At 36.6% G+C, this 230,686-nt stretch carries 210 protein-coding genes, 1 tRNA gene, 6 pseudogenes, 1 riboswitch and 1 other annotated feature (1 of these 219 cut by a window edge); of the genes and pseudogenes, 139 read left to right on the forward strand and 78 right to left on the reverse strand.

The annotated features are described in order from the left end of the window. Positions 1-647 precede the first annotated feature (647 nt). Together KHA87_RS16135 and KHA87_RS16140 are read left to right on the forward strand one after the other, a co-directional pair. Positions 648-1,172: a GNAT family N-acetyltransferase gene (locus tag KHA87_RS16135; RefSeq protein WP_213095211.1), complete on the forward strand. Its 525-nt coding sequence runs from the start codon at positions 648-650 to the stop codon at positions 1,170-1,172. Positions 1,173-1,812: 640 nt separating this feature from the next. Continuing rightward, positions 1,813-2,298: a hypothetical protein gene (locus KHA87_RS16140; protein ID WP_213095212.1), complete on the forward strand. Its 486-nt coding sequence runs from the start codon at positions 1,813-1,815 to the stop codon at positions 2,296-2,298. Positions 2,299-2,482: 184 nt separating this feature from the next. Here the strand turns inward: KHA87_RS16140 and KHA87_RS16145 are convergent, their stop codons facing one another. Continuing rightward, positions 2,483-3,913 carry a VWA domain-containing protein gene (locus tag KHA87_RS16145; protein WP_213095213.1) on the reverse strand — a complete coding sequence of 477 codons (1,431 nt, stop codon included), beginning with the start codon at positions 3,911-3,913 and terminating at the stop codon, positions 2,483-2,485. 201 nt (positions 3,914-4,114) lie between these two features. Between KHA87_RS16145 and KHA87_RS16150 the strand changes: the two genes are divergently transcribed. The 3 genes from KHA87_RS16150 (at position 4,115) to gntK (KHA87_RS16160) (ending at position 8,278) form a co-directional block, all read left to right on the forward strand. After that, complete coding sequence (locus KHA87_RS16150) at positions 4,115-4,996, forward strand: aminoglycoside 6-adenylyltransferase (RefSeq protein ID WP_213095214.1); 882 nt, start codon at positions 4,115-4,117, stop codon at positions 4,994-4,996. A 306-nt stretch (positions 4,997-5,302) separates the two neighbouring features. Next, the gene (locus KHA87_RS16155; protein WP_213095215.1) at positions 5,303-6,619 is read left to right on the forward strand and encodes a GntT/GntP/DsdX family permease; all 1,317 of its coding nucleotides are present in this window, start codon (positions 5,303-5,305) and stop codon (positions 6,617-6,619) included. 117 nt (positions 6,620-6,736) lie between these two features. After that, positions 6,737-8,278 carry a gluconokinase gene (gene gntK, locus KHA87_RS16160; protein ID WP_213095216.1) on the forward strand — a complete coding sequence of 514 codons (1,542 nt, stop codon included), beginning with the start codon at positions 6,737-6,739 and terminating at the stop codon, positions 8,276-8,278. A gap of 1,232 nt (positions 8,279-9,510) precedes the next feature. On the opposite strand, the gene KHA87_RS16165 is transcribed toward gntK (KHA87_RS16160), so the two are convergent. Next, positions 9,511-10,290 (reverse strand): MurR/RpiR family transcriptional regulator, encoded by a 780-nt coding sequence (locus tag KHA87_RS16165; RefSeq protein WP_213095217.1) that lies wholly within the window; start codon positions 10,288-10,290, stop codon positions 9,511-9,513. A 118-nt stretch (positions 10,291-10,408) separates the two neighbouring features. Here KHA87_RS16165 and gntK (KHA87_RS16170) point away from each other — a divergent pair, with 118 nt between their 5' ends. Both gntK (KHA87_RS16170) and KHA87_RS16175 read left to right on the forward strand, forming a co-directional pair. After that, entirely contained in the window at positions 10,409-11,947 is a 1,539-nt protein-coding gene (gntK, locus tag KHA87_RS16170; RefSeq protein WP_213095218.1) for a gluconokinase, read from the forward strand. Between the two features lie 337 nt (positions 11,948-12,284). After that, positions 12,285-14,222: a heavy metal translocating P-type ATPase gene (locus KHA87_RS16175; protein ID WP_213095219.1), complete on the forward strand. Its 1,938-nt coding sequence runs from the start codon at positions 12,285-12,287 to the stop codon at positions 14,220-14,222. 52 nt (positions 14,223-14,274) lie between these two features. Here KHA87_RS16175 and KHA87_RS16180 read toward each other — a convergent pair whose 3' ends face one another. Continuing rightward, on the reverse strand, positions 14,275-14,733 hold the full coding sequence (locus tag KHA87_RS16180) for a GNAT family N-acetyltransferase (RefSeq protein ID WP_213095220.1): 459 nt from the start codon (positions 14,731-14,733) through the stop codon (positions 14,275-14,277). 253 nt (positions 14,734-14,986) lie between these two features. Between KHA87_RS16180 and KHA87_RS16185 the strand changes: the two genes are divergently transcribed. The 4 genes from KHA87_RS16185 (at position 14,987) to KHA87_RS16200 (ending at position 18,414) form a co-directional block, all read left to right on the forward strand. Beyond that, the gene (locus KHA87_RS16185; protein ID WP_249310540.1) at positions 14,987-16,180 is read left to right on the forward strand and encodes an MFS transporter; all 1,194 of its coding nucleotides are present in this window, start codon (positions 14,987-14,989) and stop codon (positions 16,178-16,180) included. Positions 16,181-16,325: 145 nt separating this feature from the next. Next, the gene (locus tag KHA87_RS16190) at positions 16,326-16,715 is read left to right on the forward strand and encodes a hypothetical protein (RefSeq protein WP_213095221.1); all 390 of its coding nucleotides are present in this window, start codon (positions 16,326-16,328) and stop codon (positions 16,713-16,715) included. A gap of 283 nt (positions 16,716-16,998) precedes the next feature. Further along, on the forward strand, positions 16,999-17,721 hold the full coding sequence (locus KHA87_RS16195; RefSeq protein WP_213095222.1) for a nucleotidyltransferase domain-containing protein: 723 nt from the start codon (positions 16,999-17,001) through the stop codon (positions 17,719-17,721). A gap of 15 nt (positions 17,722-17,736) precedes the next feature. After that, on the forward strand, positions 17,737-18,414 hold the full coding sequence (locus KHA87_RS16200; RefSeq protein WP_213095223.1) for a hypothetical protein: 678 nt from the start codon (positions 17,737-17,739) through the stop codon (positions 18,412-18,414). 250 nt (positions 18,415-18,664) lie between these two features. Here the strand turns inward: KHA87_RS16200 and KHA87_RS16205 are convergent, their stop codons facing one another. The 7 genes from KHA87_RS16205 to KHA87_RS16235 all read right to left on the reverse strand — a co-directional run bounded on the left by KHA87_RS16205 (position 18,665) and on the right by KHA87_RS16235 (position 24,509). Next, complete coding sequence (locus tag KHA87_RS16205; RefSeq protein ID WP_249310542.1) at positions 18,665-19,222, reverse strand: sugar O-acetyltransferase; 558 nt, start codon at positions 19,220-19,222, stop codon at positions 18,665-18,667. A 552-nt stretch (positions 19,223-19,774) separates the two neighbouring features. Beyond that, a complete protein-coding gene (locus tag KHA87_RS16210; protein WP_213095225.1) occupies positions 19,775-20,314 on the reverse strand; it encodes an NADPH-dependent FMN reductase in 540 nt (179 codons plus the stop codon). A 63-nt stretch (positions 20,315-20,377) separates the two neighbouring features. Then, on the reverse strand, positions 20,378-20,803 hold the full coding sequence (locus KHA87_RS16215; RefSeq protein ID WP_213095226.1) for a universal stress protein: 426 nt from the start codon (positions 20,801-20,803) through the stop codon (positions 20,378-20,380). Positions 20,804-20,935: 132 nt separating this feature from the next. Next, positions 20,936-22,426 (reverse strand): D-alanyl-D-alanine carboxypeptidase/D-alanyl-D-alanine endopeptidase, encoded by a 1,491-nt coding sequence (gene dacB, locus KHA87_RS16220; RefSeq protein WP_213095227.1) that lies wholly within the window; start codon positions 22,424-22,426, stop codon positions 20,936-20,938. A 198-nt stretch (positions 22,427-22,624) separates the two neighbouring features. Then, a complete protein-coding gene (locus KHA87_RS16225; RefSeq protein WP_213095228.1) occupies positions 22,625-23,548 on the reverse strand; it encodes a helix-turn-helix domain-containing protein in 924 nt (307 codons plus the stop codon). 268 nt (positions 23,549-23,816) lie between these two features. Beyond that, a complete protein-coding gene (locus tag KHA87_RS16230; RefSeq protein ID WP_213095229.1) occupies positions 23,817-24,302 on the reverse strand; it encodes a hypothetical protein in 486 nt (161 codons plus the stop codon). A gap of 18 nt (positions 24,303-24,320) precedes the next feature. Then, positions 24,321-24,509 carry a helix-turn-helix transcriptional regulator gene (locus tag KHA87_RS16235; RefSeq protein ID WP_213095230.1) on the reverse strand — a complete coding sequence of 63 codons (189 nt, stop codon included), beginning with the start codon at positions 24,507-24,509 and terminating at the stop codon, positions 24,321-24,323. Between the two features lie 159 nt (positions 24,510-24,668). Here KHA87_RS16235 and KHA87_RS16240 point away from each other — a divergent pair, with 159 nt between their 5' ends. From KHA87_RS16240 to KHA87_RS16325, 19 genes and pseudogenes are all read left to right on the forward strand, one after another. Further along, positions 24,669-25,430, forward strand: a complete 762-nt coding sequence (locus KHA87_RS16240) for a nucleotidyltransferase domain-containing protein (protein WP_213095231.1) — start codon at positions 24,669-24,671, stop codon at positions 25,428-25,430. Positions 25,431-25,564: 134 nt separating this feature from the next. Beyond that, positions 25,565-25,849 (forward strand): hypothetical protein, encoded by a 285-nt coding sequence (locus KHA87_RS16245; RefSeq protein ID WP_213095232.1) that lies wholly within the window; start codon positions 25,565-25,567, stop codon positions 25,847-25,849. 218 nt (positions 25,850-26,067) lie between these two features. Then, complete coding sequence (locus KHA87_RS16250; protein WP_213095233.1) at positions 26,068-26,265, forward strand: gamma-type small acid-soluble spore protein; 198 nt, start codon at positions 26,068-26,070, stop codon at positions 26,263-26,265. 10 nt (positions 26,266-26,275) lie between these two features. After that, a complete protein-coding gene (locus tag KHA87_RS16255) occupies positions 26,276-26,512 on the forward strand; it encodes a hypothetical protein (RefSeq protein ID WP_213095234.1) in 237 nt (78 codons plus the stop codon). Between the two features lie 94 nt (positions 26,513-26,606). Further along, positions 26,607-27,497, forward strand: coding sequence for a CPBP family intramembrane glutamic endopeptidase (locus tag KHA87_RS16260; RefSeq protein ID WP_213095235.1), 891 nt, complete (start codon positions 26,607-26,609; stop codon positions 27,495-27,497). A gap of 518 nt (positions 27,498-28,015) precedes the next feature. After that, positions 28,016-28,588: pseudogene (locus tag KHA87_RS22675) on the forward strand (PDC sensor domain-containing protein); the annotation flags it as partial. A gap of 306 nt (positions 28,589-28,894) precedes the next feature. After that, positions 28,895-29,530, forward strand: a pseudogene (locus KHA87_RS22680) (methyl-accepting chemotaxis protein); the annotation flags it as partial. A 413-nt stretch (positions 29,531-29,943) separates the two neighbouring features. Further along, positions 29,944-30,549 (forward strand): DUF4878 domain-containing protein, encoded by a 606-nt coding sequence (locus tag KHA87_RS16270; RefSeq protein WP_213095237.1) that lies wholly within the window; start codon positions 29,944-29,946, stop codon positions 30,547-30,549. Positions 30,550-31,009: 460 nt separating this feature from the next. Further along, the gene (locus tag KHA87_RS16275; RefSeq protein WP_213095238.1) at positions 31,010-32,101 is read left to right on the forward strand and encodes a metallophosphoesterase; all 1,092 of its coding nucleotides are present in this window, start codon (positions 31,010-31,012) and stop codon (positions 32,099-32,101) included. Between the two features lie 164 nt (positions 32,102-32,265). Continuing rightward, entirely contained in the window at positions 32,266-32,916 is a 651-nt protein-coding gene (locus tag KHA87_RS16280) for an SIMPL domain-containing protein (RefSeq protein WP_213095239.1), read from the forward strand. A 79-nt stretch (positions 32,917-32,995) separates the two neighbouring features. Next, complete coding sequence (locus KHA87_RS16285) at positions 32,996-34,186, forward strand: MalY/PatB family protein (protein ID WP_213095240.1); 1,191 nt, start codon at positions 32,996-32,998, stop codon at positions 34,184-34,186. A 354-nt stretch (positions 34,187-34,540) separates the two neighbouring features. Then, on the forward strand, positions 34,541-35,278 hold the full coding sequence (locus KHA87_RS16290; RefSeq protein ID WP_213095241.1) for a sensor histidine kinase: 738 nt from the start codon (positions 34,541-34,543) through the stop codon (positions 35,276-35,278). Positions 35,279-35,280: 2 nt separating this feature from the next. Beyond that, the gene (locus KHA87_RS16295) at positions 35,281-35,985 is read left to right on the forward strand and encodes a response regulator transcription factor (RefSeq protein WP_213095242.1); all 705 of its coding nucleotides are present in this window, start codon (positions 35,281-35,283) and stop codon (positions 35,983-35,985) included. After that, entirely contained in the window at positions 35,978-37,348 is a 1,371-nt protein-coding gene (locus KHA87_RS16300; protein ID WP_213095243.1) for a hypothetical protein, read from the forward strand. Before KHA87_RS16295 ends, KHA87_RS16300 begins: the two co-directional genes overlap by 8 nt. 65 nt (positions 37,349-37,413) lie before the next feature. Next, positions 37,414-38,316, forward strand: a complete 903-nt coding sequence (locus tag KHA87_RS16305; protein WP_213095581.1) for an acetamidase/formamidase family protein — start codon at positions 37,414-37,416, stop codon at positions 38,314-38,316. A 12-nt stretch (positions 38,317-38,328) separates the two neighbouring features. Then, a complete protein-coding gene (locus tag KHA87_RS16310) occupies positions 38,329-39,690 on the forward strand; it encodes an APC family permease (RefSeq protein ID WP_213095244.1) in 1,362 nt (453 codons plus the stop codon). 170 nt (positions 39,691-39,860) lie between these two features. Next, a complete protein-coding gene (locus tag KHA87_RS16315) occupies positions 39,861-41,894 on the forward strand; it encodes a Na+/H+ antiporter (RefSeq protein ID WP_213095245.1) in 2,034 nt (677 codons plus the stop codon). 230 nt (positions 41,895-42,124) lie between these two features. After that, on the forward strand, positions 42,125-42,529 hold the full coding sequence (locus tag KHA87_RS16320; protein ID WP_213095246.1) for a GNAT family N-acetyltransferase: 405 nt from the start codon (positions 42,125-42,127) through the stop codon (positions 42,527-42,529). Between the two features lie 98 nt (positions 42,530-42,627). Continuing rightward, the gene (locus KHA87_RS16325) at positions 42,628-42,813 is read left to right on the forward strand and encodes a hypothetical protein (RefSeq protein WP_213095247.1); all 186 of its coding nucleotides are present in this window, start codon (positions 42,628-42,630) and stop codon (positions 42,811-42,813) included. 101 nt (positions 42,814-42,914) lie between these two features. Here KHA87_RS16325 and KHA87_RS16330 read toward each other — a convergent pair whose 3' ends face one another. From KHA87_RS16330 to ptsG, 3 genes are read right to left on the reverse strand one after another with little or no spacing between them, the layout of a single operon-like run. Then, positions 42,915-43,724, reverse strand: coding sequence for a MurR/RpiR family transcriptional regulator (locus KHA87_RS16330; protein ID WP_213095248.1), 810 nt, complete (start codon positions 43,722-43,724; stop codon positions 42,915-42,917). A gap of 30 nt (positions 43,725-43,754) precedes the next feature. Further along, positions 43,755-44,438, reverse strand: coding sequence for an N-acetylmannosamine-6-phosphate 2-epimerase (locus KHA87_RS16335; RefSeq protein ID WP_213095249.1), 684 nt, complete (start codon positions 44,436-44,438; stop codon positions 43,755-43,757). A gap of 2 nt (positions 44,439-44,440) precedes the next feature. Next, on the reverse strand, positions 44,441-45,976 hold the full coding sequence (gene ptsG, locus KHA87_RS16340) for a glucose-specific PTS transporter subunit IIBC (protein ID WP_213095250.1): 1,536 nt from the start codon (positions 45,974-45,976) through the stop codon (positions 44,441-44,443). Positions 45,977-46,230: 254 nt separating this feature from the next. Here ptsG and KHA87_RS16345 point away from each other — a divergent pair, with 254 nt between their 5' ends. The 5 genes from KHA87_RS16345 to KHA87_RS16365 all read left to right on the forward strand — a co-directional run bounded on the left by KHA87_RS16345 (position 46,231) and on the right by KHA87_RS16365 (position 49,763). After that, on the forward strand, positions 46,231-46,722 hold the full coding sequence (locus KHA87_RS16345) for a PTS sugar transporter subunit IIA (RefSeq protein ID WP_213095251.1): 492 nt from the start codon (positions 46,231-46,233) through the stop codon (positions 46,720-46,722). A gap of 187 nt (positions 46,723-46,909) precedes the next feature. Next, entirely contained in the window at positions 46,910-47,101 is a 192-nt protein-coding gene (locus tag KHA87_RS16350; protein ID WP_213095252.1) for a PLD nuclease N-terminal domain-containing protein, read from the forward strand. Next, the gene (locus tag KHA87_RS16355; RefSeq protein ID WP_213095253.1) at positions 47,102-48,010 is read left to right on the forward strand and encodes an ABC transporter ATP-binding protein; all 909 of its coding nucleotides are present in this window, start codon (positions 47,102-47,104) and stop codon (positions 48,008-48,010) included. Then, a complete protein-coding gene (locus KHA87_RS16360; RefSeq protein ID WP_213095254.1) occupies positions 48,007-48,786 on the forward strand; it encodes an ABC transporter permease subunit in 780 nt (259 codons plus the stop codon). The genes KHA87_RS16355 and KHA87_RS16360 overlap by 4 nt, the downstream gene beginning before the upstream one ends. Before the next feature lie 50 nt (positions 48,787-48,836). Next, positions 48,837-49,763: an alpha/beta hydrolase family protein gene (locus tag KHA87_RS16365; protein ID WP_213095255.1), complete on the forward strand. Its 927-nt coding sequence runs from the start codon at positions 48,837-48,839 to the stop codon at positions 49,761-49,763. 138 nt (positions 49,764-49,901) lie between these two features. Here KHA87_RS16365 and KHA87_RS16370 read toward each other — a convergent pair whose 3' ends face one another. Both KHA87_RS16370 and KHA87_RS16375 read right to left on the reverse strand, forming a co-directional pair. Beyond that, entirely contained in the window at positions 49,902-51,245 is a 1,344-nt protein-coding gene (locus KHA87_RS16370; RefSeq protein ID WP_213095256.1) for a GntP family permease, read from the reverse strand. Between the two features lie 48 nt (positions 51,246-51,293). Beyond that, positions 51,294-52,421: a glycerate kinase family protein gene (locus KHA87_RS16375; RefSeq protein ID WP_213095257.1), complete on the reverse strand. Its 1,128-nt coding sequence runs from the start codon at positions 52,419-52,421 to the stop codon at positions 51,294-51,296. Positions 52,422-52,566: 145 nt separating this feature from the next. On the opposite strand from KHA87_RS16375, the gene KHA87_RS16380 reads away from it, so the two are divergent. The 7 genes from KHA87_RS16380 to qoxD all read left to right on the forward strand — a co-directional run bounded on the left by KHA87_RS16380 (position 52,567) and on the right by qoxD (position 60,515). Next, positions 52,567-53,664: a CdaR family transcriptional regulator gene (locus tag KHA87_RS16380; protein WP_213095258.1), complete on the forward strand. Its 1,098-nt coding sequence runs from the start codon at positions 52,567-52,569 to the stop codon at positions 53,662-53,664. A gap of 173 nt (positions 53,665-53,837) precedes the next feature. After that, positions 53,838-54,452: a 3'-5' exonuclease gene (locus KHA87_RS16385; RefSeq protein WP_213095259.1), complete on the forward strand. Its 615-nt coding sequence runs from the start codon at positions 53,838-53,840 to the stop codon at positions 54,450-54,452. 41 nt (positions 54,453-54,493) lie between these two features. Next, the gene (gene pepF, locus KHA87_RS16390; RefSeq protein WP_213095260.1) at positions 54,494-56,290 is read left to right on the forward strand and encodes an oligoendopeptidase F; all 1,797 of its coding nucleotides are present in this window, start codon (positions 54,494-54,496) and stop codon (positions 56,288-56,290) included. A gap of 429 nt (positions 56,291-56,719) precedes the next feature. After that, positions 56,720-57,655: a cytochrome aa3 quinol oxidase subunit II gene (qoxA, locus tag KHA87_RS16395; RefSeq protein WP_213095261.1), complete on the forward strand. Its 936-nt coding sequence runs from the start codon at positions 56,720-56,722 to the stop codon at positions 57,653-57,655. 21 nt (positions 57,656-57,676) lie between these two features. Further along, entirely contained in the window at positions 57,677-59,623 is a 1,947-nt protein-coding gene (gene qoxB / locus KHA87_RS16400; protein ID WP_213095262.1) for a cytochrome aa3 quinol oxidase subunit I, read from the forward strand. Then, on the forward strand, positions 59,620-60,225 hold the full coding sequence (qoxC, locus tag KHA87_RS16405) for a cytochrome aa3 quinol oxidase subunit III (RefSeq protein WP_213095263.1): 606 nt from the start codon (positions 59,620-59,622) through the stop codon (positions 60,223-60,225). Before qoxB ends, qoxC begins: the two co-directional genes overlap by 4 nt. Continuing rightward, positions 60,225-60,515 (forward strand): cytochrome aa3 quinol oxidase subunit IV, encoded by a 291-nt coding sequence (qoxD, locus tag KHA87_RS16410; protein WP_213095264.1) that lies wholly within the window; start codon positions 60,225-60,227, stop codon positions 60,513-60,515. Before qoxC ends, qoxD begins: the two co-directional genes overlap by 1 nt. 81 nt (positions 60,516-60,596) lie before the next feature. Here qoxD and KHA87_RS16415 read toward each other — a convergent pair whose 3' ends face one another. Continuing rightward, on the reverse strand, positions 60,597-61,889 hold the full coding sequence (locus KHA87_RS16415) for a serine hydrolase domain-containing protein (protein WP_213095265.1): 1,293 nt from the start codon (positions 61,887-61,889) through the stop codon (positions 60,597-60,599). A 395-nt stretch (positions 61,890-62,284) separates the two neighbouring features. On the opposite strand from KHA87_RS16415, the gene hemF reads away from it, so the two are divergent. Next, a complete protein-coding gene (hemF, locus tag KHA87_RS16420) occupies positions 62,285-63,169 on the forward strand; it encodes an oxygen-dependent coproporphyrinogen oxidase (RefSeq protein ID WP_213095266.1) in 885 nt (294 codons plus the stop codon). 146 nt (positions 63,170-63,315) lie between these two features. Beyond that, positions 63,316-63,990, forward strand: a complete 675-nt coding sequence (locus tag KHA87_RS16425; protein WP_213095267.1) for a YdeI/OmpD-associated family protein — start codon at positions 63,316-63,318, stop codon at positions 63,988-63,990. Positions 63,991-64,043: 53 nt separating this feature from the next. On the opposite strand, the gene nhaC is transcribed toward KHA87_RS16425, so the two are convergent. Then, complete coding sequence (nhaC, locus tag KHA87_RS16430) at positions 64,044-65,441, reverse strand: Na+/H+ antiporter NhaC (protein ID WP_213095268.1); 1,398 nt, start codon at positions 65,439-65,441, stop codon at positions 64,044-64,046. Between the two features lie 475 nt (positions 65,442-65,916). On the opposite strand from nhaC, the gene KHA87_RS16435 reads away from it, so the two are divergent. The 5 genes from KHA87_RS16435 (at position 65,917) to KHA87_RS16455 (ending at position 70,335) form a co-directional block, all read left to right on the forward strand. Then, a complete protein-coding gene (locus KHA87_RS16435; protein ID WP_213095269.1) occupies positions 65,917-66,879 on the forward strand; it encodes a sugar-binding transcriptional regulator in 963 nt (320 codons plus the stop codon). Positions 66,880-67,065: 186 nt separating this feature from the next. After that, complete coding sequence (gene deoC, locus KHA87_RS16440) at positions 67,066-67,737, forward strand: deoxyribose-phosphate aldolase (RefSeq protein WP_213095270.1); 672 nt, start codon at positions 67,066-67,068, stop codon at positions 67,735-67,737. Positions 67,738-67,863: 126 nt separating this feature from the next. After that, positions 67,864-68,262, forward strand: coding sequence for a cytidine deaminase (locus KHA87_RS16445; protein ID WP_213095271.1), 399 nt, complete (start codon positions 67,864-67,866; stop codon positions 68,260-68,262). A 61-nt stretch (positions 68,263-68,323) separates the two neighbouring features. Further along, positions 68,324-69,502, forward strand: coding sequence for a NupC/NupG family nucleoside CNT transporter (locus KHA87_RS16450; protein WP_213095272.1), 1,179 nt, complete (start codon positions 68,324-68,326; stop codon positions 69,500-69,502). Between the two features lie 200 nt (positions 69,503-69,702). Beyond that, positions 69,703-70,335 (forward strand): AmiS/UreI family transporter, encoded by a 633-nt coding sequence (locus KHA87_RS16455; protein ID WP_213095582.1) that lies wholly within the window; start codon positions 69,703-69,705, stop codon positions 70,333-70,335. A 134-nt stretch (positions 70,336-70,469) separates the two neighbouring features. On the opposite strand, the gene KHA87_RS16460 is transcribed toward KHA87_RS16455, so the two are convergent. Beyond that, the gene (locus KHA87_RS16460) at positions 70,470-71,447 is read right to left on the reverse strand and encodes an aldo/keto reductase (protein WP_213095273.1); all 978 of its coding nucleotides are present in this window, start codon (positions 71,445-71,447) and stop codon (positions 70,470-70,472) included. 378 nt (positions 71,448-71,825) lie between these two features. On the opposite strand from KHA87_RS16460, the gene rlmN reads away from it, so the two are divergent. After that, positions 71,826-72,887 carry a dual-specificity RNA methyltransferase RlmN gene (gene rlmN, locus KHA87_RS16465; RefSeq protein ID WP_213095274.1) on the forward strand — a complete coding sequence of 354 codons (1,062 nt, stop codon included), beginning with the start codon at positions 71,826-71,828 and terminating at the stop codon, positions 72,885-72,887. Between the two features lie 37 nt (positions 72,888-72,924). Here rlmN and yfkAB read toward each other — a convergent pair whose 3' ends face one another. After that, positions 72,925-74,046, reverse strand: a complete 1,122-nt coding sequence (gene yfkAB / locus KHA87_RS16470) for a radical SAM/CxCxxxxC motif protein YfkAB (protein WP_213095275.1) — start codon at positions 74,044-74,046, stop codon at positions 72,925-72,927. Between the two features lie 320 nt (positions 74,047-74,366). On the opposite strand from yfkAB, the gene KHA87_RS16475 reads away from it, so the two are divergent. Next, on the forward strand, positions 74,367-75,779 hold the full coding sequence (locus KHA87_RS16475) for a LysM peptidoglycan-binding domain-containing protein (protein ID WP_213095276.1): 1,413 nt from the start codon (positions 74,367-74,369) through the stop codon (positions 75,777-75,779). A 32-nt stretch (positions 75,780-75,811) separates the two neighbouring features. Here the strand turns inward: KHA87_RS16475 and KHA87_RS16480 are convergent, their stop codons facing one another. Further along, a complete protein-coding gene (locus tag KHA87_RS16480) occupies positions 75,812-76,348 on the reverse strand; it encodes a ribonuclease H-like YkuK family protein (RefSeq protein WP_213095277.1) in 537 nt (178 codons plus the stop codon). Between the two features lie 163 nt (positions 76,349-76,511). Between KHA87_RS16480 and KHA87_RS16485 the strand changes: the two genes are divergently transcribed. Then, entirely contained in the window at positions 76,512-77,159 is a 648-nt protein-coding gene (locus KHA87_RS16485) for a hypothetical protein (RefSeq protein WP_213095278.1), read from the forward strand. Between the two features lie 87 nt (positions 77,160-77,246). On the opposite strand, the gene KHA87_RS16490 is transcribed toward KHA87_RS16485, so the two are convergent. Both KHA87_RS16490 and KHA87_RS16495 read right to left on the reverse strand, forming a co-directional pair. After that, entirely contained in the window at positions 77,247-78,764 is a 1,518-nt protein-coding gene (locus KHA87_RS16490) for an acetyl-CoA hydrolase/transferase family protein (protein WP_213095279.1), read from the reverse strand. 166 nt (positions 78,765-78,930) lie between these two features. Continuing rightward, positions 78,931-79,581, reverse strand: a complete 651-nt coding sequence (locus KHA87_RS16495) for a LytTR family DNA-binding domain-containing protein (protein WP_213095280.1) — start codon at positions 79,579-79,581, stop codon at positions 78,931-78,933. Positions 79,582-79,805: 224 nt separating this feature from the next. On the opposite strand from KHA87_RS16495, the gene KHA87_RS16500 reads away from it, so the two are divergent. Continuing rightward, positions 79,806-80,051 carry a DUF3949 domain-containing protein gene (locus tag KHA87_RS16500; RefSeq protein ID WP_213095281.1) on the forward strand — a complete coding sequence of 82 codons (246 nt, stop codon included), beginning with the start codon at positions 79,806-79,808 and terminating at the stop codon, positions 80,049-80,051. A 63-nt stretch (positions 80,052-80,114) separates the two neighbouring features. On the opposite strand, the gene KHA87_RS16505 is transcribed toward KHA87_RS16500, so the two are convergent. Next, positions 80,115-80,642 carry a hypothetical protein gene (locus KHA87_RS16505; RefSeq protein WP_213095282.1) on the reverse strand — a complete coding sequence of 176 codons (528 nt, stop codon included), beginning with the start codon at positions 80,640-80,642 and terminating at the stop codon, positions 80,115-80,117. A gap of 338 nt (positions 80,643-80,980) precedes the next feature. Between KHA87_RS16505 and KHA87_RS16510 the strand changes: the two genes are divergently transcribed. Together KHA87_RS16510 and KHA87_RS16515 are read left to right on the forward strand one after the other, a co-directional pair. Next, positions 80,981-81,727 (forward strand): hypothetical protein, encoded by a 747-nt coding sequence (locus tag KHA87_RS16510; RefSeq protein ID WP_213095283.1) that lies wholly within the window; start codon positions 80,981-80,983, stop codon positions 81,725-81,727. 132 nt (positions 81,728-81,859) lie between these two features. Beyond that, positions 81,860-82,327, forward strand: coding sequence for a hypothetical protein (locus KHA87_RS16515; protein WP_213095284.1), 468 nt, complete (start codon positions 81,860-81,862; stop codon positions 82,325-82,327). Between the two features lie 203 nt (positions 82,328-82,530). Here the strand turns inward: KHA87_RS16515 and KHA87_RS16520 are convergent, their stop codons facing one another. Together KHA87_RS16520 and KHA87_RS16525 are read right to left on the reverse strand one after the other, a co-directional pair. Further along, positions 82,531-83,949, reverse strand: coding sequence for an amino acid permease (locus KHA87_RS16520; RefSeq protein ID WP_213095285.1), 1,419 nt, complete (start codon positions 83,947-83,949; stop codon positions 82,531-82,533). Positions 83,950-84,013: 64 nt separating this feature from the next. Beyond that, positions 84,014-85,096, reverse strand: coding sequence for an aromatic ring-hydroxylating oxygenase subunit alpha (locus tag KHA87_RS16525; RefSeq protein ID WP_213095286.1), 1,083 nt, complete (start codon positions 85,094-85,096; stop codon positions 84,014-84,016). Between the two features lie 135 nt (positions 85,097-85,231). Between KHA87_RS16525 and KHA87_RS16530 the strand changes: the two genes are divergently transcribed. The 4 genes from KHA87_RS16530 (at position 85,232) to KHA87_RS16545 (ending at position 88,968) form a co-directional block, all read left to right on the forward strand. Beyond that, on the forward strand, positions 85,232-86,578 hold the full coding sequence (locus tag KHA87_RS16530; RefSeq protein WP_213095287.1) for a D-serine ammonia-lyase: 1,347 nt from the start codon (positions 85,232-85,234) through the stop codon (positions 86,576-86,578). Positions 86,579-86,697: 119 nt separating this feature from the next. After that, on the forward strand, positions 86,698-87,525 hold the full coding sequence (locus KHA87_RS16535) for a basic amino acid ABC transporter substrate-binding protein (RefSeq protein ID WP_213095288.1): 828 nt from the start codon (positions 86,698-86,700) through the stop codon (positions 87,523-87,525). A 67-nt stretch (positions 87,526-87,592) separates the two neighbouring features. Beyond that, positions 87,593-88,249 (forward strand): amino acid ABC transporter permease, encoded by a 657-nt coding sequence (locus KHA87_RS16540; protein ID WP_213095289.1) that lies wholly within the window; start codon positions 87,593-87,595, stop codon positions 88,247-88,249. Next, entirely contained in the window at positions 88,246-88,968 is a 723-nt protein-coding gene (locus tag KHA87_RS16545; protein ID WP_213095290.1) for an amino acid ABC transporter ATP-binding protein, read from the forward strand. The genes KHA87_RS16540 and KHA87_RS16545 overlap by 4 nt, the downstream gene beginning before the upstream one ends. A 46-nt stretch (positions 88,969-89,014) precedes the next feature. On the opposite strand, the gene KHA87_RS16550 is transcribed toward KHA87_RS16545, so the two are convergent. Continuing rightward, positions 89,015-89,890, reverse strand: a complete 876-nt coding sequence (locus tag KHA87_RS16550) for a DUF4349 domain-containing protein (RefSeq protein WP_213095291.1) — start codon at positions 89,888-89,890, stop codon at positions 89,015-89,017. 292 nt (positions 89,891-90,182) lie between these two features. Here KHA87_RS16550 and tet point away from each other — a divergent pair, with 292 nt between their 5' ends. Beyond that, the gene (tet, locus tag KHA87_RS16555; protein WP_213095292.1) at positions 90,183-92,150 is read left to right on the forward strand and encodes a tetracycline resistance ribosomal protection protein; all 1,968 of its coding nucleotides are present in this window, start codon (positions 90,183-90,185) and stop codon (positions 92,148-92,150) included. 109 nt (positions 92,151-92,259) lie between these two features. On the opposite strand, the gene KHA87_RS16560 is transcribed toward tet, so the two are convergent. Both KHA87_RS16560 and KHA87_RS16565 read right to left on the reverse strand, forming a co-directional pair. Beyond that, positions 92,260-93,438: a NupC/NupG family nucleoside CNT transporter gene (locus KHA87_RS16560; RefSeq protein ID WP_213095293.1), complete on the reverse strand. Its 1,179-nt coding sequence runs from the start codon at positions 93,436-93,438 to the stop codon at positions 92,260-92,262. A gap of 44 nt (positions 93,439-93,482) precedes the next feature. Continuing rightward, a complete protein-coding gene (locus KHA87_RS16565; protein ID WP_249310546.1) occupies positions 93,483-95,450 on the reverse strand; it encodes an FUSC family protein in 1,968 nt (655 codons plus the stop codon). A gap of 210 nt (positions 95,451-95,660) precedes the next feature. On the opposite strand from KHA87_RS16565, the gene KHA87_RS16570 reads away from it, so the two are divergent. Next, the gene (locus KHA87_RS16570; RefSeq protein WP_249310548.1) at positions 95,661-96,116 is read left to right on the forward strand and encodes a MarR family winged helix-turn-helix transcriptional regulator; all 456 of its coding nucleotides are present in this window, start codon (positions 95,661-95,663) and stop codon (positions 96,114-96,116) included. Between the two features lie 16 nt (positions 96,117-96,132). Then, positions 96,133-97,332 carry an MFS transporter gene (locus KHA87_RS16575; RefSeq protein ID WP_213095295.1) on the forward strand — a complete coding sequence of 400 codons (1,200 nt, stop codon included), beginning with the start codon at positions 96,133-96,135 and terminating at the stop codon, positions 97,330-97,332. A gap of 96 nt (positions 97,333-97,428) precedes the next feature. On the opposite strand, the gene KHA87_RS16580 is transcribed toward KHA87_RS16575, so the two are convergent. Beyond that, on the reverse strand, positions 97,429-97,914 hold the full coding sequence (locus KHA87_RS16580; protein WP_213095296.1) for a QueT transporter family protein: 486 nt from the start codon (positions 97,912-97,914) through the stop codon (positions 97,429-97,431). 8 nt (positions 97,915-97,922) lie between these two features. After that, positions 97,923-97,967, reverse strand: a riboswitch (PreQ1 riboswitch). Between the two features lie 161 nt (positions 97,968-98,128). On the opposite strand from KHA87_RS16580, the gene KHA87_RS16585 reads away from it, so the two are divergent. Next, positions 98,129-98,893 carry a MerR family transcriptional regulator gene (locus KHA87_RS16585; RefSeq protein ID WP_213095297.1) on the forward strand — a complete coding sequence of 255 codons (765 nt, stop codon included), beginning with the start codon at positions 98,129-98,131 and terminating at the stop codon, positions 98,891-98,893. Between the two features lie 138 nt (positions 98,894-99,031). On the opposite strand, the gene KHA87_RS16590 is transcribed toward KHA87_RS16585, so the two are convergent. Continuing rightward, positions 99,032-100,786, reverse strand: a complete 1,755-nt coding sequence (locus KHA87_RS16590) for an alpha amylase N-terminal ig-like domain-containing protein (RefSeq protein WP_213095298.1) — start codon at positions 100,784-100,786, stop codon at positions 99,032-99,034. Between the two features lie 162 nt (positions 100,787-100,948). Here KHA87_RS16590 and KHA87_RS16595 point away from each other — a divergent pair, with 162 nt between their 5' ends. From KHA87_RS16595 to KHA87_RS16635, 9 genes are all read left to right on the forward strand, one after another. Continuing rightward, a complete protein-coding gene (locus tag KHA87_RS16595) occupies positions 100,949-102,217 on the forward strand; it encodes an extracellular solute-binding protein (RefSeq protein ID WP_213095299.1) in 1,269 nt (422 codons plus the stop codon). 252 nt (positions 102,218-102,469) lie between these two features. Next, positions 102,470-103,747: a carbohydrate ABC transporter permease gene (locus KHA87_RS16600; protein WP_213095300.1), complete on the forward strand. Its 1,278-nt coding sequence runs from the start codon at positions 102,470-102,472 to the stop codon at positions 103,745-103,747. Then, positions 103,748-104,590, forward strand: a complete 843-nt coding sequence (locus tag KHA87_RS16605) for a sugar ABC transporter permease (RefSeq protein WP_213095301.1) — start codon at positions 103,748-103,750, stop codon at positions 104,588-104,590. Positions 104,591-104,677: 87 nt separating this feature from the next. Beyond that, positions 104,678-107,047: a glycoside hydrolase family 31 protein gene (locus tag KHA87_RS16610; RefSeq protein ID WP_213095302.1), complete on the forward strand. Its 2,370-nt coding sequence runs from the start codon at positions 104,678-104,680 to the stop codon at positions 107,045-107,047. Positions 107,048-107,076: 29 nt separating this feature from the next. Then, positions 107,077-108,111: a LacI family DNA-binding transcriptional regulator gene (locus tag KHA87_RS16615; protein WP_213095303.1), complete on the forward strand. Its 1,035-nt coding sequence runs from the start codon at positions 107,077-107,079 to the stop codon at positions 108,109-108,111. 151 nt (positions 108,112-108,262) lie between these two features. Then, positions 108,263-108,985, forward strand: a complete 723-nt coding sequence (locus tag KHA87_RS16620; RefSeq protein ID WP_213095304.1) for a ThuA domain-containing protein — start codon at positions 108,263-108,265, stop codon at positions 108,983-108,985. A gap of 63 nt (positions 108,986-109,048) precedes the next feature. Further along, the gene (locus KHA87_RS16625) at positions 109,049-110,077 is read left to right on the forward strand and encodes a Gfo/Idh/MocA family protein (RefSeq protein WP_213095584.1); all 1,029 of its coding nucleotides are present in this window, start codon (positions 109,049-109,051) and stop codon (positions 110,075-110,077) included. Between the two features lie 54 nt (positions 110,078-110,131). Continuing rightward, positions 110,132-111,169, forward strand: coding sequence for a Gfo/Idh/MocA family protein (locus KHA87_RS16630; protein ID WP_213095305.1), 1,038 nt, complete (start codon positions 110,132-110,134; stop codon positions 111,167-111,169). 18 nt (positions 111,170-111,187) lie between these two features. Then, positions 111,188-112,156, forward strand: coding sequence for a sugar phosphate isomerase/epimerase family protein (locus KHA87_RS16635; protein ID WP_213095306.1), 969 nt, complete (start codon positions 111,188-111,190; stop codon positions 112,154-112,156). 65 nt (positions 112,157-112,221) lie between these two features. Here KHA87_RS16635 and KHA87_RS16640 read toward each other — a convergent pair whose 3' ends face one another. Beyond that, a complete protein-coding gene (locus KHA87_RS16640; protein ID WP_213095307.1) occupies positions 112,222-112,512 on the reverse strand; it encodes a hypothetical protein in 291 nt (96 codons plus the stop codon). A gap of 156 nt (positions 112,513-112,668) precedes the next feature. Between KHA87_RS16640 and KHA87_RS16645 the strand changes: the two genes are divergently transcribed. Next, positions 112,669-114,897, forward strand: coding sequence for a putative bifunctional diguanylate cyclase/phosphodiesterase (locus KHA87_RS16645; RefSeq protein WP_213095308.1), 2,229 nt, complete (start codon positions 112,669-112,671; stop codon positions 114,895-114,897). Between the two features lie 218 nt (positions 114,898-115,115). Here KHA87_RS16645 and KHA87_RS16650 read toward each other — a convergent pair whose 3' ends face one another. The 7 genes from KHA87_RS16650 to speD form a co-directional block, all read right to left on the reverse strand. After that, positions 115,116-115,535 carry an NUDIX hydrolase gene (locus KHA87_RS16650; RefSeq protein ID WP_213095309.1) on the reverse strand — a complete coding sequence of 140 codons (420 nt, stop codon included), beginning with the start codon at positions 115,533-115,535 and terminating at the stop codon, positions 115,116-115,118. A gap of 118 nt (positions 115,536-115,653) precedes the next feature. Then, positions 115,654-117,054 (reverse strand): vWA domain-containing protein, encoded by a 1,401-nt coding sequence (locus KHA87_RS16655; protein ID WP_213095310.1) that lies wholly within the window; start codon positions 117,052-117,054, stop codon positions 115,654-115,656. 439 nt (positions 117,055-117,493) lie between these two features. Continuing rightward, positions 117,494-117,862, reverse strand: a complete 369-nt coding sequence (locus KHA87_RS16660; RefSeq protein WP_213095311.1) for a hypothetical protein — start codon at positions 117,860-117,862, stop codon at positions 117,494-117,496. Next, positions 117,862-118,395: an acyl-CoA thioesterase gene (locus tag KHA87_RS16665; protein ID WP_213095312.1), complete on the reverse strand. Its 534-nt coding sequence runs from the start codon at positions 118,393-118,395 to the stop codon at positions 117,862-117,864. The genes KHA87_RS16660 and KHA87_RS16665 overlap by 1 nt, the downstream gene beginning before the upstream one ends. Before the next feature lie 144 nt (positions 118,396-118,539). Continuing rightward, positions 118,540-119,430 carry a cidABC operon transcriptional activator CidR gene (gene cidR / locus KHA87_RS16670; protein ID WP_213095313.1) on the reverse strand — a complete coding sequence of 297 codons (891 nt, stop codon included), beginning with the start codon at positions 119,428-119,430 and terminating at the stop codon, positions 118,540-118,542. A 333-nt stretch (positions 119,431-119,763) separates the two neighbouring features. After that, positions 119,764-119,892 carry a YjcZ family sporulation protein gene (locus KHA87_RS16675; protein WP_213095314.1) on the reverse strand — a complete coding sequence of 43 codons (129 nt, stop codon included), beginning with the start codon at positions 119,890-119,892 and terminating at the stop codon, positions 119,764-119,766. Positions 119,893-119,982: 90 nt separating this feature from the next. Further along, positions 119,983-120,801, reverse strand: coding sequence for an adenosylmethionine decarboxylase (speD, locus tag KHA87_RS16680; RefSeq protein ID WP_213095315.1), 819 nt, complete (start codon positions 120,799-120,801; stop codon positions 119,983-119,985). A gap of 362 nt (positions 120,802-121,163) precedes the next feature. Here speD and KHA87_RS16685 point away from each other — a divergent pair, with 362 nt between their 5' ends. Then, positions 121,164-121,847: an adenine nucleotide alpha hydrolase gene (locus tag KHA87_RS16685; protein ID WP_213095316.1), complete on the forward strand. Its 684-nt coding sequence runs from the start codon at positions 121,164-121,166 to the stop codon at positions 121,845-121,847. Between the two features lie 82 nt (positions 121,848-121,929). On the opposite strand, the gene KHA87_RS16690 is transcribed toward KHA87_RS16685, so the two are convergent. Beyond that, on the reverse strand, positions 121,930-123,042 hold the full coding sequence (locus KHA87_RS16690) for a 3D domain-containing protein (RefSeq protein ID WP_213095317.1): 1,113 nt from the start codon (positions 123,040-123,042) through the stop codon (positions 121,930-121,932). A gap of 458 nt (positions 123,043-123,500) precedes the next feature. On the opposite strand from KHA87_RS16690, the gene KHA87_RS16695 reads away from it, so the two are divergent. The 3 genes from KHA87_RS16695 (at position 123,501) to KHA87_RS16705 (ending at position 126,555) form a co-directional block, all read left to right on the forward strand. Beyond that, complete coding sequence (locus tag KHA87_RS16695; RefSeq protein ID WP_213095318.1) at positions 123,501-125,345, forward strand: PAS domain S-box protein; 1,845 nt, start codon at positions 123,501-123,503, stop codon at positions 125,343-125,345. A 191-nt stretch (positions 125,346-125,536) separates the two neighbouring features. After that, complete coding sequence (locus KHA87_RS16700) at positions 125,537-125,845, forward strand: ArsR/SmtB family transcription factor (protein ID WP_213095319.1); 309 nt, start codon at positions 125,537-125,539, stop codon at positions 125,843-125,845. 5 nt (positions 125,846-125,850) lie between these two features. Further along, positions 125,851-126,555, forward strand: coding sequence for an SRPBCC domain-containing protein (locus KHA87_RS16705; RefSeq protein ID WP_213095320.1), 705 nt, complete (start codon positions 125,851-125,853; stop codon positions 126,553-126,555). A 102-nt stretch (positions 126,556-126,657) separates the two neighbouring features. Here the strand turns inward: KHA87_RS16705 and KHA87_RS16710 are convergent, their stop codons facing one another. From KHA87_RS16710 to KHA87_RS16720, 3 genes are all read right to left on the reverse strand, one after another. Next, positions 126,658-127,659 (reverse strand): DUF3231 family protein, encoded by a 1,002-nt coding sequence (locus KHA87_RS16710; RefSeq protein ID WP_213095321.1) that lies wholly within the window; start codon positions 127,657-127,659, stop codon positions 126,658-126,660. Positions 127,660-127,808: 149 nt separating this feature from the next. Then, on the reverse strand, positions 127,809-128,789 hold the full coding sequence (locus KHA87_RS16715) for a DMT family transporter (RefSeq protein WP_213095322.1): 981 nt from the start codon (positions 128,787-128,789) through the stop codon (positions 127,809-127,811). Between the two features lie 133 nt (positions 128,790-128,922). Further along, positions 128,923-129,471, reverse strand: coding sequence for a DUF3231 family protein (locus tag KHA87_RS16720; RefSeq protein WP_213095323.1), 549 nt, complete (start codon positions 129,469-129,471; stop codon positions 128,923-128,925). A 172-nt stretch (positions 129,472-129,643) separates the two neighbouring features. Here KHA87_RS16720 and KHA87_RS16725 point away from each other — a divergent pair, with 172 nt between their 5' ends. Then, the gene (locus KHA87_RS16725) at positions 129,644-130,810 is read left to right on the forward strand and encodes an MFS transporter (RefSeq protein ID WP_213095324.1); all 1,167 of its coding nucleotides are present in this window, start codon (positions 129,644-129,646) and stop codon (positions 130,808-130,810) included. A 244-nt stretch (positions 130,811-131,054) separates the two neighbouring features. Here the strand turns inward: KHA87_RS16725 and KHA87_RS16730 are convergent, their stop codons facing one another. Next, positions 131,055-131,813, reverse strand: a complete 759-nt coding sequence (locus KHA87_RS16730) for a TrmB family transcriptional regulator (protein ID WP_213095325.1) — start codon at positions 131,811-131,813, stop codon at positions 131,055-131,057. A 321-nt stretch (positions 131,814-132,134) separates the two neighbouring features. Here KHA87_RS16730 and KHA87_RS16735 point away from each other — a divergent pair, with 321 nt between their 5' ends. The 9 genes from KHA87_RS16735 to KHA87_RS16775 all read left to right on the forward strand — a co-directional run bounded on the left by KHA87_RS16735 (position 132,135) and on the right by KHA87_RS16775 (position 140,309). Continuing rightward, positions 132,135-132,629: a CBO0543 family protein gene (locus tag KHA87_RS16735; RefSeq protein WP_213095326.1), complete on the forward strand. Its 495-nt coding sequence runs from the start codon at positions 132,135-132,137 to the stop codon at positions 132,627-132,629. Between the two features lie 3 nt (positions 132,630-132,632). Next, positions 132,633-133,097: a CBO0543 family protein gene (locus KHA87_RS16740; RefSeq protein ID WP_213095327.1), complete on the forward strand. Its 465-nt coding sequence runs from the start codon at positions 132,633-132,635 to the stop codon at positions 133,095-133,097. 62 nt (positions 133,098-133,159) lie between these two features. Continuing rightward, positions 133,160-133,996 carry a lipoate--protein ligase family protein gene (locus KHA87_RS16745; protein WP_213095328.1) on the forward strand — a complete coding sequence of 279 codons (837 nt, stop codon included), beginning with the start codon at positions 133,160-133,162 and terminating at the stop codon, positions 133,994-133,996. A gap of 13 nt (positions 133,997-134,009) precedes the next feature. Continuing rightward, on the forward strand, positions 134,010-134,963 hold the full coding sequence (lipA, locus tag KHA87_RS16750; RefSeq protein ID WP_481748376.1) for a lipoyl synthase: 954 nt from the start codon (positions 134,010-134,012) through the stop codon (positions 134,961-134,963). 466 nt (positions 134,964-135,429) lie between these two features. Beyond that, complete coding sequence (locus tag KHA87_RS16755; protein WP_213095330.1) at positions 135,430-136,206, forward strand: class I SAM-dependent methyltransferase; 777 nt, start codon at positions 135,430-135,432, stop codon at positions 136,204-136,206. A 322-nt stretch (positions 136,207-136,528) separates the two neighbouring features. Beyond that, positions 136,529-137,722: a GTP-binding protein gene (locus KHA87_RS16760; RefSeq protein WP_213095331.1), complete on the forward strand. Its 1,194-nt coding sequence runs from the start codon at positions 136,529-136,531 to the stop codon at positions 137,720-137,722. Between the two features lie 93 nt (positions 137,723-137,815). Then, positions 137,816-138,760: a metal ABC transporter substrate-binding protein gene (locus KHA87_RS16765; RefSeq protein WP_213095332.1), complete on the forward strand. Its 945-nt coding sequence runs from the start codon at positions 137,816-137,818 to the stop codon at positions 138,758-138,760. 56 nt (positions 138,761-138,816) lie between these two features. Next, positions 138,817-139,545, forward strand: a complete 729-nt coding sequence (locus KHA87_RS16770) for a metal ABC transporter ATP-binding protein (protein WP_213095333.1) — start codon at positions 138,817-138,819, stop codon at positions 139,543-139,545. Continuing rightward, positions 139,470-140,309, forward strand: a complete 840-nt coding sequence (locus tag KHA87_RS16775) for an iron chelate uptake ABC transporter family permease subunit (protein WP_213095334.1) — start codon at positions 139,470-139,472, stop codon at positions 140,307-140,309. The genes KHA87_RS16770 and KHA87_RS16775 overlap by 76 nt, the downstream gene beginning before the upstream one ends. Positions 140,310-140,335: 26 nt before the next feature. Here KHA87_RS16775 and KHA87_RS16780 read toward each other — a convergent pair whose 3' ends face one another. Next, entirely contained in the window at positions 140,336-141,247 is a 912-nt protein-coding gene (locus tag KHA87_RS16780) for a TIGR03943 family putative permease subunit (protein WP_213095335.1), read from the reverse strand. A 15-nt stretch (positions 141,248-141,262) separates the two neighbouring features. Next, complete coding sequence (locus KHA87_RS16785) at positions 141,263-142,252, reverse strand: permease (protein ID WP_213095336.1); 990 nt, start codon at positions 142,250-142,252, stop codon at positions 141,263-141,265. A 251-nt stretch (positions 142,253-142,503) separates the two neighbouring features. On the opposite strand from KHA87_RS16785, the pseudogene KHA87_RS22275 reads away from it, so the two are divergent. After that, positions 142,504-142,940: pseudogene (locus tag KHA87_RS22275) on the forward strand (GTP-binding protein); the annotation flags it as partial. Between the two features lie 63 nt (positions 142,941-143,003). Then, on the forward strand, positions 143,004-143,405 hold the full coding sequence (locus KHA87_RS22455; protein WP_283249466.1) for a CobW C-terminal domain-containing protein: 402 nt from the start codon (positions 143,004-143,006) through the stop codon (positions 143,403-143,405). 318 nt (positions 143,406-143,723) lie between these two features. Here KHA87_RS22455 and KHA87_RS16800 read toward each other — a convergent pair whose 3' ends face one another. Further along, positions 143,724-143,876, reverse strand: a complete 153-nt coding sequence (locus KHA87_RS16800; protein WP_213095339.1) for a hypothetical protein — start codon at positions 143,874-143,876, stop codon at positions 143,724-143,726. A gap of 185 nt (positions 143,877-144,061) precedes the next feature. Here KHA87_RS16800 and spoIIP point away from each other — a divergent pair, with 185 nt between their 5' ends. From spoIIP to KHA87_RS16815, 3 genes are all read left to right on the forward strand, one after another. Beyond that, entirely contained in the window at positions 144,062-145,225 is a 1,164-nt protein-coding gene (spoIIP, locus tag KHA87_RS16805; protein ID WP_213095340.1) for a stage II sporulation protein P, read from the forward strand. A gap of 149 nt (positions 145,226-145,374) precedes the next feature. Continuing rightward, positions 145,375-146,607 carry an ATP-binding protein gene (locus KHA87_RS16810; protein WP_213095341.1) on the forward strand — a complete coding sequence of 411 codons (1,233 nt, stop codon included), beginning with the start codon at positions 145,375-145,377 and terminating at the stop codon, positions 146,605-146,607. Between the two features lie 30 nt (positions 146,608-146,637). Then, positions 146,638-147,453 (forward strand): VOC family protein, encoded by an 816-nt coding sequence (locus KHA87_RS16815; protein WP_213095342.1) that lies wholly within the window; start codon positions 146,638-146,640, stop codon positions 147,451-147,453. 15 nt (positions 147,454-147,468) lie between these two features. Here KHA87_RS16815 and KHA87_RS16820 read toward each other — a convergent pair whose 3' ends face one another. Continuing rightward, positions 147,469-148,287 (reverse strand): GDSL-type esterase/lipase family protein, encoded by an 819-nt coding sequence (locus KHA87_RS16820; RefSeq protein WP_213095343.1) that lies wholly within the window; start codon positions 148,285-148,287, stop codon positions 147,469-147,471. A gap of 316 nt (positions 148,288-148,603) precedes the next feature. Here KHA87_RS16820 and KHA87_RS16825 point away from each other — a divergent pair, with 316 nt between their 5' ends. From KHA87_RS16825 to KHA87_RS16860, 8 genes are all read left to right on the forward strand, one after another. Beyond that, entirely contained in the window at positions 148,604-149,122 is a 519-nt protein-coding gene (locus KHA87_RS16825; protein WP_213095345.1) for an RNA polymerase sigma factor, read from the forward strand. Beyond that, entirely contained in the window at positions 149,103-150,221 is a 1,119-nt protein-coding gene (locus tag KHA87_RS16830) for a DUF4871 domain-containing protein (RefSeq protein WP_213095346.1), read from the forward strand. Before KHA87_RS16825 ends, KHA87_RS16830 begins: the two co-directional genes overlap by 20 nt. Before the next feature lie 102 nt (positions 150,222-150,323). Further along, positions 150,324-151,103, forward strand: a complete 780-nt coding sequence (locus tag KHA87_RS16835) for an ABC transporter ATP-binding protein (protein ID WP_213095347.1) — start codon at positions 150,324-150,326, stop codon at positions 151,101-151,103. Between the two features lie 2 nt (positions 151,104-151,105). Then, complete coding sequence (locus KHA87_RS16840) at positions 151,106-152,740, forward strand: hypothetical protein (RefSeq protein WP_213095348.1); 1,635 nt, start codon at positions 151,106-151,108, stop codon at positions 152,738-152,740. Between the two features lie 218 nt (positions 152,741-152,958). Then, positions 152,959-153,675 carry a hypothetical protein gene (locus tag KHA87_RS16845; RefSeq protein WP_249310550.1) on the forward strand — a complete coding sequence of 239 codons (717 nt, stop codon included), beginning with the start codon at positions 152,959-152,961 and terminating at the stop codon, positions 153,673-153,675. A gap of 151 nt (positions 153,676-153,826) precedes the next feature. After that, positions 153,827-154,402 carry a DeoR family transcriptional regulator gene (locus tag KHA87_RS16850; protein ID WP_213095349.1) on the forward strand — a complete coding sequence of 192 codons (576 nt, stop codon included), beginning with the start codon at positions 153,827-153,829 and terminating at the stop codon, positions 154,400-154,402. A 28-nt stretch (positions 154,403-154,430) separates the two neighbouring features. Continuing rightward, the gene (locus KHA87_RS16855) at positions 154,431-156,050 is read left to right on the forward strand and encodes a copper resistance protein CopC (RefSeq protein WP_213095350.1); all 1,620 of its coding nucleotides are present in this window, start codon (positions 154,431-154,433) and stop codon (positions 156,048-156,050) included. 13 nt (positions 156,051-156,063) lie between these two features. Continuing rightward, entirely contained in the window at positions 156,064-156,705 is a 642-nt protein-coding gene (locus KHA87_RS16860) for a YcnI family copper-binding membrane protein (RefSeq protein WP_213095351.1), read from the forward strand. Positions 156,706-156,902: 197 nt separating this feature from the next. Here KHA87_RS16860 and KHA87_RS16865 read toward each other — a convergent pair whose 3' ends face one another. Both KHA87_RS16865 and KHA87_RS16870 read right to left on the reverse strand, forming a co-directional pair. Further along, complete coding sequence (locus KHA87_RS16865; protein ID WP_213095352.1) at positions 156,903-157,856, reverse strand: alpha/beta hydrolase; 954 nt, start codon at positions 157,854-157,856, stop codon at positions 156,903-156,905. Positions 157,857-157,979: 123 nt separating this feature from the next. After that, positions 157,980-159,680 (reverse strand): transglutaminase-like domain-containing protein, encoded by a 1,701-nt coding sequence (locus tag KHA87_RS16870; protein WP_213095353.1) that lies wholly within the window; start codon positions 159,678-159,680, stop codon positions 157,980-157,982. Between the two features lie 250 nt (positions 159,681-159,930). On the opposite strand from KHA87_RS16870, the gene KHA87_RS16875 reads away from it, so the two are divergent. From KHA87_RS16875 to KHA87_RS16885, 3 genes are all read left to right on the forward strand, one after another. Further along, complete coding sequence (locus KHA87_RS16875) at positions 159,931-160,884, forward strand: GNAT family N-acetyltransferase (protein WP_213095354.1); 954 nt, start codon at positions 159,931-159,933, stop codon at positions 160,882-160,884. Continuing rightward, a complete protein-coding gene (locus tag KHA87_RS16880) occupies positions 160,881-161,693 on the forward strand; it encodes a nucleotidyltransferase domain-containing protein (protein WP_213095355.1) in 813 nt (270 codons plus the stop codon). The genes KHA87_RS16875 and KHA87_RS16880 overlap by 4 nt, the downstream gene beginning before the upstream one ends. Positions 161,694-161,729: 36 nt before the next feature. Then, positions 161,730-161,978, forward strand: a binding site (T-box leader). A 46-nt stretch (positions 161,979-162,024) separates the two neighbouring features. Then, the gene (locus tag KHA87_RS16885) at positions 162,025-163,020 is read left to right on the forward strand and encodes a tryptophan--tRNA ligase (protein ID WP_213095356.1); all 996 of its coding nucleotides are present in this window, start codon (positions 162,025-162,027) and stop codon (positions 163,018-163,020) included. Positions 163,021-163,118: 98 nt separating this feature from the next. Here the strand turns inward: KHA87_RS16885 and KHA87_RS16890 are convergent, their stop codons facing one another. Continuing rightward, on the reverse strand, positions 163,119-163,625 hold the full coding sequence (locus KHA87_RS16890) for a hypothetical protein (protein WP_213095357.1): 507 nt from the start codon (positions 163,623-163,625) through the stop codon (positions 163,119-163,121). A gap of 308 nt (positions 163,626-163,933) precedes the next feature. On the opposite strand from KHA87_RS16890, the gene KHA87_RS16895 reads away from it, so the two are divergent. Then, entirely contained in the window at positions 163,934-164,329 is a 396-nt protein-coding gene (locus KHA87_RS16895; protein WP_213095358.1) for a VOC family protein, read from the forward strand. A gap of 260 nt (positions 164,330-164,589) precedes the next feature. Then, positions 164,590-167,331 carry a dynamin family protein gene (locus KHA87_RS16900; RefSeq protein WP_213095359.1) on the forward strand — a complete coding sequence of 914 codons (2,742 nt, stop codon included), beginning with the start codon at positions 164,590-164,592 and terminating at the stop codon, positions 167,329-167,331. A 45-nt stretch (positions 167,332-167,376) separates the two neighbouring features. Here the strand turns inward: KHA87_RS16900 and KHA87_RS16905 are convergent, their stop codons facing one another. After that, entirely contained in the window at positions 167,377-168,441 is a 1,065-nt protein-coding gene (locus KHA87_RS16905) for a lactonase family protein (RefSeq protein ID WP_213095360.1), read from the reverse strand. Between the two features lie 248 nt (positions 168,442-168,689). Between KHA87_RS16905 and KHA87_RS16910 the strand changes: the two genes are divergently transcribed. The 4 genes from KHA87_RS16910 to KHA87_RS16925 are packed head-to-tail and all read left to right on the forward strand — an operon-like array spanning position 168,690 to position 172,723. After that, complete coding sequence (locus KHA87_RS16910; RefSeq protein ID WP_249310552.1) at positions 168,690-169,376, forward strand: IspD/TarI family cytidylyltransferase; 687 nt, start codon at positions 168,690-168,692, stop codon at positions 169,374-169,376. Between the two features lie 3 nt (positions 169,377-169,379). Further along, on the forward strand, positions 169,380-170,138 hold the full coding sequence (locus KHA87_RS16915) for an SDR family NAD(P)-dependent oxidoreductase (protein ID WP_213095361.1): 759 nt from the start codon (positions 169,380-169,382) through the stop codon (positions 170,136-170,138). Between the two features lie 25 nt (positions 170,139-170,163). Next, on the forward strand, positions 170,164-171,480 hold the full coding sequence (locus KHA87_RS16920) for a CDP-glycerol glycerophosphotransferase family protein (protein WP_213095362.1): 1,317 nt from the start codon (positions 170,164-170,166) through the stop codon (positions 171,478-171,480). A gap of 19 nt (positions 171,481-171,499) precedes the next feature. Beyond that, positions 171,500-172,723, forward strand: a complete 1,224-nt coding sequence (locus KHA87_RS16925; RefSeq protein ID WP_213095363.1) for a CDP-glycerol glycerophosphotransferase family protein — start codon at positions 171,500-171,502, stop codon at positions 172,721-172,723. Positions 172,724-172,745: 22 nt separating this feature from the next. Here KHA87_RS16925 and KHA87_RS16930 read toward each other — a convergent pair whose 3' ends face one another. The 4 genes from KHA87_RS16930 to KHA87_RS16945 form a co-directional block, all read right to left on the reverse strand. Continuing rightward, positions 172,746-173,513: a DUF817 domain-containing protein gene (locus tag KHA87_RS16930; protein WP_213095364.1), complete on the reverse strand. Its 768-nt coding sequence runs from the start codon at positions 173,511-173,513 to the stop codon at positions 172,746-172,748. 93 nt (positions 173,514-173,606) lie between these two features. Beyond that, positions 173,607-173,807 carry an aspartyl-phosphate phosphatase Spo0E family protein gene (locus KHA87_RS16935; protein ID WP_213095365.1) on the reverse strand — a complete coding sequence of 67 codons (201 nt, stop codon included), beginning with the start codon at positions 173,805-173,807 and terminating at the stop codon, positions 173,607-173,609. Between the two features lie 275 nt (positions 173,808-174,082). Beyond that, positions 174,083-174,730, reverse strand: coding sequence for a CPBP family intramembrane glutamic endopeptidase (locus tag KHA87_RS16940; RefSeq protein WP_213095366.1), 648 nt, complete (start codon positions 174,728-174,730; stop codon positions 174,083-174,085). Further along, positions 174,702-175,298, reverse strand: a complete 597-nt coding sequence (locus KHA87_RS16945) for a nitroreductase family protein (RefSeq protein WP_213095367.1) — start codon at positions 175,296-175,298, stop codon at positions 174,702-174,704. The genes KHA87_RS16940 and KHA87_RS16945 overlap by 29 nt, the downstream gene beginning before the upstream one ends. Positions 175,299-175,414: 116 nt before the next feature. Between KHA87_RS16945 and KHA87_RS16950 the strand changes: the two genes are divergently transcribed. Both KHA87_RS16950 and KHA87_RS16955 read left to right on the forward strand, forming a co-directional pair. Continuing rightward, entirely contained in the window at positions 175,415-176,524 is a 1,110-nt protein-coding gene (locus KHA87_RS16950; RefSeq protein WP_213095368.1) for a sensor histidine kinase, read from the forward strand. Positions 176,525-176,536: 12 nt separating this feature from the next. Then, positions 176,537-177,199, forward strand: coding sequence for a response regulator transcription factor (locus KHA87_RS16955; RefSeq protein WP_213095369.1), 663 nt, complete (start codon positions 176,537-176,539; stop codon positions 177,197-177,199). A 324-nt stretch (positions 177,200-177,523) separates the two neighbouring features. On the opposite strand, the pseudogene KHA87_RS22685 reads toward KHA87_RS16955, so the two are convergent. From KHA87_RS22685 to KHA87_RS16970, 3 genes and pseudogenes are all read right to left on the reverse strand, one after another. Further along, positions 177,524-177,592, reverse strand: a pseudogene (locus KHA87_RS22685) (YjcZ family sporulation protein); the annotation flags it as partial. 123 nt (positions 177,593-177,715) lie between these two features. Beyond that, positions 177,716-177,826 (reverse strand): YjcZ family sporulation protein, encoded by a 111-nt coding sequence (locus tag KHA87_RS16965; protein WP_481748379.1) that lies wholly within the window; start codon positions 177,824-177,826, stop codon positions 177,716-177,718. A 125-nt stretch (positions 177,827-177,951) separates the two neighbouring features. Further along, the gene (locus KHA87_RS16970) at positions 177,952-178,581 is read right to left on the reverse strand and encodes a nucleotidyltransferase family protein (RefSeq protein WP_213095371.1); all 630 of its coding nucleotides are present in this window, start codon (positions 178,579-178,581) and stop codon (positions 177,952-177,954) included. 290 nt (positions 178,582-178,871) lie between these two features. On the opposite strand from KHA87_RS16970, the gene KHA87_RS16975 reads away from it, so the two are divergent. Further along, complete coding sequence (locus KHA87_RS16975) at positions 178,872-179,855, forward strand: BMP family lipoprotein (RefSeq protein ID WP_213095372.1); 984 nt, start codon at positions 178,872-178,874, stop codon at positions 179,853-179,855. A 19-nt stretch (positions 179,856-179,874) separates the two neighbouring features. After that, positions 179,875-181,527 (forward strand): methyl-accepting chemotaxis protein, encoded by a 1,653-nt coding sequence (locus tag KHA87_RS16980; RefSeq protein ID WP_213095373.1) that lies wholly within the window; start codon positions 179,875-179,877, stop codon positions 181,525-181,527. Between the two features lie 28 nt (positions 181,528-181,555). On the opposite strand, the gene KHA87_RS16985 is transcribed toward KHA87_RS16980, so the two are convergent. From KHA87_RS16985 to KHA87_RS16995, 3 genes are all read right to left on the reverse strand, one after another. After that, positions 181,556-182,518, reverse strand: coding sequence for a D-2-hydroxyacid dehydrogenase (locus KHA87_RS16985; RefSeq protein WP_213095374.1), 963 nt, complete (start codon positions 182,516-182,518; stop codon positions 181,556-181,558). A 94-nt stretch (positions 182,519-182,612) separates the two neighbouring features. Continuing rightward, a complete protein-coding gene (locus KHA87_RS16990) occupies positions 182,613-183,167 on the reverse strand; it encodes a 3D domain-containing protein (RefSeq protein WP_213095375.1) in 555 nt (184 codons plus the stop codon). Between the two features lie 185 nt (positions 183,168-183,352). Then, entirely contained in the window at positions 183,353-183,553 is a 201-nt protein-coding gene (locus tag KHA87_RS16995; RefSeq protein WP_213095376.1) for a cold-shock protein, read from the reverse strand. Positions 183,554-183,886: 333 nt separating this feature from the next. Between KHA87_RS16995 and helD the strand changes: the two genes are divergently transcribed. Both helD and KHA87_RS17005 read left to right on the forward strand, forming a co-directional pair. After that, positions 183,887-186,187, forward strand: a complete 2,301-nt coding sequence (gene helD / locus KHA87_RS17000) for an RNA polymerase recycling motor HelD (RefSeq protein ID WP_213095377.1) — start codon at positions 183,887-183,889, stop codon at positions 186,185-186,187. A gap of 160 nt (positions 186,188-186,347) precedes the next feature. Then, positions 186,348-187,625 (forward strand): ATP-binding protein, encoded by a 1,278-nt coding sequence (locus tag KHA87_RS17005; RefSeq protein WP_213095378.1) that lies wholly within the window; start codon positions 186,348-186,350, stop codon positions 187,623-187,625. A 180-nt stretch (positions 187,626-187,805) separates the two neighbouring features. Here KHA87_RS17005 and KHA87_RS17010 read toward each other — a convergent pair whose 3' ends face one another. Both KHA87_RS17010 and KHA87_RS22690 read right to left on the reverse strand, forming a co-directional pair. Continuing rightward, positions 187,806-188,273, reverse strand: a complete 468-nt coding sequence (locus KHA87_RS17010) for a hypothetical protein (protein WP_213095379.1) — start codon at positions 188,271-188,273, stop codon at positions 187,806-187,808. 115 nt (positions 188,274-188,388) lie between these two features. Next, positions 188,389-188,484, reverse strand: a pseudogene (locus tag KHA87_RS22690) (CotG/ExsB N-terminal domain-containing protein); the annotation flags it as partial. Positions 188,485-188,848: 364 nt separating this feature from the next. On the opposite strand from KHA87_RS22690, the gene KHA87_RS17015 reads away from it, so the two are divergent. Then, positions 188,849-189,940, forward strand: a complete 1,092-nt coding sequence (locus KHA87_RS17015) for a CotH kinase family protein (RefSeq protein ID WP_213095380.1) — start codon at positions 188,849-188,851, stop codon at positions 189,938-189,940. 696 nt (positions 189,941-190,636) lie between these two features. Here the strand turns inward: KHA87_RS17015 and KHA87_RS17020 are convergent. From KHA87_RS17020 to galU, 4 genes are all read right to left on the reverse strand, one after another. Further along, on the reverse strand, positions 190,637-191,380 hold the full coding sequence (locus KHA87_RS17020) for a hypothetical protein (protein ID WP_213095381.1): 744 nt from the start codon (positions 191,378-191,380) through the stop codon (positions 190,637-190,639). A 289-nt stretch (positions 191,381-191,669) separates the two neighbouring features. Continuing rightward, a complete protein-coding gene (locus KHA87_RS17025; protein ID WP_213095382.1) occupies positions 191,670-192,659 on the reverse strand; it encodes a GDP-mannose 4,6-dehydratase in 990 nt (329 codons plus the stop codon). A 71-nt stretch (positions 192,660-192,730) separates the two neighbouring features. Further along, positions 192,731-194,038 carry a UDP-glucose dehydrogenase family protein gene (locus KHA87_RS17030; protein ID WP_349305596.1) on the reverse strand — a complete coding sequence of 436 codons (1,308 nt, stop codon included), beginning with the start codon at positions 194,036-194,038 and terminating at the stop codon, positions 192,731-192,733. A gap of 52 nt (positions 194,039-194,090) precedes the next feature. Then, a complete protein-coding gene (gene galU, locus KHA87_RS17035) occupies positions 194,091-194,966 on the reverse strand; it encodes a UTP--glucose-1-phosphate uridylyltransferase GalU (protein ID WP_213095384.1) in 876 nt (291 codons plus the stop codon). 293 nt (positions 194,967-195,259) lie between these two features. Between galU and KHA87_RS17040 the strand changes: the two genes are divergently transcribed. The 7 genes from KHA87_RS17040 to KHA87_RS17070 all read left to right on the forward strand — a co-directional run bounded on the left by KHA87_RS17040 (position 195,260) and on the right by KHA87_RS17070 (position 202,528). Next, on the forward strand, positions 195,260-196,354 hold the full coding sequence (locus tag KHA87_RS17040) for a CotS family spore coat protein (RefSeq protein ID WP_213095385.1): 1,095 nt from the start codon (positions 195,260-195,262) through the stop codon (positions 196,352-196,354). Positions 196,355-196,356: 2 nt separating this feature from the next. Beyond that, a complete protein-coding gene (locus KHA87_RS17045; protein ID WP_213095386.1) occupies positions 196,357-197,790 on the forward strand; it encodes a glycosyltransferase family 4 protein in 1,434 nt (477 codons plus the stop codon). A gap of 121 nt (positions 197,791-197,911) precedes the next feature. Further along, entirely contained in the window at positions 197,912-199,402 is a 1,491-nt protein-coding gene (locus tag KHA87_RS17050) for an amidase family protein (RefSeq protein WP_213095387.1), read from the forward strand. Between the two features lie 102 nt (positions 199,403-199,504). Beyond that, positions 199,505-200,632 carry a DEAD/DEAH box helicase gene (locus KHA87_RS17055; RefSeq protein WP_213095388.1) on the forward strand — a complete coding sequence of 376 codons (1,128 nt, stop codon included), beginning with the start codon at positions 199,505-199,507 and terminating at the stop codon, positions 200,630-200,632. A gap of 137 nt (positions 200,633-200,769) precedes the next feature. Continuing rightward, positions 200,770-201,099: a PadR family transcriptional regulator gene (locus KHA87_RS17060; RefSeq protein ID WP_213095389.1), complete on the forward strand. Its 330-nt coding sequence runs from the start codon at positions 200,770-200,772 to the stop codon at positions 201,097-201,099. After that, a complete protein-coding gene (locus KHA87_RS17065; protein WP_213095390.1) occupies positions 201,086-201,634 on the forward strand; it encodes an HAAS signaling domain-containing protein in 549 nt (182 codons plus the stop codon). The genes KHA87_RS17060 and KHA87_RS17065 overlap by 14 nt, the downstream gene beginning before the upstream one ends. A gap of 3 nt (positions 201,635-201,637) precedes the next feature. Continuing rightward, the gene (locus KHA87_RS17070) at positions 201,638-202,528 is read left to right on the forward strand and encodes a DUF4097 family beta strand repeat-containing protein (RefSeq protein WP_213095391.1); all 891 of its coding nucleotides are present in this window, start codon (positions 201,638-201,640) and stop codon (positions 202,526-202,528) included. A gap of 41 nt (positions 202,529-202,569) precedes the next feature. Here the strand turns inward: KHA87_RS17070 and KHA87_RS17075 are convergent, their stop codons facing one another. From KHA87_RS17075 to KHA87_RS17085, 3 genes are all read right to left on the reverse strand, one after another. Beyond that, positions 202,570-203,103 carry a hypothetical protein gene (locus tag KHA87_RS17075; RefSeq protein WP_213095392.1) on the reverse strand — a complete coding sequence of 178 codons (534 nt, stop codon included), beginning with the start codon at positions 203,101-203,103 and terminating at the stop codon, positions 202,570-202,572. 256 nt (positions 203,104-203,359) lie between these two features. Next, positions 203,360-203,812, reverse strand: coding sequence for a DUF2269 family protein (locus KHA87_RS17080; RefSeq protein ID WP_213095393.1), 453 nt, complete (start codon positions 203,810-203,812; stop codon positions 203,360-203,362). A gap of 267 nt (positions 203,813-204,079) precedes the next feature. Next, entirely contained in the window at positions 204,080-205,636 is a 1,557-nt protein-coding gene (locus tag KHA87_RS17085) for an ABC-F family ATP-binding cassette domain-containing protein (RefSeq protein WP_213095394.1), read from the reverse strand. A gap of 359 nt (positions 205,637-205,995) precedes the next feature. Between KHA87_RS17085 and KHA87_RS17090 the strand changes: the two genes are divergently transcribed. From KHA87_RS17090 to abc-f, 4 genes are all read left to right on the forward strand, one after another. Next, positions 205,996-206,526 carry an RNA polymerase sigma factor gene (locus KHA87_RS17090; RefSeq protein WP_213095395.1) on the forward strand — a complete coding sequence of 177 codons (531 nt, stop codon included), beginning with the start codon at positions 205,996-205,998 and terminating at the stop codon, positions 206,524-206,526. 55 nt (positions 206,527-206,581) lie between these two features. Next, positions 206,582-207,541 (forward strand): Gfo/Idh/MocA family protein, encoded by a 960-nt coding sequence (locus tag KHA87_RS17095; RefSeq protein ID WP_213095396.1) that lies wholly within the window; start codon positions 206,582-206,584, stop codon positions 207,539-207,541. Positions 207,542-207,752: 211 nt separating this feature from the next. Further along, positions 207,753-207,887, forward strand: a complete 135-nt coding sequence (locus tag KHA87_RS22460; protein ID WP_283249464.1) for an RAxF-45 family protein — start codon at positions 207,753-207,755, stop codon at positions 207,885-207,887. A gap of 164 nt (positions 207,888-208,051) precedes the next feature. Then, positions 208,052-209,950 (forward strand): ribosomal protection-like ABC-F family protein, encoded by a 1,899-nt coding sequence (gene abc-f / locus KHA87_RS17100; RefSeq protein ID WP_213095397.1) that lies wholly within the window; start codon positions 208,052-208,054, stop codon positions 209,948-209,950. Between the two features lie 69 nt (positions 209,951-210,019). Here abc-f and KHA87_RS17105 read toward each other — a convergent pair whose 3' ends face one another. Further along, positions 210,020-210,457 (reverse strand): C40 family peptidase, encoded by a 438-nt coding sequence (locus tag KHA87_RS17105; RefSeq protein WP_213095398.1) that lies wholly within the window; start codon positions 210,455-210,457, stop codon positions 210,020-210,022. Positions 210,458-210,755: 298 nt separating this feature from the next. On the opposite strand from KHA87_RS17105, the gene map reads away from it, so the two are divergent. After that, the gene (gene map, locus KHA87_RS17110; protein ID WP_213095399.1) at positions 210,756-211,499 is read left to right on the forward strand and encodes a type I methionyl aminopeptidase; all 744 of its coding nucleotides are present in this window, start codon (positions 210,756-210,758) and stop codon (positions 211,497-211,499) included. A gap of 166 nt (positions 211,500-211,665) precedes the next feature. Beyond that, complete coding sequence (locus KHA87_RS17115; protein WP_249310589.1) at positions 211,666-212,571, forward strand: SDR family oxidoreductase; 906 nt, start codon at positions 211,666-211,668, stop codon at positions 212,569-212,571. Positions 212,572-212,873: 302 nt separating this feature from the next. Here the strand turns inward: KHA87_RS17115 and KHA87_RS17120 are convergent, their stop codons facing one another. After that, positions 212,874-213,890 carry a LacI family DNA-binding transcriptional regulator gene (locus KHA87_RS17120; protein WP_213095401.1) on the reverse strand — a complete coding sequence of 339 codons (1,017 nt, stop codon included), beginning with the start codon at positions 213,888-213,890 and terminating at the stop codon, positions 212,874-212,876. Positions 213,891-214,063: 173 nt separating this feature from the next. Between KHA87_RS17120 and KHA87_RS17125 the strand changes: the two genes are divergently transcribed. The 8 genes from KHA87_RS17125 (at position 214,064) to KHA87_RS17160 (ending at position 223,924) form a co-directional block, all read left to right on the forward strand. After that, positions 214,064-215,197 carry an amidohydrolase family protein gene (locus KHA87_RS17125; protein WP_213095402.1) on the forward strand — a complete coding sequence of 378 codons (1,134 nt, stop codon included), beginning with the start codon at positions 214,064-214,066 and terminating at the stop codon, positions 215,195-215,197. A 154-nt stretch (positions 215,198-215,351) separates the two neighbouring features. Further along, the gene (locus KHA87_RS17130; RefSeq protein ID WP_213095403.1) at positions 215,352-216,680 is read left to right on the forward strand and encodes a polysaccharide biosynthesis protein; all 1,329 of its coding nucleotides are present in this window, start codon (positions 215,352-215,354) and stop codon (positions 216,678-216,680) included. Between the two features lie 66 nt (positions 216,681-216,746). Next, positions 216,747-217,043 (forward strand): MafI2 family immunity protein, encoded by a 297-nt coding sequence (locus KHA87_RS17135; RefSeq protein WP_213095404.1) that lies wholly within the window; start codon positions 216,747-216,749, stop codon positions 217,041-217,043. A 133-nt stretch (positions 217,044-217,176) separates the two neighbouring features. Next, positions 217,177-218,400, forward strand: coding sequence for an LL-diaminopimelate aminotransferase (locus KHA87_RS17140; protein WP_213095405.1), 1,224 nt, complete (start codon positions 217,177-217,179; stop codon positions 218,398-218,400). Continuing rightward, positions 218,384-220,042: a thiamine pyrophosphate-binding protein gene (locus tag KHA87_RS17145; protein WP_213095406.1), complete on the forward strand. Its 1,659-nt coding sequence runs from the start codon at positions 218,384-218,386 to the stop codon at positions 220,040-220,042. Before KHA87_RS17140 ends, KHA87_RS17145 begins: the two co-directional genes overlap by 17 nt. 22 nt (positions 220,043-220,064) lie before the next feature. After that, on the forward strand, positions 220,065-221,567 hold the full coding sequence (locus KHA87_RS17150; RefSeq protein WP_249310554.1) for an aldehyde dehydrogenase family protein: 1,503 nt from the start codon (positions 220,065-220,067) through the stop codon (positions 221,565-221,567). Between the two features lie 391 nt (positions 221,568-221,958). Continuing rightward, a complete protein-coding gene (locus KHA87_RS17155; RefSeq protein ID WP_213095407.1) occupies positions 221,959-223,116 on the forward strand; it encodes a saccharopine dehydrogenase family protein in 1,158 nt (385 codons plus the stop codon). A 37-nt stretch (positions 223,117-223,153) separates the two neighbouring features. Continuing rightward, on the forward strand, positions 223,154-223,924 hold the full coding sequence (locus KHA87_RS17160; protein WP_213095408.1) for an IclR family transcriptional regulator: 771 nt from the start codon (positions 223,154-223,156) through the stop codon (positions 223,922-223,924). Between the two features lie 158 nt (positions 223,925-224,082). Here KHA87_RS17160 and KHA87_RS17165 read toward each other — a convergent pair whose 3' ends face one another. The 4 genes from KHA87_RS17165 to KHA87_RS17180 all read right to left on the reverse strand — a co-directional run bounded on the left by KHA87_RS17165 (position 224,083) and on the right by KHA87_RS17180 (position 227,976). After that, a complete protein-coding gene (locus KHA87_RS17165; RefSeq protein ID WP_213095409.1) occupies positions 224,083-225,420 on the reverse strand; it encodes a bifunctional folylpolyglutamate synthase/dihydrofolate synthase in 1,338 nt (445 codons plus the stop codon). 2 nt (positions 225,421-225,422) lie between these two features. Beyond that, positions 225,423-226,742: a bifunctional folylpolyglutamate synthase/dihydrofolate synthase gene (locus tag KHA87_RS17170; protein WP_213095410.1), complete on the reverse strand. Its 1,320-nt coding sequence runs from the start codon at positions 226,740-226,742 to the stop codon at positions 225,423-225,425. Positions 226,743-226,995: 253 nt separating this feature from the next. After that, positions 226,996-227,151, reverse strand: a complete 156-nt coding sequence (locus KHA87_RS17175) for a hypothetical protein (RefSeq protein WP_213095411.1) — start codon at positions 227,149-227,151, stop codon at positions 226,996-226,998. Between the two features lie 261 nt (positions 227,152-227,412). Next, positions 227,413-227,976 carry a GNAT family N-acetyltransferase gene (locus tag KHA87_RS17180; RefSeq protein WP_213095412.1) on the reverse strand — a complete coding sequence of 188 codons (564 nt, stop codon included), beginning with the start codon at positions 227,974-227,976 and terminating at the stop codon, positions 227,413-227,415. A 356-nt stretch (positions 227,977-228,332) separates the two neighbouring features. Here KHA87_RS17180 and KHA87_RS17185 point away from each other — a divergent pair. Next, a tRNA-Arg gene (locus tag KHA87_RS17185) sits at positions 228,333-228,405 on the forward strand. A 393-nt stretch (positions 228,406-228,798) separates the two neighbouring features. Then, complete coding sequence (locus tag KHA87_RS17190; protein WP_213095588.1) at positions 228,799-229,224, forward strand: acyl-CoA thioesterase; 426 nt, start codon at positions 228,799-228,801, stop codon at positions 229,222-229,224. A 20-nt stretch (positions 229,225-229,244) separates the two neighbouring features. Here the strand turns inward: KHA87_RS17190 and KHA87_RS17195 are convergent. Both KHA87_RS17195 and KHA87_RS17200 read right to left on the reverse strand, forming a co-directional pair. Beyond that, positions 229,245-229,660, reverse strand: a pseudogene (locus KHA87_RS17195) (aldo/keto reductase); the annotation flags it as partial. Positions 229,661-229,688: 28 nt separating this feature from the next. After that, positions 229,689-230,686: the 3' portion of an MFS transporter gene (locus KHA87_RS17200; RefSeq protein WP_213095413.1), read on the reverse strand. Its footprint extends 205 nt past the window's final position; 998 of the gene's 1,203 nt are visible here — the last part of the coding sequence; its start codon lies off the right edge, out of view; the stop codon is at positions 229,689-229,691.

The following is a 230,686-nucleotide window of genomic DNA, read 5'->3' on the forward strand; positions in this document are numbered from 1 at the left end:
TATACAAGTAGGGGGTGAACAGTTTAGTTGACGGGATCGAGTCCCACGGGTGCGACATTCTACCCCGACTACCGTTATAATAAGACCATATAGAAAAAGGTCAACCAGAAATATCTGGCTAACCTTATATTACGAACGGTGGCTTTAGTTGAAGAGGAAATAATCAAACTTTATTATAAAAATTAAACTTTAATCAAACAGTAAACGGTCATTTTGATCAATCTCATTTCAAAATAACAGTTTTCTATTTGCTATTGTATATGGGAGAGAAGAGAGTTTTTTATCAATCTTTATTTTAAACCTACATTTTGTGGTCATTTTTGGAGAAGTCGAAACTTAATTGATTAAAAAGCCCTAATGAGTGGTTAAAGTTTACCAAAGGGGTAGTTCTAGATTTTCGTATGCTGTCTTGCGAACTGACTGGTTAGCATAAGAAGGTAAATTTTCATTTAAAGAGAATTTAAAAGTAAACCAGATTTTCCAGTTGGGGGAAGGAGAGATTAGGTATCGTTATAGGGTCAAAAAATAATAATCTATTTACAAGGAATAGAAGAGATGGGACAAAAGATGCAGGTTAATTAAAAAACTATTATTAATTTGTGGATTTTCAACTTTTCAAAGGAAAGTGCAAAGAGAATAGAGGGGGAGTGAAGAAAATTTACGAGGCAAGTAACCATATCATTCAGATTAAGCCTTGGGAGGATAATGATCTTGATTTACTTTTTCGTATAAATGCTCCAGAAATGATGCAACATCTAGGAGGTCCAGAAAGTAAAGAGCAGATCTTAAAACGACATAAACGCTATCTTGGGCTTGGAAATAGAGGACGCATGTTCAGCATCATTTTGTTGCCAGATTTAGAACCAGTAGGTTCTGTGGGGTATTGGCAAACTACTTGGAATAATGAAAGTGTATATGAAACTGGATGGAGCGTTCTACCATCCTATCAAGGGAAAGGAATAGCTACAAAAGCAGTAAGGCTAGCAATAGAAGAAGCTTCTAATGAGAAAAAATATAAATACATTCACGCTTTCCCGTCGGTCGATAACCCTGCTTCTAATGCGATTTGTCGGAAGCTTGATTTTCAGTTTATCTCCGAATGTGAATTTGAATATCCTCTGGGGAACATTATGCGGTGTAATAATTGGCGGTATAGCATAATTGGACAGTAGCTAACTTTTCTAAGCACAAAACAGTTATCAAAATGTATGAAGAAATGATCTAAAATGGGAACGTTTACTTAAAAGGCAGCTGAATGATTAATGTATTAAAGGAAAAAGTACTATAATCAGGGGATATGAGTGAGAATCCAAAAAATCGAATGGCTAATTTCTAATTTTGAACAAACAGTGCAATTTTATGAACAAATTCTACAATTCAAGATTTTATCAGCTGATAATTTGAAATAGGCTAGAGTGTACTGGAATTTATCAAAGATGATAATGAAAATTATCATTATTATCATTTTGCTTTTAATATCCATTCTAATATGTTTAAAAAGGCAAAAGAATGGCTATCTAAGAGAGTTGTGTTATCAATGGAAGATGGCATGGACGAAAATGATTTTGATGGACGAACTCAAGCAAACGCTTGTTATTTTGAAGTCCCAGCCGGCAATATAGTGGAGTATATTGCTTGAAGAGAAACTTCACCTATTTCTGGAATAATTCTCTAGCAAAAATGTCTTATCTATAAGTGAAATAGGCTTATCCACAAATAATTTTGTTGAAGAAGAAAAAAAGCATTTGTAGTACCATTAAATGTGGGTTATTTACGAAAATAATTATCACAATTCTTTGGGGAGTTCAAAACATGATAGAATTAAAAACCACTTTAAATAAAGAAATACATAAGAAATTGGCAATAGATTTATTTAATCATACATGGGACTTAATAGAGAAAACGGACAGAAGTGAATTAGATGATGAAACCATGATGAATTCAGCGCATGCCTCACGTTTTCATTGGGGGTTGGTAGGTACACCATTGCATTTTGCAAGAGGTGAATGGCAAATTTCACGTGTATATTCGCTTTTAGGTAGAGCAGAACCTGCATTATTCCATGCAAAAAAATCTTTGGAACTTTGTCTGAACAACAATCTTGGGAATTTTGATTTGGGCTTTGCATATGAAGCATTGGCACGTGCATATGCCACGATGGGGGACATGATGCAACGTGACGAAAATATGAAACTTGCCAAACTGTCAGCAGAACAAGTACAAAAAGAAAACGATAAGGTATGGTTACTGAAAAATGTTAATACAGTTATCTCACTTTCTCTTCCAAAGTGGGAGTAACAGCTATACTAATAGGTGCTTTAGCTGTACGATTTCAAAAATAAACGACCCACTAAAAAAAGAGCATGCTTTGATCAGGTTTTAATCAAAACACGCTCTTTATATTTTATGCTTGGAAAAACTGTAGATAAATTAAACTTCAATTCAAACATACAATTTGGATGAATTTAGGCACCTAAATTTATTATTTCTTTCGCAACTTTTCCATTCGTTTGCCCCATTCTTCCACTTTTTTTCGTATTTTGGCAAGTTCTCGATCCTCTTCCTCATTTTTTGATTGCGCCAATTTTTTCATTTCCTCTACTACATTTTGTTGATGGTCCCCCACCAATTTCCTTAGCTGCTCAAGCTTTTCATTGGAAAGCAGATTATTCGAGCTCATCAAATCAATGGCTTGAGATAACCTATCTTTTTCATTATAGCTTGCATATAGTATACGATCTGCAAGGGCGCTTCGTTCTGTTAAGTTGGTCCAAGTTCTTCCCCAATTTTTCAGGAGTGAGTTATGCTTTTCCATCACATCATATATGCTAGGCACCCATTTCTTTGTTATGGAATGATCTAAATCATCCGATGTATTTGCAGGAATGTACTCACCATTTCCTGCCTTCGCTACTTTTTTTAGCTGACTTTCCGACTTTTGATCTACATCAAATCCAATAATATTTACCTTGCGATGATTATTTTCTTCAGCGAATTTCTTTGCTTCTTTGACTGGGTCTCCACCACATGTCTCTGCTCCATCGCTAACAATATACAATGTGATTGATCCATCTATTGCTGCAGTCTTTTCACGCGCAGTCTTTATCGCTCCTGCTAAAGGAGTCCATCCTTTCGCTTGAATTCCTTCTACCGCATTAGAAAAACGTTTCGCATCATAGTGCTGAAGTGGGTAGACTTCCTCGATGGATGAACAGGACAATATTTTATCCTCATCTGCTTGTGTTCCTTTGTGTCCGTATACATATAAAGAAATTTCATTTTGTTGGCCGATTGTACTAGCGAATCGTCCAACGGCTGTTTTAGCAATTTTCATTTTTTGCTTACCATCCACATTCAGAAGCATACTAGAGCTCGCATCAAGCAAAATCAATGCCTTGCTAGGAGTAGATGGATGGTTACTATTTGTCTTAATATCATTAGGGTCAGGCAGATACGGTTCATATAGCCCACCTTTATAATCTCTTAATGTCTCGATAGATTGAGGGTAGCTGTTACTTCCTAAATAATATAGCATGCCTTTAAAAATGGTCTCGACATCATCTGTTTCTGCTGTAAGGGCCTTTAATTTTTCTACGGTGGCATCTTTGTAATCGCCCATATCAAAATTGCCCCATACTTGTGAAGTCTCTTTTTCGTATGGGACATCCTTGGATAATAAGCCTGGAGGCATTTTCATGAGGTCTTCTAATGTTTTTGGTATAGTATAAGCCTTGATTTTCTCGAAGTCACTGTATGTGGCTAGAGTGTCTTCGTTTTTATTTTCATGAACTTTTTGACTTGGTGGTGTTTTATCTATTGTTCCTGCCTTTTGTTTCGTTGCATCTTTTGTTCCTGAACAACCTGCCATTAAGAGTAAAACGAAACAAACGATCATGGAAATCCGTTTGTACATCCACTCACTCTCCAATCTGAAAACGTAATTTCTTCCAATCAACACCATCATAACATGGTTGCAGTCCCTTATAATATCATACCTTTGTCCTATTAAGGATTTTATTAAACAGATATTAAATTAGAGGAAATACAAAGGATTTCAATCATAATTATGGAATTATTAGTATAACGGAAAAAAATCATTTATAGGGGGAAAAGAGTGAGAAGCGAGAAGGAAATGTTTGATCTGTTATTAGGAATAGCAAGGGAAGATGAACGAATTCGTGCTGTGTATATGAATGGTTCCAGAACCAATCCCAATGTTCCAAGGGATATTTTTCAAGATTACGATATTGTCTATGTAGTGACGGAAACGGGCTCTTTTATAAATGATGCAAACTGGATTCAAATTTTTGGAGAGTTGCTGATCATTCAAGAGCCAGATAAAAATGATAAGCTATTAGGAAGGAATACGAATTTTGATAAGTCTTACGGTTATTTAATGCTCTTCACAGACGGAAATCGTATTGACCTTCATATTGAAACAAAGGAATCCATGCTGGAGGGATATACTAAAGACAAACTCACTGTACCGCTATTAGATAAGGACGACATTCTACCTCCCATACCTGCACCCAGTGATATAGACTATCATGTAAAAAAACCAATAGAGCCTATGTTTCTGGGCAGCTGTAATGAATTTTGGTGGTGTCTGCAAAACGTTGCGAAAGGGATTTGGCGTGACGAATTGCCGTATGCTAAGCAAATGTTTGAATATATCATACGTGGTGAATTAGACAAGATGGTTTCTTGGTGGATTGGCACAAAAACGGACTTTCAGGTTTCTGCAGGAAAAATGGGGAAGTATTTTAAAAAGTACCTACCAGCAGCGTATTGGGACATGTATGAAAAAACGTATTCTGACCACGACTATGATAACTTCTGGGATTCCATTTTTATAGCTTGTGAGTTATTTAGAACTTTAGCAAAGGATGTAGCTGATTATTTTTCATATTCATATTCCGTGGATGATGATAAAAATATGTCCCAATATCTTATGTATATAAGAAATTTACCTTCGGATGCTAGTGAAATATTGTAAAAAGCGGTCACGTTTTTGGCTGGTAATGTAGTAGCATTTCATTTCGATAATATCATTATTAAATTTAATAGTTTGAAGAAAAAAGATTTTGGCCGAAATGTCGAAGTCTTTTTCTGCTTTTGTTTGCTCCATTTTCACTATTATTCAGTTAAGAAAAAAATTTTCAAAAAAGTATTGATGAAAGAAATTTTCTTTCGTATAATAAGCTTTAGAATTGAAAGTGCTTTCATTTTAAAGTTTCCACTACTGGTAATAATGAAAGTGAAGTCAATGTCTGTTTGTATTAGAAAGAGGAGGGGGAAAATAATGACACATTTAGTTGTAGCACTTCTATCTATTATTATTGTTATTATTGGAGTTACATGGTTTAAGTGGCATGCATTTATTAGTTTAACCATTGCAACCTTGTTTTTGGCTATTTTTTCAGGATTATCCCTAGATAAGATTGTTTCTGGAATCGAAACAGGGGTAGGGGGCACCTTAGGTCACTTAGTTGGCATTTTAGCCCTTGGTACGATTTTAGGAATGCTAATGGCTGAGTCAGGAGCCGGATTACAGGTTTCTAATTTCTTTGTCCGTACTTTCGGTGTGAAGAGATTACCGTGGGCAATGCTTCTTGCGGGATTTATTACAGGTATTCCGGTGTTTTTTGAAGTGGGAATTTTAATTGTTCTTCCATTGGTTATTTCAATGTACAAAACATCCAAGCAAAACCTTCTGCTTATTGGGTTACCAGCTGTAGCGGGTTTATCGATTACACATGGTTTAGTTCCACCACATCCAGGTGCTGTAGCAGCGATTGGTATCTACAACGCAAATATGGGTAAGGTTCTTTTATATTCACTTATCATTGCGATTCCATCTGCTATTATTGCGGGACCATTATTTGCAAAATGGATTAGTAAGCGTATTATACCGGAAAACGAACCAGAACTAATTAAAGTGGAAGAAAAGAAGAATCTTCCTGGAACTGGAACATCTTTTTTTGTAATCTTACTTCCAGTTATTCTTATGGTTTTTTCAGCAATTGTTCCATTTTTCGGTTTCTCAGATGGTATGAAAAAGTTCTTCACTTTTATCGGAAGTCCATTAATTGCTTTATTGATTTCCGTGTTTGTAGCTATGTATTTCCTTGGCTTCCGTCAAGGCTTGAATAAAAATCGTATGAAAACCTTGGTTGAGGAATGCTTCCTACCAGTTGGTTCTATCATTGCTATTATTGGAGCCGGCGGTGGATTTAAGCAAATATTGATTGATAGTGGCGTAGGTAATACAATCGGTGAAATGGCACAGCATTTTTCGTTATCACCATTAGTCCTTGCCTTCATTATTGCCGGTTTAATCCGTATTGCTACAGGTTCAGCTACTGTTGCTCTAACAACAGCGGCAGGAATTGTTTCACCGATCATTCAGCATATGACTGGAGTTAACCTTGAATTATTAGTAATAGCAACCGGTGCTGGTTCCTTAATGTTCTCACATGTTAACGATGCCGGATTCTGGATGGTAAAAGAATATCTTGGCCTAAGTGTTCCGGAAACATTAAAAACATGGACAGTGTTAGAGACTATTCTATCATTTGTTGCTTTTGGTCTTGCGTTAGTACTAAATGCAATTATCTAATATGTTTATACTGGCTAAGGTTAGTTTATACCTTAAGCCAGTTTTTCTTGTTTAAGATAGAAAAAATTTTTTATTTTGCAAAATATAATTGGATGCTTTTATAGGAGGAGTAAAGAAATGGGTTCAAAGTATGTCATCGGTGTAGATATCGGAACTACCAGTACAAAATCAGTGTTATTTTCTGATAAAGGAGAAATTATTTCGAAATTCGGCGTTGAATATCCGCTTTATTCTCCTACTCCTGAAACTGCCGTGCAGGATCCGGAAGAAATAATGAGTGCAGTTGTTAAGACGATTAAAGAGGTTGTAGCTACAAGCAAAGTTTCTTCATCCGAAATTGTCTGTGTTTCCTTTAGTTCAGCGATGCACAGCTTAATTGCTGTTGACAAGGAAGGAAAGCCTCTGTCACCATGTATTACTTGGGCTGATAATCGCAGTACAAAGTGGGCGGATAAAATAAAGGATGAAATGAATGGACATCAAATTTATCTCCGTACTGGCACTCCCATCCATCCAATGTCCCCATTATCCAAGCTACTTTGGATGAAAAATGAACAGATTGAGTTGTTTAATAGTGCTTCAAAATTTATTTCCATAAAAGAATATGTTTTTTACAAACTTTTTGGCGAATTTGTCGTGGACTATTCTATAGCGTCCGCAACTGGTTTATTTAATCTGGAAAAATTAAATTGGGATGATGAAGCCTTACTTGTCGCTGGAGTTACTAGGGAACAATTGTCCAAACCTGTTTCTACAACGTTCAGCCTGACAGGAATGAATTCATCATATGCTGATGAAATAGGAATTCAGAATGATATACCTTTTGTTGTAGGTGCAAGTGATGGAGTTCTTTCCAATCTAGGTCTCAATGCAATAGAGAAAGGATCTATCGCCGTTACGATAGGGACGAGCGGCGCGATTCGTACAGTTACAAATAAGCCGGTAACGGATCCAAAAGGACGGATATTTTGCTATGCTTTAACTGAAAACCACTGGGTAGTTGGAGGACCAGTTAATAATGGAGGAATGATATTCCGATGGTTAAGAGATCAGCTTGGTGCATCAGAAATGGAAGCGGCAAAAAGATTAGGAATAGATCCATACGATTTATTAACCGAAATAGCAGCAAAAGTGAATCCAGGGGCAGACGGGTTATTATTCCACCCTTACCTTGCTGGTGAACGAGCTCCTTTATGGGATGCACATGCACGAGGCTCTTTTTTCGGACTCGGCCTGCATCATAAAAAAGAGCATATGATTAGGGCAGTACTTGAAGGTGTTATTTTTAACCTATATACAGTTCTTCTTGCTTTGAAAGAGTTGATTGGGGAACCGAAAAAAATACAAGCCACTGGAGGATTCGCAAGATCTCATTTATGGAGACAGATAATGGCTGATATTTTTAACCAAGAACTATCCGTACCGGAAAGCTTTGAAAGCTCTTGTTTAGGAGCAGCAATTTTAGGATTATACAGCCTTGGAATGGTCGATTCCCTTGAGGTTGTTTCCGAGATGGTAGGAGAAAGTCATTATCATAAGCCTATTGAGGAAAATGTTCTTGTTTATCAAGAATTAGCACCTATTTTTATTCATGTATCAAGAGCTTTGCATGAGGATTATCAAAGGATAGCAGCTTTTCAAAAGAAATGGGTGCAGTGACTCGGCTATAAAAGTTTGCAGGGAATTTGTCTTTCATCCAGGTGATGAAGGACATTTTTAAGGATATTACAGAGATTTTGTCTTTCATAAGGGTGATGAAGGACATTTTCAGAGGATATCACAGGAATTTTGTCTTTCATGTAGGTGATGAAGGACATTTTCAGAGATATTACAGGGATTTTGTCTTTCATAAGGGTGATGAAGGACATTTTCAGAGGATATCACAGGAATTTTGTCTTTCATGCAGGTGATGAAGGACATTTTCAGAGATATTACAGGGATTTTGTCTTTCATGCGGGCGATGAAGGACATTTTCCAAGGATAAAGCAGGGATTTTGTCTTTCATGCAGGTGATGAAGGACATTTTCAGAGATATTACAGGAATTTTGTCTTTCATCCAGGGAATGAAGGACATTTTCAAGGATTTTACAAGGATTTTGTCTTTCATGCAGGTGATGAAGGACATTTTCCAAGGATAAAGCAGGGATTTTGTCTTTCATGCAGGTGATGAAGGACATTTTTCAAGGATATAGTAGGATTTTGTCTTTCATGCGGGCGATGAAGGACATTTTCCAAGGATAAAGCCGGAATTTTGTCTTTCATCTAGGTAATGAAGGACATTTTCAGAGGATATCACAGGAATTTTGTCTTTCATCCAGGGAATGAAGGACATTTTCAGAGGTAATCACAGGAATTTTGTCTTTCATGCAGGTGATGAAGGACATTTTTCAAGGATATAGTAGGATTTTGTCTTTCATGCGGGCGATGAAGGACATTTTCAAGGATTTTACAGGGATTTTGTCTTTCATCTAGGTGATGAAGGACATTTTCAGAGGTAATCACAGGGATTTTGTCTTTCATGCAGGTGATGAAGGACATTTTCAAGGATTTTACAGAGATTTTGTCCTTCATCCGGGTAATGAAGGACATTTTTAAGGATATTACAGGGATTTTGTCTTTCATGCGGGTGATGAAAGACATTTTCCAAGGATAAAGCCGGAATTTTGTCCTTCATCCGGGTAATGAAGGACATTTTCAAGGATTTTACAGGAATTTTGTCTTTCATGAAGGAGATGTAAGCATTTCTCCATAAGAAAAAGCCGAAATAATGTCTTTCACCCGGTGGGTCAAGGACATTATTGCCGGCAAAATATGTCACTAATCAGATATGAAATCCTATCTAGAAGTCACCTCAAATTTTTCTTCGGTGAACTACTAATGTATGAGGGCTACTAACGATTCTTATTCATAAGGGAAACCACATTCATATAAAGAGCGTCTAGCAACACTAGTTGGGCACTTCTTAACGTAAGCATTCCTGGTTCATTTATTTCATTTGTAAAGGAATATAGAGCAACGTCCGCATTTGAGTTAATAGGTGATTTGGAAGAATCTGTTATACTGATAATGGCAGCACCAGTTTTTTTAATAGTCTCGAATATATCTATAGCTTCATGATTATCTTCTGCTTGTGAAATAACAACTGCTGCATCATATTTAGATAAGTGAGCAGCGGTTGTTAATTGAAATTGAGTTTCTATGAAAGCAGAGGAATTAATTCCGGCACGGGAAAATTTATAAAATGAATCTAGTGCAAGGTTAGCGGAGGATCCTGTTCCGAAAAATTGTACTCTTTTTGCGTGAAGAATTATATCGACTGCCTTAGAAATGGAACCATGATCCAATAGTTCATAGGTATTATTAAGCGCAGCAATAGTCGCTTTAAATATTAATTCGGATGGATTACTTATTTTCGAAATAGTATTTTTAGGCTCGGAATTAATAATTTCCGACGCGAGTGCTATTTTCATAGCCTGAAAACCTTTAAAGCCGACTCTTTTGGAGAAGCGAAAGACAGTTGCATCCGCAAGAGCTAAATGATCCGCCACTTCATTAATAGTTTGATGAATGACAGACTCCGGGCTTTCAAGAATATAATCTGCGATTTTCTTTTCTTTTTCACTAAGCTTGGAATAGATAGACCTAATGGTCGGCAAACAATTTTGATTCATTATTATTTCCCTTTCTAGCATTCCTACTTGGAGTATAGCATAATTAAGATGTTAATAACATTTTTATTGTAAACGTTTGCGTGAGGTAAGCAATAATGTTGTTGAAGGAGGAAAAGAAATGACTAGTAAGTATGTATTAGGTGTGGATATCGGAACCACTAGTGCAAAAGCAGTTTTATACTCAAAGGATGGGACAGTAGTTTCCAATCATAGTATCGAATATCCAATGTATTCGCCTACTCCCGAAACAGCGGAACAGGACCCTGAGGAAATTTTTAGAGCCGTTATTAATGCAATTAAAAAAGCAATTCAAAAAAGCAGCGTTCCAAAGCAGGATATTCTGTGCGTTTCCTTCAGTTCGGTTATGCATAGTGTTATTGCTGTGGATAATAAGGGGAAGCCATTAACAGAATGTATAACATGGGCGGACAATAGAAGCTCTGAATGGGTAGACAAAATAAAATCAGAAATGAATGGGCATGAGATTTACCTTCGGACAGGCACCCCTATTCATCCAATGTCCCCTCTTTCCAAATTAGTTTGGTTAAGAAACGACTTTAAAGAATTATTTAGCAGTGCGGATAAATTTATTTCCATTAAGGAATATGTCTTTTATAAGTTATTTGGCAGATATGTGATTGATTACTCTATTGCCTCCTCTACAGGTTTGTTTAATATACATACATTGAGATGGGACAGTGAAGCACTATCCGTTGCAGGTTTGACCCCGGAAAGGCTTTCCGAACCAGTATCGACAACATATCAAATGATTGGTTTGGATGAGGCTTATGCTAATGAAATGAATCTTTTGCCTTCCACTCCATTTATAGTAGGAGCAGGTGATGGAGTTTTATCTAATCTGGGTGTGAATGCTATTGACCCAGGTGTAGTTGCTGTTTCCATTGGTACTAGCGGAGCGATCCGTGCAATGGTGGATAGGCCGATTACGGACCCAAAGGGCAGAATCTTCTGTTATTGCTTAACAGAAAACCACTGGGTGATTGGAGGACCGGTTAATAATGGAGGTATGATTTTTCGATGGATTCGGGACCAGCTTGCTGATTCTGAGGTAGCAACAGCGAATAGACTCGGAAAGGATCCATATGAAGTCTTAACTGAAATTGCAGATAGGGTAACTCCAGGATCTGATGGACTGCTTTTCCATCCTTACTTAGCAGGCGAAAGAGCTCCGCTTTGGAATTTTAATGCTCGTGGGTCCTTTTTTGGATTGGGGATGCATCATAAAAAAGAACATCTAATTCGAGCAGCACTAGAAGGCGTTATTTTTAATTTGTATACTGTCCTCCTAGCATTGTCTGAGTTAATAGGAGAACCCCATAAAATTCAAGCTACCGGAGGCTTTGCAAGATCGGAGCTTTGGAGGCAGATGATGGCAGATATTTTTAATCATGAGGTATATATCCCGGAAAGCTTCGAAAGCTCCTGCCTTGGTGCAGCCATACTTGGCTTGTATAGTCTTGGAGAAATCAATTCATTTAAAGTTGCAGATGAAATGGTTGGTGCCATCCATCATCATACGCCTAATAGTGAAAACGTCTCTATATACCAGGATTTAACTCCTATTTATATTCGCCTGACAAGACTGATGCAGGAGGAATACGATAGTATTTCAGCATTCCAAAAGAAATGGGTCTAAGGTGAATTATGATTGATAACTCGATTAAGTGGAAAACACTAATTTTTGATAAGGAAGGTGCTGCGTCCAAGTGATGCAGCACTTTTTTTGTTTGGTTAATAATTAAATTTAAATAATAATAATTATCATTTTCAACTGAAATGAAAAATAGGCGTTTTTGGGATTTGTTGAAAGTGGTATTAATAATCATTCTCAGTTAGGTGAAAATATTCTCAATTAGTATTGACATTTCAGTAACGGTTATATAGTATGTATTATATAATAATTATTATAAATAAGTTTTAAAGAAAACAATGATAATCAAGATAAAGAAAAAACTTTAATATGGGGGTGTAATATGTCACAAAGTCAGCTTGCAACAACACATAATGAAAAAGTGTTAGTTTCTTCCTCCCCGCGATTTGAAAAAGTTTTTATTCATATGGAGCTCATTGCGGCAATTTTAAGTGGTCTTTTGATTTTGTCAGGGTGGTTGCTTTCCAAATGGAATCATGAAGCACTTTCGATTGCTTTTTATCTAGCTGCCTTTATTATCGGCGGCTATGCGAAAGCAAAGGAAGGGATCGAAGAAACAATTAAAAATAAAGACTTAAATGTTGAACTGCTCATGTTTTTCGCTGCCATTGGCTCTGCGATAATTGGATATTGGACGGAAGGAGCCATGTTGATTTTTATCTTTGCATTGAGTGGTGCTCTTGAAACTTATACAACGAATAAGAGTCAAAAGGAGATTTCCTCTTTATTAGGAATGCAGCCGGAAACAGCAATTAGGGTTGTGAATGGTTACGAAGAAATAGTTCATGTATCTGTGCTCCAAGTAGGAGATATGATTTTAGTCAAACCAGGTGAGCGAGTTCCAGCAGACGGAAAAATTAATAAAGGTACTACTACTATTGATGAATCTACTATTTCTGGTGAATCGATTCCGGTGACAAAAGGCGTCGGAGCAGAAGTTTTTGCAGGAACGATTAATGTGAATGGTTCGATGACGGTTGAGGTAACTAAGCCAGCAAGTGAAACAGTTTTTCAAAAAATTATTCAGCTTGTACAGTCCGCACAAAGTGAAAAGTCACCATCACAGCTTTTTATTGAACGGTTTGAAGGAACTTATGTGAAAGTTGTGCTTCTTTTAGTTGTTTTAATGATGTTTATTCCTCATTTCGTATTTGGATGGAGCTGGAATACGACGTTTTATCGAGCGATGATTTTATTAGTGGTAGCTTCTCCATGTGCACTTGTTGCATCGATTATGCCTGCAACCTTATCGGCAATTTCCAATGGTGCACGAAAAGGGATCCTATTTAAGGGTGGCGTTCATATTGAGAGCCTAAGTCATGTGCAAGCTATTGCCTTTGATAAAACTGGAACTTTGACAACAGGTAAACCGGAAGTAACAGATGTAATTGTGCGTACGGATATTAATGAACAGGAACTATTGCATTTAGTTGCATCTATTGAAAATCAATCTAATCACCCATTAGCCACTGCAATTGTTCGATTTTGGAAATCGCACAATCATGCGATGCTCCTACATCCTGAACAAATGGAAGATGTACCAGGATGGGGCATTAAGGCTAGACTAAATAATGAAGAATGGCTGATTGGCAAAAAGGATTTCGTTGGAAAGTCAGAAGCATTAGATTTCGAAAACGGTATTTCCAGAAAGCTTGAGATGGATGGGAAGACTGTTGTGTATGTGAAGGATTCAGTTGGTATTGCAGCCGTAATTTCCCTTCAGGATATGGTACGCAACGAAACGAAAAATGCTTTAAAAGAGTTAAGGAATGAAGGAATACGCACTATTATGCTAACAGGGGATAGTGAAAATACTGCTAAAAACATCGCCAGTCAATCAAACATTGACGAATACATTGCCGAATGTTTACCGGAAACCAAAGTTTCCTCTTTAAAAAAGGTTAAAGAGCGGTATGGAAATGTAGCCATGGTTGGGGACGGTGTAAATGATGCCCCGGCACTTGCAACGGCGAATGTGGGCATTGCAATGGGAGAAGGCAGCGATGTAGCAATGGAAACTGCTGATGTTGTTCTGATGAAAAATGACTTATCCCGAATTGCAGAAGCCATACGTCTATCCAGAAAAATGAATAGGATTATCAAGCAAAATATCATTTTTTCTATTGCAGTAATTATTATTTTAATTGCATCTAATTTTTTTGAATTCCTGAATTTGCCGTTAGGAGTTGTAGGACATGAGGGAAGTACAATTTTGGTTATTTTAAATAGTTTGAGATGTCTTAGCGGTGGAAAAAAATAAAGTTAAAAAGGCTGGAGGTATTACCTCCAGCTTTTTGAATAATACTAGTGAATTATTTCTGATTCTTTTTTAATTCCCATTTGAACATACCATCTACTGCTTCTGTTCTATTCATTTTTAATTTTTCTAGCACCTTTATAGAAGCATAATTATCAATAAGGCACTCTGCTACTACTTTTTCTACCTCATCATTTGTGAATGCCCAGTCGATAATTTTTCTAACTGCTTCCGTCGCATATCCCTTGTTTTGAGCAGAGGGAACAATTCCATATCCAACTTCCACTGTATGTTCAGAGTTTGGTTTTCCTTTAAAACCGATGTCTCCAATTATAGTATTCTCCTCTTTATTGACTACCAGCCACACACCCCAGCCAAAAAGGGAGTAGTCCTCTTTAAGTTTGTCTAGGTACTTATAGATATGCGGGCCAATGTCGTATTGATCTGGTGTAATAATTGATATTAATTCGTCTGTACAAGGGATAATTTTTAGCCTTTGTGTTTGTAATTCCATTTTGTTGCTCCTTTTTATAAGTTTATGATTATGTATAGAAAATCACTGATTCTATAAGATATAGAGGAATTTCTAACAAAGAGAGTCAGTCTAAAGGTATAAAATTGCAAATTATTCGTAATTTATTTAAAAATATATTACATTAGTATGGACTATTATGATAGCAGTTTTTTTACTCAATGGACTGGCCGTTAATAAAACAATACTGGATGAATAAAATATTATTATCTTAAGAGAGGGAGTTTTAGTTAATATGGACGAACCGCTGATGTCGAGACAGAAGGAAAAGATATGGACAAAGGATTTTGTTCTTATTGTACTGGCTAACTTTTTTATTTTTCTTGGCTTCCAAATGACGCTGCCTACGATACCCCTTTTTGTAGAAAATTTAGGCGGTAATGATCAATTAATTGGGTATGTAGTTGGAATCTTTACATTTTCAGCTTTACTACTGCGCCCGTTTGCGGGAAATTTGCTGGAAGCAAAGGGAAGGGGATTTGTATACTTAATTGGTTTAGCGATATTTGTTCTTTCTGTTGGATCCTTTGGGTTTCTTGCAAGTATTTCCATGCTGTTTTTAATGAGGGTAATTCAAGGGGTTGGCTGGGGATTTTCGACTACGGCTTCTGGTACGATTGCAACAGATTTAATTCCAGCATCCAGAAGAGGAGAGGGAATGGGTTATTTTGGCTTATCCGGAAATTTAGCACTTGCATTCGGTCCATCCCTCGGACTTGCCTTGGCAGCATCGGACATAGTATCATTCGAATATTTCTTCTTAATTTGTGCAGGATTAGGTCTAGTTGCTTTAATGCTATCCTCTAGAGTTAAGTATAAAAAAGTGGAAAGAAAACAGGAGAAGGCGAAAATGAAGCTAGACCTTTATGAAAAAAGCGCATTAAAGCCTGCTATTTTATTGTTTTTCCTTACCATCACATTTGGCGGAATTGCTTCTTTTCTACCTTTGTATACGGCTGAAAAACATATAGAAGGAATTCAAGTATATTTTCTTTTATATGCCCTTGCATTAATGGTCACAAGAACCTTTGCCGGTCAATTATATGACCGCAAAGGACATCAGGCTGTATTTATACCAGGGACTTTATTAGTATTAGCTGCCATGCTCTTGCTGTCTTGGCTTCCTAATAGTATGGCTCTTTATACGGCGGCGGTTTTATACGGTCTTGGCTTCGGTTCTGTTCAGCCTGCCCTTCAGGCGTGGTCGATTGAAAAAGCACCGATAAACCGGAGAGGAATGGCGAACGCAACCTTTTTTTCATTTTTCGATCTAGGTGTTGGCGTAGGAGCCATGGTGTTTGGTCAAATCGGACACTTGTTTGGTTACAGTAGCATTTATATAGCCGCCGCGATAGCTGTTTTCATCTCCGTGCTTCTTTATATCTTTTTCTTATTAAAAGAAAAAATGGGACTGGTTGAACATGGATAAATTGTTACTATCAGTGACGCCATACGTAGGTACCCTAACCTCTCTTTTTCCATACTAGGGCAAACAAAAGCATATTTTGAGTTTGCGTGAATAGGATTTTAATAGGAAAAATCCTTGATTGGAAAAAATTTAATGGGGGTTGCATATGGCTAAAGTGGACAAGAGAAATAAGGAAAACTTTTTAGGCTATGTTGTCTTAGTAATTGCGGTCATTTTTATCATTAGTTTTGTCTTTTTCGCCCATCAACAAAATAAAATAATTATGGAGAATAATATCAACGAGGCTTTAAAGCAAGAAAAGACAGAGCTTGCCTCCTATACTTATAAGCAAAAACGATATGATTATCAAGAAAAACAAGGCATGTTTCCTTTAGATAATAATCACAATTCCTTGTATAAAACTTTTTATAATATGTTGAATTTTAATTCAGAATTAGGAAACAACAGAATATATGAAGTAACAGGAACGAATAATGAAAAGTATGAAGTTAATATGGATAAGAAATTTGAAGTAATAGAATGGTATAAAAATTAAAAGTATCGAGATAGATTATATTTTGGCAAGGAGAACTAATGAAAGCTGCCTTTTCGGCAGCTTTTTATATATCCTAAGCTTTGTATCTTAAACTAAACTGCTTTTGGAGGAAAACTTTATGAACAACCAAACTAAGGTAGGTTAAGTTCTTTTAACAAAAGATGCTTTAGACTAAGTCTATATTAGAATATATAAAACAATCTTTAGGTAAAAAACGCTTATCCAAAAGGAATCCACAACTTTGTAGAAAATAATGAATTAATCAGAGAAGGGGGAAAGCGAAATGGACATTGCCAAAAGGCTAAAGCCTATTGAAGCTGCTACCTACTTCATAGACCAGCATTTTCCTAACTGTCAAGGAGCCTTATTGGCGGGAAGTGTAGTCAGGGGAGAGGAAACGGACACGTCAGATTTGGATATTATTGTATTGGATAATAGCATTTCTTCATCTTATCGAGAATCACTGATTAAATATGGATGGCCTATAGAGGTATTTGTTCATAGTATTAGCTCTTACAAACAATTTTTTGAGATGGATTATCGAAGAGCTAAACCATCTATGCAAAGAATGATAGCGGAAGGAATTATACTTAAAGACGATGGAGTAATATCTCCAATTAAAGAGGAAGCGAAATTGGTGTTAGACAAAGGACCAGAAGAATGGAGCGAGGAAACTATTAGAGTAAAGCAATACTTTATTACAGATGTATTGGACGATTTTATTGGGTGTCATGATCGGGCAGAGGGAATCTTCATTGCCAATACGCTTAGTAATCTTATTCATGAATTTGTGCTAAGAACCAATAGGATGTGGATAGGCACTTCAAAATGGATTGTCCGTGCACTAAAACATTATGATGAAGGTTTTACTAACGATTTTGTTGAGGCATTTGATATGTATTATCAAACGGGAGAAAAAGACAGGGTAATTCAACTAAGCCAAAAGGTATTGGAGCCATATGGAGGTCCATTATTTGATGGGTTTTCGATCGGAAAGGCTGAGTAAAAAGGGGACAGGGTCTTGAACAATATATTAGAAAAAGCTGTATTAAATAACGTATCATGGTGTGGAACCATTTGTGAAACACACGGTATTCAACATTTTTTAAAAGAAAATATATGGAGTGTTCGGCAAAAGGCTCCAACCTATTATCCTGAAGTCATAACTGTGAGTAGAATCACTGCATTAGAAGTAATAAAGGAAGTTGTAGGAAAAGGAAATGTGATCAGCATTAAAGATAGTTATGCAAAGCTTGACATGACAACACTAGGGTTTGAGCTATTATTTGCGGCTGAATGGATCTTTCATGCTCCCGTTTTAGAAAAGGATTCTCTCTCTGTAGGATGGAAAGAAATCACGTCTGAAACGGATTTGAAAAAATGGACGGCAGCATGTAGCCTTACAAACATAATAAGGTCAGATCTTTTAAGAAAGGATAATGTGAAGATTTTTTTACATGAAAACAATGATGGGGTATCCGGTTTTATTGCTAATTTCAATGCTGATGTTGTAGGGATTAGTAATGTTTTCTCAAATAATTATCACGATAAAAGCTTATGGAGAGAGATTCCAATAATAATTTCCACTTTATTTCCTGGTATTCCTATCGTAGGTTATGAGCATGGAGACGATCTTTTTTCAGCAAAATTATCAGGATGGTCATCGCTCGGGCCACTTCTGGTTTGGATAAAAAAGTAACTCTACATAATAAAGAGCAGGGAAAAACATCTTCCTGCTCACGTTGTGGATCCAATAAATACCAATAACACTCGCTTGCAATGGACAAGGCAATTTCCTGAAGATATTCCTCTATGGCTTTTTTGTGAAATAATGTTTTATTGGATTCTAAAATGGTGATTATATAAAATTGGCTAATGAAACTAAGAGGAGAGTTTAAGTGTGAGAAGGGATCGTTTGTCATCTTACAAATGTATTAATGCCACCACTTTTAAAGCTCTATTTCTTTTATCACTTTGGCAGGATTTCCACCAACCACCACATTATCTGGAACATCCTTGGTAACAACTGCACCTGATGCAATGACAACATTGTCTCCAATTTTCACTCCTGGATTAATTACTGCCCGGCCGCCAATCCACACATTGTTTCCAATCGTGACAGGTATTCCATATTCATTTCCTGAATTTCGCTCAAAAGGATTTACTGGATGAGTGGCCGTATATATATGTACGCCAGGTGCCATCATACAATTATCTCCAATTCGAACCTCACAAACATCTAGTATTACACAATCAAAATTAGCGTAGAAGTTTTCCCCGACATGAATGTTGTATCCATAATCGCATTTAAAAGCAGGCTCGATTACAATGTTTTTTCCAACCGTTCCGAATAGTTTTTTTAAAAGTTTTTCGCGACCAGCTATATCGGATTCTAAAGTTTGGTTATACATTCTTGTCAATCTTCGCGCGTTCTCCCGTTCGTTTATTAATTCAGGATCTGCCGCAATATACATTTCCCCTTGCAGCATTTTTTCTTTTTCAGTCATTATGGAGCCCCCTTTTACAATATATTCTAGTCCCCATTTTAACATAATTTCATCGGTGATTATTGCTATTTGATTTTTAAAATGCTTTTAATGACGTCTTTTATCCGCATTGTTTAACATTTCACCTCCATCTGCAGCCCGATATGAATACGACTAAAGTTCGAAAAAACTTCAATCAATGTGTGGATTCCTTTTTATCGGGTAAAGATTAATATAGAGCTTAGAAAAGAAACAAAATATATCTAACTTAAATATGCAACTGAATATATACAAAAAATTTAATGGAGGTTTTAAAAATGTTATTTACACATGAACAATTAGAAATTAGGAAATTAGTCCATAAGGAGATGATAAAGAAAAACCGTCGCTTGTGGGGGCATCGAGAAAAAACGAAGAAATAATAAAGATATAAAGAGGTTGCAAGCGGACAAAATTTTGTAGACATATATAATCGGTGGAACCTACAGACATAAGAAAGAAAATGAAATTAATCAAACGTTTAATGAAAGAATATGGTAGAACTATGTTAGCGGACAGTATATTACTTGTTCGCTAACTTTCTTTTTTCATATGTAAATGAATCATATCCTCTGCAAGAGCATGTATCCTTCTCAGAACATCTTTTTCCGTAATTTCACCAGTTTCTATGTCGAACCAGTCATTATGAACGAAAACATCTTTTGCAACAACGATTGCCTCCAAATAGTGCAAAATAGGCTTTAGTTGATATTGTGTAACTAGAAAATGCTTAAATGATCCGCCATTGGTTATACAACCAATTACTTTTGATTTAAATGCACGAATAGGTAAAAGGTCAAATAAGTTTTTTAGAACACCTGAAATGGATGCTTGATAAATTGGTGTTCCAATTACTAAAAGGTCTGCCTGTAGCATTTTATTGACAACTGTTTGAGTATCGTCATTGTAATAAGATAGGGGAGTACCGCGCATAAATTCTATTTCATATTCTCGTAAATCAATTAATTCGGATTCAATGGCAGGGTGGATATTTTTTGCAGCAGCTAATACTTCATGAACGGTTTGTAAAGTTTTACCTCCTGCTAAAGCGCCTGATATACCAACGATTTTCATCTTCTTTCCTCCTAGAGCAAATAAAATACAGGGAGAACGGTGGCTCTCCCTGTATTCTAATCATTATTTTACAATTAATACTGGGCAATGAGACATTTGGGAAACTTTGTGGCTAACACTTCCCAACATCATTTCTTTTATGTTGTTTAATCCTCTGCTACCAATAATAATTAATTGGTAGTTATCTTTTTCTGCTAAGTGGATAATTTGGGAAGCAGGGTCACCTTGAAGATATTCCGTTTTAGTGTGTACACCCTCAGCAACAGCGTTTTTTTGCATCTCAATTAAAAGATTTTCGCCTTCCTTTTTAATGGTTTCATAAATAAAGTCAACAGAGGCAGTTTCCATTCCCATTGGTATATTTATATTTCTTTCCACATGTACTAAAGTAATCTCAGCCTTCTGTTCCTTCGCAAGGTGAATAGCTGCGTCGATTGCTTTTTTACTCATTTCAGAGCCGTCTACTGCTACTAATATTTTTTGGAACATAAGACATCCTCCTTTAATAACTAACTCTACTATTATTATATACCTTCTATATTCGATGACTAAGCATTTAGCTTGTGAAAATGGAGCAAGGCACATATGAAAATCAGTAGAAAATAGCCAGGTAGCCATTCCCTACTGATTCGCAAGCAATGCACAAATTTTGTCCTCGATATCTTTGCCTTTTGATTCGTCGACTATATTATTGATAAGTATAGAAAAAATCAGCTTATCACCTTTTTGGGTTTTTACATACCCTGATAAGGAGCTAACAGTGGATAACGAGCCAGTTTTAGCGAAGACCTTTCCTTTTAAGGAAGCTGCTTTCATCCGGTACCGCAATGTTCCTCCAACCATCTTGTCCATTTCTCCTGATACAGGAAGTGATTGCATATAGGATTTGAACCATTTTTTATCCTGAACTTCGAATAATAGCTTGGAAATTTCATTAGCTGGCACTAAATCGATATGAGAGATTCCAGAACCATCTCTTAACACAAGGGTATCTGGATGTACTCCCAGTTTTGATAATTGACCTTTCATCACCTCGAGCCCTTTATCCCAACTGCCTTCATTCTTTATTGCTTTTCCCATTTCCTTTACCAATACTTCGGCATGTCCGTTATTACTCAATTTCATAAACGGAATAAGTAACTTTTTCAAGGGCATAGAATGATGTTTTGTTATTATATGTGCATTAATAGGAGATACACCTGTTTTTGTCTTTCCGATTAATCTTATTCCTTTAGACGATAACGATTCTTTGAATAAGCGGAGGGCGTAGCCAGTTGGCTCCCAAACTGCTACCCATTCTTTTGAAACTGCAGCTTTAAAAGGAATTACCCCTTCAATGGAAATAGTATTGGAACCGTGTTTTCTTACAATTTTTATTTCTTTTATACTATCTGGAGAAACGGTTACGGCATTGTTGACAATGTTCACATAGTTTGAACGAGGTGTGATGCTTATGATTGCACGGGAGCCAATTTTGTTCCCTGGTTTTACCTCGATAAGCACTGTTCCTGCATCATAATCTTCATCAGGTGAAGCCGTTAAAGCGGAAATCTGTGCCCCATAATAGCTTGATTCATCACTCCACATGAGATCAGTAGACAGACGAATATCGTCATACCATGTGTCATCGCCTATGAGATCACCTTGAATTACTTTTATTCCCTTTTTTTGGAGACTATCTGCTATAGAGTCAAAATCCCTTTTCAAAAGGGTAGGATCACCTTTCCCTTTTAAAATAAGATTTCCTTTTAACATATCACCTTTCATCTTGCCATCAGTAAGAACTTCTGTCGTAAATTGATAGTTTTCCCCTAAGGATGAGAGGGCTGCAGCAGCTGTTAATAGCTTCATATTAGATGCGGGACGTAAGCGAATATTTCCATTATGCTCATATACAATTTGACCGGTTGTAGCTGAGCGGATACTAACTCCGGCAATGGCACCCTTTAAACTTGGCTCACTATTAAGGAAATGAGCAAGCTGATTCTGTAGCCCGCCATTTTGTTCCATTGCTTGAACATGAGCTTGAGCCGGTGGGGCTTTTACATGGATATTTGGGAAGAATACAAGAAAAACTCCGATGAGAACACTTATATATTTTTTTCTTTTCAAAACGGATATCACCCCATTCGTATAGTATGAGCATTTTTCAATTTTTACACTCTATTATTTTTATATTCGGGAGAAAGAAAAAATACTCTTTTATAAGGGGAAAATGAATTTTTTTTTAAAATGAAGGTCTACACAATATCTGTCAAATGCAAAAAAGCAGCGCATAAAAAGCGCTGCTAATAATATCATCCATCCAAACTACTTTCTCTGATTCATTAATTCTTTTATTAAACTACCTATCGTTTCTCTGCTAATGAAAGGAGCAAGCATTGCAAGTGTATCAGGATTCATATTTTCTATTCCAATTTTCTGTAATAATGTTTCTATATTTTCTCTCCCTAAAAAAGGTGCAAGGGTCATAATTTGATTGATATCTAGCTTTCCATCGGCAACTTGATTTACTAAGTCACTTAACCGCTCCCTACTAATGAACGGAGCTAATGCTTGAACATAACTCCAGTTGATGGATCCTTCCTCGGCCATTTGTACCAGTTTGTCAACATAATCCTTTTCAAGGAATGGAGCAATTCTCGTTATTTCTTGGATAGGTAAAGAATCTACGATTGTTTTATCCACTAACTGCTGCAAGGCAGACTTACTTAAAAATGGAGCGATACTTGTAACGATATCCCAGTCCATTTCACCTGATGACATTTGCTGAATTAACTCATCTAAAATGTCCGATCCAACAAATGGGGCAAGTCTCATGATCATGTCTAAATTAAATACACCAGTATCCAAATTTTCCGTTACCTTATCGAGAATACTAGCCTTGACCAAAGGAGCAACATCTACGAATTCTTCTAAGCTAACCTTCCCGGAATTAACCATCTTCGCTACTTCATCTGTTTTGCCAACAGAAATTTCACCAAACATTTCACCGATATGCTGATATTTACGATGTTCCACCGTTTCTCCAGCATTCATAATGTTATCTACGGTCACATTGAAAATCTGCGCAAGCATCGGAAATGTTCCGATATCTGGTAGTGATTCCCCTCGCTCCCATTTGGATACTGCCTGATGACTTACATTTAGTTGATCTGCTAATTCCAATTGTGTCATATCTTTCTTTTTCCGTAGTGTTGAAATATATACCCCAATCTTACGAGTGTCAAGCATCCTTATCTCCTCCACCTGAGTCAATTGACAGTGCGCACTGCTTAATATGATGGTAACATTTTCACCTCTTTTAAACTATCAACAGATGGTTGAATGCCATTCAACTAGTGATTGAGTGGCATTGTTTTTCTGCTTCAATGTGGTGCTAGGCACCAGACTAAAAGAGATATGCTGTTACACTGTATGGTGCCAGGCACTATAACAAAAGCAACAGTACACAACGCAGTTGCTTCAGGTGCTCTTAAGTAGGAGGTAGCTTACAAACAGGCTATTCCGCTTTTTCTTTAATTTGAATAATAGACCATATCCCCAAACTATTTGGAATAATACTCCATAATAAGAACTTCCAATTTTGTGTTACTAAGGACATGGTAGTGAAAATAATAATGGATATTGTAATGATGGTGACCCCTAATACAATCTTGGTTGCTTTGTTAACAGGCTTCGGAATAACGTTCATTCTAAAATTCATCACCATCCCAATTATCGCCCAGCTTCCTAAGTGAACTAACAACAATACACCAAGAACCATCGGGACCTTCAATGGAACTCCTAAAGCAGAGATGGAAAACAAAATATATATGGCTGCTATCGTTGCAAACCATGAATAGGATCTGGCTTTTTGCCAAATATGGTGATATAACTCATCTATTCCACGATTTTTATGAGCCATCTTTCTTCCGAACCACCAGCCAAATCCGCCGATTAATAATCCCCCGTATAGGCCTACTAAGCCTCCAACTGAAATTTCCATAATCCCATCCCCCGTTCTCTAAAATAAGAATACATCCTCAATTTTACATTGAAAGGTCTTGGCAATTTTGTAGGCTAATTCTAATGATGGATTGTATTTTCCTGACTCAATAGCAATAATCGATTGCCGAGATACTCCCACCTTCTTCGATAAATCCTCTTGGGTCATGCTGAATAGTTTACGTAGTTCTTTAATTCGGTTATCCATGGAACCTCCTAAAGAAAAAGAATCTGTAAAGTAAGCTTTACATATTTTGAGTAAAGCTTACTTTACATTGGGGTAAGATGTCAAGGAAGCTTTACAAATTTTCCGAAAGAGGAATATCCATTTTGTTTATCGAATTTTTTTTAGAAAGGAGATTTTCATATGTTACGACAGGATTTAGCTGTAAGAAAGATTGTGAAAAGTTTGAAGCAGGATGAATTAGTGCAAGCTATTTTTCTGAAAGGTTCGATGGGGCGAAATGATTATGATGAGCATTCTGACATTGATTTGTATTGCTTAGTTAATCAGGAGGATGAAGAAGCTTTTTTAGAAAAGCGTTTGGATCACTTATATACTTACAGGGATATCCTTTTTTACGACGATATTTTCATTATTGCACCGCAAATTATTGCAGTGTATGATGATATGCTACATATTGATATGTTTACTGTTACCCTTGATTCATTCGTAGAAAAGGATTACTTCAGAGTATTGTATGACCCAAATCATCTTTTGGAAAGATTCACGGAAACGCAGACGCTAACACTTTCTGATAATGAATATCGTGATGATGTTAATGATGTCGCTTGGTTTATGTTTCAATATTCAAAAACGGCTGCGAGGGGCAATGACATTTGGGCGGTGAAAATGTTAACAAATGTCATGCATCATTTAGCAAGGGTGCTTTTGCATAAGTACGCACCGAAACGGGCGCAGTTAGGGCTGAAGACAGTAGAACTATCGCTTCCGGCAGAATTGGTTCTGGAGTTACAACAAATTTTTGAACATATCACACCAGATAAACACAAAAATGCTGTGAAGCAAATCCAAACTCTTGTTTCAGTGGAACTAGATTGGATAAAGGGGAATCTCTCACAGGGAAATCAGATTATTCCTCTTTTGGAGAAGATGCTTGAACAGTAGCAAATGGGGATTGCGTAGCAGTATAGATAAATGCCACTCTTGTCAGTTAAATAAATAATATTTATCCAAAACAGAAACCAGAATCCGGTTAATACGTATAAAAAGTATAAATATTTATTAAAGGGGATTGGGAAATGACTAAAAATTATCTATCGGGTTCTATTATCTTTTTTGGGGTTTGTTTGCTTATAAGTGCATGGTGGATTTCAAGTGGATTACGGGATATCCAATTTTCATCTGGGACAGGTGAAGTGACGGTTTCTCAGCAAGAGCAAGCTAATTATGAATTAATTATCGCAGATAAGAAAAATCTCATCTTATTTAATAAAGAAGTTGGTGAATATTGGATAAAATCCATTGATAATACAGGTACTTCTAATGGTTGGGTTCATCAGCCGGCACCAGGGTGGAGCGAATAGTTTTTGTAGTTTGATATAGCATAAGTGAAAGTACTAGTGTATTTAGATGTCCATTCGCAAGCGGATAATTGAAAAGATTAAATCGGTTGCCTGTGGAGAAGGTTAGAATAAATTCGAAATATACATTTGCTCTCCTACCTAGAAGAAATAACATTAACATGATTAAAATGACACCTCCAGAGAACAATAATAGCAAACAGCAAGGAGGTTTCTTTTTTATGAAAAATAACGATTCATTTACAGTAGCCGGAACGAACATTGATGAAGTAAAGAGGAAAAATGCACAGTCAGGGATGTCCTACAATGAAGTAAAAGAATGGCTGGCAAGTACGACAGGCGGACGCGAAACGGCAATCTATAGCGATACGAATGTAGATGAGGTCAAAAGAAAAATTAACAGTATGAAGAACGAATGAGCCACCGTTTTTGACGATGGCTTTATTTGTATGTATCTATGGCATTTTCGTAATCACTGTCGGTTCCTTCCAACTTGCATTTGGGGTTCTCTGCGGTTTTAAGGTGATCGGCATTGATTTAACCTTATTTTCTTCTATTGGACGTGACGTATCCACGGAGATCAGAATGATAAATTTTCACTTTGGTAGCTTAACAGCCCCTCCTTATAATGGAGTTTTGACTGATGTTCACAACCAATTAAGTTAAAGGCAACAAAGGCAGTGGACCCGCATTCTAAGTTTTCAATCGGTTTGATATCCTGTAAAATGATTGAAGGCTTATCAAACGAGGAGGAAATATTTTGGAAGGAAAAAGTAAGCTGCGTATGGTTGGCGGAATTATTATTAAATTAGTAATTTCTCTAATTTTAATGCTTGTACTGACTACAATCCTATCAATTCCGGCACTAATTTATGCCATTGTTACTTCAGATGCTCCATTAGAAGCTGTCGCCGACCTTTCATTGGACGATCCAATTACAGGGTTATTGTCGGGAGCAGCATCTTTTTTTGGAGTGCTGTTAACCGTTTTAATTATGACAAAATTCAACAAACAAGCCATGAGAGCGATGGGATGGACGGATTTTTGGAAGAGTAAGAGAGAACTTGGTTTTGGTCTCATTCTAGGATTTGCTTCGATTACAATTGTTTTCCTTATTTTATGGGCTACAGGGCAAATTTATTTTGATCATTTCGAGTTGAATTTTTCATGGTCACTGCTTTTGGGACTAATTACGTTTATTTTTGTCGCCTTGAATGAGGAATTATTTTTCCGTGGATACATCATTTCAATATTAAGGCCCACTCATTCAAAAATTGTCATATACATCGTTTCAGCAGTTATCTTTAGCTGTGCTCACATTTTAAACGATAACGTCAAGCCCCTGGGCCTCATTAATATAGTATTGATTGGACTGTTGTTTGCGTATATGTTTTTAAAAACAAATCGTCTATGGATGCCAATGGGATACCATCTGACATGGAATTTCTTTCAAGGTAATGTCTGGGGATTTCAAGTAAGCGGAACAAACACCTCGAGCATTTTTCAGCCGAAAATTCACGACACAATTTTAACTGGAGGGGCATTTGGGCCGGAAGCGGGAATTTTAACAACGGTGATAATCATCGCTGGTTTTTTCGTGACGAAGTTCTTTTTACAAACGGAAAAAGAGGGTTTAATAAAAGAAATATAATCTGAACTATCAATTTAGCGCCTTGTCAGGTGCTTTTTTTTATAACATAAATGGTGCCGAGCACCATGTGGTAGGCTGTCACAAATGTCGATATATGTTATTTTTTAAAGAATTCTGTTGAATGAACCTAAAGTAGATGGTACTATATACTTATAATAATTTTGAAAATTTATAAAATGATGACTTTTTTGTAAAAAACATCGATATTAATTTTCAGCATCTTTTTTTGAAAAGGGGGAAAGACAATGAAGTTCATTCATTCTATTAAATTTAAGCTACCGGCACTAATGCTCCTTCTATTGGTTGTTCCACTTGTAATTGTAGGATTCATGTTTTATCAAAAGACTAGTATTTTGGAGCATGCTGTAATTCAAAAGGGGGATATGGAGAAGTTTTCAACAAAATTTAAAAATATTTTTATTGAACATGAAGATCTAATAAAAAATTTCAGTTCTAAGTCACAAGTACAGTTTCAAACATATAATTTTACTGCTTCCTCCGCGCAAAAATTTACAAACATGCCAACTGTAAATGATCCAGTTAAGGAAGTGTTCTATCAAAAGTTTTTTAAAGATTTTGAAAACAAACATGAATATCTCTTAAATACATATTTAGCTACAGAGAATGGAGAATTTTATTTATCTAATATCCCTCCTGAACAGGTGAATTTACAACAATTTGATCCACGACAAAGGGATTGGTATATACAAGCAAAAAAGGCGAACGGAAAAGTCATTTGGACAGAACCATATATTGATACCGGCACTGGGAAATCGACTATTACTTTGGCGAAAGCAGTTACTGATTCAAATGGTCAAATTATTGGGGTTGTCGGTTTCGATTTTGATATGCAAAAGTTAGCGATTTTAATAAGGGATGGTGTTCGAAATACTACTATTATAGTAACGGCTATATTCTTATTAATCGGTATTGCTGCAATCACCCTATTCATTCGCAACTTTAATAAAATACTGACATCCTTGCGGAACGGAATGGCAGTAGTAGCAGATGGTGATTTGTCGATTGAAGCCATAAGAGAAAATCGGAAGGATGAGATGGGAGAACTTACAAAAAGCTTTAACGCAATGGTTTCTAATTTAAAAAATCTTGTAAGAAGAGTAATTGACACGTCCCAACAAGTTGCAGCTTCATCTGAGCAACTTAGTGCTAATGCCGATGAAACCTCGAAAGCTTCTGAACAAATTGCTGATTCTATACAAGAGGTTTCATCTGGCGCAGATTTGCAGTTTGGAAGTGTCAAGCAAGCGAATCAGTTAGTTAGTAAGATTTCAGAGGATATATATGATATATCATCCCGTGCTGAAAAAGTTGCCCATTCTTCGCAAGAGATGTTTGGAAAAGCACAGGTGGGCAGTGATATCGTTGGTAAAGCCATTGAACAAATGGAAAATATCACAACGAATACGGAGAATACAGCCAAAGTCATTACCATGTTAAGTAAAAAATCTGAGGAAATTGAGGAAATTGTTACGATTATTAATGGAATTGCCGACCAAACTAATTTACTAGCTTTAAATGCAGCGATTGAAGCAGCCCGTGCAGGTGAACACGGAAAAGGCTTCGCAGTTGTGGCTGACGAGGTTCGTAAGCTTGCGGAGCAATCCAGCCAATCAACAAAGCGAATTGGAGAAATCATTCAAGAGATTCAAGCCAATACTCTTAAGGCTGTTGAATCAATGAACTTCGGCGGGAATGCAGTGCATAAAGGAACAGAATTGGTAGGGGATGCAGGAACATCATTTGCAGATATTTCATTGGCCGTTAATGATGTCACCGAGCGAATGCTGGAGGTATCTCAGTCAATTGAACAAATTCATCATCATACAAATTCACTAGTTGAATCCATAAAAAATGTAAGCAACATAACTGATCAAACAACTGAACATACTCAGGAGGTGGCGGCAGCAACGGAAGAACAAACCGCTTCTATGCAGGAAGTAAGTGCAGCAACTAAACTACTAGCAAATATGGCTCAGGAACTTCTGGATGTTGCAAACCAATTTAAAGTATAGAGAAATGAATGTAAAGCAATATATATAATAGAAACTAGTCCTTTGCTTGGTGGAGGGCTAGTTTTTCTTTGCCGTTTTTTTGCGTTTTCTACTAACTATTCGCAGTTCAATAGAAGTAGCAATCATAGAAAGATGATATTATCCATTAACAACTTGAAAGTATCCATGGGTACATCACATCTGGGCGTATTCGAATTAAGGAGATTCTTAAATTTATCAATTTTACATTCTTATTATTCTTTCTTTATATCCTAGAGAGTGAACCCAAATCAATTACCCTTCCACTTATTACTCCTATTGGGTTAATTAGGAAACCCCTTTATTATAAATTCTGTTTACCAAATTCCTTTTATTCACTATAATTACACTTGCTGCTTAAAAAATAATGAGATTATTTCTGGGGGGAATAATTAATGAAGAAAAAATTATTCATCGCAATAATGATACTTTGTGTGTCATTTGGATTATTAGCTGGGTGTGGCGGACCAAAGCCAGAGGAGACAGTTAATGATTTTTTAACTTCTATTAAAAATGGTGATTATAAAAAAGCAATTACCTACGTCCATTTAAGTTCCTCAGATCAGGAATTTAATTTGAAGAATTTTAACGAAGATAACGATGGAATTAATGGTAAAGTTTTATTTAAAGCATTGGCATCAAACTATAAATTTGAAAAGCCTGTAGTTGTATCGACTAATGATAATTCCGCGAAAGTGAAAGTGAAGATTACATCTGTTGATATGCAAATGGCTATAACAAAGGCACTAGGAGAAGTAATGCCTATGGCTTTTGCTAGTGCATTTAGCGAGAGTGAGAATTCTGATGATGAAATGACAAAATTAATGGAAACAACTCTTGTTAAGGATATGACGGATAAAAATGCAACAATGTCCACCCGTGAAGTAACACTGAATCTCAAGAAAGATAAAGATGGTAATTACAAAATTGTTTCAGATAATAACTTAATGGAAGCAGTAATGGCAAACGCTGATGCTCTAAACAAAATGTTTAATGAATAATAGTGTAATCAAGCAGTGTTAGAGATTGGCAAAATCTAATATAACCTCAGACAAACTGGCGCCTGTTTTGGAATAAGATTAATTCAAGTAGAACTTGGAATGCTAAGAAGTCATAAAAAACTCATTCTTATTAGAATGGGTTTTTTATCCATGGGGAAATCATATTGGTTTATTTGAGTACAAGGATGGAGATGAGAAGAATGGAAAGATGAAGGCATTGAAAAGGTAACCGACATAGACGAAATTAATTTCGATGTTATATGAATGAGAATATTTAAGCCGTGTCTTAGCAGTGATACATGGCTTTTATTTATTTTTACAATTATGTTAGGAAATCGCTAACTAGTGTTTTCACCATTTAGTGAGCTTCATCAAAGAACTCTATATTCATGAAAAAGGAATATCAAAAAGATTGTCGAATGAATTATTTTATAGTATCAAAGAAAAAGGAGTAATTCTGTTGAATAAAATAAAAGCTTTATCTATTAAAGATCAGTCCCGAATCATCGTAATCTCCGACATTCACGGAGAATTAGAGCTTTTTAAAGAGCTTTTAGATAAGGTGCAATTTAGTAAAGAAGACTATCTTATCATAAATGGTGACCTTTGTGAAAAAGGTGCAAATAGCACGGGGGTTGTTCGTTACGTGATAGAGCTTGCAGCACAGAATCCAAGGGTTCATGTAATAGAAGGCAATTGTGATGCGTTAGTAGAAGAGCTTCTTAATGAAAATCCGCAGCTAATAAACTATTTATGTGCCAGAAAGCATTCGATTATGAACGAATGGCTAGAGCAGATTGAATTTTCTATTACAATTGACACTAGTATACAAGAAGTTAAGGAGCAATTATTAACACATTTTTCTGAGGAAATCATGTGGTTGTCCGAACTGCCGACAGCAATAGAAACGGATCAATATATTTTTGTTCACGCCGGACTGGAGGATATTGATAACTGGAAAGATACAGATAGGGATAATGCCATATCTATTCCGGAATTTTTATATAAGTCCCATCGTGCAAATAAAAACGTTATAGTAGGCCATTGGCCTGTTGGGAATTATTCTAGCAAAATACTATCCAACAATCCTATTATCGACTTGGAGAAAAAAATAATTGCCATTGACGGCGGTAATAATGTAAAAAATTCAGGGCAATTAAATGCCTTTATCATTCAACCAAGTTCTTCAGAGAATATTTATTCTTATACATACGTCGATCATTTTCGAAAAATCAATGCTGTAATTGATTTTGAGGCTGATACTGTCATGACTGGGTCCATTTCTTATGTGGACTATCGCATCTTACCTCTGGAAAGAGGAGATTATTTTACCTTGTGCCAACAAGTAGAAACAGGTGAACAGGTATATGTAAAAAATGAATATATCCATCAAACAGACAATGGTTTTGAAGTAAAAAAAGAAGTATCCTGTGCACAAATAAATGTAAAAAAGGGAGATATCATTTCTGTACTGGATGATACTTGTGCAGGATATGCATTAATAAAGAATAACGGAATCGTAGGATGGGTTCCTAAGGAAGTACTACAGTAAAAATATAGTCAAGCCCACAGACAACCGGGTTTGGCTTATTTCATCTTAATAAAGTGTTGCTTGGAACTTCGGAGAGGAGCAACACATGAATATAGAAAATTTATTTCCATCACTCCTATTTTAAGCATATTTATAAAACAAGAAACAAAATAGGAGGATTGTCCATGTACTATCCCTCAAATCAAAAACCATACAGAAATAAGGCTCCCCGAATAATGACTGTGATAGGGACTGCAAATCTTCTCTGCAGGCCAGATACAGTACGGATTCATTTAGAAGTTATGACAGAAAATGAATTATTATCTCAGGCTCAGCAGGAAAACGCTGCGAAAATGAACCAGGTTATTCAAGCCCTTTTACAAACTGGCTTCCCTAAAGATAATATACAAACAGCATCTTATAATATTTTCCCTAAATATGATTACATGGAAGGAAAACAAGTTTTTAGAGGCTACCAAGTAAGTAATGCCATTATGGTAAAAATAATAAATGTCACTCAAGCGGGTAAAATTATTGATTTAGCTGTTAATAATGGAGTCAATCACGTCTCGAATATACAATTTTCTTTAGAAAATCAGCAGGTTTATTACCAAGAAACCTTAAGTAATGCTTTAAGAAATGCTTTAGCAAAGGCGAAGACGATATCCGAGACGCTAAATATTGATTTTGACACAATTCCTCTTAAAATTACGGAAGAGATAAGTGAATTGCCGCATCCCCTTCAAAAATTCGCCACTGGTACTTCTACACCGATTGAACCAGGGGAGATTGAAATTCATGCACTTGTCAAAGTTCAATTTAGATATAATATTTAATTGTATATTTCGAATTTATTGACAACGCCTTAAACATATGAAAACATCAAAGGAAAAAAGCATAATGGAGGGATAAAAGATGCAATACAATTTTGACCAAGAAATAAATCGATTAAATACAAATTCTGTGAAATGGGATGAAACAGAAAATATTTTTGGAGAAAAGGATCTTATCCCTTTGTTTGTGGCAGACATGGACTTTAGGGTACCAGAACCCGTAATAGAAGCGATTAAAAAGCGGGCAGAGCATGGTGTTTTTGGCTATACAGCTAGGGATGACTCTTACTATGAAGCAATCGTTGGTTGGATGAAAAGAAGACATCATTGGGAGATAGAAAAAGAATGGATTATTCATGTACCTGGTGTTGTTCCAGCCCTTGGGATGATCGTTAATACCTTTACAAAGCCGGGAGATAAAATTATTATTCAGCCTCCGGTTTATCATCCGTTTGCCAATGTAGTGGAGAAGAATGACAGAGTGATTGTACCGAACCCGTTAAAATTTGAAGATGGGCGGTATGTAATGGACTTAGAAGATCTTGAAAATAAAATAGATTCTGATGTAAAGATGATCATTATTTCCAGTCCTCACAATCCAGTTGGAAGGGTATGGACAAAAGAGGAACTGATGCAGTTAGGGGAAATCTGCCTTAAACATAATGTTCTTGTCGTATCTGATGAGATCCATTTTGATTTGCTTTTAAAGGGAAATCAGCATACACCTTTTGCCTCTATTTCTGAGGAATTTGCAAATCACTCGATTATTTGTACAGCACCCAGTAAAACCTTTAATCTTGCTGGGTTGCAAACCTCGAATATTATTATCCCGAATAACAATTTTCGAGAACAATTTACCAACACACTAGAATCACTTTTAATTGGCATGACAAGTACTTTTGGACTTGTTGCTACCGAGAGTGCTTATCTCTATGGGGATGAATGGTTGGAACAATTGCTTGACTATTTAGGCCATAACTTAGACTTTGTAACCGACTATATTCAGAAAAACATCCCTGAATTAAAAGTAATTCAAACGGAAGGCACATATTTAGTTTGGATTGACTGCAGAAAGCTAGGCTTTGATAGGAAAACATTAGAACAATTTATGCTTAAAGAAGCAAAGGTAGCATTGAATCAAGGGTATATTTTCGGGGAAAGCGGAGATGGCTTCGTTAGAATGAATATTGCATGTCGGCGTTCTATTTTGGAAGAAGGGTTAACGAGAATAGAGAAAGCTGTAAAGAATATTAGAGGTGTGAATTCAAAATAGCAGGAAGGGCAATTGTATAATCCGAATGAAGGATTCTGAGTGCTAGGACTCGGAGTCTTTTTATTATATTAATAAGGTTTTTGTCCGTATAAGTTGTTGCAATTCTTATAATGCTATAAATCCTGATTTAGCCTTATTATGGGGCATCTTTTGTTAAGAACGTTATTCATTCTCTGTTATAAAGATTGTCTTCTATAAAAGAAACAAAGCTTATGAAAGGAGTTTTAATAAAGCAAACATCTTCTTAAATAATAGAATTAACATTTGTAAAAATTAGAATTTTATTATATTTTGAATCTATAATAATATGCTAAATAAAATTGCAAATGGAATCTCCATTATGAAGGAGTCATTATGAATGAATCAGTTTTTACCATATTAATTTTATGTGGTTTAGGAATACCGATTGCGAGCTATGTCATATTGCTATTATTAGGATTTTTCGGAAAAGAGTTTGATTATTTACAGATAGAAAATAAGAAAATTGAAATGGAAAAGGAACTGCATCGTGTTGAGTATTTACAGTTAAGCCAACAGATTCAGCCACATTTTTTATTTAACTCGCTAAATTCCATGTTGTCGTTAAGTCGTTTAGGGAGAATTCAAGATGTAAGTCATGCCTTGGAAGAGTTTTCGCAGTTTATCCGCTACAAATATGTGGAGAAGGAATCGCTTGTTTCCTTTGAAAAAGAATTAACCTATACATCTCATTATATTTCCATCCAGAAGATTCGATTTGGTAATCATTTGCATATTCAGTACCAAATTGATGAAAAAGCAGAATCTACTTGTTTACCGCCGTATATTTTACAGACACTTGTTGAAAATGCGTTTAAACATGGGTTAGAGAAAAAAAGCGGGACGAAGCAATTAGTCATCTCCCTAGCGAGAAGTGGAAGTTGGGTCACTTTATCTGTGAGTGATAATGGACCTGGAATAGATGTAGAAAAGAGTGGCCATTTAGGAGTAGGTTTAGAGAATATTAGAAAACGCTTATCTTTACTTTTTGATTTATATACGGACGTTTCTTTAATAAGAAAGAATAATATCACGATTGCTAAAGCGGTTTGGCCATATACGCCGGAGGGATAAAGATGAAAATATTAATTGTAGATGATGAACAGTTAGAATTGGAACAATTACATTTTTTAATACATGAAAGATATCCATCTTGGTCCGTTATTAAGGTAGAAGATGCTGCACAAGCAAAGAGAGTTCTTGAAAATCAATCTATTGATTTAGCACTTTTAGATATACATCTACCAGGTGAATCCGGCTTAGATCTTTGCTTGTACATTAGGGAGCATTATGAGACAGAATGCATGATGATTACGGCTTATGAGACTTTTCAATACGCAAAGCAGGCAATTCGATTACATGTCTTTGATTATATCGTGAAACCTGTTATTAGTAAGGAGTTTTATCAGGCGTTGGACCGATTTAAGGAGCAATTTGGATATCTAGAAAAGGTTTCGCCGGTGGTCCAACAAGTGTTGAATATTATACATAAAAACTATGGTTCAAAATTAAATTTAAAGGATCTCTCGGAAGAAGTTCATATGTCCCCTACTTATTTAAGCAGAAAGTTTTCAGAAGAATTGGGGATGAGTTTTCAGGAATACCTTGTTTCCCTTCGCATTGAAAAAGCAAAAAAGCATTTAAAGGAACATCCGGATTGGACAATTCAAAAAATCTCGGAGGAAGTTGGATTTACTAGTCTGCATCATTTTAGTTCTACGTTTAAGAAGATGGTATTATTGTCCCCACGCCAATATAAGGAGAGTTTTTCTCATGATTGATTGGTATAGTATTTTATTTTTAGCCGCAGGAGTTATTATTTTTAATTTAAATAGGGTGGCAGAGCATCGTTCGCCACTCGAGTTTTTTATGATTGGAAAAAAATATGGTATGAAGCACGCTACGGTATTGTTGTGGGTTTCTTTCTTTGGAACATCTTCTTTATTTATGCCTATTTATTTTTTATTTCATTTTGGAATGCTTATTAGCATTGGATACTATATGTTTTCTTTTATATGCATGTATCTACTTTTGTCTTATTATTTGAACGGATTTCAAGTGAAAAATATTCATGAACCTATATTGATTCGATTTTATCAGAAGAAATTCACAAAAATTGGATTTAGCTATTTTCTACCACTCTTTATCTTTGCAAATTTAGAAGGTTTATTGTTCCAACTTTCATTGGCCAATAATGTGTTTAGAGTATGGTTTCCTCAACAACCATTCATTTTTGTTGCTTTATTACTTCTTTTTTGTGTTATTTTTGCTGGATTAGGTGGAATGTTCACTATCTATCGAACGGTTTATATCCTTTTATTGCTATGTGGGTTTGCTTTTTTATTCGTACCTTTGTTTTTATTTTTGAAGGATGGAATTCATCCCATTTTCGAATCCTATCTTACATTTGAGAAACATCACACGTTACAATTGCAAGAAATGATAATAATATTTATTGCTATCCCAATTGTTTTTAACGGTATGCTTTTAACCAACTCATTTCAATGGCAGGTATTACGGTCTATTAAAGAAAATTATCGTAATCCGTCTCTTAAATTATCACTTTTTTGCTCCGCCTCTATCCCAGCCTCTGTTTTAATATACGGAATTTATATTGTAAGTAAACATCATCCCGGTACATTCCTTTTGTTTAGCAAAGGTTTATTACAAATTCCATCGCGGTTGATTATACTCATGATTGTGTTAGTTTGGCTTGTTAGTGCTGCGCATTCAGTTGCCATCTCCATATATTCAATGGCATCTATTTTTCTTCAATCTCTTCATACTAAATGGCAACCATCAAAGAAAATAAGGGTAATGTACTTATTAATTATTGTCCTCACAATACTAGTTTTTGTTAGCCAATATTGGCTCGTAAGCTATATTAAAATGATTTTTATCGGTTATCTTCTCTTTTATATAACCATTTCCTTTCCTTTACTGGCCATATGTAGAGGGGATAAGAAATATACTTATTGGCTTGTTATATGTTTATTTGCTTTTTGGATGAGTGGTATTTTTGTATATCTTGTGAGCCATAGTCTTTTATTAGCAGTTAAAGTATCGATAATATCTTCTATTTTCAGCATGATAGGTATGTATTTATATAATATTTCGAAAATAGGCAACATATCACAAAAATAAGTCAAGATAACGCAACTCCATTATCCAAATTTTCTTATAATTAAAATATAAGGAGGATGATAATGATGGAGATGCTTACACGTGAATCTTATATCTATGAAATGAGCAGCAAACACAAGCCTGCTATTCGGGTAAAGTCAGGTAGTAAAGTGATTATCGAAACATATGATTGTTTTTTAAATCAAATTACATCTGAAACCACGAACTATTCCTCGATTGACTGGAATCAAATTAATCCCGCAACAGGTCCGGTTTTTGTAGAAGAAGCAGAGCCGGGAGATATTCTTGCTGTGCATATTCAAAAAATTGAACTAGCTGAAAAAGGAGTTATGGTGACAGGTCCTGATTTAGGGGTTATGGGCAAACGAATTTCGAATTTTTCTATTAAAGTGGTGCCAATTAAGGACAATAGAGCGATATTTAATGAAAACATACATTTGCCGCTGAATCCAATGATCGGTGTAATTGGCGTAGCACCAAAAGAAGGAGAAGTGTCCTGTGGAACACCTGGTGATCATGGCGGAAATATGGATACTATTTTGATCAAGGAAAATGCAACGGTTTATTTTCCAGTTTTTCAAAAGGGAGCATTATTTTCTCTAGGAGATTTACATGCAGCCATGGGGGATGGCGAAGTGGGGGTATCAGGAATTGAAATCCCTGCAAAAGTAACAGTAACATTATCCGTTATCAAAGGGGAGTCTCTTCGTACACCGTTTGTTGAAAATGAGGATGGCATTGCCTTTTTAGTTTCGAAGAAAACACTGGATGAAGCTGCAGATTCAGCTGTAGAAGAAATGGTGGATTACTTGCTAAAAAGAACAGATATGACGATAGAAGAAACAGCTATGCTTTTAAGTGCTGCTGGTCAAGTGCAGGTAAGCCAAATAGTTGATCCTTTGAAAACGGCAAGATGCTATTTATCCAAAGAGGTCTTAAAGAGTCTGGGCATAGAGAAAGTTTTCTAAGGGGGAAATCAAATGGAAGCAAAGAAACTTGCAACTCCGATACAAAAGCCACACTATAAGCAAGAATTAAAACGCTCTCTTTCGTTTTGGGATTTATTAATTTATGGAATGGTTTTTATGGTTCCCATTGCGCCATTTGGGATTTACGGATCTGTAGCTCAAGGCTCTAATGGAATGATTGCACTTGCTTATTTAATTGGGATGGTCGGAATGATTTTTACCGCTTTTAGTTATGCGCGTATGTCTGAAGCATTTCCAATTGCCGGCTCGGTCTATTCTTATGCTCAAAGAGGGATTAATGATTCAGTTGGATTTATTGCAGGCTGGCTCATCTTACTTGACTATATTTTTGTTCCGGCACTTTTATATCTAGTTAGTGGATCTGCCTTGCATGATATGGTTCCAGGAATCCCACTTATTGTCTGGGTGTTGCTTTTCATCGCAATTAATACAGTGATTAATATACGTGGAATTGAATTTACTGCTAAAGCAAATAAAATTATTGTTATCCTAGAATTAATTGTACTAGCTATCTTTGTCATTGTTGGCATCGTTGCAATTGCAAAAGGTGTAAATGGTGCTGAAATAACCATCAAACCTTTGTATGATAAGAGCCATTTCAGTATGAGTGTTGTAATGGGTGCAGTTTCGATTGCTGTACTTAGCTTCTTGGGATTTGATGGGATATCTACATTAGCAGAGGAAACGAAAGAAGGCAGTAAAGCCATTGGTAAAGCATGTGTATACGCATTATTGACGGTTGGAGCCTTATTTATCATTCAGACCTGGGTGGCCGCACTCATTTGGCCGGATTTTAAAAGCTTCAAGAATCCAGATGTAGCTTTTTATCAAATCGCAGAAGTAGCAGGGGGAACTTGGCTCAAATATTTAACAATCTTGGCGACCGCACTTTCATGGGGAATTGCTAACTCGTTAGTTGCCCAAGCAGCAATTTCAAGGATTTTATATAGTATGGCAAGAGACCGGAAATTACCTGGGTTCTTAGCGAAGGTTCATCCCAAATATCGAACTCCTTATTTAGGGACCATTGCCATTGCGATTTTATCCGTTATCGTTACCGCTGTATTTGCTTCACAAATAGGGATGCTGTCATCGGTTGTTAACTTTGGGGCATTATCCTCATTCCTATTTTTACATGTATCCGTCATGTATTACTTTTTAAGAAAAAGCGGAAGCAAGGATTATATGAAGCACTTGTTCCTGCCATTAATAGGGTTCATTATTATTGGGTATGTATGGCTTAATCTTGATCCGCTTTCAAAAAAATTAGGATTTATTTGGTTAGGAATTGGAATTATTTATTTAATTGTTCTGAAGTTAATGAAGAAAGACACTGGATTAAAATTAGACTAGAAGAATGATTAGTTTTGTTATACCAATAAAAAATCCCGTTCAGAAAAGTTCTGAACGGGATTTTTCATTGGTAGCCATATAATGCGACAGTATTTATTTTGACTGGTTTTTTCAAAGGAATAATAAAACATAGTGTTTCGAATGATAAAAATGGAAAGGAGAATATAATAATGGAAAATTTCTTTATCGTCCTACTATTATTGGCAATAATTGGACTTTCTAATGTATTGAATCATCTTGTTCCGTTCATTCCTGTTCCGCTGATTCAGATTGCCCTTGGGGTAATGATTGCTATCATTCCATTCGGAATCCATATTCCAATGGAAACCGAGTTATTTTTAGTATTATTTATTGCTCCTCTGCTATTTAATGATGGAAGAAATGCATCGCGAATTACTTTGTGGAAACTGAAAACGCCTATTTTGTTAATGGCACTCGGTCTTGTATTCATTACAGTATTTATAATAGGGTATTTTATTCATTGGCTTATTCCAACGATTCCTCTACCTGCATCCTTTGCTTTAGCAGCACTCCTGTCGCCGACAGATGCGGTGGCAGTAAGTGCGATGTCAAGTCGGGTGAAAATGCCAAAAATTATACTGCATATCCTTGAAGGAGAGGGACTAATGAATGATGCATCTGGACTTGTTGCTTTTAATTTTGCCATTGTTGCAATGGTAACGGGAGTTTTTTCATTGTTAAATGCCAGCATAAGCTTTGTTATTATTGCGATTGGCGGTTTCATAGGCGGAGCCTTTCTGGCATATATCATCATTAGGATCAGGGTGCTGTTACGACATTTTGGGATGGAAGATGTAACGGTACATATGCTTATTCAAATTCTTACTCCATTTGTCATTTTCCTGATTACAGAACATTTCCATCTATCGGGTATATTAGCAGTTGTTGCTGCCGGTATTGTCCATGCTATAGAAAAGGATCATGAAAAGTCCCCTAAAGTGGATCTACAGATAGTTTCCAAAAGTACTTGGACTGTCATTCTTTATGTTTTGAATGGTTTGGTATTTGTTTTACTCGGAATTCAGATTCCGAGTGTTGCAAGTACGATCATTAAGGATCCGTTATTTAATAATTTTGTAGCAATAAAATACATAGTTCTAATTACTGCCGCATTATTAATCCTACGTTTTGTTTGGATTTTTTTATCGGGATCCATTAGCTTGAGGATTCAAAAACGAAGGATTGCAAAATTAAGCTTCAGACAAATAGCCCTTACAACATTAGGTGGTGTAAGAGGGGCGGTTACACTGGCCGGTGCTTTTTCGATTCCGTATGTTTTAGAGGATGGTAGCCCGTTTCCCGAACGGTCTCTTATACTTTTTATAGCGGCAGGTGTTATCCTTTTAACACTGATTATTGCAAGTATTTTCTTACCTTTGATTGCGAAATCCGATGGAGATAAAAATGAGGTGGAAAAGGAAAAGATAAAGAATTGGGCGCTTATACAAATGAGTATTGCAGCAATACGTGCCATAAAAAATAGTATGAATGATGAAAATCGTGCATCTGCTTTGTCCATTATTACATCTTATAATAAAAAAATACATCAGCTTCGATCTGGAAATGAAGAAGAAAGCTCAAATGCTGTCAAAAACTCAGAAGTACAAATTCGGCTGAAGGCATTAGAGGCTGAGTCTCAATACATTGCAAAACTAGGAAAAAATAAAGAAATTGACCGGGAAACAGCGTATCTTTGCCAAGAACATATTCACCGAAGGGAAATGGCGATTACAAACCAAATGAAATATAGAGCTTTGGTAATTGGGAATACGATAAAAAGAATCTTGATCCGTATCTTACATGTTTTATCTCCACAAAAAGAAACGATGCTACAAAAGCGCAGGAAGCAATATCAAAAAATGGTGGAGTTAAAAATAGAAATGGCAAAAGCAGCAATCAACCAATTGGTGAAAGAGATGTCCTCAGAAAATAAAGATATCCTCTATTTAGTGATTGGGGAATATAACGAATGGATATTGATTTTAAAGAAAATAAAAGATAAACACACTTCGAAAATTAATGAGCGTTATGAACGAGAGTTGAAAAATAAAGCATTCCAAGCAGAAAGAGATGCACTCCAAGAAATGTTTGAAAAGGGAAAGTTACCTGTTGAACTTGTAAGAAAGCTTCGGCAGCAAATCAATATTAGGGAAGTATATTGGATTGAAGGGAAAGGTTTATAGTCTATGAAGTTGTTCCTTTCAAAAACAACCCGAGTTTTGTGAACGAACCACCTCACAATAATGCACCGCGTTTTTTTATGGGTGGAACAAAAAATGGAAGCGTAATAAGATATCGAAATACCCTTGATGTAAAGGTGATAAAAGAATTAGAGCAAGTTATTAATACAGGTCACATTCCTTCAATAGCTGATATCATTCGGATACTTAACAAAAGTCAGGAGTTAAGCACAGTGTGGATAGGACCCGCATATATTTTTCAGAATGTGAAAGATAGGGAAACAAGAGCGATAAAAGTTACTCCTGAAAATAAAAATATTTTATTGTCCAATTTCCCATTTACATATGAAGAATTTGAGTTGAAGCAACCATGTTATGCAATCGTCCAAAATAATAAAGCTGTTTCTATATGCTGTAGCGCAAGGCAGACTTCAAAGGCAGCAGAGGCAAGCTTATATACATTGGAAGAATTTCGCGGAAATGGTTTTGGAATGGAGGTAGCAAATGCATGGGCAAATGAGGTCCAAGCTCAAGGGAAAATAGCATTATACAGCACCTCGTGGGACAACTTTTCATCCCAAGCTGTTGCCAAGAAGCTGCAATTAATGCAGTATGGAACAGATATTCATATGACCTGATTTTTTCGACTCAATAGATAGATTGATGGCAGCGAACTTGGCCATAGCCAAAGTAAGAAACGGGAACGATCAGAGGTTGAATGTGCCCGGAAAAGAGGATGAATTGGGAAAGCGGGAATGAACAAAGGCCGATTCTGCCCGAAACGGGCATAGACAATAATCCAAATTTTATTCTTTTAATTTCAGGCCCGGTTTGCGGGGTTTTCACCAATATCATTATGGAGCAGCAAATGTTTTCGAGACAAACGAATAGACCTAATCATGTTATCAGCTCCTTTGCATGATTAAACACAATATCAAGAAGTGAAGCCTGATGAAACAAAAAATAACTCCTCGTTTGAGAAGTTATTTTTTAAGGACATTATTAAATGACACGAAAAGTCGGTCAAGTCCTATCTATATGTGATAAAGAAGAAATAACCGAAACAGTATCCATGTATATTTTGTGCCTTACTGGATCTTGCAGGAAGTGGGCAGTGATTCGGTCTATTAAGAATAACGCACTTAGGTCTAGTCCTGTTGAGAAATAACCATTTCGGATTGGATGAACAGTCCATAATACTTCATGTGATAATGTTGTTAATGGGGTGTCTCCGTAAGCAGTGAAAGAAACGATTTTCGCTCCATTTTCTTTTGCTCTTACGACTGGAATTAATAAATCTCTTGTTTGACCGGAGCGCGAAAATGCAAGTAATAGGTCTCCTTCCTGCAGAAGGGCACTCCTTATAATCATTAAGTGAGGGTCGGTCACTGCCTCCGCAACAAATCCCATCCTACTCAAACGATAATTAAGTTCCTGTGCAGCAAGTCCCGAGCTCCCTAACCCATATATGAAAATTCGATTCGCCTCTTTAATCAAGGATAGAACACGAGAAAGGGACTCTTTTCCAGATAAAGATTGGATATCATGGAACATTTCAATATATTGATGATGTAATGCTTCATCTATATCTGAACTTTCATCTACATGATTCTCTCTGGCTAGCTTTAATTTTAACTCTACAAAATTACGGCAGGAAACTTTTTTAGCAAATCTAGTAATGGAAGCGACAGACACTCCCGTCTTCTCTGCAATTTCCTTGATATGACTTTGAGAGGCTTCCTCAGGTGAGGAGAGCAAATAATCTGCTATTTGTCTTTCTTTATCTGAAAAAGATGAATATCTAGACTGAATATCCTTTAAAAGTGATGCCACTTATAACTCCTTTCTCCTTCTAAACGGTCATTAGTTATCGCGAATCATTGCTGTAAAACGGGCGGTAATTTGCTGTGGTCTGGATATAGCACCACCAACAACGACTGAATGTGCCCCTATATCAAGGACCTGTTTTGCCATTTCGGGAGTAATAACATTTCCTTCTGCAATTACAGGGATAGACACAGTTTGAAGGATGCTTTTCAAAAACATAAACTCATTATCATATAGTTTACATCCTTTTGTTTCATTTGTGTATCCGTATAGAGTAGTTGAAACGCAATCAAAGCCTAATTTTTCTGCGTTTACAGCATCTTCAATTGTAGAAATATCAGCCATTAATTCTACTTCCGGTTTTTTTGCTCTGATATGATCTACCAACTCTTCAAGAGTTTCGCCATTTGGTCTAGTTCTTAAGGTTGCATCTAATGCAATCATTTCACATCCACTTTCAAGCAATTCATCTACTTCTTGTTTTGTAGCTGTAATGAAAACCGCACTATCTGGATAATCTCGTTTTACTATTCCTACAACAGGAAGCTCAACTTCTTGTTTAATTGCAATAATATCCTCTTTGGAATTTGCGCGAATCCCAACAGCACCACCAAGCTTTGCTGCTAGAGCCATTTTTGCCATAATAAATGAGCTGTGAAGTGGTTCATCTGGAAGTGCCTGACAAGAAGCGACTAGCCCTTTTTTTATGGTCTTTAACATTTTTATCCACCTACAATTTCTTCAATTTCGTTTTTAATAATCGTCACGTCCGGTCCGTATATTACTTGAATGCCTTTTCCTTTAGAAACAACACCCTTAGCACCGGTTTTCTTTAAAATATCTTCATTTACACTTTTCTCATCTTTTACTGTAACCCGCAAACGAGTTGCACAGCAGTCAACGTTTTCTAAGTTGTCTGCTCCGCCCAATGCACCGATAATAGTTTGAGCACGTTCACTCTTATTGGTAATTGCAACAGTTTCCTCTCCTGCTTCTTCGCGTCCAGGTGTCTTAAGATTGAACTTCTTAATGAAGAAGGTGAAGGAGAAATAATATAGGAAGAACCAAACAACTCCAACGATTGGAACCAGTACCCAGTTTGTTTTCGCATTACCTTGTAAAACTCCAAATAATATAAAATCAATAAATCCACCAGAAAATGTTTGTCCGATAGTAATATGGAGTATATGAGCCATCATAAATGCTAAACCATCAAAAAATGCATGTAATACATAAAGTGCTGGTGCGATAAATAAGAATGAAAATTCAAGTGGTTCTGTAATTCCTGTTAAGAAAGAAGTTAATGCGGCAGAACCCATTAAACCAGCGATCTTCTTTTTGTTTTCAGGCTTTGCAGTACGATAAATCGCAAAAGCCGCACCGATTAAACCAAACATCATCGTGATGAAGCGTCCGGACATGAAACGTGCAGTTCCGATATAAAAATGCTGCGTATTTGGATCTGCTAATTGTGCAAAGAATATTCGTTGTGTACCTTCCACTAAATGACCACTGACAACAGCAGTACCACCTAAGCTTGTAGTCCAGAATGGCATATAGAAAATATGATGGAGACCGAATGGACCAAGCAATCTAAGAATAAATCCATAAAAGAAAGTACCAATATAACCTGTTGATTGTACAATACCACCCATTTTAAAGATCACGCTTTGGATGAATGGCCAAACTAAAAACATAACGGCACCTAACAGGATAGCCGCAAAAGAAGAAATAATGGGAACAAATCGTGATCCGCTAAAGAATCCCAAGAACGGCGGAAGCTGAGTTTTATTATATCGATTGTGTAGCCAAGCTGCTAAAATACCGACTACAACCCCGCCGAACACACCTGTTTCTAACGTTTGAATTCCAAGAACCATTCCTTGTCCTGCAGCGGCAGGGTTTTCAGTATTCATTTTATGCGTAATAGTAAGTAGAGCTGACATAGTTGAATTCATAACTAAAAACGCTAAAACACCAGCAAGACCTGCTGTACCTTTATCTGATTTTGCTAATCCTACTGCAATACCTACAGCAAATAGTAAAGCAAGATTGGCAAAGACTATATTCCCTGCACTTGACATAATTGTGAAAATCGACTGTAGCCAAGATACATCTAAAAATGAATAAGCTTTTATGGTATTTGGGTTAGATAACGCTCCCCCAATCCCTAATAAAAGACCAGCAGCTGGCAATACTGCAATCGGTAACATGAAGGATTTACCAAACTGCTGAGCTTTTTCGAAGAAACTACTCATCAAATTACCCCCTAACATGAAAATTATTTACACGTTTAGTATAATACCGACTTCGACGAAATTCAACAAGAATTTAAAGCGTTTTCAAAAAAGATATGAAATTTCATTTGGATAGTGGAAAAAGGGCAGAAGATAGTAATACATATATAAGATTTTTTTGCGAATGTTAATGTATAACATTTTTCAAATTTGATTTTATACGTTAGAATAGGAATCGTTTTTTATATCTTGTGCGAATGATTGGAGGAAGTTACATGTTTAAATCACTATTTAAAAAAAGCGAACAAGCGATAACGATTATGGCACCATTATCCGGTGAGGTAGTTTCCTTAGAAGAAGTTCCGGATCAAGTCTTTTCAGAGAAAATGATGGGGGATGGGGTAGCGATCATTCCGTCGAAAAATACACTGTATTCCCCAATCGATGGAGAAGTAGTTAATGTTTTTCCAACAAAGCACGCTATTACGTTACGTTCAAAAGAAGGGGCGGAAATATTAATTCATATGGGTCTGGAAACAGTCAATCTAGGTGGAGATGGGTTTGACATTAAGGTTTCAGATGGAGACAAAGTAAGTAAAGGTAGTGTACTGGCTGATTATGATGTGGAAAAAATTAAAGGTTTAGGATATAAAGTCATTACACCGATTATATTAATAAACGGTGAAAAATTCGCAATGAATCAACCTTCAACCCATCATCAAGTTACCGGTGGTATGGATATATTGTTGGAGATTACGAAAAAATAAAGGATATATACAGAGTACCTTTGCCGCCTGGTAAGGGTACTTTTTTTGTATATTTGTAAAGGGTAGGTAAGCGCAAAAACGTTTTGGCATATAGCCCCTTAAAAATATTTTTTAATAACATATTGTAATTGCTTTTTATAATTGTTATATTTCTTGTATAACAGATAAAAATTTGGGGGTAGAAGAAATGGAAAACATTAACTGGGGTCTAATTGCACCAATTGTTGTCATTCAAGTTTTATTAATGGTAATTGCTTTAGTGGATATTATTCGTATAGATCGCACAAAAGGGCCCAAGTGGCTTTGGGCACTTATTGTTATTTTTATTAACCTATTAGGACCGATTCTTTATTTTGTTATCGGAAGGAAACAAAAATAAATGAAGGTCATAGATGTACAGAATCTTACAAAAGAATTTAAAGGGAAAGTTGCAGTTAAGGATGTAAGCTTTTCTCTTGAAGAAGGAAAATGCACAGCATTACTTGGCCCAAATGGGGCGGGTAAAACAACAACATTGCATATGATTGCGGGATTAATCAAACAGAGTAAAGGAACGATTCATTCTCCATTAAAAAAATCAGGAGATGACATTAGGGGAGTAATAGGTTTTTTGCCCCAATATCCTGCCTTCTATGAATGGATGACGGGTGAAGAATATTTAACTTTTGCTGGACAATTAGTTAATATCGATGCGTCTACCATAAAGGTAAGGGTGGAGGAGCTAATTGAGCTTGTTGGCCTTCAAGATGGATACAAACGTAAAATAGGTGGATATTCAGGAGGAATGAGGCAAAGACTTGGTATTGCACAAGCTCTTATTCATCAGCCGAAGCTTGTGCTCTTGGATGAACCAGTTTCTGCTTTAGACCCATTTGGAAGACGAGAAGTTTTAGAGCTAATGAGAAGATTGAAAAGAGAGACGACCATCCTTTTTTCAACCCACATACTAAATGATGCGGAGGAAGTATGTGATTCTGTTCTTTTTATGAATGATGGCAGATTGATAGAGGGTGGAGGATTGGAAGAGGTTAAGGAACGCTATACCGATAATGTAATCAGGCTTTCCTTTTCAAAAATCCCGAAAGATTTCTTGCTTCAATTGGAAGGGATGAAATGGATAGGATCCGTAGATATCGATGATAATAATGCTTTCATTGCCGTTTCTGAAATGGAGAAGGTAAGAGAGCAAATATTTCAGCTAGCCGCTAATGAAAGTTGGCCATTGGAAAAATTTGAAGTGAACCAATTGACATTAGAAGAGGTGTTTACAAAGGTGGTGAAGGGATGAAACAGTTTTCTATTTTTTTGAAAAAAGAATGTGTTGAATCATGGAGGAATTATAAATGGATTTGGATGCCATTAGTGTTTCTTCTACTTGGTTTAACTCAGCCAATAACCACTTATTATTTACCGGAAATCATTCAGTCTGGTGGGAATCTTCCGGAGGGAGCCGTTATCAAACTGCCGACGCCATCCGCCTCAGAAGTGTTATTTGGAACAATTGATTCGCAGTTTAATGTGATTGGAATTTTGGTGGTTGTACTAGCTTTTATGGCCTCTATACCGGGGGAAAAGAAAAGTGGAAGTGCATCTCTAATTCTCGTTAAGCCTGTTTCGTTTATCGCATATATTCTAGCAAAATGGACATCTGCAATGCTGGTAGTTTGGGTATCCTATTTCCTTGGTATGCTGGCAAATTGGTATTATACTTATCAATTATTTGAAAAGGTTGATGTGAGCTTGGCAGTAAAAGCCTTTTTCTTTTATGGAATTTGGTTAACCTTCGTCGTTACGTTAGTTTTTTTCTTTGGAAGTATAGTTAAATCCTCTGGATTAAATGCTTTTTTAACCTTAGCATCAACAATTATTCTAAGCACAGGTGCATCCTTTTTTGCCAATAAGCTCTTATGGCTGCCATCTCTTCTGACAAAATATACAGGGGAATTGTTAAAAACAAAAGCAATCCCGGAGGGGCTGTATGGGGCATCTATCATAACAATTCTATTGATTGGCCTTTTTCTAGCATCTGGAGTATTTATTTTTAAAAGAAAAGAATTGGTATAGATTCGTACTTAAGAAAGAACGCTAGAAAATTCTTGAGGAGGCAGCATATAATGTTGAATGAGAAAATTGTGATAGGTGCGGGAACTAAGTACCCCCTTAATGGGATATTGACCATCCCAAATGAAACTAATAGATTGTTGCCCGCGGTGGTGCTGGTTCAAGGATCAGGTCCAAGCAACATGGATGCAAAAGTAGGTAATAATGTTCCTTTCAAAGATATTGCGGAAGGTCTGTCTGAGAAAGGTATTGCCGTGTTACGTTATGACAAGAGAACCTTCGTATACCGCAAAGAAATGAAAAATCACACTGGAATTTCGGTGAAAGAAGAAACAATCGAAGATGCCGTACTTGCAGCTGAATTCTTACGAAGAGATGAACGTATAGACTCTAATAAAATATTTATTATTGGTCATAGTTTAGGTGGGATGTTGGCTCCTCGTATTGATGCAGAAGGTGGGAATTTTGCCGGTATCATTATTTTGGCTGGTTCACCGCGCAATCTGGAAGAAATTATGATGGATCAAAATGATGCTGTATTAGACTCCCTAAATAAATTTTTGAAGATAATTGCGAGGAAGCAAATAGCAAATTTATCAAGGAAGTTTGAAAATATCTATAATCTAAGTGATGAAGAAGCGAAATCAACATTAGTTATTGGAAAACATGTAAGTGCATACTACTTTAAAGAAATGGGTGTACACCAATCTATTCAATATCTCAAGTCATTGGATAAACCGGTTTTCATTTTGCAGGGTGAGAAAGATTTTCATGTATCTATAGAAAAAGATTTTAATGGGTATAAAAATATTCTAGGTCAAAAGCCGAATGTAAAATTTAAGCTTTATCCAAACTTGAATCATATGTTTATGCCTTCCGTGTATGGAGCGATATTAAAAGCGAAGAAAGAGTATAATGTTGCTCAGCATGTGGACAAACAAGTGATAAATGATATGGGTAATTGGATTCTGTCCGTTTAGGAAAATAAAATAAACGAAATAGAAATATTTAAATGAATGTAGCCAAGAAAAAGATATAAAACCTCCATTTCATTGGAGGTTTTATATCTTTTTGCTGTTTTAGTAAATCAATAGTGTAAATGAGGTTTATAAAACAACTTAAACAAGTATTACCCACAAAATCATCGTAAAGATAATTGTAACGACACCCTGCAACAATGTAGCCATTGTTTGCGCCTTATAAGCATCAGTTACCTTCATACCACTAAATTGGGTAACAACCCAGAAGAAGCTGTCATTTACATGGCTGACTGCCATTGCGCCTGCTCCTACTGCCATTACTACTAAAGCAAGTGGTACCGCCCCTGCAATTCCCATCACAGGAAGCAATGGAGCGATTAATGACGAAGTAATGACTAACGCTGCAGTAGAAGATCCTTGTGCTGTTTTTAAGGCAGCAGCAATAATAAATGGAATCAATAAGAACCATACGCCACTGAAAGCATTCGCAAGATCCCAACCTTGAATCGCATCGGCAATTCCTGTATTTTTAATTACAGTCCCAAACGCACCACCAGCTCCGGTAATTAGAAGAATGGGAGCAGCATCTAAAAGCCCTTGACCAACCCATTTTGTTAATGTTTCTTCGGTATAATTTGGCAATAAAGTAAAGGCTGCAATAACTCCAGCTAATAAAGCAATAACAGGTTGTCCTAGGAAAATAAAGAAGGCGGAAATATTTCCCTTACCGCCTAAAACGGTAATGATCGAACCAATTCCTATTAGAATAATTGGTAGAATAATAGGTAAAAAGGCTTGGAATGCAGATGGCATTTTACCAAACGATTTTACGATTTCATCATAATCCAATTCCTCATTTCCATCGTCTGGAACCTCAATTTTTTTTGCGACCTTTGCTGCCCAAAAATATCCGACAATCGTTGCAGGAATAGCGACAATTAGTCCAATTAATATGATTGTCCCTAAATATCCTTCTGCACCGATATTTCCAGCCGCTGCAATTGGACCAGGTGTCGGAGGTACAAGCGTATGTGTCGCGTACAAGCCTGTTGCTAAAGCTACAGACATTGATGCTATTGTTACTTTTGCCCGTTTAGCCAAGGCTTTCTTTAAGCTTGATAGAATAACAAATCCGGAATCACAGAATACAGGAATAGATACAATATATCCAATTAAACTCATCGCTAGCTGCGGTCTTTTTGGCCCAACTACACGAAGAACCACTTCTGCCATCCGTAAAGCAGCGCCCGATTTTTCTAAAATGGTTCCAATAATTGTTCCGAAGACGATTACAAGTCCAATACTTGTCATTAAGCCCCCGAAACCACCGTTTATATTTTCAACAATTTTAGTCAAAGGCATTCCAGAGGCAAAGCCTACAAAGAGTGTTCCCAATAATAATGATAGAAATGGATGAAGTTTAAATAAAGTTGTAGCAATAACAATTAATAATACCCCAATTATTAAAACAAGAAATAACATACAATACCCTCCCCTTTGTTTTTAATACAAAAGAATGCACTTTTTATTTCAGGCAAAAAAAGTACGAATCACCTGTTCAGCAGTAGCTTCTAATAATTCTGGCCCCCTTTCCATTGCTTCCTTTAGTCCCATTGGAGATTGAACAATGCTGTGTACACTAGTGATTCCGTATTGGTATAATTCATCAATACCGTTACCGATAGAACCGGCTAGCGCAAAGACTGGAATCCTTTTTTGCTTAGCTATTTGGGCGACCCCCATGGGTGTTTTGCCGGAAGCAGTTTGATAATCAATTTGTCCTTCTCCGGTGAAAACACATTGCGCCCCGTCTAATTTTTCCTTTAATCCTGTATACTTTATAACAAGGTCAATTCCTCTTTGTGTTGTAGAAGGAAAGAAGGCTTGAAAAGCACCGCCAATCCCACCAGCTGCACCAGCTCCTGGCCTTTCGTGTAATCGAATCCCTGTTTTACTTTCCACTAAATCAGCCCATTTTGTTAAATGATAGTCTAGGAATTGAAGCATTTCCGGTGTAGCCCCTTTTTGTGGACCGAAGACATGAGTCGCACCATTTATTCCGACTAAAGGATTTTGAACATCGGAAGCGATGATAAATTCACAATTTGCTATTCTAGCATCAAAATCTTGATGATCAATTTCCGTAATCTGTGAAAGACCAACACCTCCGTAACGAATAGAATTGCCATTAGAATCCAATAATTTCATTCCTAAGGCTTGGAGCATTCCAATTCCGCCATCGTTGGTAGCGCTTCCACCGATTGCGAGAATAAATTTTCTACATCCATCATCCAATGCATTTTTTATGAGCTCCCCTGTACCATAGGAGGTAGTCCATAGTGGATTTCTCTTATCGGGTTCAACTAGATTTAGTCCAGATGCACTTGCCATTTCGATAACACATGTTTGCTCATCACCAAGTATGCCGTAGGAAGACTTGATGTCTTCCATAAGTGGTCCCTTTACAACTGTCTCTATTTTTCTCCCATTTGTTGCTGTCACTAAACTATCCATCGTGCCTTCACCACCATCTGCTACGGGTACAACAATGGTATCTGCCTTTGAGAACGCTTTCTTAACTCCTCGTTCGATGGCAGTCGCAGCTTCAAATGCTGTCATACTTCCTTTAAAAGAATCTGGTGCAATAATAATTTTCATCTTGAGAACCACCTTACAAAGAACTTGTATAATTATTATAATCTTCAAACAATGCGCATTCATCGTATAGTATATACGAAAAATCCATACCATTTTGCATGATATTTTGTTTATAATATATAAAACTAAACGAAGGATGATAAAAATGTTAACAAGGGGAATTGCAGAGGAAATTGTTAAGCAAACTACAATTAGGCTTCATCGTAATATCAATATAATGGACGGAAGAGGAGTCATTATCGCTTCAGGTGATCGTAAACGCATGGACACTGCACACTTCGGAGCAATGGAAGTATTGCGTACCGGCAAACCTCTATTTATTTATGAAAAAGATTTACATCAATGGGAAGGGGCTCGTCCTGGAATTAACCTTCCTATCGAATTCCAGAAAAAGATCATTGGTGTAATTGGTATAACCGGCGATCCTGACGAGATGGAGGAGTTCAGCGAACTTGTAAAAATGATAACCGAAATGATGATACAGCAGTCTTTTATGATAGAACAGCTTGAATGGAAACAAAGATTAAAGGAGCTTGTATTTGAGGATTTACGTAAGGACTCCTCCAATAGGGAGTCCGTTCAACAAAGGCTTCATTTAATTGGTGTGAAGCTGGAGCCACCTTTTCAAGTATCAACGGTAGAGGTTAATTCAGAAAAATTTCACCCTAGAGAGTTGGTTCAGTTATTAGAAGGGGGCTTTGATCCTGAACATACTTTAGCGGGTATTTTAAGCACGAATCGGCTATTTCTGTTAAACTCCTATTTATCAGAAAAAAAGGTGAAGGAGAAACTTTTAACGCTAGTGGATCGATATCATTCAAAAGGAGTATTCGTCAGAATAGGCTTGGGTTCAAACGTTGATTCTACTTCCTATATAGGGAACTCGTATGAGGAATCTATATCAGCACTTGCTTTAGGTAGTAAAGATCAACAATTTATTCTTTATTCCGATATAGAATCAAAGGTTCTACTTGATCAGCTAGATCCATGGTATAAACAGCAATTTTCTGAAAGAATAATTGGAAGCCTGTCAGATAAGTTAATGGAGACATTAGAACATTTTTTTCTAAATGACCTTAATCTAAGTGAAACGGCAAAAAGCCTTTATATACATAGAAATTCTCTTTTATATAGAATGAAAAAAATAAAGGAAATAACAGGGTATGATCCACAAAAATTCCATCATGCTACTACATTGCAAATAGCGATTTGGATGGATCAAATGTTGAAGAAGGTAAAATGATTGATCCATATTCTGTAAAGGTAGATTCCTTTACGATTTTTTTAAGGCGTATCGCGAGAGGAAATATCCGTTGTTAATATGTAATAATATCGATTCCTTATCCTTGTCATTTTTATACACGAAAGGTTAAGATTATTTTAAAGATTCTATCGCAGAATAGAAGGGAGTTACGAATGAAAAATTTTATCGCATTTGATTTTGAAACAGCTAATCGAAATAGACATAGCATTTGTTCAGTAGGAATGGTGTTTGTGGAATCAGGGAAAATCGTCGATTCGGTCTATTCTTTGATTGATCCAGAGGAATCTTTTGACTATCACAATATTGTTGTCCATGGAATTCATCCCGAAGATGTTGAAGGGGCACCTACTTTTAATATCTTTTACGAAACTATAAAAAACAGAATAGAAAGTCAGGTAATGGTTGCTCATTTTCTTCCCTTTGATGGTTATGCTTTAAGGGATAATTTAAATCGTTATGATGTAACTCCGGTTTCAAGTAAGTTACTTTGCAGTTACCAATTATCCAAAAGACTTTTAAAAGAGTTATCCAGTCATACATTAAAGTCTCTATGTAACCATTATGAAATTGATCTTATTCATCATCATAATGCATTGGATGATGCCAGAGCATGCGCGGAACTAATGATAAGTCTTTCCAAAGAATTTGAATTACATGACTTAACTGAAATTCATCGAAAAACGGGTATTAGAGCCGGGGAAATCACCTCGAGCTATTATCGCTCATCATTAGTCTCGAAAAAACTGCCGTCAAGCGATGCGTCCTAAATATTTTTTATTAGTATGCCCTATATTAAGGAGATGTGATTATGACTACATATAAATCAAGGGAAGAAGTAGACGATAGAGAAAAGTGGAATCTTGCGGATATCTATCCAACCGTAGAGGATTGGCAGAAGGATGTTGAACTTATAGAGCAAACAGCAGAGCAACTAAAGAAATTCGATGGAAATATTCATGATGGAAAAACATTGTACTCCTATTTATCAGAGAGTGAAAAAGTATCATTCACATTTGGGAAAGTATTTGCTTATGGAATGTTATACGTTGATATTGACACTAGGGATACGGAGGCACAATCACTGCTGGATAAAGCTAAGCAGCTTAGTGTAAAAGTGAACGCAGCCACATCCTTTTTTATGCCCTTTTTATTGGGATTAGAGGAATCGATTTTGAAGAACTTTATGAAACAAGAAAAAGGACTTCAATATTATGAAAAGGATTTATTGGATGCATATCGTTATAAAACGCATGTGCTATCCAAGGAAAAGGAAGAGATTCTATCACAGTTGGGGGAAGCCCTTTCGTCGCCTAGCCACACATTCGGCATGATAAATAATGCTGATATTAAATTTGGAGAGGTGACAAATGATGACGGAGAAAAAGTTGAGCTAACTCGTGGTATGTACGCAAAGTTAATAGAGCATCCAAATCGAAATAAGCGTAAAGAAGCGTATAAGGCATACTATCAACCTTACGTCCATTTGAAGAACTCAATAGCGTCAACACTTTCAGGGGCTATCAAAAATAATGTAACGGTCTCTCGGCTGCGGAAGTATCCTTCTGCATTAGAAAAGGCTTTGTTTGCGGATAATGTGTCCAAAGAAGTATATGAAAATTTAATTTCCACTACAAAGGCCAATTTAGGATCACTTCACCGATATACGGAAATTCGAAAGCAAAAGCTCGAACTAGAGGAACTGCACCAGTATGATTTAAATGTTCCATTAGTGGAAGGCGTGGAAAAAGAAATCTCTTTTGAAGATGCTTATGAAACAATGATTGATGCGTTACGCCCGCTTGGTGAAGATTACATCAACACACTTGCCTCTTTCAAGAATGCGCGTTACATTGACGTTCGCGAAACACCGGGAAAGCGTTCTGGTGCCTATAATATGGGGGTATATGGAGTTCATCCTTATGTTTTATTAAATCATCGAGATAATATTGATGGATTATTTACGTTAGCACATGAGATGGGTCATGCTATGCACAGCCATTATTCTCATAAAACACAGCCGCAAAATACTGCCAAATATAGTATTTTTGTGGCGGAAGTTGCATCGACCGTTAATGAAGTGCTATTGATTAATTATTTGTTGAATAAGGAAACAGATGAAAAGCTACGTCAGTATCTTCTAAATCATTTTATTGATAAGTTTAAGGGGACACTATTTACACAAGTAATGTTTGGCGAGTTTGAAAAAATCACACACGAGCTAGCGGAAAAAGGCAATCCGCTTAATGCCAAGTTGTTTAATGAGGTGTTCGAGAAATTATTTAAGGAGTACAATGGTGATCAAATCGTATTGGATGAGGAAGTAAAGTACGGTTGGTCAAGAATTCCTCATTTTTATCGCCCATTCTATGTATACAAATACGCGACCGGATTTGCTTCCGCGGTCCATATTGCAAACCGAATCTTAGAAGGGGATTCCAAGACGAAGGAAGCATACCTGGAATTTTTAAAGAGCGGAAGTTCCGAATATCCACTCGACTTATTAAAAAAGACGGGTGTAGATTTAACCTCTCCAGAACCAGTTGAAAATGCTTTAAAGCAGTTTAAAGAGTTAGTAGAGGAATTCTCAAAGGTAATTACGGTGTAAAGTTAAAAAATAAGATTTTTTCAACAAGTGCCTGTATCTAAAAAATAGATACAGGTTTTTTTTGTTAAAATACGGGAAGTAAAAAAACAAATAACACGGTATTCGATGAAACAACAGCTTCTACATCATAATTGTCTATCCAGCTGGCACCACATCCATCACGTCCCTAGATTCCCATAATACGACCAATTTTGTTGTGTCAATAAAATATGTGAGGATATTCGTGACGGCTCTATGAAAAGTTATTGAACGTAAAATGGAGAATTATTGTCGACTTTGTGAAGTTGTGCACAAAAGTGAGGAGAATGGAGTACAATTTCACCATAAAGAATTAAAGGATTATAAAGAATGCATTAAAACAACGAATTTAACTATTCGATATTGTGAATTAGTACACATATTATTGGATTGGGAAGGAGCGGAAAAAGGTTGAAAACAAAAAAACTTCCTTGGAAATCATTATTGTTCATATTTGTATCTTCACTATTTTTATTAAGTGGATGTGACACTAGTAAAATAGCAGTCTTAAATCCCCAAGGGCCAGTTGCTCAGAAACAATATGATCTTATTGTTTACTCATTTTGGCTCATGATGATTATTTTAGTGGTTGTGCTGGGACTGTTTATCTACATGGTCTATAAATATCGTGCGAAAAAGTTAGCTGCAGACTATGTTCCACCAGATGAACATGGTAGCAAATGGTTAGAAATTATTTGGACAGCAATACCAGTCGTTATTATCATTGCGGTTGCGATTCCAACTATTAAAGCCAACTATGCGTTGGAGGAAGTGCCAAAAGGGTATGAAAATAAGAAACCAATCGTAATTAATGTAACGTCTGCTAACTGGAAATGGATTTTTAGTTATCCTGAACAAAATATCGAAACAGTTAACTATGTTAATATACCTGCTGGTAGACCTGTTAAATTTCAATTAACTTCTGCTGGAACAATGGCATCCTTCTGGGTACCCGAATTAGGTGGTCAAAAGTACACGATGCCTAACCATTCTATGCAATTGATTCTTTTAGCAGATAAACCAGGGTCCTATGAAGGAAGAAATTCCAACTTTAATGGCGAAGGCTTTGCGCATATGGATTTTGAAGTGCTTTCTCAAACCCCAGGAGATTTTGATAAATGGGTAAAAGATGTAAAAGGAACTGCTTCAAAAATGAAAAAAAGTGACTATAATAACCTTTTGAAAGAAGGACTTGTTGGTAGAATGACGTTCACAGGCACACATTTGCCATGGGTCACTACACCACATCAACATGGAATGCTGGATCAAAAGGAAACCAATCAAAAGCATCACAATATGGACAATATGGATATGGGAAATATGGACATGTCAGGTCATAAACACTAGAAAGATTGGAGGAGAAAACCTATGAAGCTTGATGAATTTTTCGTCACAGGGGAACCAATTATTTATGTAACAGAAGCCGGGATTGCCCTAGCGATGATCGGTATCCTGTTTTACTTAACCTATTTTAAAAAGTGGAAATGGCTTTGGAAAAATTGGCTAACAACCGTTGATCATAAAAAAATTGGTGTCATGTATATTTTAGTTGCGGTATTAATGTTATTCCGCGGTGGTGTCGATGCTCTAATGATGAGGGCACAGCTTTCAGCTCCTAACTTAAAATTATTAGATGCAAACCATTATGATGGTATTTTTACAACACATGGAACAATTATGATTTTGTTCATGGCAATGCCATTTTTAATGGGATTAATTAATATCGCAGTTCCATTACAACTTGGGGCACGCGACGTGGCTTATCCAATGTTAAATGCTTTTAGTTTCTGGTCATTTGCTGCAGGTTGTGCGTTATTTAATATTTCCTTTATCATTGGTGGTTCACCAACAGCTGGATGGACTTCTTATTTTCCACTTGCAGGAACAGAATTTAGCCCTGGGGTAGGAAACAACTATTATGCAGTTGCATTGCAAATTGCAGGTATTGGTACTCTTATTACCGGAATTAACTTCTTAGTAACCATTTTAAAAATGAGAGCAAAAGGTATGACTATGATGAAAATGCCGATGTTTGTATGGTCGGTATTAATCATGTGTGTAATTATTATTTTTGCGTTCCCAGTGCTAACTGTTGCATTGGCATTAATGACGTTTGACCGTTTGGCTGGATCTCATTTCTTTACGATGGCAGCTGGCGGTATGCCAATGCTTTGGAGCAACTTATTCTGGATTTGGGGACACCCTGAAGTGTATATCGTTTTATTACCATCGTTAGGAATTTATTCAGAAATTATTAGTACTTTTTCGAAAAAACGTCTTTTTGGTTATAAATCAATGGTTTTCTCTATGTTGGCCATCGCGTTATTTAGTTACTTTACGTGGGTGCATCACTTTTTCACAATGGGGAATACGGCAGCAGTTAACTCATTCTTCTCTATCTCGACCATGCTGATTGCGATTCCTACAGGTGTTAAATTATTTAACTGGATTTTTACAATGAGAAAAGGAAAAATGCAAATGACATCAGCAATGCTATGGTCATTAGCTTTTATCCCGAACTTCCTTATTGGTGGGATAACTGGGGTAATGCTTGCGATGGCAGCTGCGGATTATCAATATCATAATAGCTATTTCTTGATTGCACATTTCCATTACACATTAATACCTGGTGTTGCCTTCGCTTGTTTTGCTGGCTTACATTACTGGTATCCAAAAATGTTTGGTCATATGTTAAACGAGAGACTTGGGAAAATTACCTTCTGGTTATGGATGGTTGGATTTAACGTTTGTTTCTTGCCACAATTCGTTCTTGGCTTAAAAGGGATGGTACGTCGTATGTATACGTATCAAGCTGGACTTGGCTGGGAAGGCTTAAACATCGTTTCAACTGTCGGTGGTGTCCTTATGGGTATTGGCTTCTTAGTGCTCGTTTGGAATATTATATATAGTCTTCGCCATGGAGAACGTGATGTAACAGGAGATCCTTGGGATGGCCGTACATTAGAATGGGCTACTCCAACTCCAGTTCCACATTATAACTTTGCTGTTGCTCCTGTAGTGGACGATGTAGATGCATATTGGAATATGAAACAAAAAGGTAAACCTGCAATGAAAAAAGCAGATATTAAACCAATCCATATGCCGAACAATACAGGAATGCCATTTATCGCTGCTGTAGGCTTTGGCCTTGGAGGGTTCGGACTTGTCTTCTCATGGTGGTGGCTAGCAATTATAGGCTTAATCATTATTTTAGGATGTCTTGCATGGCGTTCCTTCGATCCTGATAAAGGATACCATGTAGAGGTGAAGGAAATTTTAGAAACGGAAGAAGCAGCAAGGGGTGAAATAGGATGAGTGAACATTTAGACACTTCATTGCCGTTAGAATACCAATCAGAGCAAAGCAGATTAAATATATTTGGATTTTGGATTTTCTTAGGTGCAGAGATTGCTCTGTTTGCGACTCTCTTCGCTACCTATTTTGTCATGTCAGGTATGACAGCAAAAGGACCTGATCAGTTAGATTTATTTAAGATTAAGGATGTCATGATTGAAACCATCCTTTTATTAGTTAGTAGTTTTACCTGCGGACTTGCCGTTTTCTCTATGAGAAACAACAATAAGAAGGGCCTACTAACTTGGTTCATTATTACACTGCTTTTAGGTGCGGGATTCATTTATTTTGAGCTGCATGAGTTTATAGACTATGTACATGAGGGAGCTACTCTTCAAACAAGCGGTTTCCTTTCTGGATTCTTTGTATTGCTTGGAACACATGGTGCACACGTTTCAATGGGTATCTTGTGGGGAATATTGCTTATTATTCAATTGGTCAAGAGAGGCTTAAATCCGGTTACATCAAGAAAATTCTTCATCATCAGCCTTTATTGGCATTTCCTTGATGTCGTATGGATCTTCATCTTTACATTCGTTTATTTAGGAGGGCTGATTCAATAATGGAACAACATCAACATTCAAAATATCCGATCGGACACATTATTGGTTTCCTTCTATCATTGGCTATGACCATATTAGCCATGATTGTCGCCTTACACACAAGTCTCCCAAGACCCGCAATAATGAGCATTATTGGGATTCTTGCGTTCATGCAAACAGGGATGCAGCTATTCATGTTTATGCATATTAAAGAAAGCGAAAATTCCGCTGTTCAAGTCGGAAACATCGTATACAGCATCATCATTGCCCTCACTATCGTATTAGGCTCTGTGTGGGTAATGCATAACTAACAAAAAGAATGTCAATAAAGAGTGCCAGGCACCAAAAACGGGGCATAAAATCTCCTCATTTGGTGCCTGGCACTTTTTTTCTTATTTAACCCTCAACAACATTCTCATGCCAAAGAAGGCTGCCCACGATTCTTTCTTCTCCTTAAAATAAAAGCTTATAGTTTTGCCGTTCTTCATAATAAGGGTGTCATTTTTACCAACTCTTAAAGGGATTGTTTCATTTCCAATGACAGCTTTTAAGCTATGATTCTCTAAAATAATTTCTAAACAAGAACCCTCTTTAGACTGATATATACCAACAAATTTCGCTAATTGTTCATCCGTAGTTTGGTCAACGGTATCCTCACCCCGATTTCTCTCATTAAGTGGAATACCGAGTGCCGTGTTGACTGCTTCCAGCCAAATATCTCCGGCAGAGATGTTGGAGACATTTGACAGTACTGCCACAACTAGCCCCTTTTCGGGAACAAAACCGAAACAAGAAGAAACCCCAGGTTGTCCGCCTCCATGTTCGACTAGCGTACTTCCATGGTAGTTCGGGGTTATATGTAAAGCATAGCCGTAGTAAGAAATACCTTCAATTGGAATGTAAGGAGTGTACATCTTTTTAACCTGCTCACTAGAAATAAGGTTGACTTCCTTCTCACGAAAAACTTCTCCATACTTTAATAAATCACGAATGGTAGATCGGATGCCCCCGCCTACCTCATAGTTTCCAAGAACAGGCCATGGCTGTTTTTTATGTGTACCGTCCGAATAAATATATGGAGTAGAGACATTATCAAGTTTGGACAATTCCTCGATACTGAAGGTGGAACGATACATTTTCAGTGGGTTTAACAACTGCTCTGTAACGTAACGCCTGAATAAGCAACCGGTTACCTTTTCTATTATGGCTCCTAATAGTATAAAAGTATCATTACAGTAACTAAAATATTCTCCTGGTCTACCTAATACTTCATGAGTTTCATCTGATAAATAAACAAGATGTTCTCGAAGCTTGTTCAATTCTTCTCTTCGTCTTAGTGGTGCTAAGCCTGTCGTATGAGTTAACAAATGATGAACTTTAACAGAATCGATATCTTCAATGGTTGGTACAGAAAAATGCGGCAAATATTTAGTAACCGGGTCGTCTATTGAAAGTTTTCCTTCTTCCTCCAATATTAATATTGCAAGTGCTGTGAAAGACTTCGTTACAGAGGCAATACCAAAAATAGTATCAGGTGTTACAGGCTCTTGAGTATCTAAATCTAGTACACCGAACCCTTTTTCATAAATAGTTCTGCCATATTCACTAACTGCAATGGCCACACCAGGAATGTGCTCATTCTTCATTCTAGCTATAACTGACTTTTCAAAGGATATCCAATCCATATAACTCACCTCTTCTATTATATTACCTGAATTTTCAGCCAAGTTGGTAACTTTCTTTTACAAACTGGATATCTGAACAACTTTCGGAATGTAGGAAAATAACAAAAATTGAAAAATAAAGAGGACATTGTAAATATTTGTAGAAAGAAGTGGTATATACATATTATTGAAAGGGGGGAGAGCTGGTTTAAGTTATTTTTTTGATAAGGATGTTTTCCAAAAGTAATACTTTTGGAATTTGAATAGTTCTAAACTTGAATATGCTTCGAGGTGCCTATTAAAAGATGGTCTTTTAATTTCTCCTGTAGATGCACCTTGTTATATCAAAAAAATTCCTTTGAGAAAGAAACTTAACCAGTACAATGAAACCCATCTTAACTAAATTGGACAAGAATATGATCCGTACCTTTTTCATGGAACTGCAGGACAGTATTTCAGAAGATATAGAGAAATGCGATGGAAAGGCTAAGTTTAAAGAGGAGATGTGGGAACGCCCCGGAGGTGGAGGGGGTAGAACAAGAATTATAGAGAATGGTGATGTTATTGAAAAAGGAGGAGTGAATTTCTCCAGTGTACATGGACCTTTATCGGAAAAAGTTGCAAAAGGATTAAATGTCGAGTCTGGGCAAGACTTTCTTGCAACAGGTGTGTCGGTCATAATGCATCCCAAAAACCCTATGGTTCCAATCATTCATATGAATGTTCGGTATTTTGAAATTGCAGATGGGACATGTTGGTTTGGGGGAGGAATTGATTTAACTCCTATTTTCATCAATATAGAAGAAGCAAAATACTTTCATCAATACGTAAAATTCATTTGCGATAAGCACCATCCATCCTACTATCCTACCTTTAAAACAAATGCCGATGACTATTTCTTTATAAAGCATCGGAATGAAACTCGCGGTATCGGCGGCATCTTTTTTGACAAATTGAAGAGTACAGAAGAGATCTCAATAGAGGACCGATTTGCTTTTACAAAGGATGTAGGTCTTGCATTTTCCCCAATTTATTCAAGACTGATACAAGATAACCGTGATAAGCCATATGGAGAAAAACAAAAACAATGGCAATTAGTTCGTAGAGGAAGATATGCAGAGTTTAATTTAGTATGTGACCGCGGTACAAAATTTGGCTTGGATACGAATGGTAGAATAGAATCCATTTTAATGAGTCTTCCTCCAGAGGTGAATTGGCTGTACAACTACCAAGCGACAGAACCAAATGAAATTTTCACACAGAGTATGCTTAAAAAGGATATCGATTGGATTCAAATGTAGTTAATTCGTGAGCTCGTTCCCTTTTAGGACCAAAAGTGAAAGGGATGTGAGATGAGGCGTAGACAAGCACCGAATCATTTTACTTCCTTTGAAAAATGATAAACTAAATAGTGAACATTGTATTTACAAGGAGAAATGAACTGAATATGAGCCAAACAAAAACCGTAGTTGAAAAATTGAATATTTCAAAATACCCCACAAAGCTCATTCTAAATAAGCCAGAAGATATACATGATTTTGATGAACTAAAATATGACCCTGAAGTGAAGCAGGAACAATATGATGTAATCTTTCAATTTGTATTTAGTATTGAGGATTTCCATAAGCAGCTTCAGAATGTGATAGGAAAGCAGCTTGTAAAGGAAAGTGGATATTTATACATTGCTTATCCGAAAAAGAATAATCCGCAATATAAAGAATACATAGACCGAGACCGTTTTTTACAGGAAATTGCCTTAGATGAAGAGGGGTATATACCAGACAGCAATCTAAAGTTTTCTAGAATGGTTAGTTTAAATGAGGTTTTTACAGTAGTAGGTTTAAAGAGTGGACGAAAGAAAACCACAAAAGCAAGTAGCGCCAAAAGCCAATGTGTTGATGATTATATTGTGAATATAGAGGATATACAGCAATATTTATATCAAAACAAAGAGCTCCTACAATTTTTTAATCAGTTAACACCAGGCTATCAAAAGGACTGGGCCCGATATGTTTACAGTGCAAAAAGAAAAGAAACACAAGAGAAAAGATTGGCGGAAATGAAGAAGGTTCTGTCAGAAGGTTTTAAAACAATGGATCTATATAAAAGGAATAAAAAATAAACATAAATGCTGCTTACAATGCATTTAATGCATACAAGCAGCATTTATGAGCATTAGGCGCTTAGTTTCTCTTCTTCCTTAATGGTCAATGTTTTTCCCGTAAAACCAAATAGAATGGTTAGGATCGGAGAAAGCAAACAGAAAAAGGAAAATGGAAGGTAATGAAGGGTATCTACCCCAAGAATATTGGTTAGAAACACTCCGCAAACGCTCCATGGCACGAGCGGATTCACAACGGTACCTGCATCTTCCAACACTCTTGAGAGATTCTTGTTTGCCAAACCAAGACGCTCAAACGGCCGTTGGAACGATTCTCCTGTTAATATAATTGATAGGTATTGCTCCCCAATAAAAATATTAACCCCTATTGCAGTTAAAGCAGCTGCCATTACAGTAGTTCCAATCTTAGTTAATACTTTTCCCAGTGATTGTAACAATACTGGAATAATTCCTAAGGTAAAGGCAAGTCCCCCCATACATAATGCCAGAATGACTAGAGAAATGGTAAACATCATACTATTTAATCCGCCCCTAGTGAGCAAACTGTCAATGACCTTGTTTCCGGTAGAAGAAACATAGCCATTAAAGAGAATTTGAAACAATTCCTTTCCAGTTGGATGGAAGTGAAAAAAAGAAAGAATAACTGCAAAAATAGAATTAAAGGCTAGCGTAATGAAAGCTGAAACCTTTTTATAGGCAAAAATGGCAAGCGCTACAACAGGAAGTAAGCTGTACCAATGGACTAATTGTGTTTCAGAAAGTACTTCTTGTAATCTTGCAATTCGATTAAAATCAACATTTGTTGCACTCGGTGAAAGTAAAGCATAAATCATAAAACTAATAATAAAAGCCGGAACGGTTGTCCAAGCCATATTGCGAATATGATCAAATAAATCCACCTTCATAATGGTCGATGCAATATTCGTTGTGTCCGATAATGGAGACATTTTATCTCCAAAAAACGCTCCTGATACAATCGCTCCTGCAGTAATCGCCAAGGATGCATCAAGTGCAGTTGCAATTCCGATAAAGGCAACTCCCAAAGTAGCCGATGTTGTTAAGGAACTGCCAATTGCAATGCCGACTATTGATGTAAGGACAAAGACGATGGCATAGAAAAAATGGCCAGTTATTACTTGGAATCCTCCAAATACTAGAGTAGGTATTGTCCCGCTAATCATCCATGTGGCGATTAATAATCCAATTAAGAAAAAGAGAAATATTGCTGGCAGACCAGTCTTTGCTCCTTTAACCATACTTTCTTCTAATTTCTTAAAGGGAACTTTTTGGATAAAGCCATAAATAATTAATAAAAATATCGATAATAAAATCGGGATATGCGGAGCTGCTGAGAATTTAATAATGCTGATACTAATCAACCCAACAATTAAAATGGCAAGGGTAAGTGCCTCCACTATGGTTGGGGTATAAGCTTTTTTCATTTGAAACATATTGATGCCCTCCTGATGTATAAAAATATAAAAAAGAGAGTCTCTATATCCCAATTAGGGACGAAGACTCTCCGCGGTACCACCCTAGTTAATGATGTTCATCATTCACTCTTTATTTTCCAAAACTTCTTCACGGTGTATTTCATTCTGCTTGTCGCCTGGATTTTCAGCCCCCCATCCAGTCTCTATTTGCTGCAATCAATAGAATTACTAAAGTCGTGATTTGGAATAAAAACTATTAACTTTTACACTTAAACGCTTTTAAGCTTTTATGCAATAAAGTAATTGATAACAAATATATCATGTTTTGAAAAATAATCAAGGGGAAATTTTTAGAAGGTACTCAACCTTGTTCCTATAAGATATTCACAAAGGTTTCCTGAACTAATAAAAGAATTACTTTTTACAGATGTTCATTCTTTCGACATAGTTTGCTAAAATAAAGATAAAGTACGTTCAAATCTGGAGGATGGGCATGGAACCAGAAAAACTTAAAAAGGTAATTGAGGCTGCGAGGCTTTATTACTTACTAGATTATAATCAACATCAGATTGCTGATAAATTAGGGATTTCGAGACCTACTGTATCAAGACTATTACAAATAGCAAAGAACGAAGGAATAGTCCAAATAAAAATTATGGATCCAAATGAAGATGTTGAACAATTATCCGTTCAACTTGAAAAAAAGTTCAACTTAAAAAAAGCAATTGTTGTGTCAGTCCCTCAATATGAAGACAATATTATTAAGAACTATATAGGGGAAAAAGCAGCTGTATATTTGCATGATATCGTGAAAGATGGCGATATTATCGGTGTTACCTGGGGAACCACCTTATACCATGTTGCCATTTCCCTTAAGCAAAAATTTGTGAAAGATGTGAAGGTTGTTCAATTAAAAGGTGGAATTAGTCATTCGGAAACAAACAACTATTCCTCGGAAATCTTATATCTGTTTGGAAAAGCATATAATACAAACCCTATACATTTGCCACTTCCGGCTATAGTTGATCATATTGTCGTAAAGCAAGCGATGGAAGCTGACCGACATATAAAAAAAGTGCTGGATACTGGGAAAGAGGCGAATATTGCAGTATTCACAATTGGACCAACAAAATCAGAGTCCCTTCTATTCCAACTCGGATATTTTTCAGAAGAGGATACTCGCATGATATGCTCTAAAGGAGCTGGAGATATTTGCTCCAGATTTTTTGATAAAGATGGTAACATTTTGAATGAAAACTTAAATAACAGGACATTAGGTATAGACTTAAAGGATTTAAAGCAAAAAGAATATTCTATCCTAGTAGCCGGTGGACCGCAAAAAATGGAGGGGATTTATGGTGCTCTCAAAGGCGGATATGCCAATGTAATCGTGATTGACCAATTTACAGCTAAGTTTTTGCTTGATAAACATGGGGACGGATCTCTTGTTTCGTAAATGAAACTAGAGATTTGTCCCCTTTGTTCATCTGGGAAAATTTACAATTTTACATTTGTTCAAATGATTATTTACATTTGTTCATTAAATTGATATATTACTTGTGTAAAGGTTTTCAAGTTTTTAAATGAAAAATCAATTTAAAGATAAATACGAACAACCATATATAGAAAGGAAGTATTTGATATGACTGGCTCGTTAGCACAAATGATTGATCATACCTTATTAAAAGCGGATGCGACAAAGGCAGAAATTCAAAAGTTAGCAGAGGAGGCAAAAGAATATTCATTTGCTTCTGTTTGTGTAAATCCAACTTGGGTAAAAACAGCTGCGGAAATTTTAAAAGATACTCCGGTTAAAGTTTGTACTGTTATCGGGTTTCCACTGGGAGCAACTACAACCGAGGTAAAGGCTTTTGAAGCAAAAAACGCCATTGAAAATGGTGCTACAGAAATTGATATGGTTATTAATATCGGTGCTTTAAAGGACAAGCAATTTGACGTAGTGGAAAAAGACATTAAAGCAGTTGTGGAAGCAGCAAAAGGCAAGGCTTTAACAAAAGTAATTATTGAAACTTCCCTTTTAACAAACGAAGAAAAGGAAATAGCAAGTGAATTATCTGTTAAAGCCGGTGCGGATTTTGTGAAGACATCAACTGGGTTTTCTACCGGTGGAGCAACAGTAGAGGACGTAGCATTAATGAGAAAGGTTGTCGGACCAACGATTGGCGTTAAAGCTTCTGGTGGTGTGAGAAGCTTAGAGGATGCAGAAAATATGGTCAATGCAGGTGCTACACGTATTGGCGCAAGCTCTGGTGTTGCCATTGTAAATGGTCAAACATCAACATCTTCTTATTAATTATAAAGTTAAAGTGTTGTTGGTACATCACTACAGGTGGTGGTACATATTTATTCGATTTGTACCACCACTCAAACTCAATTGACGACAAACATTAATAAATTTTTCCTGAGAGGAGAATGAAGTATGGATGTGAAATGGCTAGTAGAACAAGCGATAGAAGCAATGCAAAAAGCATATGTTCCATATTCATCATTTAAGGTTGGAGCTGCATTACTAACAGATGATAATAAGCTTTATCATGGCTGCAATATTGAAAACGCTTCATACGGTTTGACAAATTGTGCAGAAAGAACAGCGATTTTCAAGGCAGTATCAGAAGGAGACAAGCAATTTAAAGCGATTGCAATTGTTGGTGATACGGAAGGCCCTGTTTCTCCTTGTGGTGCCTGCCGACAAGTTATTGCAGAATTCTGTGATGCAAATACGAAGGTTATTTTAGCAAATTTACGTGGAGATTATGTAGAAACTTCTATTGATGAGCTTTTACCCGGTTATTTTTCTAAAAAAGATCTAGACAAATAAATTTCAATCATTTTGTAAACGTCATCATATAAACTAAACTTACAACTAGGAGAAGACAACCATGAAATATTTAATTTCTATTCTAGGTATTATCGTCGTCCTCGGACTAGCATTTTTGGCGAGTAATAACCGTAAAGGGATAAAATATAAACCGATTGCGATTATGATCGTAATTCAGTTAGCTTTGTCGTACTTATTATTAAATACTAAATTTGGTTTACTTATTATTAAGGGAATCGCAGATGTTTTCAGTAAGCTATTAGAATATGCAAACGATGGTGTATCGTTCGTTTTTGGCGGAATTGCTAACAAAGGGGAAGCTCCATTCTTCCTTAATGTCTTATTGCCAATTATCTTTATTTCTGTGCTAATAGGTATCTTTCAATATCTTAAAGTCCTTCCTTTTGTCATGAAATGGATCGGGCTATTGATTAGTAAAATTAACGGAATGGGAAAATTAGAGTCGTATAACGCTGTCGCCTCAGCGATGGTAGGACAATCAGAGGTTTTCATTACCGTTAAGAAACAATTACATCATTTACCGAAGCATCGATTGTATACTTTATGTGCATCCGCTATGTCCACGGTTTCTATGTCCATCGTTGGTGCATATATGACCATGATTGAGCCAAAATATGTCGTTACAGCTTTAGTTATCAATTTATTCGGTGGGTTTATTATTTCTTCCATCATTAACCCATATACAGTAGACAGCAAAGAAGATATATTAGAGATTCAAGAAGAAAAACAAAGCTTTTTTGAAATGCTTGGAGAATATATTTTAGATGGATTTAAAGTAGCGATTATCGTTGGTGCAATGCTGATAGGTTTTGTTGCATTAATGGCAGCCATTGATAATGTGTTTGATTTAATTTTCGGCGTTTCCTTCCAACAAATTTTAGGATATATCTTTGCACCAGTGGCATTTTTAATGGGTATACCGGGAGCGGAAATAGTAAAAGCAGGAGGCATTATGGCAACGAAGCTTGTGACTAATGAATTCGTGGCCATGATAGAGTTAACCAAAATTAAATCTGGTTTAAGTCCTCGTTCTCTTGGAATTATCTCTGTCTTCCTTGTATCTTTTGCAAACTTCTCCTCTATTGGAATTATTTCAGGAGCGGTGAAAGGCTTAAGTGAAAAGCAAGGAAATACAGTTGCCAGATTTGGATTAAAGCTTCTGTTCGGAGCAACATTGGTAAGTGTTTTATCAGCAATTATTGTCAGCTTTATTTTGTAATTAGACAATTTTAAACTTGTTAAATAATTTGTTGATGAAAAACTTTATGTTTATCTTTTGTAAAAGCGAGAAAGGCATTTCCTGCGAATCGTAGGATTTGCTTTTTCTTTTTGATTTTTAAAAGCGCGAGTGTTGTAACAATAAAAAAGCGAGGTGAAATAATGCAGTGAAGAACGTCAATGTTTTTAACTGCATTCAATATGGGTAATGTCGGTTTATTTTTATCTGGAGCAACATTATTTTTAAATAGTTTAATGTTACTGGGAAAAGCAGATAAAAAGAGTGTAGGAGTATTTAATTTGTTTGTAGGTTTTTTACAGATTGTTTTCCCACTATATTTAATTGCAATATCAGATCAAAATCATTGGACGATTTTTCATTTAGCCTGTGTATTCTTGTTCGGATTAACGTTTCTCTTTGTTGGAATCATTAATGTTACTGGAATAGATGGAAGTGGACTAGGTTGGTTTTCCCTTTGGGTAGCAATTATAGCCGTTGTATATATGGGGATTTACCTTATTCATGATCATGACATCATCAACACTATAACATGGGGAATGTGGGCATATTTATGGTTTTTATTCTTTTTATCCATGGCGCAAAATAAAAAAATAGATAGTTATATTGGCAAAATAGCATTTGTGCAGTCATGGATTACACTAACGATTCCTTCGATTTTTTCCTTAACAGGTGCGTGGAAAATCGAGTATGTTGAAAACATATGGATATTTGTTCAAGTGTTATCCATCATCTACTTCTGTGCTTGTACTGCAAAAATGATGATGGCAAACATGAAACGTCGGAAACAACAAGATATAACGGTTACACTTTAATGTGTAAAAACTCCGCTGCGGGGATGTAGAATGCAACGGAGTTTTTTTGTACCTTTCTTTTTATGACTTTTGACAAATATTGCTCACACGAAAAAAACTATCTTAATCCAATTAAAATCGAACTAAATAGAAATTTAAGGCATTGCGTTCCCACGGGAAGCAACATACAACGAATACCATTCTTCCCTTGTCATCAATTCAGACTGACGTACGGCATCTTCACAATTCTTTATACGTTCAGGGGTGGTCGTACCAATCACTGGCTGAATTTTTGCCGGATGTCGCATTAACCAGCCAAGTACAATTGCCTCTCGGGTGGTTTCTTTCTCCTGAGCCATTTTTATAACTAAATCTTTTGTCTTCACATCTGATTCTGTCAAACTTAAGCTTTCATTTCCAGTATAAATCCCTCTTGCCAATGGAGACCAAGCTTGTATTTGGATATCACTTACCATACTATATTCCATTAAGCCTTCTGCAAATCGTGTGCCAAGTCCAGCCTGTTGATTTACGAGGACTCCTTGTTCTATCCAGTCTAATTTATGTAAGCTCATTTCGAGTTGATTGACAATTAACGGTACATCACTATAGGCCTGAAGTAATTGAATTTGCCCCATATTCATATTGGAAACCCCAAAATGACGAACCTTTCCGGAAAGTTCAAGCTGTGCAAAGGCCTCTGCCACTTCCTCCGGCTCCATTAATGGGTCAGGTCGATGCAATAACAGCACATCTAAGTACTGGACACCAAGTCTTGTTAATATTCCATCGACAGAATTTAAGATATGCTGTTTGGAAAAATCATACCTTCCAGGTAAATGCTCATCTTGAAAACGAATGCCGCACTTACTCTGTATCACGATTTTCTCACGTAATTCAGGTTGTACTTTTAATATTTCGCCAAAAACTTTTTCTGCTTTGCCTCTGGTATAAATATCGGCATGATCAAACATTGTTATTCCTGCTGAGAGGGCAGCATCAACGGACTTTTCCCCTTTTATAATATCTTCTTTAGTAATGAGGCTATTATCCCAGCCGCCTCCAAATCCCATGCAGCCAAAAACCAATCTGCTGGATGAAACATTTCGCTTTTCAATCGGCATAATACGCATATAACGAAATTCCTCTTTTCATTTTTTATACTTTAGTCAATTTTATGAAAAAATCTACCATTCATGCAACTTAAATGGTCTGCATCTTGGACAAAAAGCCAATTACCTAATGGATTTCTCCTTCTTGCCGGACAACAGCATCTGAACTATCACGGTTTTTCCTTATTTCTATGACTATGAAATCAGTACGATAGAGTATCGTAGCACGAACACATTTGTTCCTGGTGCAATCATCCATTCCTATCATCATTTGGGGTGTTTATTTTCCGTGAAATATTGTTATAATAGACTTTTGAAAGATAATAGAAATTCATCATAGAATCATGTTAAAATAGATAGTACTGCAAAAAAATAAGCTCTCGAAAAGAGGTTTTATATATGAATAAACAATCCATTTACGGATTAACAATAGAACAGTTAACAGAATGGCTTTTGGAGCATGGCCAAAAAAAATTCCGTGCTACACAGGTGTGGGAATGGTTATATCAAAAACGTGTCACAAGTTTTGCGGAAATGACAAATATTAATAAAGATTGTCTTCAATTGTTGGAAGAACATTTCGAAATTGAAACATTAAACATCCAAATTAAGCAAGAATCAAAAGATGGAACAGTGAAACTTCTTTCTCAATTACGGGATGGAAACTTAATTGAGACGGTATTAATGAGACAAAAATATGGTCTATCCGTCTGTGTAACTACGCAGGTAGGCTGTAATATAGGATGCTCCTTCTGTGCCAGCGGTATTCTCAGAAAGAACCGCGACCTTGTAAGCGGTGAAATTGTTGAGCAGATTATGAAGGTGCAAAAGCATCTAGACGAAGCTGGAAAAGGCGAAAGGGTCAGTCATATTGTCGTAATGGGAATCGGTGAACCGTTTGACAACTTTGATAACCTAGTAAATTTCTTGAAAATCGTTAATAATGCAAAGGGTCTTGCAATCGGTGCTCGTCATATCACGGTTTCAACAAGTGGTCTTGCACCAAAAATATATGAATTCGCAGATCTTGATTTGCAGGTAAACTTAGCAATCTCCTTACATGCACCAAACAATGAGCTTCGTACACAAATTATGAAGATTAATCGTGCATATCCTTTAGAGAAGCTAATGCCTGCAATTGATTATTATTTAGAAAAAACTAATCGCCGTATTACCTTCGAATATATTTTATTAAATGATGTAAACGACCATAAAGAGGAAGCACTACAGCTTGCCAAACTGTTAAAGGATAAACGTCATCTTGCTTATGTGAACTTAATTCCATATAATCCAGTAAGTGAGCATATTCAATATAAACGCAGCTCCAAAGAATCCATTTTGGAATTCTATGATACATTGAAGAAAAACGGAATTAACTGCGTTGTAAGACAAGAGCATGGAACGGATATTGATGCTGCTTGTGGTCAGCTGCGAAGCAAACAATTGAAAAAAGCAAATTAAGAAATGGAGCTTGATATTCAAGCTCCATTTTTCTTTTTCATAGTCTAGATTTTCTCACAGTAAAATTGGTTTGTGGATAGTATTTATTTTTCACCAGAATATTAGGACCTAGGCATTGGACAGAGGGACAATGACAGTCTAGAGATTTTGCAATTGGCTGCTCCATCCACTTTTCGAACATGCTTGGAAGTGTATCATGTTGGATATTTCCAAGCGGTGCTGTATCACCAAAATCAGTAACAATGACATCTCCGCTAAAAATATTTACATTTAATCGAGAGCGTCCATCCGGATCATTTCGAACCGTTACGTTTTCACTTTTGTATAATCTTTGAAGCAATTTCAGGTCTTCCTCGTTTATACTGCATGGATAAAATGGAAGTGTTCCAAACAACATCCAAATGTCCTTTGAGCGAATATCGAGTAAATGATGTATGGCATCGCGCATTTCATTCAATGAAAGTACTTCGAGATTCTCAGCGAAATCACTTGGGTACATAGGGTGAATCTCATGTCTGGCACATTTCATTTCTTCGACTACTTGATGATGGATCTGCTCCAAATAGGGAAGCGTTCTTTTGTTTAACATTGTTTCTGCAGAGACCATAACACCTTCCTCCGCCAAGATTCGGCTGTTCTCAATCATTTGGTCGAATAACTTTTTTCGTTTTTCACGAGTTGGTTTTCTCAGCGCATTTGCAAAGCCTATGTCGATAAATTCATCTGCAGTTCCCCAATTGTGAGATATATGTAAAACATCTAAATACGGTGCGATTTTTAAATAGCGCTCTGTATCGAGGGTTAAATTAGAATTGATTTGTGTACGAACGCCTCTTTCATGTGCGTATTGTAATAAAGGAAGAACATAATTCTCGATAGATTTCTTTGAAAACATTGGTTCTCCACCAGTGATACTCAATGCACGTAAATAGGGTATATCCTCCAAGCGTTGGACTAATAACTTGAACGGTAATGCGTTTGGATCCTTTGGCTGAAGAGTATAGCCGACAGCACAATGTTCGCAACGCATATTGCATAAGGTGGTGGTGGTAAACTCAATATTAGATAATGTCAAGCGCCCGTGTTCTTTTACATCCAAGTAAGCTTCCCATGGATCAAAGTCCGGGCTAATAGATCTAGGGTTTGATGCGGTTTGCATAGAAAAGACTCCTCATTAGTAAATTATTACTTTAGCATTATCAAAAATGAAAAGCAAAATGTCAATGGATAATGAAAATATAGGAAGGTAATTAATTTTCAATTATTTTCATTTAAAAGATATTGTGGGCGAAAGGAATGAATGACAGGAGGGGGAAAAATATGAAATAGGCGTTTGCTTTTTATTAAGTTCTTTCCTATCTAATAACTTGAGGATTTGGTGCATCACATATGGAATGTGGTTATCCGAAAGCATTAAAGCATAATACTCCCTGTTATCGAATAGAATATACCGATAATTCAGGAAAGCGAGGTTGGAATGTGAGAATCCATGTAGTAAAAAGCGGGGACTCTATTTGGGAAATTTCCCGTCAATATGGAGTCAGCGCCAACCGAATGATTCAGATCAACGGACTTGAAAATCCGAATAGAGTAGTAGTTGGTCAGGCGCTTTTAATACCAGAACCTTATTTTCGGTATAGAGTTCGGCCTGGAGACACTATTGCAAAAATTGCAAATCAATTTGGAACAAGCATAAATGAAATTATGCAAATCAACCATCTAACCAATCCATCCAATATTTATCAAGGTCAACGACTAACCATTCCGGTTGTATTTCATCGGGTAGCAGAACATGAAAATTTGAATGAGATTGCAAGTAGGTATGGAACTACTGTTCAAGCTATCATGCAAATCAATAGACTTACAGACCCATCAAGAATATATCCAGGATGGATGCTAAGAATTCCTCAAAAGCCAAAGCCTGTTATCGATGTTAATGGTTTTACCAATGTATATGGCCAAACGGGGGGGCAAATTGTACGTGAGGTTGCCTATGATTTAACATACGTCAGCCCTTTCGGCTACAGAATGAAAGAAGACGGTACGTTAGAGCCCCTTGATGACAATCCTACTATTCAAGCCGCACAAGCAGCCAGAGTTGTTCCGATGATGTGTATCACCAATTTTTCCCCGACGGAAGCAGGAACCGGCCTTGCACATACTATTCTCTCGGATTCAACCCTAGTCGAAACACTACTAACAAATGTCATTAATACGATGAAAAGTAAAGGATATCGAGGATTAAATATCGATTTTGAAAATGTATCTCCTGAGGACCGAGAAAACTATAATCATTTCCTTGAAAGAGCGGTAGACCGTCTTCATCGCGAAGGCTATTTTGTTTCTTCATCGCTTGCCCCAAAAACTAGTCCAAATCAAAAGGGGCTGCTGGTGGAGGCTCATGATTATCCCGTTCACGGGAGACTTCTTGACTTCGTTGTACTGATGACGTATGAATGGGGCTATAGAAAAGGACCGCCACAGGCCATCTCACCGTTGAATCAAATTAAGCGTGTCGTAGATTATGCTATGTCCGTCATCCCTGCTAATAAAATTTTCATGGGATTTCAAATTTATGCGCGCGATTGGCTCCTACCTCATGTACAAGGTCAAGAAGCGGAAACATTTGATATGCAGGAAGCCATTAGAAGAGCTATTCATTATAACGCTCATATTCAATATGATGAGACAACACAGTCACCGTACTTTAGATATACGGATAATGAAGGACGAAATCATGAGGTTTGGTTTGAGGATGCCAGAAGTGCCGAAGCCAAGTTCAACCTTGTAAAACGCTATGGACTTAGGGGTGTAAGCTATTGGGTCCTAGGTTATCCATTCCCGCAAAATTGGGAGCTGCTTGCAGACTCTTTTATCATAAGAAAATTATAAATGGTATGGGCAACAATTACAGTTGCCTTTTTTTATTTTGTATACCGATTTGCATAACTTGAGGCCACAAAAGCATTTGGCTTAATTTTTGGTTCCACTCCCATTGACTCCATCCTTGCAACCATTTCTTTTACAAATTCACTTGTTTTGTTTCTCTTACCAGCACCGATATCAATATGTCCCTCCATAGTAAAAGTAGCTCCTTCATAGATGTATGGGAGTACAAGATTAATTAGCTGAGTTTTATGGTCCGCTGTAAATAAAGCAACAATTTCTTCGGTTAGAGAAAGCTCGTAGGAGATCCTTTCACGCAAATGAAGCATTTTTCTAGGAATCATAACTTTTCTAATACAAGCCCACACACCATTTCCCTCGTGCTGAATGACAATGCCAGTTATAAAAATGGTATGGTATTTATGAACCTGTGAATCGGTTCCAATCATTAACCGGTAATGGCCATTTGGATTTTGTTCCATGAACTTTAATATATGGTGAAAGACATCTTCAAAGGACATATTTGTCTCCTGTAGGTTTTGAAAAGGTGAGATACTTATTGAAGATGATTTCATTTTCATAACACCTGTCTTTCCAGAGAAAAGGATTTTGCAGCATCTTATCACATCATATGGCTGGCCTTTGACTGTCGTGCACAAGTATGGAGTTTACTAAAGTTGGAGTATTGTATTGTTTACCTTCTGTTTGGGGAAGATATCCAATACGGAGGGAAGTAATGTGACTCGTTTAACAGGGACAATTATATTCATTGGTGGAATACTTATCTTAATTGCAACGATCCTGCATCCTCCTTTAGTTAATCCATATGCTGGTAGAATAGCATTTCATGAGTTTAATCACTCCGGTATCTGGATGTGGGATCATATATTGATGTTGATCGGGATGTTTTTATGGTTGGGGGGGCTTGCTGGAAGCAGTTGCTTTATCAGCATGGAAAAAACGTCTCTTAGTAAAATAGGTTCGGCAATGTTTTATATTTCACTAAGTTTATGGATTATCGTACTTACGGCGGAATTAACAATATTACCGATTATTGGGGAGGAAGTGTTGAAAAATCAGCAGGAAATGCTGGTGAAGGTTTGGGAAGCCAATTTTTCCTTTGGATTATTAGCAGGGTATATTGCAGTTGCCTGCGGTTGGATAGGCATTATATTTTATGGTTTGGGAATCAAGCCTAATGGAAAGCCGTATTCGGTTTGGTTTAAAAATAGTTGTGTTTACAGTGGTATCATCGGTACTGCAGGAATATTTCTAACCTTTTGTTTTTTTAAGGCAGGGCTAATTCTTCTTCCTCTTACATCCGGCCCGGTATTTTTGTGGACTTTATGGTGGGGGTGGAAATTGGTTAAAGGTACAGTAAAATAGCAATTATTCACTTTAACAGAAAGTCTCGATGAAAATAAAAAACCTACCTCTCTTTATTTACTCGGAGGCAGGTTCATAATCTATTCTTTACACAAGCTCTGCTACCTTTTGCAGCATTGTTCCGTTCTTTTGATAATTGATGTGCCATGAGAATGCTTTTTCAAGTATATGTGGAGTTTGGCCGCCTAATGTTTTTGCTTCCTCAAAATACTCGCGAAGCTGTTCACGATATAGAGGATGTGCACAATTTTCGATTATTAGTTGTACACGTTCTGCAGGTGCTAATCCTCTTAAATCCGCATAGCCTTGCTCTGTCACGATAACATCCACGTCATGCTCGGTATGGTCCACATGTGGAACGAAAGGAACGATGCTAGATATATCTCCGTTTTTGGCAATCGACTTCGTAACGAAAATAGCTAGCCTTGCATTTCTGGCAAAGTCACCAGAACCCCCAATTCCGTTCATCATATGAGTGCCTTTGACATGGGTAGAATTGACATTTCCGTATATATCCACTTCTAAAGCTGTATTAATAGAAATCAAGCCTAAACGGCGAATAATCTCAGGATGGTTTGATATTTCTTGTGGTCTTAAAACAAGCTTGTCTTTATATTGATCAAGATTTGTATAGACCTGTTTCATTTTTTCATCCGAAAGTGTGATGGAGCAGCAGGAAGCAAAGCTTACTTTTCCTGCATCCATTAAATCAAAGACCGCATCCTGTAAGACTTCGGAATACACCTCTAAGTCAGTGAACTCTGATTCTACAAGACCGTGTAATACAGCATTTGCTACCGATCCAATTCCAGATTGTAATGGTGCCAGTTTTTTCGTCAATCTGCCTGCTTCCACTTCTTTTCTTAAGAAATTTATTAAATGGTTTGCCATTGTTTGTGTTTCTTCATCTGGCTGAACGATGGTCGAAGCAGAATCAATTTGATGTGTAAACACTATACCAGCAATTTTTTCCAAATCTACAGGAATTCCATTCGTCCCAATTCGGTCACTGACCTTTGTTAGAGGAATAGGATTTCTTTCCCCTTGCTTTCCTGGTTCATAAATATCATGAAGTCCTTCAAGACCTTGTGGCTGGGCAGTATTAATTTCAACAATAACCTGCTTTGCTTTTTCAACAAAGATAGAGGAATTTCCTACTGAAGTAGTAGGTATAATCATGCCATCCGCACTAATCGAAACCGCTTCCACAATTGCGTAATCAATCGGATTAAGAACATCTGCACGAATTGCTTCTGCCATATGAGATAAATGCTGATCTACAAAAAGCATTTCTCCTTTATTTATGCTATTACGCATCGTTTTGTCGGCTTGAAATGGCAATCGTTTATGCACTAAACCAACTTCCGCCATTAATTTATCAATATCCGAACCTAAGGAAGCCCCAGTGAAAATATTTACTTTCATAGGCTCCATTTTTGCTCTTTCAATTAATGCTGTCGGAACTGCCTTAGCATCTCCAGCTCTTGTAAAGCCGCTTAAGCCTAATGTCATACCGTCTTTTATCCAGGAAGCTGCTTCTTTTGCTGATACAATCCGGTCTATTAAACGAGCATCTCTTATATATTTAGAAGTATTTATTTCCATTTAAGGTCACCCTTTGTTCACTTTTTAAAAATTTTATCAATTAATGAACAAGGATTCATTAGTTTTGGTATGAAAGGGCTTTATTGCTGTTTAAAGCAGAAAATTTCTAACATGAGGCAGGAAGGACGGATGAAAAAAACAGCTTGTATTAGGTAATACAAACTGTTTAAAAGTGAAGTATCTTGCGAAATTGACTGGAGTACGTTTGACTAACGGGTATTCTAGTTCCATCCTTCATTAATAGCAAAAAGGTTGAATGAGAATCAGGATGGATTTCCGCAATATAATGAATATTAATAATATACGACCTGTGACACCGGATAAACAAATCGCTTGGAAGATAAAACTCTAACTCTGTTAAATTTAACTTATGCACACCCACCATATTTTCTGTGTGGATATTAGTTTTTCTACTTAAGGCTTCTAAAAACATTACCTGCTTAAATGGGACTGGATACCAACGATCATTCGCCTTTATCGTTAAAAAAGAGGTTGGAAATTCGAGCGGCCTTTTCGGTAAAATGGCCGTCACACAGCCTTGAACTCTTTCTCCATCAAATATCGGGACAGATATACCAAAATAGGGAATACCCAAAACATCCTTCTCAATGTAATCAGAAATCTTCTGGTGGATCGATAGAGCTTTAAATGATGCAGTGCCTTCACGAATCCTGTCACCGGGCTTTATTTTTAAATCGATTTCATTACTTGGCTGATAATATATATATTGCTGACTATTCGTCACAGCTATAGAAGTATACTTGGGAACCAAATCCTGCATAACTTCCATAATGGACAGAACTGTTTGCTGATCCACGTTGATCTACACCTTTCTTATCAATGCTGAATAAAAAACAACAAACTACAGCGCTTACAATCATTATACCATAATGTTATTATCTAGTGATCAGACACCACAAATGGATAAATTGGGAAATTGTCCTTATGTGGAGGGAATTAACAGTTTTTTGAATTTTTGAAACAAATCTATATTACAATCGTATATATACTAATAAATCCTTTTATAGGGGGAGAAGTGTAATGGGTATTATATTGACCGTGATCATTTCAGTATTAGTTTTATATTTTCTTGCCATGATTCCTTTGCAATACAATTATATTAAAGAAATGCAGGAAAAGAAGGTGAAAACCCAGCAAACAAATGAGGAAATCATTGATGACATGTCTTTTGAAGACCAACAGCTAACCTATAATTTGCAGGGGAATTTCTTTACCTTACCTTCAAGTATTGTTGCTTGGATAATTTATAAAATACGTAATCGTTGATGGAAGATATACTGCTCAATAATGAAGAGGAGAGGTTCCAATGGGGAATCTCCCTTATTAGTTTTAGGTAGTGATAGTAACGAGATTATTTTTCTCAAGAAGATTGCAAATTTCCTTTTCACACGTTTTTTCTATCAGGATGGTATAGTTTTGATGTGACTGATTCATCAGGGTTAATTCCCCATTTGGGTAATAACTATGAGATAAAGGCAACCACTCTAATTTAACCTTTTCTACATCTTCCCATGGAATAAAAATGTCTGCAATCGAAACTCCCTTTTTTCCAATCTTTCCATAGCGGAATAATGTCGGAAACAACCAATAACCTGCCATTGTGCTACCATATAGAAATAGCAAAGTTCGTAGATTAAAAAACCAAAGCGATAAAAGTACTAGAACCATATACAGTCCTAAGACAATAATATATATACGAGTATGCCACCATTTTCCCGTTCCTTTTACCCTGAAACTTCGCTCATGGACTGGTTCACATTTAATTCTTGTTCGACGAACACGAAAGAATTGGAAAATTAGATATAGGATAAAAATAGTTGCCAACAGATTAATGATAATGAGATATGTATTACTCATTATTACTCCCTCCCTTATGTTCTTTATTTAACCTTTTTTCTCATATCTTCTATACGATAAAACTTATCAAAAGTTGCATATGTCTTTCTTCAAGGTTCTCTTCTTCTTTTTGTAGTTTGATAAATCGTAAATCTTACACATTGTTTCGTTCGGATTTTAAATCGGTTGCTCCATATACGAAAGTATTTATCGAAACTAAGCCTAGGAAGAGAGTCCAAGGCTACTTGTTTTTTCTGTTATTTATTTCATTCCAATGAAATCCACCGTATTAATGTCTCCGAAATTAGATTCACCGCATAAAATATTACATTCTTAAAGAAAGGAAGGTGTTTTCTTAGGTGGGATTGTTTATTAATAAGAATGATCATCCAGAGGTTTTTCATAATCCGGGCAATATTCATGAATCAAATCAAGGGCTTGCGAAAATAGATTATTTATCAGAGGTAATTAAAGGACAGAAAGAGGCTTACGAATCATTGCAGGTTTCCTTTCATGATTTAAAACATCTACATCAACAACAGGAGAGTAATCAAATACATCAATGGAAAGATATCGGAGGCCAGCTAAAGGAGCTACAGGAGAATCACCAACAACAAAAGGAATTTGAATGTCATGTGATGGAGTGGCTAATAAAATTAGATAATGAAAATAGAAAGCTGCAAGGTATGATAGAAAATGAAGATCAATTAAAACAGAAGATGATAGAGCAAATCCATATCGTAAGTCAATCTAACCTGGAATTAATGACCAGACTCGCACAATATGAATCATCTAACCAAGCTCTTGCGCAAAAAATAAACGAACAGCTTGAACGTCATCAGCAAATGTCTGAGCAATTTTCGAGGCAGGAAGATATTCAAAATGAATTATTAACTCGATTGGATAACCAAGAAGCATTAACAGAAAAAATTCTAAGACAAATTAACCATATTCGTTCCATATTATTCGAAAGAACGAATTATTTAGCTGAAAAAATTGAGAATGGCTATAAGATCACCTCTTCCTATGTTTATAAATTAATGACAGGGTCCGACAAACCACTAACTCTTTTGATGATGAATCAAAAGGAAGAGGAGCATCGATAACTGGTGTCAGGCACCCAGAGGTGTCTGACACCAATTGTTATTTAAGAGCAAGTTTGCTATATTATCTATGGAAATCTCAAAAGAATTCCCCTCAGGATTCCAAAAAGGAATTTAGATTAAGGAGTTAAGATGATGAGCAAATTAGAAGACCTACAAGTAGAACTGTCCAATTTAAAGGAAATAAACCACAAACATTTTGAAAATAACATCCTCCCTGGATTAAAATTAAAAGTGAAAGAGTTTTTATATGCCTTTGAAGACTATTTCAGAGAAAGAGGATTTGTCGTTAAAAAGGATCAAAATACTATACGTGTGGCATATGATTCCCTTGAATTCTCCGCAATTGCAAATGAACAAAATGATATTTTTATTATGAAAGAAAGAGAGCAAATTGCATCTATTTCGGTAAAATATAAAAAAGCGAAAATGAATTTGCACCTTGTTCCTTCAGACCCTGCTGACCAGCTGGCAATGGAAATAGAAAAACAGCGAGTTATGATGAGAGATCTTGAAAATCCTCAATTTTATTACACAGGCAGTGAATTCGGTTATCAATACGAGACCCCAATGTCTGTGCTGGAAAGTATTTTTTATGTGTAGGACTATAATAAAGTCAGCAATATAAGAACATAGAATGGAGGTATACAACCTGATTTTTATGTTCTTTTTTGCTTAGAATAAAAGTATTCATTTTTTCTTATTCTCCCCAAAAAATACATCATGGGTATAGACCAACTCTATCAATTTCAATTTCCTAAAGAAAAAGAAGAAGAATATCAAAACGTTATTTTTCTTCTTTTGTATTAAATTTCATCCTCTGAAAACGGAATCGGTTCCATATCTGAATGGTTCATCTTTCTTCTTGTAAAAACAAAATAATAATATAAATAACAAACTAGAACAAATCCAAACCCCCAGTAAAGTGAAGTTCGCTGCGTTGGGTCAAATGCAGTGAAAACAAAGATAGCCAGGCACATAACAATACAAAGGATAGGAAAAAAAGGATATAGCCGAACTCTAAATTTTAAATCCTCCATTTTTCCTCCTGCCTTTACAAATTTCCCCCTGAAGCGTAATTGTGCAACTGCTATTGCTAGCCAAGTAAGTGTTCCCCCGACACCACTTATGGCTAGTAAGACGACAAACAAGGTATTTGCAGCCACAATGCTAGTTAATAAGGAAAGTAATGCAAATCCAAGTGTTATTAATAATGCATAGGATGGAACACCACGTTTATTCAGCTTTGCGAAAATGGATGGTGCCATCCCACTTTCGGAAAGAGAATACAAAATTCTGGTACATGCAAATAAGCCAGTATTACCTACGGAAAGGATAGCGGTTAAAATGACGAAATTCATGATATCCGCAGCATATGGAATCCCAATCATATCGAATACAGTGACAAACGGACTTTCCAATACTCCTGCTTTCTGCCAAGGGACGAGAGCAGATAAGACAAAAATAGCAAGAACATAAAAAATTAATACGCGGAATACGATATTACGAATTGCTTTCGGGATATTCTTCTCCGGTTCTTCTGTTTCCCCTGCAGCAACACCCATAATTTCTGAGCCTTGAAAGGCATATATAACGGTCATCATCGAAATGAAAACCCCCACCATACCAGCTGGAAATAATCCATCCCCGATAAAATTGGACATAAAAGGAGCTGGGTGACTATGCATAGGAATAACGCCGAAAATAGCTCCAAAGCCAATGATGATAAAGAGTATTACCGTCAGCACCTTAATGCCGGCAAACCAATACTCTGTTTCAGCAAAACTGCGTGTAGTAAGCGAGTTAATGGAAAAAAGAATGATAACGAATAATGCACACCAGATCCAGACAGGGACATCAGGAAACCAGCGTTTCATTAGAACGCCGGCAGCTACAAATTCAAGTCCAACGTATAATGCCCAGCTTAACCAATATATCCACCCAATGACAAAACCTGTTGCAGGACCAATAAATCGGGTGGCATGTGCTTGAAAGGATCCTGAAACCGGCATCACTACTGATAATTCTCCCAGACATACCATTGCTAAATACATAAGTAGACCACCGACTAAATAAGCCAAAATGGCACCAGCAGGACCCGCCTCCCCGATTGCATAGCCTGATCCTAAAAATAGCCCAGTTCCAATAATGCCTCCTAAGGACATCATGAATAAGTGCCGGCTCTTCATTGTTCTTTTCAATTTCGATTGATTCTCATGGCCCATATTCTTTCACCTATCTTCCAATACATTATTTTTATTCAGGAAGCGCTTACAAAAAAAGTACGATTTATTTTCCCTCTGCTAAAGGTAAAACCTTTTCTAAATCACGTTGTAAAAGTAAGTGAAAATGATGTACTAAATTCTCAGTAAGGGAAAATCTGCCTTGTGAATATGCCCCCGTCTCGATTCCCTTTTGAACGGTCTCGCAGATATCTAAATCCTCTTTTCGAACTAATTGGTCAATGGCCATTAGCTCTTCTTCTTCCTGGGTTACTTCTTCCGTCATAAAAAAAGTTGTGTATACATACTTTGTAGTTTTGTTATCGATCGGTATGGATTGATGGATAGATAGATTAGCAGGCCCTGGGTCAAAGGAAAACCATGTATTCGGATACAGCCAATAATATCGTCCTCCCTTCCCTAAAGGAAAATCACTGTTCATTCCTTTAAGAGGGGTACTTTGATAGGAATAGTTATCATGCATCACGTATTCGTATTGATTCATATCAACCTTTGAAACGAGTGCTTTATGGACAATGGAACAATGATCGCATTCAAGATAATTATCAATGCCAATCTTCCAATTTGATTTGCAAATCGTTTCCTTTACGCGAGCTTTTTTCAAATCTCCAAGATTATTTTCTTTAACATGATGAAATAAATCTGGAAATTGAGTGGCAAGCGGGAGTGCTTCTGGATCAAGATTGACAAATATAAAGGATTCAAAGATTTCTAGGTTTACTTTTTTTAAACAAAAATCCTGATGATCAAAATTGTCCACTCCCTTCATATTAGGAGCCTTATTCAAAGTTCCATCTAAATAATAGGACCATGCATGATAAGGGCAAACGAGGAGCGGCTTATTTCCTTCCCCCTCCACTAGTTTCGAGGCGCGATGTGAGCAAACATTATAAAAGGCTCGGATTTCCCTATCCTGTCCACAAATAACAATGATTGGTTTATCAGCTACTTCGGTCGCAATATAATCCCCTGGGTTAGTAAATTGGCTGGTATGACCAACATATTGCCATGTCTTGCTAAAAATCTCCTTTTTTTCTATCTCTAACACATCAGGGTTTGTATATAGCCAGGATGGTAGAGTATGAGCTTCACTTAACTTTTCGCTAACACGGTGAGTTATTTTTTTCAATCGAATACCCTCCTTTTAAAAATCAGAAAATTAGTAAAATTATATGAAAGAAAATAAGAAAAAGACATAATATGACGAGTATTTTTTCACTAGCCCTATATAATAAAAGTAAGTTGAAAAAGGGAGGTTTTCTGAATGTCTACAAAACTATTAGAAGGTAAAACTATTTCAGAATGGATAGAAGAATATCCGCTATTACATAACTTATTAAAAATGGATGAAGTTTTATGGATAAATCGAGAATACGGCAAGAAGAAAAATAATACTAAATTAACCAGTATAGACATCTTAGATGCCGAAGAGCGACTACTACGATTTGCACCATATATTCAGTCTGTATTCCCTGAGACAGCAAAAATGAAGGGTATCATTGAATCACCGCTTGTGGAAATTAATAATATGAAAAACTCCTTGGAGCAAAGCTATCAAGTGAATATTTGCGGTAAGCTTCTATTAAAGTGTGATAATGACCTGCCAATATCCGGTTCCATAAAAGCAAGAGGTGGTATTTACGAGGTTCTAAAACATGCGGAAGAGCTTGCCATCAAACATGGACTTTTACAAACTTCGGATTCGTATACAGTCCTTCGTACAGAAAAGTGTAAGAAATTATTCTCTTCGAAAAAAATAGCAGTTGGATCTACTGGTAATCTTGGTTTAAGTATAGGAATTATAAGCGCCTGCCTTGGCTTCAAAGTGACGGTCCATATGTCATCCGATGCAAAACAGTGGAAAAAGGACTTGCTGCGGAGCAAAGGGGTAGATGTAATCGAATATCCAACCGATTACAGTAAAGCAGTGGAAGAAGGAAGAAAACAAGCGGAAGCGGATCCGGATTGTTATTTTATCGATGATGAGAATTCTCAGGATTTATTTTTAGGCTATGCTGTGGCTGCTTCACGTTTAAAAAAGCAGCTGGAAGAAAGAAATATCTTAGTCGATGAGAATCATCCATTGTTTGTTTATCTTCCATGTGGAGTAGGTGGGGGACCAGGTGGAATTACGTTTGGATTAAAGATGGCATTTGGTCATTATGTTCACTGCTTCTTTGCAGAGCCAACCCATTCTCCGAGCTTTCTTATTGGTCAAATGACGGGCCTTCAGGATAAGGTTTCCGTATTTGATTTTGGACTCGATAATCATACTGCTGCAGACGGATTAGCAGTCGGAAAGCCCTCCAGCTTCGTTGGAAATACAATTGGTCATATGCTGAGCGGCTGCTACACAGTTCAGGATCAAAGGCTTTTCACACTGCTGCATGACCTTGCTGATGCCGAAAATATTTACCTCGAGCCTTCCGCAGCTGCAGGAATTTTTGGTCCTATACAAATATTCAAAAAAATGGTGGGATTACAATATATATCTGTGCAAAAATTACAAGATAAGATGGAAAATGCCTATCATCTTGTATGGGCGACAGGAGGAAGTATGGTTCCTGATAATGAAAGGAAGGAGTATTACCGCCGAGGGGAACGTCAATAGTTGACGAAAAATAGAATATTAGATAGAAAAGGCTAGAATTTTTACGAACATTCCCTCTTCTAATCTATTGATGAAATCAATATAGATGAATATGGAAATAGATTACTAGGAGGAAGATTATGAAGAATAAGGCGTTAAAAGGTATCCTTTCTTCATTGGCGATTGGCTTACTTTTGCTAGTCTCCGCATGTGGGACAAGTGAAAAGTCCTCTATGGGAGGAAATAAAGACGAGAAACAGGAGAGGGTGAAATTAAGAATTGTAACAGATGCCTCCTATGCTCCGATGGAGTCATTGGAAGGGGATAAAATTGTTGGGTTTGATGCAGATATTTTAGATGCAATTATGAAAGCAGCAGGATATGATTATGAACTGGTCAATGTTGGCTGGGACCCGCTCTTTGTTGAAATTCAAGGTAAAACGGCGGATGCTGCTATTTCATCTATTACCATTGATGCGGACCGATTACAAACATATGATTTTTCCGTCCCATACTTTGAATCTATTAATAAAATATTGGTTCCAAAGGATAGTAAGGTACAAAGCGGGAATGATTTGAAAGGTAAGACAGTTGCAGTCCAAAATGGTACCACAGGACAGGCAATAACGGAAAAAATATTAGGAAAGAACTCCAGAAATATTAAAAAGTTCGAAAGCAACGTATTGGCGATTATGGAATTATTAAAAGGCGGAGCCGATGCTGTTATGGCTGATAATGCAGTTGTCGAGGAATATGCAAAAAATAATCCAAAAGATAACCTTAAAGTCATTTCAGATACTTCTTTTCCGTCTGAGTTCTACGGAATTATGTTACCGAAGGGAAGTAACCTGAAAGCCGATATTGATAAGGCAATAAAGAAGATTGTGGAAAACGGAACCTATGCTAAGCTTTACAAAAAAGCATTCGGTACCGAGCCAAATATATCTGCACTACAAAAACAATACTAAACATTCCTAGAATTGCGTAGCAAACCTAACTGTTACGCAATTTTTATCTTTCTGGAGGAGATTCCATATGGATTTTCGTTTTGATTTAGTTGAACAATATATGCCATATTTTTTGCGAGGAACCCTTATTACAATAGAGTTTTCTATATTAGGGATTATTTTTGGTACCATTGTCGGTCTCATTATTGGGATTGGGAAAATGTCAGAAAATAGGGTGATTCGGTTTCCCTTTGTTTGGTATATTAACTTTTTTAGGGGAACACCACTTTTTGTCCAGATTCTCCTCGTTCATTTCGCAGTAATCCCAACATTAACAGGTAAAACAAATGCGTTCCTTGCATTAGTTGTAGCACTTTCTATTAATTCAGGGGCATATATTTCAGAAATTTTCAGGGCAGGGATCCAATCGATTGATCGGGGACAGATGGAGGCGGCGCGGTCTCTTGGTATGACTCATAGGCAAGCAATGCGCCTTGTCATTTTACCTCAGGCAGTAAAAAGAATGATTCCTCCGCTTGGAAATGAGTTTATCGTATTAATTAAAGATTCTTCCCTCGGGGCTGTCATTGCGGCACCTGAATTAATGTATTGGGGACGTGCCATGCAAGGTCAGTATTACCGCCCTTGGGAGCCATATTTAACGGTTGCGCTCATCTATTTTGTTTTAACACTCCTACTCACATATTTGGTTAATTATATAGAAAGAAGGGTGAGCACGGAATGATTAAAGTAGAAAGCCTTAAAAAAACATTTGGAAAAAATGAAGTATTAAAGGATATAAGTGTGAATATAAAGTCAAGGGAAGTAGTCGTGGTCATTGGACCTTCCGGGTCAGGGAAATCTACTTTTTTAAGATGCCTTAATTTACTGGAGACCATTACTGGTGGACATGTATATATTGAAGGAACGGATATTACTGATTCCAAAACAGATATTAATGAAATACGGCGAGAAGTGGGAATGGTGTTTCAGCAATTTAATTTATTTCCCCATAAAACCGTTATGGAAAACATCATGATGGCACCGATCCATGTACGAAAATGGGATAAGGAAAAAGCCCGCCAAAAGGGATTGGAGCTACTAGGAAAAGTGGGTCTTATGGAAAAGTCGGATGTATATCCCGATTCCTTATCAGGAGGTCAGAAGCAGCGGGTTGCCATCGCAAGGGCCTTGGCGATGGAACCAAAAATCATGCTGTTTGATGAACCAACATCCGCACTGGATCCTGAGATGGTCGGTGAAGTTTTGGAGGTTATGAAGCAGCTGGCTAAAGAGGGAATGACGATGATAATTGTAACACATGAAATGGGGTTTGCCCGTGAGGTTGGTGACCGGGTATTGTTTATGGATGGAGGATATATTGTGGAGGAAAATATTCCAACCGAACTTTTCGACCATCCACAGCATGAAAGAACAAAGGCATTTTTAAGTAAAATATTGTAGTTTCCAAAAAGAAAGGCGAGCAGCACACCGCTGCTCACCTTTCTTTTTATTTTTCTTTAGACCGTCTCCTCCAAATCCAAAAGACAATGAAGGCAATTACTCCTAATAGGAGGATAACAGGAAGGTTACCAATGATAAAAACAATTAACCCTGATAAGAATGAAATAAGAAAATTGATGCTTTTCATAAATTGCTTTTTCGTTTTTTCCCAAGTGTTCAATTGATTGTTTTCCAGACCTGGCACAATAACTTTATTTTCGTAAAGATTAATCGAGATGGTAGACAAGTCTACTTGATTGTTTATATATTTAATTTGTCCTTCAAGGGTTTCTACTTCTTCCTGCACTCTTGATAGCTCATTAGAGATTTCTAGTAACGTTTTTGTATCCTTTGCTTCGTTCATAAATTGGATAAGTCTTTTTTCAGCCAATTTCTTCGACTTTAAACGGGATTGCAAATCAACGTATTCCTCCGTTACATCCTTCCCGTCAATGTTTTGATTATCGACTTTAACTCCTAAAGGTTTTATCTTGTTTAGAAATTCTTGAAAATGCTCCTGCGGTACTCTTACTGTTAGATAACTGTCCTGCCGTTCTCTTGACCCCTGTATCACTCTTTGTTGGACTATATATCCACCCATTTGTGCAACCATTTCCTTAATTTGATCTTGAATTTTAGAAAGATGCTTTACTTCCATTTCCAGATCTGCATTATAGATTACCTTCCGAGGCAGCACATTTATTTCTTTTTTTGCGCCAGTCTTACTTACACTGTCTTGCTTTACTGATTCGTTCATTTTTGCTCTACTTGCAACATCGTATGAGGATTTGCTACTACTTTTAGATGATTCACTATTACTGCTGCATCCAATTAGCAAAACCATGGAGAAGCATATTAAAACAAATGATTTCCAAAATCGCATTTATTTTTCACATCCTTTTATGATGCTTTAGGTAACCGAGATTTATTTTCTTAATAGACGTCTATATAGAGAAAAGGTTACAAAATATTGGAATTAAACGTATTGGAAAATGAGTGGATTATAGGGGTTCTGATAATTCATAAAAGTGCCTATTATCGCAATAACTGGTTTTACATGATTTTCCTAAAAATATATAATAAGTGTATTAAATCGATTGGAGTGATTATAGTGCGGAAATTTAACAAACGAAATGAGGAAATGACAATGATAAACGAAATGAGGATATTAATTCATGAATATCATAAATATTGGAATAGTAGCGCATGTAGACGCTGGAAAGACGAGTTTGACTGAACGGATTTTATTTGAAACCAATGTAATTGAAGAGATCGGCAAAGTCGATCAAGGAAATACCCAAACAGATTCGCTGGAGTTAGAAAAGAGAAGAGGCATTACGATTAAGGCATCAGTCGTTTCATTTTTGTTGAAGGATATAAAAGTAAATCTTATTGATACACCAGGACACGCTGACTTTATTGCTGAAGTGGAACGCTCTTTTTCTGTTCTTGACGGGGCAGTTCTTGTCATATCTGCCGTAGAGGGGATCCAAGCACAAACCAAGATTTTAATGTCTATTCTTAAGAAGCTCGGAATTCCTACCATCATTTTTATTAACAAAATTGATCGCAGTGGGGCACAGTCCAATATATTAATAGAAAATATCAAGGAAAAACTTGTTGAAAATGTTATCCCCTTATATACGGTTGAGAACATAGGGACAAAGGAAGCGCGAATTTCAGAGAAATGTTTTGAAAAGGATTTTCTTGAAGAAACGATTGAATTAGTAGCAATGAATAATGATGGTTTACTTGAATCATATGTGAACGGAGACGAAATATTAGATGGTCAAGTAGTTAACGTTCTATTGAATCAGATAAAAGAAGCAAAGCTCTATCCTATCTATTTCGGTTCAGCCATGACAGGTGTCGGTGTACGTGAACTACTAGATGGAGTAGCTACAATGTTTCCTGCAGATAATGGACACCCAGATGCTCCATTATCCGGTGCGGTATTTAAAATCGAACGGGAGCTATCCGGTGAAAAAGTCGCCTACGTAAGGGTTTATTCAGGAACTTTGAATGTAAGGGAGTATGTGGACCTAAATCGGAAACTGCTTGATGGTAAAATCCAATCGTATTCGGATAAAATTAAAAAGCTTCAACTATTTAGCGAGGGACAATGTGTCCAGACACAAAAAGTAGTAGCGGGAGATTTTTGTAAGGTATGGGGCTTGAAAGATATTCAGATTGGCGATGTTGTTGGGGAGTGGTCCGAAAAAATCGTTGACATTCATTTTGCGACACCACAACTTGAGACACGAATTGAGGCAAAACAAGAAGAGAAAAGCCATCAGCTATATCAAGCCCTAATGGAACTATCCGAAGAAGATCCATTGATTCAAATCCTAAAGGATGATTTTCATCACGAAATCTATATTCGACTCTTCGGTGAAGTTCAAAAAGAAGTAATCGAAACGACATTAAAAGAGCAATACAAACTGGAAGTTTCTTTTTCAGAAACGAGAATTGTCTGTATAGAAAAGCCAACAGGGATTGGCAATGCAACTGAAATAATGGGGTCAACCGGCAATCCATTTTATGCGACTGTTGGATTTCGTGTTGAACCCGGTGATTCAGACAGTGGTGTGACTTACAGATTGCAGGTTGAACTAGGATCCTTGCCTCTTGCCTTTCATAAAGCAATTGAAGACACGGTTTATGATACTTTAAAGCAGGGTTTGTACGGGTGGGAGGTCACTGATATTATCATAACTCTTACCCATTCGGGGTATGCAAGTCCTGTTACAACTGCAAGTGATTTTAGAAAATTAGTACCACTTGTATTGATGGAGGCGCTTGTAGATGCTGGGACGAGTGTATTAGAGCCAATTAATCAATTTGAATTACAGGTTCCTGCAAATGCACTTAGCAAAGCAATGTTCAAGCTATCAGCACTTCAGGCAGAAATGGAGGAGCCAGTTCCTCATAAAGAGATGTTTCTTTTAACAGGAACTTTACCAATGGCGGTAACAGATAATTTTAAGAGAGGGCTACATTCTTTTACAGAAGGCGAAGGAGTTTTGGTGACAAAACCATGCGGCTATAGAAGAATGGAAAAAGAGTGCCCAACAAGAAAAAGAGCGGACTTTAATCCATTAAATCGCAAAGAATATTTGCTTCATGTAATGCGTACTTTTTAAACAATTGAACACCTGTCTTATTTTTATAGGCAGGTGTTTTATTTGCTAAGACTGTTTTCATATAGATTAGGTGCATCTCCATTACCAAAGGTTGAATCTCCTTTGCTAATTATAGAACGAAGCTCACGATAATAGCCGACAGCACACTTACCAAAGTAGCGCCATACAACAATTTTAGACCAAACCGAGCTACCGTATTTCCCTGTTTCTCACTTAAGCCTTTCACTGCTCCTGAAATGATTCCAATGGAAGAGAAATTGGCAAAGGATACAAGAAAGACGGAAATGATACCGAGCGATCTTGGGCTAAAGATTGATTGAATTTTCGTCAAGTCCATCATAGCAACGAATTCATTTGTAACAAGCTTTGTTGCCATAATTCCACCAGCTTGGACCATCTCCGGGCCAGGTATCCCCATTAAAAAGGCAAACGGGGAGAAGATATACCCAAGAATTTGCTGGAAGGAGATGCCGAAAATCAAATCAAAAACATTATTAATAGCTGCCATTAACGCTACAAATCCAATCAACATTGCACCAACAATAACAGCAACTTTAAACCCATCTAAAATATATTCTCCAAGCATCTCGAAAAAGCTCTGTTTTTCCTCTTGAATTTCCAAAATATCATCATTACTGTCAACAGTATATGGATTAATAATGGATGATATGATAAATCCTCCGAATAAGTTAATGACGAGAGCGGTTACGACATATTTAGGCTGGATCATCGTCATATAAGCTCCTACGATGGACATAGATACCGTTGACATTGCGGATGCGCATAAAGTATATAAACGGTGAGCCGGTAAATGATTTAGTTGTTTTTTTACGGTAATAAAAACCTCCGATTGGCCAACCATTAACGAGGCAACTGCATTATAAGATTCTAATTTCCCCATACCATTAATTTTACTAAGGATTAATCCGATGCCTTTCATAATTAGAGGAAGGATACGCAAGTATTGGAATATCCCAATTAATACGGAAATAAAGACAATTGGAAGTAAGACATTTAAGAAGAAAGGCGATTCTCCTTTATTGGCGATTCCGCCAAACACAAAAGAAATTCCTGCCCCCGCATAATCCAGTAGCTTAACAAAAATATTTGCAATCCACTTAATGAATATCAAACCAATTTCAGTATTTAATAAAAGTGCCGCTAATATGATTTGAATGACAATCATCAGAATAATTGGGCGGTACCGAACCTCTTTTCTATTGTTGCTTGCAAGTAAAGCTAGTCCTAGCACAACGATCAAACCTATAATAGCGATAACGTATTTCATCTTTTTCCTCCAGTTTCCATGATAAATACTATGCTGAATAAAAGTTATATAAGAGATGCTTTTTCGTTAACCTGAAGTGCATTTTGCAGGTCGCTAATTTCTTTAGGAATCTTGGCGAAACCTGGGATACTTGGAATATCCTTATTAGGAAGCGATTTTGATAGTTCTGCCGCTTTTGCCATCATTTCAAAAACAAGCAAATATTGCGAAAGAACAGCATCATTCAAAATAGGTCGCTTTTCAAACTTTAAGCAGGCATCAAGAAGATAGCCTAATTGTTCGATAGAAAAAATGGACGGCCAACGTACCTCCAGTGCAGTTTTATTGATAGGAATTTCTCCTAATGCAGTTGTATATACAATTTTTAAGTTGGTAAGATTCGTATGCATTTTGTTCTGTGCATGTATGATTATTGACTCTGAACTACTTTCCCATTTTGAAAACAACATCAGAAAGAATTGCTCCTGGCTGCGAATAGTTTTCGCCATAATATGAGGGAGAAGCGTGGAGGCACGTCTTCTACCTATTATTATCGTTCCAATCAGACCAATCATACATCCAATAATAATATCCTCAACTCTCGCTGTAGCAAAATAGGATACATTTTGAAGTGGTGACGAACTTTCAGCCATTAATAAAGCATTAGGTGTAATAAAAAAAGCAGCAATTGCATAATTGCGAACGATAAATAATTCTGTTAGAAATGTTAAAATCATGTTTAAAAAGGCAATTAAAATCCCCTGAGGGTGAGTAGATAATGCAAAAGCCGCAATTAAAATCCCAATGACGGTTCCAAACGACCGTTGTATGGCTCTATGAAATGTAGACATAATCGTAGCTCCTGACATGACAGCTGCACAGGAAAGTGGTATCCAATAGGACCGGTTAAATGGAGAATAATTGGCTATTAAAGCCGCAATTAAAAGGATTATTCCGTATCTTACCGATGTATGGAAAACCATCGAGTTTTTATCAAAGGCCCCGCCTAAAAGGGTTTTTAAGGATAGTTTTGAAATTTTCACTTCACTATTTATTTTGGTTATAGGCTCATTCAAAATTGCATCTGCATCATAAATTTTTGAAAATAACTTCATGGTCGTTTCATCTATTTGGTCAGGTACTTGTATACGTGTAATGGACTCTATATTTTTTTGCTCAATAGATTTAATAAGTGTTCTGACAGACTTGCTTAACTCTCTTGGCAGCTCTTCGCTATTCTCGTCTGTATGTTCTAAAATGTATAAAAAAATATTGTTCGCATGGTCATTTAATAGAACCAATCTTTTATACTGATCTGAAACTCTCCACGATATGTACCCTTCTGTTAATGTATTCTTTGCTGAATTTAATGCTAGTACTGTTTTATGTCTAGCGGAATCATATTGGTCTGTACTAACAGAATCGATGAAATTAGCAATCTCCTGATAAACTTTTATAACGGCAAGAGTTTCAGGGCCATGTGGATGGAAAATGACCGGCAGCATACCTATTATCCAAGCGATAGCTCCGCCAAGTAAGACAAGTCCTGCTCTATAGGCAGCTTGTGACGGGTCTAACGGCATTCCGGTCGACATGGTAAAACCTAATACAAAGAAAATAGCAGCAGGACCCGGGATTTTTAAAGCACCGAAGATAAAAGTAGCTACAAACCCGATAATACCAACCATAATAGCGGATGCAATCTGCGAGGGGGCAAGAAGTGTCCCAAGTCCAACAGACAGGGACATTCCAACCATAACAGTACCAAGCTTTTTTGCTCTTTTGGCATAAGGTTCATTAAAAACATAAAGATATGTAAAACTGCCAATTCCGGCAATAAGCCCTATATGTAAATTCCCCAGGATTAGTCCGAGTAAGGCTGGTAATGCGATACATATTCCTGCACTAATAGCTTTTATCCATGGAAAAGGGGTTTCTTTTACCTCAAATGCTTGTTTTAAAGCAATACCAAAAGATGGCCTACTGTTGGAAAAGGTAGATGGAGCTCCTTTTTTTGTATAATTATTAGCCAATCCAATCCACCCTCTCTTCATTCATGTTCTGGACATACCAGCATTGCGTGAATTTCATAAACTATGATGACTCAACAGTATATTTTCTATACGCATATGGAAATATCTATTTGTGTGCCAGCCATCAAAATACTTTGTATACAAATTATATTTACACATATAGTATGTTGGTGTATAATTAGATATATAATTTTAAAGGAGACCATCTATATGATGATTTCAATTTCAAAAGATAAGGCAATTGGCTCCGCTTCGGTGCGGACCAGTAAGAAAATTAGCAGATTTTTGAATGTGAACTTGAAGCCGTTTAACATTACCACGGAACAATGGAGTGTGTTAAGAACGTTAAGTGAAACAGACCATATTTCTCAGAAGGAATTGTCAGAGCTAGCGGATAAAGATCAAGCCACACTTACGAAAATTCTCGACTTATTGGAAAAGCATCAATTTGTAAAGAGAGTTTCTAATCCAGCCGACCGACGCTCTTTTCTTATTACCATTACGGATCAAGGAGAAGCTCTTGCGAAAAAGGTTGCTCCCTTTATAGAGGAAATCTTTGTGAAAATTATCAATGGTATTGATGAACAATCAATTGAAATTTACCAAGAAGTACTACTTTCTCTTGAAAGGAATATCGATTTATTACTGGATGAGGAAAACAACTAGAAAGAAGGAATTGTTAATGAATGAAACACCTAAGTTGTGGACAAAACAATTTGTAGCCATTGTATCGATGGCTTTTTTATTTTTTTTATGTATACAATTATTAACGGCGGGTTACCCTGCCTTTATTACGGAAGTAAAGCATAATCCAACTGAAGGGGGATTGATGACGACTGTTTTTATGTTAGCGGCCATCATCACACGTCCTCTAATTGGTTTTTTAATACATCAGGTTAATATAAAAAGGTTGAGTATTTTCTCTTTTGGATTTGTAGCAATTACAGTTGGATTAAGCTACGGACAAGACTCTATTTCTTTCTTAATTTTATTAAGAGTTTTTCATGGGATTGGTTTTGGAATCATGTCCACCATTTTAGCTACGATGGCTACGAATATCATTCCAAAAAAGAAGCTCGGAGAAGGTATAGGATATTACGGTTTAGCAACAAGTGTTGGAACAAGCATGGGGCCAATGCTGGGCTTAGCCGTTCTACAATATTATTCATTTAATATCTTATTGATTATTTCCGTTGCAGCAGCTGTTATTACATTAGTTTTCAGTTTTTTTATTAAACAGCCTGAATCGCAAGCACCGAAAAATAAAGAAAAGGAAAAAGGCGCATTCAAAAAGTATGCCTTTGACAAAACAGCGTTTGTGCCTTGTATATTAACTGCATTCTTTACGATTACATTAGGTGGGGTTATTAGTTTTCTAAGAGAGCTTGGAAAAGAAGAGAATATTAGCGGATCTGTATCGTTATTCTTCTTAATTATGGCTATTGTAATGATCATTGTCCGCCCTTTATCGGGTCGTTTGTATGATACATTTGGCCACAAATTAATAGTTTATCCAGCTACTTTATGTGGAATAGTCGGATTGTTACTTTTAGCAGTTACTCATAGCTCTTGGACGTTACTTCTAGCAGGGTTTTTCTATGGCATTGCATATGGAACGGTTACACCAACACTGCAGGCAATTGCTGTTAGCCTCGTAACAAAAGATAAACAAGGAACGGCAAATGCTATGTACTTCTCCTCAATGGATCTTGGAATGGCTATTGGTTCAACTGGACTTGGAATATTGGCATCCTATACCGGATATCACTTCATTTATGGCTTTTCTATTGTATGTCTAATAGTCTTGCTCATTGTCTATACATTATTATTCGGCAGAAAGAAAACGTTAGATATGACATCAACAGCAACTCAACAAATGTAGATCAAGACATAAAAAAATCGGCAGCCTCACGCTGCCGGTTTTTTTATAGATATGTCCGCGTACAGTGGACAATTGAATATTTCTGATGCTGGGCACCTAGATTACTTTTTCGAAATGAACTCGCTTATTTAAAAGATACATAATTGGTGCTCCGATAGCCATGACGGCAAATTCTCCAATTGCAGTTGTTAACCATGTAAATAAGAATGGAAGATGCGCTGCTAGATGCAACTCGATTGCAATAAAAAACATGGTAATACTAAAGACAATTGTATTTACTATCATGCGGGTCCAAACATTGCTTGTAAATCGGCAAACAATAATCGCAATCAGTAGGGAAATAACGGATTGACCAAAGCCGAACACAAGATCATAGGCACGCATTGGTGAAAAAAATAGATTGGTAAGAAATACCCCTAAAAGCACACCATAAATAAATCTCTTATTAAATACAACTAAATGATTAAACATTTCGGAAACACGAAATTGGATATTCGTAAATCCAAATGGCTGAACAAAAAAAGATATGGCAATATATAACGCAGCCACTATTCCGTTTACTACTAGTGTTTTTACCTTCATATGCAATTCTCTCCTTAGTTTTTTATCGTGGGATGGTTTCGAACCACGTTGTACATACATGTACACAAGATATAATAATATGATTTTTTTTTCATCTAGTCAATTGATATTTATTCCAAAAGGTATCTCATATATGTAAAAAATTTTATTAAAATCCCTATTTACATTAACGTTACGTAAAGGTGTATATTGAAGTTGTCAGGAGGTGAAAAACATGGAATACACAGTGCAAAAGCTTGGGAAACTGGCGGGTATCAGTACTAGAACCCTGCGTTATTATGATGAGATTGGTATTCTTAAGCCGGCAAGAATCAATTCATCTGGATATCGAATTTATGGGGAGCAAGAGGTTGACTGTCTCCAGCAGATCCTTTTTTATAGAGAACTTGGAGTTAGCCTTGAAGATATCAAAAATATTATCACTGATCCGTCATTTAACCGTATGAATGCATTGATGGAACACCGTGATAAACTTCTGGCAAAGCGTAAACAGCTAGATCAATTAATTGCAAATGTTGATAAAACAATAGCCGTAACGGAGGGGAAAATAACGATGGCGGATATAGAAAAGTTTGAAGGCTTTAAGCAAAAAATGATTGATGATAACGAAAAGAAATATGGGGAAGAAATTAGATCAAAATACGGAAATAAGCAAGTAGATGAATCAAACGAAAAAATCAAAGGCATGACCGAGGAGCAGTATGCACAATTTGAGAAATTGGGCGAAAATGTCTTGGCATCTTTAAAGAAAGCAATAAGTACGAATGATCCTGCCAGTGAATTAGCCCAAAAAACTGCTGAATTGCATCGGGATTGGTTATGTTACACTTGGTCCAGCTACAACAAGGAAGCCCATGCAGGATTGGCACAAATGTATGTCGATGATGAAAGATTTGCTGCTTATTACGATAAAGTACAGCCAGGTGCGGCGGAATTTCTGCGGGATGCGATACTGATTTATACCGGAAAGAGACAATAGAAATAAAAAAGCGATTGGTTGACCAATCGCTTTATTAATCGAGATAGTTAGGGAGGAGAATTCTTGAAATTGCACTCTAATACTATTTAGATATTAACAAAAACAGGAGGGGAAAGTTCTCTCCATTTTATTTAATGATTATTTATTTATCTTCCAAATCGCAAACCCAAACGGCGGCAAAACAAGCTCAGTGTCATTTTCTATACGCTGTCCATTCCACAAATCATTTATTTTATGACTTTTTTCAACAGGAGATGGAATCCTTATTTCCTCATCATTATTATTCAATGAAAATAGGATTGTTTCTTCTTCCGATTGTCTTTCATAAACAATATAATTCTTCTTGTTATCTGCTTCGATAAATCGGAATTCCGCTTCAGTACGAAGTGCAGGGTGATCCTTGCGAAGCCTTATTAGCTTTTTCACATATGTTAAAAATTCCTGATCCTGTTTTTTCTTATCCCATATCATACATTTACGGCAACCCGGATCCTGCCCGCCTGTCATGCCGATTTCATCGCCATAGTAGATACACGGTGTCCCGGTGAAGGACAGTTGAAATAATAATAACAGCTTAATCCTGTCCTTGTTTTCGTTTGCTATCGTTAATATTCTAGGAGTATCATGACTTCCAAGGAGATTAAATGCAACCTCATTCACATTCTTAGGATAGGAATGAATGACACTCATAAGAACATTCTTAAATTCCTCGGCATCTATTTTTCCTTTGGCAAAAAAGTCAAGGGCTCCTTGAGTAAATGGATAATTCATTACAGCGTCAAATTGATCACCGCCAAGCCATGGCATAGCATCATGCCATATTTCCCCTAATATATAGGCATCAGGCTTCACTGCTTTTACCGTCTTTCGAAATTCACGCCAAAAGGCATGATCGACTTCATTTGCCACATCAAGGCGCCAGCCATCAATATCAAATTCTTCAATCCAATATTTCGCTACGTTCAATAAGTAATTCTTTACATCCGTATTTTCCGTATTTAGTTTCGGCATTTGCTCTGTAAATGCAAAGGTATCGTAGTTTGGAACAGGTGTTGATTGGACAGGAAACTCTCTTAGATGGAACCAGTCCTTATATTGTGATCTCTCTTGGTTTTGTAATACATCCTGAAAAGGTTCGAAATAAAACCCGCTATGGTTAAAAACAGCATCAAGCATAACTCTGATTCCGTTTTGATGACAAATATCTACCATACGTTTAAAGGTTGCTTTATCGCCAAACTGTGGGTCAATTTCCATATAATCAATCGTGTCGTACTTATGATTTGAGTAGGCTTTAAAAATTGGGGTGAAATAAAGACCGGTAATACCTAACTCTACTAAATAATCAATGTTTTGGATGATTCCCTCAAAATCCCCACCAAAGAAATTGTCATTTTGCGGTTCTGTACTTCCCCAAGGAAGCGCCCCTTTAGGATTAATGGATGCATCTCCATTTGCAAAGCGTTCTGGAAAGATTTGATACCAAACTGTTTCCTTCACCCAATCGGGCGCAAGGAAGACATCTGCTTGATTTAAGAAGGGAAAGCAGAAGTAGTATGCAACATCATCAAAAGGTGCCTCTGCAAAAAAGCCTTTTTCTCCAAAATAAATCGCTTCATTACCGCTTTTAAGCTCAAAGCCATATCTCATTCTCCGAAATTCAGGAGAAACGTCTACAAACCAATAATCGAATAAAGCATCACTTCCACTTAGGTGCATTTCTTTATAGGTAAAAACCCATCCCTGTTTATTCCACATATACGGATCACCGTATAGTAGACTAACCTGCTCTACATCGTTTCTCTTCGTTCTTAAACGAATATGCAAGGTGTTTTCATTATAGGCATAGGCATAATTGTCCTTGGGACGATGATAAATGGATTCCAGCTGCACCTTATATCCTCCTAATCTCGAAATTTCTAAATATTATTATTTGTAAAAATAGCACAAAAAAAATATTTGTGCAAACGGTTGCTTTTTAAATTAGTAAGGATATATAATGATGGTGCAAACGTTTTCATAATATTGTATTGAATGTACAAGGGGGAATTTAATTTGAAAAAGGCATTATCTTTATTATTAGCTCCTATGCTTGTTACTGGAATGCTAGCAGGCTGTGGACCAAAGGATTCAAGCAGCACTTCGCCTGATGGGGGTAAGAAGGCTGAGGATGCAAAGAAGCCGGAAAAATTACTTGTTTGGGAAGATAAAAAGCGAGGTATTGCATTAGAGCCTGCTATTAAAAGCTTTGAAGAAAAATATGGTATTAAAGTAGAATACAAAGAACTTGGTATGGCGGATGAAATGCAGAAACAACTACCGCTTGACGGACCAGCTGGAACAGGTCCAGACGTACTAACTCTTCCGCATGATCAACTTGGTGCTTTAGCTACACAAGGTCTTCTTGAGCCATTGAAAGTAGACCAATCTGTTCTTGATTTATATACTGAATCGTCTATTCAAGCAGAAACGTATAATGGTAAGTTATATGGATTGCCAAAGGCAACGGAAACTCCTGTATTTATTTACAACAAAAAGTATATGCAGAAAGCACCGGAAACATTTGATGAACTATATTCCTTTGCGAAATATTTTACAAAAGATGGAAAATACGGATTTTTAGCACTTTGGGATAATTTCTATTTTGCTAATGCAATTATGGCTGGTAACGGCGGATACGTATTTAAAAATAATGATGGCACATTAGATCCGAAAGATATTGGATTAAATAATGATGGGGCACTTGTTGGTGCAGAGTATATTGGTAAATGGTACAAAGAGGGGCTATTCCCGAAAGGAATCGTTGGTAAAAGCGGCGGTTCTGCAAAGGATGGTTTAATGAACGATGGAAAGGTTGCATCTGAAATGGATGGTCCATGGGCATTCCAAGGCCTTCAAAATGCAAAAATTGATTTTGGTGTTGCACCACTGCCTAAGCTGCCTAACGGAGAATATCCAAAAACTTTTGTGGGTGTAAAGGGCTGGCAAGTGTCCGCTTATTCTAAGAACAAAGAGTGGGCTACGAAATTAGTAGAGTGGCTAGCAAATCCGGAAAATGCAAAAATTCGTTATGAAAAAACAGGAGAAATTCCTCCCGTTAAATCTATAATGGAAGACCCTATTATTAAAGATAATGAAGGTGCAAATGCAGTTGCGGTTCAATCAGAACGTGGAGTACCTATGCCGAATATTCCTGAGATGGGTCAAGTATGGGAACCGATGGCAAACTCCCTTCAATTAATCGCAACGAACAAACAAGATGCTAAAAAATCACTGAATGATGCAGTGAAGACAATTAATCAAAAAATCGAATCCACTAAATAATAGATAAAGAATATTATTTGTTATGGACTAAGTGTCGATTGACAGAAGATATATTTTTAAACTGCAATGATAAGCGGTGCCTCTTACTTGAGGCGCTGCTTCAAATTTTATATTCATGCTCCGGTTAATAAATATGTAAATGCCAACCCCAAAAAGAGGTTTGCATTTAAAGCTCATTTTGGGGTTGGTATTAACCTCGAGATGCTAATATTGCAATTGCATAATTTTTAGAAAGGGGAGCGCATACGTACAATGGAAGTAAGTCAGTCGAAACATCAAAAATCTGCAGTTGCCTTATCTATAATTCCTGGCTTCGGTCAATTTTACAATCGGCAATACATCAAGGGTATTGTTTTATTCATTCTCTCCTGTGCATTTCTTGTTGCCTTTAAAGACCTTTTAAACATGGGATTATGGGGACTTGTTACATTAGGAACAGAACTGCCGAGAGATAACTCTATCTTTCTCTTAATAGAGGGAATTCTTGCACTTATAGTGGTTGTATTTGGATTAGGTCTTTATGTCTTTAACTTTTACGATGCTTTTAATAATGGAAAAAAGAGAGACAATGGCATTGAACTAACGACAGTAAATCAACAATATAGAAACGTGGTGGATAAAGGTTTTCCCTATTTAATTTTGTCTCCTGGAATGTTCCTATTAATCTTTGTTGTTATATTTCCAATATTGTTTGTCGTGTTATTGGCTTTCACAAATTATGATTTATACCATTCTCCTCCAGCCAAGCTGGTAGATTGGGTTGGGTTTAAGAATTTTATTGATATTGTAAAGCTCGATATTTGGAGATCTACCTTTATTGATGTTTTTTCATGGACACTGATTTGGACGTTTGTTGCTACGACCTGCCAAATTGCAATTGGGATATTTTTAGCCGTTCTCGTCAATCAAAAGGATTTGAAATTCAAAAAGCTATTTCGAACAATCTTAATTTTGCCATGGGCAGTTCCGGCATTTGTTTCGATTCTAGTATTTGCTGGGATGTTCAATGATACTTTTGGAACGATTAATAATGATATATTAGGATTTTTTGGAATTGATCCGATTCCATGGTTAACAAATCCATTTTGGACCAAGGTTGCCTTAATTATGATTCAATCATGGCTTGGTTTTCCTTTTATTTTCGCAATGGTAACGGGTGTATTGCAATCCATTCCTGATGAATTATATGAAGCTGCAACGGTTGATGGTGCAAGCGTCTGGCAGCAATTCAAAAAAATTACACTGCCAATGATCTTATATGCTGTGGCACCGATATTGATTACCCAGTATACGTTTAACTTTAATAACTTTAACATTATTTATCTATTTAACGGAGGCGGTCCGGCTGTTCCGGGACAAACGGCTGGAGGCACCGATATCTTGATTTCATGGATTTACAATTTAACACTGGAAACAAAGCAATACGCAAAAGCTGCTGCCATTACTCTTATACTTTCTTTTATTGTCATAAGCGTAGCAATTTGGCAGTTTAGAAGAACGAAATCATTCCAAGAAGAGGATATGATGTAAATGAGTATGAAAAGACAAAAATTCATTCGCTTAACGATAACATATATCATTTTGGCAATTGTGGCAGTGATTATTATTTATCCAGTGTTGTGGATTGTAGGATCCTCCTTGAATCCCGGTGATAGCTTATCCGGTTCCTCCATGATTCCGAAGCATGCTACATTTGCGCATTATAAGGAGCTCTTTGACCTCGATAAAAGCAAATACTTGATCTGGTATTGGAATACGTTGAAAATTTGCTTCTTTACGATGATTTTAGCGGTATTCTTAATTGCGCTAATGGGCTATTCCTTTTCGAGATATCGATTTAAAGGCAGAAAATATAGCTTAATGACCTTTCTAATCCTGCAAATGATTCCAAATTTTGCTGCTCTTATTGCCATTTATGTATTAGCACTACAAACTGGCTTAATTGATAAGCATTTTGGTTTAGTATTGTTCTACGTTGGCGGTTTGCTACCGATGAATACATGGCTGGCAAAGGGATACTTCGATACGATCCCTAAAGAACTTGATGAATCAGCGAGGATGGATGGAGCAGGACATTTTCGGATATTCTGGCAAATTATTCTGCCGCTTGCAAAGCCAATATTGGCGGTTATTGCCTTATTTAGTTTCATTTCACCATTTACTGATTTTATCATAGCAGGAGTTTTATTGCGGACGGAGGATAATTACACATTAGCTGTTGGACTTTATCAATTAGTTGCAAAGCAATTTGGGAATGAATTTACAACATTCGCAGCGGGAGCTGTGCTGATTGCAATACCGATTTCAATATTATTCTTATCCTTACAAAAGTATCTCATTTCCGGTTTAACAGCTGGAGGAACAAAAGGTTAATAATCTAGGTGAATTTCAGAAGAAAAATTTATCTGAGATTATGCAATGAATACAAAAATAGCCTCACAAATATAGGGGGTATACAGCATGCAAGATACTAGCTTTGCTATTCATCCAGGAAATAAAAAACAACTAAAAAATACACCATACCGTGATATCGGCCATTTGGAGTCATATAAACAAAATGGAAATTTAATAGAATTAAAATGTGAACAAGGAAATGTGCACATCCAATTTTATCGAGATGATATTGTTCGCATCGTCATGAATCCTTTTCAAAAACCACTCATGACTTCGAGTTTTGCATTAATAGCGGAACCAAGTATTGTTGATCTTCAATTGGAGGAGCAAAGTGGTCAAATCCAAATATCAAGCGGTGAACTATTGCTTGTTATTGGAAAATTTCCTCTTCGAATCAATATTTTTACGGCTGACGGTCGATTACTGGTAGGGGAAAGTGAACGCGGAATGGGCTTCAATGAGAAGAGGGAAGTCATCTGCTATAAGGATATGCTGGCCAATGATCACTTCTATGGCTTTGGTGAAAAAACAAGTTTTTTAGATAAACGCGGTGAAAAGATGACGATGTGGAATAGTGATGTATATGCGCCGCATAATCCTGAAATTGATGCCTTATATGAATCTATCCCCTATTTCCTGACACTTCGGGATGGAAAGGCACACGGAATCTTTTTCGATAATACTCATAAAACAGTATTTGATATGAAAAGTGAGCAAGATACCTATTCTTTTTGGGCGGAAGGCGGACAAATAGATTATTACGTCTTAGCTGGTCCGTCACCGAAGGATGTACTCATGCAATATACATCTTTGACTGGAAGAATGCCAATCCCGCCTAAATGGGCTCTTGGTTATCATCAATCCCGTTATAGCTATGAAACAGAGCAGGAGGTTCGCGAATTAGCTGCAGCGTTCCTTAAGAAAGGAATACCTGTTGATGCAATTTATCTTGATATCCATTACATGGATGGATACCGTGTGTTTACATTTGATCAAGAACGATTTCCTAATCCTAAGCAGCTTATTGCCGATTTGAAAGAAGCAGGAATTCATGTGGTTCCTATAGTGGATCCTGGAGTAAAAGAGGATCCGGAATATAATGCATATCAAGAAGGGATTTACGGTGATCATTTTTGTAAATATATTGATGGCACCATTTATCATGGAGATGTATGGCCGGGAAATAGCGCCTTCCCTGACTTCACTAATACAAAGACAAGGGAATGGTGGGGAGAAAAACATCATTTCTATACGGATTTAGGAATTGAGGGTATATGGAATGATATGAATGAGCCCGCTGTTTTTAATGAAACAAAGACAATGGATGTTAAGGTGATGCATGGAAACGATGGGAATCCGAAAACCCATAAGGAAATGCACAATGTATATGGTTTATTAATGGGAGCAGCCACTTATAATGCGTTAAAACAGCAAAATAAGGGTAATAGGCCATTTTTGCTTACAAGGGCAGGATATGCCGGTGTTCAACGCTACGGTGCGGTATGGACAGGAGATAATCGAAGCTTTTGGGAGCATTTAGCGATGGCACTGCCAATGTGCATGAATCTTGGTATTTCAGGTGTTCCTTTTACCGGACCAGATGTCGGCGGATTTGCCCATGATGCCTCTGGGGAGCTGCTTGCGCGCTGGACACAGTTTGGCACCTTTACTCCTTACTTCCGCAATCATAGCGGACTTGATACGGTCAGGCAGGAGCCATGGTCATTCGGAGCAAATATAGAGAATATCGTGAAAAAGTATATTCAGTTAAGGTATAAATGGTTGCCCCATCTCTATACTTTATTTCATGAGGCAAGTATGACAGGTCTACCGGTGATGAGGCCATTACTAATGGAATATCCAATGGATGAGAATACATTTAACTTGTCCGATCAATTTTTAATAGGTGAAAATATTATCATTGCGCCAATATTGAAACCTTCTACCTTCCACCGGGTCATCTATCTGCCGGAGGGAAATTGGTTTGATTACTGGACTGGTAAGTCTTATAAAGGCGGAGCTCATTTCTTGGTCGAAGCACCGTTAGATACATTACCGATTTTTGTGAAAGAGGGAGCTATACTTCCTCATGGAAGGACTATAAAGAATACCTCTGAACCAATGGATAAGCTGGATATTCACATATATAAAAAAACAGATGGTATTAGTGTTTATAAGCTTTATGAGGATGACGGCAAAACATTTGACTACGAAAATGGCAGTTATTTAATGAAAGAAATTGTCTGTCATTTTAATAATAAAACGATTACAATTATGATGGAAGATTTACACAATGGATACAAGCCAAGCTGGAATATGCTTGAGTTTATGATTCATGGCTTGGATGAAGAAGTTGAAATAGTATTAAATGACACGTCGGTTGTGACGAACTTTAACAAGCAAAAGAGAACGATTTTATTTCAACTATCGATATAAATTACTAATTTAGGAAAGGGGAGGGTAGCATGACAGTTACAATAAAGGATGTAGCAAAAATGGCTGGAGTTGCACCATCAACAGTTTCACGAGTCATTGCCAATAATCCGCGCATCAGTGAATCTACGAAAAAAAAGGTAAGAGAGGCCATGGACTATCTAGGTTATCATCCTAATTTTAACGCTCGTAGTCTAGCTGCCCGCTCCACACAAGCATTAGGGATTATCATGCCAAGCTCAGCAGATAAAGCCTTTCAAAACCCATTCTTTCCAGAGGTAATAAGAGGAATCAGCACAAAGGCTCATAAAAAAGGCTTTGGTCTCTATATTTCTACCGGTATGAATGAAGAGGAAATTTTTGATGGTGTTGTAGAAATGGTGCAAGGCAGACGTGTGGATGGAATTATTCTATTATCCACTAGTATGGATGATAAAATAGTCGAATATCTTTATGAATCTCATTTTCCATTTACCGTTGTTGGAAAGCCATATAAATATGAAGATAAAATCTCCCATGTTGATAACGATAATTATCGTGCCGCTGGCGAGTTAACGAAGCACCTAATAGATTTAGGGCATGATCGTATTGCCTTTATCGGTGGTAGCCTGAACCTAGTAATGACAACGGACCGATTGCTTGGCTATGAGAAGGCACTGCGAAATGCGGATATACCGTTAAGAGAAAATTATATTATACATGAGGAATTTTTGAAGGAAGGCGGAAGGGGAGCTGTAGAAGCATTGATGGCATTAGAAGAGCCACCAACGGCCTTCGTTGTAATGGATGATTTAATGGCGCTTGGAGTTCTAGGTATGCTATCAGAAAAAGGAATAGTTGTTCCAGATGATGTATCTGTTGTCAGCTTTAATAATGTTATGCTAGCTGAGCTCTCCACTCCTCCATTAACTAGTGTCGATATTAACATTTTTCAATTAGGGTATAAGGCTGCAGCTTCCCTCCTTGATATTCTTGAAAATGAAGACAAAAAGCCTGAACGAATTATCATTCCTCACAAAATTATTGATCGCTTGTCGTGCGCTCCTCTTAACGAGAAAGGGAAATGAATGGAAAGAGTAAATCTTTCCATTTTTTCATTAATCTATTAAACAACCATAGCATACATTCATATAAGAGACATATATACTTAATGTGCTCTAAAACTTTTATATAGTTAAAATATTTAGCATGATTCATAGCTTAAAGGAGATGTCTTTATTGCTGCAAGTCACAGTCTGGAACGAAAATCGCCACGAAAAGATAAACCCGGTAGTGGCAGGAATTTATCCGAATGGAATTCATGGAGCGATTGCTGCTTTTCTTGATAAAGCTGGCGTTGCTGTTAAAACAGCAACATTAGATGAGCCTGGACATGGATTAACCGATGAGGTGCTAAGAAATACAGATGTTCTTGTTTGGTGGGGGCATACGGCACATGAGGAGGTTTCTGATGAGACGGTTCAAAAGGTTGTTACACGTGTTTTGGATGGAATGGGTCTAATTGTTCTGCATTCGGGACATTTCTCAAAAGTATTCAAAAAATTAATGGGAACCTCATGTGATTTAAAATGGCGTGAAGCGGATGACCGTGAAAGACTTTGGATCGTTGACCCAAGCCACCCGATTACTGCTGGACTTGGTGAGTATATTGAATTGGAAAAAGAAGAAATGTACGGAGAGCATTTTGACGTACCTGCACCAGAGGAACTTATCTTTCTAAGCTGGTTTGAAGGTGGAGAAGTGTTTCGTAGTGGATGTACCTATCGTCGTGGGAATGGAAGGATATTTTACTTTAGACCGGGGCATGAAACATATCCTACTTATCATAATGAGGAAATTCAAAGAGTCATCTTCAATGCAGTAAAATGGGCGGCACCTGTTAAACGTGCCAGACCAGTGTACGGGAATGCCCAGCCACTTGAAAAAATATCAAAAAAATAGTAAAAAAGCCAATTTGCTAATTTCAAATGTAAGTAGATTAAAATTTTTAGGAGGAATGCAATGATGGCAAAAGTGAAGGTTGGCGTTATTGGTTGTGGGAGTATTGCGACTCATCGGCATTTGCCGGAATATGCTGCGAATGAAAGTGTGGAGATAGTAGCAGTATGTGATATTGTGGAGGAAAGAGCTAAGAAGCGGGCAAGTAAGTATGGCACAAAATATTATACAAAATATGAAGAACTGTTAGCTGATGATGAAATTGAGGCGGTGAGTGTCTGTACGCCCAATTATCTCCATGCGCCAGTATCCATTGCCGCTTTGGAAGCGGGAAAGCATGTTCTTTGTGAAAAACCAATGGCAACATCGTATACAGAAGCGAAGGCAATGATAGATGCTGCTGAGAATAATAGAAAAAAACTGATGATAGCACATAACCAGCGTTTTGTTGAATCACATAGGAAAGCACGTGCGATTATTGAATCAGGGAAATTAGGAAAAATCTACAGCTTCCGCACAGCATTTGGACATGGCGGTCCTGAAGGCTGGAGCGTGGATGGGGAAAATAGCTGGTTCTTTAAGAAAGAAGAGGCATTTATTGGAGCAATGGGAGACCTTGGTGTGCACAAGACAGATTTACTCCGATATATATTAAACGAAGAAATTACGGAGGTAGCCGCTTTCGTCGATACAATAGCAAAGGACAACTCTACAGTAGATGATAATGCCGTTTGTATTTTAAAAACAGAAAGCGGAATTGTCGGTACACTTGCTGCTAGTTGGTCCTATGTATCAAAAGAGGATAATTCAACAGTAATATACGGCGAGAACGCTATTCTTCGCTTAGAAGAGGATCCAAATTATTCTCTTGTGATTCAACACAAAAATGGCGAAGTGGAGAAGCATACATTAGGCCAAATCCAATCCAATGAAGATGGCGGACAAAGCAACTCCCATGTGATTGAGCAATTTATTCAAAGTATATTAACGGACTCCGAGGTGCCAATCAGCGGTTATGAAGGAATGAAATCTTTGAATGTTATTCTGGCTGCTTTGGAATCAAGCGCATCCGGGAAAATAACAAGGATTAAATGATGTATAGATTAGAAAGCTAGTGGTTTGGCTTTTTTTAATAAACGAGGTGTTAATATGAGTAAGCTGCGTATAGGTATCATTGGTGCTGGAGGAATTGCTGTGGGGCGTCATATACCGGCTTTTGCCCAGCTAAAAGATGAAGTAACTATTACTGCTCTAAGTGATGTAAATCTTGAACGTGCCAGAAATGTAGCTGAGGAATTCAACATTCCTTATGCCTATGAGAACTATCGCGATATGCTTTCACGGGTCGATGCAGTAGTAATTTGTACCCCCAATAAATTTCATTCAGAAATAACTGTTTGTGCATTAGAAGCTGGTGTCCATGTTCTTTGTGAAAAACCGATGGCCATGACAGCTGCAGAGTGTCAAGTGATGATAAATGCTGCGAAAAAGGCAAATAAAGTCTTGAGCGTTGGCTTTCACTATCGCTACATGAAGGAATCGCAAGCAGCCAAAAAGATTATGGCGGCTAATGAAATTGGAAACCCTCTTGTCGTTCGTGTTCAAGCCTTGAGAAGGAGAAAGGTCCCTGGTTGGGGAGTTTTTACGAATAAGGAGCTGCAGGGCGGCGGCAGTTTAATTGACTATGGTTGCCATTTGCTGGATCTTTCGCTTTGGTTAATAGGGAATCCAAGGCCTGTGGAAGTAACGGGAACAGCATACAATACATTGAGCACGCAGCCAGGACAGGTAAATCAATGGGGGAGTTTTGACCATGAAACCTTCAATGTCGATGATCATGTTACTGGTTATATTCGTTTTGAGAATGGAGCGTCGCTTCTTCTTGAAGCATCATGGGCTGCCAATATTATAGAGGATAAAGAAAGCGTAAGTATTTCAGGGGATCAAGGTGGACTGGAAGTCTTTCCACTTAAGTTGAATTATGCAAAGCATGGCATGCTTTTTAATAGTGAAGCAGCCTGGATACCAAGTGAGGAGGATCCGGGAGTTAGCCAAGCGAGGAATTTCACAGACGCATGCCTAAAAGGCGCAGAACTAGTTGTAAAGCCAGAGGAAGCCTTATTTGTTTCGCAAATCATGGAAGCGTTATATAAAAGCAGTGAAGAAAAGAAAAGCATTCGACTATAAGGAATGGATGGGATATAGATGAAATTAGGTGTTTTCACAGTTTTATTTTCAGATAAGTCTTTTACAGATATGCTGGATTATGTAAAAGCCGCAGGGTTAACGGCAGTTGAAATTGGAACTGGCGGTTATCCAGGCGATGATCATTGTAAATTGGATGAACTGTTAGGAAACAAGGAAAAAAGAGATGCGTATTTGCAGCAGGTAACTTCACGTGGACTAGAAATAAGCGCATTCAGCTGCCACGGAAATCCATTGTCACCGGATGAAGAATTTGCGAAACAAAGTCATGAAGTGTTTGTGAAGACGGTACAATTAGCTTCTTTAATGAATGTTCCCGTTGTAAATTGTTTTTCCGGAACTCCTGGTGATCATGAGGGTGCAAAATATCCAAATTGGCCGGTAGTATCATGGCCGAATGAGTATTCAAACGTATTAAAATGGCAATGGGAAGAGAAGTTGATCCCATACTGGAAGAAGTGGGGGCAGTTTGCGAAAGATCATAATGTAAAAATAGGTTTGGAATTACATGGAGGCTTCCTGGTACATACCCCATATACAATGTTGAAATTGCGTGAAGCAACATGTGATGCAATAGGGGCCAATCTGGATCCAAGCCATCTTTGGTGGCAAGGAATTAATCCTGTTGCAGCGATTAAAATTCTTGCGAAAGAAAATGCCATCCACCATTTTCATGCGAAGGATACTTACATTGATCAGGATAATGTGAATATGTACGGATTAACCGATATGCAGCCATATGGTGAGGTTAGAACTAGAGCATGGACATTCCGTTCTGTCGGATGCGGGCATAGCCTTCAGGAATGGTCCGATATGATGAGTGCACTTCGCACATATGGTTATGATTACGTTGTTAGCATTGAGCATGAAGATCCAATTATGTCCATTGAAGAGGGTTTCAAGCGTGCTGTGAAAAATCTGCAATCTGTTCTAATTGAAGAAACACCTGCCGATATGTGGTGGGCTTAAAAAAATGGAAGGAGCGACGCTCTTTCCATTTTCTTTTCTATTTTTCTCAAGCATAAATGAATAGCTTATTTATCCCGTATCCCTTGATAAATATTCACCAATCCAATTAAAATGTGCATGACCATTCCGATAAACGGAATAAAGGCAATGATATTTCCAACAATACCAAAAAGAGAGGCTGCTTTTGATTTATAGCTGATAAAAGATAGGATTAAACCGATAAAATGGAATACGATTAAAAAACCTAATGGCGACCATCCATGTGCAATAATTACTAGACCGCCAATAAAAGGGATGCCGAAAAATAATTCCACTAAACCGATAATGATTTTATACAACCGCAAAATTGAATCCATCGAATGATAAACCCCTTTTTAGGATAATTATACCATTATGAGAAAGAATAATTACAAACTTTAAGGTATGTTTTCCAAAGTTTTCTTTTATTGAAAGCCTATTTAAAATAGTGATAAATTGAACTAGTAATAAAATTCTAATGGAGAAAAATATGAATGATAAAGATTAGGCAGAAAGTAATTATTTTCAGTTTTTTTGTTCTAGCATCCGAATTGTTTTATGAGGTAGAATCATTTCTTCACCCACAGCAAAGATGGTATTTTCATTTGTTTCAACTAATGCTAACTGTAGGAATGATTGTCTTTTTATTTTTATTAGAAAAAGATATACAAAAGACGTCGATGGAATTAAAAAATAGCAATGGTAAATTGAAAAATATTTTTGATACACTGGATGTTGCGATATGGTTCCACGATTTACGTTCAGACACATTATTAATCACTCCAGGTATTGAAAAATTATACGGAAGATCTCTGGACGAGTTTTATCGTGATCACGATTTATGGAAGAGCGTCATTTTTCACGAGGATATGCCGCAAATAGAAGCACGGGCAGAAATACTAAAGCTTGGAGAACCAATTACATCACTATATCGAATAATTCGTCCTGACGGAGAAGTTCGCTGGATTCAGGATAGAGGAATTCCCAAAATGGATGAAAGTGGGGAATTGGCTGAGTTCACAAGTGTACTTTTTGATATAACCAATCACAGAGAAAGCGAAGATCGTTATCGTAGTCTTGTGGAATTGTCTCCTGATCTTATTTTAGTTGTTAGTCGAAATAAAATTGCTTATATAAATGAAACGGGCTGCAAGATGCTTGGTGCCTCTAACACTTATGAATTAATAGGAAGAAAGATTTCAACATTAATCCTTCCGGAATCCTTGAAGAATTTATTTGCTGGATTAAAAAAGTCGAAGGATAAAGAACTATCCACTTATCGCTTTGAAATACAGGTTATGCGTTTAGATGGGAAAGCTATAGATGTTGAGATGTCTATGATGCCGATTCTTTATGAAGGCAGAAATGCCTGGCATGTGGTGGGAAGAGATATTACAGAACGCAAAAAAGTAGAAAAGACTATTGAAAACCTTGCTTATTATGATACCTTAACAGGTCTTCCAAATAGGAACATGTTTAGGCGTTATTTAAATAATGTGCTTCAGCAATCCAATTGTGATACATTAGCTATTCTATTTTTAGATTTAGATCGATTTAAAATGATTAATGATACAAGAGGACATACTGCAGGTGACTTATTATTAAAGAAAGCTACGCAATTTCTACTAAAAGCAGTGCAGAGTGAAGGGATAGTCTCCAGGCAGGGAGGAGACGAGTTTATTATTATTTTGGAAAATGCGACCAAGGACAAGGCCTCCGAAATTGCGAAACGGATATTAACGGAGTTTTCCAACCCTATTCATATTGAAAAGGAAGAGTTTTTTATTACACCCAGCATTGGGGTAAGTATGTATCCTGAGGATGGCAGGGATCAAGAAACGTTAATCAAACATGCTGATTCTGCAATGTATCTAGCAAAAGAGATAGGAAAAAGGAAATATCAGTTTTATACTTCAAAGCTTGATGGTTTTGCAAGCAGAAAGATGCAGATAGAAAATGGCCTAAGAAAAGCAATTGCTCAAAATGAATTATTCCTTTGTTACCAACCTAAAGTTCATTTGAATACTGGTAGAATTGTCGGTGTTGAGGCATTAGTTAGGTGGGAGCATCCGATGTTAGGGATGATTTCACCTGGTGAGTTTATTCCAATTGCGGAGGAAACAGGACTAATTATTCCTCTTGGAAATTGGGTGTTGGAAAACGCCCTAAATCAGTTCATGAATTGGTCCCGGAATAAGGTTCTAGAAATGCAGCTAGCTGTGAATGTATCTGTTCGGCAGCTTCAAGATGATGATTTTATTACAAAAGTACAACAGCTAATTGAAAGCTCCGGTATGGACGCAAAATGGCTTGAATTAGAAATAACGGAAAGTATCATGCAGGATATGGAGAAATCAATCGCCATTTTGAATCGCTTAAGACGAATCGGAATAAAAATTGCTATTGATGACTTTGGCAAAGGCTACTCTTCACTAAGCTATTTAAGGCAGCTTCCAATTGACAAAATTAAGGTAGACAAGTTATTTGTGGACGATATTACTACTCAAACCAATCAGGGTTCTATTATTAAGTCTATTATTGATATGGGCCATAGCTTAAATTTTGATGTTATTGCAGAGGGTATAGAAGAAAGGGAGCAAGTGGTTTTCCTTAAGAATAGTGGCTGTGATTTAGGGCAAGGCTATTATTTTTGCAAGCCCATTCCTGCAGTCGAGATGCAAGTGCTTTTGGAACAGGATTATTTGTATAATGTTGGTGATTAGAGCGAAACTTTATTAGTTTAGTTTCGCTCTTTTTTTGTAAAGGCTGTTTTCTTATAGAATCTTGTTTTTCGTGTTTTGTAATAAATGGATAATATAGTCATTGCTCGGGGCATCTTTTCTTAAAAAGATTATTCCTTACGCTATCAAAAATTGGGCCATTACTAAGATTTTCTTTCGAAAAAGCAACAAAGTTTAAGAAAAGAGCCTTTGTAAAAGTACTACCTTGATGATTCTAGTAGGGAAAACACACTGTTTTTTTCAAAGTCAGCCAGAATTCCTTTTGGCAAATATCTTTTAAGTTCATCATATGTTGCCCATAAGTAATCGGAATGCTCATGTGATAGAATAATCTCTGTATTTTTACAGCTGCATAGATAGGTTACAATTACGACTTGTCTGTAAGGAGAGGTTTGAAATGTTGTTGCGTATAGGATTTGTTCTACAAGAATATCTAAGCCGACTTCTTCTTTTACTTCCCTTATAAGAGCACTCTCTAAATCCTCACCGAATTCCATTTTTCCCCCAGCACATTCCCATGTACCACCGCCGGAATGAGCTTGATTAGTACGTTTAATAATTAGAACTTTACCATCCTGTATTATAACCCCTTTTACCCCAACGATTATTTGATTATCCATGAATTATCTCCTTCTCCTAATAGATGAAAATTCATATTAATTATCATATTCCAGAAATCCAGTCTATAAATGACTTAAATGTTATACATGATGTAATGTGTTCTATTAAATATAAAATTTAAAATTTAAGATTCTTCGTTAATTCATCCACTATTTGTTGCAGGCGTTTTCCTGTATCGATTATTTCCTGATGCTTTGTCCGCTCTACTTTATCGGCATATTCTCTCATATTATCTATCCGTTTAAATAAAATATCATCAATCGCCCTTTTTGTATTGGAATCTATTAAATTGTCTTCATATAACTTATTCAAAGCATTGTTCATGCGTTCAAACTCACGATTCCGTGAATCTATGCTTTTGCTGTATAGATCTTGAAGTTTATTTGCCATACCGAGCTGTTCAAATGCTAGATTGCTTGTATTTCCGACTGCCCAGAATGCCCATGTAACACTTCCGATTCTTTCTTTCCATGATTTTGTTACTTCCTCATTTAGCTGTTGTTTGTTTTTCACCGATGTATATTGTCCGCCTCCTGCGTTAGCAACCTCTTTAAGCTGGCGGTCAGCTTCCCCATCCACGTCAAATCCGATTATATTTATTTGAACATCCATTTCGGAGCTTTTTGCTTCTTTAGCTGCCTGTACAGGGTTCCCGCCGCAAGTTTCTATTCCATCACTGACCACATAAATGAAATTTTTCGTTTTTTCATTACTTGCTGTAAGTAATTCTTTCTCTGCTTTTTCGATTGCAGAGGCAAGCGGAGTCCATCCGCTCGCATTAAATTTGTTCAGTGCATTAGAAAAGTTAGCTGTGTTATAGGAAGTTAGTGGGTAAACAGTTTCAACATTGCCACAAGATAATTTTTTATCCTTATCAGAACCGGTCCCTTTATGACCAAAAACGGTTAAAGATACATTAACATTTTCCGGCAAGCTTTTGGCGAAGCTGTCCAAGCTTAATTTGGCCAGCTTCATTTTATTCCCGCCGGAAACATTCGATTTCATACTTCCGCTTGCATCAAGCAATAGAGCGATGTTAACTTTATCCGGCCTTTGATTTAGCTCTTTCTCCGTTACATCTTGCAGGAGTCTGCCATCAGGCAGCTTTAGCTTATCATACTTAACTTCAAAATCCTTCATGGGCTGCAGCGTCTTTTTATATTCAGTACGAAAAGCTGTAATGAGGGACTCTGACCATTGTTGGGTCCCCCATTTTTTTGTATTTTCATTTTTAATATTTTGTATGTATTCATCAATTGCTTTCAATTCCGCCTGAGCATATTCATTATTTTTTGCGAATTCTTTCTCCGCAATATATTTTTGATAAAGACTCCCACCTGGCTCACTTTCCATGTCCTCACCTATGAGACTATAGGTTAATTTCTCTTCTTCCTTTGATTCTGTACCCTTTTTGGAAGAGGGAGTTGCTTTGTGGTCCGAAGTTGTTTCCGCTTGCTGACATCCTGTTATAAAAATCAAACATAGAAACAGCATGAGTGGACGAGCTAATTTTGACATTTATTCCTTCTCCTCTCTTGGATAGAAATTTTTACCTCGTACTTTTTAGGATATAGAATATTATAAGAGAGGTGAAGGGGTCTTTTTACCTACTTTTCCATTAATCAGACTACCCTAGATTTTTCATCATAGTCCTGTTTTATTCGGAAATCTTCATAACAGTAAAAAAAGCAGTGAACGATTTCATTCACTGCTTCGGAAGAGGGGGAGTGAGGGAGCATCTTAAATCTTCTCTATATTATTTGGCAAAAAGAAATAGCGAGGAAATTAAGAGAGCGGTATATTTTAATAATTGCTGATTTTATTTAAGGATCTTTCGTATAGATCGTTGTTTTTCGTATTCTGTAATAAATCTTAATATAATAATTGCTCGGAGCATCTTTTCTTAATAAGTTTATTCCTTGGTCATTACTAAGATTTTCGTTGGAAGAAAAGAGCCTTATTTGATAATTACTTCAGAAACGGATTCAGGCGATTTCCCTAATATTAAAAGTCCTAATTTTGCAGACCCGATGTCCTTGAAATTGGCGAAAAAATGCTTTACTGCCGGAAAATCGACATCATCCTTTAAAGCCTGGAGCTCTTTTCTATATAAACGCAAAACAGAACTTTGGACAAATTGGGGGGAATAACGGCTAGGGTTCTCATCTAATATTAAGTTGCCCATATAATCATATTTAAATTGCAGGGCTCTTGTTAAGCCTACTATATGCACTAGCTTTTCGAAGAGGGAAGGGTATGACGTTTGAAGCTTGATCAATGCATTACTTGCTTCCTTCAGTTCATCGATACTTGTTAAAGTGAGCATCATTCCATCTCCTTATCATTATCCCAAGGTTTTTCCAAACTAATATAACCTGCTAATTCCTTGCTCTTTTTCCTTCTTAATTTTCGCATTTCGGCACGTTCTTTTCCCGTATCGTAAAGGAATTTTTCCTCTTCTGTCTCTGGAACTACGCCAGGTACTTCTACAGGCTTTTTACTTTCATCTAATGCAACAAAGGTTAAAAATGCGGTTGCGGCAATTCTGCGTTCACCGGTCATAATATCCTCGGCAATGACTTTGCAAAAAATCTCCATGGAAGTCCTTCCGGTGTACGTGACAAATGACTCCACACATACAGAGTCTGTTTGATGAATTGGACATAAAAAATCAATCGAATCCGTTGAAGCAGTTACACATTCCTTTACTCTAGAATGTCTGCGTGCTGATAAAGTAGCGGCATCGTCCAGTTTCTTCATTAAGACTCCGCCAAATAATGTATTATAATTATTTAAATCACAAGATAATACTTGTGCAGTATTGACGATTCGGCTTTCTTTCACTTTCTTAGCGATCATGCTAATGCTCCTTTCCTATTTGTAGATCTATGATGAATATCAGAAAGGTTTAGGTTCACTATTAAAGTGTAAGCCCCAACGTTCATGAAGTAAAATGGTTATATTTTATATATGATATAGCTTTTATCTATGTAAATGCTTCCATCATAGTATTCCTTTTTTAAGCTCCTCTTTTGTAAAAGACAACCATTCACGTGCTGCAAAAGAAAGGTATTGATGCTTTCCCCAAATAATGCCTAAATTCCAGCTTATTGAAGGATTGACTACCTTGATGGAACGAACCTTAGTACTCAGGTGAGGGCATAAACTTTCAGGTAATAGAGATACTCCTAAATTCCAAGAAACCATTTCCTCGATAAATGACCACTGAGAACTTTTGGAGATAATCTTTGGTTCAAAACCCACACTTCTACAAGAGGAAATGATGCGATCATGCAATGCAAATTCTTTATTGAATAGAATAAACGGTTCATTAGCTAGCTGAACTAAGTCTACTTCTTGCCAATTTGCTAAGGGATGTGTGGCGTGCAAAATAAGCTTTAAATCTTCCTCCATGAAAGAAAAATGCTCAAAGATATCATTCTTGGTTGGAAGTACTACCACTCCGACATCAAGAAGATTGTTTTCTACATCCTCCTCTACCTTTTTTGATCCATCTTCTGTTAATTGAAACGTAATACCTGGGTATTTTTCATGAAAGCGACCTATAAAACTAAGAAGGAAACGAGCATCAAAAATAGGAGGCAAACCAATTCTAATAGTCCCTGTTTTTAGGCCTAACAGATTATCCAGCTCTGATTCCAAATTATGAAACGCCTTGTCCACTAATTTTGCCTGCTCCAATATAACCTTACCGGCATCTGTTAATGTTAATTGCTTGCGGGAACGGTCAAAAAGAGAAACGCCTAGTTCCGTTTCAAGGTTTTTAATCATTTTGCTAATGGTAGGTTGTGTGATATACAAATGTTCAGCTGCGATAGAGAAGCTATTATATTTTGTTACTTCTATAAAATATTGCAAATGCTTGATGTCCAAATAAATACACCTGCCTGAATGATTTATGTAAGATATGATTTACTGTAATAAAAGTATTTTACTTTTCGTAGCTTCATTAATAAAGGCTCTTTTCTAAAACTTTGTTTCTTTTTCAGATATAAATCTAAGTAACAACCGGCTTTCGAAAATAGATGAATATTCCTCGTAAGAAAAGATGCCCCGAGAGTAAGTGCATATTAGAATTTGTAACAACATATACGAAAAACTACCCTCTATGCGAAATATTTTTCATAAAGCTTCAAACTTCCATCTCGAAATAAAATGAAAATGAAGCGTCAAAAGACGCCTCATCGAAATGGGAGGTAGTTTATGTTAGTACACCCAAGCGGCACCAACAATAATTAACAAGATGAATAGCACAACAATTAATACAAACATATTACCTCCACCGCCAACAGGGGGGGCGTAGCTATAACCTCTATTGCCGCAGCAAAATCCCATTCATAAGCACCTCCATTCAAATAGGATCATTATATTTTATGAATAACGATCCCTTTTGTAATGGACATGCGCTGAGTGAAAGCAATTAAGTTAATAAAATCCACCATCCATATTTTTTCCGTAAAATATTTCATCCATTTCCGTTTGCAATTTGGAAGTGATATGATCAATCTCTTCGGCTGACAGTTTATCCTTTGTGTATCCAAATAAATAATTATTAAGATCGAAATCCCTTAGCTTGCATTTTGTATGAAAAATATGTTCCTGGTAAACATTTACATCTATCATATCATATAGATTTTTTATATTTTCAGGTATGTAATTTTGAATGGAACTGATTTCGTGGTCAATAAATAATTTATGTCCGGTTTTATCCCTCGTAAAGCCACGAACACGGTAATCAATTGTCATAATATCGGTATCAAATGAATGGATAAGATGATTCAATGCTTTCAGTGGTGAAATTTCCCCACATGTTGATACATCAATATCAGCACGGAAGGTACTTATTCCTTCATCTGGATGAAATTCAGGATAGGTGTGTACGGTTATATGGCTTTTATCTAGTTGCATTACCACTGAATCAGGCAGTGGTCCCGGTGATTCAGAGAATGAATCATTTGGTACCTCGACAACAGGTCCTTCCGATACTAGCATGGTTACGCTGGCCCCTTGAGGAACATAATCCTGCTTTGCAATATTTAACACGTGAGCACCAATGATATTGGAAACGGCGTTTAATATTTTCGTCAATCGATCTGCATTATATTGTTCATCTATATATGCAATATAAGCTTCACGCTCTTCTTTTGTTTTTGTATAGCAAATATCATACATGTTAAAGCTTAATGATTTAGTTAAGTTATTAAAGCCATGCAGTTCGATTCGCTGTTCTGGAGTTAATTTCAATTTTCATTTCCCCTTTTTAAATGCACTTTTCTAACTTATTAATAAATATTTTTATAATGCCCATATGTGTTTGAAATAATGCTTATAGTGTAATAAGGGGGGGATTCATCGTATTATGAAGGTTATATTTTTGTGAGATGTTATATTCCCAAAACCAATTATAACTTGTGGATTCGTATATTGTTTTTTATTCTAAAATAGTGTCAGTTCTGAGCGTTATTCTTAATAGGTTATTCATTGTTTACTAAAATTAAGATGTTATAATGCCTTTCATCTAAAAAGCAACATAGTTTAATAAACGAGCCATTAAAAAAGGAAGATATGTTACATTTAATATATATAGAAGAAAAAGGGGAATAGAAATGAAAGAAAGAATCGTCGTATCCTTTAGCGGAGGGAAAGACTGCGCATTAGCAATGAATAGGTTAATGAAAGGGGGAAAATGGGAAATTGATTCACTTTTAACAACTGTAACGGACGATTACAATAGGACATCGATGCATGGTGTACGGGAGGAATTGCTTGAAAAACAGGCGGATTCGTTGGGAGTAAAGCTGCGAAAAGTACGGATTCCAAGCCTTTGCAGCAATGAAGTATATCAAGAAAAAATGGCGGAAGCTGTTTCAAAAATCGTATCAGATGGTATTCGTTATATCATGTTTGGTGACATTCATCTGCGGGATGTGAAGGAATATCGTGAAAAAATGCTGGAAGGTACTGGTTTAGAGCCAATATTCCCTATTTGGGGTGAGAAACCGGAGAAACTAATAAAAGAGTATTTTGCCGAAGGATTCCATACCAGATTAACATGTGTAGATTCAGAGCAATTAAATCCTAAATTTGTCGGATGTGAAATCGATGACAAGTTTTTAGAGGATTATCCAGGGAACGCAGATATCTGTGGAGAAAATGGCGAGTACCACACATTTGTGTTTGATGGGCCGATATTTTCCTATCCAATTAAACATACTATAGGTGAAAAAAGGATAGCCAATGAGCGGTTTTATTATGTAGATATTGTCAATGGAGAAAATGGAACTTTATAAACAATCATTATTGGCTTCGTATTAACAGATAGAGAAAAACGGTTTAACCATAAAGCTAAACCGTTTTTTATATAAAATTAATTTAATTTAATATAATAATTTTGACTGTTCTTCGTCCAAAAGCAACCGCTGCTTTATGGGAAGGCATGAGTACATCAATTCGGTGTCCAACAATGGCACTGCCTGTATCGCCAGCAATGGCAACGCCATATCCTTCCACCCAAACCTTGCTTCCTAATGGGATAACACTAGGATCAACTGCGATTAATTTCATGTTAGAATTTTTCTGGATATCATATCCTAATGCTGTGATATGCCCCTTTGTATCTTGATAACTATAGGCTGTAGCATTCATATAGAGTTCGATTCCTTCTGCGGGCTGCTTTTCCGAACCAGTATTTTGCGGAACAGTCCTCGACATTACTTGAGCATTTGCTTGTTCTTTGCGAATATTTTCCCGCATATGGCTAATTTTGGATTCAATGCTGGATTTCTCATTTTTTGCTTCTAAAATATCTTGATTAATATTTTTATATTTTGCCTGAAGAGTGCTGATCACTTTTTGTTTAGTATTTAAGTTAGCTTGAAGCTTGTCATAGTTATCCGCGAGTTTTTTTCGTTCAGCAGTTAACGTCTTTTCTTTTTTCGTAATTTCTATTTTGTCCTTTTCGATCTGCTTAAGATCTTGTTTTTGCTGATCAAGGATTTCATTATCTGCGGAAAGCAGGGTGGAAATAGCATTAATTCGGTTAACGAGATCATCGAAGCTTTCTGAGTTGAGTAATGCATCAAGTACAAAACTGACTGTACCCTTCTTTTGGAAGGCAACCAATCGCTTTTTTAATATACCCTTTCGTGCCAGCACCTGGTCTTCCAACTGGACAATTTCTTCCTTCTTTTTTTCGATAATCTGGTTAACAGATTTGATATTATCCTGAATCCTTGTTGTATCCTCTTTATTTTTCTGAATTAAAGCTTTGATGGACTCCCATTCGCTTTGTACACCTTGAAGCTCTTCATTAACGGACTGTTGTTCCTTTTCTTTTTCTGTAATAGCATGTTGATTATTCCGTAAATTTTTTTCCATGTTATGTAAGCTATCCGCATTTGTCTTTGCCTTGGCGGCTATTTCTGAGGTGGATATACAAAGTGTAGCAGCAGCTATTACTAATATGCCCCGTTTAACTATTTTCATAGCTAACCTCCTATTCTGTAGTAAAGTTATAACATATGAAGGTTAAGACCTGATTACAATCCTATTACTCTTTATTACTTTTAAATGTCATATATATTTATAAGGTAGAATTTTCAAAAAAATAGTGTGCAATTATGAAAATAAGTTGCTTAAATAGGAAACGAAATCTACAATTAAGGTAAATAGTGGATGATGAGAATTCCCTTTTGAAAGAATATGTATCAATACTGCTTTTTGAATATCAATTGAGGCTGTTTTCATATAGATTTTTGTATTTCGCATATAGTTATGAATCCTAATCTAGGCTTAGTTTAGATGCATCATTTCTTAATAAGTTTATTGATTCTTAAACTAAATAAGGATGTTCTATAAGTTTTCTTCTAAAAGCAACATAGTTTAAGAAATGTGCCTTGATAAATTCACTAGAAATTCACTAGAAAGGGACTGAATAGAGAAAGATGGACAGTTCTATTGTAGCTTTAAAAAAAGAAAAACGAATTTTACTAGATAACTATTTAAATGAGAGTCTGCCAAGCTATGAAAATATATATAAAGAGAATGAAGACGCTATCTATGTTTTAGATTTAGATGGATATTTTATGAAGGCGAATCCGGCTTGCAAAAAAATTCTAGGTTTTTCTGAACAGGAATTAAAGAATATAACCTTTCAAATGCTTGTTCCAGTGGAAGACTTACATAGAGTTTTTCAGAACTTCCACGATGCATTTGAAGGGAAAGTTCAAAATAATGATTATAAGATAATCAATAATGGCGGAAATGAACTTTTTCTAAATGTGACTTGCCTACCAATTTGTGTGAAAAACGAGGTAGTAGGTTATTTCGGTATTGCAAAGGATATAACTTCACTAAAAAAGAAGCATGAAATATATCGAATAGAACAAGAAATCCATAGGTTTTTAACAGAAAATGCAAAGGATTTAATTATCCGAACGGATATCGAAAATAATATTTTGTATGTATCGCAGTCAAGTGATTTTATTACAGGATATTCTCCTGAGGAATTACTGCTCAAAGATCCATATACAATCGTTCATTATTATGATAGGAAGAAACTGATTAAGAACAGGAAAGAATTGATTGAAAATGGTGAAAGCCGCAGTACAACTTTCCGCTTACGAAAAAAGGATGGTACATATATTTGGGTGGAGTCTGTATGCAGACCATTAAAAGACCCGGCTACAAACAAGGTCCGTGAAGTAATAAGTGTATTAAAGGATATTACGGTTCAAAAAACTGCTGAGGATGAAGCGAGACAAAGGGAAGAGATATACAGGAACCTGGTTGAAAATTCACCAGATGCAGCCTTACTTGCCGCAGGCAATGAAATTTTGTTCATTAATGACACTGGAGTTCATTTACTTGGGGCTACTACAAAGGAAATAATTTTAGAAAAATCCCTGCTGGATATCATTCATCCTAACTTTCATTCCATTGCTACCGAACAAATGAATTCCAACGAAGACAAGACGGAGTTTATGGAATATAAGCTTGTTCGATTAGATGGAAGTGAAGTTGATGTAGAAATGAAAGGTATTTCAACTGTCTATCAAAATCGGCCAGTGAGACATATAATTTTCCGCGATATAACGGAGAGAAAACAAACACAGGAGCTTCTATTAAACTCTGAAAAGTTGTCTGTTGCAGGTCAATTAGCCGCGGGCATCGCCCATGAAGTTCGCAATCCGCTTACTGCGATTAAAGGTTTCCTTCAACTGCTACAATCGGAGCCTTTAACTCACTCAAACTATTTTGATATCATTGGATCGGAAATTGACCGGATTGAGCTAATCCTCTCAGAGCTATTAGTTCTAGCAAAGCCTCAAGACTTAAAATTTGAAATGAAGAAATTGGTTGTCATTATAGAGCATGTAAAAGCTTTGATTGATACTCATGCTATTATGAAAAACATTGTAATTAACACATACTATGAATGTGAAGAGCTAATGATAAAATGTGACGAAAATCAATTAAAACAGGTATTTATCAATCTTTTGAAGAACTCCATAGAGGCAATGCCGGATGGCGGTACAGTAACGATAGAAATGAAGAAGCACGGTCCGGATAAAGTAAAAATGTTATTTAAGGATACAGGCAACGGCATTCCAGAGCACTTGCTGAAAAAAATAGGTCAGCCATTCTTCACTACCAAGGAAAATGGCACTGGGCTTGGCTTTATGATTTCTAAGCAAATTATTGAAAACCATCAAGGAACGATCCATATTTGGAGTGATTCAAAAGGTACTATTATTGAAGTGATTCTTCCAATAAATCTATATGCGTAAGTATGAACCCCTTTGAATGTTAGACAAAGGGGTTTTATTTTATTGATATATAAAGGGCTATTTTTAAGTATGACAAGATAAAGAAGAAGACCGTCTTTTGAACTTTTAAAAAATAATATTGACAAATGATGGATAGCATCTCATCATATAACCATAAGGTTATATGATGTTGTGGAAGGGGAAAAACTCTTATGACGGACATATACAGGGCATTAGCTGACCCTCATCGACGCAGAATATTGCAAATGCTATCACAACACGAACGAACTCAATCAGATTTGGTTGCAGCCTTTCCGATTTCACAACCCGCAATAAAAAAGCACATTGCTATTCTAAAAGAGGAGGAGCTTATTGAAGAAAGAAGACAAGGGAAGTTTGTTTTTTACCGATTAAACGAAAAGGTATATCAATACCATTTTGAAAAGCTTAAGCATGAAATGGAACTTGTATTAGACGATAAGCTAGGCAGACTTAAAAATTATTTAGAAAAAGGGGAATGATTACAATGGAAAGGCAATCAACGGCAGTTAAACGTGAAATAATTATTCATGTATCGCCAGAAAAGGTTTGGAAGGCATTAACGATTCCAAGCGAACGGAACAAGTGGGAAACTAGGAATTGTAATCTTGAGTTAAAAAATGGTGCGGAAGCATTCTTTGATTATGGCTGGAATTCGACCTATAGTTGTAAGGTAAAAGAATTTATCGAGAATGAAAAGCTAGTATTTGAAGGCGAGGATAATCAATTAACAATATGGACTCTAGAGAGTATGGGTAATAGTACAAAAGTTTCCATTGAATATACTGGACTTTGGATTGGAGATCTTGGTCATTATGAAATGGATAATATGGCCTTCGGCACATATCAACTTATGAGGAATTTAAAAAGTACCCTGGAAACTAGAGAAGATATACGGCCGACCTTCTGGAAAAGCTGGATTGGTGTCCTGCATACAACGATACAAAAGGGCGAAATAAAAGGAACAGAAATTGTCCGTGTGAAGGAAGCAACACCTGCGTATGATGTATTGAAAATAGGAGATATAATTATAGCAGTGGATGGTCAGGCGGTTCACTCGCATGATGATTTTGAAATTTATGTAACTGAAAAGGGTTCTGGGGAGGTTGTGCATGTAAATATTTTAAGAAACAAAAGAGAAATCAAATACTCTATTAAAACGGTTCCTTTTGGAATGACTGGATTAATGTGATAAATAAACAAAATCATGAAGCTAAATAATTACAGCATACTAAAAGCTTGGTCTTATTATAAAGCCAAGCTTTTAAAGGTTATTAAGCGTATGATGTTTTTATTATTCCGCAAGTTTTTTTCGATTTGGAGCATGGGGTGGTTCCTCAAACCATTTTCTATCAATTAGCAGGTCCATTCCTTTTTTTCCATACTGCATAATTTCAATTATAAGTTTCGAGTACTCCATTGTTAAATCAAACCTTGCTGTAGCGGACAATGCGTGTCCCAAGAAAGTTAGCGACGTCGAGTTTAAAATAGTAACTAAATTTAATATTAATTTCTCTGAAAATGGAGAAATTGTGGATGTTGATATTTCTGTATTAACCATACTTACTTGAGGTAAGTCTTCTTTCATTAGAATATTGTTCAAAAATACGATTTGCTTTTTTGTCAGCTCTTTTCCCTTTATTAAATACTTTTTAATCTCTTCATCCTTTACGATTTGGATGAATCCAGTAAGTAAAATTAATCCGAAATAATTTCGCTCAATTGTAAAGAAAATTTCCGTAAGTTCTAAAACGTTTAAGGGTCTCTCGGATTCGAAAAATTTGGATAAAAAAGGTTCTCTTTGTGTTAAAAACTCAACGTGATCCGGATATGGAATAAATGCAGGACGGTCATAAGTTCCCATATGAATACTCAAACGAATTGCTTTGTCAAACAGCTCATATGAACTATTTAAGCAATTAGAAAAGAACATACGAACATCTTCACGTGCCATTCCTGTTACCCTCCAAGCGAAGCTGTCCACCGATAAACTACTCATACTATACACAAAGCTTAATGGAAAATAATTCAAAAACAAATTGGGTGCAGATAAATCTAAATCATCATCAGTGAATCCAGTAGGAATGGGAAATTTCTCTTTAGTAAATATGTCTCGGATCTCCTTCAATCTCGATTCGGATAAATTCAATGAGTCCGATACTATAGATTTTATATCCCCTTCATCTAAGTATTTTAGCATATGCTTAGACATACAAATGGACATAGATTCACTAATATATGTAGACCATAACCCGCCTATTTCGGGAGCAGTTAAACCAACCATATGGTCACTCATATTTTCAGCCTCCTTAATTTAAAATTACTATTCCCGCATTTTAAACAATCTATGTAAAGGAAAAAACAGAGCTAATGGGTAAAAAGTACAAAATAAAACCACCGTTTTGAAAAAATAACGGTGGTAAAGTTTTATCCATTATACTTATTCTAATTTCCTGCAGAATAAATATTTTCTGACAAGCTATTTCTACGTGTAATCTGTGCCACATAACTATGCAATATCATGCCGATAATCACTACAACCATACCTATCCATGACATAATGGATGGATTTGGAATTGACAAGAAAAGGAGTTCGCCAATTAAGGTAAAAAGCACTTCCATAGATTGTGTAGCTTCTACAGAAGCAAGCTTTTGCATATTCCCTCGAACTAGATCGGTAGCTTTGAAAAACAATACGGTGGCGAATACTCCCGAACAAAGAGCAACCAATCCTGATTGCAGGGTTTGACTAGGGCTTGGCAAACCATCTGTGAAAAGGCCGTATATAGATAATACAAACCAGAGAGGAAGGCTTGCTAATGTCATACCTAACACCCGTTGGTAGGCATCTAAACGGCCCATGCAAATATCCATCATTTTTCGATTACCTAGTGGGTAGGCAACGGATGCAATTAAGACGGGAAGGACTCCGAAAAGCACATTTTTCAACGATACATGCTTGGAGTGTTCAACCTGCATCAAAATGATCCCTAATAAAATGATGAGAGACATAAACAAACCATGAAATGGGATTTTGCCCCGCACCTTTATTGGCCCTTTAATAGTCTGTACTGTTTCAAAAAAGAGCGGCGTAAGAAGTGCTCCTGAAATGATAGTGATTTGCCAGGTTCCTGCAATTAGCCAGCCTGGTGAATAGGCAGCTGCAAAACATAGAGGTCCATAAAATAGTCCGAATCCTACAAAACTCCATAGCAGCCAGCTTCCAGGGCGTGTAAAAATCTCTTTAAAAAGAGCTCGAAGATTTCCCCGCAGCATTACAATACATAATAAAAATGGCACCATAAAAATATATCGGAGCGAAGCACTCCAAATCCAGCTTCCTCCGGATAAGTCCATCGCTTGATTTAATATAAAGGTAAATGCAAAAAAGAAAGCAGCACAAATACCAAGAATAATTGGCCGCAAGTTTCCACCCCCTCTTAGCTTTTTTAAGTAATGCACAGTAGTAACAATAATATTATATAAATATAGCTTAATCTAGTTTATCATTCAATAACATTTTCAGAATATTTACTCTAGTGAATGAAAAGAAGCTCCCCTAATAAATGGGAGCTCCTGGCGGGTAATAATAGGGAGGAACTTTTATCCACCCTCTTTTTCTCATTAATGTTTTGAAAGAGGCACCGTACTTTAATATTTCATATTGAATTTTTAATAAAAGCTCACATACATCGCTTCTGACCGCCATTGCCAATGTTTGTCCGAGCAATGTAATTTGCGCCGCAACCTTTACAGATACTAAGTTTGCCAGTTCCTCGTCGGTATGCTTGACACCAAGTGGGATAGAGTTTGGGTCGGATTTTGGCTTTTCTTCAGATGTTTCCGGTAAAGGTACGCCTTCTTTTTTAAAAAAAGCACGTAATTGTTGAGCAATATCTTTTGATGATTGCTCCCCATTAATGAAAGCATGGATTAAATCTGCGTCTGTTGTTGTGTTTAAGCCAATCTGATAAATGCAGATCCCCTCTTCAATCATCGTTAATAAAACCCAGAGATTCGTCACTTCACCAACATGGAGGGGATTTTTATTTTCCCGATCGATAAGAGTTTGAAAATGGTTTAGGGCAGATTCGAAAAGATTGGTCATAGAACATTAGCCTCCTTGTTAGAAAGTATTTTCTTCCGGACTGCGATTATACATCTTTTTATACCATTAATTATGTGATTCTCTATGTAAAAAATTCTCTCTTGATTTTTGTAGTTTTATGAGGTTACTATCGTAGTAGTAACTTTTTTACAGAGAGAATGGAGGTACTTAATTGAATTTTCGTGTATATATATTAGCCGTAGTTTCATTTGTTGTTGGAATGGCAGAGCTTATTGTAGGGGGGATATTGGATATCATCTCTAATGGTCTTACTATTTCTATCGGGAAAGCCGGGGAACTAATAACGGTATATTCGCTTGTTTTTGCCATTGCCAGTCCGGTACTGTTGACTTTAACAGCACGCATTGAACGGAAAAAATTATGTTTAAGTGCCTTAGTTATATTCTTTTTTGGAAATATGATTGCTTTTTTAAGTCCCAATTATTCGATGCTCTTCCTATCAAGAATCATTTCCGCTGCCAGTGGTTCCCTTTTAGTGGTTCTATGTGTAACAATCGCTTCTAGCATTGTGAAAAAAGAATTGCGTGCAAGAGCGATAGGGATCATTTTTATGGGCGTTAGTGGATCTTTAGTTTTGGGAGTGCCTGTAGGACTTGTTATCGGAAATCATTTAGGCTGGAGGTCGCCATTTTTATTTATAGCGGTTCTGACACTGGTATCGATGCTTGGAGTTGCTATGTTTTTATCTAAAATTGCTCCAAGGCCAGTTATGCCTTTACGCCAACAATTCCAAACTTTAAAACATCCGAAAATATTGTTCGCACAACTAACTTCCTTGTTGTTCCTTACGGGGCACTTAACTCTATATGCTTATCTTACTCCGTTTTTAAAAACCGTTTTACATTTAGATGCAACATGGATCAGCATTTTCTATTTTATCTTCGGAGTTTCCGCTGTTTTCGGTGGAGGGGTTGGTGGCTGGATGGCGGATAGATGGGGATCGAAGAAAAGTATATTGTCCATTATCGCCATATTTTCTATTGTCCTATTTATCCTTCCAAAAGTGACATTTTCAGTTGTTCTTTTTGTCATTATGATGATGATTTGGAGTATGTTAAGCTGGGCCATTACACCTGCACAGCAAAATTATTTAATTGAATCGGCACCTGGAACATCTGATATACAACAAAGCATAAATAATTCAGCTCTGCATTTTGGAATAGCGATTGGCTCTGTTCTTGGAGGAATGGTTATTAATGAATATTCAGTTGAATACAATGCTTCCTTTGGTGGATTGTTTGTTGTACTGGCGTTGATTTGTGCAGTAATTTCTATTACTAGAAGGGTTAATGTCAGCAATGAAAATCATAAAGCTTAATGATAGAATGAAGCAAAAAGGCAGAGGTAGTATCCTCTGCCTTTTCTATTTGGCAACAAGTTATTCTCGAACAGGACCGAGGATCCGTTATCGTGGCAAAAATCAGATGTTTTCAAGAGAATTTTATGAAATAACGGAACCTGTATCCTCCAAAAAATGTGAACTATGATAATATAAGAATCCTTTTTCTTTCAATTGCAAGCGGATCGTCAATATTACCTAAATAAAAGTAAAAAAGACTTTGCTAATACCGAAGCCTCATCAACAAACCTTTGATTTCTTCATCCTGCATTAATGTTTCTTCATATTTTTTGGTTATTTTGGCAAGAGCAACGTCATGATAAAAAAACTCTGCAAAAAATTTAACCAATGGTTTGGATTTGGTTGTAATGGCTTGCCATGCATCTTCCTCAACACCTGCAAACAGGATTTCTTCCTCATCAATAATAAACAGACGGTTTTTCTCCAACATACGATGTTCTTCATTGGGAGACAGAACAAAAAGGGAAGATAAAGGGGCATCCACATTTCCAACTACTAATGCTTCTACCTTTACACCAGATTGTTCCTTCTCTAACAATATTGGTAAATATTCATGGAAATCTTCCTGCCAAACGGATATACGGATGGATTGTTCGGCGTTCTGTAGCAGTTTCTTACATTGTGCAAGGATCGATGAATTTACCTTTAGACTCCAAACTCTATCATCTGTTAACTTTTTTTGATATGTGTGTCTCTTTAATTGTTCTAAATCTTGTTGGAACTCTCTAGTCAGCATCTCAATAACAGTATTTAATGGTAAAGCAGTATAAAGCTTTTTCTTTTCAGAAATAGAGTCCAATACCATTCCTTTTTCAATCATTCTCGTAAGTACCTCATATACCTTTGCCTTCGGTACGCCTGAATATTTTACAATTAAGGTAGCATCAAGCGGCTCGTTGCTAGCAGAAAGAACCTCATATACTTTACTTTCATATTGTGAAAATCCAAATTTTTGAAGCATTTTCCCGACCTCTTACTTTGTATTTATTAATGGCTCTTTTCTTAAACTATGTTGATTAGTATAGGAAAAAATCATGTATATGTGTTAGGAATCATCGCATTAAGAAAAGATGGCCCAAATGCATAAAGATTTCAATCATCAACTAGAAGCGACAATCTTTATGAAAAAGTGCCTATTAAAAATAATCATATTGGATTACTTATTATTTGTAAAACGAATATCTATTTGTCTTCCTTTATAATTGGTTCGATAGGATATTTTTTCTAATATTTCTGTGAACAAATGAACATAGTAATAAATAAAAGAAAGTAGTGATGGTCTATGAGTGTTTCCATCAATATTATGTGGATTGTTATCACCAAAATGATTGTAATACTACTCTTGATTTTTATTGTTCCGAAAACAAGAATTAGGGAAGCTTGTGTCAATTTTACATTTTTGCAAACTTTAACATGGGTCACGGGAGTGGTTTTGGCTCAATATGATATAGTGAAAAGTCCTTTTCGATTATTTCCAAAAGCAACGTCACAGAACTTTTTTAATGATTTTATTATTTATCCAGCTATTTCTGTACTTTTTTATTTTTTGTTTCCACACAAGAAAAAAAGAAATATTCAATGCTTTTTTGTAATTGCCTTTGCTTTTATGATCAGTTTGTATGATTTATCAGTAGTAAGTTTCACGGATTTGAAACGCTACATTCATTGGAATTTCATTAATCATTTTATCACTGCTGTTATTTTTAATGTAGGAGCGTTATGGTTTACAAAATGGTTTTTTAAGAAGCCTATTGGTACCAAAAAGGTGGAGCTATAAGCTATGAATATAAACACATTGATTGAATCCTCGGTTTGGATTATTTCCATTCTGCTGCTTTTCATCTTTGTTCCAAAAAGTAAAATACGAGAGGCATATATTAGTTTTTCATTTATGCAGCTTCCAGGGTGGCTGCTTGGACTAGCCGTTGTTCAATTAGGATGGATTGAATATCCCAGTCGTTTTTTTGCTCATGCAGTTCGGACAAGCTTTACATTTGAATTTCTGGCATTCCCAGTTATTAGTATCCTATTTAATATTCATTACCCTGTACAAAAAGGCTTCTGGATGAAAATGATTTATATTATTTTCTACTCAACTATTCTAGTGATTATGGAAATTTTGATTTTACATTTTACAGACCTCATTAAATATACCCACTGGAAATGGTATCTATCATGGATATCGATTACTCTCACCCTTTTACTTTCCTATAGGTTTTATTATTGGTTTTTTCGGGGGGCTTAAGGTTCATTGACAATGGAAATTAGAATGTTAAACTAAAAATGTTTGAAAAGGGATAATCGAAAATGGGAGCTGGTTTTACAGTGGGAGAAAAATGGCTTTTTCTTGATACCGGAATTAACTCTCCAGCATTCAATATGGCATTTGATGAAGTTCTATTAAATTGGCATAGTAGAGGAGAAATCCCCCCTGTTGTTCGTTTTTACGAGTGGAATCCGGCGGGCTTGTCGCTTGGCCATTTTCAGAAAACGGCAGGAAGAATTGATGTTAATGCTGCAAAAGAACGGGGAATTGGAATTGTCAGGCGTCCAACAGGTGGACTAGCGGTTCTCCATGATAAGGAGCTAACCTATTCTATTATCATTGATGAAAAACATGAGTTGATGTCTCCTTCTATTATTGAATCCTATCGGGTCCTTTCTCAAGGACTGTTAGAAGGCTATCGGTTGCTTGGTATTTCAGCTGAGCTGGCTATCCCAGATAAACCAATAGGCAAAACAGGAACTTCCGTATGCTTTGAAGAGGCATCCTGGTATGAATTGGAGATTGGCGGTAAAAAAGCTGCAGGCAGTGCACAGACACGTCAAAAAGGGGTTATTTTACAGCATGGCTCTATTCCGATGGTTATTGATGAAGATGATTTGTACAATCTTTTTATCTTCCCAAGCGAAAAAGTTAAGCTAAGAGCAAAAAATGCCTTCAAAGAAAAAGCGATATCCATTAATAGGATATTAGGAAGAGAAACAACGATCGAAGAGGTAAAGGATGCCTTTAAAGACGGCTTTAGAAAAGGGCTAAATATCGAATTTAATACATATGAACCACCGCAACAAATGATCGATGAAGCTCGAGTGTTGATGGAAGAAAAGTATGCTGCAGAAAGTTATACCTTTTATCGATAGGGAGTGTATCATAGTGGTCAATAAAAATGATGAATACTTAAGGAAACCAGAATGGTTGAAAATCAAATTAAACACGAATAAAACCTATACAGGACTGAAAAAAATGATGCGGGAAGAAAGGCTCCATACTGTATGTGAGGAAGCGAAATGTCCCAATATTCATGAATGCTGGGCTGTTCGGAAAACAGCGACCTTCATGATCCTTGGAGATCTTTGCACACGCGGCTGCCGCTTCTGTGCAGTAAAGACAGGATTGCCAACAGAATTAGATTGGGAAGAACCGGAGCGAGTGGCTAGATCTGTTGAGATAATGGGGTTGCGCCATTGTGTTGTTACAGCGGTTGCACGTGATGATTTAGCGGACGGAGGAGCGGCTATTTTTGCAGAAACAATTCGTGCTATAAGGAGAAGAGTCCCTTCTTGTACAGTAGAGGTGCTGCCTTCAGATATGAAAGGTGACTATGAGAGCCTGAAGACGCTAATGGATGCAAAGCCGGATATTTTTAATCATAATATCGAAACAGTGGAACGCTTAACAAAACGTGTACGTTCCAAGGCAACCTATCAACGCTCTCTTGAATTGTTAAAAAGAGTGAAGGAAATTAGTCCTCATACTCCGACCAAATCAAGCATAATGGTTGGACTAGGAGAAACAAAAGAAGAAGTTATTCAAGCAATGGATGATTTGCTTGCGCATCAAGTTGACATTATGACGATTGGACAATATTTACAACCTACGAAGAAGCATCTGAAAGTCGAGCGTTACGTTCGTCCAGAGGAGTTTGCAGAATGGAAAGAAATTGCACTTCAAAAAGGCTTTAAGCATTGTGAGTCTGGACCGCTAGTTCGTTCCAGCTACCATGCGGATGAACAGGTAAACAAGGCAGCGCGATTGCGACAAATGCAGGGTGAAGGAGAAGAGCCGGACCTTGTTATCAGCCAATATAAATCACAGTTTTCGAATTGAAAGTCAGGCATCTGCCTGACTTTTTTTGTATTAGATTACCCAATAAAAGTTTATCGTTTGAAATTACAGAATCCTTGGATTGCAGTTGTGCTGAATGGGTTTTTGTTTTAGGTAATTAGTCCTGATTCGCGTGATTAGTTGGTAAAATCGCGAGAATATCATTCATTTCCACGAGAATAGCTACCTAATTCGCGAGATTAACCTTTGCTTTCGCGAGATTTGTCCCAAAATGTATAATTAAACGATCAAAACTTATTTGATGTTCCACATATTGTGGCATATTCACTTAAAAGTTGGCTATAGACGAACCTATTTCCGGCTGGATGCAGATAATTCACTCTGTTTTTTCTTAAAGGAAATCTATTGATAACTTTTACTTATGTTAAATCATAAAATAATAAATATTTTAGTTATTGCCTCCGTGTACTAAAGTAAAGGTATGGCATGAAAGCTGGAGGGGATAAAGATGGGTCAAACAAAAAAGGATGTTAAAGAACAATTTGGAAAAAGTGCTGAGTCTTATGTAGAAAGCAAATTGCATAAGGAAGGAAAAGATCTACAGAAACTTTTAGATATTACAAGCATAACAGGAAATGAGGAAGTGCTAGATATTGCAACTGGTGGCGGGCATACTGCAAATGCTTTCGCTCCAAATGTAAAAAGTGTCACAGCTCTCGATTTAACAAAGGAAATGCTGGTAGCTGCTGAAAAGTTTATCCTTGGAAATGGGCATAAAAATGTTCAATTCGTTGAAGGGGATGCGGAGAATTTACCTTTTTCTGATGAAGTATTTGATATTGTAACCTGTAGGATTGCTCCACATCATTTTCCGAATATCCGAGCATTTATTTCAGAGGTAAACAGAGTTCTGAAGCGAAATGGTCAATTTTTGTTAGATGATAATGTTGTTCCAGAAGCAATCGCTTTTGATGAATTTTATAACACGATTGAAAAAATACGAGACTATAGCCATTTTCGTGCCTGGAAAAAGTCCGAATGGTTACAAATGCTAGAAGAAAGTGGCTTTGAAGTGCAAGAATGGCACCGCTTTGAGAAAGTGTTTATTTTTGAACCATGGTGTAATCGGATGAATCTATTGGATGTTGAAAAAGATAGATTAACTTCCTATATATTGAATGCTTCCGATGAAATAAAAGTTAAATTTGCAATTAAAGCAGAAAATAATTGCGTTGTTTCATTTAAAGGGGAAGCGGTTGTTTTAAAAGCATTAAAAAAACATTAATATTTCGAAACCAGTGCATAGCCATTTCCTTTCGCTGCACTGGTTTATTTTGTGTGAAGTGAAAAGTATTGACTCACGATAAGCTTTAGGATAAAATTTAAAAACGTAATCATTACGATTTACCACAAACTAAAAATATCATGAATATTAAAAGGGACTAATACATATTATGGATGTGGGTTTGTAAAAAAACTAAATCGTAATGGATTCGTTTTAAAGTATTTCGATATTTCATAGTAAATGGAATAAATTCTTTTTGAAAAGTAAATCGGAATCATTACATTTAAGAAGATAGAAAGAGAAAAGAATGGGAGATGTCATAATGGAAAAAATACCTGTAACAGTACTAAGCGGATATTTAGGTGCCGGAAAGACAACGATTTTGAATCATATTTTGCAGAACCGCGAAAACTTGAAAGTGGCTGTCATAGTCAATGACATGAGTGAAATTAATATTGATGCAGAACTCATCAAGCAAGGAGGTGGACTTCACCGAACAGAAGAAAAACTTGTTGAATTATCCAATGGCTGTATTTGCTGTACTTTAAGAGAAGATTTATTAATTGAAGTAGAAAAATTGGCTCAAAATGGAGAAGTAGATTATATTGTGATTGAATCTACGGGTATTAGTGAGCCAGTACCTGTTGCTCAAACCTTTTCATACATAGATGAAGAATTAGGAATTGATTTAACAAATCTATGTAAATTAGATACAATGGTAACGGTTGTCGATGTTAATCGATTTTGGAAGGATTTCTCTTCAGGTGATTCATTATTGGATAGAATGCAAAATGCCGGAGAGGGAGACGAAAGAACAGTAGCGGATTTACTAGTTGATCAAATTGAATTTTGTGATGTCCTTATTATGAATAAGTGTGATTTACTTGAAAATGATCAGCTGGAACAATTAGAGCATTTCTTGAGAAAGCTTCAACCGGAAGCAAAACTACTTAGAATTGAACATGGAAAAGTGAATCCATTAGAAATATTAAATACCGGACTGTTTGATTTTGAAAAAGCAAGCCAGTCTGCTGGTTGGTTAAAAGAATTGGAAGCGGAGGAGCATATTCCCGAAACAGATGAATATGGGATCAGCTCATTCGTTTATCGAAGCAACATCCCATTTCATTCTGAGCGATTTAATACTTGGATAGAGAATCTTCCTGCTGATATTGTCAGATCAAAGGGAATTGTATGGTGTGCTACAAGGAACGATTTAGCTTTGTTGTTATCACAAGCTGGGCCTTCCATTGAACTTAGTCCGGTTGCATATTGGATTGCTTCTCTTCCTGAGCAGGAACAATCTTATTATTTTGAAAGTGAGCCAGAACTTTTAGAGGAATGGGATCCGCAATTTGGAGATCGAAAAACAGAGCTTGTGTTAATTGGAATTGATATGAATCATGACGAAATTAAGGCATCTTTGGATCAATGTTTACTAACTAATGAAGAAGTGAAGACAGACTGGGGTAGTTTGAAAGATCCATTTACATGGATTATGACTGAAGGGGTGTAATTTATAGAGACGAAGGAAATAAGGTATGAAATTTAAATCGGAATGATTACACTTTTATAATTTCAAATATCGTGATAGAATGGAGAAATGGAAATGAGACATTTAAAAAAAGCTAATATATTATTGCTCCTTAGTACTTTTATTCTTCTGCTTGCGGGATGTGCAAATAGCGGGAATGAGAATCGTACTAAAGACAGTGGAAATAATAAAATGAAAGTTGTTACGACTTTTTATCCAATGTATGAATTTACAAAGAACGTTGCCGGAGATAAAGCAAATGTACAGCTATTAATCCCTTCGAATGTCGAGCCGCATGATTGGGAGCCAACCCCAAAGGATGTCGCAAACATTCAAATGGCAAAGCTATTGGTCTATAATAGTGCTTCTTTGGAGACATGGGTACCCAATATCCAGAAAAGTCTAGGTAAAAGCGGTCCAACGTTTGTTGCAGCAAGCAATGATATTACCTTAATGAAAGGTGTAGGGGATGAAGATTCAACAGATGGAAAAGAAGAGATGGATCCACATGTATGGTTAAGCCCTGCACTTGCACAACAAGAAGTAAAAACTATTACGAAAGCCTTAGTAAAAGCAGATCCTAAAAACAAGAGCTATTATGAAAAAAATAGTAAAGATTATATAAATAAATTACAGGTACTAGATAATAAATTTCGTTCGGAATTAAAAGATGTTAAAAGAAATGAAATTATTACTCAACATGCTGCATTCGGATATCTTGCGAAAGAATATAATCTGAAACAAGTTCCCATTGCTGGGTTATCTCCAGATCAAGAACCTAGCCCTGCTAAGCTTGCTGAGCTGAAAAAATTTGCAAAAAAGCATGATCTAAAAGTAATTTATTATGAAGAGTTGGCTTCGCCTAAAGTTGCCAATACGCTCGCAAAAGAAATAGGGGCAAAAACAAAGGTACTTAATACGTTAGAAGGATTAAGTAAAGCGGATCAAAAAAAAGGAATGGATTATATATCTGTAATGGAAGAAAATTTAGCAAGTCTGAAACAAACATTGAATGAGTAAAGTTAGTGCGCCTTCTTGGCGCTAGTTTTAATTCTTAAGGGAAGGATGCAAAAAATATGAAACTAGCAAGCTTAGAAAATATTGTTTTTGGCTATACTCATATTCCAACATTAAATGGCGTTTCGTTTGAAATTGAATCAGGAGAATTTGTGGGAATAACTGGTGCTAATGGAGCCTCTAAGTCAACCATGCTTAAACTGATGCTCGGATTGATTAAACCATGGTCAGGAAACGTATTTTTAAGCAAAAAGAATGACTCTGGGAGGCCATTGAAAATTGGTTTTGTGCCCCAGCAAATTGCATCCTTCAATGTTGGTTTCCCTAGTACGGTGATTGAATTGGTTCGTTCTGGTAGATTTCAAGATAAAAAGTGGTTTCAACGGCTAACGGAGAAAGATCATCAACTAGTAGAAAATGCATTGAAAATGGTAGGAATGTGGGAGTATAGAAATGAAAAAATTGGAGCTCTCTCTGGTGGGCAAAAGCAAAAAATTTGTATTGCCAGAGTCCTTGCCACTGAACCTGACCTTCTAGTATTAGATGAACCAACCACTGGAATGGATTATGAAAGTCGGATTAGCTTTTATCAGTTCATGAACCATCAGGTGAAAAAGCATGGGAGAACTGTAGTAATGGTTACACATGATGGAGAAGAAGCAGGAACAAACTTCGATAAAGTAATACATCTAGAGAAAGGGGAACACGGAGAATGGAAATGTTTAACCTTGAGTTCATGCAGCGTGCCTTTTGGGCAGGCGGACTCATTGCTATCATCGCACCTATGATCGGAATATTTCTTGTCTTAAGAAGACAGGCATTAATGGCGGATACTTTATCCCATATTTCTTTAGCAGGTGTGGCGATTGGTTTCTTTATTCATTCCAACGTAACTCTTTCCAGTATGCTGGTCGTTATTATTGGTGCTATTGGGATTGAATATATGCGTAGGTCCTATCATTCCTATTCAGAGGTTTCGATTGCTATATTAATGGCGGCAGGGCTGTCATTTGCCTTGTTTTTAATGAGTGTAACGAGTGGTGGGATGAGCCCAAACATAGAACAGTATTTATTTGGTTCGATTGTTACAATTAGTAATGAGCAAGTATATGTTTTGGTAGGGGTAACATTACTAGTACTATTGTATTTCCTTATTTTCAAGAGACAAATGTTTTTAATGACCTTTGATGAAGATACAGCTTATACAAGTGGAATTAATATTAATCTATTATCCTTATCCTTTAGTATTCTAACAGGTCTGGCAGTTTCAGTTATTATTCCAACTATTGGCGTATTACTTGTCTCTGCCTTATTAGTGCTCCCTGCTTCATTTGCAATCAAATTAGCAAAAGGCTTTAAATATGTTTTTATCACAGCCATTCTTGTAGCTTTGGGTAGTGTTTTTATCGGATTAGTATCTTCTTATCATCTTGGAACTCCACCTGGTGCAACGATTACATTGCTTTTAGTTATAATCCTTTTGTTAGGATTTAGCATTCAAAAAATCGTTATCCATATGATTAGATTAAAGAAACGAAGAAGAAGATGGTAAAAATTATAGACTAGTCATCCTTTTGACTAGTCTACTTTTATGCCAATATCGTATACATAAGGTTGAGCCGGTTCTTTTATGGCTTGTACAGATGTAACAGATAAGATAGGAATTGTAGAGGATTGATAAGTAGTTTTGTTTAATTTCCCTCTTAATCTTACCCATGTATCATTTTTAAATTTGGCTAAATCCCCTTTGGCCATAATTCCATAAACCGATGCATCCGCAATGCAGCATGTAATAACAAATCTTGCCACTACGATTTGATTGTTGGAAAAATTCTTTTCACGATAAACAAAGCCCACTGTTTCGATTTCTTTTCCAATTAATTTATTAAAATTTTCTTCTATCAGACCAATGGTAGGAACATATTTACTATCATCAATGATGATGCTGTTTTCCTGGAATATGGAATGTTGGAGTTGATCATATTCTTTTTGAGTTATATATTGCTGTTGCGTTGAACTAGGTACGGTGTTTTTATTACTACCATTATTCTGTTGATTTGTTTGTGTTTCCTGTTTATTGACAACGTTTGAAGGGCGATTCTGCTTGATATCCTGACTCGATGTTGTGAGTTGAACTTGACGATTCTTAGCAATAGAACTCCCAAGAGTATGATTGGAAAACAGAAATCCTGAAATGATAGGTATAATAAATAGAGAATACAGGATCACAGAACGGAATGTAGTTTTTGGTGGCTGATGTTCTTCACAGCAGTCACAAAGCATTTCCTCATCATCCGATGTTCCGATAAAAATCTGAATGATTCCTACAATGATTAATATTCCAATGGTGATGGATAAAAACGGATATAATTTAGGAGAGATAAAATAACTGATTTTCCCTGTCAGCAATAATTTTAAGAAAAATAAACTAAGCCCTATTAGGATGATTCCCCTGAAATACGTATGAAATTTAGCCCGCGGCAAGCTCATACTACTCCCCACCTTTCAGATAATATATTCATATAACCTCGATGCTATATAAACAATACAACAGGTTATGATAATGAAAATTACGACAAATTTAAAACGGAAATAAGCAAACAGCATTATCGTGTTTTTAAGATCCAGCATGGGTCCCAGAACAAGAAAAGCAATGATCGAACCAACACCAAAGGAATTGCTAAATGATGAAGCGACAAATGCGTCTGCCTCGGAGCAGATAGATAATATATATGAAAACCCCATCATTACTGCAGGTGCTTTTATATGATCGGTTCCTATTGAAACAAGAAGATTTCGATCTAAAAACGTATGAAACAGACTGGCTAACAGTGCACCAACCAATAGGTATTTACCTGTATCAAAAAATTCATCACTGACATGTTTAAAGAATTGTCCCATTTTATTCGTTGAAGTATGTTGATTTCGTTCTGTGGTGTGCTTTAAAATCGGCTGATTTCGAAAGAATAGGAATACAATAGACCCGATAAGTAATATCACTAGAAAAGCTAGTACCATTCTTCCGTATAAAATAACTTGATTATTTGGAAAAGCATAATAGGTTGATAGGAAAACAATGGGATTTAAGATGGGCACTGAAAGCATAAAAACAACACCTACATGCTGTGGCAGCCCTTTTTTTATTAATCGCCGTACGACAGGAATGATTGCACACTCACAAATAGGGAAAATGATTCCTAGTAAAGTTGCAGGTAACATCGCTAAAAAAGCATGCCTAGGTAATAATTTTTGAACCAAATGATCAGATACTACGGTTTGAATGATTGCTGAAGCAATGACACCTATTAAAATAAAGGGCACTGCCTCTATCATAATACTAAGGAATATCGTGTTTACATTAAATAATTCATTAGGAATGAGAGAAATAATTCCTAGATTATTTATATGGTCTGCTGAGAAGAATAGATAAATTAATAATAGAAAAATTAAGTGAACAATGGTAATTTTTGAGTTTCTAGACAGTATGGCTTTCATCCATATACCTCCTAACTAAAATAGATGTCTCTATTAAAGAGTATGAGAATCTTTCACTTTCAGTACTTACTTACTCTCTAAATGTATAAAACTCAATAGCTTTTATTATTTATAATCATAATGATTACGATTTATGAGTATAATATAGAAAAAGATTATTTTTAAGGAGGAGAATGCGAATGAATAAGAAAATACCAGTATATTTATTATCAGGGTTCTTGGGAAGCGGTAAGACAACTGTACTATTGGAAATGTTAAAGTATTGCAAAGAATACCAGCTAAAACCGGGACTTGTCTTGAATGAAGTAGGAAGTGTTAATGTGGAAAGACATCTTTTTCAAACGGAAAAAATATAGTAGAGTTACTAGACGGCTGTATATGCTGTTCAATAAAAGAGGATTTAATAGGAAGTTTGTCCTTCTATTTAAAAAAAGAAAATAAAGTGGATGTTTTATTTATAGAGAGTACTGGTATTTCCAATCCGAAAGATATTGTTCAGGCGTTTGCCGATCAACGTTTAAGAAATTATTTTGAGCTTGTGTCAATTATTAGCGTTGTAGATGCGAGTATGTATATGGAATATAGAAGCATTTTCGCTAGTTCAAAAGAAGTTAGGGAATTATTAAAAGAACAAATTCGGACAAGCACGGTAATCGTATTGAATAAAGTGGATCTAGTGGAACAAAAGAAAAAAGAAAAAGTGTTAGCGAAACTCCGCAATCAAATAAAGGAAAATCAAAGGATAATGGAAATGGTATATGGAAATTTCGACAGCCAAAGTTTATTTCAAAATAGAAATGATACTACTAATGAAAATTCACGCTCTCAGGAAGATAGTCATATACCACATCACCATCATCTGCATACATTTCAAACATTTAAAATAGAAGATGTTCCTTGCATGAACCCATCCGCTTTGAAGAGATGGTTGTTGACACTCCCTACTAATGTAGTAAGAGGAAAAGGGATTTTCTACACTGCGAATAATCAACAAGGATATCAATTCCAGATTGCATCTGGAACAGTGGAATGCAAGGAGATTCCTAATCATTTAAAATACCAATCTTGTATTATATTAATCGGTACAAAATTAGAAGAAGATCAAATAAGGAATAGTTTTAACCAGATCTTTAAACAAAAACATGCTTATTAAATAAAAATGTTTTCGTGTATCGTAGTGATTTCGTAAACCTTATATCTCATAATATAGGATCAGTTTCCGGTATATTTACTTATAAAGGTTACTGATTCTAGGATCTTCTTTTACAAAGGCTATATAGTTTAACGGAAGCCCGTAAATATAGTAACTAACCATAAAGGTACGGGTCAGTTCGTATAAATCTAACTACGTATGACAACCTTTGTACCAGTTTGGATAAATCATATACCCATTTTGCATCGGGAATGGCAAGTCGAATAAAGCCGTAAGTGGCTTTTTGACCTAAATTCTTCCCCTCATTTTTTATTACATTTAAGTGGTATTTCCCTTTGGATGCGCGACCTCAGTCATATACTCTTTTTCTGGCTGCTCACTTTTCTCAGAGTTTGAAGTAGAACAAGCAGTCTGACATAAAGAACTAATGATTATGAAGAAGACTGTACCGGATTTTTTGATGATTTTCATTTTTTCCTCCTCGTTGAGCAATAGGAATGAGCTATATAGAGGATATTCTGTAATTCGTGATCTTTTGATTGTAATTCTATTTAATTCTAGTTGGGAAAAAAGAACGGAATATTTTAAAAAACTTGTCTATTAGATTCTAACATTCAAATTACTCTCATAGAATGCTAGTAATAGGAGGTAGACAAATGCTTGAAAAAAATGATAAACCCATCCATATTGTCGTGTTTTTAAGCAGGATATTTGTCGGTGTGTTATTTTCTTTTCTTTTCGTTTTATGTTTAGTGAAGACTCCTATCAGTCCCTCGTCAACGTCCCTTAAACATTCGATGAGTAAGCTAGATTATTCAGGTGTATTTGCATATATGCTGCAAAGTGAAAATCACCTTTTGTTTGCAAATAAGAATATAGGTGCTGATATTTCATTTTCCAAGGTTTTATTTACATTAGTGACAAATATCAATCCCTCTAAATCTATTACGCTTCTTGGAAGTGAAATACCTGGACTGGATATATATAATACGGAAATAGCTATTGCTGGAAAGGGGACAAATCTTACGAATCTTCCATTCGATCCTCCTCCTAAATCAGATGATGATATTACGAAGGAACGTCAAATAGCTGATGATCAAAACATAAATGATGAGAAAAGTAACCCTCCAGACAACAATCAACAAGGTCAAACGGATAAAAGTAACTTAAAAAAAGTAGTATATATTTATCATACACATAGTTGGGAAGCATTTTTGCCACTCATTAAAGGTGCTAAAATTCCTGATGAGGCGACAAGTACAAATAATAAAATTAATGTAGTAGCTGTAGGTGCTAGATTAACTCAAGAATTAATAAATAAGGGAATAGGTGCGGAACACGATACTAGTAATATGGGCGCTGAGTTAAAAGCGAAAAATTGGACAGCGAGTAATGCCTATAATCTTTCGCGTGAACATGTTAAAGAGGTAATAGCTCAGGATAAGGAAACAAAGTTTTTTATTGACATTCATAGGGACTCACAAAGGAAATCAATAACTACTACTGAAATACGTGGAAAAAAATATGCGAGGATCGATATTATTGTTGGAAAAGAGAATAGTAACTATAAAGAAAATTTAAATTACGCAAAGGAACTTAATACTAAATTAGAACAGCAATTTCCGGGTATTAGTCGGGGGATTTTTATTAAAACTAGAAGTGATGGCAATGGCGTGTACAACCAAGATCTCTCCAATCGTTCCATATTGCTTGAATTTGGTGGAGTCGATAATAATTTAGAAGAATTATATAATGCAGTCGATGCTTTTGCAAAAGTATTTAGCGAATATTATTGGAAAGCCGAAGAGGTAAATGGATAACAAACTAGTAAATATTAATTCTAAATAGAAATTTACAGGAGGGATTATTCCCTCTATTTTTTTTGATAAGGGGAATTAATTTACAATTTTCATAAAATTTAAAATGATTATGGTATAATTGGATTATATTAAAAGATAAGGGGTACTCTATGAAAAAAACTGGTAGAATTATACTTATTAGTATTTCTTTATTGTATTCCGTAGTTGAATATTTCTTTTCTCGTGATGGTCCGTTATTAGCAATAAGCGAATGTTCGGTTGCAACCGTTATAGCTTGGTTTGTTGGCTGGCAATTTGATAAATTAAGACTATATGCGAAGGAGAAGGAAAAGACTGTAGAAAATTACCGGCAGTTATTGGAATTGTTTCCTAAATCCGTTATTATTCACCGATATAACAAAATACTATATGCAAACAAATCTGCCTTAGAACTTATTGGAGCTAGCGAAATGGAAGAGGTAAAAGGTAGATCGATAGTTGATTTTTTGGATGAGAAGAATAAGGATAATGCAATTGCGAGTTATAATCTTTTACATAAAACAAAGGGTTCCGTTGCTACCACTAATCAGAAATTAAAATGTTTGGATGGAAGAATTATTTATTTTGAGGAAACATCTGTATGTATGGACTATGAGGATATGCCCACTATTTTATCCATTTATAAGGATATTACGGAAAGCAAGGAACAAACAGAACAATTGCTTCAAAAATCAGAAAAACTGGCTCTCGTAGGTCAGATGGCGGCTGGAATTGCGCATGAAATCCGAAACCCTTTAACCTCCATTAAAGGCTTTATACAGTTATTTAGAGATAATACGGAGGAAAAATCGTACTATGATATCGTTCTCTCAGAACTCGACAGAATTAATCATATTTTAGGGGAATTTCTCGTATTGGCGAGACCTTCAGTCGTTGAGTTCAAAAAGGTTAATATTGCCGCTTTTCTACATAATGTATCCACCCTTGTTAACACACAATCCATATTAGCAAATGTCGAAATTGAAATGGACTATGAGGAAAACCTGCCATACATATTAGGAGAAGAAAATCAGTTAAAACAAGTTTTCTTAAATATAATAAAAAATTCTATTGAGGCGATGCCGGAGGGTGGGATAATTCGAATAGTGGCAAAAAGTCCAGAAGCAAACAGCGTCTCGATATTTTTTATGGACCAGGGGATAGGAATTCCGGAGGAGCGCATTCCATCGTTAGGGGAACCGTTCTATACAACAAAAGAAAAAGGGACAGGTCTTGGCTTAATGACATGTTATAAAATCATTGAAGGACATCAAGGAAATCTGTTTATATCCAGCAAAGTAAACGTAGGTACAACCATCGAAATTCGATTTCCTGCTTCGGCTGATAACCTTGTTGCAATTTAAAGGTATGTATTAATTAGGTAGGAGGTTAATATGAATCTATTATTTGATCACTTAGTCCATTTTGTTCAAAATCCGGTGCAAGCAGCGGAAGAAATGAAGTATATTGGTGTTCAAGCATTTATGGGCGGTAATCATGAAAAATGGGGAACATATAATTCTTTAGCGTATTTTGGGCTTAGCTATATTGAGTTTTTAGGAATTAGAGAACGGGAGATAGCAGAAGAAGCCGCATTGCATCATGATTTAACAAGGCAGGCAATTACTCTTTTACCCCATTATCAAGGATTTAATAGAATTGCGTTGCGGACGAATAATATAGAAAAGGTAGCTAAGCATGCACAAACACTTGGATATATAATAGAAGGACCTGTGAACGGTGAAAGAACAAGGGATGATGGTGTAACAATCCGCTGGAAAATGCTTTTTATAAAGGATGAACTATCGAAATTGCCTTTCCCGTTTATTATTCAATGGCAGCAAAGCGACGAAGAACGATTTCAGGATTTACATGAAAAAATAAATGCGCATCCTCTTGGGAAAGTAGAGATAGAGGATTTAGTCATTGCCGTCGATAATGTGGAAAACGAAACCGAAAAGTGGAGCAAGTTATTTGGATTGAAAAGAAGTGAGCCTTATCTGGATGAGGAGCTCCAGGCTGAATGCATTCAACTTTTCTTGCAAGGGGGGAATCTAACCTTTGCTTCTCTCGATAAGAGCTGGAAGTTTTACGATGATGTAAACGAACACGGGGAGGGACCGTTTTTACTAAGGCTTATAGGAGATCGTTCTATTCCATTACATAAACTGCTTGGAGCGTACTTTCATGTAAAAGGGCGGGGAAAATAATCCCGCCCTTTGGTATTAAATCGATTTTGGTTTAGCAGTATGTTTGAATTCATTTAACATTTCCTGCGAAATGGCAAAATATCCTTTTGAATTTGGATGCACCCCATCAGCAGATAAATATTGGAGATGCTTATCATTAATTACTTTTGATGTTTTCACCACGATTGAGGAAGGGGACAAATTCGCAGCTTTATAAATGTTAATATTCCATTTTGGCAGTAATTTGCTGGCGAAACCATAAAACTGATTTTTAGGTGTTAACGGATTGTATAATTCCAAGTATACGACTGTTACATTAGGATTTAGCTTTTTTATATGCTTCGTTATTTGAGTTAAGTTTTCCGCAAAATCATTTTGCAAAGTACTGAAGGATTGTATGGCTTGATAAAAATTTTTTTGTTTTGCTAAATGGAGAATATCATTTCCTCCTACATTAATGGTGATAATATCTGCCTTTTTAATTTCTTGATTAAACTTGCCATGTTGTATAAATTGATTAAGCTCCGTACTAGTAATCCCAGGTATGCCTTCATTATCCGAAATCACGGTTTTCTGGGTAGCTTGTCTTAATTCGCTGGAAAACCTTGTGATAAAATCTTCCTTTTGATTTGCCCCAACTCCCTTTATCACTGAATCCCCAATCGCTAAATGATGGATACTGCTTGGCTTCATCTTGGCAAAGTACTGAATATAGGAAGTTTGTTTATGATCTTTTATAGAAACTGCAGCTGCTTTTTGCAGTTTGTGAATTTGATATTGTGGATAATAAAACCAAAAAGCACTGCCCGCAGCAATGATGATAAAAAGAACTAATATATATTTAAACCATTTCATAGTGCTTCTCTCCTTATATTTTTACATTATAACAAGAATTGCATAATTTCATTCTGAAAATAAATCCAATTTATAATAGGAAAAGCGCAAGCACCTTGTACATCCGCTAGCCGATCGACACTAGTAGAATTTGAAGTGCTAATTTCACTTGGTAAAATTTGAAGTGCTAATTTCACTTGGTAAAATTTGAAGTGCTAATTTCACTTGGACCTAGACAATATGGTAATAAATTTTCTCTAAACTTTAAGAAGAACTGCGATATATAGAAAATCATTTCGTCTAATGGAATAGGAAGACCAATACGGAGGGTGAGAATGTGGATAGAAAACAAGTAATTTCCGATTGGTTTCATCAATATAGCGACGATATTTATCGATTCTTTATTTACCGGATCCGTCCTAATGATGTGGAAGATTTAGTACAGGATGTGTTTATTCGGGCAATTAAAGGACTGGGCTCTTTTCAAGGAAATGCTAGTCCTAAGACATGGTTATTTAGTATTGCCCGAAATGTGGCAATTGATGAAATCAGAAGAAGAAAACGAAATAAGTGGAAAGAGCATTCTAATGAGACGAATCGAGAACCTATAGATTACCAAACACCTGATTTTTTTCTGGAATTAAACGAACAAAATAAACGTTTGTATACAACCATACAATCCTTAAAAGGAAGTTACAGGGATATTTTAATTTTGAGAGGAATCAATGAGTTGTCAACAGAGGAAGCAGCCTCCATATTAAATTGGAATGAACACAAGGTACGCTCCACCTATCATCGTGCCAAAAAAGCTTTACAAAAGCAGTTGGGAGGGACTAATGATGAACCATCCAAATGAAGACTCCATTGAAAGACAAGTAAAGCAATTACCGAAACCTGTGCTTAAAACAGATGTGAAAAATAAAATGGTAATTTCTTTAATGGAGGATGCACATTATGTGGAAAAAAGAAAAACATATATGTTCGATACGAAAAAAATAATTTTTTCTCTGGCAGGAGTCCTGACTTTCATTATTTTTAGTTTTGCTATGATAACCATGTTGTTAAAGCCAGATCACAATGCAAATACAAATGCTTTCTCTTTATCTATCGATCAAAAGGATAAGGTTGAAATAGAAAAACTTATTCCATTTAGAGAAAGTTATGTAGGAGATAACAGTGCAGTCGTGGGAATCCTCCGTCAATTACCCGGCAAGAATTTTCTAAAGGAAGTATCCTTAAGTACTAAACAGGAACCATACGGAATTCATGCACAGTATTCCGGAAGGACAAAGGATTTTGAAACGTATTGGGAAAACGAAAATGGCGAAAGAATATTCCTGTATAATGCGACGACATTGTTTATTTTAGTACAAAATGTTGACGAGGTTACCTTTGATGTTAAAACAAAAGAAGGTATACATTCTTTTCAGGCTACGAGAAAGGAATTAGAAAACTTTTATGGTATGAAATTGAGAGATTTATCTAAACATCAAACACAATGGGAAAATGTATTGAAGAGCACTTTTTCTGATAAAGAAAAGATCACTAGCTTCTATGACAATCAAATTTTTAATAATGTGGATTGGACTTTGAGTCCGACATTTCATTCGGATAAAAGTACCAAAATGATAGGAAAAAAAGGAAAGCTTGGCGTAATGTATCCTACCTTTACTGCAAAACAGTATGGTAAATATTTATGGGGTTTTTGGGGAAATGCAAATGAATTACAAGGTAATGTAAAAATAGTGGGAATGAAGAAAGGGTCCGGAACGATTACAAAAGTATTAAATAGTGAAGGAGTAGCTGTTTGGGAAGGCGGCCCATTATTAGGCCCGATCCATGGGGCAGATCAACATACCCCATGCAACATGCTTTTTCCAAGCTCCGGAATATGGTGCTTATACGTGTATTTAAATAACAAACCTTTTGATTATATTGTAGTGAAGGTTCAATAAAATCGGGTGGCGATAGCCAACCCGATTTTTATATTGTCTCCTCATCTATTAGGAAATATATGCTAAAATATGAATATATCTACTAAGGCGCAGGTGATGAAGATGGGGGAAGAAGTTTTAACCATACGTGATTTACGTAAAAATTATGGTTCAAAAGAAGTCTTAAAGGGTGTTAATTTGACGGTTGAACGTGGAGAGATTATTGGTTACATAGGACCAAACGGAGCGGGAAAAAGCACGACGGTAAAACTGTTGCTCGGTATTGAGGAAGGTTATTCCGGAGAAATTAAAATATTTGGACGAGATATATCGGATGGAAATATAGATTACAAGAAAAGGATTGGGTATGTGCCTGAAATTGCAGAGGTGTATGATAATTTGACTGGTCATGAGTACTTGACCTTTATTGGAGAGCTTTACGGGTTGGATTTTGAGCTTGCAGATTACAAGGCTAAGAGTTTAATGGAATTATTCGGAGTAGGGGAAGTGTATCACTCAAGAATTGCCTCCTATTCAAAGGGGATGAGACAGAAGCTCCTTATTATCTCGAGTATGCTGCATAATCCGGATATCTTATTTTTGGATGAACCGATTAATGGTTTAGATGCCAATAGCGTAATGATTTTTAAGGAAATCCTGGCTCAACTTTCTCTTCAAGGCAAAACGATTTTTTACTCCTCTCATATTATGGATGTCGTTGAGAAAATCAGTAGCAGGATTATCTTGCTGCACGGAGGGAACATAGTTGCCGACGGTAGCTTCGAGGAACTTAAGAATCAAAATATGGAAGGAACGCTGGAGGAAATCTTTAATCAGCTTACTGATTTTCATGAACATAAGGATATCGGAAAAAGATTTGTATCCGTCGTTCAAGAGGTGTAGAGATGGGAGATATTCGGACATTAAAGGTTATAGACAAATTTAGTGGAGTTTTTCAACGATTCGGAGTCGATTATCCTGCGATGAGGAAAATTCTGCAGGTAAAACTCATGATGGATCAGCGCAGGGTTCCGACCATCTTTACTCAACAAGGACAGAAGAAGAAAAAGAAAGCTGCTGAAAACGAGGGAAATGGTTTTCTAAAATCGCTTTGGATGTATGCTTTCTTTGGATTATTTACGATTCCTTTCATTGTTATGGGGGAAAATTATCTTTTTCAAATGAGCATCATGTTCGGTTTTGTCATGTTTATCGTGATGACATCCATGATTTCTGACTTTTCAGCGGTTTTGCTCGATATTAGGGACAAAAATATTTTACATACACGACCAATTGATAAGAAAACGATTAGTGCTGCCAAAATGATGCATGTATTCATTTATTTATTTTTCCTAACTGCTTCGATTGTTACCATTCCATTATTAGTAGGACTTTTTAAACATGGGGTATTCTTCTTTCTTTTATCCATCATTCTGATTATGTTATTAGAAGCGTTTATTCTTGTAATAACTGCTTTGATATATATGCTGATCTTGAAATTTTTTGATGGGGAAAAGTTAAAGGATATTATTAACTATGTACAAATTGGTTTGTCATTTTCCATCATGATTGGCTATCAAGTGCTGGGAAGATCCTTTGAGTTTATAAATTTCGATGTTGTACTCTCACCAAAATGGTGGCAGGTATTTATTATCCCAATGTGGTTTGGTGCGCCATATGAATTGATTTTAAACCGACAATTTCATAGTTACTATGTCATCTTCGCTATTCTTGCAATCGTTGTTCCAATTGTGTCCTTTATCATCTATTTACGCTTAGTTCCATCCTTTGAGAAAAATCTGCAAAAGCTTGCCAGCTATAGTGTGAATAAGGAGAAGAAGCGTAGTAAACTTGGAAGCCTAATTATCAATACAATTTGTTCAGGAAAGGAAGAACAGGCATTTTTTCGTTTCGCAAGTTTAATGATGAAAAACGAACGCGATTTTAAGCTAAGAGTTTACCCATCTTTAGGCTTTGCGATCATTTTGCCATTCATCTTTCTCTTTAATTCTCTCAGAGATGGAGGCTTTTCCAGCATCTCTACCGGAAAGGGATATTTGACAATTTACTCTACCATGATTATTATACCGAGCGTCATTACTATGTTGAAATTCTCCGGAAAATATAAAGGAGCCTGGATCTATAAAACAGTGCCGCTCAGTTCTTTATCTCCTTTATTAAAAGGGACCTTAAAGGCATTTTTAGCAAGATTATATCTACCATTATATTTAGTGCTCTGTATCCTGTTCATTGTAGTTTTTGGAGCAAGAGTCATTCCAGATTTAATTTTAGCGTTTTTAATAGCTTCTTTTTATACCATTTTCTGTTTTATTATTTTGAAAAGGACTATTCCTTTTTCCGAAAGCTTTGAGGCGGTAGGTCAAACAGAAAGCTGGAAAATTTTTGTGCTGATGATTCCGATAGCTGCTTTTGCGGGATTACATTATATCAGTACCATGTTTAACTTCGGTGTGTATGTCTTTATTCTCATTATGCTACTTGCAAACCTGTTTTTATGGAGGAAAAGAATAAGTGTATAAACTTCATTGGGAAAGTATTTTAAAAATGCTTTCCTGAAGTGGTGATTTTACTTTATTAACTCTCAATCTTATAATGTAATGGGACAAAAATAATCATTCAGGAAGGAGAATGCCACCTGAAACGCTATATCATTTCACTACTACTAATTGGAACAGTTGCATTATCAGGCTGTGGAGGTGCTGCTCATGTACCTATGTCGCAAATGGAAAATCATAATATGAGCTCCATGCAAGGAAAAGTAACACCTACGAAGGCGGATTGGACCGTTCCAGAAAAAATTCAGGCCAACCAGGATTTTCCGATTTCCATTGTAATTAAGGATAAAAAAGGGAAAATCATACCAAAATTTGATAGGGTTCATGAAAAGCTAATGCATATGATTATTGTAAGCAAGGATTTATCCTATTTTACTCATATTCATCCAGAGTATAAGGGGAATGGAAAGTTCGATATTACGACTTCTTTGCCTGCAGGCGGAGACTATAATATCATTACAGAGTTTACCCCAACAGGCTCTGAGGATAACGGTGTCCAAAGACATTGGATTCATGTTGAGGGGAATCCGCCTGCACCAGTTGTCATGGAACCGGACAAGCATATGACAAAAGTAATTGATGGGAAAAAGGTAACCTTAGAGTTTGATCATATTATGGCGGGAATGGATTTGGATATGAAATTTACCATTCGGGACGCCAATACGAATAAACCAATTACAGATTTAGAGCCGTACATGGGAGCAATGGGACATGCTGTTGCAATCAGCAAGGATTTAAAGGAATATTTGCATATACATCCAATGACCACTAAAAAAACAGGATCAAGTGTTAAGTTCATGATTTATTTTCCAAAAAAAGGTGTATATAAAATCTGGGGACAATTCCAGCAAGACGGAAAAGTGTTTATTGCTCCATTTGTTGTGAATGTAGATATGTAAAGGATGAAAGCTATGCCCGGGTGCATAGCTTTTTTCACAAATATATTTGAAAAAATACAACATTTTTTCACAATTAATCACATAAAATGGGTTGATATCTTATTTTGAAAGAAGTAGTGTATAACATAAGCATGAATATGGGAGGACTGCTATGCTACCTGTCCAAAGACAGCAACAAATCATAACATGGCTTGAAAAAGAAACAACTATTTCCGTCTCCGAGCTCAGTAAAAGACTAAATGTATCAGAAATGACCATTTATCGAGATATTAAACCATTAATTGAACAAAATAAAATTATAAAGACATCAAAGGGCATTTCCTATACACGCAAGCCTGCAATGCATTCTCAAAATTGCACTTATTGTTATAAAGAAGCAAATACCAGACATAGTATGCAAATTATCACCTTAGAGCAAACCATTGAACATACTTGCTGCCCGCATTGTGGATTGCTTAGATATGAGGATATCAAAGAAGAGGTTTCCCAAATTATCTGCAAGGATTTCTTAAGTGGTATCACGATTAGTGCAAAGGTTGCCTATTATTTAATAGGTGCAGATTTTCAAATGAATTGCTGCAGGCCGCAGGCTATAGTCTTTGAATCTTACAAACAGATTGAACAATTTCAAAAGGGGTTTGGCGGTCTTGTCTTTACATTTGAGGAGGCAATTACTCAATTAAAAAATCGGATGAAAAATCCACCTTCCGACCACTGTTCTTCTTGAGTCAAGATATTGTTAGGGGACTGAGAGTATGAGGATAAAACAAGCGTTGCAATGGATCTTATTTGTTTTTATCATGTTATTTTCGATTCCGCATCCATCCTTTGCACACGCGTATATAGTAAAATCTACACCGCAAGAGGATGAAGTTTTACAGAAAGCACCAAAAGATGTTAGCATTCAATTTGATGAGGAAATTCAACCTGGCTTCCGTTCCTTAAAAGTATTGGACCAAACCGGAAAACGCGTTGATCGTAATAATGCCCACATAAATAAAAAAAGTAAAGCTATTTTAGAAGCAAGCTTAAAATCTGATTTGCCAGATGGTACATATACAATTCAATGGAATGTCATTTCGAGTGATGGTCATCCTGTCAATGGAACGATCCCCTTTCAAATAGGGAAATCAGGTGGAAGTGCTGGACTTTCTCAAGCAACTACAAATGGCTATACACCACACGCAGATATGATTATTATTCGATGGCTATTTTATATAAGTTGTTCGTTACTTATCGGATGTCTTTTTTTCTCCTTGTATGTATATAAAGGCACTCCATTTTATTTTTCCAATACGAGCAAGCGGATTTTAAGATATTCCATACAGGGGATGTTTATCAGCATTGTGCTCAGTCTGCCACTACAAACGACGATAGATGCAGGAGTAAACTGGGCGTCAGCTATTAATTTTTCTATGTTACTGGAAACTCTGAAGAGTACATCTTTTGGAATGGTGTGGATACTGCAAATAGCATTGATGATTATTTTATATTTCATAACCTATTACATCATTCATTCCAGTGCAAAACAAAAGTGGGCATATGCAGGAATTCTAGCAGTCCTAGCAATTTTAGCCTCCAAGTCCTTTATCGGTCATGCAACAACCTCATCCAATAAATGGATTGGAATCACAATGGACTTTCTCCATATGTCGTCAGCGGCACTATGGATTGGTAGTTTGCTGGCAATGGTGCTTCTGCTTCGAAAAAAAGATAATGAGTTGATTTATTGGTTAACCATTCAGCGGTTTTCCTATTGGGGAGCAGCCTTTGTAACTGTGATAGTGGGAACTGGTATATATGAGAGTATTCAATTTATCCCTACGCTGAACGCGCTCATCTCTACAGCATATGGCCAAATTATTATTGCCAAAAGCGTGCTCTTACTGCTTATGATTGGGCTTGCACTGTTTAATTTCCTAAGAGGAAGAAGTAAAAACAAAACTCTAGGACCGACAATATGGCTAGAATTCAGTTTTGGAGTTATAGTATTTATCTTAGCGGCCATACTGACCAATCTGCCGACGGGACTTGCGGCTCCAGGAGATGTACAGCAAACTAAGATGACAGAAGATGGCTATTCTATTACCCTTCATATTACACCGAATAAAATTGGCAAAAATGAATTTAAGGTGGATATTTCAAAACGAGGGGCAAAGGTTAAAAACCTTGATCAGATAACATTAACATTAACCTGCCTCGATATGGATATGGGGGATAATACAGTTCAATTTACAAGAAAAGATCTTACCAGCAACAAACCCGTAACAGGCGTTTTAAGTATGGCAGGAAAATGGAAGGTTCATGTTCATGGAATTACAAAATCATTACAAAGTATAGATGAAGACTTCACAATTACAGCGGGAAGTCAATAAAGGAGAAGATAAAATGAAAAAGTTAATCGGTAAAATATCGAAAATAGCAGTACCAACTATTGCAGGACTATTTTTATTTGCAGGGATAGCAAGCGCCCATGTAACAGTTAAGCCAAATGTTTCAGCGCCAGGCGCATGGGAAACCTACACAATCAAAATCCCGGTTGAAAAAGAAGTTCCTACTACAAAAGTTACCCTTAAGATTCCAAACGGGGTAGAGTTTGAGCAATACCAACCCACTCCTGACTGGAAGGTAACAACGAAAAAGGATTCATCCGGTAAGGTAACGATCATTACTTGGGAAGCTACAGGAGAAGGAATCCAGCCAGGTCAATTCCAGCAATTTAATTTTGTTGCGAAAAACCCTGATAAAGAAGGAACAGCAGCATGGGATGCATTCCAATATTATAAAGATGGATCAATTGTAGAATGGACTGGTGATGAAAAATCAGATACGCCACACTCCATCACAAACATTACAACTTCCAATGCTAATGTAACTCAACCAGCAGCACATAGCCACCAAGCAGATGAAAAAGTCAGCACGGAAAAACCGGCAGCGAAAACAAAAGACTCTACCGCCTTCACTCTTTCTATAGTGGCTTTAGTTCTTGCAATCCTTGCTTTTGTAAATTCAGCTCGTAAGAAGAAATAGTCGGGATATTGAGCTCACTCTAGGCTATGAGGAAACCAGATCCTTTATTTGTGACTAAAAGGCTTTTTATTAAATGCTAGAGGACACAGAATTCGTTATACTACAAAAAACAATGATTTTTCTCTGTTTTTTTTGTACATAACGTATCCCGTGTCCTCTTAATCATTCTTTAGGAGTATTTAGAGAAAATAACGGAATCAGTGTCCGCTTATTTCATTAGACTGCTCTAATTGTTGAAATAACCAATTTTGAATAGCAACAAACACATCCAACTTATTTACCTCGTTTAACATCTCATGTCTACCATTTTTGAAGAAGACACTATCAATGTTTCTTAATCCATTCCGTTCATATTGCTCAATGACTTTCCTAACACCCTTTGTATTTCCTCCCACAGGATCTTTTTCTCCACTAAAAATAAAAATTGGCAAATTCTTCGGTATAGATTGAATGGTACTGTTTTGATGGATTTTTTCTATTCCTGATATTAAATCATGGAAAAATCCCGAGCTGCAAACAAAACCACAGAAAGGATCATTTATATATTTGTCGACCGCGGATGAGTCGCTGCTCAACCAATCAAACTCCGTATTTGGGTTAGAGATGCTTTTATTGTAATTGCCAAAAGTAAGGCGATTCATCAGAGGACTGGGTGTTGTAGGACCATTTTTCCGCATTTCTCTTTGTGCTAGCATTTTTCCAATCTTGCCAAGCAAACCGGCACTGCCTCCGGTACCGGATATAATTACCCCTTTAATGGAATCACCGTACTTTTGAATATATCTTCTTGCCAAAAATGACCCCATACTATGTCCGAATAGGAATATCGGGACTTTCGGATAGTCATGTTGAATAACTTGATTTATTTCATAAAGATCGTCGACAACCCTTTCAAATCCATCTCCATCACTAAAATATCCGTGCAACCCAGCCTTTTCACCTGTGTGACCATGGCCGCGATGATCATTACCGTACACAAAAATCCCCTTTGACACTAAAAATCTTGCAAACTCATCATATCTTTCAATATGCTCCGCCATGCCGTGGGATAATTGCAGAATGGCGTATGGAGGAAGGTTTTCTTGTTTCCATGATTTTAAAAAAACTTCGATATTATCATTCATCATTACCCAACTGGATTCTATCCTCATACGAATGCCACCTTTAACATAGTTAAGTCTATTTTACTGTTTTAAGAGCATTAGTAAACTTAAATTATTGATAATAAAGATTTTTAAATAGATAGGATGATTGCCTTCTCAGCTGACATATGCTTAATAACTTACACCTGTACGAGTATGTGTTTTATTAAATTCCTTCATGTCAGGATCAAAATATGTTGCTGTGAATTTAGGAACAAACTGGCCATCTTTTAAATAGCCTGCCCCCCATGTTGGATCCATTGTCAACCAGCTGCCGTCCATATTCACTTCTACCCATGCGTGTTTCTCTGGCCACAGCTGACCAGCCATTCCTTCTACAAATCTAGCTTCCATACCACTAGCTCTTAGTAGCGCAATCGTTAAATAGGCATAATCTTGACATACACCGGATTTTAAGTCGAGTGTTTTTAAAGCACTGTCATCCCATTGAAACTCTGCATTCTTGTATTTCTTCACGTCGTAACGAATATTTTTCGCGACATAATCATAGATGGCTTTTGCTTTTTGACGGTTTGAACTTTTACCTTTTGTAAGCTCCTCTGCCAGTTCTTTGATTTGGGGAGCATCTGATTGAACTCCACGTGAAGGAAGAAGATTCCTTTCATCTTTAGGGAAGTTTGAGGTAACCTCAAAACTTGCAACACCAAAATATCGGAAGTAACTACTATTTTCCTCTTTGATTTCAGGTACACTTATCGTCACTTTATATGTTCCTGGACCAAATCTTAAATAAAATGAATCATCAAATTTAAAATCCTTAACAGGAATGACATCTAAGGCTTCATCCTCCCCCTTTTTGGTTGAGATATAAATATGTGTTGTTTTAGAGGCAAACGTTGCATCAGGGTCAATGGAGCCTTTAATGTTAAAGGTTTCCTCTGATTCTTCCCCTCCAAATAGAGGATATTCAAGTGTTACGCCACGTTCTGAATAAGTAGTAGTATATTCGATTGGCTCCATTTTCTGGTCAGACTTATTATCTATTAAAATCGTTGTTGCAGATTGATAATAATGTTCACGTTCTTTATCTGGAACTAATACCTCAAGCTTGTGTACCCCTAGACCATAATATAAAGGGACATCGTATGAAAATTTTCCATTTTTGATCGGAACAATCTGCTTCCATGTTTGTGCATCCTTACTAAGGGTAATCATCAAGGTATCCTTGTCTGTTAATTCTCCTGCTTTTCCTGTTAATTTGAAAATCCCATTCTCTTCAACAAAGCTAGAATCTAAATGGATGTTTAGTCCGGCCATTTGTCCAAAAGGAGTATACGTCACATCCCGTTGAGGCTGAGGATTTACATTTTCAACTTCAAATTCGGCCGTATCATAGTAATAATTTTCGCGGTCTGTACTAGGAAGTTGAACGAGTATACGATATTCTCCTTCTCCATTAAAAAAGTGAATAACCTGTTTGAACTTCCCTTCTTGAATAGGTGCGTAATATTCATACTGATCCCCAGCAGGACCACCATTCTTAGAATAAACTTTAATCCAAGCATACTCAGATTTTAATTGGGTGTACTTTTCAATAGCACCTTCCACTGTAACTTTTCCATTCACCGCAAATTTCTTATGTTCCGGATTCATAAGCGATGCGCCAATTTCTTTACTATAGGAAGTCAGCTCGAGTGGCTCAAGTTCCATTTCTTTATTTTTTTCCTCGACAAGCTTTTCATATTTATTTTCCTGTACTTTTGAGGCTTTAGTACCTGAATCACTAGGTTTCGCAATACTGCAAGCGGACAGGATAAAGATACAGCTCAATAAACTGAATAAGGATGAAAAAGTTCTTTTTTTACGATTCATTACTTCTCCCCCAAATTTAAATGGTTAGATAAATTTACGATTAAGAGATAGTTAAGTTTCTAAGTATAAATTCCTACTTTTTGGATTGAAGGTATGATTAAAGACCTAATTTGCTGTGGCAATTAAAGTCTAGAGTTCTAATTGTATTAAAGTACAACCAGTTCTAGAAGGAATATGGTTAAGGATAAAGAAATTAAATAAAGAGATGTGTAAAATTTTTTAAGAGATCTTAATAAAGGGAGAATCATGTATGGTTGGAACAAATGTTTGGCCATTCCATAACTCATATACCAGTAAAACAGTGCAACTAATAAATGAAAATGCGAGCTATCATAATATAAAACACAAAACAACAATAGAAGAATTTAACCAATTCTTAGATGAGCCAGGTGAAGAGATTAGGGAGAATACCTTTGTTGTTTTGGACGGGGAGAAAGTAATTGCATATCAATCCTTATGCTTTATCAAGAGTGATGAGTTTATTAATGTTTATAGTTATGGAACCGTTCATTATCAGTATAGAAGACAAGGGATAGGTTCTTTGCTCTTAACACACACTTTAATGCACTTAAAAGAGCGAGCTGAAAAGGAAAATATCAAAATAATCTACAATCATATGGTTTGGTTGAATATAGATGGCCAGAATCAATTAGCAATAAAATTTAAACTGGCGAAGTATACGGACTTGCTTTCCTATAATTGGAGGAAATCTAATATTCCAATTCCACTGCCTGTATTGCCAAAGGGGTATTCCTTTAAAAGGCCAACCACGGAAGATGCTGAATACTGGGCAAAAATAGATAACGAAGCTTTTTCATGGCGAAAAAATAAAAGTGAAATTCAAAAGGAAAATGTAATCTTTGAGTTTAATAGTCTGGAGTTTTCACCGGATTTCTATATTCTTTGCTTAAATGAAAGAAGGGAACCTGTTGGTTTTATTTGCGGAAAGGAGGAAGGACCACAACGCGGAGTTATTTCTACATTAGCTGTCCTTCCGGATTATCAAGGAGTAGGAATAGGTAAGGCATTGCTGAGTGAGATAATGAATAGAATGCAGGAACATGATATTAATCACATTCGTTTATCTGTCGATGCTAATAATCCGACTTCCGCAATACAATTATATGAGAAATCTGGCTTTAAAATGGGAAAAAGGATCATTCATTATATTTACGAAATGGATCCGAGAAAGGGGCTTCTATGATACCAACAATTGTTAACAGTATAATGCAAGATTATAGTGATTTGCTTCAGGAACAACTTCCTAGTTGCATAGAAGGAATTTACCTTCATGGTTCGGTTGCCCTAAATTCTTTTGATGATTCCAGTGATATAGATTTTATAACTGTGATAAATCGTTGCTTAAAGAAAGAAGAGATTTATGCGCTGGGGGAAATTCATCAATTTATTGCTGCGAAATATAGGAAGCCGGAAATGGACGGAATGTATGTACAGCAGATGGACATTGGAAAAAATAATGAAAATAGCCCTACACCTTTTTATAATGGTGGGGAGATGCATCCAACTAATGCTTTTAATCTTAATCCCATTACGTGGTGGACACTAAAATATCATGGAATACGAGTCATTGGCCGATCTATTGAAGCATTAAAAATAGAGGTAACAGAGGAAGATTTGGTTCAATATGTTGATAAAAACATGAATTCCTATTGGAAAAACCGTGTGGAAATGATTGGAAATATCGATTTCACCACTATACCGGATGATTTAGTGGATCAGGAAATAGAGTGGTCTATTTTGGGCGTTTTAAGACAATATTATACAATAAATGAACAGAAAATCATCTCGAAGGCAGGAGCAGGAAAATATGCATTGACAAAGCTTCCAAGTAAATGGAGTAATATCATACAAGAAGCGATTCGAATACGCGAAAAAGTAGGGGAGACTTATTATCCTAATCGAGAAGAAAAAATTGCGGATTCTTTAAGCTTTCTCACCTTTTTAATGGACCGATGCAATGCCTTATTAATGGAAAGGGATGTAGTATTGTAATTTTCGTGGAAAAGTCGTAAAATTATTGATAGAAAATATGTAGCTATGACGAAGAAGAGTAAGTATAGGAAACACTTTAGAGAGCTGATGGATGGTGAAAATCAGTGTGGGACTTTTACTGAATGGGCTTCCGAGCTTCTGGGCTGAACTAATAGTAGGCTTAGCGGATAGGTCTTACCGTTAAAAGAGACAACGCATCGAAATAAATATTTCCGTGCGATTTAAGTGCGTTTATCTGTTTGGATAGACGAATGAAGGTGGCACCACGGGCTTCCCGTCCTTTTTTGGATGGGGGCCCTTTTTGTGTTTCGAAATTATAGGAGGTTTTACAATGAAGACAGTATTAACAGGAGTTAAGCCAACAGGAAAGATTCATTTAGGAAATTATATTGGTGCAATCAAGCCAGCACTGCAATTAGCGAAGAATCCAGAATACCTGCCGATATACTTTGTGGCAGATTATCATGGTCTAACAAAAACGCAAAATGCAGAGGAGCTACGCAAACTTTCTGTTGGTGTGGCAGCAGCATGGTTAGCACTTGGGCTTGACCCTGAGAAGGTAATATTCTATCGCCAATCGGATATACCGGAGATTTTTGAACTATCTTGGATACTTGCATGCTTTTCTCCAAAGGGATTGATGAATCGCGCGCATGCTTATAAATCAATCGTTGAGCAAAATAAACAGGCAGGTAAGGAAGTAGATGACGGTGTTAACATGGGACTATTTACGTATCCAATTTTGATGGCGGCTGATATCTTAATGTTTCAAACGGATATGGTTCCAGTTGGTAAAGACCAAATTCAGCACGTTGAAATTGCTCGTGATATTGCAGAATACTTTAATAAAAATTATGGAGAAACATTCATTTTACCTGATTTTAAAGTGGATGATGAAACGGCTGTTCTTCCGGGGTTGGATGGCAGAAAGATGAGCAAAAGCTATAACAATACTATCCCATTATTTGAAGATGCAAATACCCTTTACAAATTAATTAAAAAAATCAAAACGGATTCGACTCCGCCAAATGAAGCGAAGGATCCAGACCAATCTATTATATTCGATTTATACAAGGAATTTGCTACTCCTGAACAAATCCAAAAGATGAGAGAAGCGTATGGAAACGGCATCGGCTGGGGAGATGCTAAAAAGGACTTATTCGAAGTCATGAATTCTTATCTAGAGGAGCCGCGTGAAAAATACAATGAGCTTATGGCAAATCCGGATAAGGTTAATGATATTCTTCTTGCTGGTGCGGAAAAGGCAAGGCAAAAAAGCACTCCGTTTATGAAAGAAATTCGGAGCAGGATTGGATTAATGAAATAGTAAGAGGGTATTAGAGGGGGAATGCTGCCATAAGTGAGATGACACTTCCCCTGCCAATTTTCCTTAACATATCGTGTTTGGTAGTGAGAAAATTATTTTTAACAATCAAATATATCGACTATTCGATCTGCCCTTATTCTTTTTTGACATAATAAAATCAGTTGATCGAAAAATGGAGATACTTCTTGTAAGTTTTCCGGGATTGGTATTTGAATGTCCGTAGACCCGAATAATTGTTTAAAATAAGCCTTCCGTTCCTGATTTTTACCGTCTCGCTTTAAAGGATTATATCTCCAGGTAATAACCGTTTTGCTCTTAAGTATACTTATATTTTGCAGTTCCGCTAAGGTTGTTGACTTATTCTGAGGATAAATAACTAAATAATATCGGTCATTTCGATGCCAATCTATAAATAATAGAAAATAGCCAGGTTCGTCGGGTTTATATATATGATAGCCCGCAATAATATGCTTTCCATTTGTCCATTGATGGAATCCATGTATAATTCCATCCTCGACTTCCATTTTTTTGATTTCATAAGAAGTTGGCTTTTTTAGGTAATGATCGATTTGCTTACAGATATCAATGGCAATTTTTTTCTCCATTTTTCTTTCCCTCCTATTTTTAATATAGATAATGTAAATAGAAAAGGGAAGATGAGCTTTGTCTTTCATGACTAAAAAATATATAATTTTTTTTAGCAAGGCCCTTTTCTTATAAGATAGTTTTTAGAAAAGCATCTTATCAGGATGACTAACCCTTTGAAGAAAAGATGCCTCAGGGCTGATACTGCCTTAGAATTAATAACCATCCAGGAAAAGAAATAAGTTAAAATCAGCTTTTGGATTTTAACAATCTATTCGAAAACTGCTTTTAGACATTATTGTTGTATGAGAATACAAGGAGGAGAACGATGAACAAGATTATCCCTCGACTAATTATTGAAAATTGCAAGGAAGCTATAGAATATTATGCTGAAGTTTTTAATGCAGAAATTAAAAACATTCAGCTTGCAGATGGAGTGGAAATGTTTAAAGGGCATGAAGGGAAATATATACATGCGGAATTGCATCTTAATGAAAACTATGCCATCTACTTTAATGACATATTTGGAAATGAATCCAATAAAGGAACAAATATAATCATGGGCATCGATTTTGAAAGTGAAGAGGAAATACGAAATGTATATGAGAAATTGTCTAAAGACGGGAAAGTAACGATGGAGCTTCAGTTAACATTTTGGAATGCTCTGTATGGGAAAGTAACGGATAAATACGGAATACATTGGGAATTAAATTACCAAAGATAGATGAGTATGCCGAAGATGGCATACTTTTTTATTTTTTTTAAAGCTAGCTCGGTACCTAACCCAGTGATAACTTTGAAAAAAATAGTCTTTGTCTTGTGCATTTGTTATGAAACAGACATATTTCTGTATAACAATTGAAAGGAAAATGAAATTAAACGCATAAAGTACTTTGTTACAATAATAAGATAGAATTGGAGCAGTCCTCTAGATAATACTCTTTTGCATTTACACAAAAAAATAGTACACCGGGGGTTCAAAAAATGACATTAGAGGAATATTTGATTCATAAAACCTATTATAAGGCTACATATATAAATGAAAAAGAAGAAAGAGAGCCGATCCAGGTTCTTGGAGATGCATATGTTTTAGAGCAGCAAAACGAGCTGCCGGACCTTTCTTATATTCGTTATGCCCAGGGAGAATTATATTTTCATTATAAAGATTTTGAGGCAGCAATATTTAAGTGGGAAAACATAAAAAATGAGCTTCGGCCATGGGCTAGAAAAAATATGGCGGATGCATATGTGGAACTTGGTTTAGCAAAGGATGCTGAGGACATTTACAAATCAATCAAATCAGACTCAACTACTCTGCAAATGGAAGTTCTTCTGCAGCTTTTTTCTTTATATATAAATCAGGGGCAAATCGATTTGGCAGACAGGACATTGAAGGAAGCCGTTTCTTTGAATCCTGACTATCCGAATGTTACAGAAATCGCCCGTGCTTTTTATGAAAAACAGGAAATGGTACAGGATGCTGTACAGCTTGCTGTAAGTGAAGCGATACGAACGGAGTCTATTACATGGTTTCAATGTGTCGTTAGATATGTAAAAAAGGGGTGGACGACAACATATCCTCCAAACTTTTTCAGAGATTTCATCAAGGCGGTTTACGACGTGGAACAAAGCAGCTTTGAACAAACTCTCATATCGCTTTGGGAAAGTTATAGCGAGGAAGATTGCTATTTAGAGTGGCTGAATATGCTTGGTAGTATCCTTTTAGATTTGGAATTGAAGGAAAACAGTCGTATATCTTCCCTATATAAAGAAACTTACTTCCACTTACTAGAAGGTCAATATTTTATAAAAGAAATTTCAGGAATCGTTCCTGACCTTATAACAAATTGGCTAAAAATATCAAGTTCATCGGATAAAATCTTTGTAGCATCTGCAATTTTAGCATGGAATGAAGTGTATCCATCCAGCCTGGATCCTTCTGTTATATCAGATGCGGAGTACAATATTTGTCAGGCAAAAAGTGCGGATGAGGTATTCACACATAGTCTACGGCTATTTAAAGCTATTGCTAGATGGTCAGGTGATCATGAGCTGGAAGTATCAGAAAGAACGAAATGGATGGTACAACAATTAATGGATGAGGATGCTCATCACCTAATGGTTATTGGACCAACTGGGAATGGTAAATCATCCTTTATTAACTCCATTCTTGGTGGAAATATTTTAAAGCCATCTACATCATCCATTGTTTTATTTAAGAATAGCGATGTATTAGATATCCAGGAAGTGAGAGAGGAAAGTGTAGAAAAAATAGCAGACATTTCCGATTTTCAGGCTTCCACTGCATCTCAACTTCAAATGAAGTTAATTGATTTCAAAATGCCTAACAAATTTTTAAGTGAAAATGAGATTGCCGTAATAGATTCACCTAGTTTTCAAGGGAATTCAAAGGGTAGAAATGATTATTTCCACTATTTGACGCTCGCAGATAGTCTATTATTTGTATTGAATGCGAATGTTCCTTTTACAGATAAAGAATGTGATATTTTATTGCAAATTCAAAAATTCATGCCTGGCCTCCCAATACACTTTGTATTAAATAAAATTGATACCATATATAGTGAGCGAGAAGTTAATAGAATAATAGAAGAAACGGAGTCAAGATTATCCGAGTATTTTCCGGGTGCACAGGTGTATCCGTATTCTTCCGTATATGAAAGTGATGAGCAATTAAGCCAATTAAGTGAATTTATAAAGACGGCAATACATTCGGTAAATAGAGAGCAGGGAAGGACGGAGAATCTTTTATATTTAATCCGTCATTTGATTTCAGAGCTTTTAGAAAAACGAGTAAAAATGGAAAACGAAATGGTGGAAGCAATTAGCTGGAAAGAGGATATTGTTGGCAGACTAAGCGGTGCACGTCATCAGCTTCAAGATCTGAAGGGTGAGAAGACTCAGCAGATACAAACGGAGTATCAAATTATTGTTGAAGAAATTAGAAATGAAATCATTAGTACCATTCCGTCCATTTTGAAGGGTTGTACGGACTTTATTAAAGAGGACAGCGATTTCCGAAGAATTCATAGTGAGCTTAATGATGAGATGAATAATAGAGTTCATGACTATCTTTATCAAGATGTTTTACCAAAATACTATGGCCACCTGAAAAAATGGATTTCACGTTCCCAAGGGGAATTCAATCAATGCAAGGAATATCTTGATGAAATGTGTGAGGGCTTCAACCATCTGTATGGGGAAGCAAAATTAAAATTAGAGTTTGATTTTCGGGTAATAGATGACTGGAGCCGGGATGCAGATCGAATGACCAATTCCGTAAGGCTAGAGAAAATTAATATTTTATCTCGAAATACCCCAACTCAACTTTTACTAAAGGGTGCAGGAAAGCTGTTTGGTGCCATTCAGCAAAATAAAACGATGCTTTATACGAAGTATAAAAACATGGTCGAAAATGAGGACTACTACGAAACTTCCGTCATTATCGCCAATAAATTTATGCACCAATTTGATCTGTTTGAAAAGGGCTTAGAACGAGATATCACTATGTTCTTTAAAGAGCCGCTAACAATGATGGACCAACTTATAGAACAAACACATGAAAAAATAAATAACCAGCATAATACTTTGCAAAATCTAAGAGCAAATCCTCAAAAATATCAAGACCCTTTAACTTTGTTTGAGATTAGACTAAGACAATTTGAATGGATGTTTGATGCAGCTAAGGAAATACAACCTATATATTAACATCATGGAATAATTGGAAAAAGGCAGCTGCTAAGCTGCCTTTTCTTACATACTATAATGAAAAAACTTCACACAAACTGGATAAGGAACTGAAATATCAGACTGTAATAGGGTCAATTTGCCAGATTCAATGTCTCTTGAATATAGAACGAGATTTCCAGATTCCTCATTGGAGACAACGAGAAATTTCTCAGTGGGATCTAAGACGAAATCTCGCGGCCAAGAACCTTCCGTTGAAACATGTTCTACAAAAGTAAGCCTTCCTGTATCTTGGTGAACGCTAAAAACGGCAATCGAGTCATGCCCGCGATTAGCAGCATATACAAAGCGGCCGTCAGTGGTAACATGTATAGCGCTCCCTTGACTGTTTTCTGTAAAGCCCTCTGGTATAGCAGATATATATTGCAATTCCTTAAAGCTTCCATCCTCTACATTATATTCCAGAACAATAACTTCAGAGCTTAACTCGGTCATTAAATAAGCGTATTTCCTATTTGGGTGAAATTCCAAATGTCTTGGACCACTGCCGGGATTAACAGATAAACTGCAAACCTCCGTTAAAGATTTATCATCTATTTTGTAAGTAATTAATGCATCAATTCCTAAATCGATCACAACAGCATATTTTTCATCAGGTGTAAAGCCAGCATAATGGGTATGAGGCTTTTCCTGTCTCTCCGGATTCGGACCGGAACCATGATGTTCAATAATAGAAAATGCAGGTTGAATACTACCATCATCGTTTGTAATGTATGCCTCTACGGTACCTTTATGATAATTTGCTGATAGAACAAAATGGTTATTGCTATTGGTACTAACATGACAAGGGGAAGCCCCTGGTAACAATTCTTTATTGTTTAGCTTCAGAGCTCCTGAGTCATCTGAAATCGAGTATGATGCAATTCCACCTTTTTCTCCTTCCTTTACAACCGAATAAAGAAATTGGTTATTCTTACTAAGAGCGACGTAGGTAGGATTAGCGAGTTCAGCAACGAGTTTTATATCACTCAATTTTTTATTTTCTGCATCTAAGGTGAATGAATAGATTCCTTTGCTGTCTCCCTTTGTATATGTGCCTACATAGCCTACAAACCTATTTTGACTCCTCAAATTTTCCACTCCTTTTAGTAAATCATTGTAACTAAATTGAAAGTGATTTTTTCTGTAGAACCCTTCACTGCTTATGGATAAAATATCCACTTTTTTCTTATTATATCATACATATTTCATCTTCACGGTAAGTAGGTAGATACTCACAAATTTTTATTCCATTACAGCATTTCTTTATAGTATAATACTTTTCAAAGTTATTTGAATTTAGTTGATTTTTAGAATTTGCATAAAACGAGGTGAACTTCTTGAAAGAGTGTAGCTTTATTCTTTTATCAGGCGGCGTTGGCAAGAGGATGCAGCTTGATATTCCAAAGCAATTTTTGTTAATTGGTGGAAAACCAATTCTAGTTCATGCCTTGGAAAAAATTGATTTAATGGAGGAAATAAAAGAAATTATTATTCCCTCTCCGAAGGAATTTATTGAGAAAACAGAAGAGGTTATTTTTCACTATGGTTTTACAACCCCTATCTATTGTATTGAAGGCGGTGAAACAAGACAGGATTCTGTCTACAAGGGACTTTTGGAAACAAAGTTCGAAAGCGTTATCATTCATGAGGCAGTAAGACCATTTGTCACTGTAGAGGAATTTAGAAAATTGATATACGAAGATGTGGAGAATGCTATTTATGGGCTGGATATTCCTTTCACTGTTTTAGAGGGGGAGGAGTATATTGAGAATAATTTGGAGAGAGATAAGCTGATTAATGTCCAATTGCCTCAAAAATTTAATAAACCGAAACTACTGTATGCACATGAATGTGCGAAGGAAGAAGGAATGAATTTCACGGAAGATGCTAGCCTTTTCTTCCATTATTTTCATTCCAATATCAGGGTGCTTGCCGGAAGTGATTATAATATCAAAATTACCAAACCAATCGATCGAAAAATAGCGGAAATCATATATAAAGAGTATATATTAATGGAGGGATAATTGATGTCAAAAACATGTGTTATTACAGGGGCAAGCAGAGGAATTGGCAGGGCGATTGCGGTTACACTCAGTCAAAGAGAAGATATTTCAAATATTATTCTTATTTCTAGAACAAAGGATGGGCTGGAAGAAACAGCAAGTAAAATGAATAAAGAAAAAAATATTGAATGCTATGCTATGGACTTAACAAATTATCAGGAAGTAGAAGAAGTAATCTCGTCTGTAGGAACTAGATTTGGTTCCATCGATTATTTGCTAAATGTTGCTGGCTACGCGGAACCTAAATCTCTATTGGAGACTTCTATTGAAAACTGGGAAACTACTTATAAAGTTAACGTACATTCCATATTCTATATAACAAAAGAAGTAGTCAAGTTTATGAAGAGAACAGGCGGGAAAATTTTGAATGTCGCTTCCACTGCCGGAAGCTCTGCTCGTCCGGGTTGGCTTGCATATGCATCATCCAAAGCAGCGATTATCAGCATGTCGCAAACATTATCGGAGGAATTATCAGAGTATGGAATATTAGTATATTGTATTTCTCCTGGAAGATGCGCAACAGAACTAAGAAGAGTACTTGCACCAGACGAAGATCAAAGTACCATTATGCAGCCGGAGCATGTTGGGGAAGTAGTCGATCATCTCCTTTCGGAAACCGGCCTTTGTTTGGATGGGCAAAATATTGTTGTTCGCAAACAGGTTACAAAGCCAATCAATGAAACAATTGCAGATACAAAGGAACTATCAGAACAAATAATGTAATCTTCAACTTAGAGAGGCGGTAACAATGCATTTTAATCAAGCGATTATTAATATTATCCAGATTATTTTACTAGTATTAATTCTTTTTTCCGTAAATAAAAACTATAGTAAATTCAAGCTGTTGTTAAAGCGCACAATCGTTGTCATTCTATATTTTGCATCAAAGCTTTTTCCAAGATCGAAAAAAATCATCGTATTTGGTGCAGAAAATGGAATGGGATTTCGAGGGAATCCGAAGTATCTCTTTTTAGAAATGGTGAAAAACCCTGGTTATCAATGTATCTGGATTACTAAAAGCCAGCAAGTGGTAAAGGAGCTTAATGAGAAAGGATTTACTTCCTATAAGCATCATTCCTTAAAGGGAATCTATTATCAACTTAGAGCAAAATTGGTCATTCATTCCCATTCCATTAATGATGACTTTTCTAAAGTGCTTTTAGGGGGAGCCATTTCCTATAACACATGGCATGGAGTTGGACTCAAGAAGGTCTGGGGGGCTCACAGCAAAACATTTTCCTATAAGATTTTGCATAACAGTAGCTTTGTAAAACGATTCTTTGGAAAATTAGTATTAAAAACCAACTCAGCGGGAGTCAATTATGTTGTTTCCACGAGCCCGAGAGTTTCCTCCTATTATCCGGAAACCTTTTTGGTAGATAAAAAGAACGTAATCGAGCTCGGACAAGTTCGAAATGATATTTTCTTTCAGGATTCAGAAGAGGACGAGAAAATTCCAGATTATATAAAAAATAACAAAGTAATCTTGTATATGCCGACACACCGTAATTTTGGGAAATTAGATACCCCTATTAATCTTGTATTTGATTTCGAGAAGCTAGATGAATTTTGTGGAAAAATGGGCTATCTTTTTATCGTGAAAAGACATATGTACAGCAGTGGTAGTATTTCAAAAAAATACAAGAATATTATAGATGTAAGCAATAAATCGTATGATCCACAGTTTTTGCTGAAGTATACGGACATTCTGCTGACGGACTACTCAAGCTGCTATACAGATTATCTGTTATTGGATCGGCCAGTTGTCTTTTATTGCTATGACTTAGAAATGTATTTGCAAAAATCAAACGAAATGTATTTTGATTATTTTGATGTAACTCCAGGGCCGAAACCAAAGGAATTCCATGAACTCCTTCATTCATTAAAGGACATGATGGAACAACCAGAGCAATACCGTGAAGAGAGAGAGCGTGTACTGAACATTTTTTATTCAAAGGAAAATCAAGAACAGGTATTAGAAAAACAAGTGAGTTTTATTAACAACCATATAGTAAAAAGTAAAACACGCAATACTCATGTCACAGGCACGGATGCTTCTTTCTAGTGAAAGGCAGGTACCTGAAATGTCATCGTTGAGGTTAATACCTACTATTATTGTAAAATATACTATGAAAAGCATTTACTCTTGCTTCTGTTTATTTTTAAAAATAAATAAACAGAAGATCACTTTTGCATCGTATCGGTCTGATACTCTTAAGGATAATTTATACTTTGTTTGGGAGGAATTCCAAAGACAGTCTCCCGACTATCATTATCATTTTGTATTTAAAAAGTTTCATAGCTCCATAAGAGGAAAGATTGACTACTTTTTTCATTTAGTAAAGGCCATGTATGAAATGGCAACATCTCGCTTTTTTATTATTGATGATTATTACTTTCCTGTCTACGTCATTAAACCAAGAAAGGGAACGGAAGTTATTCAGCTTTGGCATGGCTCCGGGGCGTTAAAAAAGGTAGGGTTAAGTACTATTGGAAAGCCTTTTGGCCCGAGTGAAAAATATTTAAGGCATGTTAAAATCCATTCTAACTATGCAAGGGTATACGTAAGTGCTGCGGAGGTAGTGAAATATTATAGCGAGGCCTTTGGAATGCCGGCAAAGCAAATCTATCCTTTTGGTGTTCCAAGAACAGACTATTTTTTTTCAGAGAATAAAAGGGAAAGCCTAAAAAAAATAATTTATGAAAGATATCCAGAATTAAGACAGAAAAAGCTGCTGCTATATGCACCCACCTATCGCGGGAAAAGCCACTATCAAGATGCATTTACTTGTCCGCTTCATATAGGAGAGATGAGGGAAAAGCTAGGGGAAAACTACGCATTGCTTATCCATCTTCATCCATATATGCAGGATGGCATAGAAATTGCGGACGATGAGCGTGATTTTGCATATCATTTGAAGGATTCCTTTACTATCCAAGAATTGCTATCATTAGCGGATATCCTTATTACGGATTATTCTACCGTATTTTTTGATTTTAGTTTGCTTGGGCGCCCTATCGCTTTTTTTGCGGATGATTTGGAGCAATATATTAGTGAACGAGATTTCTATTATGATTATTTAGATATCATACCAGGACCATTCTTCACAGAAACGAATCAGCTAACGGAATGGATTGCAGAAGGTAATTTTGATTTGAAGAGGGTAACAGCTTTCCGAAACAGGTTTTTTGATCATATAGACGGTAAAGCAGCAAAGAGAATTGTGAGACATTTGCTGGAAGATGTAACCATTCAACATAAAGAAATAAAGAATGATCATGATATAAGAAAAGAAGGAGCGGTATAATATATCGCTCCTTCTTTTCTTTTCATGATTTTTTTCGGGCTTTTACATGCTTTAGCTGTGCAACTGCAATAAAGCTTACTATTACAAGCAATAGCCATGAGCTGATTTTTCCTAAATGAACAAGATGCCAGCCGTTTGATTGATTAGGATATTGCCAGGCTCCGAAAAACGTAGAGATGTTTTCAGCAACCCAAATGAAAAATCCTATTAGTAAAAAGGAAAGGACCAGGGGCATTTTAAAAACGTTATTCCTTATTTTAAAAGTAACATATGTTTTGAAAAAGAGAATAATGATGAAACACTTTATAATCCAGCGAAAATCCATTATATAATGATCTGTAAAGAAATTCAGATAAATAGAGAAACCAAGAATAGAAACAATAGCAAATGGCGGCCAATGATATAGTTTTATATCAAGTCGCCGCCATGCTTGGCACATATAACTTGCGACGCTTGCATACATAAATCCGCTGTAAAGCGGGACATCATAAATTTTAGTCCATGCTTTTTCAGGATAAGACCATGAACCTGTATGTACCTTAAAAAGCTCCAGTAGTAAACCAATAACATGGAAAACACAAATAACTTTCAATTCATCAATTGTCTCAATCTTCGTTACAAGCAATAAAATTTGCGTTAATATACAGATTAATAATATGAAATCATAGCGGTGAAGAAAAGGAATGGAGATAAACTTTGACAAGGCTAAGGTAAGGAATATAACCAGTGGAAAAATACAGGATAATGCCTGATGATAAGCAAATGCAAGTAAGTTCTTTAAGAAATTCATAAAATACTCCTAAATAAATCCAAAATGGAAAACTATTATTACTAACTTAACATAGTAAGTGTTTTCTTTCCATACCATTAAGTGGCAAGTCTATTAATTTCCTCCCTTAGTCTTAGAAGGCTCACGAAAACCTTTCGTTAATGATTGATAGGCATAAATAAGCTTGTCCAGCTCCTGGCTTTGAAATAAGGTTTCCGGACTTTTAAGGCCCTTTTTTGTACCAATTTCAATCATTTGTTTTCGTAAATGATCAATTTGATTTGATAAATCTAGAAGGCTGTAGTAGTTTTTCATTTTTGTCCACTCCTACAATGGAATTCTCTCTAGTTAGGATTTGGGTTGCTAAGATGAATTTTAAATATGTCCATCAAATTATTTTTATAAATTACAAAAATCAATGAGATACAAAAGTACTAGGACATATGTAACATTATGAGGGATGCTGGCGAAAATTGGAACACTTTCGACAATGGTTCTATGGATTTGACAAATTTCGATACTCTTAATTCTTCAATTCAAAAGAAAATGTAACACCGTAGATGCGATGTTACATAGAAATCGTAAGTTTTTTATGGGTTGAAAAATAATAGGATCCAAATAATCATTATAACTATGTTAAGACGAATACTTCGAGTCAAATAGGCTATTAAACCTGTTATTATCCCGATTAGAAAAGACCCTGCAGTGATAATAATGGATGATGTGTGAACGTACAACATAATAGCAAATAATATGCTTTGAAAGCAGATAGAAACAGTGCTACTATATCCCAGCTGTCTAAACCTTGGTTGCAAAATATTACGATAAAGCACTTCAAGTAAACACGCTTGAATGATAACATTCAACAGATAGCCAAATGTGAAAGGCGGCAATATCAATGGAACCTTAAGGATAAACATAAGGATTAAGATAATCAAAAATAATGGTAGAGCAAACAGAATAAAATATTTCTTCGCCTTTCTTTGTTTGATTTTACTTGTTACTGCCTCAGGAAGTCTAGAGGGATCAATTGTAAAAATGGTTACCCAAGCTACAATAGTATAAATGGAAAAAATCCATTGTATCGAGGGAGAAAAAAAGTCTTCCAATGTATACACAAGTAATAATCCAATCATATAAGTGTTAAATTGTAAATGATTTACCTTCTTTTTGACATTAGGTGAAAGCCAAGATGAATTTAACCTAATATTATCTTCCTTCATCTTTGTTGCCCCCATTCCATGTTCCCCAAAAGAATGTGTGCTTAGGATGATAACGTTTGTCTTGACCCGTACATTTTCTTTTTAGCTCATTAGTTATTTTGCTTAAACCTGAGCTAGTAGGATACCCAATAGCAGTAATCACAACAATTCGGAACTCTTTTGGAATCTGTAGAATCCGTTTCACTTCTGCCTCATCCCAACCAATCATCTGCCGACATGTAATTCCCATAATAGTTGCTTGATATATAATGCTCATCATGGCTACTCCACAATCATATAAATAATAATCTTTCCCTGCAATTTGATCATCATCTTCCGGATTTGCAACTTGAACAATGAGGCCCGCCGCCTTTAATGCCCATCGATTAGTTCTGTGCAAGGCGTTTTCTATTTTCAGAATGGATTCCTTTTCGTCTAAAAGAATGTATCTAGCAGGTTGATGATTCCAGGAGGAAGGGGATCTCCGTGCTGCCTCGATAAGTAAATCCCATGTATGTCTTGAACATTGCTGCTCGGTCCAATTTGTCACGCTTTTTCTCTCCATAATTTCTAATGCAAGTGTGTTAACTTCTTCCGTATTCATTTTTTTCATCCTTTCAAATGAAATTATCAATATTTGATAAATTCAGTATAATAATAGTGATAGTCACATAAAAATTGACCTTGGTCATAAAAAAGTCAGTTTCACAGGAGAAACAAATGAATAAGTTTTTTGTTGCAATACGGTTGCTCGGTTATGTCACGATTTTTTGTTTTTATTTTATTTATAGTCATGCTGCTCTTAGTGTTGGTAAGTGGATTATTACGATTATTGTCATTAGTTGGGGAACGTGGGATTTGTGGAAAAAACCGGATGAGTTAGTTCGGCGTATGAGGACAGGTGTATGGATTGAAATGTTTTCCATAAGCCTTTGGGTGGTTCTGTTAAATGGTTATATATTACTTTTTGCTTTCATTTCACCTTTAATCAGGACATCCATGCATTTAAGATTATTGGATAGAATTTTTATATTTGTTATTACAGTTGCAGAGGTTATTTTATTCAGGTGGTGCGTTCCAGGCACTAATATTTGGGTGCCGATAATGGTATTTATGATTCTATTATTATATGGATCTATTATTAATGGATTCTTACATGAAAGAGAAAAATCTAGGAGATTAATTGCACTTTCTGGATTTGAAAGAGAGCAAATGGTAAGAGACCAAGAAAGGGTAAGAATGAGTCAACGATTACATGACACAATGGGGCAATATTGGATGGCGGTAATAAGGGCCATGGATGTTGCGGCTGCCATTGATGGCTCTGAAAAGGATACCTATATTATGAAAGCAAGGGAAGCAGCAGAGCAAGGATTAAATGAAATGAGGAGAGCCGTGCACCAGTGGAATGAAGGAAAGCAAACTCCAGATCAATGGTTTAAATGGACAATTGATTCTCTGGAAAGACTAAGGGAGATTACTCAAATTGATATCCAGTATCAGTCAGTAAAAATTAACTGGACTCACTTTCATCGTCCTGTTGAAATAAGTGAATTCATTTCAAGATTCATTGTGGAGTCTGTCACGAATGCTATAAGACATGGGCTAGCCACGAAAATCTACATATTTTCTCAAATAGAAGCGTCAAAGCTTAGCTTAACTGTTCGCGATAATGGTAAGGGTTTTTCATTGGTGGAAGGTAGCGTTCAAAATGGAATTGGTATCTCTTCCATAAGGCAAATGGCCAAAAATATAGATGCCCAATTACAGATGGAAAGCACCACAAATTATGGTACTACTATTCATATCTCGATTCCGTATCAAAGATAAAGGGGGAAAACTATGATTCAAATAGGTATTGCTGAAGACCAGGCTTTAGTTAGAGAAAGCTTAGCAATTATCATAGATTTAGAGCAGGATATGAAAGTAATTTGGAAAGCAGCAACTGGAGCACAAGCTCTTAATATGTTCTCTGAATCTCCCGTAGATGTAGTATTAATGGATTTGAGAATGCCGGACCTAGATGGTGTATCAGCAACGAGAAAAATTTCAGCTTTATCGAAAACAGCACAAACAATAGTATTAACAACCTTTGATCATGATGAATGGATTCTAGATGCTCTTCATGCCGGAGCTGTTTCCTGTTTTTTGAAGGAGGTTCCACCACACCTGTTAATCAATGCAATTCGATTGATTTATCAATGCGAGTTTGAACCGGAGAAATGGAGTAAGGAATGGAGAAAATATACTCCAGAAATTCAATTTAAGGCAAAGAGAAATTTAGCCATTAATACCTCCTTCATGGATTTAAAGCCTTTAACGAATAGAGAAATGGATATCCTGAAAAGAATGGAAGCAGGCCAATCAAATAGTGAAATTGCAAAAGCCCTTTTTTTAAGTGAGGGAACGGTTAAAAATTATGTATCTAACTTATATTCAAAAATCGGCGTAAGAACAAGGGGGGAAGCAGCCAAGTTTGCAAGAGACCGAGGAATTACTTTATAAAGTCTACTAAATATGTTAGGAAAATGGGATAAACATATGTGTTAGAAAAGTGGTATGAATTGTCCCTTAAGTTTCAAAAGGGCTGTTCTCGTATATATTGTTTCTTTCCAAATCTTTGTCCATACAAATGTACGCTTGGTTTCGAAGGCAACTTTTCTTAAGATGATGCTTCCATGCCTAAATAAGGTTTGTTATAAGGTTTTCGTTAACGAAAGCAACAAAGTTTTAGAAAAGAGCCTCGAAAAGAGAAGAGGCAAACTAATGATAGTTAGCCTCTTTTATTTCACTACTACATAGATTTAGTTAGCTTAAAAGTGGATACAATTAAGCCCAGCAGACGGCACCAATGATAATTAGAAGGATAAACAATACGACGAGTAGGGCGAAGCCGCCGCCGTAACCGAATCCTCCTCCATAGCCATAGCCGCCACCGTAGCCATATCCACCGTAGCCACCATATCCGTATCCCCAACGACCAAACATAAAGATCCTCCTTTCAAAATGTTTACTTACTGATTAGTAAACGTAAGCTGCTCCTACGATAATCAGAAGGATAAACAATACGACAATTAGTGCAAAACCTGCACCGTAACCTGCACCATCCACAATATCACCCCCATGGCTTATTCCTTAATAAACTATGTATGTTTCTCGATTATGGATTGGACTCCTTACATAAAAATTAATTTCAAAAGTTAAAATTAGTTATACTTACTAACAGTATCAAGCAGGGGATTTTTTTAATTTGTACGCTAACAGATATCTTCGTTGATTAACTGGTGATAATCGTTTGGTGTATCAATGTCTTTAGGGTAATTGTTTACGCTTTTCGACTGGTAAACAAATTGCTCATTTTTTTGAATAATACCTTTTCCACCTTGATCACCTTCTAACGAAATCAATTCATGAAAAAAGTGAGGAGAAAAGAGAATGGGGTGACCAGATTTGCCATCACGGTATTTTACTTGAATAATGCTTTTATTTGGATTATCTGAATGACGAATTTGTAATTGCTTAAACACCCCCAATACCCCTTGTATATCATCTGCATGTATTTTAGGCTGATCACCAAGGAATACAATCGCTGCTTTAGTTGTGGAAGGGAGTGAGCGGATTGCTAAAGATAAGCTATGACCGATTCCCAAATGCGGGGAAGTATTGATAATTGATTCGCAGGGATACATAGATGTAATCGCTCTTAACTTTTCATTTTTTGTTGGAATGACGACTTTTATCCCTTCAAAAGAGAGCATGGAGACCTTTTGAAGAGTATGTTCCATTATTGTTAGTCCGTGCCATGGCAATAACAACTTAGGGGTTCCCATTCTACTGGATTGACCACTCGCCAAAATGATTGCAAAGACACCATTTAGCTCATTCATGTATTTCGCCTCCAATAAGCAAAGAATAAACCATTTTTACTGAATAAAAAGATGTAAATGAACAAAAAAATTATGGACTAGCTTTTTTTTATATCCTTCCTCCGATTTTCTAAGTGGAGGGGTGTTTAATTATTTTTATTTTGGATTACCCTTTCCCTATGCTAAAAAGATTATTCCAATGGAAGATTGCTTTAGATACTTTAAGAAATTAAATTAATGAAGGATATAACCGATATAAGTAATAGGATTTATATGATTTAAATCACTATTACATCTTTGGGAGAGAGAACATGAAGATAAAGCAACTAACTAGTTTTCTTATAATTATATGTTTATTAGCAGGCTGTGCTGCCCCGCAAAAGAGCGAAAAGCAGGCCAAAAAGATAAAAATCGGCATCATGCTGTCCGATGTTGGTTTAGGCGATCAATCGTTCAGTGATGCGGCATTTAATGGATTAAGTAAGGCAAGAGATGAATTGGGTATTCTATTTGACTACCGGGAACTAAAGGATAGTAAAACCTATGAAAATGGTATAGAGCAATTAGTAAAAGAGGGAAATGATGTTGTTATTGGTCTTGGTTTTGCAGTTCAAGCTGATTTAGAAAAGGTAGCAAAAAAGTATCCTAAGCAAAAATTTATTTTAGTTGATTCTGTTTCAACGCTGCCGAATGTTACATCGATTACCTTTAGGGAGGACCAAGGAAGCTTTTTGGCAGGGGCCCTTGCAGCATTAACGTCGAAATCTAATAAACTTGGTTTTATTGGAGGAGACGATGTTGAACTCATTCATAAATTTGAAAATGGTTTTAAGCAGGGTGCTAGATTTATTAATCCAAAAATAAAAGTGGAATCTGTTTATGCAGGAGATTTCGGAAATGATAAGCTTGGTGCAGAGATTGCACGAAAAATGATTCATAATGGTACGGACGTATTATATGCCGCTGCAGGCTTTACCGGGGTAGGAGTACTAAGAACGGCGGAAGAATATGATAAATATGCAATCGGAGTGGATAGCGATCAATATTTTTATGCGGAGAAAGCAGTTATTTCGTCCATGCAAAAGAATATTGATATCGCTCTTTATCAAGTAGCAAAAAATTTGGTCGACCATAAAGGTCTTCAAAAAGGACAAATTCAATTGGGCCTCAAGGAAAATGGTATTGGATTAGCTCCAATAAGAGTCATTCATTTATCCGATAAAGATCAACAAACACTAGATAGTTTAAAAGAAAAGCTTTCAAGCGAAGAAATAAAAACAATTATTAACAAATAGTGCATCATGGAGGGACAGCATGAAATTAAAAAGTAAATTATTATTGAATTCTTTTTTTACTTTAGCTATTGCAATCATAATGATTGTCTATATCATTATAAAAATGCTGACTGTACAGTCATCCAATCAAGACTATGTAAATATACTTCTATCTGTTCAGAAGCTAGATTCGCAAATAGGCACAGTAAAGCAAAGCTTAAGCAACTATTCTTATAATATGTCGGATGCTAATAAACAAAAGGGATTAGCAGATATAAAGAATGCAGAGTCCGATTTTGCAGAGGTACAATCCTTGTTAGAGAACGACTCAAATATAGAAACGGTCCATAAGGCATTTATTAAATTTAAGGAACTAAAATCAGATTCAACTATAGCTTTAAATGAGCATAATTCTGCAGAAGCTGGCCGACAGTCGATTCGTACAGAGGGTATTATCAATGATTTGTATTTATTAAAGTTGAACACTAGTAATTATTATGATTATTTAAAAGACCTCCAAAAGCAGCAAATAGGCAATATTATTACATTTGCCATAGTTGGAAGTGTCATTTTAATTATACTCTCCGCATCGATTGGTTTCTTGTTGACTAGGTCTATTACCCTTCCATTAAGAAAGCTTTCAGAAAATGCGGGGGAAATTGCCAAAGGAAATCTTGTAGTCAACAATATCAACTATAAAGTTAACGATGAAATTGGACTGTTAAATCAATCGTTTGAAGCAATGGTTTCACATTTAAAAGAACTTATACATGCAGTGGAATTAACTAGTGAAAAGGTAGAAATCTATGCGAAAGAAATAGAAGGAGAAAACTTCTTGCTAAAAGAGATAAGTGAGCAAGTAGCAATATCTACGGAGGAATTATCGACTGGAACCCAGACGATATCCAATGATTTGCAGGATGCAGTGGCAGTAATTGAAAAAATGGACAATGAATTTGCAGTGAATGTAGAACTTACTAATTTATCCTCCAAATATAATGAGGAAGCTGTCCAATCAATAGAAAATGGCCAAAATGCCATTACGGAGCAAGAAATATTAATGAAGGAAAATGTGGATGCTACGAAGCAAATAGAAGAAGCCACAAGAAAATTTGTATTATATACTACAAAAATTGAAGATATGGCACGAAGTGTTTCCAGTATTGCGGATCAGACCAATTTGCTTGCCTTAAATGCAGCAATTGAAGCGGCAAGAGCCGGAGAAGCAGGAAAGGGTTTTGCTGTTGTGGCTGACGAGGTAAGAATGCTTGCTGAGGAGTCAGCAAGTGCCACAAAACAAATTTTTGAAATGGTAAATCGAATTCAGGATGGGCTTCAACATGTTCAGCATTCAGTAGAAGAAGGGGTTGCAATTGCAGGGAAACAATCTGTATCAATGGATTTAACCTTGCGTTCTTTTGTGGAAATCAATGAAAAGGTTGCAGGGATATCTGGCAACATAAAAGATTTAGTTACAGGAATGTCTTTATCTAAAAAATTGGGATCACAGGTTCTATCCAATGTAGAAAATATAAGTGCGGTAGTACAGCAAACGGCTGCTGGGAGTGAAGAGATATCCGCTTCAACGGCTGAACAGCTTTCAGCATCGGAAAAAATGGTGGATAAAGTTTCCTCCCTTCGTGCTCTAACATCCGAATTAAACCATACACTTTCAAAATTTACACTGTATTAAAGAAAAAACACCGGGGGGTGTTTTTTCTTTAATACCCTTTTTTATAGTCCACGATATTAATGGACGGCGTTAATTCTTTTACATAATGCCGTAGATTAGGGAGAAGGATTTCTTCTATTACTCTTCTATCATAATTTTCAGTTGATCCAGATGTATGTGGAGTGATAATAACATTTTCAAGTTCCCAAAGCGGACTTTCCTCACGTAATGGTTCCTTCTCAAATACATCTAATCCTGCCCCAGCAATTTTTCCCTCTAGTAATGCTGCTATTAAATCCTTCTCTACCACAGTATCTCCTCGGCCAATATTTATGAAAAAGGCGGATGGCTTCATCAATGAAAACTGTTCTTTTCCAAACATGTGATAGGTTTCATTTGTAGAAGGCAAGGTAACAACTACATAATCACACTGGGGTAGAATATTGTTTAATTGGGAAGAGGCATACATTTCGTCAACAAATTCTTCATGTCTGCCTGAGTGGCGTATTCCGATAACCTTCATTCCAAATGCCTTAGCGATTTTGGCAGTCTCCTTTCCGATTGCACCTACTCCGATAATCCCCACTGTTTTTCCATGCATTTCGAGGCTTAAATTGGCATGATGCCAAACCTTATTTATTTGGTTCTTCACATATGTATGGACTTTTCTAGTTAAACCAAGCATTAATGCGAAGATCGTTTCAGAGATTGGAAAGGCATGAACACCGCTTGCGGAGGTAATGATAATTCCCTTATTTGCCATTTTATCTAATGGAAAGCTATTAACACCTGCACTCCAGCTCTGAAGCCAGCGCAGCTTAGATTCTTGGTCAATACAGTATTCTTTTATTTCCTTTTTCCAGCCTGCGATTATCTCTGCATCTTGGAGATGGTCCATCCATGCTGATGAATCCTTTCCCACGATAATATCCCAATTTGGAATTATTTTTTTCATTTCATCGATATAGCATGATTGAATATTTTGCGTAATCACTAACTTTCTTTTTTTCATTGGATCACCCTCTGTTTTGAATTATGGAACAATTCTTATAGTTCCTATTTTAACAAAGCAAAAAAATAAAAGCAGCCATTCAGCTGCTTTTACTCTATTTTATAATCCTTACTTTTACTTTTTTTCTTCCCCATTTATAGGCTTGTTTAAGAGTTGGATAAAATACATCGATTTTATTGCCTTTTACAGAACTGCCTTTATCAGCTGCAATTGCATATCCGTATCCATCTACATAAACCTTAGTGCCTAAGGGAATTACCTTAGGATCAACAGAAATGACTTTTGCATCTGGATGCTTCTTTAAATTGATTCCAGTCGCTGTAAATCCTCCGCATCCTTTACAGTTAACTGTATATGCTGTAGCTGTTACCGTTAATACCTTCGATGTAGAGGCTTTTGCATTTGCGGCATTTGTACTAACTGTGCTCTTAGGTGCTGATATGTTTAATTTTTGATTAATATGTATGGTGTTGGAAGAAAGATGATTCCATTGTTTTAACTGCGCAATGGAAATCTTGTATTTTTTGCTTATGATATATAAACTATCGCCTTTTTTTACTGTATATGTATTAGAGGCTGCAAATGCGCCGTTTGATATTCCAAACGTTATTATAAGCAATGTACTAAGAGTAAGAATAAATTTCTTCAAGTTCTTTGCTCCTTTTTGTTTGTCTTAAGAAAAGAATACCATTCAAATGTGACAAATATATTTCAGCGGTATACTAATTGTGTTACAACATATTAAAAATAATAGTGTTGCTGTAAAATAAAAAGAAAAGGATGCGCCTCTTTCTTAAACAAAAAAGACTCCAAATATTATGGAGTCTTTTGGTCTTACTGCTTGTGAACATTTGTTGCTTGTGGTCCACGGGCGCCTTGTTCAATTTCAAATGTGACCGTTTGCCCTTCTTCAAGTGTTTTGAAGCCTTCGCCTTGAATGGCAGAAAAATGAACAAAAACATCGTCCTGTCCTTCGACCTCAATAAATCCAAAGCCTTTTTCTGCATTGAACCACTTAACTTTACCTGTTACCATTCAAATACCTCCAACACGGATATTTCCATTATTCATTTCCATTCATAGTATTTCTAGATAGAACTTGTTTTTATACAGTCTTTCTGAAAATTTTAAGCGGAACATAAAGGGTAAATATCCATTTAAAATAAATTTCACCGTATAGTTTTCACCTAAATAATGCAAAACTATACATCTAATTAAATTAAAAGAATTATACAAACTGTTAGACTTTTTTGTGGAAATGTAATATAATCATTTTTACGTCTTAAAAAATGTAAAGAGTGTAAAGTCATGAATCTTATTGTGAATTCATGGCCTTTTTGCGTACTATAATTAGAAAGGAGGCTTTTTATGCCTAATACTGGTCACCCCGATTATCAAGATGAGCTTGAGCGTTTGGCGTTTACAAAAAAATATATGGGGATTGTGATTCAAGCTTCGGAATCAAATGAAGAAAATTTTAAAGAAAATATGAAGCAAGCATTGGAAGGAATGGATCTTAAGGATTCCAGTTTTGGCTACATGAGTATGCTGACCAATTCTAATTTGTTAAGGCGAACGGCCGATGAAGTGAAAAGATTGAGGAAATTTGAAAGCAAACCTTATTTTGCAAAAATAAATTTTCTGCGGGAGGAAACAAATCAAGAGGAAATCCTCTATATAGGAAAGGTTTCTCTTTTTGATAAAGAAACGCAGATGCCAATTATTGTGGATTGGCGATCTCCTGTCGCAAATCTTTATTATGATGGACGATTAGGAGATGTATCCTATGTAGCAGAAGGAGAAGAGTACTCAGGTTATTTATCGCTAAAACGTCAATTTATCATTGAAAATGGTGAGCTGGAAGATATTCGCGATATAGATTTAACCACAAATGACGAATTGCTCCAAATGTCACTAGCAAACAGCTCCAGCAATCGTCTTACAGAAATTGTCTCTACTATTCAAGAGGAACAAAACAATGTCATACGTGCTGATCTTAACAAGCCAATTATCGTCCAAGGTGCAGCTGGAAGTGGAAAGACGACTATTGCATTGCATCGTTTATCATATTTTATATACACCTATGCCGACCATTTCACTCCAAATCAGCTAATGATTTTAGCCCCAAACCGATTATTTATCGATTATATTTCAGAAGTGCTCCCAGAGCTGGGAGTGGAGAATATTCATCAAACTACCTTCGTTGATTATGTTTTAAAGTGCATCGGAAAAAAGATAAAATTAACTCACCCAGATGAAAAACTGCTTAAAATTATGAACCGTGAGATCCAAAAACCAGAGTTGACCCGTTGGCTTTCCGCCTTTAAAGGATCATTGCAATTTCGGGATATTATTGATCGTTATTTGCAGGATATCTTGAAAACACTGGTTCCTCAAGAAGATTTCTATGTTTCGAAATTTCGGCTTTACAGTGCCAAAAAAATAAGAAAATTAATGACATACGAGTATGAATATCTGCCATATTATCAAAGGGTTGAAAAAATTAAGCGGGTTCTTCAGAATCATGTAAGAACAGAGAAAAAGACAATGATTGAAAGAATCACTAATTTTTATGATAATAAACTGGAAAAAGCCTTGTATAGTAAAGCTGATCCTAACACTAGGCGCAAATATGTTTCAAAGGCGCTAGATAAAAAGGATGAAGCTTTAAAGGAAATTCAAAAAGAAGTAAAAACAGCTGTAAATACTTATATAAAGCAAATCCCTAAATATGATTTGTTCCACTACTATAGAGAGCTTGTAACAAAGCCTGAAGTTTTCTCAGAATATGCATCTGGAATGTTAAGTGAAGAACAAATTGATTTCTTCTGTAACTATCAATTTTCTCTATATGCACAGCGAAGCTACGAAGTAGAGGATTTAGCGGCGATGCTTTATCTACAGGGAAAACTATTTGGTATTGATAAGATGCTGCGTGTAAAAAATGTAGTCATTGATGAAGCACAGGATTATAGTTATTTTCAATTATTTGCCCTTAAAAGTGTATTAGAAACAGATATGTTCACCATTGTGGGGGATCTTGCTCAAGGAATTCATTCCTATCGAGGAATCAATGACTGGAGTATAGTCTATAAAGAAATATTTCCTCGGGCAAGCTATAAAACATTACAAAAAAGCTATCGAACTACTATTGAAATCATGAACGCAGCAAATGAGATATTAAAGCTTCTGCAATTGCAGCTTCCAACAGTGGAGCCGGTTGTTCGCCATAGTCACAAGCCATTATTTATCGAGACATCATCAGATAAAACAACTATTGAAAAGATATGTTCTGAGATTGAGAAAATGTATCTTGATGGACTTAAAACGGTTGCGGTTATTGGTAAGACGAATAATGAATGTAAGAAGTTAGTAAAGCTATTCGGTCAATATTCCAAATTACCTATCCAGCATTTGAAGGAAAATGAAGAAATTAATAAAGATAAAGTGGTCATTGTTAGTTCTCATTTATCCAAAGGTCTTGAATTCGATGTTGTAATTGTTTGCACTATGGATGAAGCATTTGAAGCAAATGAAATCGATATTAAGCTATTGTATGTTTCCATGACAAGACCTTTGCACCGATTAATGCTCTTTGGTAAGAATAAATCATGCTTTTTACTTGATAAGATAGAAGATTCGTCATTATTTGGTGAACTTGTTTCATAAGAAGGATATCGTATAGTTTGGTGCCTAAATCGCGAAGTGATTTAGGCTTTTTGCAATCAACTTCCGATTGTTTTTTTGTAAATACTTGTATAAATTAAAGGATTTTTCCCACAAATTGTCGTATTGTATCGTATAAATATTTAAAAGGGAAGGATACAATATGATCCTTGAAATAATTATTCTCCAGCTTTTAATTATTGTAATTCCCGTACATATATATACGCTTTTTTTTGAAAATAAAAAAATAGGAAGTTCTCCATATTTATTTGGAGTAATCAATGGACTGACGGCTTTATTGGCTATGTCCTTCCCTTTTTCTGCCTTTAATATGGTTTGGGACTTGAGATATACCCCGTTAGCTATTGCTCTTCTGTATGAAGGTCCTATTTCAGGACTGATTGTTTTTCTTGTCATACTGTTAAAAAGGACAATAACTGGCGGAGACGGATTAGTGATCGCCTATATATGCTTGATCTTCTCCGTGATTTTGCCATTATACCTCCATAAAAACTATTGGAATATAAGTAAATTAAATCGAGTGAAAAGAGCCCTAATAGTAGGAATATGGGCTGCAATAGTACAGTTATGCATTACTTACAGTCATTTTTTACTTAATGAGTACTCTAATCAAACGAAAATAAATTCTCTTCTTTTTGTTGTTGCTTACGGATCCGTTCAAATATTGGGAATAGCTGTCTCCGCCACTCTTCATGAAAGAATGATTGAGAAACAAATAATGCAAAAGGAAATGACAAAGACGGTAAAATTAAATACAATGGGTGAGCTCGCTGCCTCCATTGCTCATGAAATTAGGAACCCGTTAACGGTAGTAAAAGGATTTTTACAGCTTATGAAGCAGCAAAAAAAAGGAGCAAATCAACAATACTTAACATTAGTATTGAGTGAATTAGATAGAGCAGAAGTAATTATTAGCGACTACTTAAATTTTGCAAAGCCGCAGCTCCGTAAAATAGAAAAAATTGAGCTTGGCGATTTCACTTCTGGAATTATCACCTTAATTCAATCTTTAGCTGTCACAAAAGGAGTTGTTTTAGCAGATCATATTGAGGAAAATCCTTCTGTTGTTACAGATAAAGATCGTCTCAAGCAGGCAATTGTAAACTTTATCAAGAATGCAATTGAAGCAACACCGCAGGGTGGGACGGTATCTGTAAGCTTAAGGCAAATAAATGACTATGTTTATATTGAAATTTCCGATACAGGTAAAGGAATGACGCAAGAGCAGCTTTCAAGAATGGGAACCGTTTTTTATACAACGAAAGAAAAGGGTACTGGCTTAGGTACTGCAGTATCGATAAGAATTATTGAAACGATGAACGGAAAAGTAAATTATGAGAGCAAGTTAAATACTGGAACGAAAGTTACAATTCAATTGCCTGTTCTACATGGGAATGAAGCTGAAGGTAATGGTACATAGGAAAAGGTTTCTTAATATATTATGATCAACAAAATATCAATGGGCAGTATTACTGTTGCTTCTAAAATCTTGAAGCAAGGTACGATACTGCCCATTAATATGTCTAAAATTAGAGTAGCAAACAGCAGGGATTTAACCCCCGCTGACTAAAGAGAATATTTTAATCTTCTCTGACTAATGTTACGGACCACATATTCCCATCTTTAACGACTCTGTTGGTTGTTCTAAAACGAGAAGTCCGACGGCGGGAAGTTCTCCGACGAGAAGTCCGACGACGAGAAGTTCTCCGACGAGAAGTTCTCCGACGAGAAGTCCGACGACGGGAAGAGCTACGACGAGAAGTCCGACGACGGGAAGAGCTACGACGAGAAGTCCGACGACGGGAAGAGCTGCGACGAGAAGTCCGACGACGGGAAGAGCTACGACGAGAAGTCCGACGACGGGAAGAGCTGCGACGAGAAGTCCGGCGACGGGAAGAGCTGCGACGAGAAGTCTGACGGCGGGAAGTTCTCCGACGAGAAGTCCGACGACGGGAAGAGCTGCGACGAGAAGTCCGACGGTGGGAAGAGCCGCGACGAGAAGTCCGACGACGGGAAGAGCTGCGACGAGAAGTCTGACGACGGGAAGAGCTGCGACGAGTATTGCCACGCTGAGAAGTTCGACGACGTGAGGAGCTACGACGAGAAGTTCTACGAGATGTACTACTAGAAGAGCTTCTACGGCTAGATGCTCTTGACTCGCGCATAGAACCTGGATCCTGGAGCATAAATTCTCCTAAACCAGCATTTTGGGCGTATTCAACAGCTTCTTGAATACTTTCCGAACTGAAATTGTCCATGATTAACCTCCTTTTGGGCATTGAAAGATTTGAATCCCTTATAAAATTGAAAGATTCCTTTTATATCTTTCATTGCTATATGGTACGTGTATCCTACAAAAATGTATGGGACATTTGTTTATATTTTAAAAAAATAGATAAATGATTGATGTGTCACAGACTGCCTTTTTTTCATACGAATAATAAAGACTCTTTTCTAAAACTATGTTGCTGTTGAAAGCGTAACCCATATTAACATTCTTTTTTTCAGAATGAATTAATCTTCTAAGAAAAGATGCCCCTTAGCAAAATCTTTATTAATACGACAAGCAACAAGTTAAAATCGGCTTTTGGATTTTAACACTCCATGCAAAAACAGCCATAAATAAAAAGGCAGGTGTTTCTTTTGACAGGAAAAGATAAATTGCCAAAATATCAGTTATATGTTCACCCCCTCGATTTAAGGGAGTTAAAAAAGGATATCTGGAATGAGGAACCTGTACCGGGGCAGTTAACCATTAATAAAAGAAAATTTGATGTTGATATTGTATACAGGGGTTCACATATAAGAAAGTTTGCAAAAAAGTCCTATAATGTTTCCTTCTATAAGCCTAGTAATTATCAGGGCAAAAAGGAAATTCACTTAAATGCAGAGTATAAAGATCCTTCTATGATTAGAAATAAACTTTCTCTCGATTTTTTCTCCGACATTGGAGTTCTCTCTCCCGAATCACAATTCATTTTTTTACAGTTAAATGGCAGAAAAGAAGGAATATATCTTGAATTAGAGTCTGTAGATGAAAACTTTTTGAAAAAAAGGGGTCTTCCAAACGGGTCCATTTTTTATGCGGTTGATGGGGACGCAAATTTTTCATTACTTAGTGATTTAGATGAAGAAACAAAAAAGTCGCTATTACTTGGATACGAAAGGAAGTGCGGTAATAAGAGCGACGATTATCATCTGCAGCAGTTTATTTTTGTTATAAATACCCTATTAAAACAAGAGTTTGAAAAGGAAATCATTCATCATTTAGATGTTGAGAAGTATTTGCGCTGGCTAGCAGGAGTAGTTTTAACTCAGAATTATGATGGCTTTGTTCATAACTATGCATTATATAGAAATGGAGATACAGGATTATTTGAAATTATTCCTTGGGATTATGATGCAACATGGGGCAGAGATGTAAATGGAAAGTATATGGAGGAGGATTATGTTCGGATTGAAGGCTATAATACATTAACTGCACGCCTTTTAGATGTAACGGCATTCAGAAAAAAATACCGAAGTATGCTTGCAGAATTTTTGACGAATCAATATACCGTTGACTATCTGCGGCCAAAAATTGAATATTTGTTTCAGCTGATAGAGCCATACATTCCGATGGATCCCTACAAAAAAGATGATCTGGAAAAATTCAAGGAAGAACCTAATCTAATATTAGAATTTATCCACTTGAGAAACCAATATTTAATTTCCAAACTAAAAAGCCTAGATTAATAAAATGAGAATTGATATAGCATTACCAAAATGTTTACTTATGAGGTGGGCTTTAGTTGAAATAATTATAAATAGTTATTTATCCTGTTTCAAGAAATTAGTAGACACGTACTATACATTATGTATAACCCTAATGGATAAGTAACAAGGAGGATCAAAATGGAGACTAGAAATAGGAATCATCCAAAAGATCAAGAAATTAAACAACTAAAAGCCGCAAAGGATAAACAGTCTGAAGAGCTTATAAATGGTCAACTAGAAAATCAATTCGATGATTTACAACAAGAGCAAAGTAATGATTTTCTTAAAGAACAAACTAATGATCTGGTGGAAATGCAAATTAGCCTAATAGATGGAGCAAACGAAATGAATGAGCTCGAATCCAGCAGTGAAAACTATGTGGTTACCTTAATACGTTCTGGTTTAAATAGAGATACGAGCGGTTCTTGGAGAAACAGAGAGGACAATGAAATAGCTGCAAAAAGTAGGGGTTCCCACCGTATTAATGTTCATAGGCAAACTAGCGGGAAACGCCTTACTACTAAAGATAGATTAACTAAAAGAAGCTACCGTCTAAGAATGAATAGAAAATCTGTAAGAGGCAGTTATCGTCTAAGTAGTGGAAGAGCTACGGACCTAACAACTATGGAAAGGACTACATCAGTAGAAAGCCATCCTTTAATGATAGAAAGAACATCAGCAAGAGGAAATTCCTTTACTTATGGGGAAAGAACTATGAATAGTAGTAGCCGTACAAGCAGAAGAAGAACGGCAAAGAGCAGCAGCCGTACGAGCAGAAGAAGAACGGCAAGGAGCAGCAGCCGTACGAGCAGAAGAAGAACGGCAAGGAGTAGTAGCCGTACAAGCAGAAGAAGAACGGCAAGGAGCAGTAGCCGTACGAGCAGGAGAAGAACGACAAGGAGCAGTAGCCGTACGAGCAGGAGAAGAACGACAAGGAGCAGTAGCCGTACGGGTAGAAGAAGAACGACAAGGAACAGTAGCCGTACGAGCAGAAGAAGAGCGACAAGGAGTAGTAGTCGTACGAGCAGAAGAAGAGCGACAAGAAGTAGTAGTCGTACGAGCAGAAGAAGAACGACAAGGAGCAGTAGCCGTACGAGCAGAAGAAGAGCGACAAGAAGTAGTAGTCGTACGAGCAGAAGAAGAACGACAAGGAGCAGTAGCCGTACGAACAGGAGAAGAACGACAAGGAGCAGTAGCCGTACGAGCAGGAGAAGAACGACAAGGAGCAGTAGCTGTACGAGCAGAAGAAGAACGACAAGGAGCAGTAGTCGTACGAACAGGAGAAGAACAACAAGGAGCAGTAGCCGTACGAACAGGAGAAGAACGATAAGTAGCAGTAGTCGTACGAACAGAAGAAGAACGATAAGTAGCAGTAGCCGTACGAACAGAAGAAGAACCACAAGCAGCAGTAGTAGTCATCGTACAAGAAGAAGAAGATCCACCCGCAGTAATTATAATAATTATAAAAAAAGTGATAATAGATCCAGAAATACATCGTTCAGAAATTCAAGAGTAAAGCGTGAAACAGTCATTAAATCCGTTAGTTATAACTGGAAGTCATCGAAATAGCTACTATTTTGTATGGTCAGGGTCCTTATGTCTGATGAAGTTTATGCGATTTTTAATATCTTCTTATAATAAAAGGAGCCTTAGTTTGTGCCAACTAAGGTTCCTCTTTTGTTTATATTGTTTGTGTAGTAGAAACTATTTATGAGATATTGTAATACTCTTTAAACCAATCTATAAATTTACTCATCCCATCCTTGATATCCGTTTGTGGACGATACTCTATAAATTTTGCAATATCCTCAATATCCGCAAATGTTTCAGGAACGTCACCAGGCTGCATTGGTAAAAAGTTCTTTATTGCCTTCGTTCCAATGTTATCTTCTAATACTTTAATAAAATAATGCAGTTCAATGGGGCGGTGGTTCCCAATGTTATAAATTATATAAGGAGGGGCATACTCTTGTGGGTGCCCTTTTATTATTAGTCGATATATCGATTCTATTACATCATCAATATAAGTAAAATCCCTTTTCATATTACCGTAATTAAATAAATCTAATGGCTCTTGCTTAATAATAGCGTTAGTAAAGGTAAAAGTAGCCATATCCGGTCTGCCCCACGGACCATAAACTGTAAATAATCGTAAGCCGGTTGTAGGAAGCTGATATAAATGACTGTAAGTATATGCCATTAGTTCATTTGCCTTTTTAGTAGCTGCATACAAGCTAACTGGTTGATCAACGCGGTCCGTTACAGAAAAAGGTGTTTGCTTATTATTGCCGTAGACTGAACTAGAGGAAGCATAGATTAGGTGTTTTACCTTCTGTTCTTTACAACATTCAAGAATATTGGCAAAACCAACAAGATTAGATTGAATATAAGCATGAGGATTTTTTAGACTGTATCTGACTCCTGCTTGTGCGGCTAAATGGATTACATTGTCGATGTCATACTGTTTAAAGAGACTTTTTAATAATTCCAGATTTTCAATTGAACCTTTGATAAAAACAAAATTCATATCCCTTTCTAATATTTCTAAGCGATCATATTTTAAGCTTTGATCATAGTAATCATTTATATTATCAATTCCAAGGACATGAAATCCTTCATTTAATAAGCGTTTGGATAGATGAAATCCAATAAAACCGGCACAGCCGGTAATAAATATAAACTTTTCTTTTTGATGCACTATAAGTGTCCCCTTTAATGGCTCTTTTCTTAAAATACTTCCTTTTTTGAAACAAGTTATACTCCTGCGCTTTATAATCCTACTCCAAAGTAGTGATATCCTAATTGCAATAATTTGGATGAATCAAGAGCATTCCTTCCATCAAAAATTAGTGGTCTAGAAACTAGAAATTTTGCACCCTGCCAATCTATTTCGAGGATTTCATTCCATTCGGTTAAGATGAAAACAGCATCAGCGTCTTTGAGTGCATCGAGAGGGGTTAATGAATAAGTAATGGAAGGATAAATTTTTTTAACATGTTCTGCCCCTTGAGGGTCATAGGCTGAGATGGATACATTGTTTTTTAATAGGAAATCGATAACTCTTAAAGAGGGTGCTTCTCTTATATCATCCGTTTGCGGTTTAAAGGTCAAACCTAATATTGCAATACGTTTGTTTGAAAGGTTACCCACTACCTGCTTAACTTTTTCCATGAACCATTCGACTTGTGTTTCGTTCACATATGAAACAGCTTGTAAAATATTCATGGAAACTTCACAATCAGCGGCTAATGCTAGCACTGCTTTTATATCCTTTGGAAAACACGAACCTCCATACCCAATTCCTGCCTGCAGAAAATCAGGGCCAATCCTCTTATCCATTCCCATTCCTGCTGCAATCTTATTAACATTGACACCTTTTTTTTCACATAATCTTGCTAATTCATTCATAAAGGATATTTTCGTGGCCAAAAAAGCATTAGAGGCATACTTAATCATTTCTGCTTCTTTAATGGTTGTATATAGGAAGGTTGTTTCAACATTTTTATATAAATTTCTCATTATTTCCCTTGCATTATCGGTATCGCAGCCTATTACAATTCTTTCAGGATATAAAGCATCGTATAATGCTTTTCCCTCCCGAAGGAATTCTGGATTTGAAACAAGATCAAAAGGAATAGATTGATTTCTTTTAATCATCTCTTCTTTTATGACATGTTTTATCCGCTCTCCTGTGCCTATTGGAACGGTGCTTTTAATGACAATGGTCTTATAATCATTCATGAATCTCCCGATATTTCTTGCCGCATCCTCCACATAGGTCAGATCAGCGTTTCCATCCTCTGTTGAGGGGGTTCCTACCGTCAGAAATAGAATATCGCACTCATGAATACCCTTTGTTATATTAGTGGTAAAGGAAAGTCTATTGTTGAATAGGAATGCTTGCAGTAGCTCTTCCAAACCTTCTTCGTAAAAAGGGAGTTTGGAATTATTTAAATTTTTAATTTTATCCTCGTTTATATCCATGACTGTTACAGTATAGCCGTATTTTGCAAAAACAATTGCCGTAGTGGTACCAACATAACCTGCCCCGATAATCCCTATTTTCAAATTGTTCACCCCCATTCAGTAAAAGACACTTTAGTAATGTAATAGAATGATATTCTGATATTTATTTTTCCCGTTGAAGGACCTCGGACAAATATTGAAGAACCTCTTCTTTCATATCGTATCTTTGGAGTGCAAAGTCTATTGTAGCGCGAATAAATCCAACTTTATCCCCGATATCATATCGTTTTCCTTGAAAATTAAAAGCTAAGACCGCCTGTGATTGATTTAAAATATTTATGGCATCCGTTAATTGGATTTCTCCACCGGAGCCCGGCTTTAAATCCTTTAAAATATCAAAGATCTCCGGCTTTAATATATATCTTCCAAGAATAGCGAAACGAGATGGTGCCTCTTCGATACTAGGCTTTTCAATTAATTCTTCGATATTAATAATCTCTTCATTAATTACACAGCCATTTGGTTTAACAATACCGTATTTTGATACCTCATCCATTGGTACTTCCTGAACGCCAACGATGGATGCTTGGTAACGATTAAATACTTCTATCATTTGCTTTAGACAAGGCTTTTTTGATTTTACGATATCGTCACCTAAAAGAACTGCAAACGGTTCATTACCAATAAAGCTTTTTGCACAATAAACTGCATTTCCGAGGCCTTTTGGTTCCTTTTGGCGTATATAATGAATATTTGCTAATTCTGAAATAGATTGGACGTTTTTCAGCAGACCAAATTTATTTTTCTTTAGAAGAGTTTCTTCTAATTCATACGATTTATCAAAGTGGTCTTCGATGGATCGTTTACTTCGGCCGCTAATAATAATAATGTCCTCAATTCCCGAGGCTGCTGCTTCTTCGATAATATATTGAATGGTTGGTTTATCTACTATCGGGAGCATTTCCTTTGGCAATGCTTTTGTTGCAGGGAGAAACCTTGTGCCTAACCCGGCAGCAGGGATAATAGCCTTTCGAATCATTCTCTCCCCTCCTTATTCCAAACTGGCCAATATAGCCGTTTATACTTTCTATGATGAAAAGACACATAGAGTATGTGGGATTTACCTATAAAGGAAAATTTATTTTAGGTACCTGGGTAGATGTGCTTGGAGACCAAGCTTTTTAAAGAAGGCTTATTATAACTGCACATTTTATTGAGGCATAATTGATGGAACTACCTATACAATTATTTTTTTTAGACATAAAAATATTGTTAATAGGTGCTAATATCTCTAATGAAAAAAGAGTCAAAAGTAAATCTAGGAGGAGAATAATGGAGAAGAATAGGATTGAGCCGTGGGTGGAAGAAGTTGGCTCCGATGAATTTTACGTGCCGGATTATATCGAATCTCTAGGAAAAAATGTTCTGAAAAACTATGATTTTTCCATTCAGAGTATGAATGTCGTCACAACTAAACCAGATAAAGGTGGTGCCATCTGGAAGCTTGCAACAAGCTCTGGCCCAAAAAGCTTAAAGCTGCTTCATCGCAGACCAACTAGAAGTATGTTTAGCTTAGGGGCACAGGAATACTTAGTAGAGGTCAAGAAGGCTAGGGTACCAAAGATTATTAAAACGAAGGATGGACGAAAGTATGTAGAAGCCGGGGGTAAATTGTGGTTTGTTGCCGAATGGATTGAGCCATTGGAGCCTGTATCAAAAGATTTAAACGGTGCAAAAATGTTATGTGCAGCACTTGGTGAGTTTCATCGGTTAACGAAAGGATATGTTCCACCGCACAAAGCCGAAATTGCCTCAAGATTATATAAATGGCCTAGTAATTATGAAAAGGTTAGGGTCAAAATGGATTGGTTCCGCAATATTGCGAGTGCCTACCATGAAATGCCGGCTAGTTCTGATTTACTATCGGTTGTTGGTGAATTCGAAAGACAAGCCGAGAACGGAATAAAGGCGCTTCAAGAATCGAACTACTTCGACATGGTTAAGCTTGGAAATAAAGAATGGGGACTGGTTCATCAGGATTATGGATGGTCCAATGGACAAAAAGGTCCAGGAGGAATGTGGATTATTGACTTAGATGGTGTTGCATATGATTTGCCGATTCGAGATTTAAGAAAACTAGTAAGCGGTACTATGGCTGATTTGCAAAAATGGGATAAAACTTGGATAAGGGAAATGATCCTTGCGTATCATGAGGAAAATCCGATATCAAGAGATTTATATGATATATTAATGATCGATTTATCCCTTCCTAATGAGTTTTATAAAAATATAAAAGAGGTCGTTTATGAACCGGAGCAATTTTTAAATAATGAAACGAAAATTCTTATTAAGAATATAGTGGACCTTGAGAAAACAAAGTGGACGGTTTTAAACGAATTAAGAGATGATTGGAAAGGGATGGAGTAATAATGAAAATATTAATGATATGCACGGAAAAGCTACCTGTCCCTCCCGTATTGGGTGGAGCCATTCAAACCTATATATCCGGAATACTCCCGTATTTAAGGAATTCACATAATATTACGGTACTTGGCATTCATGATGACTCCCTTCCTTCTGAAGAAACGGTTGATGGAATCCATTATGTTAGAATTCCTGGGAAGATTTTTGAGATATATCGAGAAGGAGTTATTTCTTTCCTCGAGTCGAACCATTTTGACCTTATTCATATATTTAATAGACCCCGTCTTGTTCTTCCAATCCGAAAAGTAGCTCCGCATTCAAAGATTACTTTAAGCATGCATAATGATATGTTTAAGCCTGACAAAATTCAATCCGAGGAAGCATCAGCAGTAATTGGGGAAGTCGCCCAAATTGTTACCATTAGTAAATATATTGGCGAAGAAATTAAGCGATATTTTCCCCAGGCTGCAGATAAGATTCGTCCTATTTATTCCGGTGTAGATATAAAGCGCTTTTTGCCTGGTGATCATGCAAAAATGCAGGATATCCGAAGAAATCTCCGGAGAAAACATGATTTAGAAGGTAAAACGGTTATTCTATTTACCGGAAGGCTTTCCAATAATAAAGGGGTAGATCGATTAGTAAGAGCATTACCGGAGCTTTCGCGGAAGTTTGACGATTTAGCTCTTGTCATTGTCGGAAGCAAATGGTTTAGCCAAAATGATGTTACGGACTATGTAGCATATGTGAGGGCATTAGCTAATAGATCGCCGGTTCCGGTGATAACGACTGGTTTTGTGGCGCCAAGTGAAATTCAGAATTGGTATGCGGCAAGTGATATATTTGTGTGCACCTCCAGATGGCAGGAGCCACTCGCAAGAGTTCACTATGAAGCCATGGCCGCAGGACTGCCGATTATAACGACAGCAAGGGGAGGGAATCCAGAGGTAATCCAGTCGGAAAAAAACGGCTTTGTTGTCAAGAATCCAGACGATCCAAATGAATTTGTTGATAAAATTTCTAAGGTATTGTCCAGCAAATCATTAATGCGGAAAATGGGGGAAAAGGGCAGAGAACTTGCAGAATCCCAATATACATGGGATAGAGTGGCATCTGAGGTATTGGAAGTTTGGGAGACTGCAATGCTTGCTCCGGAGTCAATAGATAACGAGTATGATTCTTCCGTGGTCATAGATATTGAAGAAATAAGAGACCGGAAGCGTGATCGTGATCGATATACAAGCTACAGTACGCATCGCAAACATAGGCGAGATTCTAGAAGAACTAGAAGAACTAGACGAACCCGAAATACTAGGCGTGAACGCAGGGAAGAAAATAGAAAACATCTAACGAACAGAACTGTTGAAAGAAAACAAAGTTCTGAGAGAGTCCAAGAAAAGGTAGTAAAAACAATCAATTATAAATGGAAGCCAATGTAATTATGTAGGCCAATGATTGTTCAAGAATTATTGGCCTTTTTGTTTTTATTTGGAAAAAGGGATTAATACAAGTCGACTAGAAATATAAACAGAAATAAATTTTTAAAGGGGAAATGTATTGATGAAAAATCCGAGGCTTATAAAAATTCAGCAGGACTGGTTAATAGAAGCAACCATAGATGAAATGCAGGAGAAGATGGAAAACGGCGAGATAACCTCAAAGGAACTAGTCTTAATGTATTTGGATAGAATTGCCCAATTTGATAAAAACGGTCCGAAAATAAATTCTGTACTGGAAATCAACCCTGATGCACTGCAAATTGCGGCTGGTTTAGACGCAGAAAGAATATACAAAGGCCCAAGAGGTCCACTTCATGGCATTCCAATACTGATTAAAGATAATATTGATACCTTTGATAAAATGCATACGAGCGCAGGGTCTTTGGCATTGGCAGATTCGGTTGCCAAGCAGGATTCGTTTGTTGCAAAATTGTTAAGAGAAGCAGGCGCTGTCATTCTTGGTAAAACGAATATGACAGAATGGGCCAATTTTATGGCAAACAATATGCCGAGCGGATATAGTTCCAGAGGTGGGCAGGTCCTAAATCCTTATGGACCTGAAAAATTTGATGTAGGAGGTTCCAGTTCCGGATCCGGGGCTGCGATTGCAGCCAATCTTGCGGCAGCAGCTATTGGAACAGAGACATCTGGTTCGATCTTAAATCCAGCAACGCAAAACTCTCTAGTCGGGATAAAGCCTACAGTTGGACTTATTAGCAGGAGCGGTATCATTCCAATTGCGCATAGTCAGGATACTGCCGGTCCAATGGCAAGAACTGTAAAGGACGCTGCTATTCTTTTATCCGCTTTGACAAAACAAGATTCCAATGACGCAGCTACTTTAACGAATACAAAATTAAGTGATATTGACTTTACATCCTTTTTACAAAAGGATAGTCTAAACGGTGCCCGAATTGGGGTCGCAAGGGAATGGTACTTCCAGTTTTTAAATGAAGAAAAGCTGGAAATTATTAATCATACATTAGATATAATAGCTGAATGTGGTGCTGTGTTATCGGATATTTCGATTCCTTCTGCTAAGGCAAAATGGAAGTACGATGTTTTAACATATGAGTTTAAGGCAGATGTAAATGCATATTTGCGCCAAATCGATTCTAGTCTTCCAGTACGTTCGCTAAAGGATTTAATTGAATTTAATCAAAAAGACCCGGAAGCAATGTTAAAATATGGACAAGCTGTATTAGAAGAATCAGAAGCAACGAGTGGGACATTAACAGAATTAGATTATGTACAAGCCCTTGAGGAGGATATTTATTTATCCACGGAGCAAGGAATTGATTATGCATTACAGGAGCATGGAGTAGATGCAATTATTTTTCCGCAGTTTTTTGGAGCAAGCATTGCAGCTAAGGCAGGATATCCATCCATAACGGTACCAGCTGGTTATACGAAGGATGGTGAACCTGTCAGCATTACCTTTACTGGTACAGCCTACAGTGAACCAATATTATTAAAATTATCCTACGCATTTGAGCAAGCAACCAAGGCAAGGAAAGCTCCTGAATTAACAACAACTGTAGAAATAAAATAAACTATTCATCCCTCTACCCATATTTGGCTAGGGGTTTGTCTTGTTTGCAAATATTAGTGTATGATATAGCTTATATAAGTTTTCGGTGTAAAAGGAGAAAATATGTTGAACGAATTTTTAGAATCATATCAAGCTTTTATTAAAAGCAATTGGGTAAAGGCAGGTTACGAGAAGTTAACGGCTGTCCAACTTGAAGCAATGCCATATATATTAGAAGGTAAAGATGTTATTGCCAGTTCTCCAACTGGTACAGGTAAAACCATTGCTTATTTGCTGCCGTTGCTGGAAAAAATAAATCAAGAGAGTAAAGGTGTTCAATCCGTTATTCTTGCCCCATCACGAGAATTGGTGATGCAAATTCTTGAGGAGACTCAAAAGTGGGCAGAAGGTACGAGTATATTAGCCGCTTCCTTTATCGGAGGAGCTAATTTAAAACGTCAGCTGGAAAAATTGAAGAAAAGACCACAAATCGTAATAGGAACACCTGGGAGAATTAATGAACTAATCATGCAAAAGAAGTTAAAAATGCATGAAGTGAAATTGTTAGTAATGGATGAAGGGGATCAGCTATTGCTGCCTGAAAATAAACAAGCAATCTCTAATATTGTGAAATCAACTTTGAGTGACCGCCAGCTGGTGTTGTTCTCTGCAACATTATCACCTGAAGCGATTCAGAAGGCAAGTGCAATGATGAAAAAACCGGAGCTAATCAATATTACTGTTAAGGAATCTCCTAAGGTAGAGTACCAATATTTTTTATGTGATGCACGAGAAAAAATAGATGTACTTCGAAAGCTTAGTGCTGCGGAGAAATTTCAAGCTCTGGTTTTTGTTAGGGATATTGGAAATCTCTCTGTCTTAGCAGAAAAACTCCAATTTAAGGGAGTTTCAGTTGGACAGCTTCATAGTGAGTTGAAAAAAGAAGAGCGGGCAAAAGCAATCAAGTTATTCAAACAAGGAGAAATTCAGTATTTGCTCGTAACAGATGTCGCGGCAAGGGGGTTGGATTTGCAAGGATTGACCCATGTCATTCATTATGAACTTCCGGAAGGTCTCTCCCAATTTGTGCACCGTTCAGGAAGAACCGGAAGATTGGGCTCCGCATCTGGAACGGTAATATCGATCGTAACGGAGCGTGAGGAGCGGAAACTTAAGCAAATTTGCCGCGAACTAAATGCAGATCTGCATAAAAAGGAATTGGTGGCAGGGAAAATTATGAATAGTAAATAAAAAAAATCGGATACGAGTATGTATCCAATTTTTTTTCATTTACTACCTTGCAATATTCAGTAGTATCGATTATTATATAGTTACAAATAACTATTGAATATTAATTAATAGTGGTTAATATTCAGGAGGTGGAAATTTTGAATGTTCAATTTAAAAAAGGTGTGCTTGAATTATGTGTATTAATATTAATTTCAAATAAGGACCAATATGGTTATGAATTAGCACAAAACATATCCAATAAGATAGAAGTAGCGGAGGGAACATTATATCCGTTACTGCGGAGATTAACGAAGGAAGAGTTTTTAACCACCTACCTTTCTGAATCATCTGAAGGTCCACCAAGAAAGTATTATTCACTTACACAAAGCGGAAGAGAGTATATGAACGAGCTAATAAGGGAATGGCGCCAGTTTTCAATGGCGGTTAACCAATTTATCGAAGAGGGGACGAATCATGGGGAAAAATGAATTTTTTAAACAACTTGATGCTGCTCTGATCAACATCCCGGAACAGGATCGTAAAGATATTATGTATGATTTTGAAGAACATTTTGCTGTTGGTCTTGAAAGTGGGAAGAGCGAGCAAGAAATTATCGATGAGCTTGGTGATCCAATCGATATTTCGAGAGATTTATTAGCAGATTATAAAATATCAAAAGTGGATAACTCCGCAAAAGCACCTAGCATTACTCGTACAGTTTTATCCTCGATCGGGTTAGGGTTCTTTAATCTCGTCTTTATTTTGGGACCTGTAATGGGAATCATCGGGATATACATTGGGGTATGTGCGATGGCCGTTGGATTTACCCTTTCTCCTTTGCTGACTGTGTATTCAGCGCTTATTGGAGAATACGACGGGCTTGGCTTTGAAATGTTTAATACTCTAGTTTTGTGTGGAATCGGTTTAATTCTTGGTGTTGCTGCAGTATATGTGGGGAAATTCCTATATAAGGGTATTGTGAAATATATTCAATTTAATATACGGGTCATATTAGGGAGGTAGCAGATGGTGAAAAAAATTGTATACAGCGGATTGATACTTATTATTATTGGGCTCATTGGCTCAATTGCAACTTTTGCCGTAAAGAATCCGTTTCAAACCATACATTTACATGAAAATAAAACCATTAGTATAAGTGACGTAAACAAAATAGAAGTTAAATCATCCTCCACGGATGTAATGGTGATTCCTTCTAAACAAAAGGATATTACCGTTAAACTGAGCGGAAAATTAAGTAAAAATTTGAAGGACCATTTTGAGCTTAATGTGGATAAGAAAGACGGTACAGTTGAAATTGCAATAAAAAGAAAGAATTACTTTAACATCAGTTTAATGGCCATAAGTCAAACAAAGCTCATTATAGGCTTACCTGAAAATATGTATCAGTCTATTTCTGTGAAGACATCCTCCGGGGATATTTTGACAAGAGGATTGCACGCAGAACATTTAGGTGTTAAATCAAGCTCTGGCGATATACGAATAGAAAAGGGAACAGTTGATAATAAAATGACAATAGAAACATCTAGCGGTGATATTAATACGAATATGCAAGATTCTAAGCTTGCTAGTTTTTCCAGCTCTTCCGGGGACATAATGTTAGAGAGTATTGCAGGGATTGTAGATGTAAATTCAAGTTCTGGCGATATTGAAATTCATCCAAATGATAAGATTAAAAAGATCTCGGTTGAAACCTCAAGTGGTGATGTTCAAGTACAAACACCTCAAAAGGAGCTCCCATTCAATATTAATTTTAAAGGTAATTCAGGAAGTGGAACGGTACAATTAAAGGATGTGCGATATTCTGTAAAATCAGAGAATGTGATAGTCGGAAAGATTTCTACCGGGACCATAAAGCTTAAAGTCAGGACGTCTTCCGGTGATTTTAAAATGAAATAACATAAAAACAGCAGCCATTATGGCTGCTGTTTCATTATAGATTAAGAGTTTACGTCATTGCTTATGCTAGCTTTTGCCAAACCAACTTTATCTAACAAGCTTCCTAATGCTTCATCAGCAGAAGTAAGCTTCTCGTTAGCAGCATCAAGTGATGGCTTGTCTTTTTTCAATTCATCAGCTTTTAATTGATAGGAATCCTCTAAATCTTTTAAAACTGCTTCAAGATCGGATTTATTGTCCTTTAATCCGGATGGAATCTTCACTTCTTGAATGCTAGTTACAACATTAGGTGCACTTTCCGCTGCCTTAGCTCGTAAATCTGCAAGTTCTTTTGCGGATGGTTGTGGATCTGCCGCTAATGCTGCTTCATATGCATTAATGTCTGAATCGTTTGCATTAATTTTATTGACAAGATCCATGTAAAATTGCATCATGTCAGACTTTTCATTTGTTGCATTTTCCTTTTTATTGTCACTTGTTTTCGAATCTGATTTAGAAGAATCACTATTAGAGCAAGCTGCTGTAAATACAACCACAAGAGCTAGTCCTAAAGCGATTAACCATTGCTTTTTCATATATTTTTATCCTCCCAACTGAATTGTTCGACAATTATGTCTCCGATATGTATATTAGCATGACAAAAATAAAAGGTAAAGGAAAATTGCAGTAATACTAAAATGTTATAATTGTGCGAAATATACAAACTTTATAAAAATATGGAATTATTTGTAGGAATAAAAAAACGGACTAAGAAGTCCGTAAATATCTAAGGAAACTCACGTATTATAGTTTAAATGATGAAAATAAGCTAGGAATAGGAGTTATCCTATATTAAAATGGCTTAACGGTCATTAGGACAATTAAAACAATGGCTGCTACATGTATTATCCAATTATATGGACGTAGACCATGATTCAACACCTCATAATCATCCGGAATATCTACTCCTTCATTTTCATCGAGAATTTGTTCCATTTGTTTAAGTTTCTTTGGAAGAATGCCGGCAACGATTGGCTGTACAAGAATATAAATTATGATGGAGGCAATATACCAGCCGTGTTGGAAAAGATCCATATTAATGAATCCAAGAATGAGTCCAGTAACAAGCAGCCCAATACTTCCGAATTTTACAGGTTTTTCAATTTGCTTGTTTAAAAGCAAGGAAAATTTCGCCTGTTCCAACGTTTTAGGATATTTCATCACTAAAGGCATTGCAAAGCTTGCTCCTAATCCTGCGACTGCAGCTATAATGTGAAGTAATAAGACAAATCCGTAAAATGTCAATTTATCCCCCCCTTTTTCCTATTCCTTTAACTAATTATATAGAATTATATGAATAGTTAGAATGTATGATATAAAAAAAACTCCGTAAAATACGGAGATAAATATTAATGGCAGTTTAAATCAGAATACTGCTTTACAATATATTTTTTATTCTATAAAGACTTGGTCTGGTTTTGGGGACACTTTTTCTTAAGTTGATTATTGAATGTAAACCAAAGTAAGGACTTTGCGTCACTTGAAGCAACAAAGTTTAAGAGAAGTGCCTTATTAAAATACTTTCGTTGTCCAAGATTCGCAATTCCATACATCAGTAACCACATCATGATAAAACTCAGGCTCATGGCAAATAAGAAGAACGCTTCCTTTGTATGCTTTTAAAGCACGCTTAAGTTCTTCCTTGGCTTCGACATCAAGATGGTTTGTTGGCTCGTCCAAGACCAAAATATTTGTTTCTTTATTAATGAGTTTACATAGTCTAACCTTCGCCTTTTCTCCACCACTAAGCACTTCCACCTTGCTTTCAATATGTTTAGTAGTTAACCCGCACTTTGCCAAAGCTGCCCGAACCTCATATTGGGTAAAAGAAGGGAACTCATTCCAAACATCCTCAATACAAGTTTGATAGTTTGCTTGCTTTATTTCCTGCTCAAAATACCCGGTAAATAAATAGTCCCCTAATTGAACAGATCCGGAAATTGGTTTGATTTCACCCAGGATGCTTTTTAATAGGGTCGTTTTTCCGATACCATTTGCCCCGACAAGTGCAATTTTTTGACCACGCTCCATGCGTAAATTGAGTGGCTTTGAAAGGGGCTCATTGTATCCAATTACTAAGTCTGATGTTTCAAAGATAATCTTTCCAGATGTTCTGGCATCTTTAAAATGAAATTCTGGTTTTGGTTTTTCTACAGCAAGTTCAATGACTTCCATTTTATCTAATTTCTTCTGACGTGACATCGCCATATTTCGAGTGGATACCCTAGCTTTGTTTCGAGCAACAAAATCCTTCAATTCTGCAATTTCCTGCTGCTGTTTTTTATAAGCAGACTCGAGCTGCTGCATTTTCATTTCATGAACTTTAAGGAAATTATCATAATCCCCGACATAGCGATTTAATTCTTGATTTTCCATATGGTAAATAAGATTGATAACACTATTTAAAAACGGTATATCATGGGAAATAAGGATAAAGGCATTTTCATATTCCTGTAGGTACCTTTTCAGCCACTCGATATGCTGTTCATCAAGATAATTAGTTGGCTCATCTAGAAGCAAGATATCTGGCTTTTCTAATAGTAGCTTCGCTAGCAGGATTTTCGTTCTTTGCCCCCCACTTAAATCCTGAACATCCCGCTCAAGACCTATTTCGTCCAAACCAAGACCGCGGGCAACCTCTTCGACCTTCGCGTCAATAATGTAAAAATCATTATTAGTTAAGGTATCTTGAATATTCCCGACTTCCTCCAACAATGCTTCAAGCTCCTCTGGCGTCACATCGGCCATTTTCGTATAAATATCGTTCATTTCCGCTTCCAAATCAAAAAGGTATTGGAAGGCTCCTTTTAATGCATCGCGGATTGTTATCCCTTTTTTTAAGACAGCATGCTGATCAAGATACCCAACTCGAACTTTTTTTGCCCACTCTACTTTACCCTCATCAGGCTGCAGCTTACCCGTAATGATGTTCATAAATGTTGACTTTCCTTCACCATTTGCGCCAATTAAACCGATATGCTCGCCTTTTAAAAGACGGAAGGACACGTCATTGAAAATCGCTCTGTCACCAAAGCCATGACTTAAATTTTTTACAGTTAAGATACTCATATTTATATACACCTTTTTCAGTTGTTTTTTTTCGCATAATGAAATTATATAAGAGTGCTGCGTAGGATGTAACTATAATTTTTTTGAAATGAAAGGAAAATTTGGACAGCCCCTGCTTTCTAAGACTTAAGTCTTATGGAAAATTACTACCGTCCTCTCATGATGAAAATAATAGATAGTGATATTTTTATTACAATTATCAAACTGTAGGGTTTTTATTTTTAGAGACGTTCATTAATAGAGAAATAACTTAATAATTTCTAAGCAAAACTTAAAGAAAACTTAAGAATCTTTTTTTTCTATTTTAAGCTTATTTCCATATAATGAACGAGAATATGAAGATTTAGGAGAGAATTGGTATGATAGTGTCTGATTGCAAGAGCGATAATGTTATAGAATTAGAGGAATTTATTCAAGCACACGGAAAAGCACTTTTACATTATATTTATTCGATTATGAAGCATTGGGAGCTGGCAGAGGATATTTATCAAGAGACTTTGCTTTCAGCATTTATTCATTATAAAAGCTTTGAAAAAAGAGCATCCCTCAAAAATTGGATTTTCAAAATTGCTCAAAATAAATGCAAGGATGAATGGAAGAAGGACAATGTACGTCAGCGATATTTGCATTCTCAATCATTTCAAGATACGGATGAAAACTATCTAGATGATACGGAAAAGAAGGTAATGGAAAAATGTTTGCATGAGGAATTAATGAAAAAAATAAACGAACTGCCGAACCGTTATAAAAACCCTATTTTGCTCTATTATTTCCATGATTTCACTATAATGGACATTTCAAACAACAGTGAGATACCGATGTCAACCGTAAAAACTCAATTAAAACGTGGAAAAGAAAAGCTGAAGAATAAGGTTGCTACTATTAACTAAAAATTTGACGTTTTCAAAAAGTCGGAGAATAATAGAGTAAAAAGGGGGTACAAATATGGACCAGAATCACTTAAAAGTGGGAATTATCGGCTTGGGAGTTGTTGGCGAAAGACTGCTTTGGCAATTTGTTAAGCATCCAAAAACAGTTGTTGCCTCTATTTGTGATACGAATGAGGCAAGATTGCACGAACTACAAGAAAAGTTGGAAAATGTGAAAACGTATACTAATTACAATAAAATCATTTTAGATCCTTCTATTGATCTTATATATATTGCAGTCCCACCAAAGCTGCACCATCAGATTGCACTCGAAGCGGCGCAGGCAGGCAAACATATTTTATGTGAGAAACCGTTGGCCAACTCCTTGAAAGAGGCAGAGGAAATGGCTAATATTGCGGAAACTGCAAAGATTGTTAACGCAATTAATTTTCCGTTAGCATACAGTAGCGCTGTTCATACATTGAAATCAAAATGGAAGGATGGAGAAATCGGGACACTGAAGCGTGTTGAGTTAAAAATGCACTTTTCAGAGTGGCCACGCAAATGGCAGCAAAACCCGTGGATTGCAGGCAGGGAGCAAGGTGGTTTTATCCGCGAAATTACCCCGCATTATATACAAGTAATGCAAAACTTTTTCGGAAAAATTACATATGAGACATCTTTAATTGATTATCCAAGTAGTCCTGAACTCTGTGAAACGGGAGTCATTGCCAAGTTAACCCTACAAGACGGTACCCCAGTAGTCATGGATGGCTTAAGCGGCATTGGCAGACAAGAAGAAATTTCCTTTAAGCTGTATGGAGATAAGGGAACGCTAGCATTGAAGAATTGGGCTAAGCTTGAAGGGGAAACTACAGAACAATCTTCATTTTCCATTGAAGCAATAGAAAACGAAGAACATCAGGATCTTATTTCTGAAATAGTGAAAGCAGTAGAGGGGAGACCAGCTAGAATGGTATCCTTTAAAGATGGATATAATGTTCAAAGGGTATTAGAACAGGTTTTGCAACATTAGGCTTGCAATAAATGTTCAAAAAAATTAAAATAGTAATGAATATGGCTCTTTTCTTAAAACTTGTTGCTTTTGCAGATGAAAACATTTAATATCCTTATTTGGTAAGGAGATATTTTTCTTTTTAAGAAAAGCAACAGGTTAGAATCAGCTTTTGGATTTAACAATTGAAACTATAACAATAATTATTATGATGGAAAGGTGGTGTATAGAGATGAATCAAGCCGTTTTTGTTCGCGGGCAATGGATGGAATATATGTACATTTGCCGTGCGATTTTTCATGCTGTAGTTGTCAACGGGATAAGTATGCCCTTTTTTAGCAACTGCATAGCGAAAATAAAACGGTGAGAAAATCTCTATATCCATTTTTCTATAGTTCGGTAAATGGGAGGGCTTCTTGCTCTCCCTTTTTTATTTGTTATTTAATTAACCTATTTTTCGAACGATAGCCATGGGATTTTACTTTCCTATGGCTTTTTTGTGTGTAATAAAACAGAATTGGAGTGAACAAAATGATTGTTTGCAGTGTTCAAGATATTAGTAAATCTTATGGTGGGAATCCTATTTTTGAAAATATAAGCCTGGAGATTAAGGAGAAGGATAGTATAGGACTAGTTGGCCGCAATGGAAGCGGAAAAACAACTTTGTTAAAAATTCTGGCTGGGATCGAGGAGTATGATTCAGGTCAGGTGCACTGGAAAAAAGGAATTGGAGTTGGTTATTTAGCACAAATTCCAGATTATTCAAAGGAAATGACGGTGGAAGATGTTTTAAGAACAGCATTTCAATCTCTTCTAGATAATCAGGCAAAAATGACAGAATTAGAAGAGAGAATGGGAAAGGAAAGTGACCCGATTAGGCTGCAAAAATATATGGGTTTATACGGAGAGCTTCAGGATCATTTTATCCAGCATGGCGGGTATGAAATCGATGGGAATATAGAGCGGGTAGCAAATGGTTTAAATATTGGAAGCCTGCTTCCGCAATACTTCCAACAATTAAGTGGCGGTGAAAGAACAAAAATTGGCTTAGCCTTTATTTTATTGAAAAATCCAGATTTTCTTTTACTAGACGAACCGACGAATCATTTGGATTTGAAGGCAGTAGAGTGGTTAGGGAGCTTTTTGCAGGAATATAAGGGTACTATGATAGTCATTTCCCACGATCGCTACTTTTTAGATGAGGTTGCAAATAAAATCGTGGATTTAGAGGACGGAGAAGTAGCTGTCTATCATACTAACTTCTCTGGATTTGTAAAGGAAAAAGAGCAAAGAATGCTTTTGGAATTTCAAGCCTATCAGGAACAGCAAAAGAAAATAAAGAAAATGAAGGATGCCATCAAACGACTAAAAGAATGGGCAAATCGCGCCAATCCACCTAATGAGGGTCTGCATAAACGTGCCAGAAATATGGAAAGAGCATTAGAAAGAATGGTCAAGCTCGATAAGCCAAATATAAATCCGAAGAAAATAAGTGTAGAGTTTGATCATGCAGATAGAAGTGGAAAAGATGTTATCTCTTTACAGGGAATAGCAAAAACCTATGACGAAAAGCTACTATTTGATGACGTGAATATGCAAATTCATTATAAGGATAGAGTAGCAATCATTGGAGAAAATGGAACCGGAAAGTCTACTTTAATTAAAATGATGTTACAGCAGGAAAGTCCTGATATAGGTGAAATACGCCTTGGTAGCAATTTGAAAATAGGATATTTATCACAGCATGTATATGATACCGAGATGAAAAATTCAGTCATAGATGAATTTCGAAATGAGGTGTCTGTAACAGAAGGGGAGGCACGTCATATATTGGCCAGATTTCTCTTCTATGGTCACTCAGTCTTCCGGAAAGTAAATCAACTGAGTGGTGGGGAAAGAATGAGGCTTCGCTTGGCACAATTAATGTGTAAGGATATAAATGTGCTTATTCTTGATGAACCAACCAATCATTTAGATATCGATTCCTGTGAAGTGTTAGAGGAAGCCCTTGAAGGATTTAGGGGTACGATTATCGCAGTATCCCATGATCGGTATTTCTTGAATCGCCTGTTTGGAAGAATTTATTGGATAGAAAATCAAATGGTTCACCATTTTGACGGAAACTATCAGTGGGCGAAGGAGAAAATGGAGGCGCTTCGACCAAACCTAGAACAAGTAGTACGGGAATCAAATAAACGGGAGAATCTTAAAAAAACAGTAGTGAAAAAAGAAAGTAATCAAATACCTATTCTTGAAAAGGAAATTGAAGAAATTGAGATTTCAATTGGTTCCCTCCACAAGCAAATGGAAAAGGAAATGGAAATAGAAAATCTGCAAAAACTTCATAATGAAATAGATAAACTGGAAATGAGAAGAGAGGAAATTTATCAGGAGTTAGAACTAATGGAGCAAAGAATGAGTAGCAGCTGACGGGGCAACCTGTCAGCTGTTACTCATATAAGAAAAAAGTAGCGAATTCGCTACTTTTCTTAAAATCTATTATATTCTCTTCGCGCCTAAGTATCTTGCTTTCCAATACTCGCTGTTTAGATTGTCTATCCTTACTCCTTTTGAAGCAGAGTGAATTACTCTATTATTACCTAAGTATATTGCAACATGTGAGGCACCCTTTGAATATGTACGGAAAAATACGAGATCACCTGGTTTTAAATTTGATTTGCTAACAGAAGTTCCTTTTTTGAACATATCTGCTGCTGAATGAGGTAATATAATACCGTTTTTTCGAAACGAATAGGAAACAAATCCAGAGCAATCAAATCCCTTTGGTGTTGTCCCACCCCATCTATAAGGTGTTCCTATGTATTTTTTTGCTTCTTTAATAACATTTGATGAGGATGCTGCAGCAGCCTCTTTTGCCGGAAGTAAAAATACAAGTCCTAATAATAGTGCTACGAGAAGGGGTGTGATACGTTTCATTTATCAGGGTCACCTCAAGTGTATAATTTATTATTAATTAAGAAATTTATCTCTAGTTAACTTCGTAAACGAATACTCTTTTATCCGATGTTTTTAATATATCAGAAAATTGTCGAAATATTAGTTACAGTTATTTTAAAAAGTGTTACAAAAGTATTACATTACGTTACAAAAGATAGAGAAGAGATTTTGAAATGCTCAACTTTTTTCCTATAATAGATAGGGACTATATTTTTTATGTTTTAAATCTCAACGAATTGCTACAATATCTTCATAGAAAGAATCAGGAGGTTGACAAATGATTGTAAAAAATGACCAAGACATAGAAGGGTTAAAAAAAATAGGCAGACTTGTCGCAATGATACGTGACGAGTTGAAAATGAAGGCAATACCAGGGGTTACCACTAAGGAACTTGATGAATTAGCAGGTAAGCTTTTTGAGGAAAATGGTGCAATATCTGGGCCAAAAGGAGAATATGACTTCCCAGGCTATACATGTATAAGCGTTAATGATGAGGTTGCTCACGGTATTCCAGGTGATAGAGTCCTACGTGATGGGGACCTAATCAATATCGATGTTTCCGGTTCTTTAGACGGCTATTATGCAGATACTGGAATTTCATTTGTTGTTGGAAATGGTGATCCAAAATTACAGGAACTCTGCGATTGTGCCGAAAGAGCTTTCCAGAAAGGTTTGGAAAAAATTAAAGCAGGTACAAAGCAAAACCAAATCGGCAAGGCAGTAATGAACGAGGCAAAAAGGAGCGGATTCACGGTAATTATGAATTTAACTGGCCATGGGGTCGGCAGGGCGCTTCATGAGAAGCCGGATTACATAATGAATTACTTTGAGCCTTGGGATAATGATTTATTAAGAGACGGTATGGTTATAGCCTTTGAACCCTTTATTTCTACCGGAGCAGAAGAGGTGGAAGAGCAGGATGACGGCTGGACTTACAAAACTCCAGATGGCAGTCATGTTGCACAGGTAGAGCATACCGTGATTGTAACAAAGGAGAAACCGATTATTTTAACCCTATAATAAAAAAGTAGGAAAAGAAGGGATCTTATGAGGGATCCTTTCTTTTTTATTAATCAAGAAATGGAGATAACCACCCATGAAAGCATAGATCCTAATACACCATTTGAGCATATAAGAATACACTAAATGGTAAATGCCTAATTATGGGGTGATGTTTATGTATCCAATGTATCCTTATTATTCTTATTATCCAACGAGAGTGAGGCGACCAAAAAAACCAAACAGGTTTCCGCCTCAGCATCAGGATAAACAGCCGGGAATCGAAGGATTAATGAATCCAAAACCAATCATCGAAAGTGATCAATATAAACCAGGCGGCAAATTAAAAAACAAGGTAGCGATTATTACCGGAGGAGATAGTGGAATTGGAGCGGCAACCGCTATTGCATTCGCAAAAGAAGGAGCAAACATTGTTATTCCATATTATTATTCCTATGAAGATGAGGATGCTCTTCGAACAAAAAGAAGAATTGAAGAATTGGGACAAAAATGCTTGCTGATCGTAGGGGACTTAACGGATGAAAATCATTGCAGGAATGTAGTGGAAAGAACGATTAAAAGATTTAAAAAGCTTGATATTCTCGTCAATAATCATGGTGTACAATATCCCCAAAAAAGTCTTTTAGACATTACGAGTGAACAGTGGGATCATACATTCAAAACGAATATTTACAGCTTCTACTATGTGACAAAGGCAGCGCTTCCTTATTTGAAAAGGGGGAGCACCATCATAAACACTGCATCCGTTGTAGCTTATGAAGGAGAAAAAACATTGATAGATTATACATCAACAAAAGGAGCCATTGTTGGCTTTACCAGAGCACTTTCGCAAAACCTGGCAAAGAAGGGAATAAGGGTTAATGCTGTTGCCCCTGGCCCAATTTGGACACCACTTATACCATCTAGCTTTTCAGCGGAAAAAGTTGCCCGGTTCGGCGCAGATGTACCGATGAAAAGGGCAGGGCAGCCATATGAGCTAGCTCCTGCATATGTATATCTAGCTTCAGATGACTCAAGCTATGTAACTGGGCAGGTTATTCACGTGAACGGTGGGACGATGGTGAGTTCTTAAGTTCCACCATACAGAATATGACATTAATTAGTAGGGCTGCGAATAGTAGCCTTGAGGAACCTTTGCTTAAGTGTTACGCTTTTTCGAGGAAACAGGATCCGCTAATCTAAATTAATTACCAAAATTTAAAGGTTTAATGGACTCTGAGTACATTATTTACGAAAAATTATAATGTGGATACTACTTTTACACAAAATAAAGGAACGTATGTCCTCAAACATAGGGAAATAGCCCTTTTTATCATAAATATCGGAGTCAGGGTCCACTTAACTAATCCTGATTCACTCTAACCCAGCGATACACTAAAGATGGTGTTTTTTAATAATAGAATTTCCATTTTGAAAGGTAGGCCTAATAAATATAGATCTGCCTTTTCCCCCATTTATTAATTCAAACAGTAGTTCGGCCGTTTTGATTCCGATTTCCTGATTATCAATCTTGATGGTGGCAAGGGATGGATTGTAATAAGGAGTCATATATAAACCATCATAGCCAATAACAGATATATCATTTGGAACATTCCAGCCTTTTTCGGTTAAAAGCGAAATTCCGCCCATTGCCATTATATCATTTGCAAAAAAGATTGCGGTTAGCTGTGGATTTTTATCCATCAGAGTTAATGCACTTTGCCCTCCGCCGTATCCGGAAAAATCACTGTGAATGATTCTTTTCTCATTATAAGAGAGCCCGAATCTCTCCAATGCTTTTCGAAAGCCTGCAAGTCTTTTTTTACATATTCCGATATTTTCCGGCCCATTAATAAAACCAATTTCCCTATGACCCAATTGAAACAGTTGTTTAACTGCCAGCTCGGCTCCATAAAATTCGTCTGTTCCAATACAAGAACATTGCTTCAAAAGTAAATCCTCTTCAATAATCACAACCGGTACAGAAGATTTCCTGATTTGTTGTAATACTGAGCGGTATTGAAGACCGGAAAATACAATAATTCCCGACAGATTTCTTGTCTTTATAATGGTTTCTATTTCGTTATCTTCTATATTATATGGATTAATCGAGGCGATAATCGTACTTTTTCCATACAAAGCAAGTGTTTTGTTGATATAAGGAAGCATCTCGAAAAAGGCAGGACGTGCTTCCCCCATCGTACTATCTTTAATTAAGAGTCCAACTAAATTACTTTTACTATGTACTAATTCCTTTGCGAACAAATTTGGTACATAACCTAGTTCCTTCGCTGCTTGTAATACTTGTTCACGCGTTTTTTTACTTACACCATATTGAGAATTTAAGGCGCGAGATACAGTGCTTGTTGAAAGATTGGTCCTCGCTGCGATATCTTTTATGGAAATATTCATCAAAAACTTCCTTTCTGGGGAACGTTCCCAACATTGATGCAAATATAAATTTTTAAAAAGGTTATTTACAAATTATCATAACATATAATACTATTTAAATAAACTGAAAATTAATGTAGTTTCTAATAATTAATTTCGGGAACGTTTGCGAAAAAAACAAGGGGGGAAAGAGGATGAAATTAATCGGATTAAAGGGTGCACTAGTTATATCGTTATCTGTATGTCTATTGTTTGGATGTGAGAGCAATAAGCCGGTAAGCAAGCCGGCGGACAAAAAAGAAAAGATAACGATAAAAATATCAGTTCTAACAGATTATGAACCAGACAATAAAATGTCGGAAAAAGTAAAGAAAATGCGGAAGAATAAAAAAACAGGGGAGCCATTGTACGAGGTGTACAAAAATTTGCCTTTAATAGATGTCCATAATCATCAAGCATCTGAGTTTCCAACTAGTACATATGAACAATTAGGAGTGGACAAAACCGTACTTTTTGGAAATATTTCAGAATATGCAGCTATACATACCGATCAATTAGCCTGGGATGACTATAAACAGCGTCCCGATCTCGTCTATCCTTCCTTTGCTGGTGTCAATATTTATAGTAAGGATGGGATTAAATATGCAAAGGATAATTTGGAAAAGGGCTATCTTGCAATTGGTGAACTCGCAGCTGCATCCACCTATTCACCTGTTGTATCCAATCTTGAGTGGAAAGGAGAGGATCCAACTTCGGGAAATTTAGGGGAAATATACAATCTAGCTGCCAAATACAAGGTACCGGTTCTCTTGCATATCGATCCTCCAGGCGGAGCACCAATAGAGGGGTTAAAACGAGCTTTGACAGAGCATCCCCACACAAATATTATCTTTGGACATGCAAATGTTGCTAATACTCCGGAGCGGATAGAGGACCTATTGAAGAACTATGACAACTTGTATATAGACTTTTTTGCAGGCTATACAGAATATGACGAATCTAGCTCGTACAAAATCAAAGATTTTATTCCATTAATAGAGAAGTACCCAAATAAATTTTTATTTGGTACTGACGGCGGATTTGGAATAGGCTACGATAATGCAATTAATGCAATTTACGAAACGATAGACCAATTATCTCCGGAAACAGCGGTAAAAGTAGCCTATCAAAACTATGAAAGATTAATAGAAACACAGCCGCCTACAAAAACACAAATAGGAAATATTCAAAAATATGCAAGTGAAATTAGAACTAAGGAAACCTTAAAGCTAAATAAAAGAATGGCTAACGAACTTCTCTTTAAGCTTCAAGAGAAAAAGACAAAATAAATGCAGCTGTACAATTAGTATTAAATATGGAAAAGCCGTCAAACAGCGATGGCTTTTTTTCCTGTTGACCGAATAAAAATAAATCTTTACATATATTCTGAGGACTTGTCTCATATCTTTTACTATTGGACATCGTATTAAAAGGAGAGACAGTATGAGTTCTTTTTTTAGAGGAATATTTTTATTAGCGGTCGTAGCCTTTTTGGGAGAGTGTATTGAACTTCTGGTTAATATGGTGCTCGCAAAAGAGCTTGGTGGAGTGGGAATGGGCTTATATATGTCCATACTGCCTTTAGTCTTTTTTGTTGTTGTTTTAGCAAGTATGGAGCTGCAGATTTCTATTTCCAAATATATTGCAGAGAAGGATAAAAAATATCATGCAAGCATGCTGCGTCACGGCATCCGATTTGCTGCTTTTTTCACCATTGTTTTAACAATTGTAACGATTTGTGTGCTGCCTATTATCCCGGTTTTTAATCAATACCACCCATATATTCGCCTGCTAGTTATTATACTGATTCCTATTACATCCTTTTCTTCCATTGCACGTGGATATTTCATGGGTGTACAGCAAATGGGGAAGATTGCCATAGCAAATTTCACACGGAAGGTTGCTCAGTTAATATTACTCGTATTCATCTATCATTTATTTCAATTCAATCTTCAGGTATCTATTTTAATCGCTCTATGTGCATTAGTAGGAAGTGAATTTGTTGTTCTTATTTACCTTTTACAGCAATTCTATGTTCAATCAAAACAAATGAAAAATAAGAGTAATGTCCGCTTAAGCGGGAAAAATGTTCGAAAAAGCCTGCTGGCTGTTTCTTTGCCGACAACAGGAATGCGAATATCCCATTCGATAGCACATGCTATCCAACCCTTTTTAATTAAAGCGGCCTTAATGAAAGCCGGCCTCTCCGGAACTGTTGCACTGGAACATTTCGGTATTGTAACAGGGATCGCATTTAGTATTGGTTATTTTCCAGCCTTTATTGCCCATTCCTTTTCAACTGTACTAATACCGACCGTTTCCGAAGCGTATGCCAAAAAGGATTATGCTAGAATGCAAAAGCTACTGCAGCAAGTAATGTTTATGACCTTTCTTTATGGGGTTCCCGCCATCTTTATTTTCCATTACTTTGCTGAGCCTTTAACTCATATGTTTTTCAAATCCGCTATAGCGCCGCTTTACTTGCAACTTTTATGGCCATATTTTTTATTTCACTATTTTGTCATACCATTGCAGGCGTTTTTAATTGGAATAGGGCTGATAACAGACTCTCTTATTCACTATATTTGGGCTACACTTGTCATGTTTGCCATGATTTATATATTAGGCTCTAATCCACATTATCAAATGATCGGAATTATTCTTGCCATGAATACAAGCACTCTACTGCTAATGCTCCTCCATTATGTAACTATTTGCAAAAAAATAGGCGTCAGCCTCATCATGCGAAAGCCTATCAAACAATCATATTAATCTAAAAGGAATTTAATCCACCTTTGTGAACTAAATAAAAAAATCCATATTGTACAGGTGATGAAAATGTCTATTGATAAAGATGAGTTACTATTAACCTCGCAATTAGTATTACTCGGGGCTATTCCCAAAAAATTAAGAGGGCTAACGGTAAGAAATGATTACAATTCTCTGCTTTGGGTAGCTTATTTTGATGATCAGCCTACAGAGAAAGAAAAAGAGGTTTTGGGCAGGGCATTTCGAGAGATTGCTTCAAAATTTCCCAACATACAAAATATAAAAGAGGAATTTGTCTTCATCCCTGCTTCCTTTCGAATTGATATGCTTGATTATTGGATTTTTCTTAGATGGGAGGATAATTAATACTTTTAGAACCAGTGAACTATTCACGGGTTCTTTTTTTGTATTAATCAGCTTTTTATCTCATAAGGCATATTTGAAACATAGTTTCATATAATGAAATGACTGGAAAAGGAGTGGAGAGGGGGAAATGGATATGTCTTTTGTTTCAAAGCGGGTACAAGGACTGCCGCCGTATTTGTTTTCGGTTATCGATGAAAAAAAGAAAAGTCTTCAAGAGAAGGGAGTGGATGTTATTGATTTAGGAATTGGGGGACCGGATTTGCCGACACCCGATTTTATCGTAAAAAGGCTCAAAAAAGAACTGGAAAATCCGCTTAATTTCAAATACTCCGGTTATGCAGGATGTCAGGAGTTTCGGGAGGCAGTGGCAGCCTTCTACAAGAGCCATTATCAAGTCGAATTGGATCCGAATACAGAGGTTTTGACTCTAATCGGTTCCAAGGAAGGGGTAGCCCATATTGTCCCGGCAATGATTGATCCTGGTGATGTCGTGTTAATTCCAGATCCCGGTTATCCTGTATATCGAACGGCAGCCTATCTTTCCGGGGGAGAATGTGTAGACCTGCCGTTAATAGCGACCGATAGCTATCGCCCGGATTACTCAAAAGTATCCGATGAACATAAGAATCAAGCAAAGCTAATGTTTTTGAACTATCCCGGTAATCCTACTGCGGCAACTGTGGAACTCGATGTATTGGAAGAAGCCGTTCACTTCGCAAAGGAAAATCAAATTGGGATTGTACATGATTCTGCATATAATTTGGTAACCTTTGACGACTATAAGGCTCCAAGTATTCTCCAAGTGCAGGGAGCGAAAGAAATTGCTGTCGAATTCGGCTCCTTGTCCAAAAGCTTTAACATGGCAGGTTGGCGTATAGGATATGTAGTTGGAAATCGTGATATTATCCGTGCTTTATCCATTGTAAAAGGCAATATGGATACTAGTCAGTTTCTTCCCATTCAAAAAGCTGCTGCTGCTGCTTTAACCGGTGATTTTACAACCGTCCAACAAAATAATCAGGTATATAATGACCGGCTTGAAAGAATGTTAGAAGCATTAAAAAGCATTGGCATTCATGTGGAAAAACCACGTGGCTCCTTTTTTATTTGGGCGCCAGTTCCGAAAGGGTATACCTCCCAGGGGTTTGCCGAGAAAGTTCTGGAGGAAGCAGGTGTCATTGTTACACCCGGTAATGCATTTGGGCCTTCAGGAGAAGGGTATTTCCGCGTCTCCTTAACCGTTCCTACAGCTCGGTTATTCGAGGCAGTAGAACGAATGAAAAGCTTACAATTTAAGGCAGTAGAACGAATAGAAACCTTTTCATTTGGGGTGAAGGCGAATGTCACCAATACCTAAAAAAATGAACGGTGCCATGGCGATTGTAGAATGTTTAAGGATTGAAGAAGTCGTAAAGGTTTTCTGTGTACCTGGTGAAAGCTATTTACCTCTTTTGGATGCTATTTATGATGAGCCATCCATTGAACTGATTACAGCAAGGCATGAGGGTGGAGCGTCCTTTATGGCAGAAGGATATGCAAAAGCATCGAAAAAACCTGGAGTGGTAATGGCGACGCGTGGGGTTGGTGGAGCGAATTTGTCCATTGGTGTACATACAGCATATCAGGATTCCACTCCTATGGTCGTTTTTCTTGGTCAAGTGCACAGTAAATTTCGCGGAAGAGAGGGCTTTCAGGAGGTTGACCTGGATCAATTCTTCGGGCATATCGCAAAGTGGACGGTTGAAATAAAAGATGCAGATCGGGTACCGGAGCTTGTACAACGAGCTTTTCGAATTGCTCAGACCGGAAGGCCAGGACCTGTCGTGATCTCATTGCCGGAGGATTTACTAAAGCAAGAAGCGGAGATGATCTTTCATCCTAAAGTGAAAAAATCAAGGCCATCTCCTAGTCAGCATGAACTTCGTGAAGTGGAGAGGATACTTAAAAAAGCGGAACGGCCATTAATCATTGCTGGTGGTGGGATCATAGCCTCCGAAGGCGAAGAGGAGCTTTTAAATTTTGCTGAAACATTTAAATTACCAGTCATGGCAGCTTTTCGCCGCCACGATGTATTTCCAAACCATCATCCTTTATATGCAGGACATTTAGGACTAGGAACTCCAAAAGATATTCTGGCAACAACGAAAGAGGCAGATGTTATTTTGGCAATTGGAACAAGACTCTCAGAAGTAACTACACAGGACTATTCCTTGTTAAGTCCAGAACAACAATTAATTCATATCGATATAGACGACCAAACAATCGGTAGGGTATACGAGCCTAGTCTTGGAATTGTATCAGATGCAAAAGAGGCCATTTCGTCGCTCATATCCTTAAAGATTCAGCCTATCTGGAAGGAATGGACAGCGAAATGTAATGAAAGGTATCAACGATCATCGCTTTTAAAAGAGAGACCATATAGTGAAAAGTTATCCAATGAGGATGTAATTCAAGAACTGCAAAAATTATTGCCAGAGAACTCAATCATAACGAATGATGCAGGCAATTTTGCTGGTTGGCTGCACCAATACTATTCCTTTAAAAACAAAAAGACCTATATTGGACCAACTTCTGGCGCTATGGGATATGGCCTTCCTGCAGCAATCGGTGCTGCTATTGCGTTCCCAAATAGAGTGGTGGTGTCCTTATCTGGTGACGGAGGAATGATGATGACGGTGCAGGAGTTGGAAACTGCTGTAAGATACAATGTCCCTATCATTAGTATCGTTTTTAATAATCGTATGTATGGAACAATCCGTATGCATCAGGAAATTCACTATCCTGAAAAGGTAATTGGCACAGAGTTGGGCAGTATTGATTTTGCTGCTTTGGCAAAATCTCTTAATGCTAACGGTGTTAAAGCGAATACAGTATCAGAGTTTACTGAGGCAATACTCTGTGCGATGAAATCTAATTTGCCGACAGTGATTGAAGTCGATATGGATCGGGAGCAAATTTCCGTTTCTAAAACTATTCAGCAAATACGATCACAAAAATAGCTTTTTGAAAGGAGAGGACGGTATGTCTAAAAAACTAGTAAATGGAATAACAGTGGATAATTTTATAGATGGAGAATGGGTAATCTCGGAAAAGGAGCAGTACGCACCTATTAAAAATCCTGCAAATGGAGAAACACTTGGAGAAGTATCTTTATCCACGGCAGAAGATGTGGACAAAGCAGTCGCAGCGGCGAAAAAAGCGCAAAGAGAGTGGGCGCTTGTTCCGGCACCGCAAAGAGCAGAAGTTTTATATAGAGTGGGACTTCTACTAAAAGAAAGAAAGGAAAAGCTCGCTCGTATCTTGACAATGGAAATGGGCAAGGTGATTGAGGAGGCTCGCGGAGAGGTTCAGGAGGGAATTGACATGGCCTTCTATATGGCAGGCGAAGGAAGACGTCTGTTTGGGAACACTACCCCCTCCGAATTAAAGGATAAATTTGCTATGAGCATTCGAGTCCCTGTAGGAATTATTGGTATTATAACACCTTGGAATTTTCCAATTGCCATTGCAACTTGGAAGTCATTTCCGGCAATTGTTGCGGGAAATGCAGTAATTTGGAAGCCTGCAACGGAAACTCCATTAATGGCCAGAGAATTGATTAATATTTTTGTAGAGGCCGGTTTACCAAAAGGGGTTATTAATCTGGTTTGCGGATCAGGCTCAAAGGTAGGAACGGCAATGGTCGAGCACCCGGATATCGATGTTATTTCTTTTACAGGCTCCAATGAGGTAGGTAGGACAATAGCAGAGAAATGCGGGAAAATGCTTAAGCGTGTATCCCTTGAAATGGGTGGGAAAAATGCCATCATCGTCATGGATGATGCAGATTTAGACTTAGCGGTAGACGGAATATTATGGAGTGCTTTCGGAACGAGTGGCCAACGTTGTACTGCCTGTAGCAGGGTTATTGTTCATGAAAATGTGAAGTCAGAAATCGAAGAAAAACTTTTGGATCGAATGAGAGGCTTAAAGATTGGAAATGGACTCGATGAAGAGGTCAAAATAGGTCCTGTTATAAATGGGAATGCGCTGCAAAAGATACATGAATATGTCCAAATCGGCAGAGGGGAAGGGGCTCTTTTGCTTGCAGGAGGCTATGTTCTAAATGATGGAGAACATGAAGACGGATATTATTATGCGCCGAGCGTCTTTACTAACGTAGAGCCAAACATGAGAATTGCTCAGGAGGAAATTTTTGGACCGGTCGTTTCGATCATTCCAGTGAAAAGCTTTACGGAAGCAATAGCAGTGAATAATAGCGTTACTTTTGGTCTGTCCAGCTCCATATTCACGAGAGATATCAATAAAGCTTTAGCTGCCCAGCGTGATCTAGATACTGGAATTGTCTACGTGAATGCCGGCACTACTGGAGCAGAAATTCATTTACCATTTGGAGGGACAAAAGGAACAGGGAATGGGCATAGAGATTCCGGTGTCGCTGCATTAGATGTGTTCACAGAATGGAAGAGCGTCTATATCGATTTCAGTGGCAAGCTGCAAAGAGCGCAAATAGATAATAACTAAGGCTCTTTTCTTAAACATTGTGGCATTTTTAGACAAATATCCTAGTAACGACCTGATTTTTGCTAATAGAATCATAACCTTCCTAAGAAAAGATGCCCCGAGCTGAGTTTATACTAGGATTAATACCAATATACGAAAAACAACAATTAATACGGAAACAGACATAACAAAGGCTCTTTTCTTAAACATTGTGGCATTTTTAGACAAATATCCTAGTAACGACCTGATTTTTGCTAATAGAATCATATCCTTCCTAAGAAAAGATGCCCCGAGCTAAGTCTATATTAGGATTAATAACAACAAACGGTAAACAATAATTAATATATAAAGAGCCATAATTAATCAGATCATTCCATAATTGTCTCTATAAAATTTTGAAAGGGGAATAGCAATGAAAATAGCGGTGTTAGGAGCAGGCTTAATGGGAAAAGAGGCTGCACGGGACTTGGTAAATAGTCAAAGGGTTGAAATGGTAACCTTGGCAGATGTAGATATCAACAGAGCAGAAGCGGTTTGCAGACAACTGGATTCAGGTAAATTATCAGCCGCATATTTGGATGCATCTGATTATGAACAATTAACAGATTTTATCCGAAACTATGATGTTATTATCAATGCACTATTCTATTCATTTAATGTAAGTGTTGCTAAAGCTGCTATAGAGGCAGGGGTCAATTCCGTAGATTTAGGCGGGCATATTGGGCATGCGACCGACCGGGTATTGGAAATGCATGATGAGGCGAGGGCGGCAGGTGTAACACTAGTTCCTGATTTAGGTGTTGCACCAGGGATGATTAACATTTTATCCGGATATGGCGCCAGTAAGCTCGATGATGTTAAATCCATCAAACTATATGTAGGTGGCATTCCAGTACGTCCTGAGCCGCCGCTGGAGTATAATCATGTATTCTCCATGGAGGGAGTTTGCGATCATTATACCGATCCGTCCTTAATTATTCGTAATGGAGTAGTACAGGAAATACCGTCCTTATCCGAAATCGAAACCGTTTACTTTGAAAAATTTGGACCGCTTGAGGCATTCCATACTGCAGGTGGAACCTCTACATTATCATCATCTTATCCATATCTTGAATCGCTAGAATATAAGACTATCCGCTATCCGGGGCATGCTGAAAAATTTAAGCTACTGGTAGATTTAAATTTAACTAGAAATGACTATACGGTCGAGGTAAAAGGACAAGAAATTAAACCTCGTGATGTACTGTTAAAGGTTCTGGAACCAATTGTAGAATTAGGGGAAAAAGATGATGCGGTTTTATTGAGAGTTATTGTGGAAGGAACACAGAATGGCAAACATGCTAAGTATGAATATGAGATGACAACTTACAAGGATCGTGTGAATAAAGTTACAGCAATGGCACGTGCTACAGCTAATACCATATCTGTTGTGGCCCAAATGATAGGCGATGGTCTAATTACACAAAAAGGCGTCTTCGCCCCTGAAAGAATAGTTCCTGGAGAAGCATATATTGATGAAATGGCTAAACGAGATGTAATTATTATAGAGCATGAAACCATTTCAAACTAAGTGTACCTATTATGGAATGTCTAAGGGGAAGGTTTGAATGAATCAGAGTATTATCAAAGCATTGAGTTTGCTTGACCTATTTACGGATAGTAGGCAAGAGCTAAGCTTAAAGGAGATAACGGAAGAGGTCGGCTTACCGAAGTCAACCGTATATCGCTTATTAGCTTCGCTGGAATACAGTGGTTTTATTGCAAAAACGAAAGAATCAGAGAATGATAGCCGCTATAAATTAGGGCTGAAGCTTATGGAGCTTGGGTTTCTTGTAGCTGATCAGCTTGAACTCCGCAAAATAGCGCTTCCGCATATGAAGAAATTAGCTTCGGAAATTAATGAAGTGGTTCACTTAGTTATCTCTAATCAAAATGAGGCAGTCTATATTGAAAAGGTAGAAAGCACGCGGGCGTTAAGGCTTCATACCAGAATAGGAAAACGGTCCCCGCTCTATCTCGGATCAGGTCCGAAATTATTACTAGCCTATATGTCAGACGAGAGAAAAAATCTTTCACTAGAAGAAATACAGCAATATAGAAAAATAAATTCCCTTACCTTTTTGAAAGAATTACAGCAAATAGTGGAAAAAGGATATGCTGTGAGCTATGGAGAGCAGGATATCGGCACCATTGGTATATCCTTCCCTATCTATGATTATAAAAGAAAGGTGATTGCCTCTTTGGCGGTAAGTGGTCCAACGAGTAGATTTGAAGGGGAAAATATGGACTTTATTAAAGAAATGACTGCCATTACCGCTGAGAATATATCACAAGAGCTCGGGTTTAAAGATATTCAAAAATGGAACCATTCGCTTTAGTCTGCTGGTTCCATTTTTTTTATAAAGGCTCTTTTCTATACTTGTTCCTTTTTCAGACAAAAATCCTAGTAACTCCTTAGCGGCGTTTGGCAGTTTAAGAAAAAATGCCCCGAATTAAGACTATATAGGGCTTATAACAATATCCAACAAACAACAATCTATTTGAAAGTAGCTTTAATGAAGATCCTTTTCGCATTACCAATAAAAGTTTGTGTCCCAATAATTAGTAAAATATCAAAATGATCGTTACTTATTAAATCTATTGCATCCGCTAGCCATTCAGTTTCTGAGGCATTCTTATGAATCGCTTTTGCAAAGGAATAAGCATCCGTTGGAAATGTATGGTGGCTGATGTCTGGTTTTGAAATAATAACCTTTTTGGAAATAGCAGCAATTGTTTCGATGACACCTTTGTAGTCCTTATCCTCTGGAACCCCAACAATGGAAATTACCTCGTTATTCCCAAATGATTGAATGACCTCTTGGATGTATTTTGCAGATTCTCTATTAATGGCACCGTCTACAATAACAGTAGGGTTGTGAGAGATGATTTCGCATCTTCCCGGCCATTCTAGTTGGAGGAAGCAATTTTGGATCCTCTTTTCATTTAATGGCTGTCGAAGAATCGCTTCGCATGCTTTTATTGCGGCTGCGGCATTATAGGCTTGAAAGGATCCAAGCAGCGATAATATCATTTCTGAATAGGTTCTTTCCTTTAAGTGGACGGAAAAAGATGTACCGTTTTTATCCACCTTTATTTGCTTTGCCTCATAATCCTCACTATATAGAAAAGTTTCCCCTGAAAAGGATTGCAACTCCCGTGACATAAATTCTTCTATAAAGGGCTCTTGTTTGCCGATAATCACGGACTTTGTACTGTCTTTTACTATTCCCAGCTTGTGTTTTACGATGTCAAAAACAGTAGGACCTAATTGCGAAATATGCTCTTCCATAATAGGGGTAATAACCGCATACTCATTTTGTAGCACATTTGTATCGTCAAATGTACCTCCCCGTCCACATTCAATAATATTAATATCTGTGTTATTTTCTTGAAAAAACATTACTGCAATGGCTAAAGCGAGACCTACAGGACCTTGATATTCTGTGGAGGATAGATTCTTTTCTATTTCCTTAATTGCAGGCTGCAATTTATTGCTAAGGCGTATAAAATCTACATCTGAGATTGGCTTTCCATCCAAACGGATTCGCTCATTAAATTGTACTAGATGGGGAGATGTAAAAAGTCCGACCTTTAATCCATGATATTGAAGTAATGAGGCAAGCAGCATGGATGTCGAGCCCTTTCCTTTGCTGCCGGTTACTAATACGAACCTTTGACCACTTTCAGGAGAACCGATCATGTCTAGTAGTCTTCTGGTCAAGTGTGGTAATCGGACCTTAGCATCCTCAGTCTCCTGTATATTGGGATGTGCCCGTAAATAAGACTGGTATATCAAATTTTCTGCAGCTAACATGGTGGTGATTTTCGGCATTTTTATCCCTCATTAAGTACATAATCCTTGACATAACCAACTAGATATAATGAACCAGTTACCAGTACAATATGATTTCTTTCATATTGCTTTAATGCTTGCTCCAATGCATCTTTAATATGCTGGAAATAATAATGACGTATATCCTGTATTGGTTTTAAAGATGTCAGCATTAGTTCCTGATTTATATTTCTTTCAGTAAATAGGTGCGGCGTAATGATATAAGAAGCATTTTCAAAGTAAATATTCTTTATCATTCTTTCCACATCCTTATTAGATGAAATGGATAGCAAAACACTGGAGACGTGAAGTCCTAATGTGTCAATGCTTTCCTTAAGTGTTCGTAGCTCTAAGGAATTATGGGCACCATCAAATAAATATGTAACACCATTAATATGAAGCATTTCCATTCGGCATGGCATAGAGGCTTGATTGATAGCGCGAGTCAAGAGCTCTTTCTCATAAGAATAACCGCATTCAGCTAATGCTTCTATAACTGCTAAGGCATTGCTTGCATTTTGCACCTGATGTTCACCGAGTAGCCTCGTACGTAGATTTTTAAAGTAATAATCATGGCCCTTAAAATCAAATACACTTCCACTAGTATCATTTACCTTCGAAATAAAGCCATAATCTCGATTAAGGTAGCGGAATTTAGCATTACAATGATGTTCTATTTTAAGCAGAAAGTTTCGTGCTTGAACATTATTCATTCCACATATGGCGAATCTTGTGGATTCCTTAATAATACAAGATTTATCAATAATAATATCTTCTATAGTCGATCCGAGTAAATGAGCATGGTCCATAGTAATTTCGGTTATTACGGCAATCAAAGGATTAAAAATGTTAGAAGGGTCTGTTTTTCCTCCAACACCATTTTCAAATACAACAAGCTTAATCCCATGCTTCTGGAAAAAAGTAAGAGCAATCAAAATCATAATATGCATATGCCCTACATCATCTTTAAGAGGATAACTTTTAAGTTTTTCACAAATATCAAGAACGATGAAGGCAAATTCCTCACGTTCAATCAAGGAACCGTTAATAGCGAATCTTTCCTCATACTTGTGAAGATGCGGGCCAGTAAAAAGTCCATGCTCTATAGAATGATGTGTCAATATAGTTGAAATGAATTGGGCGGTACTCCCCTTGCCACAGGAACCGGTAATTTGTATAAATGTAAACCCCGTGTGATCTATATGAAATAAATCCAGCAATTCATTCATTATTTTATGATGATATCCTTTTTCTCTTCGTGTTGTCCTGCCGTTGTAAGAAGATAGAAAGGTGAGTGCCTCATAATAATTTGTATACGTCATCCCAGTTTGCTCCTAGATAAGACTCTTTTTTTAACTTTGTTGCTTATTTATGACAATAATCTAATAAACATCGGTATAGAACGATAATTCTTTAAGAAAAGATGCCCCGAACTATTTGTTTGTAATAATATACGAAGCGCAACAATCTATAAGAAAACAGCCAAGATTATTAATAAATTTAGGGAATTTTTCATAATAAAATATTACCATATATGAGAGCCTGGTAAAAATGAAAAAGACACCTGTAAAGGTGTCATGACGAAAAATTGTCTGTATGAGGTGGGACGGGGTCTATAGTTACAGCATCCTCCATATTGAGCACTAACTTTAAAGCAAAGACAAAAGTCCATCCGGCAAATCCAATAATACAAATGAGAACACCAAGAGTAATAATCCAAGCCTCAGCCATATTTTCATCCCCTTTTTCAAAAAATAGGACGCTCTATTAAAGGCTCTTTTCTTACACTATGTTGCTTGTGGAGATGAAAACCTAATTAACATTCTTATATTCTTTGAGAATGAATAACTCTCTGAGACTAAGACCATATTAGGAATTCTATCTATAATCGAGAAGCAACAGGTTAAAATCGTCTTTTGGATTTTAAACAATCAATGCGAAAAACAGCCCTATTAAAAAATATGCTGAAGCAATGGGAATCTTTCCGGAAAATTAGGAGGAGACTTTGCTAAATTTCGGTTCCCACTCATGCTTTAATAGTCCGAATAAAAGCATATCATACGTTTTTCCATCTCGATTAATAAATTCACGGTATGTACCTTCATGTGTGAAACCGAGTTTTTTATAAAGCTGAATAGCCTGCTGATTGTAGCTAAATACTGTAAGCTGAACTCTCCTTAAATTTAGTTCATGAAAAGCAAATTGCAGGGTCAATTCTAAAGCTTCTCTTCCATATCCCTTCCCGCGATTTTCTTCATCACCTATAGCAATAGCAACACCAGTTACACGTTGATTCCACAGAATTCCGTCCAACTCGACAATGCCAACTAATTGGTCGTCCTCAACTCTTTTTATGGAAAGAATATAATCTCTGGTCGAGGAGGCAATGCTTTTGAACCAATTTTGCAGTGATGACATACTACGCGGCAGCGCCGGAGTTGCGTCAAATAGCCGAAGAAAAGCAGGATTTTGATACCAGTTAAATATTTTAGGTAAATCATCCTCAACTAATGCAGATAATTTCACCTTTTCACCACATAATATAGAAAAGCTCATGATCGTTCACCTCTAAAAAAATATTCTTTAAAAACGTATTCAAAATGTATAGATAGTCTTATATGAATTTGATAAGATTTGATTATTGAAATGAGGAGGATTTATCATCTATGAAAAAATTCTTACTTGGGACTTTAATAACAATCATAGTATTAATGTTAATTTTCATTATCGTGATGGAAGTTTATCCTTTTTCGTAATCTATACATAAGTTGATTACAAATTAGCTCCTGCCTTTCATGTTCGATATACTTCGTTATTATCCTTTATTTATTCATTATCCATTGTCTAATGAAGGCATAGACTCTTTTCAAAATGGGCAGGATGCTGTATAATATTTAGTGCACATTTAATTTGGCTCCGTAGCTCAGCGGATAGAGCGTCGGTTTCCTAAACCGTGCGTCGGAGGTTCGAGTCCTCTCGGGGCCGTAATTTTACAATAATAAAGGCAAGGATTCTATTTGCGTAGAGATCCTTGCCTTTATTTTTGGCTGAAACCATGCAAAAAAAATCACCGAGCACAAAAACTCGGTGAAAAAATTAGGGTGGGCAAGTGACTAAAAGTGACTCACCAACCAAAATCTATCGTAGTTGTATTATATCGAATTTTGTCGAACTGTGTCGACAAGTAATTAATGGGCCAATTTGAAAGTAAAACCAATTAAAACCAATATTTTCTACATGTATCAATAAAAGTTAGGGATTGCGTCATTATTGTATCTGTTTTTGATATGGTTCCGTTTAATAGAACATTATCATCCTATCGTTTACAATATCAGTAAATGCTATTTAGACAAGAAAGGAAGTATTGGAATGGATAATATGTATGTGGCTACGCAGGAAATTCAAATTTCTTATGCCGATACAGATATGATGGGAGTAATCTATCACGGAAATTATGTCAAATGGCTGGAATTAGGGAGAACGAAGCTGATTGAGGACATAGGCTATAATTATCTGGATATGGAAAAGGCAGGATATTATGCGCCGGTATATAATCTGGAAATTACATATGAAAAGCCTGTTAAACTTGGAGACAAAGTCTTTGTAAAGACATGGGTGGATGTGAACCAGGGATTAAAAACCGTCTATGGTTTCCAAATAATAAATGGGGACGGAGAAACTTGTGCAAAGGGTACGACAACTCATATTGTTGTAAAAAAGGAAAGCGGTCAATTTAAACCTGTACAATTTAAAAAAGCTTTTCCGGAATGGTTTCAGAAGTATGAGGAAATTAAGCGGAAATAAAGAAAAGGTGACCAAATGGCCACCTTTTCAGCTTTATAAAGGGTTTCTAATGCACGCCATGTTTCTTTATATTTGCCTTCCACTGGCCAATGAATGAGATATAAGTCTAAATAATCTAATCCAAGTTTATCTAAGCTTCTTTCAAATGCTTTTAAAGTCGATTCATATCCTAAATCAGCATTCCACACTTGGATTTAACAAATAATTCCTCTCTTGAAAAGCCTGTTTCCTTTAAACCTTCTAATATTCCTTTACCTACACCAGACTCATTTTCGTAAATAGCCGCTGTATCGAGGCTGCGATAACCATGTTTTATCGCTGATTTTACTGCTTCGATAAGCTCTGGTCCTTCCTCCACTTTAAATACACCAAGTCCAAACCAGGGCATTTCCACTCCATTATGCAATGTTGTTGTGTCTTGTAAATTTTTAATCATTATATTTTCCTCCAATTAGGTTAAGTTTCTAAAAAGCAGTAGTTTTTAACTGCTCATCCTTTTTCTCAAGCTTTCTGCTCCATCCTGTCAAAAGGACAGCGAATAATACCATTAAGGCGCCGATCCATGTTGTATGAATCATACCTATTGAATCAGTGATAAGGCCGCCGAGATAAGCGCCAATTGCAATTCCCGCATTAAAGGCAGCAATATTTATTGCTGATGCTACATCGACGGAACCGGGGACAAATCGTTCTGCAAGCATAACAACATATACTTGAAGTCCAGGTACGTTCATAAAAGCCATCAATCCCATAAAAAATAAGGTGATTAAACCAGCAATTTTAAAAGGCGCAGTGAACATTAATAGGAATAAAACAACGGCTTGAACAATGAACATATAGAACAATGATTCTAATGGATTACGGTTAGATAATTTGCCTCCAATGATATTGCCGATTGCAATTGCTGCCCCGTATACCAATAAGATAATGGCAACAGAATTCATGCTAAACCCAGTTATTTGATGTAATAATGGAGATAGGTAGGTGAAAACAACAAAAGTACCTCCATATCCTAGAGCAGTTATAGCAAAGACCAATAGTAACCTACCATTTTTAATGAGATTTAACTGGCTCCGAAAAGTAGTTCTCTCAGATTTTCTCAAGTCAGAGGGAACAAGTATGCTGTTTGAAATAAAGGCAATAATACCCACCATAACGATTAAAAGAAAAGCAAATCTCCAACCTAATTGCTGACCGATAAATGTACCAAAAGGAACTCCTGTCACTGTTGCTACTGTTAGACCGGAAAACATAATTGAAATGGCACTTGCTCTCCGGTTTTCGGGAACGATATCGGCTGCGATGGTTGACCCAATGGACATAAAAACCCCATGTGAGAACGCAGAAATTACTCGTGCAATAAGTAATACTCCAATACTTCCAGCGCAGGCTGCAATACTGTTGCCTACGATAAAGATAATCATGATCCATAGTAATAGTGCTTTGCGTGACATCGCCGAGG

The sequence above is a fragment of the Bacillus sp. FJAT-49736 genome (assembly GCF_018343615.1).
GTDB lineage: Bacteria > Bacillota > Bacilli > Bacillales > Bacillaceae_C > Margalitia.

Bases quoted from the DNA above. Each gene is read 5' to 3' on its own strand.
- KHA87_RS16140 (WP_213095212.1), top strand. From the start codon at position 1,813: ATGATAGAATTAAAAACCACTTTAAATAAAGAAATACATAAGAAATTG.
- KHA87_RS16145 (WP_213095213.1), bottom strand. From the start codon at position 3,913: ATGTACAAACGGATTTCCATGATCGTTTGTTTCGTTTTACTCTTAATG.
- KHA87_RS16155 (WP_213095215.1), top strand. From the start codon at position 5,303: ATGACACATTTAGTTGTAGCACTTCTATCTATTATTATTGTTATTATT.
- gntK (WP_213095216.1), top strand. From the start codon at position 6,737: ATGGGTTCAAAGTATGTCATCGGTGTAGATATCGGAACTACCAGTACA.
- KHA87_RS16165 (WP_213095217.1), bottom strand. From the start codon at position 10,290: ATGAATCAAAATTGTTTGCCGACCATTAGGTCTATCTATTCCAAGCTT.
- gntK (WP_213095218.1), top strand. From the start codon at position 10,409: ATGACTAGTAAGTATGTATTAGGTGTGGATATCGGAACCACTAGTGCA.
- KHA87_RS16175 (WP_213095219.1), top strand. From the start codon at position 12,285: ATGTCACAAAGTCAGCTTGCAACAACACATAATGAAAAAGTGTTAGTT.
- KHA87_RS16180 (WP_213095220.1), bottom strand. From the start codon at position 14,733: ATGGAATTACAAACACAAAGGCTAAAAATTATCCCTTGTACAGACGAA.
- KHA87_RS16185 (WP_249310540.1), top strand. From the start codon at position 14,987: ATGGACGAACCGCTGATGTCGAGACAGAAGGAAAAGATATGGACAAAG.
- KHA87_RS16190 (WP_213095221.1), top strand. From the start codon at position 16,326: ATGGCTAAAGTGGACAAGAGAAATAAGGAAAACTTTTTAGGCTATGTT.
- KHA87_RS16195 (WP_213095222.1), top strand. From the start codon at position 16,999: ATGGACATTGCCAAAAGGCTAAAGCCTATTGAAGCTGCTACCTACTTC.
- KHA87_RS16205 (WP_249310542.1), bottom strand. From the start codon at position 19,222: ATGACTGAAAAAGAAAAAATGCTGCAAGGGGAAATGTATATTGCGGCA.
- KHA87_RS16210 (WP_213095225.1), bottom strand. From the start codon at position 20,314: ATGAAAATCGTTGGTATATCAGGCGCTTTAGCAGGAGGTAAAACTTTA.
- KHA87_RS16215 (WP_213095226.1), bottom strand. From the start codon at position 20,803: ATGTTCCAAAAAATATTAGTAGCAGTAGACGGCTCTGAAATGAGTAAA.
- KHA87_RS16225 (WP_213095228.1), bottom strand. From the start codon at position 23,548: ATGCTTGACACTCGTAAGATTGGGGTATATATTTCAACACTACGGAAA.
- KHA87_RS16230 (WP_213095229.1), bottom strand. From the start codon at position 24,302: ATGGAAATTTCAGTTGGAGGCTTAGTAGGCCTATACGGGGGATTATTA.
- KHA87_RS16235 (WP_213095230.1), bottom strand. From the start codon at position 24,509: ATGGATAACCGAATTAAAGAACTACGTAAACTATTCAGCATGACCCAA.
- KHA87_RS16240 (WP_213095231.1), top strand. From the start codon at position 24,669: ATGTTACGACAGGATTTAGCTGTAAGAAAGATTGTGAAAAGTTTGAAG.
- KHA87_RS16245 (WP_213095232.1), top strand. From the start codon at position 25,565: ATGACTAAAAATTATCTATCGGGTTCTATTATCTTTTTTGGGGTTTGT.
- KHA87_RS16250 (WP_213095233.1), top strand. From the start codon at position 26,068: ATGAAAAATAACGATTCATTTACAGTAGCCGGAACGAACATTGATGAA.
- KHA87_RS16270 (WP_213095237.1), top strand. From the start codon at position 29,944: ATGAAGAAAAAATTATTCATCGCAATAATGATACTTTGTGTGTCATTT.
- KHA87_RS16280 (WP_213095239.1), top strand. From the start codon at position 32,266: ATGTACTATCCCTCAAATCAAAAACCATACAGAAATAAGGCTCCCCGA.
- KHA87_RS16285 (WP_213095240.1), top strand. From the start codon at position 32,996: ATGCAATACAATTTTGACCAAGAAATAAATCGATTAAATACAAATTCT.
- KHA87_RS16290 (WP_213095241.1), top strand. From the start codon at position 34,541: ATGAATGAATCAGTTTTTACCATATTAATTTTATGTGGTTTAGGAATA.
- KHA87_RS16295 (WP_213095242.1), top strand. From the start codon at position 35,281: ATGAAAATATTAATTGTAGATGATGAACAGTTAGAATTGGAACAATTA.
- KHA87_RS16300 (WP_213095243.1), top strand. From the start codon at position 35,978: ATGATTGATTGGTATAGTATTTTATTTTTAGCCGCAGGAGTTATTATT.
- KHA87_RS16305 (WP_213095581.1), top strand. From the start codon at position 37,414: ATGGAGATGCTTACACGTGAATCTTATATCTATGAAATGAGCAGCAAA.
- KHA87_RS16310 (WP_213095244.1), top strand. From the start codon at position 38,329: ATGGAAGCAAAGAAACTTGCAACTCCGATACAAAAGCCACACTATAAG.
- KHA87_RS16315 (WP_213095245.1), top strand. From the start codon at position 39,861: ATGGAAAATTTCTTTATCGTCCTACTATTATTGGCAATAATTGGACTT.
- KHA87_RS16325 (WP_213095247.1), top strand. From the start codon at position 42,628: ATGAATTGGGAAAGCGGGAATGAACAAAGGCCGATTCTGCCCGAAACG.
- KHA87_RS16335 (WP_213095249.1), bottom strand. From the start codon at position 44,438: ATGTTAAAGACCATAAAAAAAGGGCTAGTCGCTTCTTGTCAGGCACTT.
- ptsG (WP_213095250.1), bottom strand. From the start codon at position 45,976: ATGAGTAGTTTCTTCGAAAAAGCTCAGCAGTTTGGTAAATCCTTCATG.
- KHA87_RS16345 (WP_213095251.1), top strand. From the start codon at position 46,231: ATGTTTAAATCACTATTTAAAAAAAGCGAACAAGCGATAACGATTATG.
- KHA87_RS16350 (WP_213095252.1), top strand. From the start codon at position 46,910: ATGGAAAACATTAACTGGGGTCTAATTGCACCAATTGTTGTCATTCAA.
- KHA87_RS16355 (WP_213095253.1), top strand. From the start codon at position 47,102: ATGAAGGTCATAGATGTACAGAATCTTACAAAAGAATTTAAAGGGAAA.
- KHA87_RS16360 (WP_213095254.1), top strand. From the start codon at position 48,007: ATGAAACAGTTTTCTATTTTTTTGAAAAAAGAATGTGTTGAATCATGG.
- KHA87_RS16365 (WP_213095255.1), top strand. From the start codon at position 48,837: ATGTTGAATGAGAAAATTGTGATAGGTGCGGGAACTAAGTACCCCCTT.
- KHA87_RS16370 (WP_213095256.1), bottom strand. From the start codon at position 51,245: ATGTTATTTCTTGTTTTAATAATTGGGGTATTATTAATTGTTATTGCT.
- KHA87_RS16375 (WP_213095257.1), bottom strand. From the start codon at position 52,421: ATGAAAATTATTATTGCACCAGATTCTTTTAAAGGAAGTATGACAGCA.
- KHA87_RS16380 (WP_213095258.1), top strand. From the start codon at position 52,567: ATGTTAACAAGGGGAATTGCAGAGGAAATTGTTAAGCAAACTACAATT.
- KHA87_RS16385 (WP_213095259.1), top strand. From the start codon at position 53,838: ATGAAAAATTTTATCGCATTTGATTTTGAAACAGCTAATCGAAATAGA.
- pepF (WP_213095260.1), top strand. From the start codon at position 54,494: ATGACTACATATAAATCAAGGGAAGAAGTAGACGATAGAGAAAAGTGG.
- qoxB (WP_213095262.1), top strand. From the start codon at position 57,677: ATGAAGCTTGATGAATTTTTCGTCACAGGGGAACCAATTATTTATGTA.
- qoxC (WP_213095263.1), top strand. From the start codon at position 59,620: ATGAGTGAACATTTAGACACTTCATTGCCGTTAGAATACCAATCAGAG.
- qoxD (WP_213095264.1), top strand. From the start codon at position 60,225: ATGGAACAACATCAACATTCAAAATATCCGATCGGACACATTATTGGT.
- KHA87_RS16415 (WP_213095265.1), bottom strand. From the start codon at position 61,889: ATGGATTGGATATCCTTTGAAAAGTCAGTTATAGCTAGAATGAAGAAT.
- hemF (WP_213095266.1), top strand. From the start codon at position 62,285: ATGATCCGTACCTTTTTCATGGAACTGCAGGACAGTATTTCAGAAGAT.
- KHA87_RS16425 (WP_213095267.1), top strand. From the start codon at position 63,316: ATGAGCCAAACAAAAACCGTAGTTGAAAAATTGAATATTTCAAAATAC.
- nhaC (WP_213095268.1), bottom strand. From the start codon at position 65,441: ATGTTTCAAATGAAAAAAGCTTATACCCCAACCATAGTGGAGGCACTT.
- KHA87_RS16435 (WP_213095269.1), top strand. From the start codon at position 65,917: ATGGAACCAGAAAAACTTAAAAAGGTAATTGAGGCTGCGAGGCTTTAT.
- deoC (WP_213095270.1), top strand. From the start codon at position 67,066: ATGACTGGCTCGTTAGCACAAATGATTGATCATACCTTATTAAAAGCG.
- KHA87_RS16445 (WP_213095271.1), top strand. From the start codon at position 67,864: ATGGATGTGAAATGGCTAGTAGAACAAGCGATAGAAGCAATGCAAAAA.
- KHA87_RS16450 (WP_213095272.1), top strand. From the start codon at position 68,324: ATGAAATATTTAATTTCTATTCTAGGTATTATCGTCGTCCTCGGACTA.
- KHA87_RS16455 (WP_213095582.1), top strand. From the start codon at position 69,703: ATGGGTAATGTCGGTTTATTTTTATCTGGAGCAACATTATTTTTAAAT.
- KHA87_RS16460 (WP_213095273.1), bottom strand. From the start codon at position 71,447: ATGCGTATTATGCCGATTGAAAAGCGAAATGTTTCATCCAGCAGATTG.
- rlmN (WP_213095274.1), top strand. From the start codon at position 71,826: ATGAATAAACAATCCATTTACGGATTAACAATAGAACAGTTAACAGAA.
- yfkAB (WP_213095275.1), bottom strand. From the start codon at position 74,046: ATGCAAACCGCATCAAACCCTAGATCTATTAGCCCGGACTTTGATCCA.
- KHA87_RS16480 (WP_213095277.1), bottom strand. From the start codon at position 76,348: ATGAAATCATCTTCAATAAGTATCTCACCTTTTCAAAACCTACAGGAG.
- KHA87_RS16490 (WP_213095279.1), bottom strand. From the start codon at position 78,764: ATGGAAATAAATACTTCTAAATATATAAGAGATGCTCGTTTAATAGAC.
- KHA87_RS16500 (WP_213095281.1), top strand. From the start codon at position 79,806: ATGGGTATTATATTGACCGTGATCATTTCAGTATTAGTTTTATATTTT.
- KHA87_RS16505 (WP_213095282.1), bottom strand. From the start codon at position 80,642: ATGAGTAATACATATCTCATTATCATTAATCTGTTGGCAACTATTTTT.
- KHA87_RS16515 (WP_213095284.1), top strand. From the start codon at position 81,860: ATGAGCAAATTAGAAGACCTACAAGTAGAACTGTCCAATTTAAAGGAA.
- KHA87_RS16520 (WP_213095285.1), bottom strand. From the start codon at position 83,949: ATGGGCCATGAGAATCAATCGAAATTGAAAAGAACAATGAAGAGCCGG.
- KHA87_RS16530 (WP_213095287.1), top strand. From the start codon at position 85,232: ATGTCTACAAAACTATTAGAAGGTAAAACTATTTCAGAATGGATAGAA.
- KHA87_RS16535 (WP_213095288.1), top strand. From the start codon at position 86,698: ATGAAGAATAAGGCGTTAAAAGGTATCCTTTCTTCATTGGCGATTGGC.
- KHA87_RS16540 (WP_213095289.1), top strand. From the start codon at position 87,593: ATGGATTTTCGTTTTGATTTAGTTGAACAATATATGCCATATTTTTTG.
- KHA87_RS16545 (WP_213095290.1), top strand. From the start codon at position 88,246: ATGATTAAAGTAGAAAGCCTTAAAAAAACATTTGGAAAAAATGAAGTA.
- KHA87_RS16550 (WP_213095291.1), bottom strand. From the start codon at position 89,890: ATGCGATTTTGGAAATCATTTGTTTTAATATGCTTCTCCATGGTTTTG.
- tet (WP_213095292.1), top strand. From the start codon at position 90,183: ATGAATATCATAAATATTGGAATAGTAGCGCATGTAGACGCTGGAAAG.
- KHA87_RS16560 (WP_213095293.1), bottom strand. From the start codon at position 93,438: ATGAAATACGTTATCGCTATTATAGGTTTGATCGTTGTGCTAGGACTA.
- KHA87_RS16570 (WP_249310548.1), top strand. From the start codon at position 95,661: ATGATGATTTCAATTTCAAAAGATAAGGCAATTGGCTCCGCTTCGGTG.
- KHA87_RS16575 (WP_213095295.1), top strand. From the start codon at position 96,133: ATGAATGAAACACCTAAGTTGTGGACAAAACAATTTGTAGCCATTGTA.
- KHA87_RS16580 (WP_213095296.1), bottom strand. From the start codon at position 97,914: ATGAAGGTAAAAACACTAGTAGTAAACGGAATAGTGGCTGCGTTATAT.
- KHA87_RS16585 (WP_213095297.1), top strand. From the start codon at position 98,129: ATGGAATACACAGTGCAAAAGCTTGGGAAACTGGCGGGTATCAGTACT.
- KHA87_RS16600 (WP_213095300.1), top strand. From the start codon at position 102,470: ATGGAAGTAAGTCAGTCGAAACATCAAAAATCTGCAGTTGCCTTATCT.
- KHA87_RS16605 (WP_213095301.1), top strand. From the start codon at position 103,748: ATGAGTATGAAAAGACAAAAATTCATTCGCTTAACGATAACATATATC.
- KHA87_RS16610 (WP_213095302.1), top strand. From the start codon at position 104,678: ATGCAAGATACTAGCTTTGCTATTCATCCAGGAAATAAAAAACAACTA.
- KHA87_RS16615 (WP_213095303.1), top strand. From the start codon at position 107,077: ATGACAGTTACAATAAAGGATGTAGCAAAAATGGCTGGAGTTGCACCA.
- KHA87_RS16625 (WP_213095584.1), top strand. From the start codon at position 109,049: ATGGCAAAAGTGAAGGTTGGCGTTATTGGTTGTGGGAGTATTGCGACT.
- KHA87_RS16630 (WP_213095305.1), top strand. From the start codon at position 110,132: ATGAGTAAGCTGCGTATAGGTATCATTGGTGCTGGAGGAATTGCTGTG.
- KHA87_RS16635 (WP_213095306.1), top strand. From the start codon at position 111,188: ATGAAATTAGGTGTTTTCACAGTTTTATTTTCAGATAAGTCTTTTACA.
- KHA87_RS16640 (WP_213095307.1), bottom strand. From the start codon at position 112,512: ATGGATTCAATTTTGCGGTTGTATAAAATCATTATCGGTTTAGTGGAA.
- KHA87_RS16645 (WP_213095308.1), top strand. From the start codon at position 112,669: ATGATAAAGATTAGGCAGAAAGTAATTATTTTCAGTTTTTTTGTTCTA.
- KHA87_RS16650 (WP_213095309.1), bottom strand. From the start codon at position 115,535: ATGGATAATCAAATAATCGTTGGGGTAAAAGGGGTTATAATACAGGAT.
- KHA87_RS16655 (WP_213095310.1), bottom strand. From the start codon at position 117,054: ATGTCAAAATTAGCTCGTCCACTCATGCTGTTTCTATGTTTGATTTTT.
- KHA87_RS16660 (WP_213095311.1), bottom strand. From the start codon at position 117,862: ATGCTCACTTTAACAAGTATCGATGAACTGAAGGAAGCAAGTAATGCA.
- KHA87_RS16665 (WP_213095312.1), bottom strand. From the start codon at position 118,395: ATGATCGCTAAGAAAGTGAAAGAAAGCCGAATCGTCAATACTGCACAA.
- KHA87_RS16675 (WP_213095314.1), bottom strand. From the start codon at position 119,892: ATGGGATTTTGCTGCGGCAATAGAGGTTATAGCTACGCCCCCCCTGTT.
- KHA87_RS16685 (WP_213095316.1), top strand. From the start codon at position 121,164: ATGAAAGAAAGAATCGTCGTATCCTTTAGCGGAGGGAAAGACTGCGCA.
- KHA87_RS16690 (WP_213095317.1), bottom strand. From the start codon at position 123,042: ATGAAAATAGTTAAACGGGGCATATTAGTAATAGCTGCTGCTACACTT.
- KHA87_RS16695 (WP_213095318.1), top strand. From the start codon at position 123,501: ATGGACAGTTCTATTGTAGCTTTAAAAAAAGAAAAACGAATTTTACTA.
- KHA87_RS16700 (WP_213095319.1), top strand. From the start codon at position 125,537: ATGACGGACATATACAGGGCATTAGCTGACCCTCATCGACGCAGAATA.
- KHA87_RS16705 (WP_213095320.1), top strand. From the start codon at position 125,851: ATGGAAAGGCAATCAACGGCAGTTAAACGTGAAATAATTATTCATGTA.
- KHA87_RS16710 (WP_213095321.1), bottom strand. From the start codon at position 127,659: ATGAGTGACCATATGGTTGGTTTAACTGCTCCCGAAATAGGCGGGTTA.
- KHA87_RS16720 (WP_213095323.1), bottom strand. From the start codon at position 129,471: ATGACCAATCTTTTCGAATCTGCCCTAAACCATTTTCAAACTCTTATC.
- KHA87_RS16730 (WP_213095325.1), bottom strand. From the start codon at position 131,813: ATGCTTCAAAAATTTGGATTTTCACAATATGAAAGTAAAGTATATGAG.
- KHA87_RS16735 (WP_213095326.1), top strand. From the start codon at position 132,135: ATGAGTGTTTCCATCAATATTATGTGGATTGTTATCACCAAAATGATT.
- KHA87_RS16740 (WP_213095327.1), top strand. From the start codon at position 132,633: ATGAATATAAACACATTGATTGAATCCTCGGTTTGGATTATTTCCATT.
- KHA87_RS16745 (WP_213095328.1), top strand. From the start codon at position 133,160: ATGGGAGCTGGTTTTACAGTGGGAGAAAAATGGCTTTTTCTTGATACC.
- KHA87_RS16755 (WP_213095330.1), top strand. From the start codon at position 135,430: ATGGGTCAAACAAAAAAGGATGTTAAAGAACAATTTGGAAAAAGTGCT.
- KHA87_RS16760 (WP_213095331.1), top strand. From the start codon at position 136,529: ATGGAAAAAATACCTGTAACAGTACTAAGCGGATATTTAGGTGCCGGA.
- KHA87_RS16765 (WP_213095332.1), top strand. From the start codon at position 137,816: ATGAGACATTTAAAAAAAGCTAATATATTATTGCTCCTTAGTACTTTT.
- KHA87_RS16770 (WP_213095333.1), top strand. From the start codon at position 138,817: ATGAAACTAGCAAGCTTAGAAAATATTGTTTTTGGCTATACTCATATT.
- KHA87_RS16775 (WP_213095334.1), top strand. From the start codon at position 139,470: ATGGAAATGTTTAACCTTGAGTTCATGCAGCGTGCCTTTTGGGCAGGC.
- KHA87_RS16780 (WP_213095335.1), bottom strand. From the start codon at position 141,247: ATGAGCTTGCCGCGGGCTAAATTTCATACGTATTTCAGGGGAATCATC.
- KHA87_RS16785 (WP_213095336.1), bottom strand. From the start codon at position 142,252: ATGAAAGCCATACTGTCTAGAAACTCAAAAATTACCATTGTTCACTTA.
- KHA87_RS22455 (WP_283249466.1), top strand. From the start codon at position 143,004: ATGGTATATGGAAATTTCGACAGCCAAAGTTTATTTCAAAATAGAAAT.
- KHA87_RS16800 (WP_213095339.1), bottom strand. From the start codon at position 143,876: ATGAAAATCATCAAAAAATCCGGTACAGTCTTCTTCATAATCATTAGT.
- spoIIP (WP_213095340.1), top strand. From the start codon at position 144,062: ATGCTTGAAAAAAATGATAAACCCATCCATATTGTCGTGTTTTTAAGC.
- KHA87_RS16810 (WP_213095341.1), top strand. From the start codon at position 145,375: ATGAAAAAAACTGGTAGAATTATACTTATTAGTATTTCTTTATTGTAT.
- KHA87_RS16815 (WP_213095342.1), top strand. From the start codon at position 146,638: ATGAATCTATTATTTGATCACTTAGTCCATTTTGTTCAAAATCCGGTG.
- KHA87_RS16820 (WP_213095343.1), bottom strand. From the start codon at position 148,287: ATGAAATGGTTTAAATATATATTAGTTCTTTTTATCATCATTGCTGCG.
- KHA87_RS16830 (WP_213095346.1), top strand. From the start codon at position 149,103: ATGATGAACCATCCAAATGAAGACTCCATTGAAAGACAAGTAAAGCAA.
- KHA87_RS16835 (WP_213095347.1), top strand. From the start codon at position 150,324: ATGGGGGAAGAAGTTTTAACCATACGTGATTTACGTAAAAATTATGGT.
- KHA87_RS16840 (WP_213095348.1), top strand. From the start codon at position 151,106: ATGGGAGATATTCGGACATTAAAGGTTATAGACAAATTTAGTGGAGTT.
- KHA87_RS16845 (WP_249310550.1), top strand. From the start codon at position 152,959: ATGAGCTCCATGCAAGGAAAAGTAACACCTACGAAGGCGGATTGGACC.
- KHA87_RS16850 (WP_213095349.1), top strand. From the start codon at position 153,827: ATGCTACCTGTCCAAAGACAGCAACAAATCATAACATGGCTTGAAAAA.
- KHA87_RS16855 (WP_213095350.1), top strand. From the start codon at position 154,431: ATGAGGATAAAACAAGCGTTGCAATGGATCTTATTTGTTTTTATCATG.
- KHA87_RS16860 (WP_213095351.1), top strand. From the start codon at position 156,064: ATGAAAAAGTTAATCGGTAAAATATCGAAAATAGCAGTACCAACTATT.
- KHA87_RS16865 (WP_213095352.1), bottom strand. From the start codon at position 157,856: ATGAGGATAGAATCCAGTTGGGTAATGATGAATGATAATATCGAAGTT.
- KHA87_RS16870 (WP_213095353.1), bottom strand. From the start codon at position 159,680: ATGAATCGTAAAAAAAGAACTTTTTCATCCTTATTCAGTTTATTGAGC.
- KHA87_RS16875 (WP_213095354.1), top strand. From the start codon at position 159,931: ATGGTTGGAACAAATGTTTGGCCATTCCATAACTCATATACCAGTAAA.
- KHA87_RS16880 (WP_213095355.1), top strand. From the start codon at position 160,881: ATGATACCAACAATTGTTAACAGTATAATGCAAGATTATAGTGATTTG.
- KHA87_RS16885 (WP_213095356.1), top strand. From the start codon at position 162,025: ATGAAGACAGTATTAACAGGAGTTAAGCCAACAGGAAAGATTCATTTA.
- KHA87_RS16890 (WP_213095357.1), bottom strand. From the start codon at position 163,625: ATGGAGAAAAAAATTGCCATTGATATCTGTAAGCAAATCGATCATTAC.
- KHA87_RS16895 (WP_213095358.1), top strand. From the start codon at position 163,934: ATGAACAAGATTATCCCTCGACTAATTATTGAAAATTGCAAGGAAGCT.
- KHA87_RS16900 (WP_213095359.1), top strand. From the start codon at position 164,590: ATGACATTAGAGGAATATTTGATTCATAAAACCTATTATAAGGCTACA.
- KHA87_RS16915 (WP_213095361.1), top strand. From the start codon at position 169,380: ATGTCAAAAACATGTGTTATTACAGGGGCAAGCAGAGGAATTGGCAGG.
- KHA87_RS16920 (WP_213095362.1), top strand. From the start codon at position 170,164: ATGCATTTTAATCAAGCGATTATTAATATTATCCAGATTATTTTACTA.
- KHA87_RS16925 (WP_213095363.1), top strand. From the start codon at position 171,500: ATGTCATCGTTGAGGTTAATACCTACTATTATTGTAAAATATACTATG.
- KHA87_RS16930 (WP_213095364.1), bottom strand. From the start codon at position 173,513: ATGAATTTCTTAAAGAACTTACTTGCATTTGCTTATCATCAGGCATTA.
- KHA87_RS16935 (WP_213095365.1), bottom strand. From the start codon at position 173,807: ATGAAAAACTACTACAGCCTTCTAGATTTATCAAATCAAATTGATCAT.
- KHA87_RS16940 (WP_213095366.1), bottom strand. From the start codon at position 174,730: ATGGGGGCAACAAAGATGAAGGAAGATAATATTAGGTTAAATTCATCT.
- KHA87_RS16945 (WP_213095367.1), bottom strand. From the start codon at position 175,298: ATGAATACGGAAGAAGTTAACACACTTGCATTAGAAATTATGGAGAGA.
- KHA87_RS16950 (WP_213095368.1), top strand. From the start codon at position 175,415: ATGAATAAGTTTTTTGTTGCAATACGGTTGCTCGGTTATGTCACGATT.
- KHA87_RS16955 (WP_213095369.1), top strand. From the start codon at position 176,537: ATGATTCAAATAGGTATTGCTGAAGACCAGGCTTTAGTTAGAGAAAGC.
- KHA87_RS16970 (WP_213095371.1), bottom strand. From the start codon at position 178,581: ATGAATGAGCTAAATGGTGTCTTTGCAATCATTTTGGCGAGTGGTCAA.
- KHA87_RS16975 (WP_213095372.1), top strand. From the start codon at position 178,872: ATGAAGATAAAGCAACTAACTAGTTTTCTTATAATTATATGTTTATTA.
- KHA87_RS16980 (WP_213095373.1), top strand. From the start codon at position 179,875: ATGAAATTAAAAAGTAAATTATTATTGAATTCTTTTTTTACTTTAGCT.
- KHA87_RS16985 (WP_213095374.1), bottom strand. From the start codon at position 182,518: ATGAAAAAAAGAAAGTTAGTGATTACGCAAAATATTCAATCATGCTAT.
- KHA87_RS16995 (WP_213095376.1), bottom strand. From the start codon at position 183,553: ATGGTAACAGGTAAAGTTAAGTGGTTCAATGCAGAAAAAGGCTTTGGA.
- helD (WP_213095377.1), top strand. From the start codon at position 183,887: ATGCCTAATACTGGTCACCCCGATTATCAAGATGAGCTTGAGCGTTTG.
- KHA87_RS17005 (WP_213095378.1), top strand. From the start codon at position 186,348: ATGATCCTTGAAATAATTATTCTCCAGCTTTTAATTATTGTAATTCCC.
- KHA87_RS17020 (WP_213095381.1), bottom strand. From the start codon at position 191,380: ATGACTACTACTGCTGCTTGTGGTTCTTCTTCTGTTCGTACGGCTACT.
- galU (WP_213095384.1), bottom strand. From the start codon at position 194,966: ATGATTCGAAAGGCTATTATCCCTGCTGCCGGGTTAGGCACAAGGTTT.
- KHA87_RS17040 (WP_213095385.1), top strand. From the start codon at position 195,260: ATGGAGAAGAATAGGATTGAGCCGTGGGTGGAAGAAGTTGGCTCCGAT.
- KHA87_RS17045 (WP_213095386.1), top strand. From the start codon at position 196,357: ATGAAAATATTAATGATATGCACGGAAAAGCTACCTGTCCCTCCCGTA.
- KHA87_RS17050 (WP_213095387.1), top strand. From the start codon at position 197,912: ATGAAAAATCCGAGGCTTATAAAAATTCAGCAGGACTGGTTAATAGAA.
- KHA87_RS17055 (WP_213095388.1), top strand. From the start codon at position 199,505: ATGTTGAACGAATTTTTAGAATCATATCAAGCTTTTATTAAAAGCAAT.
- KHA87_RS17065 (WP_213095390.1), top strand. From the start codon at position 201,086: ATGGGGAAAAATGAATTTTTTAAACAACTTGATGCTGCTCTGATCAAC.
- KHA87_RS17070 (WP_213095391.1), top strand. From the start codon at position 201,638: ATGGTGAAAAAAATTGTATACAGCGGATTGATACTTATTATTATTGGG.
- KHA87_RS17075 (WP_213095392.1), bottom strand. From the start codon at position 203,103: ATGAAAAAGCAATGGTTAATCGCTTTAGGACTAGCTCTTGTGGTTGTA.
- KHA87_RS17085 (WP_213095394.1), bottom strand. From the start codon at position 205,636: ATGAGTATCTTAACTGTAAAAAATTTAAGTCATGGCTTTGGTGACAGA.
- KHA87_RS17090 (WP_213095395.1), top strand. From the start codon at position 205,996: ATGATAGTGTCTGATTGCAAGAGCGATAATGTTATAGAATTAGAGGAA.
- KHA87_RS17095 (WP_213095396.1), top strand. From the start codon at position 206,582: ATGGACCAGAATCACTTAAAAGTGGGAATTATCGGCTTGGGAGTTGTT.
- KHA87_RS22460 (WP_283249464.1), top strand. From the start codon at position 207,753: ATGAATCAAGCCGTTTTTGTTCGCGGGCAATGGATGGAATATATGTAC.
- abc-f (WP_213095397.1), top strand. From the start codon at position 208,052: ATGATTGTTTGCAGTGTTCAAGATATTAGTAAATCTTATGGTGGGAAT.
- KHA87_RS17105 (WP_213095398.1), bottom strand. From the start codon at position 210,457: ATGAAACGTATCACACCCCTTCTCGTAGCACTATTATTAGGACTTGTA.
- map (WP_213095399.1), top strand. From the start codon at position 210,756: ATGATTGTAAAAAATGACCAAGACATAGAAGGGTTAAAAAAAATAGGC.
- KHA87_RS17115 (WP_249310589.1), top strand. From the start codon at position 211,666: ATGTATCCTTATTATTCTTATTATCCAACGAGAGTGAGGCGACCAAAA.
- KHA87_RS17120 (WP_213095401.1), bottom strand. From the start codon at position 213,890: ATGAATATTTCCATAAAAGATATCGCAGCGAGGACCAATCTTTCAACA.
- KHA87_RS17125 (WP_213095402.1), top strand. From the start codon at position 214,064: ATGAAATTAATCGGATTAAAGGGTGCACTAGTTATATCGTTATCTGTA.
- KHA87_RS17130 (WP_213095403.1), top strand. From the start codon at position 215,352: ATGAGTTCTTTTTTTAGAGGAATATTTTTATTAGCGGTCGTAGCCTTT.
- KHA87_RS17135 (WP_213095404.1), top strand. From the start codon at position 216,747: ATGTCTATTGATAAAGATGAGTTACTATTAACCTCGCAATTAGTATTA.
- KHA87_RS17140 (WP_213095405.1), top strand. From the start codon at position 217,177: ATGTCTTTTGTTTCAAAGCGGGTACAAGGACTGCCGCCGTATTTGTTT.
- KHA87_RS17145 (WP_213095406.1), top strand. From the start codon at position 218,384: ATGTCACCAATACCTAAAAAAATGAACGGTGCCATGGCGATTGTAGAA.
- KHA87_RS17150 (WP_249310554.1), top strand. From the start codon at position 220,065: ATGTCTAAAAAACTAGTAAATGGAATAACAGTGGATAATTTTATAGAT.
- KHA87_RS17155 (WP_213095407.1), top strand. From the start codon at position 221,959: ATGAAAATAGCGGTGTTAGGAGCAGGCTTAATGGGAAAAGAGGCTGCA.
- KHA87_RS17160 (WP_213095408.1), top strand. From the start codon at position 223,154: ATGAATCAGAGTATTATCAAAGCATTGAGTTTGCTTGACCTATTTACG.
- KHA87_RS17165 (WP_213095409.1), bottom strand. From the start codon at position 225,420: ATGCCGAAAATCACCACCATGTTAGCTGCAGAAAATTTGATATACCAG.
- KHA87_RS17170 (WP_213095410.1), bottom strand. From the start codon at position 226,742: ATGACGTATACAAATTATTATGAGGCACTCACCTTTCTATCTTCTTAC.
- KHA87_RS17175 (WP_213095411.1), bottom strand. From the start codon at position 227,151: ATGGCTGAGGCTTGGATTATTACTCTTGGTGTTCTCATTTGTATTATT.
- KHA87_RS17180 (WP_213095412.1), bottom strand. From the start codon at position 227,976: ATGAGCTTTTCTATATTATGTGGTGAAAAGGTGAAATTATCTGCATTA.
- KHA87_RS17190 (WP_213095588.1), top strand. From the start codon at position 228,799: ATGTATGTGGCTACGCAGGAAATTCAAATTTCTTATGCCGATACAGAT.